Here is a 172,606-nt window from a genome sequence, read left to right on the forward strand (position 1 = left end):
TTGTGATGGTACAAAAATGGTACGGGAAAATGGAACGTGTGCTGTAACCCTTTGTTTTAAAGGAGTTCGTAGTTAGTGTGTCCAATCCATCATAGATGCAACGCTGAACCGGCGGGACGGCTCAGGGCGCAGGTTTACTGGGGTTGAGGCGGATTCTAGGGGCATGTTCTACGACGCGTTTGTAGCCATTCAGGGGTGTTTTGCTCTGCGCGGTTTGCTACAGCTTCCCGACGCGAATCAAAAACAAAGGTGCGCTAGTCCATGCGTATGGATCGCCCCTACGCGGAGGCGCAGGAGCGATTTTTTCTCACGCCTTAGCTGGGCAAGCGCATGTGCAGCAACGGGAACGGTCGGCCTTCGCCATCCAAAGGGGAGCGGCCGGTTTGAACAAAGCCGTAATGCAGATAAAACCCCACCGCCTGGGGATTTTGCTCGTTTACGTCAACGCTCATCGTATCCCTCGAACCGCGGGCGTAATCCAGTAGCGCTCGGCCAATACCTTGCCCACTTAGGTCGGGATCAATGAAGAGCATTTCTACGTGCGTTTGATTGAGCCCAATAAAACCCAGTGGGCAGTCTTCAGTATCTACTGCAACCCATAACTCAACAGCCGGTAGGTAGACGTTGCGCAGTTGCGGGAGCAACGCGTCTATGTCGGACGCTTGCAGGAAGTGGTGAGTAGCGCGCACGGAGCGCAGCCAAATGTCGAGCAGTAGCGGGTAGTCGGCAGTATTAGCCTGACGAATGATCATCAAATCATCCTTGTACACTTGATATCGGAGATGGAGGCACGCCAGTGGATAGCGACCGTATAAGTGTCGGCATCTGTATGACCGCTTCGCGAGTTAACGCCTGGGCAGTGCACGGCAGAGGTAGCCGAAAAGGAGGGGCGGAAAAATTACTGAGTCTCTTTCGATGTGTCAAGAAAACTGGACGCTTGCGAGGCGTCAAGGAGCAACGCTGGGACATCAGTGCTCAGGATGCGATAGCATTGAGCCATTAACGAAGATTTTGCTCACCTGCAAGGGAATGTCTGATGTCGAAAAAAATGGGTTCTCTCGGATTGGCCTTGGCCGTGACCCTCGGAGCCAGCTCGTCGGCAATGGCCGAAGAAAAGCTGTTCAAGGATTTTGCCTTTGACTCGCCACGGTCAGCCTATACCGAAGCCAAGGGCTATTACGACTGCTCGGAAGATCTTCTCGCTCCCGCCATGTGCAAGGATGATGTGGACTTTATCGGCCACAAATTTACCCTGGCCCTGGTGTTTGCAGGCGGCAAACTGAACACGGTTTCGCTGATCAGTGACTTCGATCAGGAGATCTACACCAACGCCATGACAGCACTGAACAAGACGTTCATGTTGAGTTCGATGTCGGACGCCAACACGCAATTGGACTTGATCGAGCTGGCGAGCAGTGCGCGCAATCGCGACGACTACTTGACCCGGTATACCCGCTATGAAGAAGTGGGCGTCGCGGCGGGGGATTTCACTTACACCTTTCTTGAGGGGGCCGATACCTCGAAGAAATACTCCAGTGTCCCCACCTTGCTAAATGGCTCTGCAGATAACATCCGCTGCGCCGAGCTGATGCTGACCGGTGAGGGGGCTGACTCGGCGCTGTACATCCGCTTCTCCTTTCCTAACCTGGAGATGGAAAAAGCCGAAGCTGCGGCGCAGAAGCCGGTCGAATCCTTCTGACCGTCACCGCCAGAGCAAACCCCGCCCCGAGCGGGGTTTTTCATGTCTGTCGGGCAAGCAGAAATAATAAACCTTCCAGGTATTCCAAGTTGTTATAGTTGTGTTCGTTATTTTTATTTAAACGTTAACCGCCTGCTTTATAGGCTGTTTGGAATAACAAGGAAGCCGTTGCCTTGCCGATGTCTGAAAGTATGTTATGCTCGGAAAATAACCCCCGCCGCACCCTCTCTCCCTACCTTTTTTTCTCACCTAAATTGATGATCTGCATCAGTTTTTTGCTCGCCTGCGCGCTCTATATTGAATTTAAAGGAATGAATAACTCTCCCCGCCACGCTGCGAAGTTTCGGTGTGAAAGTTTATAAAACAATAAGGAATCGCCCGTTAGGTTGAGTGCGCCACCGCGCAGTGCTCAATCATCATCCGGTGTTACCCATGAAGTCGACCGTTGTCTCTGTTGCCCGCAAACTCAAACTCTATCAATTGGTGGTCTTCGACCAGGTGCTGCGCAGCGGCTCTCTGGTGGGCGCTGCCCAGGCGCTGAACCTGACCCAGCCAGCCGTGACCAAGATCATCCACGAAATGGAAGCCTTCCTCGGTGCCGCCTTGCTGGTGCGCGGCAACCGCGGGGTGCGTGCCACTGAGCTGGGCGGGGTAGTGGTGCGCCGCGCCCATGCCATGCTCACAGAACTGCGCAGCCTCACCGACGAGGTCAACGCCTACCACAGCGGTACCACCGGCCAGGTCATGGTCGGCTCGCTGACCTCGTCATCGGCCTTGCTGTTGCCGCATACCTTGCGCCTGCTCAAGGAGAGCGCGCCGGGAGTGCTGGTGACGGTGCGGGTCGGGCATATGGACCAGTTGTTCTCAAGCCTTCTGGCCGGCGAGCTGGATATTGTCGTCGGGCGCATCCCCGACGACTGGCGCTGGCATGAGTATGAGCCGCGGCTGAAGGTCGATGTGCTGTGCGAAGAGGGGCTGTGCATCGTCGCCGGTGCCGAGCACCCATTGCACGACAGCGGCCGGCCGCTGAGCCTGGCCGAGTTGCATCCGTTCCCGTGGATTCTGCCGCCGCGCAGCGGCTTGTTGCGGCGTACCGTCGACCGCCTGTTCGAAGAACTGGACCTGGGGCCGCCGGCCAACGTCATCGAGTCGATCGCGGCCCTGACCAACTACGAATTGATGCAGGACCAACAAACCATCGGCTTCTTCCCCCTGCAAACCACCCAGCAGTTGGCCCAGGGCGGCAAGCTCAAGGCGTTCGACCTCGGCAAGCCGTTGAGCTTTGGCAGCATCGGCTGTTTCTACTCGGCCAATCGCAGCCTCGACCCGGCCAGCCGGCTGTTCCGTGAATGCCTGACCCTGGCTAATCAGCCCAGCGAGCAAAATTAACCAGGTATTCCATATCGCTATAGCTGCAGCCGCTCTATTCATGAGGTATGGCCAATTGCCACACCTACAATGCGGGTAATTACACCCGATTGATCTCGCAATAACGGATACCCAGCGCATGAGAAGCAATCTGCCGGTCACCCAGCAGGAAGTTATCTTCCAGAACGAACAGCGGCTGATTTCTGCCACCGACCTGCACGGCAACCTGACCTACTGCAACGACGAGCTGGTGGCCATCAGTGGCTTCAGCCGTGAAGAACTGATAGGCAGCCCGCACAATATCGTCCGCCACCCGGACATGCCGGAGGCGGTGTTTGCCCACATGTGGTCGTACCTCAAGGCCGGCAAAAGCTGGATGGGCATCGTCAAGAACCGCTGCCGCAATGGCGATCACTATTGGGTCAGTGCCTATGTCACGCCGATCCTCGAAGGGGCTGCAGTGGTGGGCTACGAGTCGGTGCGGGTCAAGCCGCAACGCGCCGATATCGAGCGTGCCGCCGCGCTTTACCAGCGTATGCTCACGGGCAAGAAGAGCTGGAGTTTCAAGCATCTGGCCAAGGCTGTAAAAGAGCAGGCGCTGGCACCGGTGGCATTTGGCGTGCCCTGCCTTGCGGCCGTGTGGTACCTCGATAGCTGGGCGGCACTGGCCGTGCTGGCCTGCGGTTTTGTCGGCATGCAGGTGGCGGCGCACTGGAACCTGCAGCGCAAGTTCGCCCTGGCCCGGCGCGCCACCGCCGACAGCTTCGACAGCGAGCTGATTGCCCGCACCTACACCGACGAGCACGGCGCCGTGGCGCAGTTGATGATGTCGCTGATCAGCGAACAGGCCAAGGTGCGCACCGCCCTCAGCCGCTCCGGCGACTACGCGCAGAAGACCGAAACCATGGCCGGCGAAAGCGGCAAGCTGGCCCAGGCCTCCGAGTCGTCGTTGCAGCGCCAGCGCGACGAGACCGACATGGCCGCTACCGCCATGACCCAGATGGCGGCGTCGATCTCCGAGGTTTCGACCCATATCCACGACACCGCCCGCGAAGCCGACGACGTCAACCAGCTGACCCGGGTCGGTTCCGAAGAAGCCGGCAAGACTCGCCTGGTGATCGAAAAACTGCAGGACACCGTGAACCAGATCAGCCAGTCGGTGGAGAATTTTGCCGACGAGACCCAGTCGATCCAGATCGCCTCGAACATGATCCGCCAGATCGCCGACCAGACCAACCTGCTGGCACTCAACGCCGCCATCGAAGCGGCCCGGGCCGGCGAGCAGGGCCGTGGTTTTGCCGTGGTCGCTGATGAGGTACGGGCGCTGGCGTTCAAGACCCAGGAGTCAACCGAAACCATTCAGACCATCATCCAGTCGCTGCACAGCGCCGCCAACCAGGCGGTGGATATCGCCCGCCAGGGCAGTGACGAGGCCCATGCCGGTGTCGACCAGGTGATCGCCACACAGAACGCCCTGGAAGGCATTGGCGTGGCGGTTGAGCATATCCACCAGATGACCGAGCAGATGGCCGCCGCCTCCGAGCAGCAAGCCCATGTTGCCGAGGACATCAGCCGGCAGATCACCACCATCGCCCAAGTGTCCGAGCAGAACGTCGACATTGCCGCCAGTTCCGCCAGTATTGGCCGCGAGCTTGAGCACACGGCGCATGAGATGTATGCGCTGGTGGACCGGTTCAACCGCTAGGCCGCGATCATGACCCGAGAGGATTTCGACAAGCTTGCGGCCAACGCCGAGCGCGAGCTGACCAGCATTCCCTATGCGATTTTCGAGGCCGCCGCCGATGCCATCGTCATCACCGATGAGTGGGGGCGGGTGCAGGCGATCAATGCCGCGGCGCAGAAGCTGTTCGGCTACAGCTTCGGCGAACTGGCCGGTGCGAGTATTACCCGGTTGATGCCCAAGGCCTACGCCGAGCGCCATGACCAGTGCCTGGCGTCCTACCGCGCCGGCGGCGGGCGCAAGCTCAATGGCCTGGTGCGCGAGCTGCTCGGCAAGCGCAAGGACGGCTCGCTGTTCGACTTGCACGTGAGTGTCGGCGAACTGTCGCTCGGTGGCCGGCAATTGCTGATCGGGGTCTGCTACGACATCAGCGAGCAGTTGCAGATGCACCGGCGCATCAACCACCTGGCCAGCCACGACACCCTGACCCATTGCATGAACCGCAGCGCCCTGCACGAGCGCCTGCAACAGGAGATCGCCCTGGCGCTGGCGCGCGGGGAGCAACTGGTGCTGGTGTTCATCGACCTTGATGGCTTGAAGATCATCAACGACAACCATGGTCACAACGTCGGCGACCGGGTACTGGTCGGCGTCGCCGAGCGCTTTCGCCAGTGCCTGGCTGGTGCCGGCTTGCTGGCCAGGGTCGGTGGTGACGAGTTCGTCGTAGTCGTGCGCCAGGCGTTTGCCGAGCAGGGTGGCATGAGCCTGGCCACGCGCCTGTTCGACTGCCTGCAGACCCCGCTGGGCATTGACGGCATGGCCCTGACCGTACGCGCAAGCCTTGGCGTCAGTACCTGCACCAATTGCCCGGAGGGCGTAACACCTGCGCCCGATCAACTGATCATCGATGCCGACTTTGCCATGTACCAGGCGAAGAAGGCCGGCGGCAATCGCATCGCCTGTTTCAACCCGGCCATGCGCGTTACCCAGCATCGCGAACAGCAGCGTCTGGAGCGCTTGCGCCAGGCCATCGACGCACAGCAACTGCAGTTGCATTACCAGCCGCAATTCGAGCTGGCCGACCCGCAGCGGATCACCGGCCTTGAGGCTTTGCTGCGCTGGAACGACGGCGCCAATGGCCCGGTGTCGCCCGAGGTGTTCATCCCCCTGGCCGAGCAAAACGGGCTGATGTCGGCACTCAATGACTGGGTGGTGACCCGGGCTTGCGCCGACAACCGTGCGCTGATCGAGGCCGGCCTGCTGGATGTGCCGGTGGCGGTGAACATGAGCGGCTATTCGTTCATGCAGTGCGACTTTGTCGCCAAGCTCACGGCGGCGCTGGAGCGCAGCGGGCTGGCGGCAAACCGCCTGGAAATCGAAGTGACCGAGACTGTCGCGCTCAAGGATATCGAGCAGGCCCGGCAGAATATCCTGCTGTTGCAGGGCATGGGCGTGCGCGTGTCGATCGACGATTTCGGCACCGGTTATTCATCGCCCAGCACCTTGCGCGCCTTGCCGTTCGAGAAGCTCAAGATCGACCGGGTGTTCATCAACGAAGTGCAGAGCAACCCCATCGATCAGGCCATCGTCAATGGCTACCTGATGCTGGCCGAGAGCCTGGATATCCAGGTGGTGGCCGAAGGCATCGAAACCCGCGGGCAACTGGACTACCTCAAGGCCCAGGGCTGTAGCCTGGGCCAGGGCTTCTGGTTCTGCCGGCCATTGCCGATGGACCGCTTGCTGCAGTTCGTCATGGGCCGTGAGCATGCCGGACGTCGGTTGGTGAGGTAGCGCCAGCAAGGCTTGCCTACACTCATGGGTCGCCCGTGCAATGAATGCATGGGGCCCTTTCATGGAGATCAGTGGCAATGAATCCGACCGGAAAAGGACTTCCCGAAACCTTCCTGCAAGCCGCCGCCCTGCGCGAGCACGACCGATATCCCGACGATATGGACTGGCAGGCGCTGGTCCACGCGTTTTTCCCCGACAGCGTGGTCGGCATGGCCCAGTCGCTGTCGAACATCACCGCAGCCTTTTACGGCCTGATGCTGGAGCAGGCAGGGGAAATGTTCGGCCGCGAGCACATCAATCGCCTGTCCGAGCGCATGTTCTATCGCCTGGGCCGGCGCATGGCGGCCCGGCATATGGCCAGCAAGGTGCTGCTCGAGCGTGATGCCCGTGGGCTGGGCCGATTGGTGGCTGCGGCGATTTTTACCTCCAGCCCGGAATATCGCCTGGAAGTGCTCGAGTTCAGCCCGGCCCAGGTGCGCTTGCGCATCAAAGGCGCCGACCGCTACCACCGCATCGCCCGCGAACTGGGGTTCGAGGATGCGCTGCAGTGGCCGGTTCTGCGCGAGTTCTTTCGCGGCCAGGGCGATGGGCTGGGGATCACCGGGCACTATTTACTGACCATGGACCTGATCAGCCTGGATGACGACAGCCGTTGCCATTACCGGCTGGATATCGTCCGGCGCCAGCAGTAGTTCAGATCGAGCGCTGGCCGACGCGCCTGGACAAGGCCTCGGCCGACTCCTTGCGCTCGGAGTAGCGGTCTACCAGATGCTCGCTGCGCCCGCGCAGCAGCAGGGTGAACTTGACCAGCTCTTCCATGACGTCGACCACGCGGTCGTAGTAGGCCGAAGGTTTCATCCGGTCGTTGCCGTCGAATTCCAGCCAGGCTTTGGGCACCGAGGACTGGTTGGGGATGGTGAACACGCGCATCCAGCGCCCCAGTACCCGCAGTTGGTTGACCACGTTGAACGACTGCGAACCGCCACACACCTGCATCACCGCCAGGGTCTTGCCCTGGGTCGGACGCACCGCGCCCATGGCCAGCGGCACCCAGTCGATCTGCGCCTTGAACACCGCCGACATGGCGCCGTGGCGCTCGGGCGAGCACCACACCTGGCCTTCGGACCATTGCATGAGGTCGCGCAGTTCGACCACCTTGGGATGGTCGTCTGGCGCGTCGTCGGGCAGGGGCAGGCCGCTGGGGTTGAAAATCCGGGTTTCGGCGCCCAAGTGCTCCAGCAGGCGCGCGGCTTCCTCAGTCAGCAGGCGACTGAACGAGCGTTCGCGGGTCGAGCCGTAAAGCAGCAGGATGCGCGGCTTGTGCCCGTCATGAGCGGCGTTGGCAGGGATCAGGTCGAGGTCGAGATTGGGCAGTTGATCGTTCATGGGAGAGTCCTTTTACAGGGTGCCGATGCGGTCGATTTCAGCCTGCAACTGGTCGCGGTTCAGGCGCTCGAAGGGCAGGGCGAGGAAGGTTGTGCAGCGCAGCGCAATACGCGCCAGGGTGGCGTCGAAGGCGGCATCGAGCTGGGTGTCGGTGCCGTGGATTTCGGACGGGTCCGCCAGCCCCCAGTGGGTCTTCAGTGCCGGGCCAAAGTACAGCGGGCAGGCTTCGCCAGCGGCGTTGTCGCAGACGGTGATGACAATGTCCGGCGGGTTGTCGGCGAAGGTGTCGTTGCCTTTGCTGGTCAGGCCGCTGATGTCGATGCCGGCGCGTTGCAAGGTCGACAGGCTGCGAGGATGCACCTGGCCCTTGGGGAAGCTACCGGCACTGACCGCTTCGAAACCGGCCGGTGCCAGGTGGTTGAACAGCGCTTCGCACAGAATGCTGCGGCAGCTGTTGGCGGTGCACATGAACAGGATTCGCATGGGGCGCATTCCTCAGCAGCAGGTTGCACGGGCAGGGCGATCACCCATGCCGTCTAAACGGGCGCTGTCGGCGCTGAGCCACTGGCCGTTGGCCTCCAGGGTCAGCTGCAGCACCTGATTGATCCACGCCGGCAGGTGCGGGTTGAGCCGGTAATACACCCACTGGCCCTGGCGGCGGTCGAGCAACAGGCCGCAGGTGCGCAATTGCGCCAGGTGGCGGGAGATCTTCGGCTGGCTATCGTCGAGCGCGCACATCAGCTCACATACGCACAGCTCACCTTCGCGGGCGATCAGCAGCGTGGCGCGGGCGCGGGTTTCATCGGCAAGGCATTTGAACAGGGTGGCGGGGGTGAGCATCGAATCGGCCTTGATACATATGGAAATTCGAATATACGAATTTCCATATGTATAACGCAAGAGCCAACTGCTAGCCGGCCAGCAGCTCCTTGATCAGGATGTCGCGTACCTGGGCGATCAGTGCGCGTTCATCGGCGCGGGGTGCGACCAGCGAGAACTCCACCTCTGGCAGGTGCGGTAGCCCCGCGCCGCTCCTGAGTGGCTCGATGCCGTCGCCGATGGCCGAGGCATTCACACACGAGACACCCAGCCCGGCTGCCACGGCCATCTGCAAGCCGGCAATACCCGAGGCGGAGTGGGCGAGGTTGAAGGTTACGCCGCTGTGTTCCAGGCGTTTGAGTGCGTAGCGCTGCAACGCGCAATCCGCCGGTAATACCACCAGCGGCACGACACCGCTGGCGGGCAGGCGATAGCCTGCAGCAGCGACCCAGTGCAACGCTTCGCGGTGCAACGGTTGATGCTTGCTGGCGCTTTGCGGCGGGTCGAGCACGCGCATGGCAATGCCCAGGTCGAACTCATCGGCCTCCGCCAGTTGTTCGATTTCGGCGCTTTTGCGGATCGACACATGCAAGCGCAGGTGCGGGTATTGCTCGCCCAGGCGCTTGAGCAGGCCGAGGATGCGCGTGGGCCGAAAGTAGTCGGTGATCGCCAGGCGCAGATCACCGCTCAACGACAGGCCGCGCATGTCCTGGACGGCGAAGTTGTTCAGGCTGAGAATTTTTTCGGCATGGGCTTGCAAGCGCGCGCCCGCAGTCGTCAACCGCGCGCCCTGTTTCGAACGCACAAACAGTGCCGTCCCACACAGCTCTTCGAGTTTGCGGATTTGCTCGCTGACCGCCGATTGCGAGCGGAACAGCGCGGGTGCGGCGGCAGAAAAACTGCCAGTGGCGGCCACCACCAACAAGGCATGGAGTTGATCGAGGTCGAAGCGGTTCATGCTATCTACCCGTTTTTATGATGGATGCCATCATATCTTCCCGCTTTTTCGTTAGATAGCGGCTTGGCAGAGTACAGCTTCAATTCACTCAAGCGGAGTACCTGAAAATGCCTGGTATCAATCTGACAGTGTCTGGCCAAGCCGATGCCGCGCTGACCAAGCGCCTGGTCACCACGGTGATGGAACTGACCGGCAGCCTGCTCGACAAGGAGGCCGAACGGACCCTGATGATGGTGCGTTATCACCCGCACGCCGACTGGTTCATTGCCGGCCAATCGCTGCTCGAACTTGGGCAGAACTCGTTCCGCCTGGAGGTGACCATTACCGATGAAACCAACACCAAGCAGCAGAAGGCCGCGTTCCAGAAGGCGGCTTACGCGGCGCTGGCCGAGTTGATCGGCAATGTCCATGCGCATTCCAACATTCATCTGCTCGACGTCAGGGCAACGGCCTACAGCTATGGCGGCATCACCTTAGAGCAGTACTTTCAGGATGCCCAGCGCTAGAATGCGCGGCTCACCTGAAACGGAATTCATCATGACCGCACCGCTGCACGCCGCTTTTCTCACCTTGCTGGCCTTGCCTGGCGCCACCCAGGCCAATGCGGCAGAACCGGTACCGCTGTACCAGCACCTCAAGGATTGGGTGGTGGGCTGTGACAATACCCGCCAGTGCACGGCGCTGGCGGCTGACGTCCAGGCCGATATGCCGCTGGGCATCCAGGTGCTGCGTGGGGCTGGCATCGATGGCCAGTTGCAGGTGACGATCTACAGCAGAAGCTCGCTGGAGGCGCCGTTGCAGCTTGATGGCCAGCCACTGGCGCTACCCTTGAGCGATGCGCAGGAGGACGGCGTGGTGTTCTGGCACGCCAGCGGCGAGCCGGCCATGGCCCTGCTCAAGGCCTTGCGCAATGGCGCGCGCCTGACCTCGCAGAGCAATGATGGTGAGCTTGGCAGTTCCCTCAACGGCCTGACGGCTGCGTTGTTGCTGATCGATTCGGTGCAGGGGCGGGTTGGGCACCGCAGTGCCTTGGTGCGCGTCGGTGACGGGCCAGATAGCGCCGTGCCGCCTGCGCCAGCGCTGCCCAAGTTGGCGCCATTCGTACGCCCCGCGCCGATGGGCGAAGCGGAGGCGAGGCGCATCAGCGAGGTGGTCATGACCGCTACTGCAAACGACTGGCGCGACCCCGAAGCGGATTGGACCCCGGACAGTGCCCAGGCTTATGCCCTGAGCAAGGACACTGCGCTGGTCAGCTTTCGTTTCGCCTGCGGCGCCTACAACTGCGAGTACGCGTTGTACACCACTTCGCGGACGCACCCCGAGCAGGCAAAGGCGCTGCAGCTGGAGAAGATTGCGGCGCAGGAGCAGTGGGGGGATTTTGGTGGCTCGGTGGGCTATGACCCGGACACCGGGGTGCTCAGCAGCTTCATCCTGGCGCGGGGCATCGGCGATTGTGGTATCGACCAGAGCTGGCGATTCGATGGGGAGCGTATGCAATTGCGCTCGCTGGCGCGGATGGGCAATTGCAGCGGGAGCTGGCCGGACAAGTGGCCGGTGCTGTGGCGTACACAGGATTGACCCTGGGGCTACTGCGTAGCCCATCGCCGGCAAGGCCGGCTCCTACAGGGTTTTGTGTTGCCTGACAGTGATCAGAACGCCAGTTTGTAGCCGATCATCAGCAGCATGCCCGCCAGGCACGGGCGCAGGATGCTGTCGGAAATTCGCCCGGTCAGGTGGCTGCCCATGTAGATGCCCGGCAGCGAGCCGAGCAGCAGGTAGCCGAGCAGCGACCAGTCCATGTTGCCCATGCTCGCATGGCCGAGACCTGCCACCAGGGTCAGGGGCACGGCGTGGGCGATTTCGGTGCCGACCAGGCGGCGGGTGACCAGGTACGGATAGAGCAGAAACAATGCCACCGTGCCCAGGGCGCCGGCGCCGATGGAGGTCAGCGAGACCATGACGCCGAGCACCACGCCGGTGGCCACGGTCAGCAGGTTGAGGCTGGTGCCGCTCAGGTGGTAGCGGTCGCCGGCGTGTTTGCTGGCAAATGCCTGAAGTTTGCTTTTGAACAGGATGGCCAGGGCGGTGAGCACCAGGACTACAGCCAGGCCTTGTTTGATGATGGCGTTGGCGGCCTGGGTATCGGCGTCGAGGCTGGCGAGGAACCACAGGGTCAGGGCGGCAGCCGGGACGCTGCCGAGGGTCAGCCAGCCGGTGATTTTCCAGTCGATATTGTTGTTTTTGCCGTGGACCCAGACGCCGCTGGCTTTGGTGATGGCGGCGTAGAGCAGGTCGGTACCTACGGCGGTGGCGGGGTTGATGCCGAACCAGAGCAGGATCGGGGTCATCAGCGAGCCGCCGCCGACGCCGGTCATGCCGACGATGAATCCAACTACCAGGCCTGCAATGGTGAAACCGAAAGAACCTACATCCATAAGTAACCTAAACGCCCAACGTGCCCGTGATCGGATGGCAGCCAGCATAAAGGTTTTTTTATAGCCAAATAGACTTGTTCGTTATTAGGTTATAACCGGTGGTGGCTGTGAGAGGAGGGGCTTATCCGGTTGTGATGGTGGCGCGGAGTCACCTTTGCGCCCTTACGGCGGGTTACTTTGGCAGTCGCCCCAAAGTAACCAAAGGGCTTGCCCCACCAGGGGCCCTACGCTGCGCTTCGGGTTAACGGGGCGGTAGATCAAGATCAAGAGCACAATTCGCTTCGCTCTTGTTGAGCGCGTAGCGCTGTGGGAGCGGCGGTGCGACGTCTCGACTTGACCCGCGATGCGGTGTTACAGACAACGCTGTTACCGATCCGTCATCACCACCATCACATGCGCATCGCCGCCATCTTCCGTCTCGGAAAGATAAATATGCCCGACATTGCTGTTGAAGTAGGCCGTCTCCTGCGGGCCGATACTCACAGCTTCACCGGTTTCAAACACTATCCGCACCCGCCCGCTGAGCACCAGGGCAAATTCCTGCCCGGGGTGGCGGATGAATTCGTCGAACTGTTGCCGTTCGCGGGCGATGATTCGCGCGTACATCGGGGTCATCAGGCGCTGTGGGAATTCGCCGGCAATCGGGTGGTAGTCGTAGGTGCCGGTGCTGTAGCCGGGCGCGCTGGGCAGGGAGTTGACCACCACGGTGGTCGGCACTGGCACATCGCTTACGCCTGAGGCGCGAAACAGTTGGGCGATATCCACCTGCAATGCCCGCGCCGCTGCCGCGAGTTTTTCGTAGCTCACCGAAACCTGCGCCAGTTCCATTTTCGACAGGGTCGAGACCGGCACCCCAGACAGCGCCGACAGTTGCTTGAGCGTCAACTGTTGGGCCTTGCGCACGCTGCGCAAGCGCGCGCCAACTTCGGCGCGGTCAATCAGCGGCAGCGCACCAGGGCGGGCGTCGGCAGGGGAGCGGTCGGCACTCATCAAGCATCTCGGTCAGGCAAAACGGATGCGCATCTTACCGTGAGCGCTTGCATAATCCGAAATTCTCAGATATTAGAATTCTCACAAATGATAATTTCATCTCGCAGGTGATTGCATGGCTATGACAGAGACCTTCGACATCGTGATCATCGGCGCCGGTATTGCCGGTGCTTCATTGGGCTATCGGCTGGCATCAGGGCGGCAGGTGCTGATGCTTGAACGCGAAGCACAGGCCGGCTACCACTCCACCGGGCGTTCGGCGGCGATGTTCATGGAGGCCTATGGCACCCCGCAGATCCAGGCATTGACCCGCGCCAGCCGGGCCTTTTATGAGTCGCCGCCGCCAGGTTTCTGCGAGCATGCACTGCTGGAGCCGCGGGGTTGCCTGTATGTGGCGACCCTGGAGCAACAGGCGCTGCTCGCCAGCACCTATGCGCAAAGCCTGGCCAACGGCACCGAGGTCAGCTTGCTCGACCGCGACGGGGCGCTAGCGCTGGTGCCGAGCCTGCGTGCCGAGGTGGTGGCCGGGGCGGTGCTCGAGCCCGGCGCCATGGACCTGGATGTACACGCGCTGCACCAGGGCTTTTTGCGTGGTTATCGCCAGGCCGGCGGTCAGTTACGCTGCAATGCCGAGGTGGTCGAGGGCAGTTGCCACGAGGGTTACTGGCAGGTCGTGCTGGCCGATGGCAGCTGCATTCAGGCGCGCCAACTGGTCAATGCCGCAGGCGCCTGGGCCGACCACATTGCACAAGTCTGTGGTGTGCAGCCCGTTGGCCTGCAGCCGTGCCGACGCTCAGCCTTTACCTTCGACGGTCCGCCAGACCAGGCCTTCAGCCGCTGGCCGGCCGTGATCGGCGTCGATGAGAGTTTTTATTTCAAACCCGATGCCGGACAGTTGCTCGGCTCGCCAGCAAACGCCGACCCGGTCGAACCCCAGGACGTGGTGCCCGAAGAGCTCGACGTGGCCATCGGCATCTACAACATCGAGGCCATCACCACCCTGGCGATTCGCCGCCCCAGCCACACCTGGGCCGGGTTGCGTTCGTTTGTTGCCGATGGCGACCTGGTGATCGGCCGCGACCCGCACAACCCGGCTTTTTTCTGGCTGGCGGCGCAAGGCGGTTATGGTATCCAGTCCGCCGCAGGCGCTTCACAACTGGCCTGCGCGCTGTTGCTTGAGCAGCCGTTACCGGCAACCCTGAGCGCCGAAGGGGTCGAGCCGCAACGCTTGTCCCCGGCGCGTTTTCGTTAATTCCCGAAGGAGATTTCCCATGAGTTCGACTATCGAGCGTATTCCCAGCCACCTGCCATATCCGTTTTCCAAGGCGGTCAAGGTCGGCGGTTTTCTGTTTCTTTCCGGGCAGATCCCCATGCGCGCCGACGGTGAAGTGGTGCGTGGCGACATTCAGGTCCAGACCCAGGCGGCGCTTGAGCGTATCGGTGAAACCCTGGCCGAGTGCGGCGTCGGCTTCGACCAGGTGATCAAGGCCACCGTGTGGCTGTCCGACATGGCCCATTTCGCCGGTTTCAACGAGGTGTACAAAAGCTTTTTTGCCAACGGCTACCCGGTGCGTTCCACCGTCAGCGCCGGCCTGGCCCTGGGTGTGGACGTAGAGATCGAAGTGCAGGCCTGGATCGGCAACGACTGAGTCAGCACGGCAACACTGGGTAAAAACAACAACAAAGGCCCTGAAGGGCCATCGATACCAGAGGGCTGAAAATGAAAGAGCAGCTGAAAATTGCAGGCGCCTTTATCGGCGTGATCGTCGGCGCAGGGTTCGCCTCGGGGCGGGAGCTGTTGCTGTTCTTTGTCGACTTCGGCCTCTGGGGCCTGCTTGGGGCGCTGGTCAGTGCGGCGTTGTTCACCTTTCTCGGCATGGCCCTGGCCGGGCTGGGCAATCGCTTGCAGGCCGCCTCGCACAAGGACGTGGTGTACGCCATCTGCGGGCGTTACCTGGGCTTGTTCGTCGATTTGCTGATCACCTTTTTCATGTTCGCCGTCACTGTGGTGATGCTTGCCGGCGGTGGGGCCTTGCTCGAGCAGCAGTTCGGCATTCCGGCGCTGGCCGGCAGTGTGCTGGTGACCGTGCTGGTGGTGGCGGTGGTGTGCCTGGATGTGCAGAAGGTGATCCTGCTGATCGGTGCGGTGACGCCGTTCCTGATCCTGGTCGCCACGGCCATTGCCTTGTACGCGGTGTTCACCCGCGAGCTGAGCTTTGCCGAGCTTGACCAGGTGGCCAGCCGGCAGGAGGCGGGCACCAGCCATTGGCTGCTCGGTGCGTTCCTTTATGTGTCGTACAACATCGTTGCCGGGGCGCCGATCCTGGCGATTCTTGGCGGCTCCGCGCGTCTGGAGAAGACCGCGATCTGGGGCGGGATTCTTGGTGGCGCGGCGTTGGGCGGGCTGATGCTGGTGATGAGCGCCGGGCTGTTGTCGCGCCTGGACAGCGTGGCCGAGCTGCCGATGCCGATGCTGTCGATCGCCAGCGAAATCTCCCCGGCCTTGGGGATAATCATGTGCGTGATCATCTTCGGCATGATCGTCAACACCGCCGTGGGCACGTTGTATTCGTTTTTGGCGCGGCTGTTGCCGGCCGGCACCCGCAGTTTTCGCCTGGGTTCGGTGGCGGCGGGGGTGGCAGCGTTTGTCTGCAGCCTGATCGGCTTTATCAGCCTGGTCGGCCAGGTCTATCCGTTTTTCGGCTACCTGGGTTTCGTGCTGATGCTGGCGGTTTTGATCGGCTGGTTGCGTCTGGGGCGGGCCAAGCGGGTGCTGGCGGTATAGCGCGGGCGGGATAAAACAAAGGGGCCATTAACGGCCCCTTCGTTGTTTGCGCGTTAGATCTTGAAGCTGTCGACCAGTTGCTTGAGGCGTCCGGCCTGCTGGGCCAGGGCATCGCAATGACGCAGGGTGTCATTGAGGTTGGCCACGCCTTGCTGGTTGAGCACGTTGATCTGGGTGATATCCAGGTTCAGGCTTTCCACCACGGCGGTCTGCTCTTCGGTCGCGGCGGCTACCGACTGGTTCATGCCGTCGATCTCGCCGATGCGCTGGGTCACGCTGCTCAGGCGCTCGCCGGCCTGGTTGGCGACCATCACGCTCTCTTCACTGGAGACCTGGCTGGCGTTCATGTTGTGCACCGCCTCGCGCGAACCGACCTGCAGGGTGGTGATCATCTTGTGGATCTCTTCGGCCGATTCCTGGGTGCGGTGGGCCAGGTTGCGGACCTCGTCGGCCACCACGGCAAAACCACGCCCGGCCTCACCGGCACGGGCCGCTTCGATGGCGGCGTTGAGCGCCAGCAGGTTGGTCTGCTGGGAGATGCCCTTGATTACGTCGAGGATCTGGCCGATGTCGTCGGTGCTGGCGTTGAGGGTTTCGATCTGCTCGCAGGATTCGCTGATCTTCTGCGACAGCGAGGTCATCGCCGAGATGGTTTCCTGCACCACTTGACGACCGTCGTTGGCCTGCTCGCTGGCGCCGCTGGCGTGTTGCGAAGCGTCGGCGGCGTTGCGGGCGATTTCCTGGGTGGCGGCGCCCAGCTCGTTGATCGCCGCAGCCACGCTGTTGGTGCGCATGCTTTGCTCTTCGGAGCCGATGATCGACGCGTTGGAAGCGCTCATCACGCGCTCGGACAGGTCGTGGACCTGACGGGTGGCCGAAGACACTTCGGCAATCGAGGCATGGATACGCTCGACGAACTGGTTGAAGGCTCCGGCCAGTTCACCGAACTCGTCCTTGTTCTCGACGACCAGGCGGCGGGTCAGGTCGCCTTCGCCCTGGGCGATGTCCTGCATGGCGCGGCCCATGGTGGTCAGCGGACGCATCAGCACCGGGATCAGCAGGCTCAGCAGGCCCGCGATGGCCGCCACGGCAATGAGCATGGCGATAATGGCCGAGGTGCGGAACTGGCTCAGGCCGGCGTAGGCTTTGTCGCGATCGATCGACAGGCCGATGTACCAGTCAGCCGTTGGCAGGCCGCTGACCGGGGCGAAGGAGATGATCCGGTCCTGTTTGTTCAGGGTGACCTCGTGGGTGCCCGGGGCGATATGCAGGTTGCTGCCCGGGTAGATGTCCTTGAGGTTCTTCATCACCTGGTCTTTGTCCGGGCTGACGATCACCTGACCATTACGGTCGACCAAGAATGCGTGACCGATACCGCCGAAGTCTACGGCGTTGATGATGTCTACCAGGGTGGCCAGGCTCAGGTCGCCGCCGACCACGCCGAGCAGTTCGCCGTTGGCCTTGCTTTTGACCGGCATGCCGATGGTTACCACCAGGCCACCGACGGCGGCCATGTATGGCGGGGTCAGCATGGTCTGGTTGGCAGCGACGGCCGCGGTGTACCACGGGCGCTGGCGCGGGTCGTAGCCGTCAGGCATCTTCGCGTCCGGGCGCTGGGTGAACACGCCGTTGGCCTGGCCAACGTAGGTGAACTGGAAGTTTTTGGTGTACGAAGGCTGGTCGACCAGGCCCGGAAGGTCGGCGTTGGCACCTTGCTGGGCGACGTCCTGGGCGAGGTTTTCCAGGACCAGAATGCGCCCGCTCATCCAGTTCTGCACACTACTGGCAGCCAGTGCGCCGGCCTGTTTGACCGACGAGTCGATGTTCTGTTTGATGGTGTTGCGTTGCAGGTAATCGTTGTAAAGGGTGAACAGTGCAAATGCCAGAACCACGACGCCGCAGGCGCACAGCAGGATCTTGTGGCGAAATTTCAGGTTCATGTTCCGAGACCTTGTGCCAGTAAAGAGGAGTGCCGAGCGGCGCTTTTGGCGTGTGCTCGTACCTATCCAGACGGGTATCGGCCGCGAAACTGAAAAATTGATAGGAAGTTTTGCCGCAGGGGCTGACAGGATATTCCTACAGCCTGCTCTGGCGTGCGTGTTTCAGCCAGGCAGCTTTACTGCACCCCGAGCAAACGAACCAGCGCCTGGGCGGCCTTCTGCAACGGCTGGTGCTGGCGCCAGAAGGCATGCACCGGCAACTGCAGCTCGTTACGGGTATTGCTGAAATTCAGGCGCACCAGGCGCCCTGCGTCCAGCAACGGCGCCACCCGCGACAACGGAAAGTCGCCCCAGCCCAGGCCGGCTTCGACCATCTCGATGGCCATGGCCAGGCTGTCGGTGCGCCAGTGCGCCTTGCCGATCAGGGCGCGGGTATCGCTCAGCGGCAGGTCGCGGCTGGCCACCAGGATCTGCCTTACGTTGGCCAGGTCTTCGAGGTAGACGATCTGCCGCGGGCGCTGCTGCAAGGCCGGGTGCTGCGGGCCGATGCAGGCCACCAGCGACTCCATGCCGATGTTCTGAAAGCGCTGGCGGGCGTCTACCGACAGCCCGGCGAAGGCCAGGCACAGGCTGACGCGACCGTCGTGCAGCAGTTGCAGGGCATCTTCCTGCGGCGCGCTCAGCACCTCGACCTCCAGCAGCGGGTGGCGCTCGCTGAGGGTTCTGATCGCGGCCAGCAGGCGGGTGTGGTCGATGTCCGGCACCACGCTGATGCTCAGGGTGCTTTCCAGCCCCTGGGACAGCTCCAGGGCATGCACCTGCAATTGCCCCAGCTGGTTGGCGATCATCCTTGCATGCGGCTCCAGAGCCTGGGCCATGGCGGTGGGGCGGGTTTCCCGGTGCGTGCGTTCGAACAGGGTGAAGCCCAGTTCCGCTTCCAGGTTACCAATCGCCATGCTCACTGCCGACGGCACCCGCCCCAAGGCCCGGGCAGCAGCAGAAAACGAGCCGCGGTCGAGCACGGCGAGAAACAGTTCGATGTTGTCGCTGGAAAAGTTCATGGCAATCTCCTGTCAGTCAATCTGATAGCTGCTGACTTTGGCTGTCAAGAACATTGATGCATGCTTGACCACCTCAGCTGCCCAGCAGGGCGGCGTTTTAGCGCAAAACCGAGGTTAGCAACGTGCAAGGTGTCAAACGCAAACTGGTCTACGTGACCGCCTATGAACTGATCGGCCTGTGCATGTCGACCCTGGGCCTGGCCTACCTGGCCGACAGCGTGCCGAGCAATACCGGGCCGCTGGCAGTGATGATCACCACCATCGCCATGGCCTGGAACTTCATTTACAACACTCTGTTCGAGTACTGGGAAAGCCGCCAGGCCAAGCGCGGGCGCAGTGTTGCCCGGCGGTTGGCGCATGCCATCGGTTTTCAGCTGACCCTGGTGGTGTACCTGATTCCGCTGATTGCCTGGTGGCTGGACATGAGCCTGCTGGAAGCCTTTGTGGTGGACCTGGCATTTATCGTCCTGATCCCTTGCTACACCTTCCTATACAACTGGCTGTTCGACCGCATCTTCGGCTTGCCGACTTCGGCCCAGGCCCAGCCCGATAACCGTGTCGCCGCATAAGCCGGGCTGCTACTGGGCGGGCAGGGTGATTACCTGGGCGGCGGGCTGCGGCTCGCGCTCGGGGCCTTCGGCAGCCAGCAGGCTGTCTTCGATTTCCCCCGACAGGTAGTAGACCCCGGCCATGGCGCCGGTCTTGCGGTTCTCCATCAGTTCGCGCCATTCCTCGTTAAGCGCGACGTTAAGAATCACCCGCAGTTGCTCGATCATCGCCGGCTGTTCACGGTTGTGGGTCATCACGCCGATGCCGGTGGCTGCCAGGGAAATCACCGTGCCCGCCGCACGCCCGACGGCTGCCGCTACGGCGCTGGCGATGCCCCGTGGCGCCAGGGTGGCACCGAGTTTTTCACTGGCTTGCCGGGCGACCGATGACAGGCCGATGTCCGAGCGCTGGGTGCCGGCACGCACGGCGCTGTGCAGGCGTTTGATCAGTGCGGCGTAGGCGGGCTGCTGTTCCAGCGGCTTGCTGAACAGCAACTGATGCAGCGAGGCATTGTTGTTGGCCGGTGGCCCGAGGCCGATCGCCTGGATTCGCGTCAGGTGCAGGTTGAATTGCTCCGGCGGCGCCCGGTAGCGCTGGGCGATTTGCTGCAGTTGCTGGCCGAGCAGCTGGATGTATAGCTCCATGGCCCGGTCGCGAATCGCCTCGGGGTCGATCTCCTTGGCCACCGGGTCCAGCACCCGTTCGTGGTACTGCTCCTGCAGGTACTGAGCCAGGCGCTTTTCCGGAGGTTCGCTGCCGTCGCCACTGTTCATCTTGTACCAGGCCACTTTCATGGTCAGCCATTGCTGGGTCCAGTAGCCGGTGAACCAGGGGATGAAGTCGCTTTCGGTGTACTGCTGCACTCGGTCCTTCCACACCCGCATGGAGCGCCGGGCATAGTCGTTGACGGAGCTGGTGGCCGCCAGCGAAGCGTCGATGATGTCGCGGTCGATCTGTTGCCAGGTCGCCGCGTTGACCGGGATGGGCGGTGGCTCGCTAACCTTTTGCCGTGAGCCGCAGCCGCCCAGCGCCAGGAATACGGCGAGCAGCAGGGCGATGAGTGGGGAACGCGGAATCAAGGCGCAGCCCCCTGTGGTCAGGCAAGGTCGAGCGGAGTGGTTACTTGAGTATAGGTGCCGTCACTCGGGCTGCTGTTCGGCTTCGGCTTCGGCTTCGGCCTCGTCCAGGGCCAGGAGGATGTCGGCCCAGATCTCCTTGCAGAAAAACCACACCCAGGTCGCGTTCAACAGGCGGTCGATATGGCGCCGCCACCAGCTGTCGCGGCGTGCCTGGAGGGTTTCTTCGATCTCCTCCTGCAGCCAGGTTTCGTCGAACCCGGTCCAGACCGGCGGTACCGGCGTCATGATGTTGCCGTAGCAGGCGGGGGCAACTTCGCTGTAGAAGATCTCCTTCAGCAGCTCGCGGTCAAAGCCCACCAGGTGGCGGGCGATCCACAGGTATTCGATGTGGGTGTCGACAAAGGCATCAGACATCGCCACGCGCACCTGCTGGCGCTGCTGCGGTGTCATAGGCTGCGTAGGTGTCATCAGCGTGCGCTCCAAGGCGATTGACGCCATGGTAAAGCGGGCAGGCTATAACTGTCGCCTGGTAGGCGAGCGCTTCGCACTCGATCGCTGGCAAGGCCAGCTCCCACAGGTTCGGTGCATGCCACTATTGTGGGAGCCGGCGTTGCCGGCGATGAGGCCCTTCGGTCAATCCTCCAGGTCGAGCTTGGCCTCGATATGGTCCAGATGCTCATGCATCAATGCCAACGCCGCCTCGCCGTCACCCTGCTCCAGCGCATCGATGATCGCCGCGTGCTCCTGCCAGGCGCAGTGGCTGCACGGCCGTGCTTCGTACTGGGCAATAATCAGCGAAGTTTGCGGCACCAGGCCATTGAGAAAACGCGCCAGCGGTACGTTGTCGGCCATTTCCGCCAGCTTGAGGTGGAACTCGCCGCCCAGGCGGATCGCCGTACAGCGCTGGCCCTGTTCATGGTGCTGGCGCTCGCGGGCCACCAGTTCGCGCAACTGGCGAATCTTGGCCGGCCGTGAGCGCTTGGCCGCCAGGCTGATCAGGGTGGTTTCGGCCAGGCGCCGGGCGCTGAGGATCTGCCGTGCATGCTGCGGGTCAGGCGCGGCCAGGCGTGCGGTGTGGCTCGGTCGCTGGACGATCACCTGCTGATCCGACAGGCGTCCGAGCACCCGTCGGATCACCGTACGGCTGACCCCGAAGGCATCGCCCAGGGCCTGCTCGGTCAGGGCGCTGCCAGGGGCCAGGCGCTGTTCGAGGATGGCATCGAACAGCCGCGGGTAGATCTGCTCGGCCGACAACCGCCGCTCACCGTGGGCAAGCAACGGGGGCAGGGCGGTGTCATGGGCGTGGGCGCTGGCGTTCATGGTCGCACTCCTGGGGTCAGTTGCCCGGATGATCGTCCGGGATGTTCAGTTCGATGCCCATGCGCCGGCCTTCCTGAAGGATATGGTGGCGCATCTGCGCGCTGGCCTGGGCGCTATTCTTGTTGCGGATGGCGCGCACCACCGCTTCGTTCTCCTCAAGCCGCGCCGCCAGGTGTTCGGGCGAATTGCGCAGCACTGCGGCGCTTTGCTTGAGGGCGTTGCTGGTCTGCTGCACCACGCTCTGGAAGATCGGGTTGGCGGTCAGGGTGAACAGCTCTTCGTGGAAGGCGATGTAGGCGTTGACCCCGGCTTCGCTGTCTTCGGCTTCGAGGGCTTCGCGCATGTCCATGAGGGTCAGGCGCAGCTGGCCGATTTCCTTGCTGCTGATCGACTGCGCCACCAGGCCGACAATGAACGGCTCGAGGGTGTAGCGCAGTTGCAGCACGTCCTCCAGGCTGGCCTCGGCGACACCACTTTGGGGCGAGGTGCTGTGCGCCGCATCGGCGTCCAGCACCAGCACGCCCTTGCCCGGCATCGAGCGCACCAGGCCGAGGGTTTCCAGCACGGTCACCGCTTCGCGCAGGCTTGGCCGGCTGATGCCCAGTTGTTCGGCCAGTTCACGCTGGCCCGGCAGCATGTCGCCGGAGCGCCACTGGCCGCGGGCCAGGGCCTGGCGGAGTTTTTCCACCACTGAGTTGACGACGGTTGATGAAGTAATCATTGGTCACTCCATGAGAACACTTGCATGGTTTGCTCCTGTGGCCGGCAGATGTACTGCCGGCCCTGTTGCTCAGAACTCTTGTTGATGGGCGTTGGGGGTTTTGCGCTGGGCAAAGCCGAAACCCTGTTTGCCCGACAGCACATTGTTGGCCCGTTCCATGTCGATATCGCCCTCCCAGCGGCCGATGGCAACGGTGGCCACGCAGTTGCCGATCAGGTTGGTCAGCGCCCGGCCGATACCCATGAACCAGTCCACCGCCAGCACCAGCACCAGGCCGACCACCGGGATCGCCGGAATCGCGGTGAGGGTCGCGGCAAGGATCACCAGCGCCGAACCCGGAATACCGTGGGCGCCCTTGGAGGTAATCAGCGACACCAGCAGGATGGTCAGCAGGTCGGTCATGGCTAGCGGCGTGCCGGTGGCGTTGGCAATGAAGACGATGGCCAGGGTCAGGTAGATCGAGAAACCGTCGAGGTTGAACGAATAACCGGTAGGAATCACCAGGCCCACCGTCGAGCTGCCGATGCCCAGGTGCTCGAGCTTGCGCATGATCTGCGGCAGCACGGCGTCGGAGGATGCGGTGCCGAGGACGATGGTCAGCTCTTCGCGCAGGTACTTGATGAACGGCAGGATCTTCAGCCCCGACAGGCGCATCACGGTGCCCAGGATCAGCAGCACGAAACCGGTGCAGGTCAGGTAGAACAAGGCCACCAGACCGCCCAGGTGCTGCAGCGATTCCAGGCCGTATTTGCTGGTGGTGAAGGCGATGGCACCGAACACGCCGATCGGCGCCAGGCGCACGATCATGCCCATGATGCGGAAGATGATGTGGCTCAGTTCGTTGATCAGCCGCGAGATGCCCGAGGCCGCTTCACCGACCAGGTTCAGGGCGCTGCCGAACAGCACTGAAAACAACAGGACCTGGAGGATGTTGTTGTCGGCAAAGGCGCCGACCACCGAGGTCGGGATCAGGTCCATGAGAAACGCTGCAGTGCCGTGGATGTGCTGGCCGCGTTCGGCCAGGTTGCTGGCTTCGCTGCTGGCCAGCTGGTCGAGGTGGATGTTGGCGCCGCTGCCAATGCCCGAGGTAAAGGCGAACACCAGGCCGATCACCAGGGCGATGGTGGTCAGGATTTCAAAGTAGATCACCGATTTCAGGCCGATGCGCCCGACCTTTTTCAGGTCACCGGCACCGGAGATGCCGCTGACCACCACGCAGAACACGATCAGCCCGATCAACATCTTGATCAGCTTGATGAAGCCGTCACCGAGGGGTTTGAGTTGCAGGGAAACTTCAGGAAAGCTCAGGCCGCAGGCTATGCCTAGCACAAGGCCCAACACCACTTGGAGGAAGATCGAACGCGAGCACCATTTGAGCATGGGAGGGATCTCTGGTCGGTGTCCCTGCTTCGATGCCGCGGCGGGCGAAAGAGCGGAGGACTTAATTATTGTGGTCTTACCGGTATGTCCAGTGCGTGGGCAGTGTAGGCGCGCTTTTTTCGGGTTTGCAAGGGGTTTTCGGCTGAATGGGTAAGAATTGGCTTTACCGGTCTGACCAGTTGCGGTGCAATGCCCGGGCAAAAAAAGCGGCAGGACGAGCCTGCCGCTTTTTTCGTTTTGCCGGGGCTAAGGCTTGGACATGGCCAGGTCCACCGCCGCAATCAGCTTGCCCAGGTCCTGGCGTGGGGCCTTGTGAATGACACCAAAGAGGTAGGCACGTTGCTCGTCTTCGTCGTCCTGCTCGGCGAAGAAGGCTTTGAGTTTGATGCCCAGTACCTCGGCAAAGGTCAGCAGGGCTTCCACGCTGGGAGTGTAGGTGCCGGTTTCGAAGCGACTGATGGTCTTGGGGTCAAAACCGGTTTTCTCGCCAAGTTCAGCCTGAGTGAGCCCGGCTACCTTGCGGTAACGTCTGATGGCCGAACCCAAACTTGAAATTGTCATCGCTTAATTCCCATTTAGAATCAAGAACTTAACGATATCTATCCGCAAGAGACAACGCCACAATTCATCACCTTTGTTTGCATAATGTGATGTAATTCGTAGAATTGACCGTTTGGACAGGTCAAAAGTCATCGAGTTTCAACCGGGGTCAGCCAGCTGAGACTATTCAGCAAAGCACCCCGGCAGAAGGCTGATCTCGGTGTCGGACGAATGGTTTGTGCGCTGCACAGGACAACCTGGCAGACCACTGCAAATGGAGCTTTATCGTGCGTCTCAACATGCCGGTTACCTCGGTCGAACAGACTTTCGGCGAGGATCAGCGGCTTATTTCCGCCACCGACACCGCCAGCAATATCACCTACTGCAACGCCGAATTCGCCGCCATGAGCGGGTTCAGCCAGGCCGAGCTGATCGGTAGCCCGCACAATCTGGTTCGCCATCCGGACATGCCGCCGGCGGTGTTTGCCTTGATGTGGCAATACCTCAAGACCGGCCAGAGCTGGATGGGGATTGTCAAGAACCGCTGCAAGAACGGCAATTTCTACTGGGTCAGCGCTTATGTTACGCCGATCCTTGAAGACGGCCGCCTGGTTGGCTACGAGTCGGTGCGGGTCAAGCCGACCCGCGAGCAGGTTCGCCGTGCCGAAGCGCTGTATGCACGCCTGCGTGAAGGTAAGCCGGCGGTGTCGACCGGGCGCCGGCTGGCCCAGTTGAGCCAGGTGATGAGCCTGCCCCTGGCTGCCGGCGCACTGGCCGTGGCGGCCAACCAGATGCTGCCAGGCTGGCCGGGGCAGGGCATTACCCTGGGCCTGTTCGCGCTGCTCGGCCTCTGGGCCCACGGCCGCCTGGGCCGTCAGCTCGGGCAGATCGTCGCGTGTTCGACGCATACCTTTGCCGACCAGATCAGCGCCCTGGCTTACAGCGATCAACTGGGCCCGGCGGCGCAGTTGCAGATGATCCTGATCAGCGAAGAAGCGCGGCTGAAAACCGCGCTCACCCGTCTGAGCGACCTGGCCACGCAGATGGCCGAAGCGGCCAGTGACTCCAGTCGCCTGTCGCGCAGCACCGAAACCGCGCTGCTCGACCAGCGCGCCGAAACCGACATGACCGCCACCGCCATGACCGAAATGGCCGCCTCCATCGGCGAGGTGGCCGAGCATGTGCAGCAGACCGCCGTGCAGGCGCAGACCGCCAACCAACTGGCCGAGCAGGGCAGCCAGGTCGCCGGCACCAGCCGCGAGGCCATCCAGTTGCTGGCCACTACCGTCAGCCAGATCAACCAGGCGGTTACCCACCTGGCCGGGCAGACCCAGGACATCATGCTCGCCGCCGAAGTGATCCGCGCGATTGCCGAACAGACCAACCTGCTGGCGCTCAACGCGGCCATCGAAGCGGCTCGCGCCGGCGAGCAGGGCCGTGGTTTTGCCGTGGTCGCCGATGAGGTTCGGGCACTTGCAGCCAAGACCCGGCAATCGACCGTGCAGATCCAGGGCATCATCGAGAACCTGCGCAGCGGCGCCGACGAGGCGGTGAGCATCGCCAGCCTCGGCATCAACGAGGCCGAGCAGGGCGTGGCCAAGGTGCTGGAGGCGCAGCGCGCCTTGCAGGGCATTCGCGCGGCTGTCGAGCGCATCAGCGACATGAGCCAGCAGATGGCCGCCGCCTCGCAAGAGCAATCCTCGGTGGCCGAAGACGTATCCGAGCAGATCAACAAGGTTGCCAGCACGGTGCAGGCCACCGCGCACAACGCCAATGCCGCGGCCAGCCGCGGCGCCGAACTGGAAAGCATTTCTTCGGGCCTGCGGGCCCTGGTCGAGCGTTTCAATCGCTAGCCACCAGGGTGCAGAGGAATTCATGGACGATAACTACCGCGCGGCAGTCGATGCCGCCGCGATCTTTTCCGAAACCGACCTCAGTGGCCGGATCACCTACGTCAACGAGCAGTTCTGCAGCATCTCCGGCTACAGCCGCGAGGAACTGCTGGGGGCTAATCACCGGATCCTCAACTCCGGTCTGCACGGGCCGGAATTCTTCATCGGCATGTGGCGCGCGCTGGTCGCCGGACGAGTGTGGAAGGGCGAGATCTGCAACCGCGCCAAGGACGGTTCGCTGTACTGGGTCGACAGCACCATGGTGCCGCTGATCGACCCGGCTACGGGCAAGGTGCGCAAGTACGTTTCAATTCGCTTCGACGTCACCGAAAAGCGCCAGCTGCTGCATACCCTGCAATGGCGTGTCGGCCACGACGTGCTCACCGGCCTGCCCAATCGGGCCTACCTGTCCGACCTGCTCAACCAGGCCCTGGAGTTCTCGCGCAACGAGGACATTCCCCTGGCGGTGTGCATGCTCGACCTGGACGGCTTCAAGGCGGTCAACGATGGCTACGGTCATGCCAGCGGCGATCTGCTGCTGGTCGAGGTGGCCACGCGTCTGAAGGGCATCTTGCGTGGCGGCGATGCCGTGGCGCGCTTGTCGGGCGACGAGTTCGTGCTGATTCTGCGCCATGTGCAGGACCCGACCCACTTGCAGGCGGCGCTCGACCGGGTACTGACCGCGATCGCCGCGCCGTACCGGATCCGCGACCGGGAGATTCGCGTCAGCGCCAGCATCGGCGTGACCCTGTTCCCCCAGGACAACGAAGACACCGACACCTTGGTGCGCCATGCCGACCAGGCCCTGTACGTGGCCAAGCAGAGCGGGCGCAACCGCTTTCACCTGTTCGACGTGTCGCTGGACCAGGAGGTCAAGGCCACCCACCAGACCGTGGCGCGCCTGCGCCAGGCCCTGCACCAGGGTGAGCTGTGCCTGCATTACCAACCCAAGGTCAACATGCACAGCGGCGTGGTGATCGGCTTCGAGGCGCTGCTGCGCTGGCAGCACCCGGGCAAGGGCCTGGTGCTGCCCGGCGATTTTCTGCCGCAGATCGAACAGACCGACCTGATCGTCGAGATTGGCGAGTGGGTGATCGACCAGGCCATGAGCCAGATGCAGCGCTGGCAAGCGCAGGATCATCAGTGGCCGGTCAGCGTCAACATCGCTGCCCGTCATGTGCAGCGTGACGACTTTGTCGAGCGCCTGCAGTTGCTGCTCGGGCGTCATCCGGACGTCGCGCCGGCGATGCTCGACCTGGAAATCGTCGAGTCGGTGGCGATCGAAAACATCCAGCGCGTCAGCCAGTGCCTGGAGGCCTGCCAGCGTTTGGGCGTGCAGTTCTCCCTGGATGATTTCGGCACCGGCTATTCGTCGCTGAGCTACCTCAAGCGCCTGCCGACGCGGACCATCAAGATCGACAAATCCTTCGTGCGCGACATCCTCCATGACCAGGACGATCTGGCCCTGACCCGCGCCGTCATCGGCCTGGCCCGCGCCTTTGGCCGCCAGGTGATCGCCGAGGGCCTGGAGACGGTCGAGCATGGCCAGTTGCTGATGGGCCTTGGCTGCGACATTGCCCAGGGCTACTGCATCGCCCGGCCGATGCCGGCCGAGCAGGTGATCGGCTGGGTTGCCGATTACCAGCAACCCCTACAGTGGAAGACCCTGTAGGGGCAGCCCTAATGTGGGCCTTGCCCCGCGATCGAGCGCGCAGCGCTCGCAATCCAGGCGACGCCGGGCTCACTAGTACCTCCCCAACTGTACCAAGCCGGCGCCGACCATCAGCCAGATGCCGCCTACAAGCGTCAGCCAGCAAGACACCTTCATTCGACGCTGCAGGTAGGCTGGAAGCTCGCGAGTTTCCTCCATTTCCAGCACCCTCCTGGCAACACCGATGGTCGGCCAAGCTAGCGCGCCACTGACAGATGCAACCACCAGGGTGCGTGACATAACGCCCCTGCGTCCCCATAGCTGAATTTGTTGCTCGAGCCCGCGATTGTTCTGTAGCGCTGCACACATCACCTCGAAATGTCGTGAGCAGGCGATATGCACGTCGATGGCAACGCCGGATAGCGCGATAACGAAAGGCGCCAAGCCGAATCCGATCTGGGCGTTCAGGGGCCAGGTAAATCTGGCGCCCCGCTGGGCGGAATAGGAACCTTCCCACAAATTTCTATGCACTGCCCCTGTGGGAGCGGGCCTTGCCCCGCGATCGAGCGCGCAGCGCTCGCAATCCAGGCGACGCTGAGCTCGCGTTATTTACGCATTCTTTATGCCCACCCCAGCCTCTCGATCTCGCCCCTTTACAGCCTCTCTACCGACAATGACCGTCAGCGGCACGTGCCGTAAGGACGGAGAGTTTTCATGAGCATTCTGGACGGGGTGTCACTGCTGCTGGCAGTGGCCTTGATGATCTACCTGCTGGTCGCGCTGCTGCGCGCCGATCGGGGTTAGGAGCGACCATGCACAGTTACGATTACGCGTTGCTGCTGGCGTTCTTTGCGCTGGTACTGCTCCCGGCACCCTTGCTCGGGCGTTTTTATTTCAAGGTGATGGAGGGCCAGCGCACCTGGCTGTCGCCGCTGCTGGGGCCGGTCGAGCGTGGCTGCTACCGGCTCGCCGGGGTCGATGCCAGCAAAGAGCAGAGCTGGCAGCAGTACACCCTGGCCTTGCTGGCCTTCAACCTTGCAGGCTTTGTGCTGGTGTTCGCCGTGCTGCTGTTGCAGGGCTACCTGCCGCTCAACCCGCAGCACCTGGCGGGGCAGGAGTGGTCGCTGGCGTTCAACACCGCCGTGAGCTTCGTCACCAACACCAACTGGCAGTCCTATAGTGGCGAAGCCTCGGTCAGTTACCTGAGCCAGATGCTCGGCCTGACCGTGCAGAACTTCGTCAGCGCCGCCACCGGCCTCGCCGTGCTGGTTGCCCTGTGCCGCGGCATCGCCCGCCGTTCGGCGCAGACCCTGGGCAACTTCTGGGTCGACATGACCCGCGCCACCCTCTACGGCCTGCTGCCGCTGTGCCTGGTGCTGGCCTTGCTGCTGGTGTGGCAGGGCGTACCGCAGACCTTCACCGATTATGTCCATGCCCTGACCCTGCAAGGCGCCGACCAGACCATCCCGCTGGGCCCGGCCGCCAGCCAGATTGCGATCAAGCAACTGGGCACCAACGGCGGTGGCTTCTTCGGCGTCAACTCGGCGCACCCGTTCGAGAACCCGACGGCCTGGAGCAACCTGTTCGAGGTGGCTTCGATCATCCTCATTCCGGTGGCCCTGGTGTTCACCTTCGGCCATTACGTCAAGGACATGCGCCAGAGCCGGGCGATCATCGCCGGCATGCTTGCGCTGTTCCTGATCGGCGGCGGCACCGCGCTGTGGAGCGAGTACCAGGCCAACCCGAACCTGAGCAGCCCGCTGGTTGAACAGAGCGCGCCGCTCGAAGGCAAGGAAAGCCGTTTCGGCACCACCGCCAGCGTGCTCTGGACGGTGACCACCACCGCCGCCTCCAACGGCTCGGTGAACAACATGCACGACAGCCTCAACCCGCTCAGCGGCATGGTCGCGCTGGTCAACATGATGGTCGGTGAGGTGATCTTCGGCGGCGTCGGTGCCGGGCTCTACGGCATGCTGCTCAACGTCTTGATCGCGGTGTTCCTCGCCGGCTTGATGATCGGCCGCACCCCGGAATACCTGGGCAAGAAACTGCAGGCGCGGGAAGTGCAGTTGCTGGTGGCGACCTTGCTGGTGATGCCGGTCGGCGTGCTCGTGCTCGGCGCCCTGGCGGCCAGTTTGCCCGGCCCTGCGGCAGCGATCAGCAACCCCGGTGCCCATGGCTTCAGCCAGTTGCTGTACGCCTACACCTCGGCCAGCGCCAACAACGGTTCGGCTTTCGCCGGTCTGGGTGCCAACACCACTTTCCACAACCTGATGATCGGCCTGGGCATGCTGATTGGCCGCTTCGGCTACATCCTGCCGGTGCTGGCCCTGGCTGGCAGCCTGGCGCTGAAAAAGTCCGCACCGATCGGGCAGAACAGCTTCCCGACCCACGGCCCGCTGTTCGTCACCTTGCTGGTGGTGACCATCCTGCTGGTCGGTGGCCTGACCTTCCTGCCGGCCCTGGCCCTGGGGCCGGTGACCGAATACCTGAGCCTGGGCTTGTGAGGAACAACTGATGAACATGCCGATTCCTGAAGTAAAGGCGCAGGCCCCCGAGGCTGCGCGCACTACCTTTGCCGCCCTGTGGCGCCCGGCGCTGGTGCAGGCCTTCGTCAAGCTCGACCCGCGCCAGCTCAAGCGCTCGCCGGTGATGCTGGTGGTGGAACTGACCGCGATCTTCACCACCTTGCTGTGCCTGTTGCCCGACAGCCGCGTGCCCACGGGCGTGGCGGTGCAGATCGCCCTGTGGCTGTGGTTCACCGTGCTGTTTGCCAACTTCGCCGAAGCCCTCGCCGAGGGCCGCGGCAAGGCCCGCGCCGACAGCCTCAAGGCTGGCAGCCAGGGCCTCAGCGCCCGCCGCCGGACGGCCTCGGGCAGCTTCGAGATTGTCCCGGCCACCAGCCTGCGCAAAGGTGATGTAGTCAAGGTTTCGGCCGGGGAGATGATCCCTGGCGATGGCGAGGTGCTCGAAGGTATCGCCGCAGTCAACGAGGCGGCGATTACCGGTGAATCTGCGCCGGTGATCCGCGAGTCCGGTGGTGATCGCTCGGCGGTGACCGGCAATACCCGGCTGGTCTCCGACTGGTTGCTGATCAGTATCACCAGCAACCCTGGCGAGTCGACCCTGGACCGCATGATCGCCCTGGTCGAAGGCGCCAAGCGGCAGAAGACCCCCAACGAAATCGCCCTGGATATTCTGCTGATCGGCCTGACCCTGATCTTCCTGGTGGTCGTGGTGACCCTGCAGCCGTTCGCCCATTTCGCCGGTGGCAGCATCCCCCTGGTGTTCCTTGTGGCGCTGCTGGTCACGCTGATCCCGACCACCATCGGCGGCCTGCTGTCGGCCATCGGCATCGCCGGCATGGACCGCCTGGTGCGCCTTAACGTCATCGCCCGGTCCGGCCGTGCAGTAGAGGCAGCGGGCGACGTGCATGTGCTGATGCTCGACAAGACCGGCACCATCACCTTCGGCAACCGCCGCTGCAGCGCCCTGCATGCCGCGCCCGGCGTCACCGCCCGCGAGCTTGGCGAGGGCGCCTTGCTGGCGTCGCTGGCCGACGATACCGCCGAAGGCAAATCGATTGTCGAATACCTGCGCCAGTTGCATGACTTCAACGAACCCAACGCCGAGCAGTTCACGCCTGTAGCTTTCAGCGCCGAAACCCGACTGTCCGGCATCGACTACCAGCAACGTCGCTACCGCAAGGGCGCGGTGGATTCGGTGCTGGCCTTCGTCGCCATGCAGCGCCTGGAAATGCCTGCGCCGCTGGCCCGCGAAGTGGACAAGATCGCCCAGAGCGGCGGCACGCCCTTGCTGGTGTGCGCCGACAAGCGCCTGCTGGGGGTGATCCACCTCAAGGACGTGGTCAAGCCGGGCATCCGCGAGCGCTTTGCCGAACTGCGCAAGCTGGGTATCCGCACGGTGATGGTCACCGGCGACAACCCGCTGACCGCCGCCGCGATAGCCGCCGAAGCCGGGGTCGATGACGTGCTCGCCGAAGCCACTCCGGAGAAAAAACTGGCGCGCATTCGCCAGGAGCAGAACGACGGCCGCCTGGTAGCGATGTGCGGCGACGGCGCCAACGACGCCCCGGCGCTGGCCCAGGCCGATGTCGGCATGGCCATGAACGACGGCACCCAGGCCGCGCGCGAGGCGGCCAACATGGTCGACCTCGACAGCGACCCGACCAAGCTGCTGGATGTGGTCCAGGTCGGCAAGGAGCTGCTGGTGACCCGTGGCGCGCTGACCACCTTCTCGATTGCCAACGACGTGGCCAAGTACTTCGCCATTCTTCCGGCACTGTTCGCGGCGATCTACCCGCAACTGGGCGTGCTCAACCTGATGCAACTGAGCAGCCCGCAGAGCGCGATCCTCTCGGCGATCGTCTTCAACGCCCTGATCATCGTCGTGCTGATCCCGCTGGCCCTGCGCGGGGTGCGGGTACAGGCGGCCAGCGCCGCCCACCTGCTGCGCCGCAACCTGCTGATCTATGGCCTGGGCGGGCTGATCGTGCCGTTCGCCGGGATCAAGCTGATCGACCTGTTGCTCACCGCCCTGAAGCTGGTCTGAACCAAGGAGATGACCATGACTACCCCTATTCGTCCGGCCCTGAGCCTGATCCTGTTGATGACATTCATCACCGGCGCGGTGTACCCGCTGGTGGTCACCGGGGTGGCGCAGCTGGCCTTTCCCGAGCAGGCCAATGGCAGCCTGCTGCGTGACGGCCAGGGCCAGGTGCGTGGCTCGCAATTGATCGCGCAACGTTTCGAGGGCGAGGGCTGGTTCCAGTCGCGGCCGTCGGCCGGTGACTACGCCACGGTATCGAGCAGTGCCAGCAACCTGGCGCCGAGCAACCCGGCACTGGCCGAGCGGGTCAAAAGCAGCGCCGCGCAGCTGTATATCGAAGCGCAGGGGCCGGTGCCGCTGGCGTTGCTGACCACTTCCGGCAGCGGCCTCGACCCGCACCTGTCGCCGGCGGCGGTGGCGTACCAGCTGCCGCGGGTGGCGGCGGCGCGCAAGGTTGCCCCCGAGGCCTTGCAAGTACTGGTCGAGCAGTCCACCCTGCACCCCTTGATCGGCCCGCCGGTGGTTAATGTACTGGCCCTGAACAGCGCGCTTGAGCAGCTGTCGCCGGCGTCGAAATAAGGACAGGCAGTGAGCATGAGCAATTCCGAACGCGCTGATGCGTTGTTGGCCGGGCTGCCGCGCGAAGGGCGCGGTCGGCTCAAGGTATTTCTGGGGGCGGCACCGGGGGTAGGCAAGACCTACGCCATGCTCCAGGCCGCCCACGCCCAACTGCGCCAGGGCGTAGCGCTGCTGGCGGCGGTGGTCGAGACCCATGGCCGCGCCGAGACCGAAGCATTGCTCGGCGGCTTGCCCCAGCAGCCGCTGCTGCGCAGCGAATACCGCGGCATGCTGCTGGAAGAAATGGACCTCGACGGCCTGCTCAAGGCCCGCCCGCAACTGGTGCTGGTCGACGAGCTGGCTCACAGCAATGCCCCCGGCAGCCGTCACGCCAAGCGCTGGCAGGATGTCCAGGAACTGCTGGCCGCCGGCATCGACGTCTACACCACGGTCAACGTCCAGCACCTGGAAAGCCTCAACGACCAGGTGCGCGGCATCACCGGTGTGCAGGTGCGCGAAACCTTGCCCGACTGGGTGCTGCAGGAAGCCTTCGAGCTGGTGCTGATCGACCTGCCGCCGCGCGAACTGCTCGAGCGCCTGCGCGAGGGCAAGGTCTACGTGCCGGAGCAGGCACGGGCAGCGATCGATGCATTCTTCACCCAGACCAACCTCACCGCCTTGCGCGAGCTGGCCATGCAAACGGCTGCGGCCCAGGTCGATGCCGACCTGGCCCACGGTTACCGCCAGCTTGGCCAGGATGCGCCGGCCTTGCGTGGGCGCCTGCTGGTTGGCGTCGATGGCGATGCTCAGGCCGAACGCCTGGTGCGTCACGCCAGCCGCGTGGCGCAGCGGCGTCATTTGCCGTGGACCCTGGTGCACGTCGACAACGGCCGGCTGCGTGACGAAACCGCGCGCCAGCGCTTGCAGGCAGCCCAGCAACTGGCCGAACGGCTGGGCGGCGAAGTGGTGTTGCTGCGCGCTGGCGAGGTGGCCAAGACCCTGATCCAGCATGCCCTGGAGCGCCGCGCCAGCCTGGTGCTGGTCGGCCAGTCGCGCGATCGCCTGCGCCGGCGGCTGTTCGGCGCCGGTGTGGCGACGCGCTTGCTGCGTGATGCCCATGGCCTGGAAATCAACGTGCTCGACCGCGACACCCAGCCCGAGCCGCCCAGTGCCGCGGCGAAAAAGGTCTGGGTCTGGCGGCACTACCTGTTGGCCTTCGCCGCCACGGTGCTGGCCACCGGCCTGGCCTGGGCGGTGGCCAGCGTATTGGCCTTGCCCAACATCTCGCTGGTGTTCCTCGCGGCGGTATTGCTGGTGGCGGTGCGCAGCAGCCTGGGCCCGGCATTGGCCTGTGCGGTGATGTCGTTCCTGGCCTATGACTTTCTGTTCATCCCGCCGAATTTCTCCTTCAGCATCCAGCGTGAAGAAGACGTACTGACCTCGCTGTTCTTCCTCTTGATGGCAGCGCTTACCGGTAACCTGGCGGCGCGCCAGCGCCGGCAGTTGCAAGCCCTGCGCGAGACCCAGGAGCAGACCAGCCAGTTGCTCGACCTGTCGCGCAAGCTCACCGCCGCCACCGACCGCCAGGCGGTATTCACCGCCGCCGGCCAGCACCTGGATGGCTGGCAGGACCTGCAGGTGTGCCTGCTCGAGCGCGACGCCGAAGGCCGCCTGCAGGTGGCCAGCGGCGGCAACCTGCAGTTCAGCGATAACGAACGCGCCGCCGCCGACTGGGCCTGGCAGCACGACCAGGCGGCGGGCCTGGGCAGTGATACCCTGCCCAACGGCCGTTGGTGGTGGTGGCCGCTGTCGGTGGACGATGCGCGCCTGGCGCTGCTGGGCGTGCGTCCGCACAAGGGCGAGCAACTCAGCGCTCAGCATCGGCGCCTGCTCAAGGCCCTGAGCCAGCCGCTGGCCCAGGCCCTGGCGCGGGCGCGGCTGGCTGAGCAGTTGGAATCGGCGCGCTTGCACGGCGAAACCGAGCAACTGCGCAGCGCCTTGCTGGCCTCGGTGTCCCACGACTTGCGCACGCCGCTGACCGCCATGCGCGGCAGCATCGACAGCCTGTTGGCCCTCGGCGAGGCGATCCCCAAGGCCGACCGCCAGGAACTGCTCGAAGGCACCCGCAATGAAGCCGAGCGCCTGGATCGCTATATCCAGAACCTGCTCGACATGACCCGCCTGGGCCATGGCGGCCTGAAGCTTGCGCGCGACTGGGTAGCGCCCACCGACATCGTCGGCAGCGCCCTGAACCGCCTGCGGGTAGTGCTGGCGCCGTTGCAACTGCGCACCGAGGTGCCGGCCGACCTGCCATTGTTGTTCGTGCACGCGGCCTTGATCGAGCAGGCGCTGATCAATGTGCTGGAGAACGCCGCGCGCTTCTCTCCGGCGGCTGGCCGGCTCGACCTGCAGGTCAGCGTCGACGGCGAGTTGCTGTGCCTTGCCGTCAGCGATGAAGGGCCGGGCATTCCCGAAGCCGACCGCGAGCGGATTTTCGACATGTTCTACACCGCTGCGCGTGGTGATCGGGGCGGGCAGGGCACGGGGCTGGGCCTGGCGATCTGCCAGGGCATGATCGGCGCCCACGGCGGGCACATCCGCGTTGCCGACGGTATCGATGGCAAGGGCACCTGCATCACTCTATGCTTGCCGCTGCCGACCCAACCCGAGCCTGAAAGCGAAGCCCCATGAGCCAGAGTGCGACCCTGCTGGTCATCGATGACGAACCGCAAATCCGTAAATTCCTGCGTATCAGCCTGAGCTCCCAGGGCTACAAGGTGGTAGAGGCCGGTACCGGCGCCGAAGGCCTGACCCAGGCGGCACTGGCGCGCCCTGACCTGGTGGTGCTTGACCTGGGCCTGCCGGACATGGACGGCCAGCAGGTACTGCGTGAATTGCGCGAGTGGAGCGCGGTGCCGGTGCTGGTGCTGTCGGTGCGCGCCAGTGAAATCCAGAAGGTCGAGGCGCTGGACAACGGCGCCAACGACTACGTGACCAAGCCCTTTGGCATTCAGGAATTTCTCGCCCGGGTGCGGGCTTTGCTGCGTCAGGCGCCGCAGGCATCAGCCACTGCTTCGGCGCTGAGCTTCGGGCCGTTGACCGTCGACCTGGCGTTTCGCAAGGTCACCCTGGACGGCGTCGAGGTGGCGCTGACGCGCAAGGAATATGCGCTGCTGGCGCAACTCGCCAGCCACCCGGGGCGAGTGATTACCCAGCAGCAATTGCTCAAGGATATCTGGGGGCCGACCCACGTCGATGACAGCCATTACCTGCGCATTGTCGTCGCCCATGTGCGCCAGAAGCTTGGCGATGACCCGACGGCGCCGCGGTTCATCGTGACTGAGCCCGGGGTGGGGTACAGGCTGATCGGACCGGAGTAGGGCCAAGCCCGCTCCCACAGCAAGTGTAGGAGCGGGCTTGCCCCGCGATGCTGTTAGTCATCAACGCCGCTCCGCTTCATAGTTATCCAGGGTATCGCGGGCAATCTCCCGCCCCAGGGCGATCAGTTCCGGCGCCTTGTAGAACTCGAAGAACCGGCACACGCGCTTGGGCACGTTGATCAGTACATCCGGCGGATACCCGGCGATCTTGTACTGCGCAAGCGAGGTCTGCATCACCTCGAAACTCTGGTTGATCAAATCCAGCAATGACGCCGGCCCGACGTTGTCGATGATGAACGAGCCGGTCGCCGATTTCGGCGCGCCTTCAGCTTCTGGCGCCGCTGCCGGTTGCTGGGCTTCGGGGTCGGCGGCATCGCTGAGCCAGGGGTTGGGAATCTGCGCTGCCTCCGGTTGCAGCTCCTGCTCGATGCGCATCAGTTGCTCGGCCGGTTTGCGCCGGAACGGCAAGTGCGAACCCAGGGAGTTGATCAGGTTGTCAAAACGCAGCTTGAATGCTGCCGGGCGTTCGATCACTGGCAGTTGATACTGCTTCTGGTTGGTCGAGTTGAGGTTCACGGCGATGATCAGGTCGCAGTGGCTGGACACCACCGGGATGATCGGCAAGGGGTTGAGGATGCCGCCATCGACCAACATGCGGTTGCCTTGCACGACCGGCGTGAACAGACTGGGAATCGCCGCCGAGGCGCGCATGGCCTGGTGCAGGCAGCCTTCCTGGAACCAGATTTCCTGCTGGTTGGTGAGGTCGGTGGCCACTGCCGTGTAGGGGATGCGCAGGTCTTCGATGTTGATCTCGCCGACGATCTTGCGAATCTGCCCAAAGACTTTCTCGCCACGGATCGCCCCCAGTCGAAAGCTCACGTCCACCAGGCGCAGGACGTCGAGGTAGTCCAGGCTCTCGATCCAGTTACGGTATTCATCGAGTTTGCCGGCAGCATAGATGCCACCAATCACCGCGCCCATGGAGCAGCCGGCGATGCAGGCGATGTCATAGCCACGGCGTTCGATCTCCTCGATCACGCCAATGTGTGCATAGCCCCGGGCCCCGCCCGAACCCAGAACCAGTGCGACGCGTTTTTTCATGATGCTTCCCCGGTGTTCTGCTTCCATGGTCTAACAATGCGCCCAATTGTGTCTGTGCTTCAATCGTCACTGGCACTGGACTACGCTGAACAGGGCACTTTTCTCGCTGTTTACCGTCGAAGTCGCCACCCTGAACATTTTCTCTTGAGGTATTGCCGATGAAAGCCTGGATTTGCCTGCCCCTGATTGCTCTGGTCCTGACCGGTTGCGCTGGCAAGACAGCCTACCGTGACAGCTGCGCCAATCAGCTGGACTCGGCCTGGAAAGAGCTCGACCTGGCCAAGGCCGAAGGTTTCGCCGGTACCGTCAGCTACTCCAAGGCACTTTCGCTGCTGACCGGGGCCAAAACCCAGCAGCAGTTCGAAGCCTTCGAGGGCTGCAGCAAGAAGGCCGAGAAGGCCCGCTTCTACATTCGTGAATCCCGCGCCGGGCGCTGATTACAGGAGTAAACCATGTCGTCGGCCATGCTCGACCACGTCATTGCCCAGGTATTGAGCCTTCAGGTACGCCTGCTGGCCTGCCAGGCGCGCCTGGCCGCCGATACCGACGGCGAGGCGCTGCACGATCTGCGCATCGGTGTACGGCGCTTGCGCAGCCTGTTGCGCCCGTTGCGTGAACTGCCCGGGGTCGAGCAGCTGGAAGCGGCTGCCCAGGCACTGGGGAGCCTGACCACGCCCATGCGTGACCGGGAAGTGTTGGCCGCACAGTTGCTTGAGCGTCGGCAAGTGGCCGCCGCGCAATCGCGCCTGGCCCACCGCCAGCAAACCTTCGCCAGGGTCGCGGCCAGTGCTGAACTGGCGCGCCTGCTGGCGATCATCGACGCCTTCCCGGTGTTCCTGCGCGCGGCGCAGCGCCAGGGTTTGATCCGCCGTCTGCAGCAACGCATCGACAAACGCCTGGAAAAACAGTGGAAGCAACTGCGCCAGGCCCTCGATGATCCCGCCCACGACCGCCATCGCCTGCGCCTGCTGATCAAGCGGGTGCGCTACGCGGCCGAAGCCTACCCGCAACTGCAGCACTCCAACCCGCGCCTGCAGAAGGCCCTCAAGCGCGCCCAGGGTGACCTGGGCAGCTGGCACGACCTGCTGCAGTGGTTGCTGCAAGCCGAGCAGCAACGCGATCTGTCCCCGTGCGTCAGGCATTGGCAAACGCAACTGGCCAAGGCCGAACAACGCGCCGACACCACCCTCGAACGCCTGCAGGCGCAGCTAGCGCAGCGATAACCCGCTGAAATGGCCGAAATGCGTGCTGTAGACCGCTTGCTGGCTGGTTAAGATCAGTTTTTTCCAGATCGCTGAGGTCGGCATGAACTTCTCCCAATTGCTCACGGCGGTCCGCCAGCATCCGCAGTCAGTAATCATTGACTCCAGCTGGGCCCAGGGCCGGGCCTGCTTCGGCGGGCTGATGGCGGCCTTGCTGTATGAGGCCATGCTGGCCAAGACTTCGCCGGGTCGACCGGTACGCTCCCTGGCTATCACCTTTGTCGGCCCGGCCGAGCCGGAAACGCCAATCAGTTTCGAAGTGGAGCTGTTGCGCGAAGGCAAGGCGGTCAGCTCGCTGCTGGGGCGCGCCGTGCAGAACGGCCAGGTGGTTACCCTGATGCAGGGCAGCTTTGGCAGCGGTCGCGATTCGGTGATCGATGTACCGGCCTTGCCGGCGGTAGAGATGAAGCCGCTGGAACAGTCGAGCATGGAGCTGCCATACATCAAGGGTGTGACTCCCGAGTTCATGCGCCATGTGTCACTGCGCTGGGCCATCGGCGGCATTCCGTTCAGCAACAACACGTCCCGCGACATGGGCGGCTGGGTACGTTTTCGCGACACCGAGCGTGAAGAGCCGGTCAGCGAGGCGCACTTACTGGCGCTGGTCGATGCCTGGCCGCCGACCTTGCTGTCGCACCTGAACAAGCCGGCGACCGGCAGCACCCTGACCTGGACCATCGAGTTCATCCAGCCGGTGGCGAGCCTGACCACCCTGGACTGGTGCCGCTATCACGTCGAAACCGAACATGCCCGCGATGGTTACGGCCATGCGGCGGCTGCGCTGTGGAGCGACAAGGGCGAGTTGCTGGCGCTCAGTCGCCAGACCGTGACGGTGTTCGGCTGACGCCATTCAATGCCGGTGGCGGTCGCGCCAGGCGCGCCACCAGGCACCGCTGAGGACAAAGCGCGGGAAGGTGATGAACTGCTCCACCAGCAGCCGGCCAACGGCATCCTTGCGGTTGGCGAACGGCTCGGGTTGCTCGGTTTCCAGGCGATGGCCCTGGCGTTGCAGGCCGAGCCCGGCGATCAGGGCGATGATGCCCACCGCCAGTTGCCCCAGGTCCAGCGAGAACAGCCCCGAAAGCACCAGCAGCACGCCGAGGATGAACAGTGGCACGGCAATCAGGTGCAGCACCAGGTTGGTCGGGTTGCGGTGGTTGTGGTGGTAGCCACGCCATTGCCAGGCGGGCAGGTTGGGCAGGCGTTTGCTCATGGAAATGTTCCTCAGGGTCTTGCCTGAAGAATAGTGCGGCCCCGGTGAAGGGGCCAATCGATGGCGGCTATGGCGCCTATAGCTTGAGCTGGCCGATGGCTTTGTTCAGCTCGCCGGCCAGAGTCGCCAGCTCGCTGCTGGTAGTGGCCGAGTCGACGGTCTGTTGCACGGTCTCTTCGGTCACGTCGCGGATGCTTACCACTGCCCGGTTCATTTCTTCGGCCACCTGGCTCTGTTGCTCGGCGGCCACGGCAATCTGCGTGTTGCTTTCGCGCATCTGCGCCACTGCACTGGTGATTTCCGCCAGGGCGGCGCCGGCTTCCTGGGCCTGCTGTACGCAGTCGTCGGCCTTGAACGAGCTTTCCTGCATGAAGTCCACAGCGTCGCGGGTACCGGCCTGCAGCGCCGAGACCATGGTGGTGATTTCGTCGGTGGAGGCCTGCACACGCTTGGCCAGGTTGCGTACCTCGTCGGCGACCACGGCAAAGCCTCGGCCCAGGTCACCGGCGCGGGCGGCCTCGATGGCGGCGTTGAGGGCCAGCAGGTTGGTCTGCTCGGCAATGCTGTGGATCACCCCGACCACGCCGTTGATCTTCTGGCTGTCGTCGGCCAGTTGGCGAATCATCTCGGCGGTCTGCTGCACGCCGCTGGACAGCCCGGCGATCGAGGTCTGCACTCGGCTGACCACCTCCTGGCCGCTGCCGGCCAGGGTGTCGGCGCTCTGCGACAGGTCGCGGGTGGCGCCGGCGTGCTGGGCAATGTGATAGACCGTGGCAGTCATTTCATTGATGGCGGTGGCGGCCTGGTCGGTCTCGCTCTGCTGGCCGAGCATGCCGTGGCGCACCTCGTTCATGCTGGCCGCCAGGCGCGCGGCACCGGAATCCAGTTGCGCAGCGGTGCGCGCCACGGTGTTGACCACCCGGTGGTAGGTGGTCTGCATGGCATTGAAGGCGCTGGCCATCTGCCCGACTTCATCGCCGCAGGCCAGCGGCACGCGGGCCGACAGGTCGCCGGTTTTCTCTACGTGCAGCATCACATCCTTGAGGGTGTTGAGCTGGCTGAGCAGGAAGCGGATCAACAACTGCGAGGCGCAGAGCATTGCCAGCATCAAGATCAGTACGCACACCGCGTAGTTGGTGAAACGATCGGTGAACACCTGGATCAAGCTAGGGGAGGGGGCGAGCACGGCAATCTGCTGGTCGCCGCGGCTGATCACCTGGGCGCCGGTCAATGGGTTTTCACCGAGCAACGGCAAGCCTTCGAGCTCGACCCAGCCCTGGGCCGTGGCCAGTGCCTCGAGGCTTTGCCCATCGTATTGCGGCGCCTGGCCGGGGCTGTAGGTCAGCCACAGCGCATCGCTCGGCAGGGCTTGCCCGGCAGGCCAGGCCGCCAGCAACTGCGCTTGGGCCTCGGCTTTGCTTTGGGCGGTCTGGGCCCGCGCCTGTTGCTCCAGGTGCACGGCATACAGCACCAGGAACAACGTGGTGACGAAGGCGACCGCGTTCACGGCCCAGAACTTGTACTTCAGGGAGATATTGCTAAGCCAGGCACCCATGGTAGGTCTTCTCTGATTGAGCGGAAACATTGTTGGCAAGGTGCCATCATTGTGCCGACTCGATCATCAAGACGTTTTGATATGCGTCAAATAATCGCGGGCAGGTTAAAGAAGGCGCGGGCGGTGGCGGTGCTGTGGGCGGCCAGTTGCTCGGCGCTTTCGCCACGGTGCAGGGCCACTTCACGCAGCACCTCGGTGAGGAACGCCGGTTCGTTGCGCCCGCTTTTCGGTTTGGGCCGCAGGCTGCGCGGCAGCAGGTAGGGGGCGTCGCTTTCGAGCATCAGGCGACCCTGGGGGATGCTGCTGACCAGCGGGTGCAGGTGGGTGCCACGGCGCTCGTCGCAGATCCAGCCGGTGATGCCGATGTGCAGGTCCAGGTCCAGGTAGCCGAACAACGCCGCGCGCTCGCCGGTAAAGCAGTGCACCACCGCTGCCGGCAGGCGGTCGCGAAAGTCCTTGAGGATAGACAACAGGCGTTCGCTGGCATCGCGCTCGTGGAGGAACACCGGCATCTGCAGCTCCACCGCCAGGGCCAGTTGTTCTTCCAGGGCTTTTTCCTGCTGTGGGCGTGGCGAGAAATCGCGGTTGAAATCCAGCCCGCATTCACCTACGGCCTGCACCCGCGGCTGCTCAAGCAAGGCCCGCAACTGGCGGCTGCTGGCGCTGCTCCAGCTGCTGGCGTCATGGGGGTGGACGCCGGCGGTGCTGAACAGGTGCTGGGCGCTTTCATCGAGCCGCTGGCACAGCTCCAGGGCCTGTTCGCTGCCCTCAAGGCTGGTGCCGGTGACCATCATCTGTACCACCCCGGCGGCCAGGGCGCGCTCGAGAACTGCCTGGTGTTTATCGGCAAAACTTGGGTTGGTCAGATTGACGCCGATGTCGATGAGTTGCATGGTGCTACCTCAGGCCGGAAGCCGGCCAGCATAACAAAGCTCGACCGAAATCGATAAAGCCAAGAACTTCAACGAGTTGTCGTGGTCTTTTGCGGTCAATTGTCATGGAACGACTGCAAACTATGGCGCCAACCCCACACGCGCGGACCTCGCAACGGATGACCCGAGCGCTGTTTTTGTTGATCGTGCTGAGCTTCTCGCTGCTGCCTGCCGGGCCGGCCAGCGCGCGCCTGGCCGGGCCGCAACAGGCGGTGCCCAAGACCCAGGCGCGCGACCTTGCGCAAATCCGCAGCAGCCGGGTGTTGAAGGTGCTGGTCAACCAGAGCCGCAACAGCTCCGGCGAAGTCAAGGGCGAGCCGGTGGGTGTCGAGTACCACCGCTTGCGCGCTTTCGAGCATTACCTCAATGCCCGCGCCCGCGACGGCGAGGAAATCCGCCTGAAAATCATCCCTCGCGCCAAAGAGCAACTGCTGGCCGCCTTGCAGCGCGGTGAAGCCGACCTGGTGGCGCCTGGCGAGCTGGTCGACCCGACTTCTACCCGTGGCCTCAGCGCCAGTGACCCGGTGGTCGACAAGGTGCCGCTGGTGCTGGTCGGGCGCAAGGGCGAGCGCAGCTTCCAGCGTATCGAGCAGTTGTCCGGGCGCACCCTGGCGCTGACCAGCTCCAGCGCTGCCGGCGACACCCTGCACGAGATCAACCAGAAACTGGCCCTGCGTAAACTCGCGCCGATCAAGGTCGAGTGGGTTGACCCGACGCTGGCCGTGGAAGACGTGCTGGAGATGGTCCAGGCCGGGATCTTTCATCTGACCGTGGTCGAACAGCCGATTGCCGAGCGTTGGGCCAAGGTCATGCCCAAGCTGCGGGTCGAGCGCAAGCTGCATGTGGCCAGCCCCGAGGCCATGCGCTGGTACGTGCGCCGGGATGCAGTGATGCTGCACGCCAGCGTCGATCGTTTTTTGCAGGGCTACAAGGCACCGGCCAACCAGGACGCAGCGTTCGAGCGGATCTACCGGCGCCTGTACCGGGTGCACAATCCGCTGGCGCGTAGCGACCGCAAGCGCCTGGAGGCCCTGCGCCCGGTGCTGCAGCGCCATGCCAGCGCACAGAACATCGACTGGCTGAACCTGGCGGCGGTGGCCTTCAAGGAGTCGTCCCTTGACCCGACCGCGCGCGGCGCAGGTGGCGCCCATGGGCTGATGCAGATCACCCCCAGCGCCGCCCAGCGGGTGGGGGTGAGCAATATTTCCAATGTCGATGGCAATGTTCAGGCCAGCGCCCGTTACATGGCGCTGATCCGGCGCAAGTTCTTTTCCAGCAACCAGCTTAACGAGCGTGAGCGCATGGCCTTCACCCTGGCGGCCTACAACCTGGGGCCGGAGCGGGTGCAGGCGATGCGCGCCGAGGCACGGCGGCGTGGGCTCAATGGCAATCAGTGGTTCTTCCAGACCGAGCGCATTGCCATGGAGCAGGTGGGCATGGGGCCGGTGAGCTATGTGAACAGCGTCAACAAGTATTACCTGGCGTTTGATCGGGAGAGGGCTTCGCTGGAGCCCAAAGGGGGGAAGGGTAATGGACGTTAGTGAGGGTGTTGTTGCTCATTAGGGTTCAGGGAGATCCGGATGGGGCGGTGATGCTGAGTCACCTTTGCGCCCTTACGGCGCCTTACTTTTTTCAGTCGAAAAAAAAGTAAGCAAAAATTCTCGCCCCACCAGTGGGCCCTGCGCTGCGCTTCGGGTCCCCTCGCTCCGGTGTCGCTACGGGGCATTGCGAACTACGAGTTGCAAGCAACTCTACGTTTCGCAACTTCGGCTAACGCCGAAGGTGCTGCGCACTCACCCCTTCGCAACCCCTGCACTCGGCCCTTCTGGTTAACGGGGCCGGGGAGATCAAGATCAAAAGCAGATCAAGATCAAGATCAAGAGCACAATTCGCTTCGCTCTTGCTTTATGGGTGCGACGACTGCGCAGGGCACATATTGACATTCCACCCGCAGCGCCTCTAGGATGCTGACTTGCGCCGATTTAAACAGCTACTTGCGGGGCGCAGGGTTACCTCTTCGGGGGTTTCACCAAATACCGCTAAAACGCTGGTTCGGTGACGCCTCCCACCGCAGCCCAGCGGGTTTTGCGAGGCGGAGATCTAACCCCATGAGTTGTCCACGTTCCAGCGTTTGCCTGACCCCGTTGCCCGCCAGCCAAGGCACGCGCACGCCGCGTATTCTTCTGGGCGGCAGCCATCAGCCAACCCTCCTGCGCTACCTCGACGGCTGGCCGCGTCGCAACAGCCGCAACACCGCCTTCCTTATCCAGTTCGCCGACAGCCGTGACTCCCTTGGCCAGTTCGCCAACGACCGTTTCGACCTCGCGGTGATTCAGTCGCCCAGCGCCGACGACGCTGCCGAAGTCATCGGCCACCTGACCCGCGTCGCCCGCCAGGGTTTGATTACCCGGGCTTGAAGCGCCCGGGCCTGCAGGTCAATGCGCTTTGGCTTTCCTGATCCGTAGCAAAATCACCAGCATGATCAACATCACTGCCGGCGCCATGCCCAGCAGCGCCTCGCGTGCAGTAATCTGCGCGCCGAGGGTGTGCAGGCCGGCATAGAACAGCTTGAACAGGCTCAGCAGGTAGTAACTGATGGCGATGATTGACAGGCCTTCGACAGCCCGCTGGATCTTGATCTGGGTGTCGGCGCGAGCGTTGAGGCTGCGCAGGATCTCGGCGTTCTGTTCTTCCATCTCTACCTGTACCCGCGCCTGCAGCAGGTCGCCAAGGTTGGCCACGCTTTCGGCCAGATGCTCCAGGCGTTGCTCGGTGGCCGCGCAGTAACGCACGGTGGGCTTGAAGCGTCGTTCGATGAACACTCCCAGGCGCTGGCAATCGCCGACATGGCTCTCGCGCAGTTCGCCCAGGCGCTCGAACACCAGTTGCGCATAGGCCTGGGTGGCGCTGAAGCGGTGGCGGTGCTTGACCGTGCTGCCGACCACCTGGCGCGACAACTGGGCGATATCGGCCAGCAGCGCCTTGGCATTGCCGCCGTCGCTGCTGACGTTGCGCTCCGACAGGCTCACCAGCTTGCGGTCATAGGCGTCCAGTTGCGGGCCCAGGGCCTTGGCTGCGGTCAGCGACAATGACGCCATCATCCGGTAGGTCTCGATCTCCAGCAGCCGGCGGATCATACGCCCTTGGCGGTAAGCATTGAGCCTGCGATTGATGAACAGGAAGCGGTTGGTGCCATCGGCAGTCAGGCGAAAATCGCTCCACACCACGGCATCGCCGCCGCCCACGCACGAGCCGCTGGGGTCCTTGAAACCGTAGCGGCTGAGGTCGAGGTTGTGTTCATCGCGCACCAGCACCTGCACCGAGTTGATCATCTGCTCGCGGTAGGGCTCGACACCTGCGGCCAGGGCCGGCGGCAGGGTGGTCCAGTGCAGCTCGCCGCTGGCGGCGGGTACCACCAGCGTCAGGGTGAAGAACTCGGAATGGCGCTCCCATTTGAACGCATGGCCGTCCAGCGTGGTGATGCCCTGTGCGGCATCAGGCTCGAAGGCGTCGGGGCAGCAACGCTGCAGCAGGGCATTGCAGTCGGCATCGCTGCCGAGAAACGCCAGGTGGAAAACATGCGCGGGCTCATCGAAATACAGCGACGGGCGAGCGTGCAACTCGTTGTGCAAGGCGGTGCGTTGGGCGTGCATGCGGGTCAGACCGTATTGTTGTGGTTGTCTGCGGTTTCATTCTTGGGACTGGAGCCGGCAGGCACAAGTCACGTGCAGTTGCGCCGCGCTTCGACAGGGTTGATGATCAGGCCCTGCAAGCCACTCAGTCAGCCTGGAAGCGAGAATTTTTGTTGAGTACGCAAATCATCACGAAGGAAGGTCACGAAGCGCTCAAGCAGGAGCTGGACCATCTGTGGCGGGTAAAGCGTCCCGATATCACCCAGAAAGTCACCTGGGCGGCGTCTTTGGGTGACCGCAGTGAAAACGCCGATTACCAGTACAACAAGAAGCTGTTGCGCGAGATCGACCGCCGCGTGCGCTACCTGCGCAAGCGCCTGGAAGACATGCGTGTGGTCGAGTATTCGCCGGAGCAGGAAGGCCGGGTGTTTTTCGGCGCCTGGGTCGAGATCGAGAACGAGGAGGGCGAGACCAAACGCTTTCGCATCGTCGGCTACGACGAGATCTACGGGCGCATGGACTACATCTCGATCGACTCGCCCATGGCCCGCGCCTTGCTGAAAAAAGAGGTCGGCGATGAAGTCATCGTCCAGACCCCTTCCGGCGAGATGTGCTGGTGGGTCAACGCCATCGACTACGTCAAACCCTGATCAGCCCTCGCGCAGCACCGCCAGCGGGCTGGCATTGAGCGCCCGGCGCGTGCCGTAGACCCCGGCGCCGCCAACCAGCAGCGCGCCGATGACCGGCAGCAACAGCAGCCACGGGTGCGGGCTCCAGTGCAGGTCGAAGGCGTAGCGGTACAACACCAGGGTGATCAGTTCGCAGCCTATCGCCGCCAGCAGGCCGCTGGCCGCTCCGAGTAAACCGAACTCGATACGCCGGGCTTTGACCAGCAATCCGCGCCCGGCGCCCAGGGCGCGCAGCAGGGCGCCCTGGCGAATGCGTTCGTCAAGGGTCGCCTGCAAGCCGGCGAACAGCACCGCCAGGCCTGCCGCCAGCACGAACAACAGCACGTACTCCACCGCCAGGGTGACCTGGGCGAGGATGCTGCGCAGTTGCGCCAGCAATGCATCGACCTGGAGGATCGTCACCGCCGGGAACGCCCGCGACAGCGCCACCACCTGCTGGTCGTGCCCAGGTGCCAGGTAGAAACTGGTCAGGTAGGTGGTCGGCAGGTCCTGCAGGGTTTGCGGCTGGAAGATCATGTAGAAGTTGGGCTGGAAGCTGTCCCAGTTGACTGTGCGCAGGCTGCTCACCTGCACCTGGCGTTGCAGGCCGCCGATGGTGAAGGTCAGCGTGTCACCGAGCTTGAGCTTGAGGCTCAGGGCCAGTTCGGCTTCCACCGATACGCCGGGCAGGGCATCGGCCTGCGGTTGGGCCTGCCACCACTGGCCTTCGCTCAGGGTGTTGCCCTGGGGCAGGTCGGCAGCCCAGGTCAGGCTCAGGTCGCGCTGCACGGCGCGGTCGCCGGTGGATTCCTTGCTGACGATCTGCTGCACCGGCTCGCCGTTGATTGCGGTCAGGCGCCCGGGGATCACCGGGTACAGCGGCGCGGCTTCGGCGGAAAACTCACTCAGGCGCTGGGCGAAGCTGTTCTTGTCGTCCGGCAGGATGTTCAGGGCAAAGTAGTTCGGCGCATCCTTGGGCAACTGGTTCTGCCAATTGTCGAGCAGTTCGGCGCGCAGCAGGGCAATCAGCGCCATGGCCAGCAGGATCAGGCCGAAAGCCAGGGATTGCCCGGCCGCCGCCAGCGGATGGCGCAGCAACTGGCCAAGGCCCAGGCGCCAGGCCAGCGGGCTGCCGGCCAGCAGACGGCGCAGGCTGCGCAGCCCGAGCAACAACAGGCCGCCCAGCAGCAAGGCGGCGACCAGGCCACCGCCGAGCAGGGCGAAGGTCAGCAGCAGGTCAAGGCTCAGCCGCCACATGATCAGCCCCAGGGCGAACAGTGCGGCGCCATACACCAGCCAGCTGCTGGCCGGTACCGGCAGCAGGTCGCGGCGCAGTACCCGTAGCGGTGGCACCCGGCCCAGGGCGGCCAGCGGCGGCAGGGCGAAACCGGCCAGGGCCACCAGGCCGGTGGCAATCCCGGCCAGGGCCGGGCCGATGCCGCCAGGTGGGATCTGCGCCGGCATCAACCCCTGCAGCAACTGGAACAGGCCCAGCTGTGCCAGCCAGCCGAGCGCCGCGCCACACAGCGCGGCGATACTGCCGAGAATTGCCAGTTGCAGGCAGAACAAACTCAGCGCCTGGCGTCGCGACAAGCCCAGGCAACGCAGCAGGGCGCTGGCATCGAAACGCCGGGTGGCAAAGCGGCTGGCCGACAGGGCCACGGCGACACCAGCGAGCAGCACCGCCACCAGGCTTGCCATGTTCAGGTAGCGCTCGGCCTTGCCCAGGGCGCCACCGATCTGCTGGTTGCCATCGCGCGAGTCTTGCAGGCGCTGGTTGGCGGCGAGGCTTTTACTCACCGCATCACGGTAGCTGGCCAGGGCCTCGGGCTCGCCGCGCCAGAGTTCGCGATAGCTGACCCGGCTACCGGGCTGCACCACCCCGGTGGCCTCAAGGTCGGCAAGGTTGATCAGTACCCGTGGGGTCAGGCTATAGAAGTTGCCGGCGCGGTCGGGCTCGTAGGTCAGCACCCGGCTCATGCGCAGGGTTTTCATGCCGACATCGATGCTGTCGCCGATTTTCAGCTCCAGCGCTGCCAGCAGCCGTGGCTCGACCCAGGCCTCGCCCGGTGCCGGGCCGCCACCAGCGGTTTCGGCACCATAGGGCTCGGCGGCGCTGCGCAGATCGCCGCGCAGCGGATAGCTGTCGCTGGCTGCCTTGATGCTCGACAGCTGAATGCCGTTGTCGGTGGCGATCACGCTGGAGAACTCGACCACCTGGGCATGTTGCAGGCCCAGGGCGGTGCCGCGGCTGACCTGCTCGGGGGCGGCCGGCGAGCTGCCTTGCAGTACCAGGTCGGCGCCAAGGAATTCGGTGGCGCGCAGCAGCATGGCGCCATTGAGGCGGGCGCCGAAGTAGCCGATCGCGGTGCTGGCCGCCACGGCTACCAGCAAGGCAAAGAACAGCACGCGCAACTCGCCGGCGCGGGCGTCGCGCAGCAACTGGCGCAGGGCCAGGGGGAACAACGGCAGGCGTTTCATCAGGGCTCCAGCGGCGCGACCAGGTGGCCGGCGTCCAGGCGGATCAGGCGACGGCAGCGCTGGGCCAGGCGTTCGTCATGGGTGACCAGTACCAGGGTGGTGCCGCGTTCCTTGTTCAGTTCGAACAACAGGTCGCTGATGCGCTCGCCGGTGTGGCTGTCGAGGTTGCCGGTCGGCTCGTCGGCAAACAGCACCGCAGGCTCGGCGGCAAAGGCACGGGCGATGGCCACCCGTTGCTGCTCGCCACCGGACAGCTGGCGCGGCGAGTGGCTCAGGCGCTGGCCCAGGCCCACCCGTTCGAGCAGGCTGCGGGCGTGCTCGCGGGCATCGCGGCGACCGTCCAGCTCCAGCGGCAGCATGACGTTTTCCAGGGCGTTGAGGCTGTCGAGCAACTGGAACGACTGGAACACGAAGCCGACATGCTCGGCCCGCACCCGCGCGCGCTGGTCTTCATCCAGCGGGCCGAGGTCATGGCCGGCCAGGGTCACGGAGCCTGCGCTAGGCAGGTCGAGGCCGGCCAGCAGGCCGAGCAGGGTCGATTTGCCCGAGCCCGAGGCGCCGACGATGGCCAGGCTGTCGCCCTGTTTCAATTCCAGCGAGAGTTCGTGCAGGATGGTCAGGTCGCCTTCCGCGCTGGGGACCACTTTGCTAAGGTTGCGCGCACTGAGAATGCTGGGGCCCATGGAGAATCCGATGCGAGTGTGGTTATTGAGTGCTGGCCTGGCCTTGATGTGCATGGCCCAGGGCGCAGCGGCGGGGACCGTGCTGATTGTCGGCGATAGTATCAGTGCCGCTTTCGGCCTGGATACCCGTCAAGGCTGGGTTGCCTTGCTGGAGCAACGCCTGAAAAGCGAGGGTTTTGACGCCAAAGTGATCAATGCCTCGATCAGTGGCGATACCAGTGCCGGCGGCCAGGCGCGGCTGCCGGCGCTGCTTGCAGAGCACAAGCCGGAGTTGGTGGTGCTCGAGTTGGGCGGCAACGACGGCCTGCGCGGGCAACTGCCAACGCAATTGCAACAAAATCTTGCCTCGATGATCGACCGCTCGCGGGCTGCCGGCGCCAAGGTACTGCTGCTGGGCATGCGCCTGCCGCCCAACTACGGCAAGCGTTATACCGAGGCTTTTGCCCAGGTGTATGAAAACCTGGCGACGGAAAAAAAGGTGCCGCTGGTGCCGTTTTTCCTCGAAGGGGTGGGCGGTGTGCCGGAGCTGATGCAGGCCGATGGCATTCATCCGGGGCAGGGCGCCCAGGCCAGGTTGCTGGAAAATGCCTGGCCGCAACTAAAACCGCTGCTTTGACGCTTTTATAGTGACCGGCTTTCGGCTAATGTTGCGCCCCCGATTTGGAGCCCCCGATGCCGCGTCCCGCCTGGTCCCTGTATGCCTATCAATTGATCGAGCCTGACGAACAGCTTGACCTGTTCGCCTGCCAGGAGATCCGCGTCCACCTGGTAGCCCGCCAGCTCGAGCTCGGTGGCTCGGCCGACCGCACCCTCTGCGGCACCCTGTTGCCGGCGCAACCGCGCTGGTCGCAGGCCGAGCGCAGCATTTACCGTGACCGTCGCCTGTGCTCGCTGTGCCGGGCGATCCTCGATGCCCAGCGCCGTGGCACGCGGCCGGTGTGGCCCGAGCTGTAACGCGCTGATATAACCTTTCATCCCCTGCACGGCCAACTGCGCCCGGGACATCTCCCGATTGCGCGGGGGGCGGTGTACAATCGACTGCTTGACTCAATTGAATTAGCGAAGGATTTCCCGGATGTTGCCGCGCTTTCCCGCCGTCACCCGTTGCCTGTCCCTGGCCGCCCTGCTGGCGGCAGGTCCCGCTGCTGCGCTGGAGTTCCCCCTGCCGCCTCCCGGTGAAGACGTCATCGGCCAGGTCCAGGTGATCAAGGCCAAGTACGAAGACACCTTTGCCGACATCGGCACCGCCAACGACCTTGGCTACCTGGAAATGATCGCTGCCAACCCGGGCGTCGACCCATGGCTGCCGGGCGCCGGCACCGAGATCATCCTGCCGACCCGCTTCATCCTGCCGCCAGGCCCGCGCGAAGGCATCGTCATCAACCTCGCCGAGTACCGCATGTACTACTACCCGAAAGGGCAGAACGTGGTGCATACCTACCCGCTGGGCATTGGCCGTGAAGGCTGGGGCTCGCCGATCGCCAACACCAGGGTCACCGCCAAGACCCCGAACCCGACCTGGACCCCGCCAGCCTCGATCCGCAAGGAACACGCCGAAGACGGCGACATCCTGCCAACCGTGGTGCCGGCCGGCCCGGACAACCCGCTGGGGCCGTTCAAGTTCACCCTCGGGGTGCCGGGCTACCTGATCCACGGTTCGAACAAAAAGTTCGGCATCGGCATGCGCACCAGCCACGGCTGCTTCCGCATGTTCAACAACAACGTGCTGGAGCTGGCCAAGATGGCTCCGGTCGGTGTGCCGGTACGCATCATCAACGAGCCGTACAAGTTCGGCATCAGTGCTGGCAAGGTCTACCTCGAGGCGCACACGCCGCTGGACGACAAGGGCGACCCGTCGGTGGTCGACAAGCACACCGCGGTCATCAACGCGCTGCTCAAGCGTGAAGACCTGGCCAATAACCTGCGCATGAACTGGGACATGGTCCGTGACGTGGTCGCCGCCGAAGACGGCATGCCGGTCGAGATCGCCGTGCCCAATGGCAATGGCAATCCGGCGCCAATGGTTTCCAGCGTGCCTTACGACATGCAGTAAGCCATTCCTGCTGTAGCCGAGGCCTGCCAACGTGCAGGCCTCGTCGTTTCTGGCGTTGTACTTTCCTTGCGGCAATAAAAAAGCCGACCCACAAGTGGGTCGGCTTCCAATAACAATCCCGAAGGACTATTACTTGCGGCTGGCTTTGTCCAGCATACGCAGAGCGCGCTCGTTAGCTTCGTCAGCGGTCTGTTGTGCTTTTTGAGCAGCAGCCAGAGCGTCGTCAGCTTTGCGATAGGCTTCATCGGCACGAGCTTGTGCACGAGCAGCTGCGTCTTCGGTAGCGGTCAGACGAGCTTCGGTTTCTTTGGATACGCTGCTGCAACCGGTAGCCAGGACTGCGGCCAGAGCCAGAGCAGAAAATTTCAGAACGTTGTTCATCGTGTTCCCCTTCAAGGACTTTCTATTAAATAGCCATCTCTCAAGAAAGAGAAACTGGCCGGCGTACATAGTACCCATTACTTGTAGTAAGTAAACTGACAGAGCGCAAGAACTGCAAAAAAATGCGCCTGTCCCGGGTCCGCCACAGCCTTATGTAGAAAAACTGTGAAGGCGCCGCGTGCGCGGGTGCTAACAAGTGTAGCAAGTGTGTATTTTGTTGAACTAAAAGTGACTTAAAGTGTCATCCTTCGTCATAGCACTACAACATCCGGCAACTGTTCAGGCCGATGCTCGCCGCCGTGTCCGCTTGCACAAGTGGATGAAATTTGCGACCAGCCACCTTGAGCATTCGGGCAGGGGGCGCCTACTATTTGTAGGTGCTCATTTGCCAGAGAACAGCCATGCTCTTCTCGCTGTCCAATGGGGCACGGGGTGGCGTAGAGGTTCCTTCGCCGGACAAACATCGGTAAGGTAGGGGTCAGAGCACAAGACCCGCGAGGAGTAGTGATGAGCGAGGCGTTGTCCATCCACCATGACCAGGCTGGTCATCAGTTCGAGACCAATGTGGACGGTCATCGTGCTTACCTGACCTACATGGACCTGGGTAAGCAGACCCTGGATATCTACCGCACGTTCGTGCCGAACGCGTTGCGCGGTCGGGGTATCGCTGCGGCACTCACCGAACAGGCACTCAAGTACGCCGAAGACATGGGCTATACCGTGATCCCGTCGTGCTCCTACGTCGAGCGCTACATGGAACGTCAGCAAAAGCACGCCACCAACAAGGCCTGAAGATCACGAAGGGTAGCCATCAGCGCTGCTGTTCAACGCACCAGACAAAAACGCCGGGCAATTGCCCGGCGTTTTTGTATCTGCCTGTCAGCCGCGCTGGCGTTTGGGCAGGACGTCCTTGAGCTTGGCGTGCATGCTGCGCAGGGTTTTCTCGGTGGACGCCCAGTCGATGCAGGCGTCGGTGATCGAGACACCGTACTGCAGGTCGTTGAGGTCTTTCGGGATTGCCTGGCAGCCCCAGTTCAGGTGGCTCTCGACCATCAGGCCGATGATCGACTGGTTGCCTTCGAGGATCTGGTTGGCAACGTTCTCCATTACCAGTGGCTGCAGGGCCGGGTCCTTGTTGGAGTTGGCGTGGCTGCAGTCGACCATGATGTTCGGCTTGATCCTGGCCTTGGCCAGGGCCTGTTCGCACAGGGCGACGCTGACCGAGTCATAGTTGGGCTTGCCGTTGCCGCCACGCAGTACCACGTGGCCGTAGGCGTTGCCCTTGGTGGTGACGATGGAGACGCCGCCTTCCTGGTTGATACCGAGGAAACGGTGCGGGCTGGACACCGACTGCAGGGCGTTGATGGCGACGGTCAGGCCGCCGTCGGTGCCATTCTTGAAGCCGACCGCCGAGGACAGGCCCGAGGCCATTTCGCGGTGGGTCTGGGATTCGGTGGTACGTGCGCCAATGGCCGACCAGCTGATCAGGTCCTGCAGGTACTGCGGGGAGATCGGGTCGAGGGCTTCGGTAGCGGTCGGCAGGCCCATTTCTGCCAGGTCCAGCAACAGCTGGCGACCGATGTGCAGGCCGTCCTGGATCTTGAACGAGTCGTCCAGGTACGGGTCGTTGATCAGGCCTTTCCAGCCGACCGTGGTGCGCGGCTTTTCGAAATACACGCGCATGACCAGGTACAGGGTGTCGGACACCTCTGCTGCCAGCACCTTGAGGCGCTCGGCATATTCGTGGGCAGCCTTGATGTCGTGGATCGAGCAGGGGCCGATCACCACGAACAGGCGGTGGTCCTTGCCGTCGAGGATATTGCGCACCACTTCGCGACCGGCAGTCACGGTCTGCAGGGCAGTAGCGCTGAGAGGGATTTCCTTCTTGAGCTGATCGGGGGTGATCAAGGTCTCGTTGGAGGCAACGTTTAGGTCATCGATCGGTAAATCAGCCATCGTGTTACTCGTCAGGTCACGGGTGCCGGCCGCCAGCGATCCCCGTGCGGCGGAGCAGCGAAAATTGTACGCAGCGGGGAGCCGAACCTTAGCGCGTTACACCGTGGCTCGACAATGGGCAAGGTCGGCTTTCCTGCAAGGAAAAGCCCACAGCCACGGGGTTTTTACCCCGGAAGGAGGATTTGCCGGGTATGGCTTGCCTCAAGGCTGGCCTCGGAGAACTCACCGGCGTGCAGGCTGACCCATTGCTGGGCGAGGGCTTCGACATCCGTATCGGGGTTTGCGGCTTGCTCCTGGGCCTGGCAGAAGTGCTGGATCTGGCACACCTGTTCACCCATGCGTGCGCCAAACAGCGCCTGTTCGTCAATGAAGGCAATACCCACCCGATAGCCGTCCTGGTGTTTCTGGCACCAGGCCACGTAACCGGGGTAGCGCGCCTCGGCGCCAAGGGAGGGGATGAGCATTTCCACCGCCATGCCGCGTCGGTAGGCTCGCGGGTGGTTGCAGGCGATTCCGCCCAGGCTGATAGTGTGCAGCCGTTGGCGGAACAGTTTGGGCGACTGACGCAGGGTCAGTTCCACCGGAACATCGTCCGGGTGCAGCAGGAAGCCACGCATGCTCGACTCCGTGTCGATTTTTTGACCTTGTTCGCCTCAGTATAGTGAAGGTTGGTAAAGCGGTTGATTTACGTGTAAAAAATTTGGACAAAAAATGAACGGTTGAGGAGAGCAGGATGAACACGAGCAGCCCGCGTATCGGCGTGATCGGAACCGGCGCCATTGGCGGCTTTTATGGCCTGATGCTGGCGCGCGCCGGGTTCGAGGTGCACTTCCTCTTGCGCAGCGAGTTCGACGCCGTTCAGCACAATGGTTTGCGCCTCGACAGCGCCGTGCATGGCGCGGTGCAGATGAAGGTTGCGGCTTATGCCGATGCCGCCGACATGCCGCCCTGCGACTGGTTGCTGGTCGGCGCCAAGACCACCAGCAATGCCGAACTCGCGCCCTTGATCGTCAAGGTGGCGGCGCCGGATGCCAAGGTAGTGCTGTTGCAGAACGGCCTGGGCGTCGAAGAGCAGCTACGGCCGTTGCTGCCGGCCAACCTGCACCTGCTTGGCGGTTTGTGCTTTATCTGTGTCAACCGCGAAGCGCCGGGGGTGATTCGCCATCAGTCGCTGGGGGCGGTGAACCTGGGTTACCACAGCGGCCCGGCGGCGGATGAAGACAGCCGCCAGCAGATTGTCGAAGCCGGGGCAGCGTTGTTCCATGGCGCCGGCATAGACTCCCAGGCCATGAGTAACCTGGCCCAGGCGCGCTGGCAGAAGCTGGTGTGGAATGTGCCCTACAATGGTTTGTCAGTGCTGCTCAAGGCCAGCACCACGCCACTGATGGCCGATGCCGACAGCCGCGCATTGATCCAGGCGCTGATGGCCGAGGTGGTGCAGGGCGCACGTGCCTGTGGCCATGAGTTGCCGCAAGGCTATGCCGAACACCTGTTTGCGGTGACGCAGAAGATGCCCGACTACTGGCCGAGCATGTACCACGATTTTGTCCAGCAGCGGCCACTGGAGCTGGCGGCGATTTATGCCGAGCCGTTGGCTCAGGCACGGGCGGCGGGTTGTGAGTTGCCGAAGATGCAGGTGTTGTATCAGGCCTTGGCTTTTATTGACCGGCAAAACAGCATCGCCCCTGTAGTAGCGGGCTTGCCCCGCGATGAGACCCCCTAGAACAGCGCAAAAGGAACAGCACATGAGCAAGAACCTCGGCGACAAACTGGTCGTGGCCATCTCCTCACGGGCGCTGTTCGACCTCAGCGAGAGCCACCGCCTGTACCTGGCTGAAGGCGTTGAAGCCTACCGCCAGTACCAGATCGAACACGAAGACGAAGTGCTCGAACCCGGTGACGCCTTCCCGCTGGTGCAAAAGCTCCTGGGCCTGAACGCCCATCTTGGCCAGGCGCGGGTCGAGGTGGTGCTGGTGTCGCGCAACAGCGCCGACACCGGCCTGCGGGTGTTCAACTCGATCGAGCATCACGGCCTGGGCATTTATCGCGCCGCCTTCGTCGGTGGTCGTAGTCCTTATCCGTATCTGGCGGCGTTTGGTTGTCACCTGTTCCTGTCCACCGATGCCGATGACGTACGCAGCGCCCTGGAAGCGGGCTTTGCCGCAGCCACCATTCTCTCCGGTGGCGCCCAGCGTGCGGCCAGTGATGAGTTGCGCATCGCTTTTGACGGCGACGCGGTGCTGTTCTCCGATGAGTCCGAGCGGGTTTATCAGCTCGGCGGCCTCGAAGCTTTTCAGGCCAGCGAGCGTCAATCGGCGCGCGAGCCGTTGCGAGGCGGGCCGTTCAAGCCGTTTCTGGCCGCGCTGAACCTTTTGCAAAAGGAGTTCCCCGAAGGCGCCTGTCCGATCCGCACGGCGCTGGTCACCGCCCGTTCGGCGCCGGCCCACGAGCGGGTGATCCGCACCTTGCGTGAGTGGGATATTCGCCTGGACGAGTCGCTGTTTCTTGGCGGCCTGGACAAATCGGCGTTCCTCGAAGCCTTCGCCGCCGATGTGTTTTTCGATGATCAGGCCGGCCATTGCGAACGGGCCCGCAACGTCGTCGCCACTGGCCATGTGCCTCATGGGATCAGCAACGAACCGGCCCTGGACTGACCGGCAAACCTCGGCGCCGGACGGCCCTGCGGCTGATCTTGGCGCTGCTAAGCTGAAGCTTGCTCTGCCGTCGTGGCAGTCGAGGAGGTCGAATGATCCGTTCCATGCTGTATGCCACTGACCTCGGTGTGTACGCGCCTTTTGTCATGCAACACGCGCTGGCGCTGGCGCGGACCTTCAACGCAGAGCTCTACGTCATTCATGCGGTCGAACCCATGGGTCAGTTCGCCGAATCACTGCTACAAAGCTACCTGGACGAGCAGACCCTCGATGAGCTGCACAGCGAAGGCGTCACCACGGTGATGGCCAACATCGAACAGCGGGTCCTGGAAAACTTTCGTGACGAATTAGGCGAGGAGGCCGACCTGGCCCTGATCAAGGCCGTGCGCGTGCGCCAGGGCGACCCGGCGCAGGTGATTCTCGAGCAGGCCCAGCGCCTGAGTGTCGACCTGCTGATCTTCGGCAGCCACAGCCAGGGCGCTGGCGTCGACATTCCGATCGGCCGCACGGCGGTGCGCTTGCTGCAGCTGTCGCCCGTGCCGGTGTACATGGTGCCGCTTGCGCAACACTTGGGGCGTAGGAAGTCTTAACTACGCGACGTAGGTAGGTTCCTGGAAGACTGCTAAAATAGTTCTAGATTTATTCTTCAAACCACTAATATAGTTATAAATCGTCGCTGCTGCCGGTGACGCCCCAGCTGATTTGAGGGATACCTATGAAGCTTCAACAATTGCGCTACATCTGGGAAGTGGCGCACCACGACCTCAACGTCTCCGCGACAGCGCAGAGCCTGTACACCTCCCAGCCGGGCATCAGTAAGCAGATCCGCCTGCTCGAGGACGAGCTTGGCGTCGAAGTGTTCGCCCGCAGCGGCAAGCACCTGACCCGCGTGACCCCGGCCGGTGAGCGCATCATCACCACCGCCGGCGAGATCCTGCGCAAGGTCGAAAGCATCAAGCAGATCGCCCAGGAATTCTCCAACGAGAAGAAGGGCACCCTGTCGATCGCCACCACCCACACCCAGGCGCGTTATGCCCTGCCACCGGTGATCAGCAGCTTCATCAAGCAGTACCCGGAAGTGGCCCTGCACATGCACCAGGGCTCGCCCATGCAGATTGCCGAGATGGCCGCTGATGGCACCGTCGATTTCGCCATTGCCACCGAAGCCCTGGAACTGTTCGGCGACCTGGTGATGATGCCGTGCTATCGCTGGAACCGCTGCGTGGTAGTGCCCCAGGGCCACCCGCTGACCAAACTGCCAAAGCTGACTCTGGAAGCCCTGGCCGAATACCCGATCGTCACTTACGTGTTCGGCTTCACCGGCCGCTCCAAGCTCGACGAAGCCTTCAGCCACCGCGGCCTGACCCCGAAGGTGGTGTTCACTGCTGCCGACGCCGACGTGATCAAGACCTACGTGCGCCTGGGCCTGGGCGTGGGTATCGTGGCCAAGATGGCGGTCGACACCAAGCTCGATAATGACCTGGTGGTGCTTGATGCCAGCGAGCTGTTCGAGTCCAGCGTGACCAAGATCGGTTTCCGCCGTGGCACCTTCCTGCGTGGCTTCATGTGCGACTTCATCGAGAAGTTCGCCCCGCACCTGACTCGCGAAGTGATGGCCAAGGCGATCGCCTGCCATAACAAGCAGGAGCTTGAAGAGTTGTTCGAAGGTGTCGAGCTGCCGGTGCATTGATCCGCGTGGCCGCTTGATGCACAGAAAACGCCCCTGACGGGGCGTTTTTTTATGGGCGATTAAACACTGACTTTCTTTGGGAAATTTCCCAATCTTGCTGGGAGTGATCCGACTTTTTGCGTTGGATATTTGCCAAATAATCCTCCTCGCCAACCGCCTTGCGCGGTGCGGCAATCGCCGCCGGCACGTCACCTGTGACGATTTCACAGGTCTATTCGAGGAGATTTTCTTATGAAGCGCACTTTTCTGGCCCTGCCTCTCGCCTTGCTGGCTGTTGGTAATGTCTTTGCCGCCGAGGCCCTGGAGAAACAAGTCATCGTAACCGCCACTATCCCGACCGAGAACTTCTACGTCGAGCCGGTCGGCAACTGGATGAACGATCCGCAGACCATGTCGTGGAACACCATTCGCGAATCGCTTGAACCGATCAGCAAGCAACTGCAGGTCAAGAGCACCACCGGGGCGATTTCTGCCCGTCTGCTCAGCCCTGCGGTGATCAACAGCGGTGCCAACAGCATCGGCCTGGACGTGTCGGTCAACGGTAACGGCCTGACCACCACCTCGGCTCCGGTGGTACCGGCAGCTGCAGCAGCGGCCGGCACCCGGGTCGCTTTCGACATTGCCGCCCAGTCGGCTGGTGCTGGCGGCTACGTGCCAGGCAACTACCAGGGCATCGTCAGCATGCTGTTCGAGACTGTCACGCCGTAATTCGTCCGCCAAGCGCTTTTCCATCCCCATCTATTCACCCTGTTACTCGCTCGCTTGAGCGGGTGCGGGGTGAGTATTGCCTGTGAAAAAATGGACATGGCCAACTACTTGTCTCTTGCTGCATCCATCCGACTGGCCCTGGGGTGTCTTGTGCTCTCGGGTTCAGCCTGTGCCTGGGCCAATGCCCAGGGGCAGCCCGGACCCTTGGGGGTGCTGAGTCAGGCGCAAGGCTTGCCGCAAGAATTCAGCGAGCACTTCTTCGATGTGCCCCTGGCGGTTCGCGTCGACCTCGATGGGCGTTACCTGGGCGATGCCCTGGTGGTGCTGTCGCGCGATGAGCGCGTGCACCTGCTCGACTTTACCGACACCTTCGAGAGCAACGCCGCCGACACCGAGCGCTCACGCTGGCGCGAACAGTTGCAGGAGCCCAGGCCGCTGGGCAACTGCCTGTCCAGTTGTCCGCTGGGACTGCTGGCCTTGCACTACAGCCTGGTCAATTCGCAGCTGTCGATCCTGACCTCGGCAGCGGAACGCAGCGATCAACCGTCGCTTTATCATCAATTGCCCGAACGTGGCAGCCACGGCTTGCTGCTGCGCAACCAGTTGAACCTGGTCGGTGGCGACCTGGAAACCACCGGCCGTTATGCCGTGCAAGGGCAGGGCAGCTTCGGCAACTGGACCACCGTTGGCGAGGCGCGGTTCGACCGCAACAGCGACTATGCCGAGCAAACCCGGCACCGCGTGGACCAGCTCTACGCCGAACGTTTGCACGACCAGCACTTCTTTCGCCTGGGTTATTTCACCCCGGGCGCCCAAGGCCTAACCCGCCAGCCGCGCTTGCTTGGCAACCTGCCCGACACCACCCGTGGACTGATGCTTGGCAGCAGCGACAGCCTGGCAGTCAACAACGGTCAGGCCAGTACCACCCCGGTCTATGTCACGCCAAACCGCGCCGGCGTCGCCGAAATCTACCGTGACGGCGTGCTGATCAACAGCCAGGCAGTGCAGGCCGGCCTGCAGGCGCTGGACACCCGGGTGCTGCCCGGCGGCATCTATGAGGTAGAGATCCGCCTGATTGAAGACAACCAGGAAACTTCGCGCAGCGAAGCCTTCATCTACAAACCGAGCAACTGGAGCAACGCCCAGTCCCCCTGGCGCTACAACGTGTATGTCGGGCAACAGAGCAGCCTGTGGAGCAATTGGGACAAGGAGTATGACAACAGCCTGACTGCCGGTGTGTTCAGCAATTACCTGGTGCACCCGCGGGCGGTGCTCGGGCTGTCGGCCCAACGCATCGACGAACTCATGCAGTTCGGCGGTTCGCTGGACTGGGATGTACTCGATCCGCTCAAACTGTATGGCAGTGTTTTCCACACCGAAGACCACGGCAACGGCTACGACCTGCAAGGCATCTATAACTATGCCTCGGGCTCGCTGGTGTTCAGTCAGAGCCGCTCCTGGCTGGACAGCCGGCGCTTCGACGATCAACAGCCCGCCGCCTATCGCCAGTTCGACGTTCGCGAGGTGCGCCAGAGTGCGTTGTCGCTCAACCACCGGGTCGACCGGCAAAGCACCGCGACATTGCGCGTGTCGCACAGCAGCGGCACAGGCGCTGATGGCATGGGCTTCGATGTCGGCTGGGGGTACTTCGGCAAGCTGCTGAACTCCGATACCAACTGGCGTCTATCGTTGTTTGACCGGCCAGGTAGCAGCAGCTCCGGCGACGCCCGCAACCGCGGCGTGACCTTGAGCATGAGCATGAGCCTCGGCGGGCCGGGACGCAGGATTTCAGCGGCCCTCGGCAGCCGCACCTCGCGCGACGGCGGACGTGACCAGAACGCCTCGCTGACTTATCAGCAGGACGTCGACTACGGTGCCTTGCAGAGCCTGGCCGGTACCGTTTCGCTGGACCGCTACGGTACCGGGTTTGGCGGCAACGCCTTGTTCGAGAGCCCGTTGCTGCATGGCGATGCCTATGCCCAGCGCTCCTCCTACAACGGCGAGCTGACCGCCGGCTTGAACCTCGACAGCGTGCTGGCGATTGGTGCCGGCAAAGTGGCGATGTCCGGGCAATACCAGCCCCAGGAGGCAGGGCTGATCGTCGATGTCGATTCCGACCTGCAAGGGCTGCGCATGCGCGCCGATGACCATCACGGCCACAGCGCCGTGCTGCGCCCGGGGCGCAATGTGATTCCGGTCAGTGCCTACAAGGCCGGCCAGGTGCACTTCGATTTCGAAGGCACGGACGCCCATGCCGCGGTCATCCAGCCCGCTACGGTGGAGTACCACCTCAACCGCGGCGGGGTCGACTATCACCAGATTCGCGTGATGCAGACCCTCACGGTGATTGGTCGACTGGTCGATGCCAAAGGCCAGCCGCTCAGGGGGGCGATGGTGATCAACCACGCCAGCCGCAGTGTCAGTGAAGCGGACGGTTTCTTCGCCATCGAAATGAGCGAGTCGACACCCACCCTGGAAATTCGCCGGGGCGCCGAAGCCTTGTGCCTGGTCAGTTTCGATCAAGGCAAGTACACCCGTGAGAACGACGTCCTGCTGGTCGGCGACCTGACCTGCGCCGGTGCCAACGTGGCCCGGGCCGAGTTGAAACACATGAAGGAGGATGCGTGATGCGATGGCTGGAAAAACCTCGGTGTGCGCCGTTCAGGACACTTTTCGCCGCAGTAGTGACTTTGTATTTGGGGGTATTCACAGATGCTGTTCAGGCAAGCGTGGTGGACTTCACTGCCGAGTACATACCCAGTCATGCAGGTAGCACGCAAAGAGATTTTATAGTTACCTCGCCGCGGCCGGCTTTCTGTTCGGGGCTGGTGTCTTGCGCCGGGAGTCAGTATCGATACACGGTAAATGTGCCGTTAAGCTTCTCTACTGCATTCATCCACCGGTCGCCAAGTGTGCGCGACAGCTATTACATCGATCTACCGCCGGCCAGAACTATCAATCTGGTCAATGAGCACGGAGACACCTTCTCGACCCCGTTTCGACCGACGCATATCGGTCTGAGAATCACGCCGGGTCTTACGGTTTTGATCGGGGGGCCTTCCAGCGGCGCGTGCGAAAATGTGGCTCAAATTGAAGATCGAGTCGCTAGCCAGTACCTGGGGCGGCTGATGGCGCACGTGCCTGGAGGCTGCTATATGAATGCCCGAAGCGGCACTCCCGGCACCGTGGTAAATGTCGACAGCACAGTTCAGGGGCTGGGTTTTGAGCTGCAACTGCCGTCACCCCTTACGCTAAAGAACGGTGTCTACCGGGCGCAGTTGCAATTGAGCGTCGGTGGCAATGGGGCGGATTTCGATCTGGGTAATCGTTTTACCAGTGTAAGCACCAACGTGCTGACCCTCAATTTTGCATTCACCGTAAAACATCCTTTGAAAATCGAGTTTCCAGCTGGCTCCGACCGCGCGGTGCTTGAACCACCAGGCGGCTGGACGGGCTGGATCAATCGTGGCGCACCGCCCCAACGCCTGTACCGGGTCCTGCCGTTCCAAATCTCGACCAACAATGCGATCCGCGTGCACACCCGCTGCGAATACGACATGGGCGGACGCTGTGGCATTCGCGGGCGCGGCGGGCATCAGGTTCCGTTGAAAGTCGCCCTGACCCTGCCGGCCAGCATGACGCACCTCGGAGCGCCGGTAAGCAACCTGGCGTTGCCGGTCGGCGCGCCGGCCGCGCTGACCATCGACACCGTAGAGAACACGATCGACCGCCAGGCGCGGCTGCTGTTCGAAGTGAACCAGGCCGATACCGCGTCGATGCTGGTCTACCCGGGCGATACCTTTCAAGGGAATGTGACGCTGGTGGTGGATGCTGCGCTTTAGGCCGCCGCTGGCGTATCCAATGGAAATTTCACTGCCGGTTAAGGAAGTTTCCTACGGGTCGTGTGGGTTGCTCACCTAGGTTGAGTGCCCGAGAATGATATTAATTAGCCAGTTTGCTGGGAGCTAAAGTTATGAAGGGAATGCTGGCAGTAGTACCCCTGCTGGTGCTGATGAGCACAACCACCTTTGCAGGGCCCGAACTCAACATCGGTACGTTCTACGATTACCTGGATGGCGACAAGAGCACGCTGCTCAAGCGGGTGCGCAATGCTGGCGATACCACCGCCTTCGTCAAGGTCAGTGTTGTCGAGCTGATTTATGACCAGCAGGGAGAGGCGCACGAGGTCGAGATGGATGGCCGCGAGGCGTTGCAGCGTGGCCTGGTGGTGAGCCCGGCGCGGCTGATCATCCCCGCCAGCGGTATGCAGGCAGTGCGCCTGCTGTATCGCGGTGAGCGTGACCACGAACGCTACTTCAGGCTGCGTTTCATCCCGGTGTTGCCGGAGGCCAATGACGGTTTTGCCGTGACCGAAGATGAAGCCGAGCGCTATGAAAATGCCCTCAAGGTCGGGGTCAACATCCTTGCCGGCTACGGTTCGATCCTGTTTGTGCGGCCTCAGGCAAGCCACTACCAGGCCGCGGTCGAGCATGAGGCCGGGCGCTTCCTGATCCCCAACCGGGGCAACACCACCATCGTCCTCGATCATTTCAATGACTGCGCCGCCGACAACAAGGACTGCGCTCCGGCGACCAAGCACCATGTGTTGCCGGGCAAGGTCCGTGCATTCGAGAAACAGGCCGGGCGCCACTATCGCTTTGAGCTGGTCGAGGGCGAGCAACGTCGCGAAATTGCCTTCAAGGGGTGAATCGGACCGAATCACCGTCGTGGTATGAGGGAAGGTATGAGCAGTGTCCTGATCGTGGATGATCACCCGTTTATTCGCTCCAGCGTCAATCTGCTGCTGGTCAGCGAGCGCTTCAACGTCGTCGGCCAGACCGACAACGGTATCGACGCTGTGCGTCTGGCTCGCGAACTGAGCCCTGACCTGATGATCCTCGACATCAGTATTCCGGGCCTGGATGGCCTGGAGGTGATTGCCCGGGTCAAGGCGATGAAGCTTGCGCTGAAGATTCTGATACTGACCTCCCAGCAGGCTGAGTATTTTTCTTTGCGCTGCATGAAGGCCGGCGCGGTCGGCTATGTGTCGAAAACCGATGACCTGTGCGAGCTGAGCAAGGCCGTGCACGCAGTCATGTCCGGCTATACCTACTTCCCGGAAGTGGCCCTGAGCTCGGTAAGCAGGGTCGATGTGCGGGCCTCGGAAGCCGAGTGCATCGCCAGCCTGACCAACCGTGAACTGCTGGTGCTGCAGCAACTGGCCCGCGGCCTGAGCAACAAGGCCATCGGCGATGCGATGCTGTTGAGCAACAAGACCATCAGCACATACAAAACCCGTCTGATCGAGAAATTGAGGGTCAAATCATTGGTGGACCTGGCGGATGTCGCCAAGCGCAACCTGCTCATTTAGGTTGCCCAATTGTGTGCATGCTCGCTTGCTGCAGGCGCTGGTGTTGCTGGCACTGCTGGGCCTGGCCGGGGTGGCCGGGGCTGAGGAGGAAGCGCCAGGCATCTGGCCGGATGCAATCCGCGGCCTGCACGCCTTTGAAGCGCACGCGCACGCAGTGGTGGTGCAAAACCCCACGCTGGCGATTGTCGACAGTTTCTGGCACGAAAACGGTCGGCTGATTGCCCAGGCTTGTGCAGTGGTCGGCAGCTTGCTGGCGCTGGCGCTGGTGTGGATTCACTTCCTGCGTCAGTCGATCCGCAAATGTGAACGGGCCGAACGCGCCCTGACCGAGATGTACGCCGAACTGCAAGCGGCCAAGGAACAGGCAGAGGCGGCCAACCAGGCCAAGACGACGTTTCTGGCGACCATGAGCCATGAGATCCGTACCCCGATGAACGCCCTGCTGGGCATGCTCGAGCTGGCTCAGGAAAAGGCCGATCAGGGCGTGCTCGACCGGCTGGCCATCGAAGTGGCCTCAAGCTCGGCGCGCGGCCTGCTCGAACTGCTCGGCGATGTGCTGGATGTCACCCGCATCGAGTCCGGCCATCTGCTTCTTGAGCCGCGCCGCACGCAGTTGCGCCAGCAGGTCGAAGGGGTGGTGCGCATGTTCGATCAGCAGGCCTTGAGCAAGGGCTTGCGCCTGCACCTGGACGTCACCGGAACGCTGGACAGCGACGTGCTGCTCGACGCCCTGCGCTTCAAGCAGATTCTTTCCAACCTGATCAGCAATGCCATCAAGTTCACCCGCGAAGGCTCGGTGCGTGTTTGCCTGCACACCCAGCGTCGGCTGCGCCGCGTGGCGGTGAGCCTGGTGGTGGAAGATACCGGCGTCGGCATTCCCATGGCTGATTTGTCGCGCCTGGGCACACCCTATTGCCAGGCGCGGGATTGGGCTTGAGCATCTGCCGGATGCTGTGCGAACTGATGGGCGGGCGCATGCAGCTGGACAGCAGTATCGGTGTCGGCACCCGTGTCGAGGTGCAGTTGAACCTGACCTGCCTGCCACCGGCGGCGTCCAGCGACGCCCCGGGCCGGCGTCGGGAAAGCGCCGGCCTGAGCAAGCCGTTGAAGGTGCTGGTGGTGGACGACTATCCGGCCAATCGCATCCTGCTTATGCATCAGCTCGGTTACCTGGGGCATCGCGTGCGGGTCTGTGAGCACGGCGGCGAGGGCTTGCGCTGCTGGCTGCGCGAGTCGTTCGATGTGGTCATCGCCGACTGCAACATGCCGATTTTCGATGGCTATCGGCTGGCCAGGGCGATCCGCGAGCATGAACGGCGCAGCGGACGCGAGGCGTGCCTGGTGCTGGCGGTGACCGCCAACGCCCAGGCGTCCGAGCGCGCTCGCTGCCGGGCAGCGGGGATGAATGACTGCTTGTTCAAGCCCTTGAGCATCGATGATCTGCAGCAAGCGTTGGGTGGTGTAGCTGGCCGGGTAGTGGCGCCGGTGGCGAGCGAAGCGGTACCGGTGCTGCCGGGCATGGACATCTCCAGCCTGCTGGTGCTGGCTGCCGGTGACCAGGACAAGGTCCGGTCCTTGCTCGGCGATCTGGTCAGCAGCAATCGCCAGGACCTGCGCGGGCTGGACCGGTTGCACGATGGCAAGGACCTGGTGGCGCTGGCCGACCTGGTGCACCGGCTCAAGGGCGGCGCGCGAATGATCCGCGCCCATGAGGTGCTGGCGGTTTGTATGCAACTGGAACAGGCCTGTAGCGCAAAGGCCCCGGCCCACCGGATCAGCCAGCTGGTACAGATGCTGCGCCAGGCGATTGTCGACCTGGAGCAGCACCTGGAGCGCTATTGCCAGCGCGAGGAGGTCAGCCCTTGGTGATCAGGTTGCCGGCGTGCAGTCCGCATTCCTTCTGGGTCGATTCCTCCCACCACCAGCGGCCTTCGCGCTCGTGCTGGTTTGGCAGCACCGGGCGGGTGCAGGGCTCGCAGCCGATGCTGATGAAACCGCGCTCGTGCAAGCTGTTGTATGGCAGTTCGAGCATGCGGATGTAACCCCAGACTTCCTCGCTGCTCATCTGCGCCAGCGGGTTGAACTTGTACAGGGTGTGCTCGGGAGTCGAAAACGCGCTGTCGATTTCCAGCGCCGCCACCTGGCTGCGGGTACCCGGGCTCTGGTCGCGGCGCTGGCCGGTGGCCCAGGCGCTGACGGTGCTCAGCTTGCGCCGCAGTGGTTCGATCTTGCGGATGCCGCAGCACTCGCCATGGCCGTCCTTGTAGAAGCTGAACAGGCCCTTTTCCTTGACGAAGGGCTCGAGCTTGCTGTGATCGGGGGAGAGGATCTCGATCGGCAGCTTGTACTGCTCGCGCACCTGGTCGATGAAACGGTAGGTTTCCGGGTGCAGGCGGCCGGTGTCGAGGCTGAACACCTTGACGTTCTTGTTGAGCTTCCAGGCCATGTCCACCAGCACCACGTCCTCGGCACCGCTGAAGGAAATCCACAGGTCATCGCCGAAGTGCTCGAAGGCCAGCTTGAGGATGTCTTGCGGCGACTTGTTGGCGTAGGTCGCGGCCAGGGCGGCGACGTCGAAGGGTTGGCTCATCAGGCGGCTTCCGGTCATTGAATGGCGCTTGGCGCTCGTAATGCCCTGATCTTAACAAAAATTGCCCGGGTAGACGCCGCGCATGTAGAGTGCGGCTTCCCATTTTTGGCGTTGTTCGAGGAGTGTGCTGTGGAAATTGCCTGTCTCGACCTGGAAGGTGTATTGGTCCCGGAAATCTGGATCGCCTTCGCGGAAAAAACCGGAATCGAATCGCTGCGGGCCACCACCCGCGACATTCCCGATTACGACGTGCTGATGATACAGCGCCTGCGCATCCTCGATGAGCACGGCCTGAAGCTTTCCGATATCCAGGCGGTGATCGCCACGCTCAAGCCGCTGGACGGCGCCATCGAGTTCGTCGACTGGCTGCGCGAGCGTTTCCAGGTGGTGATTCTTTCCGACACCTTCTATGAATTCTCCCAGCCGTTGATGCGCCAGCTGGGCTTCCCGACGCTGCTCTGCCATCGCCTGATCACCGATGAAAACGACCGGGTCACCGGCTACCAGCTGCGCCAGAAAGACCCCAAGCGCCAGTCGGTGCTGGCCTTCAAGAGTCTGTATTACCGAGTGATTGCCGCAGGCGATTCGTACAACGACACCACAATGCTTGGCGAGGCGGATGCGGGGATTCTGTTCCATGCGCCGGACAACGTCATTCGCGAGTTTCCGCAGTTCCCGGCGGTGCATGATTTTGCGGCGCTGAAGAAAGAGTTCATCAAGGCGTCGAGCCGGTCGTTGAGCCTCTGACGGTTTTGGGGCTGCGCTGCAGCCCATCGCCGGCAAGGCCGGCTCCCACAAGGGTCCAGTGTATGCATTACCTGTGGGAGCCGGCCTTGCCGGCGATGCTTTTCAGAGGCCTTGCAAGGTCTCGAGCAACACCTTGACCTTGGTGATCGACTCTTCGTATTCGGCTTGCCAGTCCGAATCCGCCACCACTGCGCCACCCCCCCAGCAGCACACCTGACCGTCCTTGACCAGCAGGCTGCGGATGGCGATAGAGCTGTCCATCTCGCCGCGCACGTCCACATAAAGCAACGACCCGCAGTACAGCGCCCGGCGGCTGGGTTCCAGCTCGTCGATGATCTGCATGGCGCGGATCTTCGGTGCGCCGGTGATCGAGCCGCCGGGGAAGCTGTCAGCGATCAGGTCCAGGGCATCCTTGCCGGCCGCCAGGCGCCCGGTGACGCTGCTGACCAGGTGATGGACGTTGGGGTAGCTCTCCAGGCTGAACAGTTCCGGGACCTTCACCGAACCGATCTCACAGGTGCGCCCGAGGTCGTTGCGCAGCAGGTCGACGATCATCAGGTTCTCTGCGCGATCCTTGCTGCTGCCCAGCAGTTCGGCGGCGTTGCGCGCATCTTCGTCGGCGTCGCTGCTGCGCGGGCGGGTGCCCTTGATCGGTCGGGTTTCGACCTGGCCTTTGCTGACCTGGATGAAGCGCTCCGGCGAGAAGCTCAGCAGCGCGCTGCCGTCGGCCAGCAACTGGAACCCCGAATACGGCGTCGGGCACGCCTGGCGCAGGGCCTGGTAGGCGTGCCAGGGGTCGCCCTGGCAGGGGGCGCGAAAGCGTTGGGTGAGGTTGATCTGGTAGCAGTCACCGGCATGGATGTATTGCTGCACCCGATCGAAGGCCTGCTGGTAGCCTTGGGCACTGATATCGCCGCGCATCGGTGCTTGCAGGGTAAAGCTGGCGGTATCGATAGTGGCTGGTGCTTCGAACAGTTCGATCAGGCGCTGGCGTTCGGCTGCATTCAGGCTTGGGTGAAACAGCAGCTGGCTACTTTGCAGGCGGTGATCGCTGATCAGTGCCCAGGCGTACAGGCCAAGACTGGCATCGGCCAGGCCCAGGTCATCGACGGCAATGCTCGGCAGATGCTCCAGGCGCCGGCCAAAGTCGTAGCTCAGGTAACCGATCAGGCCACCGGCGAACGGCAACTCGATGCCATCCGGTACCTGCGCCTGGCCCAGCTGCGCCAGGCTTTCACGCAGACGCTGCAGGTAGGCGCTGCCGCTTTCAGCCGCAGTGGGCGCGAGGGTTTGCAGGGGCCAGGCGCTGAGCAGGTCAAAGCGGCCGCGTTCGGCGTCTGGCCGGGCGCTGTCGAGCAACACGGCGCCGGGCGCCTTGCGGATGCGCGCGAAGTAGGCGGCGGGGTCGGCCTGGTAGGGCAGGGGGTGGAGCGTACAGGTCGGCATGCAAGTAACAGCTATGAATGCGGGGAGGCGATTGTAGTCCTCTGTAGGAAATGCTCCTAGCGCTGACTACGACATAGAGGCTCCAGCGCGCGCCAGCCGGGCAGGCTGGCGCGAACAGGATGTGGACTCAGCTCGGCACGTGGCCGAACAGCTCCTGGGCGAAGCGCACGCGTTCTTCGGCGCTTTCCTGGCGGCCGTCTTTGGCCAGTTGCTCCAGGTGGGCCTCGACCGCGTGGGTGCGCAGGGTCAGGCCGCAGTCGTTGGCGATCTGGATGTTCAGGCCGGGGCGGGCGTTGAGCTCGAGGATCAACGGGCCCTTGTCCTGGTCCAGGACCATGTCGACACCGATGTAGCCCAGGCCGCACAGCTCGTAGCAGCCGGCGGCAAGCTTCATGAAGCCGTCCCAGTTCGGCAGTTGCACACCGTCCACCGCGTTGGTGGTGTCCGGGTGCTTGCTGATGATGTTGTTCAGCCAGGTGCCGCGCAGGGTCACGCCGGTGGCCAGGTCAACGCCGACGCCGATGGCGCCCTGGTGCAGGTTGGCCTTGCCGCCGGACTGACGGGTTGGCAGACGCAGCATGGCCATCACCGGGTAGCCCATCAGCACGATGATGCGGATGTCCGGCACGCCTTCGTAGCTGATGCTCTTGAAGATCTGGTCGGGGGTGACGCGGTACTCGATCAGCGCGCGGTCGCGGTGACCGCCCAGGGAATACAGGCCGGTGAGGATGCTGGAGATCTGGTGCTCGATTTCCTCGTGGCTGATGATCTTGCCCGAGACCGTGCGGTAACGGTCCTCGAAGCGATCGGCAACCACTAGGATGCCGTCGCCGCCGGCACCCTGGGCAGGCTTGACGACGAAGTCGCTGCGCCCGCCGATGATCTCGCCGAGCTTGTCGATCTCTTTCTCGGTGGAGATGATCCCGTACATTTCCGGCACATGGATGCCGGCCTGGATCGCACGCTCCTTGGTGATGATCTTGTCGTCGACGATCGGGTACAAATGGCGCTTGTTGTACTTGAGGACGTAGTCCGCATTGCGCCGGTTGATACCCATGATGCCCCGGGCCTCCAGGGCTTTCCAGGTTTTCCAGAGACCGAACATCAGGCGTCAGCCTTCACGAAAGCCTTGAAGCGCACCAGCTCCGTCAGGCGGTAGCCGCGGTAGCGACCCATCGCCAGCATGAAGCCCACCAGAATCAGCAGTACCGCCGGGAAGGTGAAGACGAAGTACACCAGTTCCGGCACGCTCATCAGCAGGTGCGCGAGCGAGGCGGCGAACAGGGTGCCGATCGCCACTTTCATGGCATGGCCACCGCCGCGTTCTTCCCAGGTGATCGACAGGCGTTCGATGGTCATGGTCAGGATCACCATCGGGAACAGCGCTACCGACAGGCCGCGTTCCAGGCCCAGCTTGTGGCTGAACAGGCTGATGGCGGCAATCAATACCACGACGAAGGTCAGCACCACCGACAGGCGCGGCAGCATCTGCAGCTTAAGGTGTTCAAGGTAGGAGCGTAGCGACAGCCCGAGCGCGGTAATCACCGTGAACAGGATGATGCCGAAGCCCAGCTGGGTTTCGCGGAAGGCCAGGGCGATCAGTACCGGGGTGAAGGTGCCCAGGGTCTGCAGGCCGATCAGGTTGCGCAGCACCAGGATCACCAGCACGCCGATCGGGATCATCACCATGATCATGAAGGTCTGCTGGGTCTGCAGCGGCAGGCCGTACAGCGAGTACTCGAGGAAGTCGGCGTCGGTGTTCTCGTCGGTCAGCTTGGCCAGGCGAATGGCGTTCATTTCGCTGTTGTTGAGGCTGAAGCTGACGTTGGCTTTCTTGCCGCCATCGACGGTGATCAGGTTGTCGTCACCGGTCCACCACAGCAGGCGGTCGGCCGGCAGGCCTTGCTCGCCGGTGTCCGGGTTGAAGTACAGCCAGTCAGTGCCGTTGAAGCTGCGCAGCCACAGTTCCGGGGTTTGCGGCTGGTCGGCGACCAGGCGGATGGTGTGCACCTTCTCCACCGGCACGTGGGCAATCGACAGCAGCAGGTCGATGACCTTGGCCTTGTTCAGCGACGAGGTATCGCCGGCCAGCAGCAGCTTGACGTTGTCGTCGTTGAGGTTGTTGACCCGCTTGATGGTCTCGCCGACGAAGGTTTCGACGTCGGCCGAGTGCTGGCGAATAGGCGCCATCAGGGCTTCGGCGGCGATCTTCTCGGGGCCTTCTACCGCCAGGCTGTCGCGGAAGGTCGGGCCTTTGATCTTGGCTTTTTCGGTGCTGTAGCGCTTGGTCAGCACCAGGCGGTAGTAGAGGGTCTGGTTGCCGCTGGCGCGACGGGCCGACCAGGTCACCTTGCGGTTGCCGTCGACGCGGTTGACGCTGACGCCGTAGTTGTTGGAGATGAAGCTCTCGTTGAGGCTCACATAGTCGCGGCTCAGCGGCGGCACGAACATCTGGACCTTGACCGGGTCCTTGGGGCTGGCGACGAACTCGACCTTGGCGTCGATGTTCCACAGGTCATCGGTTTCGTCCTCGGTCACCGGAATGCCGAGAAAGAAGATCTGATAGGCCGTGACCAGGATGCCCAGTAGCACCAGGACGGTAATCAGGACTTTCAGATGGAGGGTAAGAGAGCGCATCAGGATTACTCTGCGGTGTGAGCGTCAGTGGCGCAGGCGGGTTTGCCGGCAGCGTATTTAAGGCTTGGATCGACCAGCGCGTCGAAGTGCTTGAGGGCCTCGGAGCCGATCAGCAGCGGATACTGGAACGCGCTGCGGTCGGTCAGGTTCACTTCGATGCTGCGCAGGGCCGTACCCATGCAGATGTTCATGGCAATCACCGGGCGGGCGGTATAGGCCTTGCCTTCGTCCGGGTCGTAATCACCGGCGCGTCGCTTGATCTTGCTGACGCGGGCCAGTGGTCGTTCTATCGGATGTGAGTGGGCAGCGTCAATTGCCAGGTAGAAGCGCACCCATGACTCACCGTTGCGCTTGAAGCGCTTGATGTCGCGGGCACTGAGCGAGGCGGTCTTGGCCCCGGTGTCGAGTTTGGCCGCCACTTCCAGGTCGATATCGGCCAGGCGGGCGTATTCATTAAGGCCGTACACGGTCTTTTCCGCAGCCTGGCCCAGGGCCGGCAACAGACAGAGGCTGAACAACAGTGGGAGGGGCGTAAGTCTCATAAATCCTGGCGCGGTGCTGTGCGATGTTCGGGTCAAGGCCACTGGCAGTACTGCGCAAGCTTCCTCGTTTACCTGGCACCTGCATAAACAGATGACAGACACACTATTCGTGCCCCGTCGGGAGGCGCGGCATTCTATCACGCTGGTGTGCTGGCGCCAGCGGCTGCACTCAGACAACAGCGAGGACCTCGAAGTTCGTTCTTAGACGATTGTCGACAATATTCATTTTGTCTTTGACTCTGTGCGCCGATTTGGCTAGTTTTGCCCTCATTGATTTATGAGGTGTCGACAATATGCTGGACACAGCCCAAGCCCCCGGCACAGTGGCAGACGACAGCGAAACCCTCTCGGAAAACGTCTTCCGGCGTATCCAGGCGGCCATCGTCAAAGGCGAGATCGCCCCCGGCAGCAAAATCTCCGAGCCCGAGCTGGCACGCACCTACGGCATCAGCCGCGGGCCGCTGCGCGAGGCCATCCACCGCCTGGAAGGCCAGCGCCTGCTGGTGCGCGTACCGCATGTCGGGGCGCGGGTGGTGTCGCTCAGCCACGCCGAACTGATCGAACTGTACGAAATCCGCGAGTCCCTCGAAGGCATGGCCTGCCGCCTGGCCGCCGAGCGTATGAGCGTAGCCGAGATCGACGAGCTGCGCCGGGTGCTCGACACCCACGAACGCGACGCCACTTTCCAGGCCGGTCTCGGTTATTACCAGCAGGAAGGCGATTTCGACTTCCACTACCGGATCATCCAGGGCAGCGGCAACCGCACCCTGGTGCAGATGCTCTGCGGCGAGCTGTATCAACTGGTGCGCATGTACCGCATCCAGTTTTCCGCCACGCCCAACCGGCCACGCCAGGCGTTCGCCGAACACCACCGGATTCTCGATGCCATCGCCGACCGTGACGGTGAACTGGCCGAGCTCTTGATGCGCCGCCACATCGGCGCCTCCAAACGCAACATCGAGCGTCACTATCTGGACGCTACCAGCCCACGAGGTGAGTCATGAGTCAGAAAAGCAGTCCCGGCCAGCGCTTTCGCGATGCAGTTGCCGCCGAACACCCGTTGCAGGTGGTCGGTGCGATCAACGCCAACCACGCGCTGCTGGCCCAGCGTGCCGGTTTCAAGGCCATTTACCTGTCCGGTGGCGGCGTAGCTGCAGGCTCCCTGGGCCTGCCTGACCTGGGTATCAGCGGCCTGGACGACGTGCTGACCGACGTACGGCGCATCACTGACGTCTGCGACCTGCCGCTGCTGGTGGACGTCGATACCGGTTTCGGCTCCTCGGCGTTCAACGTTGCGCGCACGGTCAAGTCGATGATCAAGTTTGGCGCCGCTGCCATTCATATCGAAGACCAGGTCGGCGCCAAGCGCTGCGGCCACCGCCCGAACAAAGAGATCGTCACCCAGCAGGAGATGGTCGACCGTATCAAGGCCGCGGTTGACGCCCGTACCGACGACAGCTTCGTGATCATGGCGCGTACCGACGCCCTGGCCGTCGAAGGCCTGGAAGCGGCCCTGGACCGCGCTGCCGCCTGCATCGAGGCCGGTGCCGACATGGTCTTCCCGGAAGCCATTACCGAACTTTCGATGTACAAGACCTTCGCCGACCGGGTCAAAGCCCCGATCCTGGCCAACATCACCGAATTCGGCGCCACGCCGCTGTACACCACCGAAGAACTGGCCTCGGTCGATGTCTCGCTGGTGCTCTACCCGCTGTCGGCCTTCCGCGCCATGAACAAGGCTGCCGAAAACGTCTACACCGCGCTGCGTCGCGACGGCACGCAGAAAAACGTCATCGACACCATGCAGACTCGCATGGAGCTGTACGACGCCATCAACTATCACGTGTTCGAGCAGAAGCTCGACGCCCTGTTCGCCCAGAAAAAGGGCTGAATGCTCGAACCTGTAGGAGCGGGCTTGCCCCGCGATTAGCCAAGATTCCATAACAATTTCAAAAGTGGAGAAAGACATGGCCGAAGCAAAAGTACTCAGCGGTGCCGGCCTGCGTGGTCAAGTGGCCGGGCAAACCGCACTGTCGACCGTGGGCCAGGCCGGTGCCGGCCTGACCTATCGTGGTTACGACGTGCGCGACCTGGCCGAGCACGCGCTGTTTGAAGAAGTCGCTTACCTGCTGCTGTACGGCGAGCTGCCGAGTAAGGCAGAGCTGGACGAGTACCAGCAAAAGCTGAAAACCCTGCGCGACCTGCCGCAAGCCCTCAAGGAAGTGCTAGAACGCATTCCGGCCAACGCCCATCCGATGGACGTCATGCGTACCGGTTGCTCGGTGCTCGGCACCCTGGAACAGGAACTGACCTTCGAGCAGCAGCGCGACAAGACCGATCGCCTGCTGGCGCTGTTCCCGGCGGTGATGTGCTACTGGTATCGCTTCAGCCACCATGGCGTACGCATCGACTGCAGTAGCGACGAAGACACCATTGGCGGGCACTTCCTGCACCTGCTGCACGGCAAGAAGCCGAGCGAGCTGCACGTCAAGGTGATGAACGTCTCGCTGATCCTCTACGCTGAGCACGAATTCAACGCCTCGACCTTCACCGCCCGGGTTTGTGCCTCAACCCTGTCCGACCTGTACTCCTGTGTCACTGCCGCCATCGGCTCGCTGCGCGGCCCGCTGCATGGCGGTGCCAACGAAGCGGCGATGGAGCTGATCGAGCGCTTCCAGAGCCCGCAGGAAGCGGTCACCGAGCTGCTGCAGATGCTGGCGCGCAAGGACAAGATCATGGGCTTCGGCCATGCCATCTACAAAGAGTCCGACCCGCGTAACGAAGTGATCAAGGCCTGGTCGAAGAAGCTTGCCGATGAGGTGGGTGACACTGTGCTGTACCCGGTGTCCGAAGCCATCGACAAGACCATGTGGGAGCAGAAGAAACTGTTCCCCAACGCCGACTTCTACCATGCCTCGGCGTACCACTTCATGGGCATCCCGACCAAGCTGTTCACCCCGATCTTCGTCTGCTCGCGCCTGACCGGCTGGGCGGCGCATGTGTTCGAACAGCGAGCCAACAACCGCATCATCCGCCCGAGCGCCGAGTACACCGGCGTCGAACAGCGCAAGTTCGTGCCAATCGAACAACGCTGAGACTGGCTCACTGGGCCAGCACTGGAGCTTGTGCTGTTGTGGGAGCAAGCCGGCGTTGCCGGCGATGGAATCGACGCGGTGTCAGGTGCACCGCGCTGGCTGCATCGCTGGCAAGGCCAGCTCCCACAGGGTTCCGGGCTGGCCGCTGTGCCACCGACCTTACCGTGATTGAGTCCCTGTGCCATGAATAGTGAATTTCGCAAGAACCTGCCGGGCACTGGCCTGGATTATTTCGACGCCCGCGCGGCGGTCGATGCGATCAAGCCCGGCGCCTATGACCGTCTTCCCTATACCTCGCGCGTGCTGGCAGAAAACCTCGTGCGCCGCTGCGACCCGGCCAGCCTCAATGCCTCGCTGGGCCAGCTGATCGAGCGCAAGCGCGACCTCGACTTCCCCTGGTTCCCGGCCCGGGTGGTGTGCCACGACATTCTCGGCCAGACCGCGCTGGTGGATCTCGCCGGCCTGCGCGACGCCATCGCCGAAGGTGGCGGTGACCCGGCCCAGGTTAACCCGGTGGTGCCGGTGCAACTGATCGTCGACCACTCCCTGGCGGTTGAATGCGGTGGTTTCGACCCGCAGGCGTTCGAGAAGAACCGCGCTATCGAAGACCGCCGCAACGAAGACCGTTTCCACTTCATCAACTGGACCAAGAAGGCGTTCAAGAACGTCGACGTGATCCAGCCGGGCAACGGCATCATGCACCAGATCAACCTGGAGAAAATGTCGCCGGTAATTCATGCCGAACGCGGCGTGGCCTACCCGGACACCTGTGTCGGCACCGACAGCCACACCCCGCACGTCGATGCCCTGGGCGTGATCGCCATCGGCGTTGGCGGCCTTGAAGCCGAGAACGTCATGCTCGGCCGCGCCTCGTGGATGCGCCTGCCGGAGATCGTCGGCGTCGAGCTTTCGGGCAAGCCGCAGCCGGGCATCACCGCCACTGACGTGGTGCTGGCCCTGACCGAATTCCTGCGCAAGGAAAAGGTGGTTGGCGCCTACCTGGAATTCTACGGCGAAGGTGCTCGCGCCCTGACCCTGGGCGACCGCGCGACCATCTCCAACATGGCCCCGGAATACGGCGCCACCGCGGCAATGTTCTCCATCGACCAGCAGACCATCGACTACCTCAAGCTCACCGGCCGGGAAGACGAGCAGGTCAAGCTGGTGGAAACCTACGCCAAGGTCGCAGGCCTCTGGTCCGACAGCCTGGCCAACGCCGAATACGAGCGGGTGCTGCGTTTTGACCTGTCCAGCGTGGTGCGCAACATGGCCGGGCCGTCCAACCCGCACGCCCGGGTCGCCACCAGTGACCTGGCGAGCAAGGGCATCGCCGGCCAGTGGGACGAAGTAGCGGGGCAAATGCCCGATGGCGCGGTGATCATCGCTGCCATCACCAGTTGCACCAACACCAGCAACCCGCGCAACGTGATTGCCGCCGGTTTGCTCGCGCGCAACGCCAACAAGCTGGGGCTGGCGCGCAAGCCGTGGGTCAAGTCGTCGCTGGCACCGGGCTCGAAAACCGTGGCCCTGTACCTGAAAGAGGCGGGCCTGGATGACGAGCTGGAGCAGCTCGGTTTTGGCATCGTCGCTTTTGCCTGCACCACCTGCAACGGTATGTCCGGTGCGCTTGATCCGGTCATCCAGCAAGAGATCATCGACCGCGACCTGTACGCCACCGCCGTGCTTTCGGGCAACCGCAACTTCGACGGCCGTATCCACCCGTACGCCAAGCAGGCGTTCCTGGCGTCGCCGCCGCTGGTGGTGGCCTATGCGATTGCCGGCACCATCCGCTTCGACATCGAGAAGGACGTGCTCGGCGTGGTCGATGGCAAGGAAATCCGCCTCAAAGACATCTGGCCAAGCGACGAAGAGATCGACGCAGTGGTCAAGGCCGCGGTCAAGCCCGAGCAGTTCCGCCAGGTGTACATCCCGATGTTCGCCGTGCAGGAAGATACCGGGCCGAAGGTTACCCCGCTGTACGACTGGCGCCCGATGAGTACCTACATCCGCCGCCCGCCGTACTGGGAAGGCGCCCTGGCCGGCGAGCGCACGCTCAAGGGCATGCGCCCGCTGGCGGTGCTGCCGGACAACATCACCACCGACCACCTGTCGCCGTCCAACGCCATCATGCTCGACAGCGCCGCCGGTGAGTACCTGGCGAAAATGGGCCTGCCGGAGGAAGACTTCAACTCCTACGCCACCCACCGGGGCGACCACCTGACTGCCCAGCGCGCAACCTTCGCCAACCCGAAACTGTTCAACGAAATGGTCCAGGAAAACGGCAAGGTCAAGCAGGGTTCGCTGGCGCGCATCGAGCCGGAAGGCAAGGTCACCCGTATGTGGGAAGCGATCGAAACCTACATGGAGCGCAAGCAGCCGCTGATCATCGTTGCCGGTGCCGACTACGGCCAGGGCTCGTCCCGTGACTGGGCGGCCAAGGGCGTGCGCCTGGCCGGTGTCGAGGCCATCGTCGCTGAAGGTTTCGAGCGTATCCACCGTACCAACCTGGTGGGCATGGGCGTGTTGCCGCTGGAGTTCAAGCCGGGTGTCAACCGCAAGACCCTGGGCATCGACGGCACTGAAACCTTCGACGTGCTGGGCGAGCGCACCCCGCGGGCGACCCTGACCCTGGTCATCACCCGGGCCAACGGTGAGCGTGTCGAAGTGCCGGTGACCTGCCGCCTGGATACCGCCGAAGAAGTGTCGATCTACGAAGCGGGCGGGGTGCTGCAGCGCTTTGCCCAGGACTTCCTCGAATCGGCGGTCGCGGTTTGAGGTAGGGCCTCATCGCGGGTCAAGCCCGCTCCCACTGAACTGTGGGAGCGGGCTTGACCCGCGATAGCTCCCCCAAAGCACTCACAGGACAACTCAGCCATGGCTCACGTACCCCAGATCAAAATCCCCGCCACCTACATTCGTGGCGGCACCAGCAAGGGCGTGTTTTTCCGCCTCGACGACCTGCCGCAAAGCGCGCAGATCCCGGGCCCGGCCCGCGACGCACTGCTGCTGCGGGTGATCGGCAGCCCCGACCCCTACGGCAAGCAGATCGACGGCATGGGCGGCGCGACGTCGAGCACCAGCAAAACCGTGATCCTCTCGCGCAGCATCAAGCCCGAGCATGATGTCGACTACCTGTTCGGCCAGGTCTCGATCGACACCGCGTTCGTCGACTGGAGCGGCAACTGCGGCAACCTTTCGGCAGCCGTTGGTTCGTTCGCCATCAGCGCCGGCCTGGTCGACAGCAGCCGCATCCCGCATAACGGCGTGGCGGTGGTGCGCATCTGGCAGGCCAATATCGGCAAGACCATTATTGCCCACGTACCGATCACCAATGGTGAAGTGCAGGAAACCGGTGACTTCGAACTGGACGGTGTGACTTTCCCGGCCGCCGAAGTGCAGCTCGAATTCATGGACCCGGCCGCCGACGAAGACGGCGAGGGTGGCTCGATGTTCCCCACCGGCAACCTGGTCGACGACCTGGTGGTGCCCGGTGTCGGCACCCTGAAAGCCACGCTGATCAATGCCGGCATCCCGACCATCTTCATCCAGGCCGAGGCCCTCGGCTACACCGGTACCGAACTGCAGGAGGCGATCAATAGCGACCCGCAGGCCCTGGCCCGTTTCGAAACCATCCGTGCCTATGGCGCGGTGCGCATGGGCCTGATCGAGCATATCGACGAAGCCGCCAAGCGCCAGCACACGCCGAAAGTCGCCTTTGTTGCGCCAGCGACGGCCTATCAATCATCCAGCGGTAAAGCCGTGGCCGCCGGCGACGTTGATCTATTGGTACGGGCGCTGTCCATGGGCAAGTTGCACCACGCCATGATGGGCACCGCCGCGGTTGCCATCGGTACGGCTGCGGCAGTGCCCGGCACCCTGGTCAACCTCGCCGCCGGTGGTGGCGAGCGCACGGCCGTACGTTTCGGTCACCCCTCGGGCACCCTGCGCGTCGGCGCCGAAGCCCGCCAGGTGAACGGTGAGTGGACTGTCACCAAAGCAATCATGAGCCGTAGCGCTCGCGTACTGATGGAGGGCTGGGTACGGGTACCCGGTGATGCCTTCTAACCAGTAGCGGCGCTTGGCTCCCTGTTACCTACGTCAACAGTGAGATGTGAAATGAGTGCCAACGTTGATCTGAACAACCGTCCCGACTACGACCGGGTGCTGCAGGACATCGCCGATTACGTTCTCAGCTACAAGGTCGAGTCGCAGGAGGCGCTGGACACGGCGCGCAACTGCCTGATGGACACCCTGGGCTGCGGCCTGCTGGCCCTGCGCTTCCCGGAATGCACCAAGCACCTGGGGCCGTTGGTGGAGGGCACGGTGGTGCCGTTCGGCGCGCGGGTACCAGGTACCAGCTACCGCCTGGACCCGGTCAAGGCGGCCTGGGACATCGGTTGCATCGTCCGTTGGCTCGACTACAACGACACCTGGCTGGCCGCCGAATGGGGTCACCCCTCGGACAACCTCGGCGGCATTCTCGCCGTGGCCGATCACCTCTCGCAAAAGCGCGTGGCCAATGGCGAACCACCGTTGAGCATGCGCGTGGTGCTTGAGGCGATGGTCATGGCCCACGAGATCCAGGGCGTGATTGCCCTGGAAAACTCCTTCAACCGCGTTGGCCTCGATCATGTGCTGCTGGTCAAGGTCGCCTCGACGGCGGTGTGCGCCAAGCTCATGGGCGCCAATCGCGCACAGCTGCTGGCAGCGCTTTCCCATGCCTTTGTCGATGGTCAGGCGTTGCGCACTTACCGCCATGCGCCGAACGCCGGTTCGCGCAAGTCCTGGGCGGCGGGCGATGCCTCCAGCCGGGGCGTGCGCCTGGCCGATATCGCCCTGCGTGGCGAGATGGGTATCCCCGGGGTGCTGACGGCGCCACAGTGGGGCTTTTATGACGTGCTGTTCAGCCACACCAACAAGGACCTGGCGCTCAAGCCTGAAGACAAGCGTGCCTTCAGCCTGAGTCAGAAGTACGCCAGCTACGTGATGGAAAACGTGCTGTTCAAGATCAGCTTCCCGGCCGAATTCCATGCCCAGACCGCCTGCGAAGCGGCAGTGACCTTGCACCCGCAGGTGCGCAACCGCCTGCATGAAATCGAGCGTATCGTCATTACCACCCATGAGTCGGCGATCCGCATCATCTCCAAGGTCGGCACCCTGGCCAATGCTGCCGACCGCGATCACTGCATCCAGTACATGACCGCCGTGCCGCTGATTTTCGGTAATCTGGTGGCTGAGCAGTACGAAGATGATTTCCATGCCGCGCACCCGATCATCGACCGCCTGCGCGAGAAGATGGAGATCGTCGAAGAGCCGCGATTCACCCGCGAATACCTGGAGGCCGACAAACGCTCGATCGCCAATGCCGTGCAGGTGTTCTTCAACGATGGCTCGAGCACCGAGCAAGTGGTGGTGGAGTACCCGATTGGCCATCGCCGCCGTCGGGCCGAGGGGATTCCATTGCTGGAAGAGAAGTTCAAGGCCAACCTGGCGACGCGTTTTACCGGGCAGCGCAGCGCCGAGATCTTTGTCTTGTGCAAAGACCAGGCGGCGCTTGAGGCGACGGCGGTGCAGCGGTTTGTGGATTTGTTCGTGATCTGAAGGGCCTCATCGCCGGCAACGCCGGCTCCCACAGTGGTCCTGTGTAGACATTCCCTGTGGGAGCTGGCCTTGCCAGCGATGGCCTGCAAAGCAGGCCCAATAAAAAGCCCCGCCAATTGGCGGGGCTTTTTTTCACGCTAAGTCAGCTTAGGCTTGAACAACCGGAATCTTGGCGTTCGCAGCGGCTTCACGGAACTCGGCGATCTGGTCGAAGCTCAGGTAGCGGTAAACGTCGGCAGCCATGCTGTCGATGTTCTTCGCGTACTCCATGTACTCTTCGACGGTTGGCAGCTTGCCCAGGATCGAGGCAACAGCGGCCAGCTCGGCAGAGGCCAGGTAGACGTTGGCACCATCACCCAGACGGTTCGGGAAGTTACGGGTCGAAGTCGACACTACGGTCGAGTTCGCCGCAACACGTGCCTGGTTACCCATGCACAGCGAGCAGCCCGGCATTTCCATGCGCGCGCCAGCCTTGCCGTAGATGCCGTAGTAGCCTTCTTCGGTCAGCTGGTGAGCGTCCATCTTGGTTGGCGGCGACAGCCACAGACGGGTCGGGATCGAGCCTTTGACCTTGTCCAGCAGCTTGCCGGCAGCGCGGAAGTGACCGATGTTGGTCATGCACGAACCGATGAACACTTCGTCGATCTTCTCGCCCTGTACCGAGGACAGCAGACGAGCGTCGTCCGGGTCGTTCGGGGCGCAGAGCACAGGCTCTTTGACGTCGGCCAGGTCGATCTCGATGATCTCGGCGTATTCGGCGTCCTTGTCGGCAGCCAGCAGTTGCGGGTTGGCCAGCCAGGCTTCCATCGCTTGCGCGCGGCGTTCCATGGTGCGGGCATCGCCGTAGCCTTCGCTGATCATCCAGCGCAGCAGGGTGATGTTCGACTTCAGGTACTCGGCAACGGCTTTTTCTGGCAGCTTGATGGTGCAACCGGCAGCCGAACGTTCAGCCGAGGCGTCGGACAGTTCGAACGCTTGCTCGACGGTCAGCTCGTCCAGGCCTTCGATTTCCAGGATGCGGCCGGAGAAGGCGTTGATCTTGCCTTTCTTCTCGACGGTCAGCAGGCCTTTCTGGATGCCGTAGTAAGGGATGGCATGGACCAGGTCACGCAGGGTGATGCCCGGTTGCAGCTTGCCCTTGAAGCGCACCAGTACCGACTCCGGCATGTCCAGCGGCATGACGCCGGTGGCAGCGGCGAAGGCGACCAGGCCGGAACCGGCCGGGAACGAGATACCGATCGGGAAACGGGTGTGCGAGTCACCACCGGTACCGACGGTGTCCGGCAGCAGCATGCGGTTCAGCCAGCTGTGGATGATGCCGTCGCCTGGACGCAGGGACACGCCGCCACGGGTGCGGATGAAATCCGGCAGGGTGTGGTGGGTGGTGACGTCGATCGGCTTCGGATAGGCCGCGGTGTGGCAGAACGACTGCATGACCAGGTCGGCGGAGAAGCCCAGGCACGCCAGGTCTTTCAGCTCGTCACGGGTCATCGGGCCAGTGGTGTCCTGGGAGCCGACGGTGGTCATTTTCGGTTCGCAGTAGGTGCCTGGACGCACGCCTTTGCCTTCCGGCAGGCCGCAGGCTTTACCGACCATCTTCTGTGCCAGGGTGTAGCCCTTGCCGGTGTCGACAGGTGCTTCAGGCAGCTTGAACAGGTCGGTTGGGCCCAGGCCCAGCTCGGCGCGGGCTTTCTCGGTCAGGCCACGGCCGACGATCAGCGGGATACGGCCGCCAGCGCGGACTTCGTCGAGCAGCACCGGGGTCTTCAGTTCGAAGGTGGTGATGACGTCTTCGGTGCCGTGCTTGCAGACTTTGCCAGCGTGCGGGTAGACGTCGATGACGTCGCCCATGTTCAGGTTCGACACGTCGAACTCGATCGGCAGGGCGCCGGCGTCTTCCATGGTGTTGTAGAAGATCGGGGCGATTTTCGAGCCGAAGCAGAAGCCGCCAGCGCGCTTGTTCGGTACGTACGGGATGTCGTCGCCGAAGAACCACAGCACCGAGTTGGTGGCGGATTTGCGCGAAGAACCGGTACCGACCACGTCACCGACGTAGGCAACCGGGAAGCCTTTGGCTTTGACTTCTTCGATCTGCTTGAGCGGGCCGATGGCGCCTTGTTGCTCAGGCACGATGCCGTCACGGGCCATTTTCAGCATGGCCAGGGCGTGCAGCGGGATGTCAGGGCGCGACCAGGCGTCCGGGGCAGGGGACAGGTCGTCGGTGTTGGTTTCGCCAGGGACCTTGAACACGGTCAGGCTGTACTTGTCAGCGATGGCTGGCTTGCTGGTGAACCACTCACCGGCGGCCCAGGATTCCAGCACGGCCTTGGCGTGGGCATTGCCCGCCTTGGCTTTCTCGGCGACGTCGTGGAAGGCATCGAACATCAGCAGGGTGTGCTTGAGCTGTTCGGCGGCGACAGGGGCCAGTTCGGCGTTGTCCAGCAGCTCGACCATGGTGGCGATGTTGTAGCCGCCCTGCATGGTGCCCAGCAGCTCAACGGCGCGCTTCTTGTCGATCAGCGGCGAGGTGGCTTCGCCCTTGGCGATGGCGGAAAGGAAACCGGCCTTGACGTAGGCGGCTTCGTCCACTCCTGGTGGAACGCGATTGGTGATCAGGTCGACGAGGACTGCTTCTTCGCCAGCAGGGGGATTCTTCAGCAGCTCGACCAGGCCTGCGGTTTGTTCGGCGTTAAGCGGCTGGGGCACGATACCCTGGGCGGCACGCTCTTCGATGTGTTTGCGGTAGGCTTCAAGCACAGTTATTACCCTCATCAGTGGTCCCAAATGGGTGTCCGGGACGCTCATCCAGAAATTCCGGCAGCCATGCGCAATACGGCTTCTTGGGCCGCGTAGCCAGGGTTGCAGGAAATCCTTACAGAAGCTGCTTTCAAAGTTTTACGCCTGTAGAACGGAGGCTGATGAGGGCTGGCACGGGACATGCGTGAAGCGAATATCCCGGGCCAACGCCGTTCTACCGGATGAACTGTGCTCGTGACGCTTTGAAAACAGCTTCTAACGGACATTGCTGCCTTAAAAAGGCCGGATGATTCTACGGTAAAAAGTGGATAAAGGTAAGGCGCGCTGGATGACTTTAGCGGGTGACCCTCGTTAGACAAAGGGCTAACATGGCAACCTGTTCCACCGCCAAGCTGTCGGTTTTTTCATGTCCAATCAGTCAATTAAAACGCCTTGCGTCGGCCTCTGCTCCACGGTTTACGGGGACTTGGTGTGCCGTGGCTGCAAGCGTTTTCACCATGAAGTGATCAACTGGAACGGCTACAACGAAGATGAAAAGCGTGCGGTGTGGCTGCGCCTGGAGCAATTGCTGGTGCAGGTCATGGTGGCCAAACTTGAAGTCTTTGATGCCACGCGCCTGCGCCAGCAACTGGAGCAGCGCAAGATCCGCTTCGTAGCGCACCAGTCCGAGTATTGCTGGGCTTATCAACTGATTGCACGCGGGGCGCGGGTGATCCGCGAGCTGGAGGCCTACGGCATGGTGCTGCTGCCGGAGTTTCGCGACTGGGAGCTGCCCGAGCTGCGCGATGCCATTGATCGGGAATTCTTCTTGCTGTCCGAAGCCCATTACCAGCGCTATATCGCGCCGGGGTTTCTCAAGGACGCCTTGGGGTAGGTGGTCAAGCCTGCTCCTGTAGGAGCGGGCTTGACCCGCGATGAGGCCCTCAGCCCCTGGCCAGTTCCGTCAGATGCACCTTGACTTCCTCGGTCTTGAGCACCAGCACATCACACTCCAGCGCATCGAGCACCACCTCTGCGGTGTTGCCGATCAGCGCCCCGGAAATCCCGGTGCGGGCTACGGTGCCAATCACCGTCACCGCCGCTTCGTACTTTTTCGCCGTATACGGAATCAGCACATCGGCCGGGCCTTCGGCAACATGCAGGCGCTCATTGCTGATATCGAACTCGGCCTGGAACGCCGCGCACTCCTCGCGGTATTTGCGCTCGATGGTGTCCTTGAGCTGATACACCGGGTCGGACGCCGACAGCATCGGCGACGGATGGGCGCTGATCACGTGCAACTCGCCCTTGGCCAGGCTTGCGATCGCGTAGCCATGATCGATGATGCTGGTGTGCAGCAGGCGATGGGCCTCGTCGTGGTTGCCGACGTCGACTGCGGCGAGAATCACCCCGCCGGTCCAGGGCCGCTCGCTCTTGACCATCAGCACCGCGCACGGGCACTGGCGCAGCAGCTTCCAGTCGCTGGGGGTGAGCAGGGCGCGCTTGAGCGGGTTGTCCGGGCGGTGCTCCTTGATCACCAGCTGGCAGCCTTCGGCCTGCTGCACACTGATGATCGAGTCATGCAGGGTGTCGTGCCAGGCCTGCTCATGGGTCACGTTGTCGTAGCCATCATCATGCAGCTGGCTGGCCAGCAGGCTGAGCAGGGCGCTATGGTCCTGCTTCTTGTCGCACATCAGCAGGTGCAGGCGTGCGCCGGTGACCCCGGCGATCAGTTTGGCCCGGGTCAGCGCCCGGCTGTGGGCGTGGTCCGGGTCCAGTACCACCAGGATGCTGCGTACTTCTTGCATGAGCGTGAACTCCCTTCATAAATGGCGGCCAATGCCTGACTATAGTCGGCGCCAACTGCAACGGGCGTTGATATGTATCAAGCATAGTTCACTGGTGATCGGCGCTGCTGCCGGTATAATCGCCGGTCTTGCCGTTTGCCCTGCCTGTTTGTGAGCCTATGTCCCTTATCCCCGAAATCGAAGCCTTCCTTGGATGCCGTACCCCTGACGCCTGGGTCCAGGCGGCGCTCGCCGACCAGGAAACCCTGCTGATCGATCACAAGAACTGCGAGTTCAAGGCCGCCAGCACCGCGTTGAGCCTGATGGCCAAGTACAACACGCACCTGGATCTGATCAACATGATGTCGCGTCTGGCCCGCGAAGAGCTGGTGCACCACGAGCAGGTGCTGCGCTTGATGAAGCGGCGCAAGATCGCCCTGCGGCCGTTGTCGGCCGGGCGCTATGCCTCGGGCCTGCGCCGGGTGGTGCGCACCCATGAGCCGGTGAAGCTGGTCGACACCCTGGTGGTCGGTGCCTTTATTGAAGCGCGCAGCTGCGAGCGCTTTGCCGCGCTGGTGCCGCACCTGGACGAGGAGCTGGGCAAGTTCTATCACGGCCTGCTCAACAGTGAAGCGCGGCATTACCAGGGTTACCTCAAGCTTGCCCATCAGTACGGCGATGCGGCAGATATCGAGCGGGTGGTGGAGAAGGTCAGGGCGGTCGAGGCCGACCTGATCAGCAGCCCGGATGAAGAGTTCCGCTTTCATAGCGGCGTGCCGGCCTGATTAATCACTTCTTTTGAATGCCTGATCGCGGGGCAAGTCGGGTCGCCGCGATTGCCTTCTATCGACAAAATAATAAGCAAGCTAATTAATGCCTTGACGTTAGCTGCCTAAGCAGTAACATTGTGTAACTTACTGCCTAAGCAGGTATCTGTGTCCATGCAGCACTACACCCCGGAAAACTTCCAGAACTGCACCCTCGGCATGCTTCTGGGCCGCACCGCGCTGGTCAAAGACCGCATCATCGACAGCCACATGCAGCCTTACGGCGTGACTGCCGCGCAGTTCAAGGTGCTGATCATCGTCGCCCAGTACGGCGTCGACACCCCGGCCGAGCTGTGCCGCTACCTGTCGGTGGACAGCGGTTCGATGACGCGCATGCTCGACCGTCTCGAACAGAAAGACCTGATCGTGCGCCGCCGTTGCCCTGACGACCGTCGGCAGATTCGCCTGGGCCTCAGCGAAGAGGGGCAGAAACTGGCCGACCGCTTGCCAGAGATTGGCGCCGCAGCGATGAACGAACTGCTCGGCGTGCTCGAGCCCGGCGAGCTGGCCACCCTCGAAGCGATTCTGAGCAAGGTGCTGCTGGCCTCCGGCGACACCCTGGCGGCCATGCGCTTAGGCGCCAAGTAAGCGCCCATTTCACCTATTCACTCAGCCAAGGTATTAACAATGGCCACTACTTCTTCTGCGCACGACACCACGCAGGATCTCAACAACCAGCGCAAGCGCAAGACCTGGCTGTTGGCCCTGGCGTTGCTGATCGTCGTCGCCGGCGCTGGCGTCTGGGCCTGGCACGAGCTGTACGGGCGCTGGAGCGAAGAGACCGACGATGCCTATGTCAACGGCAACGTGGTGGAAATCACCCCGCTGGTCACCGGCACCGTGGTCAGCATCGGCGCTGACGATGGCGACCTGGTCCACGAAGGCCAGATGCTGCTCGAATTCGACCCCAGCGATGCCGAGGTCGGCCTGCAGGCCGCCGAGGCCAAGCTGGCGCGTGCGGTGCGCCAGGTGCGTGGCCTGTACAGCAACGTCGATGGCAAGAAGGCCCAGGTGGCCGCGCGCCAGGCCGAGCTGAAAAAAGCTCAGGAGAACTTCAACCGGCGCCAGACCCTGGCCGCCGGTGGGGCGATCTCCAAAGAAGAGCTGTCCCACGCCCGTGACGACCTGTCTTCGGCGCAAAGCGCCTTGAATGATGCTAAACAGCAACTCAACACCACCGCGGCGCTGGTCGATGACACCGTGGTGTCGTCGCACCCCGAGGTGATGGCCGCGGCCGCCGAGCTGCGCCAGGCCTACCTGAACAACGCCCGCACCACCCTGGTGGCGCCGGTCACCGGCTACGTCGCCAAGCGCACCGTGCAACTGGGCCAGCGCCTGCAACCGGGCACTGCGACCATGGCGGTGATCCCCCTGGACCAGCTGTGGATCGACGCCAACTTCAAGGAAACCCAGCTGCGCAACATGCGCATCGGCCAGCCGGTAGACATCGTTGCCGACCTGTACGGCAGCGACGTCAAGTACAGCGGCACCATCGACAGCCTCGGCGCCGGCACCGGCAGCGCCTTTGCCCTGCTGCCGGCGCAGAACGCCACCGGCAACTGGATCAAGATCGTCCAGCGCGTGCCGGTGCGCATTCATATCAATGCCGAGCAGTTGGCCAAGCACCCGCTGCGCATCGGCCTGTCGACCCAGGTCGAGGTCGATCTGCATGACCAGAGCGGCCCGGTGCTGGCCCAGCAGCCGCCGCAGAAGGCCTCGTTCGCCACCCAGGTGTACGACCGTCAGCTGGTCGAAGCCGATCGCCTGATCAGCAAGCTGATCCATGACAACAGTGCCGGTTCCAGCAAGACGGCGCAGCGATGAGCGCCAATCAGGCTTCCTTTACCCCGCCAAGCCTGTTGCTGACCACCATCGGCCTGTCGTTGGCGACCTTCATGCAGGTGCTCGACACCACCATCGCCAACGTGGCGTTGCCGACCATTTCCGGCAACCTCGGCGTCAGCTCTGAGCAGGGCACCTGGGTCATCACCTCGTTTGCGGTGAGCAACGCCATTGCCTTGCCGCTGACCGGCTGGCTGAGCCGGCGCTTCGGTGAGGTCAAGCTGTTCATCTGGGCCACGCTGCTGTTCGTGCTGGCGTCGTTCCTCTGCGGCATTGCCCAGTCGATGCCCGAGCTGGTCGGCTTTCGCGTGCTCCAGGGCATCGTTGCCGGGCCGCTGTATCCGATGACCCAGACCCTGCTGATCGCAGTCTATCCGCCGGCCAAGCGCGGCATGGCCCTGGCGTTATTGGCCATGGTTACGGTGGTGGCGCCGATTGCCGGGCCGATTCTCGGCGGCTGGATCACCGACAGCTACAGCTGGCCGTGGATCTTCTTCATCAACGTGCCGATCGGCCTGTTCGCCGCCGCTGTGGTGCGCCAGCAGATGCGCACACGCCCGGTCAGCACCAGCCGCCAGCCGATGGACTACATCGGCCTGCTGAGCCTGATCATCGGCGTCGGTGCCTTGCAGATCGTGCTCGACAAGGGCAATGACCTGGACTGGTTTGAGTCCGGTTTCATCGTCATTGGCAGCCTGATCTCGGTGGTGTTCCTCGCGGTATTCATCATCTGGGAACTGACCGACAAACACCCGGTGGTGAACCTGCGCCTGTTCGTGCACCGCAACTTTCGCATCGGCACCATCGTGCTGGTCGGCGGCTATGCCGGGTTCTTCGGCATCAACCTGATCCTGCCGCAGTGGCTGCAGACGCAGATGGGCTACACCGCCACCTGGGCGGGCCTGGCGGTGGCGCCGATCGGCCTGTTGCCGGTGCTGATGTCGCCGTTTGTCGGCAAGTACGCGCACAAGTTCGACCTGCGTGTGCTGGCGGGGCTGGCGTTCCTGGCGATTGGCGCCAGTTGCTTCATGCGTGCCGGTTTCACCAACGAGGTGGACTTCCAGCACATCGCCCTGGTGCAGCTGTTCATGGGGATCGGCGTGGCGCTGTTCTTCATGCCGACCTTGAGCATCCTGCTCTCCGACCTGCCGCCGCACCAGATCGCCGACGGCTCGGGGCTGGCGACCTTCCTGCGGACCCTGGGCGGCAGTTTTGCCGCGTCACTGACCACCTGGATCTGGATTCGCCGGGCCGACCAGCACCATGCCTACCTGAGCGAGAACATCAGCACCTACGAACCTGCGACCCGCGAGGCGCTGAACCAGCTGGGCGGGGCGAGCGGGCAGTCGTATGCGCAGCTGGAGCGGATGCTCAGCAGTCAGGCGTACATGATGTCGACGGTGGATTATTTCACCCTGATGGGCTGGATTTTCGCAGGCTTGATATTGCTGGTGTGGCTGGCCAAGCCGCCGTTTGCGGCCAAGGCCGGGCCGGCGTCGGCGGGGCACTGAAGTAGAAGCATCGCCGGCAAGGCCGGCTCCCACAGGAACCTTGTGGGAGCTGGCCTTGCCAGCGATTGGGCCTGTCAGGGAAAAGCAAAAGGCTGCAGTTGAAACCCTTGCTCGTCCACCTCCAGCGCCCAGCCTTGCCGGTCCCAATCGCCCAGCACGATACGCCGCGCCGGTTGATCGCCAACCACCAGCTTGTGAATCGCCGGTCGATGGGTGTGGCCATGCACCAGGGTGCGCACACCGTATTGCTGCATGATCCGCGGCACTTCTTCGGCGGTCACGTCGACAATGTCGTTGGCCTTCATCCGCGTCTGTGCCCGGCTTTCGCTTCGCAGCTTGCGTGCAAGCTTCTGCCGGGTGCTCAGCGGCAGATGCCGAAGAATCCACAGGCTCAACGGGTTGCGCAGGTAGCGGCGCATTTTCATGTAGGCCAGGTCGCGGGTGCACAGGCTGTCGCCGTGCATCAGCAACACCGGCTCGCCGCCCATCTCGACCACGCTCGGGTCGGCCAGCAGGGTGCAGCCAGCGGCCTTGCAAAAGGCCTGGCCGAGCAGGAAGTCGCGGTTACCGTGCATCACAAAGACCTGCGTGCCGCTGTCGCTCAAGGCGCGCAGGGCCTGGCAGATCGAGGTCTGGAAGGGCGTCATGGCGTCGTCGCCGATCCATGCCTCGAAAAAATCGCCGAGGATGTACAGCGCCTCGGCGTGCCGCGCGCGACCGTCGAGCAGATCAACAAACGCCCGGGTGATGTCCGGGCGTTCTTCTTGCAGGTGCAGATCAGAGATCAGCAGTATCACTCAATGATCTCGGCTTTCTCGATGATCACGTCGTCCTTCGGCACGTCCTGGTGACCGGACTTGGAACCGGTGGCGACTTTCTCGATGGCGTCGACAACCTCAGTACCTTCGGTCACTTTGCCGAATACCGCGTAACCCCAACCCTGCACGTTCTTGCCGCTGTGGTTGAGGAAGTCGTTGTTCGAGGCATTGATGAAGAACTGCGCCGAGGCCGAGTGCGGCTCCATGGTGCGAGCCATGGCGATGGTGTACTTGTCGTTCTTCAGGCCGTTGTCAGCTTCGTTCTGGATGCTGGCACGCTTGTCACGCTTCTCGTTCATGCCTGGCTCAAAACCGCCGCCCTGGATCATGAAACCCTTGATTACACGGTGGAATACGGTGTTGCTGTAGTGGCCAGCGTTAACGTATTCGATGAAGTTGGCCACGGTGATCGGGGCTTTCTCGGCGTTCAGCTCGATGACGATGTCGCCGTGGTTGGTAGTCAGTTTGACTTTGGACATGCTTGAAACTCGCTCTGTTCGGGGGTTTTGCGGTGGTGTAGCTTCAAGCTTCAAGTGGCAAGCTGCAAGAAAAAGCGCACTGCGTTCGTCTTGAAGCGTGTTGCTTGTAGCTTGAAGCTGCTATTTGACCTGTCGGCAGCTCGACCGCTTCGGCTATGATAAGCGCTTTGATTCAGTCGGCCTACCCAGGCCGTGCACCCCGTATTCAAGGATCCTATGAGCAAGCCCACTGCCGACACCGCTCCCAACGCCGCTGCCAAAGGCGCTCCCGCCATCCCTGCGAACTTCCTGCGTCCGATCGTGCAGGCAGACCTGGACTCGGGCAAGCACAGCAGCATCGTCACCCGTTTCCCGCCAGAGCCCAACGGTTACCTGCACATCGGCCATGCCAAGTCGATCTGCGTGAACTTCGGCCTGGCCCAGGAATTCGGTGGGGCCTGTCACCTGCGTTTCGATGACACCAACCCGGCCAAAGAGGACCAGGAGTACATCGACGCGATCCAGAGCGACATCAAGTGGCTGGGCTTCGAGTGGACCGGCCCGGTGCGCTACGCTTCGCAATATTTCGACCAGTTGCACGACTGGGCGGTCGAGCTGATCAAGGCCGGCAAGGCCTACGTCTGCGACCTGACCCCGGAGCAGGCCAAGGAATACCGTGGCAACCTGACCACCCCGGGCCAGAACAGCCCGTTCCGCGAGCGCTCGGTTGCAGACAACCTCGACCTGTTTGCGCGCATGAAAGCCGGCGAGTTCAAGGACGGCGAGCGTGTGCTGCGGGCCAAGATCGACATGGCCTCGCCGAACATGAACCTGCGCGACCCGATCCTCTACCGCATCCGTCATGCCCATCACCACCAGACCGGTGATGCCTGGTGCATCTACCCCAACTACGACTTCACCCACGGTCAGTCGGACGCCATCGAAGGCATCACTCACTCGATCTGCACCCTCGAGTTCGAAGGCCATCGCCCGCTGTACGAGTGGTTCCTCGACAATCTGCCGGTGCCGGCCAAGCCGCGCCAGTACGAGTTCAGCCGCCTGAACCTGAACTACACCATCACCAGCAAGCGCAAGCTCAAGCAACTGGTCGACGAGCAGCACGTCAACGGCTGGGACGACCCGCGCATGTCGACCCTGTCGGGTTTCCGCCGTCGTGGTTACACCCCGGCGTCGATCCGCAACTTCTGCGAAATGGTCGGCACCAACCGCTCCGACGGCGTGGTCGACATGTCGATGCTCGAATTCAGCATCCGTGACGACCTTGACCGCACCGCGCCACGCGCCATGTGCGTGCTGCGCCCGCTGAAAGTGGTCATTACCAATTACCCTGAAGGCCAGGTCGAGAACCTCGAACTGCCGCGCCACCCCAAAGAAGACATGGGCGTGCGCGCACTGCCATTTGCCCGTGAAATCTTCATCGACCGCGACGACTTCATGGAAGAGCCGCCCAAGGGCTACAAGCGCCTTGAGCCGGCCGGTGAAGTGCGCCTGCGCGGCAGCTACGTGATCCGCGCCGACGAGGCGATCAAGGACGCCGACGGCAACATCGTCGAGCTGCGCTGCTCGTACGATCCCGACACCCTGGGCAAGAACCCCGAAGGCCGCAAGGTCAAGGGCGTGATCCACTGGGTGCCGGCTGACGCCAGCGTCGAATGCGAAGTGCGCCTGTACGACCGCCTGTTCCGCTCGGCCAACCCCGAGAAGACCGAAGATGGCGGCAACTTCCTTGACAACATCAATCCTGATTCGCTGCAGGTGCTGACCGGTTGTCGTGCGGAACCTTCCCTGGGCCAGGCCCAGCCAGAAGACCGCTTCCAGTTCGAGCGCGAAGGCTACTTCTGCGCCGACCTGAAAGACTCCCAGCCGGGTCGCCCGGTGTTCAACCGCACCGTGACCCTGCGCGATTCGTGGGGCAGCTAAGGAACTCTCGTGCTTACCATCTACAACACGCTCAGCAAGACCAAGGAAGTCTTCAAACCGCTTGAAGGCAACAAGGTGCGGATGTACGTCTGCGGCATGACCGTCTACGACTTCTGCCACCTGGGCCACGGGCGCAGCATGGTCGCCTTCGACCTGGTGACCCGCTGGCTGCGTTACAGCGGCTACGACCTGACCTATGTGCGCAACATCACCGACATCGATGACAAGATCATCAACCGGGCCAACGAAAACGGCGAAAGCTTCGACGCCCTGACCGCCCGCATGATCGACGCGATGCACGAAGACGAGCGCCGCCTGAACATCCTGCCGCCGGACCAGGAGCCGCGTGCCACCGACCACATCGCCGGCATGCACGCGATGATCCAGACCCTGATCGACAAGGGCTATGCCTACGCGCCGGGTAACGGCGACGTGTACTACCGGGTCGGCAAGTTCGTCGGCTACGGCAAGCTGTCGCGCAAGAAGATCGAAGACCTGCGCATCGGCGCGCGTATCGAGGTTGACGAAGCCAAGCAGGACCCGCTCGACTTCGTCCTCTGGAAGGGCGTCAAGCCCGGCGAGCCGAGCTGGGAGTCGCCATGGGGCGCGGGCCGTCCGGGCTGGCACATCGAGTGCTCGGTGATGTCCACCTGCTGCCTGGGCGAGAGCTTCGACATCCACGGCGGTGGCAACGACCTGGAGTTCCCGCACCACGAGAACGAAATCGCCCAGAGCGAGGCAGCCACCGGCAAGCAGTACGCCAATTCGTGGATGCACTGCGGCATGATTCGCATCAATGGCGAGAAGATGTCCAAGTCCTTGAACAACTTCTTCACCATTCGCGACGTGCTCGACAAGTATCACCCGGAGGTGGTGCGCTACTTGCTGGTGTCGAGCCACTACCGCAGCTCGATCAACTACTCCGAAGACAGCCTGCGCGAGTCCAAGGGTGCCCTGGAGCGTTTTTACCACGCCCTGCGCGGCTTGCCGCGGGTGGCTGCGGCAGGTGGCGAAGAGTACGTCGAGCGTTTCACCGCGGCGATGAATGACGACTTCGGCACTCCCGAAGCCTGCGCCGTGTTGTTCGACCTGGTGCGCGAGATCAACCGCCTGCGCGAGAACGACCCACAGGCTGCTGCCGGCCTGGCCGGTCGCCTGCGCGAACTGGGGGATCTGCTCGGTGTGCTGCAGCTTGAGGCCGATGACTTCCTGCGCGCTGGCGCCGAAGGCAAGGTCGACGCCAGCGAAGTTGAAGCCTTGATCCAGGCGCGCCTGCAAGCGCGTACCGACAAGAACTGGGCCGAATCCGACCGCATCCGCGACCAGCTGACCGCCATGGGCGTGGTGCTGGAAGACGGCAAGGGCGGCACCACCTGGCGCTTGGCTGACTAAGCAATCGCGGGGCAAGCCCGCTCCCACAGAAGACTGCAATCCTCTGTGGGAGCGGGCTTGCCCCGCGATGAGCCCCTAACTGACGACACCCGTCCTGCAGTGCAACACCAGTTTCGCCCCACCCAGCTCACTCCCGCCGACCTCCAGCTCAAAGCCATGCAGGTCAACGATCGCCGCAACGATCGACAGGCCCAGCCCGAACCCCGGGTGACGCTGGCCTTCCTCACTGCGATAAAAGCGCTTCAACACCGCCCCACGCTCGTCCACGGGAATTCCCGGGCCGCTGTCGTGTACTTCGATATGCAGCCCCTTGGCATCTGTCAGTGCGCGCATCAGCACCTGGCCCTGGGCCGGGGTGAACTTGATCGCGTTGCCCACCAGGTTGGCCAGCGCCTCGAACAGCAGCTCGCGGTCACCATGCAGCACCGGTAGTTGTTCGGGCATGTCCAGGGTCAAACCAATCTCGCCGTCTTCGGCCAGCGGCAGGTAGAAGTCATGCAGCTCCTGCAACAGCCCATGCGGATCGAGCTCGACGAAGCCTGCACGGCGCTGGCGGTCTTCCAGCTCGCTGATGCGCAGCAACCCGCGAAAGCGCGCCATCAGCGTGTCGGTCTCGCCAATCGCCTGTTCCAGCGCCTCGGCTTGCGGCGAGTCATCGCCGGCTTGCTGGCGAATGCGGTAGAGCTGGGCGCGCAGGCGGGTCAGCGGGGTGCGCAGGTCGTGGGCGATGTTGTCGCACACGCCTTTGACTTCATGCATCAGGCGCTCGATGCGGTCGAGCATGGCGTTGACGATGGCCGCCAGCATGTCCAGCTCGTCGCGCCGCGCCGACAGCGGCAGGCGCCGGGTCAGGTCGCCGGAAACAATCTGCTCGGCGCTGGCCTGGATCGCGCGGATACGCTTGAGCGGCCTGCGCCGCAGCAAGTACCAGCCGGCGATGCCGGGAATGATAGTCAGCGACAGGCCCCAGAGCAGGGCGTGGAGGATGATCCGGGTGACCACGAACAGCGAACCGTTGTCGCGCACCAGCAGCAGCCAGCGGCCATCGCGAACCTTGATCGCCACCGCATCGCAGCTGTCGCGGGGCAGGTGCGGGTCGTCGGCGTCCAGGCAGCGGCTCAGTTCATGGATCTTGCCGTCAAGGCCAAGCTCTGGCGGTACTTGGCGGATCTGCCCGCCGAGCGGATTGAACTGCGCGTCGAACAGCCCATAGGCATCGAAACTGCGTTCTTCAAAGGCCTGGCTGGCAATCAGCGCGTCATCGAGCTGCTTGCCGCTCATGTGCGCGAACAGGTGCTGGCGCTGCAGTAGGGAGTGGCGGGTGAGCTTGTTCAGGTAGTCCGATACCTCGAAGTACAGCACCCCCATGAGGATGCTGCTCCAGGCCACGAACAGAAAGCTGTACAGCGCCAGCAGGCGGCTGGTGGACGAGCTCCAGCCCTTAGACGGGTTCGGCAATGGCATAGCCCGAGCCCCGCACGGTGCGAATCAGCGGTGTCTGGCCGGCGGCGTCGATCTTCTTGCGCAAGCGTCCGATATGCACGTCGATCAGGTTGGTGCCCGGGTCGAAGTGATAGCCCCAGACTTCCTCGAAAATCATCATCCGGGTAATGACCTGGCCGGCATGACGCATGAGAAATTCCAGCAGCTTGTACTCGGTGGGCAGCAGGTTGAGGGTCTGCTCGCCGCGCTTGGCCTCGTGGCTGATCAAGTCCAGCTCAAGGTCGGCGACCTGCAGGCGGGTCTGCGCCAGCGGCACGCTGTTACGGCGCAACAGCACCTCGACGCGGGCGGCCATTTCGTCGGAGGCAAACGGCTTGGTCAAGTAGTCATCACCGCCGGCGCGCAGGCCGCGGACCCGTTCGTCGACATCCGAGAGGGCGCTGATCATCAGGATCGGCGTGGCGATCTTCAGGGTGCGCAGGGTGGTGACGATGGTCAGGCCGTCGACTTCCGGAAGCATCCGGTCCAGGGTGATCAGGTCGTAACCGCCGGCAATGGCCTTGGCCAGGCCTTCGCGGCCGTTGTCGGCCCATTCCACTTCCAGGCCATGGCTGGAAAGCTCGGCGACGATCTCCTGGGCGGTGACAGCGTCGTCTTCGATAGTCAGTACGCGGGGCATGCTTTTACCTGGGCGGCGGGTAGAGACTTGATTGTGCCAAAGAATAGGCGGTGCCCGGGTTAAAGAAAAATTCATCTAGGGGAGGGGCCACAATGGGCCGGCGTGCACCGGCCCCTGTGGGAGCCGGCGTTGCCGGCGATGGGCCGCAACGCGGCCCCCTGTTGCAGGTCAGGCGACTTTTACAACCCAGCCCGCCGGGCCTTCGATGTCGCCGCTCTGGATGCCGGTCAGCTCGCTGTAGAGCTTCTGGGTGACCGGGCCAACCTCGGTTTCGCTGTAGAACACATGCAGCTTGTCGCCGTACTGGATGCCGCCGATCGGGGTGATCACCGCGGCGGTACCGCAGGCGCCAGCCTCGACGAAGCGGTCCAGGTTGTTGATCAGCACGTCGCCTTCGATGACCTTCAGGCCCAGGCGCGATTGCGCCAGTTCCATCAGCGACAGGCGGGTGATGCCCGGCAGCACGGACGCGGATTTCGGCGTGATGAACTCGTTGTTGGCGGTGATGCCGAAGAAGTTGGCCGAGCCGACTTCCTCGATCTTGGTGTGGGTCAGCGGGTCAAGGTAGATGCAGTCGGCAAAGCCGGCTTGCTTGGCCTTGTAGCCCGGCTGCAGGCTGGCTGCGTAGTTGCCGCCCACCTTGGCAGCGCCGGTGCCTTGTGGCGCGGCGCGGTCGTAGTCGGAAATCAGGAACTTGTGCGGGGTCATGCCGCCCTTGAAGTACGAGCCGACCGGGATGGCGAAGATCGAGAAGATGAACTCCGGCGCGGTCCGCACGCCGATGTTGTCGCCCACGCCGATGACGAACGGACGCAGGTACAGCGCACCCTTGCCGTACGGCGGAATGAAACGCTCGTTGGCCTTGACCACCTGCTTGCAGGCGTCGATGAACTGTTCGGTGGACACCTGCGGCATCAGCAGGCGGTCGCAACTGCGCTGCATGCGCAGGGCGTTCTGGTCCGGGCGGAACAGGTTGATCGAGCCGTCCTTGCAGCGGTAGGCCTTCATCCCCTCGAAGCATTGCTGGCCATAATGCAGCGCGGTCGAGCCTTCGCTGATGTGCAGCTGGTTGTCTTCGGTCAGGGTGCCCTTGTCCCACTCGCCGTTACGGAAATAGGACAGGTAGCGCTTGTCGGTCTTGATGTAGTCGAAGCCCAGCTTGTCCCAGTTAATGCTTTCGTTACTCATGGCACCCTCGATTCGGTTGCAGATGCCTGCTCAGGCAGGCGGTTCTTATTGCGCACTCGGCCACGATAATACATCCCGTGCAGATCGGGAACGCCCAGTCATAGATTGGACCTTGGTCGCAGTGAAAATCTTCAGCCACCGAGCTGGCGCAGCAGTGCCAGACGCATGCCGAAGCCGATCAGCAGGGTGCCGAACACCCGGTTCTGCAGTTTCTGCTTCCAGGGGCTGGCGGCAAGCCAGCGCCCCAGGCGATCGCCGCTCAGGGCATAGAGAGCATCAAAGCCCAGGCCGACCACCACCAGCACCGTGCCGAGCACGGCAAACTGCTGGCCGACCGCAGCGCCGTGCGGGTCGATGAACTGCGGCAACAGCACCGAGCAGAACAGCAGCGCCTTGGGGTTGAGCAGGTTGGTCAGCAGGCCCTGGCGCAATGCCGCCTGCCAGCGCCCGCGCTGCTGCACCCCGGTGTGACGCGGCGGCAGCGGTGCGACCGGAGCGCAGAGCAATTGCCAGCCGAGCCAGGCCAGGTAAATACCGCCGGCAATGCTCAGCAGGTCAAACGCCCAGGGGTGACTGCGCAGCAGGGCGGCCAAGCCCAGCGCCGCCAGGGTTACGTGCGCCGCGCGGGCGAAGGCCAGGCCCAGAGCGGTCACCAGGGCCTGGCGCCGGCCCTGGCTGGCGCCGGTATTGAGCAGCAGGAACATGTCCGGGCCGGGTACCAGGTAGACCACCAGCAAGGCGGCGCAAAACAGGCTGTATTGAGACATGACGGGCTCCTGCGCAAGTAACGGGACGAGAAAATTCTAAGCGCGAAAGGCCTGGCAGGTGCTTGCGATTATTGCGTCTTTGCCGGGGTGTATTGCTATAAACTGCCACGATCTACCGTACAGAATTAAGATCATGCTAAAAATCACCCTCGACGCTTTTGATCGCAAGATTCTCGATGCCCTGCAGCGCAATGCCCGCCTGAGCAATGTCGAGCTGGCCGAAGCCATTGGCCTGTCGCCCTCGCCGTGCCTGCGCCGGGTGCGGCTGCTGGAAGAGGCGGGGCTGATCAAGGGCTACGCCGCGCAACTGGACCGCGATGAAGTCGGCCTGGGCCTGACGGTGTTCGTCGGGGTCAAGGTCGAGCGCCACCACGAGCCGGCCGCCCAGGCCTTTCAGCAAGCGGTGCTGGCGCTGCCGCAGGTAATTGCCGCGCACCTGGTGTCCGGCGAGTCGGACTTCCTCCTGCAAGTGGTGGTGCCGGACCTGCGCAGCTACGAGCGCTTTCTCATCGACACCTTGCTCAAATTGCCCGGCGTCAGTGATATCCGCAGCAACTTCGCCATCCAGACCGTCAAGCCGCACGGCCCGTTGCCGCTGGATCACCTGAGCGTGGCCGAGGAAAACAAGCGTTGACCGCTGTCTGGCCCGGGCGCATTATCGAGCTATGAAGATTTGCCTGCTGACCTCGTCGCGTACCACTACCACCGCTATACGCGGGGCGGGTACGGCTGCTTAACCTTAGGCAGCAGGTAATCCAAGGCCCCGCCAGCAATGGACGGGGCCTTGTCTTTTCTCCGTCCGGGCTGGCCAATCACGGAGAGATGAAGATGCAAGCAAAACGCGCACTGCTGGTCCTGGATATGCAGGTGGGTTTGTTCCATGGCCCCGAACAGCCCTGGCAGGGTGAGCAGGTGCTCAACCGGATCAACAGCCTGATTGGCGCTGCGCATAACGCCCAGGCACCGGTTTTTGCGGTTCGCCACACCGGGCCCGAAGGTTCGCCGATTGCCGCCGGCAGCCCCGCGTGGCAGTTGTTGCCGGCCCTGGCGATCGACCCCGCACGTGACACTGTCTTCGATAAAACCCGCCCCAGTGCTTTCTTTGCCACCACGCTGGCCGATCAACTGCGCGAAGCCGGTATCGATGAACTGATCATCGTCGGCCTCAAGACCCAGTACTGCGTCGACACCAACTGCCGGGTTGCCCGCGAGCTTGGCTTCAACGTCGTACTGGTCAGCGATGCCCACACCTGCATGGACACCCCTGGCTTGCCCGCCGAGGCGATCATCGCCCACCACAACCTGACCCTGGGCGGCGCCTTTGCCCGCCTGCAATCAAGCGCGGATGTGCAGTTCTGAGCCTTCGCCCAGTTGCAGGTAGCCGTCCAGCGCCAGTTGCTGCATGAACACCCGGTCGTGGGACGCTACCAGCAAGGTCCCGCGATACTGGCGCAGCATTGCTTCCAGGGCGGCGAGGGAGGGCAGGTCGAGGTGGTTGCTCGGCTCGTCGAGTAACAGCAGGCCCACCGGGGTGTCGCGGTACAGCACCCCGGCCAGGGTTGCCTTGAGCCGCTCGCCGCCGCTGAGCACGCCGCTGGGCAAGTTGATGCGCTCAGCACCCAGGCCCAGCTGCGCCAGGCGCGTGCGCAGGAGGCTCTCATTGGCATTGGCATTGGCACTGGCGCTGCGCAGGTACTCGAGCACCGATTGCCCGGCGGGCAGCAGGCTGCAGTGCTGGTCGAGCAAGGCGACTTCGCTGCGTACTTCAAACGTCCCTGCGGCCGGCGCCCGTTGCCCGGCCAGTACCTTGAGCAAGGTGGATTTACCGCTGCCATTGGCCCCGATCAGGCCCAGGCGTTCACCGCTGTACAGGCTTAGATTGACAAGCCCTTGATGGGCGAAGGGCAATTGCAGGTCTTGAAGTACGACTACCTGACTGCCGCTCGGTTGTCGCGGCGCGGGCGCATGGATCACGATCGGGCAGGCAGTTTCAACCTGCTGCGCCGCATCGCGCACCTGCGTATTCAGGGCCAGGCGCGCCGCCTGATGATCACGCTGCTGCTTGCCGGCAGTGGTTTCGCTGCGTTGCTGCTGGCGGTCGAGAAGGATCTTCGCCTGGTTGGCCGAACGCGCGGCCTTGCTGGCGCGAGACTGCTGGCGCTGCAGGCGCTCGCGCTGTTGCTGCAGCTCGCGGGCCTGGCGTTGGCGTTCGAGCTTGAGGCGGTCCAGGGTGCGTTCGGCCTGCTCGGCCTGCGCGCTTTTGCACTGGGCGTAGAAGCTGTAATTACCGCCGTAGCTGCTCAGGCCCAGGGGCGACAGCTCGACAATGCGTTCCATGCGCTCAAGCAGCTCGCGATCATGACTGATCACCAGCACGCCCTTGTTCCAGCCCTCGAGCAGGGTCATCAGCGCCTCACGGCTGGTGGCGTCCAGATGGTTGCTGGGTTCGTCGAGAATGAGGTAATCGGCATCACTGACAAAAGCCCCGAGCAGCGCCACGCGCATGGCCTGACCGCCGCTCAGGGTCTTTGCGCGGTGCGCCCAGCTCAGCTGTGCCAGGCCGTGCTGATCAAGCTGCGCCTGCAGGCGTTCGCGAATGTCCCAGCGCTCGCCGACGCAATCGAAGTCCGCAGTTTGGGTGCTGCCGGCCTCGATGCGCAGCAGGGCATCGATCACCTCGCGCACCTGGGCCAGGTCCGCCACCGTGGCACCGGCATCGGCCAGATGCTGACCCACATAGTGCACCCGGCCACGACGCAGGCAGCGGCCTTCGCTGGGCGGCAAGCGCCCGGCCAAAACGTGCGCCAGCAACGACTTGCCCACGCCATTGCGCCCGACCAGGCCAGTACGGCGCTGGTCGAAGGTCTCGACAAGATCGGAAAACAACAACCTGCCATCCGGCAAGGCGAGGGTGACGCTGTCCAGCGTCAGGATCGACGTATTCGTCATGCATAACTCCATGAAATGCCCGCGACGTCCCCGTAAAGGGGCTGAAGACTGGCCGTCGCAAAGACGGCGGCATTAATGGCGCATTGGACGAATACCTCGGGGAGATGGGTGAGGGGACAGCTTAGGGCGCAGAGCGTTGCGGGTAAAGAGCCATTCAGTCCAGGTGGTCAAACCTGCGACGCCTGAAGAATAAACTGGAGCCGGAACCTGATATGAGCAATGACACAAGCCAGATGTCCAGTCCGTACCAGTACGTGTCAGGGAATGCGAACATGCCATAGATACCGGCTCCCCAAAGCGAAATCCCCAGCCACTTTCTGATCGGGTAGGGTTTCAGGCAGTGGTCCACCACGGACATCAGGATCATTGCGAAGCACATTTGTGTAATTGCAGACATGGCGTATGCCCTGCTCAGGCCCAGCGTTCGGGATTGAATCGGTGGCGCCTGAAGAACAACTCCAGCCCACCGACAACGGCAAAGAGTGAAACGAGGTGCAAGTCAAAGCCAAGCCAATGGCTTTCGGTCAGCGTTAACCTGCCCAGCAAGCCGCCACCCAGGAACGTAAGACCGAGCCATTTTCGTGGCCTGTAGGGCTTGATCAGACGGTCTATCAGGATGAAAAACGCCAGGACAAGGAAGAATTGATTGGACTCTGACATGGTATTTTTCAGCCTCGACTTTCAATGATCATTGAGGAGGCTGAACGTTGGGGGCCAATGCCGCCACTCACCGAAGCTTGGAGGCTGACGATGACATCTCCAGCATGGTAGGTGGGTAAGCGGCCGCTTATGAAGTCGCCTGATTCAGAGTTGGTGGCTTTTCCAAACAATGGATTGCTCAGCCAAGTGGTTAAGCCGCCAAAACCTGAGGCTAAAGTAGTTATCACTGTGTGGCGCTGGTCGTTCAACCTATCCGCTTGCTGACGGCTCAACGCTCGAGAAACAGCGACTTTCATCTCACAAGCACGCTTGCCGGCCTGCATTCTGTCGTAGAGCGCCACGAGCATTGTGTTGACCTGGTAGTGCGCCCCCTTTGCTTCGCTGATATGCAACTCGCGCAGCCGTGCGCGATCATCCGGCATGACCACAATTTGCGAGACATGGAAAACGATGCCGAAGTTGCCGGCGTACTCATAGGTTTTTTCGATCTGCACAACAACCTTCCCTGTGTAATACAGACGCGCCAGGCGCACCTCATCGACGTGCAGGGAAAGATGCCCAAATCAACTTCGGGCGTATGTCGTACTACTCCGACATCAAGGTAGGACCGATCCCAAATTAGCGGATGACGGTCTGTCGAAGAGGCTCGTTCATTCGTCCGGTTGAAATTTGCGGCGTCCCTTAACCAGAGTCATGCCCGCGAACAATACGAATAAAGGGAACAGTTTCAGATTCAACTCATGCCAATAAAGGCCACCCGGCACAAATTGCAACGTAACGGCGGCTGTCATCAGTGCCAGGCCCAGCCATTTGCGGAGTAAATAGGGTTTCAGGCAATGATCCATAAATGCAATCAGGATCAGTGCGTAGCACAGCTGGGTAACGTCAGACATGGGCAGCACTCAAGCGTCCTCCTCGAATCGGTTGCGCCTGAAGAGCAACTCCAAGCTAGCAATCATGCCGACGCCAAACAATACGACGCCACAACGTATTCTTAGCCGATAAGGCCAGACGAGGAAATACAGGAGGTAAAACACAACCAGAAGGATGGTGTATTGAAGATACTCACTCATTCGTCAGGTTGAAACTTGCGGCGTCCGATGATTAGCGTCGTGCCTGCGCAGAATACGAGCAAAGGCACTAGGAACAGATCCCTAGTCTCCCAATAGGTGCCACCTGGTTTAAACAGTAAAGTGATGCCGGCAGCGCACAGGGAAAGTCCTAGCCATTTACGAATTAAATAGGGTTTCAGGCAGTGATCCAGAAATGCGATTAGGGTCAGCGTGTAACATAGTTGCGTAACTTCAGACATGATGTGTGCTCCGCTCAGGCTTCTTCTTCGTGGCGATTGCGCCTGAAGAACATCTCAAGTCCTCCGACAATTGCAAAAAGCGACACCAGATACAGGTCGAAACCGCCCCAGTAACTTTTTTCGCTCAGCGTGACTCTACCCAGCAGGCCGCCCAGCAAGAATGTCAAGCTTAGCCATTTTCGTAATTTTGAGGGCTTGAGCAGGCGCTCAATCAGTGCAAAGAATACGAAGGCGATAAAAAATTGACCGAATTCCGTCATGTGTTATCAGCCTTGATTCTTGATGGTCACTGAGGAAGTTGTTCGTTGGGTCCGATGAGGTCAATTAAGTCAACCCTGTTCGAGATACTTGCGTCGCGTCATGAAGAGCGCGCCGCCGGCTCCTGATATGCAGATGGCGATTAATTCGATATCCAATGAACCTGCCCGGGTAGGGAGCAGGTAGCTGGCAATCGTGCCGCCGAAAAACAGTACGATGCCACAGCGCTTTCGTAGACGATAAGGTTTGACTAAGAAGTACAGCAGGTAAAATAGAGTCAAGAGGATTGTGTACTGAAGATACTCATTCATGGGGCCAGACCTGCGGTCGGTATGATTATCGAGTCAGTTGAAAATTGTGGGCCGATGCCCCCGTCGACACGAGCCTCAATGCTTATGATCAGGTCCCCTGTGTGATAGGTACGTAATGAGCCGCTTACAAAAAAACGGGTCAAGATTGCCACCGGAATGGTGAAAGCGGGTCCGGCAAGCATTGCAATCCTGCTGGCGCTGGAACTAGAAGCGTTGGAAATTTGGTGACGTTGTTCGTTAAGGATATCGCCCTGCACGCGAGTCAGTGGTCTTGAAATTCTAATGGTCATGGTGCAGGCGCGACTACGTGCTTGCATCCTGTCATAAATCGCGACTGTTCTTTGAATAACTTCATAGTTTCCGTTTTTCGCTTCGGGAAAGTGAAGTTCTCGCAGCTGTCCGCGATCACCCTCCGTAACAACGAACTTGGAAACATGGAAAACTATTCCGTGAGGACCGGCGTACTCATAAATTTTTTCGATCTGCACAACAACCTTCCCTGTGTAATACAGACGCGCAAGGCGCAACTCATCGACGTGCAGGGAAAGATGCCCAAATCAATTTCGGGCGTATGTCGTATTGCTCCGGCATGAAGGTAGGACCGATCCCAAATTAGCGATCAGCCCTTACAAAACCTCAGCCAACCTGCTCAAACCGACGGCGTTTGAGGAACAGACCTACACCCAGGGCGACGGCGAAGATCGACAGCAGCCCCAGGTCCGCCCCCGGCAGGCGGGTCTGGCTTGCTGCTACGCAGCCGACCGCGCCCGCCGCCACCAGCGCCACCCCCAGCCACTTGCGCAGCGGGTAGGGCTTGAGAAAGCGATCGAGCAAAAAGAACAGCACCAGGGCCAGGACCAACTGGGTAATCTCGGACATGTGCGGCTCCACTCAGGTCTTGATGATCAGGGTCGAGATGGTGCTTTGCGGGCCGATGCCGCCGTTGACCCGCGCTTCAATGCTGACCAGCACGTCGCCGGCATGGTAGGTGGGCAGGATTTCGTTGGCGTACATGCGCACGCCGGCACCCACCGGGACGCCGACATAGGGCGAGGCGACGGAACTGGCGGCACCGGCGAAGGCCGAGGCGGCGAGGTTGGCGATCTTGGTGCGCTGGGCGTTGAGCACGTCACCCTGCTGGCGGGTCAACGGCTTGGAGATGCCGATCATCATGGTGCACGGCAGGTTCTTGGCGAGCATCTTGTCGTAGACCTCGACCACCTTGCTGTTCACTTCATAGTGAGCGCTTTTCGCTTCGCCAAAATGCAGCTCGCGCAGGCGCCCGCGTTCGCTGTCGGTGAGGGTGATCTGCGAGACGTTGAAGACGATCCCGTGTTGGCCCATGTATTGGAAAGTCCCTTCGAACTTCATTGCACGCATCCTTTCGAGGCAAAGGCGGCGATTTTGTACAAGGATCGCCGGCGGTGCAAATCATTCCGTCGTGGGTTGTGATCAACTCGTGGCTTCGAATGCCGAGTGATAGCTGACCTGCGCCTGCGGCCACTGGCCGCTGTAGCTCAGGACCTGGAAATACTCGGGTGGCACGCCGGGTAATTGCAACTGCGGATGCGCCATGAAACCAAAGCGTGCGTAGTAGCCTGGATCGCCCAGCACCACGCAACCGTTGGCGCCCAATCCTCGCAGGGCCTGCAGCGCCGCGTGCATCAACTGGCTGCCGATACCCTGGCCGTGGCGCTCAGGCGTCACCGAGAGCGGGCCCAGGCCATACCAGTCGGTGCTGGCGTCAGACAGGCTGACCGGTGACAAGGCCACATGGCCGATGATGTGCCCGGCCTCTTCAGCCACCAGCGACACCGACAATTGCCCGGCGCGGCGCAGGGCGTTGACGATGAAATGTTCGGTGTGGCTTGAGTGGGGTACCTGCTCGAAGGCGGCAGCGGTCAGTTGTTCGATGGCCAGGGCGTCGGCCGGGGTTTCGGGGCGCAGGATCATCGCGTTCTCGGGGGGTGGGTGAGTACTGGCAGCCAGGCGACGGGGGCTTCGTCGATCAGTGCGCGGCATGCGCTTGCTTGATGCGGTGCAGCAGACGCCAGCGACGCAGGGCGATGCCGAGCTGAGTGGGTTGTAGCGGGTATCGTGCATGGGCGAAGTTTGCCAGCCAAAGCGTAGGGGCTGCAAATCGGGGGGGTAGCCTGCCTGACTGAGTCGCCTGGTTTGCGACCGCTTCGCGGTCGATCGCTGGCAAGCCAGCTCCCACAGGGAAGGGTGCATGCCGATCCAATGTGTGCCGGCCTTGCCGGCGATGGGCCGCGTCAGCGGCCCCGGGGTTTACTTCACCGTCTGCAGGCGCAGATCGCTGTAGTAGAACGCGTTCTTGTCGGTACTGGCATTGAAGAAATAGCCGTAGTCTTCCAGGTAGAACAGGTGATTCACGCGTTTGTGCTCGTCACCCCGCACGCTGCAGTCGAGTGCCTTGGCATTACCGCTCAAGCTGGCGTTGAGGGTGCTGGCTGGCAGATGCTGTTGCACCGTGCATTCGGTGATCTTCAGGTCTTTGTCGTACTGGCCAATCACGCTGTTGTTGGTTACACCTTGCTGTGAATAGCTGAGCTTGCTGCCCACCGCCATGGCCTTCCAGTCACCCTTGAAGCTCAGGCTGGTCAGCGCGCTGCTTTCGCTCATGCCGGTAAAGTCGCTCTTGCTCACCAGCGGAATCAATCCACGCCAGGTGACCTTTTGCGCCTCATAGCCTTTGCCACGCAGGATCACCACCTGCTGCTGGCTGTTGGCATCGACAGAAAGGAAATGCTCTTCGCGCATGGGCGACGTCTTGCCTTTCATGGTCGATGTGCCGACGGTTTCCAGGTAGGTAAGCGGCTGCACCGGCTTGGGCAGTTGCAGGCGTTGCAGGGCGACCATCACCGACGGGCTGACCGGCGGCATCACCCCAGTGACGATAGGCGCCTTGAAACGCGGGCTGAACGACGCCAGTTGCGCGAGTTTGTCCGGCGTTGCGCAGGCCAGGTCGAACAGCGCCTGGTAATCGGCGTTGCTGCCGGCCACAGGTGCGGGCTTGGGCAGTGACGGGACTATGCCGTCGGTAACCCGGTTGTTGGCATCGACATCGTAGCCGGCCAACAGGGTGTAGGTGCCGGCGCTACAGTTGAAGCGGTGATGCTCGCGCTTTTGCGCGTAGGGCGCGTTGTACGGCAGGTCGAGGAGAACGCTCGGCTGGTCGAAGGCGGCCCAGAGGCTGACGTCGGCGCCGACCCTGGCGATGCTGTTTCGATCGACCAGCACCCATGGCTCGCCCTCTTCACCTTTAAGCTTGCGCCAGTCGGGCTTTGCTTGAGCCTTGCAGGCCTGGGCGAAGCTTGAGTTGTTCAGCAGGACGGCATGGTAGCGCGCCGGCATCGGCTGCGGTGGGGCGTAGCCGCTGGTGCTCTTGAAGTACGCTCGCTGGTCGGCATCCAGGTACATGATCGCCACGTTCGGCTCCACGCACGCAGCTTCGAGCTGGAAGCTGCGATCACTCAAACCGTTGTTGGCCGGTACCTTGATCTGGAAACTCAGCACATCGGCTTCACGAAATAGGCTATCGGTCGACAGCGGCTGGGCGAGCATGTTGCCGATGTACTGGTCGAGGCTGTCTTTGGAGGGGGTCGCGCAGCCAGTGAGGGTCGCAGCTGCCAGCGTGGTGATGATCAGACGTTGCACAACAAACTCCGGTGAGTCCATTCAGGATGGCGGCATTGTAGCGAATCGTGCCGCGGGTGCCTTGGGCAATTCGCGTTTGTGGCGGGTCTTGTCGTAGGCGTTGATGATGGTTTTGGCCACGGCGTCATCGACGTTTTCGCCCTGCAAAAAGGCATCGATCTGTGCGTAGCTGACGCCGTAGACCTGCTCGTCGGCCAGGCCCGGGCGCAGCTCTTCGAGGTCGGCGGTCGGCACCTTGTGTACCAGGTGCTCAGGCGCACCCAGGGCGGCGGCAATGGCCCGCACCTGGCCTTTGCACAGTCCGCTAAGCGGCGCCAGGTCGCAGGCGCCGTCGCCGAACTTGGTAAAGAAGCCCATTACCGCTTCGGCGGCATGGTCGGTGCCGATCACCAGGCCATTGCGGGCATTGGCCAGGGTGTACTGGGCCAGCATGCGCAGGCGCGCCTTGACGTTGCCGAGGACGAAATCCCGTTGCCCGTCACCAAACTCGGCCAGTTGCGGCAACTGCCCGGCCAGGCCCTGGAGGCCATCGGCAATGTTCACCGTCACGCACTCATCGGCACCGACAAAGGCCAGTGCCGCCTGGGCATCGGGCTCGTCATGCTGGGTGTTGTGCGGCAGGCGCATGGCGATGAAGCGGTAGCCCTCGTCGGCCTGTTCACTGCGCAATTGCTCGACCGCCAACTGCGCCAGGCGCCCGGCGGTAGATGAGTCGACGCCGCCGCTGATGCCCAGCACCAGCACCTTCAGGCGCGCGTCGAGCAGGGTCTGCTTGATGAACTCGATGCGCTGGCGGATCTCATCCGCTACTGCAGCGCCCTCTGCGAAGGGCGCCACCACGCCCAGGGCCTTGGCAATCTCGATCTGACGACTGTTCATGTGCTGCTCCTTCACTGGCCTTCGACTTTGAACACGTGCTTGAGGTAGCTGACGAAGTTTTCGTCGCGGCATTGGGTCTTGCCCGGGCTGTCGGAGATCTTCGCCACCGGCGCGCCGTTGCAGGCGGTCATCTTGATCACGATGTTCATCGGCTCAACGCCGGGAATGTCGCAGGTCAGGTTGGTGCCGATGCCGAAGCTGACGTTGATCCGTGGGCTGAGCTCGCGGTACAGGTGCAGGGTCTTGGCGAAATTCAGGCCATCGGAAAACACCAGGGTTTTGCTCTTCGGATCGATGCCGAGTTTTTCGTAGTGGGCGATGGCCTTGTTGGCCCAGAGCAGCGGGTCGCCGGAGTCGTGGCGCAGGCCGTCGAACAGCTTGGCGAAGTACAGGTCGCAGTCCTTGAGGAAGGCGTCCATGCCGATGCAGTCGGTCAGGGCGATACCCAGCAGGCCGCGGTATTCCTTGACCCAGCATTCCAGCGCGGCAACCTGGCTGTCGATCAGCCGCGGGCCCAGTTGCTGGTGGGCCATGAACCATTCGTGGGCCATGGTGCCGATTGGCTTGATGTCCAGTTCGCGGGCCAGGTGCACATTGCTGGTGCCGACGAAGCGCCCCGGGAAGTCCTGCTTGAGGGTGTGTACCACGTGCTCCTGAACCCGGTAGGAGAAGCGCCGGCGGGTGCCGAAATCAGCCAGTTGCAGGCCGGCCAGTTCCGCAGGCGACGCTTGGGCCTTGAGCCAGTCGAGTTTTTCGTACAGGCGCTCACCCACTTGTTCCATCACCACTTCACGGTAGCGGTAGCGGTTACGCACTTCGGAGACGATCGCCAGCAGCGGGATCTCGTAGAGGATCACGTGCAGCCAGGGCCCGCGCAGGCGGATCGCCAGTTGCCCGGCATCATCGACGCCAACGTGCACGTAGCGCAGGTTGAAGCGGAACAGGCTGAGGAAGCGGATGAAGTCCGGCTTGATGAAAGGGATACGCCCCAGGTAAGCCAGCTGGTCCTGAGTGATCGAGACCTCGGCCAGCTGCTCGATCTGGTAGCGGATCTCGGCCAGGTACGGGGTCAGGTCTTCGCTGTTGCGGCAGCGGAACTCCCATTCCACCTCGGCGTTGGGGTAGTTGTGCAGCACCGCCTGCATCATGGTGATCTTGTAGAAGTCGGTGTCCAGCAGGTTCTGGATGATGCTTGGGCCGAAGACGCTCTCGCTCATGTTCATGCTCCCTTGAATGCGTTCAGTTGCTGGTCGAGGCTGGCGAGGTCGGCGCAGGCGATGATGCCCTGGCCGGTCATCTCGGCCATGGCCGCTGCGGCGCCCTGGGCGGAAATCGCCCGGCATGCCGGTTGGTAGAGAAACACCTGCAAGCCTGCGGCCTGCAGTTGCAGGGCGGTGTTCTTGACGCAGAAATCCAGGGCCAGGCCGCCGACGATCACGGCTTTGACCTCTTGCACCTTGAGGTACTCGATAACCCCGGTGGAGCGGCGGCTGGCCAGGTCGTGGTAGCAGGCGCCGTAGGGGTGCAGGTCGGGTTCGATGCCTTTCCAGACGAAGAAGTCGTAGTCGATCGGCGCGGGCAGGCCGGCCAGCAGCTCGAAGCCCGGCGTGCCCGGTACGCAGTGGCTGACCCAGGTCAGGTCGGCGTTGGCCATGTCCAGTGGCTGCAGCATTTCGGCGTGGCTGCCCACTACCCAGGCGGCTTTCGGCGTGTGCGCATCCTTGCTGCCGATGCGCAGGCTGGCGCGCTTGGCCATGGCGTTGAGTGCCGGGGCGATCTCGGCGCCGCCGGGTACTGGCAACTCGGAGGGGGCGTTGTCGGTGAAGCCGTTTTGGGCGTCGACATCGAAGCTGGCAATTTTCATGTGATGGCTCCTGCGCTGGGTGTGGACACATAATTCACTAGGTGTAATATGTATGTCAACCGCTTTTTCTTTTTCAGAAGCAACCATGGTGGATATAGTATGCATAGTGAAATATATGAGTCGGGCCCGGTGCGGTTTCGTCTGGCCGTGTACGGCGGTGCTTTCGACCCACCGCACCCCGGCCACCTGAGCGTGATCACCCGGGCGCTGCAGTGGGCCGAGCAGGTGGTCGTGGTGCCCAGTTACCGGCATGCCCATGGCAAGCGCATGGTCGACTTCGATCTGCGCTGCCGGTGGGTACAGCGGCTGGTCGCGGGCCTGGTAAACCTGCGGGTCAGTTGCTCGGCCATAGAGCGCGAGCTGGGCGGCGAGGGCGGGGCGGTGTACAGCTATGACCTGCTGTGCGCGTTGAGCGAGCGCAGCGGTATAGCCCGCGCCGATATCGCCCTGGTCATCGGCGAGGACAACCAGGCCAATGTGGCTGGTTTCTACCGCGGCCAGGAGCTGCTGGACGACTTCGGCCTGCTGGTGGCCGAAGAGCAACTGGGCGTGCACAGCTCGGCGATTCGCGCCGGCCTGCGCAGTGGTCAGGCGCTGCCGGCGGCCTGGTGCCTGGCCGACATCGTTGACGAGTTTGAGGTGTATAGGAGTCCACAGTGAGTGCTGCAGAAGTACTGGCCAGCGTCGACATCGTCGCGCTGCGCCTGAACCCCGAGAGCAAGCAGCTGCAAGTGCTGCTGTACCGGCGCGAGCGCGTGCCCCACGAAGGTGAATGGGCGCTGCCGGGGGTGATCGTCAACGGCCGCACCCCGGACAACACCCTGGCGGCCGCGGCTGACCGGGCGATGAGCGAAAAAGCGCGGATCTTGCCGCGTCATCTGGAGCAAGTGGGCACCGAAGGCAACGCCTTTCGCGACCCGCGCGGCTGGTCGATGAGCACTTATTACCTGGCCTTGCTCGGCCCGCAGGTCGAGGCCGGCAGCGAACAGCTGTGCTTTGTCGACGTCGCCAGCGTCATCGGCCGCAAGCGGGTGCTGCCGTTCGACCATAACCTGCTGGTGCAACTGGCCTGCGAGCGCCTGGCCTCCAAGGCGGTCTATACCAACCTGCCGCTGTACCTGGCGCCGGAGCGCTTCACTGTGCTCGATGCCCTGAACGCGGTGCAGGCCTGTTTGGGTCACCCGGTCAATAACACCTCCCTGCGCAAACGCCTGGAGCGCATGAAGGACGAGGGCTGGATTCGTGATACCGGCGAAAAGAACTTCCCGAAAATGGGCCGGCCCCAGCAACTGTTCGAACACACGCCAAAAGCCGAGACGCCGTTCGTGTTTGACCGTAGTCTGTTGCCCGAGCGCTCGGGCGTCTGAGCCAATACACAAAAAAGGACATCGCATGCCAAACCTGGAATGGCTTGAACAGCACATGCAGCACTGCGACACCTTCGCTGAACGGCTGTACCGGCAGTTCAGCTACGAATACGCCGGTATCTCGCTCCAGGAATGGCAGCGCGAGTTTGCCGAGGGCCAGCGCAACGGCGACTGGCAATGCCTTGTCGCCCTTGATCAAGGCCGCTTGCTCGGTGGCGCCGCGCTGGCCCGCGATGACCTGCCCGGGCGCCCGGAGCTTGGGCCTTGGCTGGCGTGTGTGCTGGTCGAGCCGCAAGCGCGCGGGCAGGGGCTGGCGGAAAAGCTGATTGAAGGGATCTGTCAGCAAGCCCGGGAGCGCGGCGTGGCCACCCTGTACCTGCACACCCATGACCAGAGCGCATACTACGCCAAACGCGGCTGGAGCGTGCGCGAGCGGTTCGAAGCGTGGGGCAAGGCGCAGTGGCTGATGTCGCGGGAGCTGTTTGGTCAGTAGGCCCTTGGGGTTGCTGTGCAACCCATCGCTGGCAAGGCCAGCTCCCACAGGATGGTGCATGCAGTCCAGGTCTGGTGCATGCAGATCCATTGTGGGAGCCGGCCTTGCCGGCGATGAGGCCGGTGCAGCCAGCACATCGGGTGGCGCCTGAATTACGAGCGCTTCGCGCTCGATCGCGGGCAAGTCTGCTCCCACAGGTCCGGCGCATGCAGATCCATTGTGGAAGCCGGCCTTGCCGGCGATGAGGCCGGTGCAGCCAGCACATCGGGTGGTGGCTGGATTACGAGCGCTGCGCACTCGATCGCTGGCAAGGCCAGCTCCTACAGGTCCGGTGTATGCAGTCCAAATTGTGGGAGCCGGCCTTGCCGGCGATGAGGCCGGTACAGCCAGCACATTGGGTGGTGTCTGGATTACGAGCGCTTCGCGCTCGATCGCTGGCAAGGCCAGCTCCTACAGGTCCGGTGTATGCAGTCCATATTGTGGGAGCCGGCCTTGCCGGCGATGAGGCCGGTACAGCCAGCACATCGGGTGGTGGCTGGATTGCGAGCGCTGCGCACTCGATCGCTGGCAAGGCCAGCTCCTACAGGTCCGGTGTATGCAGTCCATATTGTGGGAGCCGGCCTTGCCGGCGATGAGGCCAGTGCAGTCAGCATAAGAGGTGTTGACTGGATTACGACCGCTGCGCGCTCGATCGCCGGCTCAGTCAACACATCAATTGCGACCGCTACGCGATCGATCGCTGGCAAGGCCAGCTCCCACAAGATTTACACCGCTCTCTGAATCAAGCCCCCTGACGGCGCATGGTCAGAATCGCCGCGCCAAAGCAGATAAACGTCGAGCCCACCACCCGGCTCACCCAGCGTGAGAACGCCGGTCGGGTCAGCACGCCCTTGGCCCGCGAGGCGAGGGCGGCGTACAGGCTCAGCGAGGTCAGCGACAAGGCCATGAAGATCGCCGTGAGGATCAGGAACTGCGGCAGCAGCGCGGCGCTCTGGTCGATGAACTGCGGGAACAGCGCGGTGAAGAACATCGTCGCCTTGGGGTTGGTGGCAGCGGTGAGGAACGCCGATTTGTACAGCTTCAAGCGCGATGGCTTGACCTGTCCCTGGCCTGCGGCAACGTCGCTCGCCAGCATCGGGCTCTTTTTCATCAGCTGTTTGGCACCAAGGTAGAACAGGTAGCCGGCGCCGAGGATCTTCACCGCGTTGAACAGCCATTCGGAACTGGCCAGCAGGGCACCGAGACCGAGCATGGCCGCCGCCGACAGGCAGAACAGCCCGCTGGCATTGCCCAGCGAAGACCACACTGCCAAACGCGGCCCATAGGCCAGGCTATTGTTGATCGCCATCAGGGTGGCGGGGCCAGGGCTGGCGATGGCAATGGCGGCAACCAGGGTGAAGGCAAGCAGTGCGTGAAGATCCATATTCAGGCTCTAGAGGGTGGAGTAGGCACAGAATGTAACAGGATCAGCCACCGCTCTGCTCGGCAAACCACTGCATCACCAGCGCACATGCCGGATGCCCGGCCCCTGCAGACTGCAGGCACAGCGAATAGACCCCGCCGGTTTTCAGCGGCTGCCCGAACGGCACGACCAGCACGCCGCGGTCAATCGATTCGGCCGCCAGGGTCAGGTCGGTCATCGCCACTCCCAAGCCACGCGCGGCCGCGTCCAGGGCCAACTCATCCAGGTTGAACGGCAGGTGCCGGTAGTCCTCCAGCGCCTTGCCACCTCGCGCCGCCAGCCACTGGCTCCAGGTCTGCTTGTCGGTGGAGCCATGCAGCAGGGCGAAGTGCACCAGGTCGGCTTCCGAGTCCAGGCCCAATCCAGGCGTGCACACCGGCACCAGGGTTTCCTCGAACAGCGTCGAGCAGGCCGTATCACTGGAGGGCGCGGGCAGGTAGAGGATGTACGCATCACTGTCGCTGCCCGGCTCCACCAGCTCTGTAGCCACGGTCTCGATCGACAGCGAGATGTCCGGGTGCAGGCGGTAGAACTCGTTGAGCCGCGGCAGCAACCAGCGCACCGCCAGCGACACGTGCATGCGGATGCGGAATGGGCGCTGTTGCGGCGACAGGCGTTGTTCGAGGGTTTGCAACTGCTCGAGAATGCTCCGCGCACTGGTCAGTACCTGCTCGCCCTCGGCGGTGAGCTGCAGGCTGCGGCTGCTGCGCACGAACATGGCCACGCCAAAGTGGCTCTCCAGCAGCTGGATCTTGCGGCTCACCGCGCTCTGGGTCAGGCACAGGGTGTGCGCGGCCTGGGTGAAGCTGCCGGCATCGGCGACTTCGACCAGCGCCTGCAGGGCTTGTAGCGAAGGCAGGTGGCGAGCTTTATCCATGCGTTTTACGAATGCCCCGATGAATTTATAACGTTGGTTGAATCGACAAAGACCTTTTAGATTCTGGTCATGGCAACCGCCACCAGCATAAAACGTCCATGCGCTGTGTGCATACAGGTCGAGAGGTGATGCATGAAAAACCAATGTGGCTGGATTGCCCTGGCGGGCAGTTCAGCGGTACGGGCACGCCTGAGCGGCGCACAAAAAGCCGACTGGCTGGTGATCGGCGCCGGCATCACCGGGCTCAGTGCCGCCCATGCCCTGGCCGACATGCATCCGCAGGCGCGGATTGTCGTGGTCGATCGCCAGAGCGCTGCGCAAGGCGCATCGGCACGCAATTCCGGCTTTGTCGTCGCCCATGAGCACCCGGCTGATGGCGAGCTGCTGGGGCATGCGGGCTTTGCCGACTACGAAATCGATACGGTGATCGGCCAGGCCGCCAGCCACGAAGTGCGCCAGCGTATCGCACGCCATCACATCGACTGCGAGTTTCGTGATGAGGGCTACTTTTTTGCGGTCAACGACCCGGACAAGCTCAGCCAGGTCGAAGCCAAGCTTGCGACCCTGCGTGCCGTGGGCGCCGAGGCGCAGTTTCTGCAAGGCGCGGCGCTCAAGCACAGGCTTGGCAGCAATCATTACCAGGCAGCGATATGGTGCGGCAACGGCAATGCCTTGCTGCAACCGGCCAAGTACGTGAAAGGCTTGCTCGATGCGTTGCCAGCCAGGGTCACGCTGTATGAACACACCGATATCAACAGCCTGGAGCGCCTCGGCCAGGGCCGGGTTCGCGCCAACACTGCCGATGGCAGTATCGAAGCCAGGCAGGTGCTGGTGTGCCTGAACGCTTTTATCCCGCGTGCCGGTATCGACGACAGTGGCACCTTTGCCATGGAGCTCAGCGCCAGCCTCACCCGGCCAATGACTGACGCCGAGTTCAGCGCCATTGGCAATGTCGAGCCCTGGGGCGTGCTCTCGACGCGGCCGCTGGGTGCCACGGTACGCCTGACCCCGGACCGCCGGGTGATGATCCGCAACACCGCCGAATACCGTGCGCGCGACCTTGGCCCGAGTGAATTGGCGCAGCGCCAGCAACACCACTTGCGCGGGTTGCAGCGGCGCTTTCCGTGGTTTAGCGCACAAGACATCCAGTTCACCTGGACCGGCCACCTCAGCGCCTCGCGCTCCGGCCAGCCGTATTTCGCCCGGGTCGAGGAGGGCGTGTTCGCCGTGGCCGGCTGCAATGGCTCGGGTGTCGCCCGCGGCACCCTGTGGGGGCGCTTGCTGGCAGAACTTGCCAGCGGCCAAAGCTCGCCGCTGCTGACCTCGGTCATGGCCCGCGCACAACCCGGCTGGCTGCCGCCCAAGCCGCTGCTCGACATCGGTGCGATGCTGCGTATGCGCGTGGAAGCGCTGCGAGCCAGGACCGAAATCTGACCCCACCTAGCCCAACAAAAACAAAGCTCCCCTGAAGGTGATTGATCATGTCATGCAAAACCCTGTCCCTGGTTGCCTTGCTCGCCACCTGTGCCACTGCCGCTCAGGCGGTGGAGGAAGTGAACATCTCCAACTGGAACGGCTATATCGCCGACGACACCTTGCCCAGTTTCACCAAGGCGACCGGCATCAAGGCCACCTACGACATCCATGACAGCAACGAGGTGCTCGAGTCCAAGCTGATGACCGGCAACACCGGTTATGACGTGGTCAGCCCCTCCAACCACTTCATGTCGCGGCTGATCAAGGCCGGGGCGATCCAGCCCCTGGACCGCAGCCAGTTGCCCAACTGGCAGAACCTCGACCCGGTGCTGATGAAAAAGCTCGAGGTCAACGACCCGGGCAACCAGTACGGTTTCCCTTATATGTGGGGCACCGCCGGCATTGGCTACAACGTCGAGAAGATCAAGGCGATCTTCGGCAGCACCGACGTCACCCGTTCATGGAAGCTGTTCTTTGACGAAGAGAACATCAAAAAGCTCAGCCAGTGCGGCGTAGCGATCATCGACAACCCGACGCAGATCCTGCCGATCACCCTCAACTACCTGGGCCTGCCGCACCATAGCCACCAGCCTGCGCACTACAAGCAGGCCGAGCAGGCGCTGCTGAAGATCCGCCCTTATGTGCAGTACTTTCATGCCTCCAAGTACATCAGTGACCTGGCCAACGGCAACATCTGCGCGGTGATCGGCTTCAACGGTGACGTGGTCCAGGCCGCGGCCAGCGCCAGGGAAGCCAACAATGGCATCGAGATCGCCTATTCGATCCCGGAGGAGGGCTCGACCCTGTGGATGGACATGCTGGTCATCCCCAAGAGCGCGCCCCATGAGAAAAACGCCTACGCCTACCTCAACTACCTGCTCGACCCGCAGGTGATCGCCAACGTCAGCAACAGCATCCACTACGCCAACCCCAACAGCGCGGCGGACGCGTTCCTGGCGCCGGCGGTCAAAGACGATGCGGCGATCTACCCACCCAAGCGCGTGATGGAAAAGCTCTTCACCGTCGAAGAACTGCCGCCGGCCATCGCCCGCCTGAGTACGCGGCTGTGGACCAGGCTCAAGTCCAACACCTGAGCCCTTGAGGCGCTGTCAAACCCTGGCAGGCGCCTGCAGCGAGGCCATGTCGATGACGAAGCGGTAGCGCACATCGGAGCGCTCCATACGCTCGAAGGCCTCGTTGATCTGCTTCATGCGGACAAACCTTAGGCGACCAATGGTGGCGTTATGTCACCGACGCTGTTTGACAGGGTATTGACCACGGCTATGATCCACAAACAGCCCATGAGCAGGGAGCACAGGGCATGAGCACCGTTTCAGTAGTGCCGATAATCGATATATCGGAAAGCATGAGCCAGTATGGGCACGTCGAGCAGGCGCTGATCGATACCCAGGCGTTCCTGCGCCTGCACAAGGCCGGCGACAAGCTCGCCGTGGTCGCCTGTGACCACAAGGCGCGCACGGTATTCACCGGCAATGGCGGCCTGGCCACGGTCGACCCGCTGCTCAATATCACCGCCAGCGCCGCCACCGCCGTCGCCGGGCTGGCCTTTGACGGGCTGTCCAGTGCCATCGGCCTGGGCCTGCAGCACAGTCGCAGCTTTCTCGATGCCTCGCGGTTGTCACGCGCCTGCGTGCTGCTCAGCGACGGCCAGCACAATGACGGGCCTTCACCGCTGGAGGTGCTGCCGATCTATCCGGTGATGGCCTGTGCCCTCGGCCCGCAAGCTGACCAGCAGCTGCTCCAGCAGATTGCCCAGCGCACCGGTGGCCGTTATTACTATGCGCCGCGAGCCGTGGACCTGATGAAGGTCTACAACCAAGTCCGCGCCAGCAGCGCCAATGCGGCGCTATTGAGCAACCAGCTTACCGACATCGCCCAGCACGGCTACCAATTGTTTCCCGTGCTTATCGGCCAGCGTCCGGGGGCGGCGCAGTTGTCGCTGGTGTGGTCGCGCCGTGAGGTGAGCTATACCCGTGGCAGCCCGCGGGGCAATCAGTTGGCGGTGACCCTGGTCGATCCTGACGGCGCCGTGAGCATGCTGGCGCCAAGCATCATCGGCGCCGGTTTTGTCATCTTCAATATTCCCGACCCGGCACCGGGGCAGTGGTACCTGCAGGTCGAGTTCGCCGGCAGCGGGCAATCGATCAGTTGCACGGCCGGGGCGTTGCAGCACAGGGCAACGGTGCGCAGCGGCCTGGCCGACATCCGCCTGAGCGTCGAAATGGCCGCGCGGCACAGGGCTGGCCAGCCGCTGCCGCTGACGGTGCACCTTGAGGCCGGTGGCGAGCTGCTCAGCAATGTCCGCGCCCATGCCATCGTCCAGGGGCCGACCATCAGCCTGGCTGACGCCCTGGTCAAGTACGACGACCAGCTCTACACCGTGCAGGCGTTGCCGTTCGACCGCGCCCGGGGCATCGCCGAGCCCCTGGCGCGGCTGGCCGCGCTGCGCCATAGACTGTTGCCGGAACTGGACATCCTTGCGCACCAGCAGCGCGTGGTGCATCTGGGGGCGGGCGCCGATCAGCTCGGTACCTGGCTCGATACCCCGGTGCCGGGCTCTTACAGCGTGCAAGTGGTGGTCAGCGGCGAAAGCCAGTCCTCGGGGCCGTTTCAGCGCTGTGAGCTGGTGAGTGTGCTGGTGACGGATTAATTTGTTGCGCCTGTCGTTCGTTCTCTAGAAAGCCACCGTACGCCACTGGCGTGACGGGCCCAATCAATCGAGGAGACAGGCAATGACATCGGTATTCGACCGCGAAGACATCGTGTTCCAGGTAGTGGTCAACCACGAAGAGCAGTATTCGATCTGGCCCGACTACAAGGCAATCCCGGCGGGCTGGCGTACCGTGGGCAAAAGCGGCCTGAAGAAGGAATGCCTGGCTTACATCGACGAAGTCTGGACCGACATGCGCCCCTTGAGCCTGCGCCAGAAGATGGCCGAAACCGCTGCAGCGCAATAAGGGGCGGCTGTGTCTGCATTGACCCTGCTGTGCCTGCCGTATTCCGGTGCCAGTGCCATGGTCTACAGCCGCTGGCGGCGCAAGTTGCCGGCCTGGCTGAGCGTGCGCCCGGTGGAGCTGCCCGGGCGCGGGGCGCGCATGGGCGAGCCGCTGCTGACCGACATGCAGGTACTGGCTCGCCAGTTGGCCAGCGAGCAGCGTCTGGCGGCCAGCCAGCCCTACGCCTTGCTTGGCCACAGCCTGGGGGCCTTGCTGGCCTTCGAGCTGGCCCACGAGCTGCAGGCGCTCGGTTGCCCGCCACCGGTGGCGCTGTTTGCCTGTGGCACGGCGGCGCCAACCCGGCGCGAAGACTATGACGGCGGCAAGTGGCGCGAGCCCAAAAGCGATGAGGTATTGATTGACGAGCTGCGCACCTTGCAGGGTACGCCGGAGGAAGTGCTGGCCAATCAGGAGCTGATGAGCCTGACCCTGCCCGTGCTGCGCGCCGATTTCCTCTTGTGCGGACGCTACGTATATCGCCAGCGCCCGCCGCTGCGTTGCCCTGTGCATGTGCTCGGCGGGGAAGACGACAAGGCCAGCGAGGAGCAACTGCTGGCCTGGCGCCAGGAAAGCCTTGGCGACTTCTCGCTGGAGATCTTCCCCGGCGGCCACTTTTTCATTCACGAGCTTGAAGCGAGCGTGCTCGGCGTGCTCAGCGCTGCCCTGGAGCCCCATCGACTGTCGGCTTGAGCATTGACGCAGCGCGGTCTGATGGGCGAGCCTTGGGGTTTACCTCCAGCACAGGTGCGCATGATGTTGATCAAGCCGAACCAGGCCAGCTTGCTGGTCATCGATGTTCAGGAAAAACTCATTGGCGCGGTCAGTGATCCGGCCGGCACCCTGGCGCGCACGCGCTGGCTGTTGGCGGCGACCGCCACCCTGGGCCTGCCAACGGTGTTTTCCGAGCAGTATCCCAAGGGCCTGGGGCCGACCGTGGCGCAGCTCAAGGAGGCCGCGCCTGGCGCCGAGGTGGTCGAGAAGCTGCACTTTTCCTGCGTCGCTGCCGAGTGCCTGCCGCCAGCGCTGCTGGCCCGCGAGCAGGTGATTGTCTGCGGCATGGAAACCCATATCTGCGTACTGCAAAGCGTGCTCGGCCTGCTTGAGCTTGGCAAGCAGGTGTTCGTGGTCGAGGATGCCTGCGATTGTCGTGGCGCCCACAACCGCGACGCCGGCATTGCCCGCATGCGCGCCGCCGGGGCGCAGATCGTTACCCGCGAGATGGTGGTGTTCGAACTGATGGGCAGCTCTGCCCATGAGCAGTTTCGCCACATCAGCAAGACCTACATGGTGGGCGAGCAGCCGTGAGCGCTACACCTTCGAAGCTGTATGTGGTGATGCTCGGCGGCAAGCATCCGCGCGCCAGGATCGAAGTACACGATGTGGCCTTTGTTGTCGGGCCGTCGCTGGCGGCTTGCTACCCGCAGTTGCGTGAACAGTGGTTCGGCAGCGCCAAGGGCCTGCATATCGACTCCTGGCTTGAGGTCGACGGGCTAGAGGGCTTCAAGCTGGGCTGGTCGGACCTGCAACCGGCGCCCGGCGAGCCGCGCCTGTACTTCATCAACCTCGGCGGTTACGAGTCGGGCTGCTTTGGCGAGGCGCATCACTACCTGCTGGTAGTCGCTGCCAACAAGGAGCAGGCCAGGGCCAGGGGCAAGCAGCAGATGGCCCGGCACTGGAGCAAAGCGCACACCGACGCCCTGCTGGATGTCGACGATTGCGTGGCCATCGACCAGGTCGGCGGGCGCTATGTCAAGCTGCAGCCGGGCGCGCATGCGCCGCTGGCCCAGTACAGCGATTACCTCATCCTGTCCTGAGTCACGGGCCGGTGGTGTTGCGCGCTGCACTGCTTTACAGTGCGCGCCACTTCATTACTTACAGGATGTTCAGATGAAACCGCGTGCATTGCTGACTATCGGCTCGACCCTGGCCCTGGCCTGCCTGCCGTTGTTCGCCCAAGCCCAGGCCACCGTTGCCCAGGTCTTCAATGGTGAAATGCTCGGCACCAACCTCAAGTACTTCGAATCGGTCGCCGGCATCGCCCGTACCAGCTTCGGTGACACACACACCTACAAGGTACAGGGCTGCGAAATCACTGCAGACGCCGCAGGCGGCAGCATCAACGACCTGCGCCTGGAGCTGTCGCCAACCTGCAAGGCCGACCTCAGCTCGTTCATCGGCAGCTTCGCGCCAGCGGCCAACAAACCGCTGACCATTGCAGCCCTGCATGAATCCACCGGCGGCCCGCTGGAGTTCTACGCCGACTGCCTGGAGATGTGCGGCAACGCTGCCGACCCGTCGGTGTATGCCCTGTGGGAAGGGCCGCATGCGGTGGGCTTCACCCAGGTCCTGGCTGAAGTCATGCTCACCGACGACGCAGCCATCGCCGCCTCGAGCAAATGGGCAGACGAGATGAAGAAGCACAAGGGCGAAGATTTCGTCATGGAAAGCAAATACAACTGCGAGCGCAGCTTCGATCCGGTTGCCTTGCAAAGCTTCAAATCGGTAGCCATCACCGCTGTGACCATCGGTACGCAACTGAGCAAACCAGGCTGCTGATTGCAGTCCTGCCCGCGCGCCGCTACTGTGCAGCTATTGCCCGATGCGGCGGGAGGGCTCATGCAGGTATCCGGTTGGCTGGTTGTGATCAGCGTGCTACTTGCGCTTCAGGGGTGCGTCACCCAGCGCTCAGCCCCTGAGCAGGACCCGGCCAAGGTGCGCGCGCAGATCGTGCGCCTGCTGCCGGCCAGTGCCAACGACCGCGAAGGCTGGGCGCGGGATATCCAGGGCGCCTTCGCCGCGCAGCAGCTCAGCGCCAGCAAGAGCAACCTGTGCGCGGTGCTGGCGGTCACCGAGCAGGAGTCGACCTTCCAGGCCGACCCGAAAGTACCCGGCCTTGGCCGTATCGCCCGGCAAGAGATCGACCGCCGCGCCGCCAGCCTGCACATCCCCAAATTGCTGATCGACGCCACCCTGCAGACCCGCTCGCCGACCGGCAAGACCTACGGCCAGCGCCTCGATGCGGTGCGCAGTGAAAAAGAACTCAGTGACCTGTTCGATGAATTGATCGGTGCCTTGCCCATGGGCAAGACCCTGCTCGGTGGTTTGAACCCGGTGCGTACCGGCGGGCCGATGCAGGTCAGCATCGACTTTGCTGAGCAGCATGCCCAGGGTTATCCCTATACCTATGGCGGGACCATTCGCCAGGAAGTCTTCAGCCGGCGTGGTGGCATGTACTTCGGCATCGCCCACCTGCTCGGTTACCCCACCCACTATGACCGCCAGCTCTATCGCTTCGGTGACTTCAATGCCGGTTGGTACGCCAGCCGCAACGCGGCATTCCAGAGTGCCTTGAGCCGCGCCACCGGAGTGGAGCTGGCACTGGATGGCGACCTGATCGCGCCGGGGGCGATCATGCCCGGCAGCACCGAGCAGGCGGCCAGGCGTCTGGGGGTGAAGCTGGACTTGCGCAATGTCAGCATCCGCAACCAGCTGGAGAAGGGCGACAGCCTGGAGTTCGAAGACACTCGCCTGTACAAGGGCGTGTATGCCCTGGCCGACGGTGCGGCGGGCAAGGCGGTGCCGCGGGCGCAGTTACCGGGGATCGAACTGAAAAGCCCGAAGATCACCCGCAAACTGACCACGGCCTGGTTTGCCAAGCGCGTGGATGAGCGCTATCAGCGCTGTATGAAGCGATGAATCGGTGGTGAAGCTATCGCTGGCAAGCCAGCTCCCACAGGTTTTGCATTGACCCTGAAAACGGCACAATACCTGTGGGAGTTGGCGTTGCCGACGATGGGCTGCAAAGCAGCCCCAAACAGCCAATCAGCTACTCCCTGCCACCAACGCCCCCACCACCTGCTCGACACTGGCCTTCAACCCCGCCAGTGAATCCTGCGCATCGGTCTCCACCACCAGCAGCTTGGCCCCCGACGCGGCAATCACCTCGGCCACTTCCTTGCTCGGCTGCTTGTGATGCAGCACCAGCGCCACGTCCTGGCCCTTGAGCTCATCGCCCAGGCGCTTGAGCGCCGCTGCATCCCACTGGTCGTCGGCCACCTGCGGGTGATCGATCAGGTCCAGGTTCAGGCCGCTGACCAGGTAATCCAGGCGATCCGACAGGTTGACCACGCTGAGGTTGTCCGCTTCGGCCAGGCGCGCTTCGCTGCCGGCACTGAGCTCCAGTAACTGGCGCTTGAGCGCCGCCAGGTTGCTCTGGATTTTCGGCTGGTCGGCCGGGCTCAAGCGCCCCAGGTCGTTGGCCAGCACGTCGGCCATGCGCCCGAGGTTGCTCGGGTTCAGCCACGGGTAGCCGGCAAAGGCATTGTTGCCCTGCACGGCGATGCCCGGCAGGGCACCATCGACCGGCCGCGCGGCGTCGATCTCGACGATGCGGATATTGCTGCGCCGGGCCACCGGGTACAGCGGGTCGTCGCTCCAGATCGAGCGCAGGCCGATCACCGCGTCAGCGCTGCCAGCGGCCTTTTGCAGGCTGGCGCCACCGCGGCCGCTGAAGTACGAAGGTTGGCGCGAGGCCGGGATATTCGCCGGCGCTGCCCGTTGCAGTTTTACCGAGGTGCCATCAAGCAAGGCGCTGGCCAGGGTGTTGGTCACCGGCAGCGAGGCCAGGACGGTCACCCCGGCCGCTTGTTGTTTGGCCGCCGCCGGGGCGCTCTGGGCCAGGCTCAGGGGTGGCAGGCCGGCCAGGGCCAAGCCCAGGCACAGGTGCTGGAGTTTGAAGGTCATGCCGGGTTTCCTTGCAGGCGTGGAACAAGGCCGCGGGCGAGGGCGGCGAGGGCGAAGCAGCAGCCGGCGACGAGGATGATCGCTGCACCCGAAGGCACCGGCAGGTCGAAGACGATCGGCAGCAGGATGCCCAGCAAAGTGCTTAGCGTTGCGATCAGCACCGAGGCCCAGAAAAAGCCCTTGAGCGACTGGCTGATCAAGCGTGCCGCCGCTGCCGGAATCACCAGCAGGGCTCCGACCAGAATTGCGCCGATCACCTTCACTGCCGCCACGGTGACCAGGGTCACCAGCACCACGAACAGGTAGTCCAGGCTCTTCACCGCGACGCCGCGCACCGCTGCCAGTTGCGGGTTGAAGCTGGCCAGCATGATGCGGTTGTACAGCGGCAAGGCCAGGGCCAGCACCAGGCTGGCGACGATGCCGAGTACCAGCAGGTCCTGGCCGCTGACGGTCAGCACCGAGCCGAACAGTACGTTCTCGAGGATGTGCACGTTGATCTTGCCGGCCAGCATCAGCAGCAGGCTGGCGCCCAGGGCCAGCGACACCGAGAGGAACACGCCGATCAGGGTGTCGGGCGACAGCCCGGTGCGGTTGCGCAGAAAGTTCAGCAGAATGCCGAACAGCAGGCAGTAGCCGAACAGGCTGCCATAAGGGCCGGTGTAGGGTTCGCCAAGCAAGATGCCGATGGCAACGCCGGTCAGCGCCGCATGGCCGACCGCTTCGGAGAAGAAGGCAAAGCGCTTGACCACCACCAGGGTGCCAAGGCCGCCGAGCACCGGGCCGATCATCAGGCCGGCGAGCAGGGCATTGACCACAAAGCCATAGGCCAGGGCCTCGGGCAGGTAGCCAGCGGTGGCCCAGCCCTGGATCAGCAGGCGAAATTCTTCGTAGTTCATCAGGCGATGCTCTCGCTGCGCGGGTGGATGGAGAACAGGCTGAGCAGGCGGTCCGGGGTCAGCGCCTGTTTCGGTGGCGCATCGAACAGCACCCGGCGGCTGAGGCCCGTGACCCGGTCGGCCAGGCGTGCCACGGCTTCCAGGTCGTGCTCGATCCACAGCACTGTGGTGCCGGCGGCGCGCCACTCGTGCAGCAAGCGCTCGAACACCTGGATACCGGCCTCGTCCAGCGCCGACATCGGCTCATCGAGCACCAGCAATTGCGGCGCCGGGATCAGCCCCTGGGCCAGCAGCACGCGCTGGCGCTCGCCCCCGGAGAGGGCACCCATGCGCCGCTTGCGTTTGTCGAGCATGCCAACCCGCTCCAGCGCCGCGTCGATGGCCGGCGCCACTTTGCGTGACAGGCCAAGAAAGGCCGGGCGGCGCTGGCACATGGCGGCCATGAAATCATCCACGGTCATCGGCAGGCCACGGTCGAACTCCAGGGCCTGGGGTACGTAGCCGATGATCTGCTCGTCGCCCGGCCAGGTCAGGGTCAACTGGCCCTGGTGCGGCATCTGCCCGAGCAGGGTCTTGATCAGCGAGCTCTTGCCGCCGCCATTGGGCCCGACCAGCGCATGCACGCTGCCGGCAGCAACGTTGAAGCTGACCTTGTCGAGGATGCGCGTGCGGCCCAGGGTCAGGTCGACCTCGGCGAAGGCAATGTCCGGTCCGCAGGTGCGGTTGAGCAGCGGCTGGGCCACGGTCATGCCTGGGACTCCTTGATCGCCCGCACCACGGTGTCGAGGTTGCGTTTCATCTCGACTTCGTACTTCTCCTTGCTGTAATCGCCGTAGGAGATGTGCGTCAGCGGGTAGATCTTCACCCCCGATTCACGCTGGATGGTTTCGACGTAGGCCGAGGGGAAGTCCATCTCCGAGAAGATCACCTTCACATCCAGGGCCTTGAGCTGGTCGATGGTCTTTTTCAGCTGGCTCGGGCTGGGCTCGATGCCATGGGCCGGCTCCACCACCGCGGTGACTTCCAGGCCGAACTCGCGCACCAGGTAGTCGTAGGCGGCGTGGATGGTCGCCACGCGAAACTCGGCGCCCGGTGCTTCGGTGACCTGGGCCAGGGCTTCGGCACGCAGCTTGCGCAGGCGCTTGGCGTAGGCGCGGGCGTTCTGGCTGTAGTACTTGGCGTTGTCCGGGTCGAGCTTGCCCAGTTCGCGAGCAATGTTGTTGACCTGGGCGATGCTGGCGCTGATCGACAGGAAAGTATGCGGGTTGACCACCTTGCCGGCGCCGCGCGCGGCTACACCGGTGGCGGCCAGCAGCGGTACGTTGCTGTTCGATTCGATGGTGGCGATGGCGGGTTTTTCGCTGGCGGCGATCATCCGGTCGGCAAAGTCGTCATGGCCGACGCCGTTGAGCACGATCACGTCCAGGGTGCCGATGCGCTTGATGTCCTCGGCCCGTGGCTCGTAGGCATGGGGGTTGAAGCCGGCCGGAATCAGCGGCACCACCTCGGCCTTGTCACCGACGATATTGCTCACGTAGCTGTAGTACGGGTGCAGGGTAATGCCGATGCGCAGCGGCTTGCCGTTATCGGCCATAGCCAGGGCGGGCAGGGCGCAGGCGAGGAACACACTTAGAAGGCGACGGGCGAGGGTGGCGCGAAACATGGGGCGTCCTTGTGTCAGTGACGATGCTGGCGGGTGACGCCGGCGTCGTAATGGGCGGCGATCTGCTGCCAGCCGGCGGCGATCAGCGCGGCCTGGCTGAAGTCGGCAGGCACGGCGGCGGAGGGGCTGCGCTGCAGCCAGACGTCAGCGGCGCCGTCGTGGGCTTCGGGCACCAGCAGCAGGAAGCTGCCGGCCACCGCGCTGGCCTGGCTCAGGCCCAGGTAGGCGCGTGGTTGCAGCAATTGCCACTGGTGCTGGCCCCGGCTGGCGGCGCTGGCGTCAGCGACGAAGGGCGGGAAGCCTTCGTCGGCCAGGACCTCGACGGCCAGCAGTTGTGGTTCTTCGTCGCGGCGTGCCTGAATTTCGTCGAAGGCCACCCGCAGGTCGGCGTATACGCCTTGTTCGGCGGCAGTCAGGTCGCGGCGCGCATCCAGTTGATGGGCCTCGATGCTGACCTCGTCATGGCGTTCGCCGCGCAGGGCGACGATGCCGGCGGCCACCGCCAGGATCAGCAGGCTGACCAGCAGCACGTACAGGGTTTCATGCCCGGCGCCGGCCGGGCGCACCACTTGCACGCGGCTCATTGCTCGATATCTGCGTAGTCGATTTCCACCACGTGGCCGGGGCCGGCGTCGAACAGCACATAGAACTCGCCTTCAGGGCGCTTGAAGGTCAGCTTGGAGTTTTCACCCAGCTTGCCCGGCACGAGGATCTCTTCGTTGTAACCGATCACGTCGAGGGTTACCCCGGGCGCGCCGCTGCCGTCGGAAAAGCCGCCGGTGCATTCGATCTGCTCGCCATCGATCGGCTTGCATTCGCACATCGGGTTGTGGGCCAGGGCCTGGCCGGCAACGCCGAGCAGCAGCAACGGCAGGATCAGCTTGCGGGACTTCATCATTTGCCTCCTTGTTTGTTCAGCCAGGCGACGGTGGCCGGCGACGCCTTGCTCAGCGGTACGGCGGCCTGGTGCATGCTGCCGTCCCAGCCTTCGAGGGTGATCCAGACGTCGGCGTCGGCGCGGGTCTTGGCCGGGACCGGCAGGCCGGTGCTCATGCGGTACGGGGTGCCGAAGAAAATCGTCCCGGCGGCGCGCAGGCTGCGTGGTTTGCCGATGCGCAGGTAAGCGGCCTTGACCTCGGGAATGCAGGCCTGGCAGAGGGCCAGGTTGAAGGCCTTGAAGTGGCCGGCAGGGCCATCGGCGCGCGGTGCTTCATCGCGCAACTCGGCCAGTTGCACGCTCCACGGGCCGACCTTGATCTCACCCAGTTCACGTTCGCCCAGGCCGCTGTCGCCGCGAAACAGCGCGGCATCGGCAAAGTACTTGGGCATGAAGCCGAGCGGAATCAGCAACAACAGGACGTTCAGGTGAAAGCGCCATTTGTGCCAGAAGCGGCTCAGCGGGCTTTGCGGCGCAACTGCTGCCTTGCTCATAGGCTGGCCTCCGTGGCGGTGTCGGTAGCGGTGGCGGTTTGCTTGCGAGGCTTTTGCTCGCGCTTGAGGGCGGCGGCGGTGGCCTGGGCAGTACGTTTGGTCCAGATCAGCAGGCCGCTCAAGACCATCATCGATAGCACCAGGCCGAAGAATGCCCAGATCAGCTTGATCGCCAGGCCGCCGAAGTCACCGGTGTGCAGCGGACGCATGGATTCGGTGACGAATTCCAGGGCCGAGCGGTCGTTGATCAGGAACTGCGCCTCGACCTTGCTGTTGTACGGGTTGACGTTGACGGTCTGGAACATCAGCGGGTACCAGCCGCGACCGCCCAGGTAGACGTGGGCATAGGCATTGCCGGGCAGGGACACGAAGCTCACCTCAAGGCCCGGGATCTGTTCCTTGGCGATGCGCGTGGCGTCATCCAGGCTGATGCGCGGGGCCGCTGCACCCGATTCGCTGCGTGGCACGTCTTCCCGGGCAATCACCGGCACCACCGGTTCGGTGGAAATGGTCACGTGGTTGTCGGCCAGGATTGCCTGGATCAGGAACCAGGTGCCGGTGATGGAAATCACCGCAATGAACCAGATCGACCAGATGCCGCTCAGGCGGTGGAAGTCGCCCCAGAAGATCCGCGCGCCATGGTTCAAGCGCAGGGTCGGCTTAAAGAAACCTTTCCAGAACCGTTTATAGACCACCAGCCCGGTAACCAGGGACGCCAGCATCGGCAGGCCCAGCAGCGACACCAGGTACCAGCCCCAGCTGTAGCCATTGGTGAACGGCACCAGCCACCAGCCGTGCAGGGCACGGGTGAAGGCCTCGAAGCTGAACGACGGGCTCTTGCCCTGGATCGCCCCGGTGTAGGGGTTGACGTACAGGGTCGGTGCGCTGCCGTCAGGAAACACCACGGAGGCGGTGAGGGCGAAGTGCGAGCCATCCGGCTGGCTGATGAAGTTCACGGCCATGTCCGGCTCGGCCTTGTGCAAGGCATCGAGCACCTGCTGGAAGCTCAGCCGCTCGGCGTCGCCATCGGGCTTGCTGGCGCGCACATCGGGGTTGGCCAGCCAGACGATTTCCTGGCTCACCACCGCCAGGGTGCCGGTGACGCAGACGATCAGGACGAAAAACCAGATCGGCAGGGCGAGCCAGCTATGGACCAGGAACCACAGCCTGGATTTGGACTTTTTCGCTTTCTGGGACATTGCAGGTGTCTTTTCAGAGAAATTGAGGTCGAGCCGATGCTCAGCCTTGGGACTGCAATAGATAAGACGAACGAGAATCGTAAAACCCGCAGGGTTAGTTGAAAGCAAATGTTTCAGAGATTCCCGGCCGGTCTGGCGGCTTGCGCTTAATTTTCCTTCGCGGTCATCCGTTTTTCTTGAATTACCGGGCCTGCAGGCTCGTTGTTCCTCTGGATGGATGAAAGTCGATGAATGCCGAAGATGCTCGCAAGCTTGCCCGCCGATTCATAGAGTTGCCGCTGGAAAAGCGCCGGATCTTCCTCGAAAGCCTTCGTCGCGAAGGTGTCGACTTTGCCCAGTTTCCGATTCCGGCGCAGATTGGCGCGGCTGAACAGGGCTGTCTGTCGTATGCCCAGCAGCGCATGTGGTTGCTCTGGCAGATGGAACCGGGCAGTGGTGCCTACAACCTACCCAGTGCCGTGCGCCTCAACGGTGCCCTCAACCCGCAGGCGCTGGAAACCGCCTTCGCCGGCCTGCTGGAGCGTCACCAAACCCTGCGTACCGCGTTCATGCAGGGGGCCGATGATCTGCCACGGCGGGTGCCGGTGAGCCAGGCCCTGGACATTGCCCGCCACGATATCAGCGACCAGCCAGCGGAGCTGCGCGAAGCCTGGGTGCGGGCCGAAGCCGAGCGCCAGGCCTTGTTGCCGTTTGACCTGGCCCAGGGGCCCTTTCTGCGGGTGAGCCTGGTGCGCCTGGGCGAGCAGGCGCATGTGTTGCTGCTGGTCATGCACCATATCGTTGCCGATGGCTGGTCGATGAACGTGCTGATCGACGAGTTCATTCGCCGTTACGATGCCGCCGACCGTGGCCAGTTGCTGGAGCTGCCGGCCTTGCCGATTCAGTACGCCGACTATGCCTTGTGGCAGCGGCGCTGGCTGGAGGCGGGTGAGCAGGCCCGGCAGCTGGACTATTGGCGCGCCCAGCTCGGTGATGAACACCCGGTGCTGGCGTTGCCGCTGGATTACCCGCGCCCGCCGCGCCCTGGCCAGGCGGGCGCGCGGCATGAATTCAACGTGCCGCAAGGTTTGGCCGAGCAGCTGCGTGGCGCTGCCCGCCAGCACAACATCACCTTGTTCATGCTGTTGCTCAGCGGCTTCGGGCTATTGCTGCAGCGCTACAGTGGGCAGGACGACATTCGCATCGGCGTGCCCGTCGCCAACCGCAATCGCAGTGAGGTCGAAGGCCTGATCGGCTTCTTCGTCAACACCCAGGTGCTGCGCCTGCAGTTCGATCCCGGTGCTGCCGTCAGCACCTTGTTGCAACAGGCCAGGACCACGGCGCTGGGGGCGCAGGCGCACCAGGAGCTGCCGTTCGAGCAATTGGTCGAGGGCCTGCGGGTGGAGCGCGACAGCGCCCACAATCCGCTGTTCCAGGTGATGTACAACCATCAGCCGCAGGTCGCCGACCTGAGTGCCTTGCACACTGCCGGCGGTTTGCAGTTGCAGGCGCTGGAGTGGACCAGCCGGACCACGCGTTTCGACCTGACCCTCGACACCTTCGAGCGTGGCGGGCAACTGCATGCGGCCTTCACTTACCGCACTGAGCTGTTCGCCCCGGCAACCATTGCGCGCATGGCCGAACACTGGCTGAACCTGCTGACGGCCATGGTTCAGGCACCCCAGTCGGCGCTCGGCGAGTTGGCGATGCTCTCGGCGCAGGATCACCAGGGGATTGTTGAACAGTCAAGCCCGAGCCCGGCGCTCACCGAGCCACGGCTGGCCATCCACGCGCTGATCGAGCGCCAGGCCGCTGCCTGGCCGCAGCGCACCGCTGTGGCCTTCGCCGGGCGCAGCCTGAGCTATCAACAGCTCAACGCCCAGGCCAACCAGCTGGCCCGCCACCTGCAGGCGCAAGGGGTGGGCCCGGAGGTGCTGGTAGGCATCGCCGTGGAGCGCTCATTGGAGATGATCGTCGGCGTGTTGGCCATCCTCAAGGCCGGGGGGGCCTATGTGCCATTTGATCCGCAATACCCTCGCGAGCGCCTGGCATACCTGCTGCAAGACAGTCAGGTCAACCTGTTGCTGACCCAGCAGGCTCTGCTTGAACGCTTGCCGGCGCTGGATGCGCTGCAGGTACTGCTGCTCGATGACCGCCATGCGCTGACGGGCGCCTATCGCGACGATGACCTGCAACTGGCGATGGATCCCGAGCACCTGGCGTATGCGATCTATACCTCCGGCTCTACCGGCCAGGCCAAAGGCGTGACCCTGACCCATCGCTCGCTGGTCAACTATGTGCAGGGCATCCTGCAGACCCTGCCGCTGGCCGGGGCCAACAGCATGGCGGTGGTGTCGACCATTGCCGCCGACCTGGGCCACACCACCTTGTTTGGTGCCCTGTGTTCCGGGTGCACCCTGCATGTGCTGGACCTCGACCTGACCCTGGATGCAGAACGTTTTGCCACCTATATGGCGCGCGAGCAGATCGATGTGCTGAAAATCGTCCCCTCGCACATCGAAGCGTTGCTCAGCGATAGCCACCGTGGTGCCGGGTTGCCACGCCAATGCCTGGTGCTCGGCGGGGAAGCGGCCTCGCCGACGTTGCTTGCACGTATTGCCGACTGGGCCCCGGCGTGCCAGGTGATCAACCACTATGGCCCGACCGAGTCGACGGTGGGCGCACTGACGACGCCGATCGAACCGGGCGCACTGACGACGCCGATCGAACCGGGCGCGCGCAGCACGCCGGCGTTGGGCCGGCCATTGCCGAACCTGTGTGCACGGGTGCTGGACGGCAACCTGCAGGTGCAGCCGGCAGGCATCAACGGCGAGCTGTTGCTCGGCGGCGCCGGCCTTGCCCGCGGCTATCACCGGCGCCCGGGGCTGACCGCCGAACGTTTTGTTCCCGATCCCCATGGCCAACCCGGGCAGCGCCTGTATCGCACGGGCGACCTGACCAGCTTGCACGAAGACGGGCAGATCCGGTTCCACGGGCGAATCGATCATCAGGTAAAAATTCGCGGCTACCGTATCGAACTGGACGAAATCACCGCCTGCCTGCGGCAACAGCCGGCGGTCAGGGACGCCGTTACCCGGGTTGCCACGGTTGGCGGCCAGGCGCAGATCGTCGCTTACCTGGTGCTGGACGAGTCCGGGGCCAACAGCGGCGAGCAGGCGTTTACCACGCAACTGCGCCAGCGCCTGGGCGAGGTGCTGCCGGACTACATGGTGCCGGCGCAGTACGTCGTACTGGCGGCGCTGCCGTTGACCCTGAACGGCAAGCTCGACCTGCGTGCCCTGGCTGGCATTGAGTTGCAGGCTGTGCAGGTGCCCTATCAGGCGCCACAGAGTGCGCAGCAGGAACAGCTGGCACAAATCTGGGCACAGGTGCTGGAGGTCGAGCGGGTAGGGCTGCAGGATAATTTCTTCAACCTTGGCGGTCATTCGCTGTTGGCCACGCAGATCATTTCCCGGGTGCGCCGCTTACTGCAGGTCGATGTGCCGCTGCGCAGCCTGTTCGAGAGCGCAACGCTGGCCGAATTTGCCCGCCGGGTGCAACTGGCCGGCACGAGCAGCGCTCGCCCGGCGTTGCAGCGGGTGTCGCCGCAGCAGCCGTTGCCGGCGTCGTTCGCCCAGCAGCGCCAGTGGCTGTTGTGGACCCTGGAGCCGCAAAGCCAGGCGTACCACACGCCGATCGTGGTGCAGTTGCAGGGGCAACTGGACCGGGCTGCCCTGGAGCAGACCTTCGCCGCCCTGGTGGCGCGTCATGCAGCCTTCCGTACCCGTTTCAGTCAACAGGCCGGGGCCTTGTACCAGATCGTCGACGCCGAGGATCCGCTCACGGTGTGCTGGGAGCGCCTGGAACAGGCGGACAGCGCGCAGATCGAGGCCAGCATCAGCACCGAAATAGCCACCTTGTTCGACCTCGAACAGGGTCCGCTGTTGCGGGTCAAGGTGCTGGAAGTGGCGGCCGGGCATTTCATCCTGGTAGTGACCCTGCACCACATCATCTGCGACGGTTGGTCGATGGGCATACTGGGGCGTGAGTTCGCTGCCCTGTATGGTGCATTCCAGCGCCAGCAGCCACTGACCCTGGCGCCGCTGGCGGTGCAGTACGCTGACTACGCACACTGGCAGCGCCAGTGGCTTGAGGGCGGCGAGATGGCGCGCCAGCTGGATTACTGGCGTGAGCAACTGGGCAGCGAGCATCCGGTACTGGAGCTGGCCACCGACCACCCGCGCCAGGCCGGCCAGCACTACCGCGAAGGGCGGGTCGACCTGCGCCTGCCCGTGGCGCTCGAGCAGCGCCTGCGCCAGTTGGCGCGGCGCAACAACCTGACCCTGTTCCAGCTGTTCATCGCCTCGTTTGCCCTGCTGCTGCAACGCTACAGCGGCCAGGACGATATCCGCATCGGCATGCCGATCAGCAACCGCAACGCCGAGGAACTCGAAGGCCTGGTGGGTTTTTTCGTCAACACCCTGGTGATGCGCCTGCCGCTGTCGGCGCAGGCCTCGGTCAATGACCTGCTGGCTCAGGCGCGCGATACCGCGCTGGCCGCCCAGGCTCATCAGGACCTGCCGTTCGACAAACTGGTCGAGGCGCTCAACCCCCAGCGCAGCCTGCAGCACAACCCGTTGTTCCAGGTGATGTACAACCACCTGAACACCGTCGGTGCGGCGGCAGCCGGCAGCAGCCTGCCGCAGTTGAGTGCCCGGGAAATACTGTTGCCGGGTGCCATGGCGCAGTTCGAGCTGACCCTGGAGACCCTGGAAACCGATCATGGCATCCAGGCCGCGTTCCTCTACGCCGCCGAGCTGTTCAATGCATCGACCATCAACACCATGGCCGAGCATTGGCTGAACCTGCTCTGGGCCATGGTCGAGCAGCCCGAGCAAGCGATTGGCCAGTTGCGTCTGCAGGATGAGCAGCAGTGGCAGGCGATGCTGGCCGGCGCCCAGGGCCAGGCACCGGCAGTGCGTGCCGAATCGCTACTCGAGCTGTTTGCCGCGCGAGTGCAGCAGCAGCCCGAGGCGTTGGCACTGATCGAGGACGAGCAGCGCCTGAGCTACGCCGAACTCGATCGCCGCAGTAATTGCCTGGCGCGCCGCCTGCGCGCTGCCGGGGTTGGCCCGCAGGTGCGCGTGGGGCTGGTCGCCGAGCGCGGCATGGCGCTGGTGAGCGCACTGCTGGCGATCTTCAAGGCGGGCGCTGCCTATGTGCCGCTGGACCCGCAGTATCCCCCCGAGCGCCTGAACTACATGCTCGAGGACAGCGGTGTGCACCTGCTGCTTGGCCACCGGCATCTGCTCGAAAGCTTGAGGCTGGCCAGTACCTGCCAGCGCCTGGTGCTGGAAGACCAGCAGGGCAGTGACTCGGACGCGCCTCTGGAGCAGGTGAGCGTTTCGCCACAGAGCCTGGCCTACGTCATTTATACCTCCGGTTCCACCGGCCAGCCCAAGGGGGTGGCGGTGGAGCATGGCGCCCTGGCCATGCATTGCCAGGCGGCGGCAGCGCGTTACGCACTGAGCGCCGAAGACCGCCTGCTGCAGTTCGCCTCGGTGAGCTTCGATGCCGCCGCCGAGCAGATCTTCATGGCGCTGATCCAGGGCGCGGCGCTGCTGGTCGGCGATGTTACCCACTGGAGCTATGAAGAACTCTGCGATCAGGTTCGAGCGCATGGCCTGAGCGTCCTCGACCTGCCACCCAGCTACCTCACCCGCATCATCGGCGCAGCGGCCCCGGGCAGCCCGGCGCTGAACGTGCGCGCCTGCATTCTTGGCGGGGAAGCCTGGAGCCAGCAACAACTGGCGGCGCTTGAGCCTTTGCGGGGCGTACAGCTGTACAACGCCTACGGCCCCACCGAAGCTGTGATCAGCCCATTGATCTGGGCCTGCGAGCCCTCGGGCGAAGCGTCCGCGTATGCGCCTATCGGCAGCCCGGTAGGGGCGCGCTCGGCCTACCTGCTCGATGCCCAGCTCAACCCGGTGCCCCGGGGAGTCGTTGGCGAGTTGTATCTGGGCGGCGAGGGCCTGGCCCGTGGCTACCTGCGACGCCCCGGCCTGACGGCGCAGCAGTTCGTGCCCGACCCGTTCGGCGCCTTTGGTGAACGCCTGTACCGCAGTGGTGACCTGGGTCGGCAGCGCGCCGACGGGGTTATCGAATACTTTGGCCGTATCGACCAGCAAGTGAAGATTCGCGGCCTGCGCATCGAACTGGGCGAGATCGAGTCGCAGTTGCGCGAACATCACCAGGTTAGTGCTGTGGCGGTACTCGCCCAGCCTGGCGCCCAAGGACCGCAACTGGTGGCCTATGTCGTCGCGCCGGGGGCGGACGATTTGTTGCTGAGCGCGCTCAAGGCGCACTTGCGTGGCCGCCTGCCGGAGCACATGCAGCCTGTGCACTGGCTGTTGCTCGAAGACCTGCCGCTGAACGCCAACGGCAAGCTCGACCGCCAGGCCCTGCCGCTGCCGCAGGTGGCGACCACGGCGGTGTTCCAGGCGCCGGGCAATGACCTGGAAACGCAACTGGCGGCTATCTGGGCGGATGTGCTCAAGCGCGAACAGGTGGGGGTGCAGGACAACTTCTTCGAACTGGGCGGCGACTCTATCATCTCCATCCAGGTGGTCAGCCGCGCTCGCCAGGCCGGTATCCACTTCAGCGCCAAGGCGCTGTTCCAGTACCAGACGGTACAGGGTGTGGCCGCTGTAGCCACGCGTGGCGAGGCGCCAACAGCGGTGGCCCGCGGCGAGGTCAGTGGCGAGCAGATCCTGCTGCCGATCCAGCAGGCGTTTTTTGCCGAGGCCATCACCGCACGCGCGCACTGGAACCAGTCGGTGCTGCTGGAACCCCGCCAGCCTCTGGACCCACAACACCTGGAGCAGGCCCTGCAAGCGCTGGTCAAGCACCACGATGCACTGCGCTTGCGTTTTGTCGAAACAGCCCAGGGCTGGAGCGCACATTATGCCCAGGCGGTCTCGGCAGACTTGCTGTGGCAAGCCCAGGTACAGGACAGCGCCGGGTTGACTCGTGTCTGCGATGAAGCCCAGCGCAGCCTTGACCTGGCCCACGGCCCATTGCTGCGCGGTGTTTTGATGACCTTGGCCGATGGCAGCCAGCGTCTGTTCCTGGCCATTCATCATCTGGTGGTGGACGGGGTGTCGTGGCGCATCCTGTTTGAAGACCTGCAAAACGTTTACCCGCAACTGCAGGCGGGCCAGGCCCTTGAGCTGCCGGCGCGCACCAGTGCCTACCAGGGCTGGGCCGAACACCTGCAAAGCCTGGCTGACAGCCCGCAACTGCGCGCGGAGTTGGCGTTCTGGCAGGCCCAGGGCGAAGGTGCAGGCCGCCCGTTGCCCGGCAGCCGGTCACTGGCGCCTGCGCTCAATCGCCATGCGCAAACGCTGTACAGCCGCCTGGATGCGGCCACCACCCGCCAGTTGCTGCAACAGGCGCCACAGGCCTACCGCACCCAGGTCAACGACCTGCTGTTGACGGCGCTGGCGCAGGTGATCTGCCGCTGGACCGGTGAACCCAGCCTGCACATCCAGCTTGAAGGCCATGGCCGTGAAGAGCTTTTCGAAGGCCTGGACCTGAGCCGCACGGTGGGTTGGTTCACCAGCCTGTTCCCGTTGCGCCTGACACCGCAGGCCGAGGCGGGCGCGTCGCTCAAGGCCATCAAGGAGCAACTGCGTGCAGTGCCGAACAAGGGCATTGGTTACGGCCTGCTGCGCTACCTCGGCGATCCGGCTAGCCGCCAGCAACTGGCGGCATTGCCCGCTGCACCGATCATCTTCAACTACCTGGGGCAGTTCGATGGCAGCTTCGCCGACGCCCAGGCCCTGCTGCGTCCGGCCGGCGACAGTGGCAGCCGCGACCAGGACCTGGAGGCACCGCTGGGCGCCGCGCTGACCCTCAATGGCCAGGTCTATGAGGGCCAGCTGAGCCTGGGCTGGACCTTCAGCAGCGAAATGTTCGAGCCGGCGCTGATCGCCCGCCTGGCTGAGGATTACAGCAGCACCCTGCAAGCGTTGATCGAGCACTGCTGCACCCGCCAACAGGGCAGCCTGACCCCCTCGGATGTGGCGTTGGCAGGCCTGGACCAGGCACAGCTGGACAGCCTGCCGGTGGCGCTGGGCGAAATCGACGACCTGTATCCACTGTCGCCGATGCAGCAGGGCATGTTGTTCCATGCCCTGTATGCCCAGGGCAGCGGTGACTACGTCAACCAGATGCAGGTCGAGGTGCGCGGGCTCGAGGTAGCGCGCTTCCGTCAGGCCTGGCAACAGACCCTGCAGGCCCATGACATCCTGCGCAGCGGTTTTATCTGGCAAGGCGAGTTGCCCCAGCCGCTGCAGTTTGTGCGCAAGCAGGTCGAACTGCCCTTCAGCGAATTCGACTGGCGCAGCCGCACTGACCTCGACCAGGCCGTACAGGCCCTGGCGCGCAGTGACCGGGAGCAGGGCTTCGACCTGCAGCAGGCGCCGTTGCTGCGCCTGAGCCTGGTGCGCTGCGATGAAGACCGCTACCAGTTCATCTACACCAACCACCATATCCTCATGGATGGCTGGAGCTATGCGCAGTTGCTCGGCGAGGTGCTCGAACGCTACCACGGCCAGACTCCATGGGTAGCCGCCGGGCGTTACCGGGACTACATCGCCTGGTTGCTGGCGCAGGATGCCGCGGCCAGCGAAGCGTTCTGGCGTGAACGTCTGGCCGGGCTGGAGGCGCCGACGTACCTGGCGCCAGCCTTGGCCGCCTTCGGTGAAGCGGGTGAGGCGGGCGGGCGTGCCACTCATGCGCAGCAGCTCGAGCCAGCACACACCGAGGCCCTGGTCAGCTTTGCCCGGGCCAGCAAAGTCACCGTCAACACGCTGGTGCAGGCGGCCTGGCTGTTGTTGCTGCAACGCTACACCGGCCAGGCCAGCGTGGCCTTCGGCGCCACGGTTGCCGGGCGCCCGGCCCAGGTGCCCGGCGCCGATCGGCAGATCGGCCTGTTCATCAATACCTTGCCGGTGATCGCCCAGCCGCAACCGTTCTTTACCGTTGGCCAGTGGCTGCAGCAGGTGCAGGCGCTGAGCCTGACCATGGCTGAACATGAAGCCACGCCGTTGTTTGAAATCCAGCGCTGGGCGGGTTCGGGCGGTGAGGCGCTGTTCGACAGCCTGCTGGTGTTCGAGAACTATCCGGTTGCCGAAGCCTTGCAGCGCCAGGCCGACAGCGGCCTGCAGTTTGGCCCGCTGCGTAGCCACGAGCAGACGCACTATCCGCTGGCCCTGGCGGTGGAGCTGGGGGAATCCCTGCACCTGGGCTTCGACTACGCCACCGGGCAATTCAGCCCGCAGGCGGTACAGCGGCTGGGGGCGCATTTGCTCAACGTGCTGGAGCAGTTTGCGGCCGGTACGGGTGTGCGCCTGGGCGAGATCGCCTTGCCGCTGGCCAGTGAGCTGGCCCAGGCCCGGCAGCGCAACCTGCAACAAGGGCAGGGCGACTACCCACTGGTGCATCAGCGCATCGCCCATTGGGCCCGGCAACAGCCGCAGCAGCCGGCAGTACTGCAAGGCGAGCGGGTCCTGAGCTTTGCCGAACTGGAGCGCCGCGCCAATCAGCTGGCCCACGCCCTGATCGCCCGCGGCGTAGGCCCGGAAGTGCGGGTAGCCGTGGGGCTGGGCCGCGATGAATCGATGCTGGTGGCGCTGCTGGCGGTGCTCAAGGCCGGCGGTGCCTATGTGCCGCTGGATATCAGCTACCCGGCCGAGCGCCTGGCCTATCTGCTCGACGACAGCGCCGCGGCGTTGCTGCTCAGTGATTCGCGCCTGGCCTGGGAGGTGTCACTGCCCGCTCAGCTCGAGGTGCTGTACCTGGATCGCCTGGCCCTTGACGACTGGCCACAGCAGGCGCCGGCGGTCAATATCGAGCCCGACAACCTGGCCTACATCATCTACACCTCCGGCTCCACCGGCCAGCCCAAGGGTGTCGCCGTGGCCCATGGACCGCTGGCCATGCACTGCGCACGGATCGGTGAGCGCTATGGCATGAGCCCCTGCGATTGTGAGCTGCTGTTCATGTCGTTTGCCTTCGACGGTGCCCACGAGCGCTGGCTCACCACCCTGACCCATGGCGGGCGCTTGCTGCTGCGCGATGACAACCTGTGGACCCCGGAGCAGACTTTCGCCGCGCTGCACCGCTACGGGGTGACGGTGGCCGCGTTCCCGCCGGTGTACCTGCAGCAACTGGCCGAGCAAGCCGAGCGCAGCGGCAACCCGCCAGCGGTACGAATCTACTGCTTTGGTGGCGATGCCGTGGCCCAGGCCAGCTTCGAGCTGGCACGGCGGGCGCTCAAGCCCGAATTCATCATCAATGGCTACGGCCCGACTGAAACGGTAGTTACCCCGCTGATCTGGAAAGCGGCGGCGAGCGACACCTGCGGTGCGGCCTATGCGCCGATTGGCGACCGGGTTGGCGAGCGTAGCGTGCAGGTGCTCGACGCCGCGCTGAACCTGTTGCCCGATGGCCTGGCGGGTGAACTGTACCTGGGCGGCTATGGGGTGGCGCGCGGCTACCTGAACCGCCCGGGGCTGACTGCCGAGCGCTTCGTCCCCGACCCGACCGGCAGTGTCGGTGGCCGCCTGTACCGCTCCGGCGACCTGGTGCGCCAGCGCGCCAGTGGCATCGTCGATTGCCTGGGGCGTATCGACCACCAGGTCAAGGTGCGTGGTTTCCGGATCGAACTGGGCGAGATCGAGGCCTGCCTGCAAGCCCAGCCAGGCGTTGCCGAGGCGGTAGTGGTGGCCCATGACGGCGCCCATGGCAAGACCCTGGTCGGTTACCTGGTCGCGGACCGCGACGCACCGGTAAATGAGCCGGCAACCTGGCTCAGGGCACTGAAGGCGCAGCTGCAAAGCCAGCTGCCGGCCTACATGGTGCCGAGCCAGTTGTTGCCGCTTGATCGTCTGCCCGTGACCCCCAACGGCAAGCTTGACCGCAAGGCCTTGCCTGCGCCCCAGGCGCTGCAAGGCAATGAGCATTACCAGGCGCCGGCCAGTGATTTGCAGCGCCGACTGGCAGTGATCTGGCAGCAGGTACTCAAAGTCGAACGGGTCGGTCTGCTGGATAACTTCTTCGAACTCGGCGGGCACTCGCTGCTGGCCACCCAGGCCACCGCCCAGGCGCAACTGGAGCTGGGGGTGGACCTGGCCCTGGAACTGATTTTCAAGGCCCACAGCCTGGCTGAATACGCCGAGGCAGTGGCTGCGTGCATGACATCGAATCGAGAGGAAGACCTGAGCGACATGTTTGACTTTCTCAACGAACTGGAGGCGAACTGACATGGCTGGAATGGACAATACGCAGCTGGTGCAGCGCTTCATCAAGCTGCCCGCGGAGCAGCGTCGGCTGTTCCTGGAAAAGCTCGCTGGCAAGGGTATGAGCCTGGCGCAACTGCCGATCCCGGTCAGCCGGCTCGAGCACGGCGAGCTACCGCTGTCCTACGCCCAGCAGCGCCAGTGGTTTCTCTGGCAACTGGACCCACACAGCAGTGCCTACCATATTCCGGCCGCCTTGCACCTGCACGGCGCGCTCGACAGCCAGGCCTTGCAACGCAGCCTCAACGCCCTGGTCGCTCGCCACCAAAGCCTGCGCACCACCTTCGAACAACAGGCCGAGCAGGCTGTCCAGCGTGTGCAGGGGCATGCGGCACTGGAGCTGGAACGGCACAGTGCCCAGGCGCCGGCGCCGCTTCAGGCTCGCCAGGCGCTGATCGATGCCTTTGTCGACAGCACCCTGCAGCAACCCTTTGACCTGCAGCGCGGGCCGCTGCTGCGCGCGCGCCTGCTGCGCCTGGATGACCAGGAGCACGTGCTGGTTCTCGCCCTGCACCACATCGTCGCCGATGGCTGGTCGATGCAGGTGCTGGTGCAGGAACTGGTGGCGCTGTACCTGGGCTTCAGCCAGGGCCAGGAGCCGTCGCTGCCGGCGCTGCCGATCCAGTACGCCGACTATGCGCTCTGGCAGCGCTGCTGGATGGAGGCGGGCGAGCGTGAGCGGCAACTGGCTTACTGGACCGCCCACCTGGGCGATGAGCAGGCTTTGCTGGAGCTGCCCCACGACCGGCCGCGCCCGGCGCAAAGCAGTTACCGTGGCGGCCGCTGCCAGATCGACCTGGCGCCGGAGTTGCTCAGCGGCTTGCGCCGGACCTGCCAGCGCGAAGGGGTGACCCTGTTCATGCTGCTGCTCGCCTCCTTCCAGTTGCTGCTGCACCGCTACAGCGGCCAGCAGCAGATTCGCGTCGGGGTGCCGGTGGCCAACCGCAACCGTGCCGAGACCAAGGGCCTGATCGGCTTTTTCGTCAACACCCAGGTGCTCAAGGCCGACGTCGACGGGCGCGATACCCTGAGTGAGTTGATCCAGCAGGTCAAACAGACCGCGCTTGCCGCCCAGGCCTATCAGGACCTGCCCTTTGAGCAACTGGTCGAAGCCCTGCAGCCGGAGCGCAGCCTGAGCTTCAATCCATTGTTCCAGGTGATGTTCAACCACCAGGTCGATGCCGGTCAGGGTGCCAGCGCAGCCGGGCTGGCCGGCAGCTTGCGCATTGAGGCGCTGAACTGGGACAGCCATGCCTCGCCATTCGACCTCAATCTCGACACCTTCGAGGAAGGCGAGCGTCTGTGGGCATCGCTGACTTACGCCCTGGACCTGTTCGAAGCGTCGACCATCGAACGCATGGCCGCTCATTGGCAGGTGCTGTTGCAGGCGTTCGCCGCTGATACCCGGCAACGCCTGGAGGCCATTGCCCTGGACCGCGAACCGGCCCCCGCGCAAGGCTTGCCGGCGCAAGCGGCGGGCGAGTTGCTGCTGCCGATGCTGCGTGCCCGGCTGCTGCGCCAGCCCGAGGCCATCGCCCTGATCGTTGCCGGGCAGTCGTACAGCCATGCTGAACTGGAGGCGCGCAGCAACCGCCTGGCCTGGCAACTGCGTGAGGCCGGCGTCGGCACCCACAGCCTGGTCGGCCTGATGCTGGAGCGCAGCCTGGAGATGGTGGTGGCGCAGCTGGCAGTACTCAAGGCCGGTGCAGCCTATGTGCCGCTGGCCCCGGAGTACCCGCGCGAGCGGCTGCAGTACATGATCGACGACAGTGGCATGCAGCTGTTGCTCAGCCATGCCTCGCTCAGCAGCCGCCTGGGCGAGCTGTCGGCACCCCGTAGCCTGTTGCTCGATGAGCAGGCGCTGGGCCTGCCGGCCAGCGACCCGGGCGCCCCCGCGCTGGCGCTGCACCCCGACGACCTGGCCTATGTCATCTACACCTCCGGCTCCACCGGTCAGCCCAAAGGTGTTGCCATTCGTCATGGCGGCCTGGCCAATCACATGCAGTGGATGATGCACGCCTATCCGCTTCAGGCCGATGACCGGGTGCTGCAGAAGACCTCCTTCAGCTTTGATGCCTCGGTCTGGGAGTTCTGGCTGCCGTTGCTGTGCGGTGCGCCGCTGGTACTGGCGCCGGCCGCGTTGAACGAGGACCTGACCCGGTTGTGGTCGCTGGTCACCGAGCAGCGCATCAGCGTACTGCAATTGGCACCGTCGCTGCTGCAGGGCCTGCTGGGCGCGGTGCAGCCCGGGCAACTGGCATCGCTGCGGCTGATGTTCGTCGGTGGCGAAGCGCTCAAGGCCAGCCTGGTCAAGCAACTGGCGCAGCACTGGCAAGGCCGGCTGATAAACCTCTACGGCCCCACCGAATCAACCATCGACGCCAGCAGTCATGAGTTGAGCGGGCAGGAGCGCGAGGACATCATCCGCATCGGCGCGCCGATCAGCAATGTCAGTGCCCAGGTGCTGGACGCAAGCCTTGGGCGCTGCCCGCAGGGCGGCCTGGGTGAGCTGTACCTGGGCGGCGCTTCGCTGGCCAACGGTTACCACCGCCGGCCGGGGCTGACCGCCGAGCGTTTCGTCCCCGACCCGTATGGCGCTCCCGGCGCCCGCCTGTACCGCAGTAGTGATCTGGTGCGGCGCCAGGCGCAGGGTGAGCTGCATTATGTCGGGCGCATCGACCACCAGCTCAAGTTGCGTGGCCTGCGTATCGAACTGGGTGAAATCGAAGCCGGCCTGTTGGCCCAGCCCGGCGTGCGTGAAGCGGTGGTGCTGGCCCAGGAGGGGCCGCGCGGGCCGCAACTGGTCGGCTATGTAGTGGCCCAGGCCCAGGCCCAGGCCCCGGTGCAGGTGCAGGTGCAGGCCCTGCGCGAAGCGCTGGCTGCTCGCCTGCCTGCGCACATGGTGCCGAGCCACCTGTTGCTGTTGGCGCAATTGCCGCTGACGGTCAACGGCAAACTGGATCGCAAGGCGCTGCCGCTGCCCGATAGCGACGTTGCCAGCACAACCTTCAGCGCGCCTCAGGGCGAGCTGGAGAACGGCATCGCGCAGATCTGGGCACAGGTGCTCAAGCGCGAACAGGTCGGGCGCCAGGATAACTTCTTCGAGCTGGGCGGCGATTCGATCGTCTCGATCCAGGTGGTCAGCCGTGCGCGTCAGGCCGGTATCCACTTCAGCCCCAAAGACCTGTTTCAACACCAGACCGTGCAAAGCCTGGCCACGGTGGCCAGTTTCACTGAGCAGGCGCTGGCGGTCGAGCAGGGCCCGGTTACTGGCGAACAGGCGCTGTTGCCGATTCAACGGCAGTTCTTCGACAGTGCCATCGTCGAGCGTCATCACTGGAACCAATCGGTGCTGCTGACGCCGCGCCAGGCACTTGATCCAGCGCGGCTTGAACAGGCGCTACAGCTGCTGGTGGCGCATCACGACGCCCTGCGTCAACGCTTTGTGCACGACGCGCAGGGCTGGCGTGCCGATCATTGTGCGGCGGTTGACCAGAGCCTGCTGTTGCTGCGTCGCGCCGCCTCGCCAGAGCAATTGCTCGATCACTGCGAACAGGCCCAGCGCAGCCTCGACCTGGCTGCGGGGCCGTTGCTGCGGGCGCTGCTGGTAGACCTGGAGGAGGGTGGCCAGCGCTTGCTGCTGGTGGTCCATCACCTGGTAGTCGATGGCGTTTCCTGGCGGATCCTGTTCGAAGACCTGCAAGCCGTTTATGCCCAGCTGTGCGCTGGCCAGACCGCACAATTACCGCCGCGCACCAGCGCCGTACAGGCCTGGGCCGAGCGCTTGCAACAGTATGCCGGCAGTGGCGACATTGCCGCAGCCGCCGCTTACTGGACGGGCCTGGGCGCTAGCGCCAGCGCAGACCTGCCATGCGACAACCGCAGTGCCAGCTTGAGCAAGGATCAAGCCTGCAGCGTACGCAGCCACCTCGATGCGCAGCACACTCGCGCCCTGCTGCAGCAGGCACCGGCTGCCTACCGCACGCAGATCAACGACCTGCTGCTGACCGCCCTGGCGCAGGTGATCTGCCAGTGGAGCGGTGAGGATTCGGCCTGGGTCCAGCTTGAGGGCCATGGTCGCGAAGCGCTGTTCGAGGACATCGACCTGACCCGTACGGTCGGTTGGTTCACCACTGCGTTCCCGGCCTGTCTGACCCCCGGCAATAACCTCGGGGCATCGATCAAGGCGATCAAGGAGCAACTGCGGGCGATCCCCAACAAGGGCCTGGATTTTGGCGTGCTGTGCGCCTACGGCAGTGCCGAACAGCGCCAGGCGCTCAAGCGCCTGCCAACCCCGCGCATCACCTTCAACTACCTGGGCCAGTTTGACGCCAGCTTCGATGATCCGAACGCTTTGTTCGCCCCGGCCCGTGAAGCATCCGGGGCCGAGCAGGGCGACCAGGCACCGCTGGGTAACTGGTTGAGCATCAACGGCCAGGTCTATGGCGGTGAGTTGACCCTGGACTGGACCTTCAGCCAGGCCATGTTCGCCCCGGCCACGGTGCAGCGCCTGGCGGATGCCCTGAGCCAGCAATTGCAGGCCTTGGTCGAGCATTGCCTGGCGCCGGGCAACGGTGCCGTGACGCCGTCGGATTTCCCCCTGGCGGCACTTGACCAGGCACAGCTTGAGCGCTTGCCGCTGGCGCCCGGGCAGATTGCCGACATCTACCCGCTGTCGCCGATGCAGCAAGGCATGCTGTTCCATGCCCTGAACGCACACACCAGTGGTGACAACATCAACCAGTTGCGAGTGCAGGTCCAGGGCCTGGACGTCGAGCGCTTTCGCCATGCCTGGCAGGCCACGCTGGATGCCCACGACAGCCTGCGCAGCCAGTTCCACTGGCAAGGCGACTTTGCCGCGCCCGTGCAGGTGGTAGTACGCGACGTGCCGCTGGCGTTTGCCAGCGTCGATCTGCGTGGTGCCACGCACGGCGCAACAATGCTGGATGACCTCGCGGCCCAGGAACGCAACGCCGGCTTTGCCCTCGACAGTGCACCTCTATTGCGCCTGAGCCTGGTCCGTAGCGGTGAGCAGGCGTATGAAATGATCTTCACCAGCCACCATGTCCTGATGGACGGCTGGAGCAATGCGCAATTGCTGGCCGAGGTGCTGCAGCGCTACGCCGGTGAAACGGTGGACGCGCCGATCGGCCGCTACCGTGACTATATCGCCTGGCTGCAGGGGCGCGACGGCGACGCCTGCCAGGCGTTCTGGCGTCAGCAGCTGCAACAATTCGACGGCCCGACCTTGCTCAGCCAGGCCATTGCCCGCGTGCCCGGCTCCTGTGCGGCGGCCAGCGGCCAGCACCAGCAAACCCTGAGCGCCGAGCAGACCCTGCGCGTGCAGGCTTTTGCCCGGGCGCAGAAGGTCACCCTCAATACCCTGGTCCAGGGGGCCTGGTCATTGCTGCTGCAGCATTACAGCGGCCAGGACAATGTCACCTTCGGGGCCACCGTGTCCGGGCGTCCGGCCGAGCTCAAGGGCATCGAGCGGCAGATCGGCCTGTTCATCAACAGCCTGCCGGTGATCACTGGCGCGCGGCCGCAGCAGTCATTGCAGCACTGGCTGCAGGCGCTGCAGGCGCACAACCTCAACCTGCGCGAGCAGGAGCACACGCCGCTTTACGAGATCCAGCGCTGGGCCGGGCACAGTGGCCAGCCGCTGTTCGACACCTTGCTGGTGTTCGAAAACTACCCGGTGGCCCAGGCCCTGGAGCAGGGCGCACCGGCCGGCTTGCGCTTTGGCGAGGTGCTCGGCCATGAGCAAAATGGCTTCCCGCTGACCCTGCTGGTGGATGCCGGCGAGCAACTGAGTGTGACCTTCAAGTACACCAGCGCCGATTTCGATGCTGTGGCGGTGCAACGCCTGGGCGCGCAACTGCAGCATCTGTTGCTGCAACTGGGCGGCTGCCAGGGCCGGGAGGCGGTTGCCAGCCTGAGCCTGTTCAGCGCCGAAGGCCGTGCCCAGCGCCTTGCCCAAGGGGCTGGGGCACTGGCCGACTATCCGCTGCAGCGCAGCATCCAGCAGTTGATCGAGGACCAGGTGCAGCGCACGCCCCAGGCGCCGGCACTGGTCTATGCCGGGCAGAGCCTGAGCTATGCCCAGCTCAATGCCCGGGCCAACCGCCTGGCCTGGCAGTTGATCGGCCAGGGGGTAGGGCCGGACGTGCTGGTGGGAATCGCGGCCGAGCGTTCGCTGGAAATGGTCATTGGCTTGCTGGCGATCCTCAAGGCCGGCGGTGCTTATGTGCCGCTGGACCCGGATTACCCGCGCGACCGTCTGGCGCATATGTTCGACGACAGTGGCATCGAGCTGCTGCTGACCCAGTCGTGGCTGCTCGACGGCCTGCCGCTGAGGCCGGGGCTGCGCACGCTGCTGCTGGACCAGGCGCAGGCCGAGGCCTTTCGCGAGGACGACCCGCAGGTGGCAGTGGATGGCGAACACCTGGCCTACGTGATCTACACCTCCGGTTCCACCGGCAAACCCAAGGGCGCGGGCAACCGTCACAGTGCCCTGGTCAACCGCCTGTGCTGGATGCAACAGGCCTATGGCCTGGATGCCAGCGATACGGTGCTGCAGAAAACCCCGTTCAGTTTCGACGTGTCGGTCTGGGAGTTCTTCTGGCCGTTGATGAGCGGCGCACGGCTGGTGGTTGCCGCGCCTGGCGATCACCGGGATCCGGGCCGCCTGATCGACCTGATCGAGCGTGAGGCTGTGAGCACCTTGCACTTCGTTCCGTCGATGTTGCAGGTGTTCCTCCAGGCGCCGCAGGTGGGCCGCTGCACAAGCCTGTCGCGGATCATCTGCAGTGGCGAGGCGCTGCCGATCGAAGCCCAGCAGCAGGTGTTCGCCAAGCTGCCGGCGGCCGGGCTGTTCAACCTCTACGGCCCGACTGAAGCTGCGATCGACGTGACCCACTGGCAGTGTGTGGATGAGGGGCGCAGCAGCGTGCCGATCGGCCACGCCATTGCCAACCTGCGCACGTACATCCTCGATGCCAACCTCGAGCCGGTTGCCGAGGGTGTTCTGGGCGAGCTGTACCTGGCCGGTGCCGGCCTGGCACGGGGTTACCATCGTCGCCCGGGGCTCACCGCCGAACGCTTCCCGCTCGATCCGTTCGTGCCAGGCCAGCGCATGTACCGCACCGGCGACCTGGCGCGCTACGGCGCGGCTGGCGAGATCGAGTACGCCGGGCGCATCGACCACCAGGTCAAGATCCGCGGGTTGCGTATCGAGCTGGGGGAAATCGAGGCACGGCTGCTGGAGCACCCGGCAATCCGCGAAGCCGTGGTGATCGCCCGCGAAGCGGTTGGCGGCACGCAACTGGTGGCTTACCTGGTCGCCGATGGCCAGGCCAGTGCCGAGGCTATTGGCGCATTGCGCGAGTTCCTGCGTCAGACCCTGCCTGAGCATATGTTGCCGAGCCATCTGCTGGCGCTGAGTGAAATGCCGCTGAGCCCCAACGGCAAGCTCGACCGCCGCCAGTTGCCGGCGCCGCCAAGCCTGGGCGGCCAGGCCCTGCATCGGCCACCGCACTCGGCGCTGCAACAGCAGGTAGCGGCGGCCTGGCAGGCGGTGCTGGGCACTGAGCAGGTTGGCCTGGGCGACAACTTCTTCCAGCTCGGCGGCCATTCGTTGATGGCCACCCAGGTGGTGATGCGCCTGCGTGACCAGTTGGCCCTGGAGGTGCCGCTCAAGCTGCTGTTCGAAGCCGAACACCTGGAGGCCTTCTGTGCCCGGGTCCAGGCCCTGCAGGACGAGCTTTCACCGCTACAGGACGAGTTGACTAAATCCCTGGAGGCTCTCAAACGTCTATCTGCCGAAGATCTTGAGAAATTGCTTTCCTGACAAGGGGTCGTGGCGTGCAAAAGTTAATAGAGTCTGTGGGGGCGCTTTCCTCGAAGGAGCGCAAAGCGCTGGCTGTCCTGCTGAAACAGAAAGGGATCAACCTGTTCGGGGTCGCTCCTGTGTTCCAGCGTGCCGAGGACGAGCCGCTCCTGCTTTCCTATGCCCAGCAACGTCAGTGGTTCCTCTGGCAGCTGGAGCCGCTGAGCCCGGCGTACAACATCCCGTTGGCGATCCGTTTGCAGGGCCGCCTGGATGTCGCCGCGCTGCGGCGCAGTCTGGATGCGCTGGTTGCCCGTCACGAAAGCCTGCGCACGTTGTTTGTTGAAACACCGGATGGGGTCCGGCAGCAGGTCCAGGCGCCGTTCAGCCTGGAGCTTGCACTGCAGGCGGTGCCTGAGGGAGTGGCTGGCGAAGCCGCGATTCAGGCGTTTCTGGCCGGGCAGGGCGGCCAGGGTTTCGACCTGGCCGGTGGGCCGTTGCTGCGCGCAGCCTTGCTGCAGGTTGACGCCGAGCAGCATGTGCTCAGCCTGGTCCAGCATCACATCATTTCCGACGCCTGGTCGTTGCAGCTGATGGTGCAGGAGCTGGTCCAGGCCTATGCCGCTTTCAGCCAGGGGCGTGAACCGGATCTGCCGGCCTTGCCGGTGCAATACGCCGATTACGCCCTGTGGCAACGCCAGTGGATGGAGAACGGTGAGCGCGAGCGGCAGTTGGCGTACTGGAGCGAACAGTTGCAGGGGCCGCTTGAGGTCCTGCAGCTGCCGCTCGACCGCCCGCGCCAGGCCGAACGCAGCTATGCCGGCGCCAGCCTGAATGCCGCGCTGGACGCCCGCCTGGGCGAGCAGCTCAAGGCCCTGGCCGCGCGGCATGGGGTGACCCTGTTCGTGCTGATGCTGGCAGCGTTTCAGGCCCTGCTGCAGCGCTTGAGCGGCCAGCAGGAAATCCGCGTCGGGGTGCCGATTGCCAACCGTGGCCGGCCCGAGATCGAGCGCCTGATCGGTTTTTTCGTCAATACCCAGGTGATGAAGGCCCAGGTGCACGGGGAGCTGCGTTTCAGCCAGTTGCTGGCCCAGGTGCGCGAGGCGGCCTTGCAGGCCCAGACCTATCAGGACTTGCCGTTCGAGCAATTGCTTGAGGTGCTCAAGGCCGAACGCAGCCTGAGCCACTCGGCGCTGTTCCAGGTGATGTTCAACCATCAGCGCGAGGACGCCGGTGGCGGTGCGGCTGCGCTGGACGGCTTGCAGGTAACGGCGCTGGCGCAACCGCTGAGCACCAGCAAGTTCGACCTGACACTCAATACCCTCGAGCATCCGGGCGGCATCGAGGCAACCTTTGTCTACGCCAGCGACCTGTTCGATGCCAGCAGCATCGAGGCCATTGCCGGGCAGTGGCGACGGTTGTTGCAGGCGATTGTCGATGACGTGCAGGTGCGGATCGAAGACTTGCCGCTGCTGTCGGTCACCGAGCAGCAGCACCTGCTCGAGCAGGGGCAGGGGCCGCAGTGCAGCTTTGCCGCCAGTAGCGTGCTGGAGCTGTTCGAGCAGCAACTGGCGGCAACACCGCAACGCCTGGCTACGGTGTGTGCGACGCAGCAATTGAGCTACAGCGAGCTCGACCGGCAAGCCACGCGCCTGGCCGGGCAATTGCGGGCGTTGGGCGTGGCGAGCGAATCCAGGGTGGCCATTGCCCTGGAGCGCAGTTCAGCCCTGGTCGTGGCGATTCTGGCAGCGTTCAAGGCCGGTGCCAGCTACTTGCCGCTGGACCCGCAGGCCGGCAGCGAACGCCTGCGCAGCCTGCTTGAAGGCAGCGGCGCCCAGGTACTGCTTTGCGCTTCGGCGCTGCAGGCGCAAATGCCGCGTGTAGCAGGCCAGGCGCTGATCTGTGTCGATGGTCCCGATGCGCAAACGCTGCCCGGCGCCGCGCTGCAACCTACGCTGCCGCTGGCCGAGAGCGGCGCCTATGTCATCTACACCTCCGGCTCAAGCGGCCAGCCCAAAGGGGTGATGGTCAGCCATGGCGCCCTGGCCAACTATGTCCAGGGCCTGTTGCAACGCCTGCCGCTGGAGCAGGCGCAGAGCATGGCGATGATCTCCACCGTTGCTGCCGACCTTGGCCATACGGTGCTGTTTGGCGCGCTGTGCTCGGGGCGTACCCTGCACCTGCTCGATCCGCACACGGCAATGGACGCCCAGGCCATGGCCGCAGTCATGCAGCGCCAGCAGGTCGATGTGCTGAAGATCGTACCCTCCCACCTGGCGGCATTGATGGCCTCGGCCGAAGCTTGCGAGGTACTGCCGCGCCGTCTGCTGGTGCTGGGTGGCGAAGCCTGCCCGCCAGCGTTGCTTGAGCGCGTACGGCAACTGGCGCCGCAGTGCCGGGTGTTCAACCATTACGGGCCGACCGAGACCACCGTCGGCGTGCTCGCCGGGCCGCTCGAGGACGGTCAGGCCAGCCTCGGCCAACCCCTGGCCAACAGCCGTGTGCACGTGCTCGATGCCAGCCTGCAGGCCGTGGCAAACGGCGGTACGGGCGAGTTGTACATCGGTGGGCCGGGCCTGGCGCGTGGCTATCTCGGGCAGCCGGGGCTGACTGCCGAGCGCTTTGTACCCGATCCCTTCGCCAGCCAGGGCGAGCGCTTGTACCGCAGTGGCGATGCTGTGCGCTTGAGCGCCGGGCAGTTGCACTATCAAGGTCGAATCGACGATCAACTGAAGATTCGCGGTTTTCGCGTCGAGCCGGGCGAGGTCTCCGCTTGCCTGCGCAGCCTGGACGGCGTGGAGCAGGCGGTGGTTGTCGGCCACGCCAGCGAGCGCGGCCAGCAACTGCTCGGTTACGTGGTCAGTCGTGCCGGCACCTCGGCGCAAGTGGCTGCAGCCTTGCTTGAGGCGTTGCGCGAGCGTTTACCGGAATACCTGGTGCCGGCGCAGTTGATCCTGCTGCAGCGTCTGCCCCTGACCGCCAACGGCAAACTCGACCGCAAGGCCTTGCCCGCACCAGGTGCGCAGGCGGCCAGTGAGACCTACAGTGCGCCGCAAGGTGAGCTGGAGCAGCGCCTGGCGGCGATCTGGCAGGATGTGCTCAAGGTCCCGCGAGTGGGCCGCCAGGACAACTTCTTCGAGCTTGGCGGCGACTCGATCATCTCCATCCAGGTGGTCAGCCGGGCCCGTGAAGCGGGAATCCGCTTTACCCCCAAAGACCTGTTCCAGCACCAGAGTGTGCAGCGCCTGGCCAGGGTTGCCAGCCTCGGTGCGGGTGATGCGAACGTGGCCAGCGGGCCGGTCGAGGGCCCCCTGACGCTGTTGCCGATCCAGCAGATGTTCTTCGAGAACGAGGTGGTCGACCGTCATCACTGGAACCAGTCGGTGCTGCTCGCCCCGCGTACAGCCTTGTCTGCCCAGGCGCTGGAGGCGGCTTTGCAGGCTTTGCTGCTGCACCACGATGCCTTGCGCCTGAGCTTCAGCCAGACGGCGGATGGCTGGCTCGCCGAGCACCGTCCAGGCGCCGGCGCCCAAGACCTGTTATGGCAGCGCAGCACCTGTCTTGAACAACTGCCGGCGATCTGCGAACAGGCCCAGCGCAGCCTGGACCTAGGCGCCGGACCGTTGCTGCGGGCGGTGCTGTTCAGCCTCGAGGATGGCCAGCAGCGCTTGTTGCTGGTGGTGCATCACCTGGTGGTCGATGGCGTTTCCTGGCGCATCCTGCTGCAAGACCTGCAGAGTGCCTACGGGCAACTGGCCGCCGGCCAGCCCTTGAGCCTGCCGGCCAAGACCTGTTCGGCGCAACACTGGGGCGAGCGCCTGCTGGCGCGGGCGGGCAGTGCGCCGTTGCAGGCTGAACTGGCCTACTGGCAAGCGCAGGCGGCGGTCGATGCGCTGCCGGTGCGAGATGCCGCGTGCCGGTTGTTGCAGCGTGATGCCCGCACCGTCTACACCCGCCTCGACAACGCCGCCACCCAGCGCTTGTTGCAACAGGCACCCGCTGCTTACCGCACGCGCATCAACGAATTGCTGCTGACCGCCCTGGCCCGGGTAATCTGCCGCTGGAGCGGGCAACCGAGCACCCAGGTGGTGCTCGAAGGTCATGGCCGCGAAGAGCTGTTTGCCGATCTCGACCTGACCCGCAGTGTCGGCTGGTTCACCAGCAAGTACCCGCTGGCGTTGACCCCGGCGCCTGGTTTGGCCGAGGCGATCAAGGCGATCAAGGAGCAGGTCCGGGCAGTGCCCGATAACGGCATCGGTTATGGCCTGTTGCGCTACCTGGGTGACAGTACGGCGCGGCAGGCCCTGGGCCAGCGACCGTTGCCGCGTATCACCTTCAATTATCTGGGGCAGTTCGACAACAGTTTCGACAGCCAGGCCGATGACGCCCTGTTTGCCGTGGCGCGCGAAGCCTCGGGCAGCGAGCGCGCCGAGCTGGCTGAACTGGGCAACTGGCTGACCCTCAACGGCCAGGTGTACGACGGACGTCTGAGCATCGGCTGGATTTTCAGCCCGCAGATGTTCGACAGCAGTGTTGTCGAGGGCCTGGCCGCTGACTACGCCAGCGAACTGCAAGCGCTGATCGAGCACTGTTGCCAGGAGGCCAGTGGCGGCCTGACACCAGCGGATTTCCCCCTGGCCGGGCTCACCCAGGCGCAGCTCGACGGCCTGCCCGTGGCTGCGCGCGAGGTAGCCGACATCTACCCGTTGTCGCCGATGCAACAGGGCATGTTGTTCCACTCCCTGGAGGCCGACGAGGCCGGCTTGTACATCAACCAGACCAGCGTCGCCGTGCAGGGGCTGGAGCTAGAACGCTTTGTCGCAGCCTGGGACCTGGCAGTCGCCAACCATGAAGTGCTGCGTACCGGTTTCTGGAATGCCAGCAGCCTGGAGCAACCGCTGCAGGTGGTGAGCAAGCAGGCGCCGTCGGTGGTGCGTGTGCTCGACTGGCGTGGCCAGGCCCTGGAAAGCGATGCCATCGAAGTACTGGAGCACGCCGAATGCCGCGAGGGCTTCGACCTGCTGCGTGCGCCGCTGATGCGGGTCACCCTGGTGCGCCTGGACGACCAGCGCTGCCACCTGATCTGGACCCGTCACCACATTCTCATGGACGGCTGGAGCAGCTCGCGCCTGCTCGCCGAGGTGTTCCAGGCCTACCATGGGCGGCCGGTGCAGGTACAAGGGCGCTATGGCGACTACATCGCCTGGCTGCAACAACAGAATGACCAGCAGGCGCTGGAGCAGTTCTGGCGCCAGCAATTGCGCGACCTGGGCGAAGTCACCGAACTGGCGGCCAGCACCTGGCCGCGCCCGGCGGCCCAGTTGCAAGGCCACGATGCGCTCTACCTGGACTGGGATGCTGTGCGTACCCGCCAGTTGCGCAGCGCCGCCCAGCAATTGCGGGTCACCGCCAACACCCTGGTGCAGGCGGCCTGGCTGCTGCTGTTGCAGCGCTATACCGGCCAGCAGAGCGTCTGTTTCGGTGCGACAGTGGCCGGGCGCCCGGCCAGTTTGCCCCTGGCCGGCGAGATGCTCGGGCTGTTCATCAACACCTTGCCGATCCTGCAAAGCCCGCGGCCAGACCAGCGCGTCGGCGACTGGCTGGAACAACTGCAAGCCTACAACCTGGAGGTACGCGACCACGAGCATGCATCGCTTGCCGATATCCAGCGCTGGGCCGGGCACAGCGGTCGCAGCCTGTTCGACAGCATCATCGTGTTCGAGAACTACCCGGTCGACGAGCGTTTGCAGGAGGTGGGCCAAGGGCCGTTGCAGTTTGGCGCCACCCGTGGCCGCGATGTCACCAACTACCCGATGGACCTTGCGGTCAATCTGGGCGAAACCTTGAGCATCGAGTTTCTTTACCTGCGCAACCGCTTCAGCGCTGACAGCGTGGCGCAGATCCGCGCCTGTTTCGAGACGCTGTTGCAGGCGTTGCTGGAGCAGCCGCAGGCAACCCTGGGCAGCCTGGCCATGCTCGATGCCGGTGGCCTGCAAGCGCTGGCCGCCGCCAACGCGGTGCTGCCACCACAGCCGCAGGCAGCGAGCCTGCTGGAGCAGGTTCAGGCCCATGCCCGTGACCGGGGTGATGCGCTGGCGGTGGTCTGCGCCGGTCAGCAACTGAGTTACGCCCAGCTCGAAGCGCAGGCCAATGCCCTGGCCCATTGCTTGCGTGCGCAGGGGGTCGGGCCGGAGGTGCGCGTTGGGGTCGCGTTGAATCGTTCGGTGCAGATGATTGTGGCCCTGTACGCCGTGCACAAGACCGGCGCGGCCTATGTACCGCTGGATATCGACTACCCGCAGGAGCGCCTGCAATGGATTGTCGAAGACTCGGCCATGAAGGTGCTGCTGACCCATAGTCAGGTGCTGGCGCGTCTGCCGCAGACCACCCAGGCGCAGGTGCTGACCCTCGATACCCTGGCGCTGGAGCAGTACCCGCAGACAGCGCCACAGGTAAGTATCGATGCCGGGCATCTGGCGTACCTGATCTACACCTCCGGCTCCACCGGCAAGCCCAAGGGCGTCGCCGTTGCGCGCGGACCGCTGGCCATGCATTGCCAGGCGATCAGCGCGCTGTACCAGATGACTCCGGCTACCCGCGAACTGCTGTTCATGTCGTTCGCGTTTGACGGCGCCCAGGAACGCTGGTGGTCGACGTTGCTGGCCGGCGGTTGCCTGGTGCTGCGCGACGACAGCCTGTGGACCGCCGAAGAGACCTGGGCGGTATTGCATGAGCAACGCATCAGCATTGCCTGCTTCCCGCCGGCCTATCTCAAGCAGATCGCCGAGTTTGGCCAGGGCCAGGACAACCCGCCGCCGGTGGACATCTACTGCTTCGGCGGTGATGCCGTGGCCGAGGCCAACTTCGATCTGGTCCAGCGCACCCTGCACCCGCGGATGATCACCAACGGCTATGGTCCGACCGAAACCGTGGTCACCCCGATGCTCTGGCGGGCCGCCGCCGGCGCCCGCTGCGAGGCCGCTTATGCACCGATCGGCGAGCGGGTCGGCAACCGTAGCCTGTATGTGCTCGATGCCCAGCTCAACCCCTTGCCCGATGGCGTTGCCGGCGAGTTGTACATCGGCGGCGAAGGCCTCGCACGCGGCTATCACCAGCGCCCGGGGCTGACGGCGGAGCGTTTCGTTGCCAGCCCGTTCGAGGCCGGCGCACGCCTGTACCGCTCCGGCGACCTGGTACGTCGGCGTGCCGACGGGGTGATCGACTACCTGGGGCGCCTGGATCATCAGGTGAAGATTCGTGGTTTTCGCATCGAACTGGGTGAAATCGAAGCCCGCCTGCGGGCCCAGGACGGGGTACGCGAGGCCGTGGTGGTGGCCCGCGACAGCGAAGCGGGCAAACGCCTGATCGGTTATGTGGTTGCTACGGCGCAGGGGCTCAAGGTGGAGCAACTGCGCAGAGCCCTGCACGCCGAATTGCCAGATTACATGGTGCCGGCGCAGCTCATTGAGCTGCACGCCATGCCGCTCAACCCCAGCGGCAAGCTCGATCGCCTGGCCTTGCCCGATCCGGACTTCAAGGGCAAGGCCTATGTGGCTCCACGCAACGCCCTGGAACGCATGCTCGCCGCCATCTGGGAGGACGTGCTGGAGCTTGAACAGGTCGGTGCGACAGACAATTTCTTCGAGCTGGGCGGCGATTCGCTGCGCACGCTCAAGGTCTTGAGCAAGGTACGTCAGCAGGCACCCGCCGGATTTGAACTGAAGCTGCGGGACATGCTGGCCAAGCCAACCATCGCCCAGTTGTCTGGCTACGATGAGCAGCCAGGCGAGCTTGATCCGCTGCTGGCGCTCAATGGCGCCGATCAGCCGGGGCCGGCGTTGTTCTGCCTGCACGCAGGCTTCGGCACGGTGTTCGACTACGAGCCATTGGCGCGCCGCCTGCAAGGGCGCTGCAGCGTGTATGGCCTGCAGTGCCGAATGCTTCTGGACCGTGACTGGGAGGATGATTCACTGGAGTCGATGGCCATCGATTACGCCCAGTACATTCGCCAGAAGCAGGCACAGGGTCCGTACCGGCTGTTGGGTTGGTCGCTGGGCGGTAGCCTGGCGGTGCTGGTGGCCGCGGAGCTGGAAAAACAAGGCCAGACCGTGAGTTTCCTCGGCCTGGTCGACAGTTTTATCCCGCTGCCCCAACAGCAGGTGCAAGACGAGGACTGGCGCGACGACCTGCCCGCATTCCTGGCCCAGGCCGCCAACCTGCGGGTTGAACCGGGGCAACTGCCTGAACAGGAGCCAGACCTGGACGGGCTCAGTGCCTTGCTGGCTGCCCTGCAGCAGGCAGCGCCGGCCCAGGCCAGCCGCTTCGAGGCCGACGAGCTGGCCCGTGCCTTTCAGGTGGGCTTGCGCCTCAAGGCCTTGTCGCGACGGCTGCAGCCATTGCCCCGTAGCGACTGCGCGGCGCAGTTGTGGTGGCGGGCGCAGCTGCCAGCCGGGCTGGTCGAGGCGTATGAGAGCGGCCTGCATGTGCAGGCCGCAGGGCAGCGCATTAACGCCGGTCACTACGACATCCTCGCCAACGACGACCTGCTGGCACAGCTGCAGCAGCCTGTGCTGCAGGTCGCGTCGCTGGTCGATTGAACCCGGGGTGGGGCCGTTCGGCCCCACCTTTTTTCCTTCTGTTTCTGTCTGGATGCCTCCATGTCCTTGCACCCTGATCTTTCTGCTTTCCTGGAACTCGCCGAGTTCGGTCGACTCACGGGTAAAAGCCAGCCCTTGCACGAATTGCCATTGGCCAAGGCGCGCGCCGATTTCGAGGCGACCTCGCAGATTCTCGACCCCAACCCGCCGGGCGAGCTGCAGGTCAGCAGCCTGCAACTGCCGACTCGCGACGGCGCCGCGATTGACGCGCGGCTCTACCGCAGCAATGCCAGCGTCGGTAAAACCTTGCCGGTGATTGTGTATTTTCATGGCGGCGGCTATGTGGTCGGCAGCCTCGATTCCCATGATTCGGTGTGCCGCCGGCTGGCGCTCAGCGGTGAGTTCGCGGTGCTGGCCCCGGCCTACCGGCTGGCGCCGGAGTACCGGTTTCCGATTGCCGTGGAAGATGCCGCAGACAGCCTGACGGCATTGGCCGGGCAGGCCGGTGCCCTGCATCTGGACAGCCGCAGGGTAGTGCTGGCCGGTGACAGTGCCGGGGCGACCCTGGCCACGGTGCTGGCGGCAATGGCCGCGTCGGGGGCGCTGCCGCAGGCCCTGCGGCCGGTGGCGCAACTGCTGTTCTACCCGGTGACCGATATCAGCCAGGTACGAGCCTCCCATCAGCGTTACGCCGAAGGCTACCTGCTGGAATCGGCGACGCTGGAGTGGTTCTACCAGCATTACGCACGCACGCCTGCCGACCGTCTCGACTGGCGCGCCTCGCCACTGCTGGGTAATGCCGTTGCCCAGGCGCCAGCCTATGTGGCGCTGGCCGGTTACGACCCGCTGCACGACGAAGGCCTGGCCTATGCCCAATGGTTGCAGGCGGCAGGTACCGAAGTGGCCTTGAGCATCGAGGCCGGTTTGTCCCACGACTTTTTACGCATGGGTGGCATCGTTGCCCAGGTGGAGCAGGTCTACGCCCGGGCACTGGCCTGGCTTGGGCAGGTGCTCGAGCGCTGAGGCCTTGACGCAAAACGCCGCCCCGGCAAAGGCCAGGCTCCTGGGAGCGACCTTTGCCGGGGCGGCGTTTGGGTGCCGGGCGATCAGAACTCGTACTTGGTGCTCAGCAAGAAGCTGCGCGGTTCGCCGTAGGAGCCGCTGTAGAAGTTGTCATCCAGCGAACTGATGTACTTCTTGTCGAACAGGTTGTTGACCGTGGCAGTGGTCGACCACTTGGGCGTCAACTGATAACGGGCCATCAGGTTGAAGGTCGCATAGTCGCCTTGCTTGGCTTTGGCCGGTGCGCTCAGTTGCCAGGAGTCGACAGTGAAGTGGATGCCGCTCTGCCAGTTCACCCCGCCACCGACGGTCAGGCGATCCAGCTCGCCGGGCAAGCGGTAGGTGGTCCAGAGTTTGAACAGGTCGGTCGGGACAATGGTCTTGACCCGCTCGCCGTCATGGTCCTTGACCACCGCATGGGTGTAGCTGGCGGCAATGTTCCAGTCCGGCATGATCTCGCCGTTGACTTCCAGGTCGATGCCCTTGGTCTTGGTTTTTTCCGCCTTGTAGGCAGTGATCAGCTCGTTGCCGGGCAGGGTGCCGTCGGGGATCGCATCGTTGTCCAGCTTGACCTCGAACAGGGCAATCGCGGTGTTCAGGCGGCCGCCGAAGTATTCGCTTTTCAGGCCGATCTCGTAGTTGTCGCCTTCACGCGGGTCGAGCAGCTTGCCGTCGCGCGAGCGATAGGGCTGCGGCTTGAAGATGCTGGTGTAGCTGGCGTACACCGAGTGGATGTCGTTGAGGTCGTAGACCACGCCGGCATACGGGGTGACTTCGCCGCTGACCTTGACCGAGTCATCGGTATTGTTGCGCACCATGTTCGGCACGTAGTAATGCATCATGGCGTCGTACTTGTAGTTGCTGACCCGCGCACCGAGGATCACCGAGAGATCGTCGGTGGGCTTGAGCCGGGTAGCCAGGTAAGCGCCGTTCTGCCGTTGTTTGATGTTGTCGTCTTCGCGGTTCATGGTGTAGGTCGGGTTGGGCGCATAGTTGTCCCAGGTCCAGATGTTCACCGGTTTGCCACTGACGAAGTTGTCGCTGCCTCCACTGGCGGTCAGGTTGCCGAAACCGTTGCGGCGGTTTTCGTAATCCTGGTAGTTGAAGCCGACCACCAGTTCGTGGGTGCGCCCACCCAGCTCGAAGGGGCCCGAGAGCATGATGTCGAGGCCACGTTGTTCCTGGGTGTTGTCGCCCTTGGTGGCGGTGTATTTGAGATTGTCGCCGGTTTCGGCGTTGACGAAGCCGGTGGAGGTGCCGACGATGATCGAGTTGTAGTCGCGGGTGCCATACAGTGAACTGGCGGCGACCTTGAGGGTCCAGTCGTGGGCCAGTTTCTGCTCGATCGAGGCGAAGGCGTTGACCGATTCCTGGCGGTTGGTGCTGTTGCGGCTGGCACCGTTGGCCGAGCGCTGCATGTGCACGCGGTTGCCCTTGTTGTCGACGATCGGCAGGCCGGTGGTGGAGAATCCGCGCGGGTCGCTGTTGAGGTAGTCGACGCCGACGGTGAGCAGGGTGCTGTCGGTCAGGTCGGCCTCGACGATCCCGTAGAGGATGGTTTTTTCTTGCTGCAGATGGTCGGTGAAGCTGTTGCCTTGCTGGTAGGCAGCCACCGCACGACCGCGCAGCTTGCCGTTTTCGGTGAGCGGGCCGGAGACATCCACTTCACTGCGATACAGGTCCCAGGAGCCCAGGCCGCCACTGACATAACCCTTGAAGGTGTCGGTAGGGCGCTTGCGCACCAGGTTGATGGTCCCGGACGGATCGCCGGCGCCGGACATCAGGCCAGTGGCGCCGCGCACCACTTCGATGCGGTCGTAGATAGCCATGTCCGACAGCGCCTGGGGCAGGGCCTGGCTGAAGGCGAACGAGGTGGTGGGCATGCCGTCGTACTGGTAGTTGTCGATGGCCAGGCCACGCGAATACACATACAGGCGGTCGCTGCCCGGGCTTTGCACGTTGATGCCGGCGGTTTGCTCCAGCACCTGGCCGATGCTGCGCAGGTTCTGGTCGTCGATGCGCTGGCGGGTCATGACGCTGACCGACTGCGGCGTTTCGCGCAGGCTCAGGTTGAGCTTGGTGGCGGTGTTGGTCGAGCCCGTGGTGTACGAGCCTGTGCCTTCGGTGGTGCTCCCCAGCCCCGTGGCACCAATGGTTGTCGCCCCCAGTTCGACCGAGCTCGACGAACCGCGACCGGTAACGGTCAGGGTATCGCCCTGCAGGCTGTAGTTGAGGTTGGTGCCGCCAAGCAGGATGCGAATCGCCGCCTCGGGCTGCAGGCGCCCTTGCACCGCGGCACCGCGCAGATTCATCACATCGTCAGGGCTGAACAGCAACTGCACGTTGGCCTGCTGACCGAAGCTCTGCAAGGCGCTGGACAGCGGCTGCGCAGGAATATCGAAGGCCACTTCCCGTGCCTGTACCTGGGCAGTCAGCGGCAGGCTCAGGGCCAGGCCGAGGGTGGCGGAAACAACGCGGGGCTTGAGCAGTCGGCGCATCATCAGCGCTTTGGCGAGTGGTGAAATGGCATGTGCTGGCATGGTGTGCTCTTGGAAAGTTGGCTACTTGACTGATAATGATTTCTATTACTGGGGATGAGACGTTCGTAGGCCCGCAAACCGGAAAAATATTTTCGGTTGCGGGCTGTTTACGCAGAAGGGATCAGGCCGATTGCAGTTCGCTGACGACGCTGCCGGCGTGCATGCGCACCAGTTGGTCGGCGACGTCGAAGTAGCGGTCGTCATGGGAGATGACAATGATGGTCTTGCCCAGACGTTTGAGGTCCGGCAGCAACTCTGTGTAGAAGATCCGCCGGAAGGTCGGGTCCTGGTCGGCCGCCCACTCGTCGAACACCAGTACCGGGCGTTCTTCGAGCCAGGCATTGAGCAGGGCCAGGCGCTTGCGTTGCCCGGTCGAGAGGTCGGTGGTGCTGAACACGCCGTCGCGCACGCTGACCTTGTGGTCGATTTCCAGGCGTCGCAGGTAGCGGTCGGCATCGGCGGGAATCTGCGTATCGCCCTGGACCACATCGTCGAACAGGTAATAGTCGGCAAAGATGGTAGTGAACAACTGCCGATAGTCGTCGCGGGTTTCGGCCACCACCGGCGTGCCGTTGAGCACGATGCTGCCACCTTGCGGCGCATACAGGCCCAGCAGCAACTTGATCAGGGTGGTCTTGCCGCAACCGTTTTCACCGACGATGAAAATGATCTCGCCCTGTTCGATGCGCAGGTTCACCGGCCCCAGGCGAAACGGCTCGAAGCCTTCCACGCGAGGGAAGGTGTAGGTCACTTCGCTCAGTTCCAGGCTGTGTACCGCAGGCGCCGCGGCACCATCGTCGCTGAGCAGCAGGTGCGCCTCCGGAGACGAGAACTGCTGCGACAGTTCGGCGATGCGCCGGAACGCAATCTGCGCGCGGCTGACGATCGGCAAGGTACTGACCAGATGATCGAGCGGGCCCTTCATGTACAGCAGCACCAGGACGAAACCGCTCATGGCCGCCTTGTTGTCGCTCGGCCATAACGATTGCATGGCCAGGGCCAGGCCGATGACCACGAAGAACAGCATCGAGCCGAAGCTCTTGGCGATCACGAAGGTGTTGATCGAGCGGATCTGCGTGTTGCAAATCCGTTCGGCCGTACCCTGGATGCCCTGGACGAACATGCGCTGGCGCCGCGGACGATGGATGCGCAGTTCCTTGGCGCCTTCGGCGATCGCATGGTAGTGCTTCTGCAGTTCGTCTTCGGCTTCTCGTGCCGCTTCAAAACCTTTCAGGCCGCGGGCGCGGGCAATGAACTGCACGGCGGTGCCCAGGGCAATGGCAAGCACAATCAGCAGGAACATCGGCCACGACAACATCGCCAGATAGCCCAGGCAGCCGAGCACTACAGTCAGGGATATCGCCAGCGGGGCGAAGGCAAAGGCGAAATCGCTGATGGTGTCGACGTCATGGGTGAGCACCGGAATCAGGCGGTGGCTGCGGTAGCGCTCAATCTGGTCGATGGGTGCTGCCAGCACTTTCTCGCCCAGCTCTTTGCGCAGCGTGGCGATGATGTGCTGGCCGACGTGGTTGGTGCCGATGTCGGAGAAGATCGTGCTCAGCAGCGCCAGCAGGCACAACCCGGCGAAACCCAGGACAACGCCCTGGGTCAGGCCGCTGTCGCTGTGCAGGGCACTGTTGATGGTCGCCAGCAGCGTGGTGACGCTGATGCCGCCGACCATGCCCAGGGCGATGGATATCGCCACCAGCGGCCAGAACGGTTTGAGCAGGCCGAACAGATCTCGAACGGCGCTGCGGGATGGACGGGTCATTGACGTCTCTCGCTTCAGGCGTTGATGAGGTCGGCAGCCAGCGGGTTCTCGCGCAGGGCCCGCGGGGTTTCCAGCGCCTGGTACAGCGCCTGGCTGATCTCGTCGGCGCGGGCCGGCAGCACTGACAGCAGGGTGTCGCTCAGGCCGTGGGAAGCTTCACAGAAGCCTTGCAGGTAAATGCTTGCCTTGAGGCGTGGATCGCTCAGGGCGCGGTAATGACGATCGACCTGGAAGTCCTGCAGGTACTCCTGCAGCGGCGCCAGCAATTCGCGGTGCGAGCGGCGCTCGTAGCCGGTGGCCAGGATCACTGCGTCGTAGCGGTGGGTCTGGTCTTTGCCGGTAGCGTGGTCACGCAGGGTCAGTTCGATGCCCTGGTCGTTGGCCGAGACCGCTTCGACTTCGCGGCGGCACAGTACCGAGTGACGGAACTGGTGGGCGACTTTCTGCCGGTAGAGGATGCCGTAGATGCGTTCGATCAGGTCGACGTCGACCACCGAGTAGTTGGTGTTGTGGTATTGCTCGATGAGTTTCTCGCGGTCTTGCGGCTGCTGGTCGAATACCAGGTCCGTGTAGGCCGGGGCGAAGATCTCGTTGACGAACGGGCTGTCATCGGCAGGCTTGAGTGCCGAGGAGCGTAGGATCATGTCGACCTTCACCGAAGGGAAGCTGTCGTTGAGGTCGATGAAGGCTTCGGCTGCGCTTTGCCCCGAGCCGATGATAGCGATGCGCATGGCCTTGCCCTGGGCGCAAGGCAACTGCTCAAGCGCTGCCAGGTATTGAGAGTGGTGGAACACCCGCTTGTCTTGCTTGAAGGGGGCGAAGCGCTTGGGGATACGTGGCGAGCCACCGCTGCCGACCACTACCGAGCGGGTCAGGCGGCTGTGCTCGCGGCCCTGGCTGTCACGCGAGACCAGCTTGAGCAGGTCGATGGAGTCGCCGTTGAAATGCGGTTCGACCCGTACCACCTCTTCACCGTAGACGGCCTGGTCGGCAAAGTGCTCGGCAACCCAGCGCAGGTAGTCATTGAACTCCAGGCGGCAGGGATAAAAAGTGCCCAGGTTGATGAAGTCGACCAGACGGCCCTGCTTGTGCAGGTAATTGACGAAGCTGTAGGGGCTGGTGGGATTGCGCAGCGAGACCAGGTCCTTGAGGAAGGAAATCTGCAGTTCGCTCTGGGTGGCCAGGGTGTTGCCGTGCCAGCGGTAGTCCTGCTGCTTGTCGATGAACAGTGCCTTGAGCGCCTGGCCGCTGCTTTGCGCGCGCTCCTGCAGGGCAATGGCCAGGGCCAGGTTGGAAGGGCCGAAGCCCACGCTGATCAGATCGTGGAGGGTATCGTGCGAAGTCGTCTGGCTCATGTCGTCGATTCCTTGAAGAAGAAGGTCGGGGCGGGTGCGATGGCAAGGGAGGCCCCGATGCGCTCGAAGGCAGCGGGGGATCTACCGTTTGAAACGAGTGGATAGGCGGGGAATTTAGCGCGTGGCCCGGTTGCTCGCCGGCCACGCGCCAGGCGTCAGAGCTCGCGGGCTACGCGCAGGCCGAGCCAGTCGCCACGGATATCGGCCGGGCGATCATTGCGATTGCCGGAGCGGGAAAAGATCGGCGCCTCGCCCCAGTCGTTGCCGCGGATGTGGCGCGTGGTGCAGCCAGGTTCCACCCAGGCGCTGCCATCGCTGGGCGCACCGACATAGTTCTCGTGCCAGCAGTCGGCGACCCATTCGTAGACATTGCCATGCATGTCGTAGACGCCGAAGGCGTTGGCGGGGTAGCTGCCGACCGGCGAGCTGAAGCTGTAGCCGTCGCGCGGGCCGTAGGTGTTGGCGTTGCGGGTGATCTGATAGTCGGCGCCCGGGTCCATGGCAAACGGGAACGGCCCGCTGCTGCCGGCGCGAGCGGCATATTCACGTTCGGCTTCGCTGACCATGCGGTAGTGCTTGCCGGTTTTTTTCGACAGCCAGGCGGCGTAGGCCTGGACATCGTGATAACTCATGCACACCGCCGGTTGCCGGGGCTTTTGTTCATAACGCGGTTTGCTTGCCTTGCATTCGCGCCCGGGGCGGGTGTCGCCGTCGGCAATCACCACCCCGGACTCGCGCAGGTAGGCGTCCCACTCGCCGGCCGTCACCTGAAAGCGGCTGATGGCGAAGGGTCTGGCGAAGGTCACGGTGTGCAGCGGGCCCTCATCGGGCTGGCGGCCGACTTCATCGTCGGGGGTGCCCATCTGATAACTGCCGGCGGGCAGCACGACCATTTCCGGGCAGGCTGCCTTGCAATCACGAAACACCGTACCCGGTGTCTGCGCGTTGGCGGCCTGGGCGCTGGACAGGCCAAGGGCGCTGAGCAGGGCGGCGAGGGAGAGGCGATACATCAAGGGTGCGGACATGAGCGAGCCTTTTCAGAGTTTCTTGATCAGGAGGGCCATGGCCCGGTCGATTTCCTGCTCGTTGTTGAGCAGCCCCGGGGCCATGCGCAGCACCGGGCCTGCGTCGCGGTCGACAGCGTCGACGACGATGCGGTTGCTGGTGAGGTAGTTGGCCAGGGCGTCACAGTCCTGGCCCTTGACCCGGATGAAGGTGAAGCCGGCCGAGTGTTCGCGGCTGAGCGGGGTCACCAGCTCGATGGCCTTATGTTCGAGCAGGCGCTGCTTGAGGTAATCGTTGAGCTGGTGGATACGCGCCTGGACCTCGGCCTTGCCCAGTTGCAGGTGCAGCTCAAAGGCCTTGCCCAGCGCCCAACGGTGCTCGAAGGCGTGGTAGCCACCCGGGGTCATGATGGTGGCAAAGTCCTTGTCTTCGGAGAACGTGGCAAAGGTCGGCACCAGGTTGTTCATCTGCTCGGAGGCGGCGCAGATGATCCCGGTGCCGCGAGGGCCGAACATCCACTTGTGGGTGCCGGAAATGAAGTAGTCACAATTGAAGTCGGCGAAGTTGGCGTTCTCTACGCCGAAGCCGTGCACGCCATCCACCACATAGAGGATGCGTCGGTCTTCGTCACGGTCGCGATTGTGCTGGCGAACCAGCTCGCCGATCTGGCCGATGGGCAGTTTCACTCCGCTGCCCGAATGCACCCAGGTCATGCCCAGCACTCGGGTGTTGGCGTTGATGGCTTTGTCGAGGGTGCTCAGCACCTGGTCGGTGGAAATTTCTCGTGGCTGCTGGAACAACCGCAGCTTGCGCACCTGGATGCCCTCGTGGCGCTGGCGGAACTCCAGGGTTTTGCGGGTGGCGTAATGCTCGTGCTCGGTGGTGAGAATCTCCTGGCCGGGGGCGACCTTGAGGCGCCCATAGATCATGCCCAGGCCTTCGGTGGTGCTGCCGGTCAGGGCGATCTGCCGCGCACGGACTGCCAGGTAGCGGGCTGCCCAGTCGCGTACTTCGCCTTCGCGCTGCCATTCGATCTGGGTTTCCCAGTCGACCCAGTGGGCCGGGTTGCGATCGATCTCGGCGCGGTAGTAGTCGATGGCCGCTTGCACCGGACGCGGGTGGGCGGTGACCAGGAAGTTGGCGAAGTGCGCATAGCTCGGGTCGAGGGGAAACAGCTGGCGCAGGTTTTGCCATTTATCAGCGCCGCTCAGTGCCGCCGGCGCCGCCAGGGCCTGAGGCAGCAGCGGCAGGCTGGCGGCGAGCAGGCCGGCCTGCTTGAGAAAGGTACGACGGTCAGTCATGGTTGAAGCTGCCCTGGGTCAAGGAGTGGAGGTGCTGGCAACGGGCCGGGCGGCTTTTTGCACCTGGTCCCAGACCCGCAGGAAATTGCCGCTCCAGAGCTTGGCGATGTCGGCTTCGGAGTAACCACGGCTGAGCAGCTCGGCCGTCACGTTGCGGATCTCGCTGACATCCTTCCAGCCCTCCAGGCCGCCGCCGTCGTTGAAGTCGGAACTGATGCCGACGTGGTCGATGCCCATCTTCTTCACTGCGTAGTCGATGGCGTCGCCGTAGTCCTTGAGAGTGGCCTTGGGTTCCTGCTCGACAATGTCGTACAGGCTGCCGGCGTATTCGCCAAAGCGCGCCTGCGGCCAGATGGCGATGACCGCATCGCCGGGCATCAGGGCATTGGCCAGGCCTTGCAGCGGTTGCAGGTCGAAGCGCGCGCGAAGGGCTTCGAGCTTGTCCAGGCTAGGCTTGCTCAGGGGCTTGAGGTAGGTGCCGAACGCCACCACCTGCAGCACGCCACTGCTGTCCTTGATCAGTTTCATTTCCTTGTCGCTGAGGTTGCGCGGGATGTCCACCAGCGCCCGGGGCGCCGAATGCGAGGCAACCAGGGGCGTGCGGCTCAGGCGGGCGACGTCTTCCAGGGCCAGGGTCGACATCTGCGAGACATCGATGATCACCCCCAGGTCGTTCAGGCGCTTGACCGCCTGCTCGCCCAGTTCGGACAGGCCGCCAAGGGCATCGGGGGTGTCGTTGAAGAACGGCAGCGGCCGCGACGAATCGGCCCAGTCGTTGTTGGCCACATAGCTGAAGCCGAACATGCGCATGCCGCGCTTGGTCCACAGGTCCAGTTGCGACAGGTCGCGGCCCAGCGGGTAAGCGTTGAGCATGCTGATGAAGATGGCGAACTTGCCTTCGCCATTGAGGCGGCGGAAGTCGTCCGGGGTGTAGGCGATGCCAACCTGGTTGGGGAAATCGCGAACCATGTTGCTGATGATCCGGTAGCGCACTTCCTGTTGGTTGCGCGCTTCGTCGACAAAGCCCGGGGTCGGCCGGTGCGGTGCGTTGGGGCCGTTCCACAGCTCCGGCCAGCCAAAAATGGTCAGCGCCGCGCCCGACAGCCGGCCCTTGCCGGCCTTGGCCAGGTCGAACTGGCCGGGGCCGTCCTTGTCGATTTCGTAACCTTCGTTACCGAACTTGAGCGGTACGGTGATATGGCTGTCGAACGTCAGCATGTGCTCATGCAGGGCATTGGCCTGTTCGACGATCGGGCGTGGGTAACCGGCTGCTTGCTTGTAGTAAAGGTAGCCGGCTGCGGCCGCGCCCACCGCCACCGCCAGGGCAAGCGGCAGGCCGATGTACAGGGCTTTGCGGGATCGGGTCTTGGTCTTGGTCATTGCCATCTCGACACTGGGCTGATCGGATCGGCTTGCCCGGTGCACTGGCGTGCCGGGGGCAAAGCGCGGGTATCAGGAGGGACGAATGGCGGCAGGGCAAATTTATCTAGAGGCCCGCCTGGTTCAAGTTTCAGCCTGTGCGGCCGATAGCCGGGTTAACCCCAATACCATCAGGACGATAGAAACATGGCAGGTTTTAGCGCCGTATCAATCAACGGGACCCCATTGAACAGCGGCATCAACACCGGCATCACCGTCACCGGCCAGGAAAAGCCGGCCGGGCTGGATGCGTCGGGCGTAGTTGCCGTCGATCTGTCCAAGGTGCGTGATAGCGGCAAGGCCGAAGAGGCCAAGGAGAAGGAAGAAGCCAGTGCCGGCGACGAACCGGCACACATCAAGCAATTGCGCGAAATGATCAAGAAAATGCAAAAGCAATTGGCCGAGCAGCAGAAACGCTTGCAGGAAGTCCTGGCCAGCGACATGGAGCCGATCCTCAAGGCTTCCGCTGTCGCTGCCGCGCAATCGGCGGTGGGCGCGACCACGGCGTCGATCGCCAGCGCCACGGCAACGCTGCTCAAGGCGCTGACCGAAGCCGGTGGCAGCAGCTCCGGCTCGTTGGTCAGCACCAACGCCTGAAACGAAAAAGGGCCTGTGCATGCACAGGCCCTTTTGTTTTCAGTCAGCCAGCTGACGGTTTTGCGTGCGCTCGGATTTGTAGCGCATGGCCACTGCCGGGGCCGGCTTGGTGCTGCCGGTCTCAAGCCACTGGCGCATGCGGCTGGCGTCGGCAAAGTGGGTGTACTTGCCGAACGCATCGAGGATCACCATCGCTACCGGGCGGTTGTCCATCTTGGTCAACAGCACCAGGCAGTGGCCAGCATCGTTGGTGAAGCCGGTCTTGGTCAGCTTGATATCCCAGTTGCTCTTGTTGACCAGGTGGTCGGTGTTGCGAAAGCCCAGGGTGTAGTTGGGTTTTTTGAACGCCACGGTCTGCTCGCGGGTGGTGCTCAAGCTGCTCAGCAGCGGGTAGTTGCGCGCCGCCATCAGCAGCTTGCTGAGGTCGCGGGCGGTGGACACGTTGCTGGTCGAAAGCCCCGTCGGCTCAACATAACGGGTGTGGCTCATGCCTAATGCCCTGGCCTTGGCGTTCATCGCCTTGATGAACGCGTTGTAGCCGCCCGGGTAGTTGTGCGCCAGGGTCGAGGCGGCGCGGTTTTCCGACGACATCAGGGTGATCAGCAGCATGTCCTTGCGGTTGAGCTGGCTACCCAGCTTGACCCGTGAGTACACCCCTTTCATTTCCTTGTTCTGGGCGATGGTGACCGTGAGCATTTCGTCCATGTTCTGCTTGGCGTCGAGCACCACCATGCCGGTCATCAGCTTGGTCACCGAGGCAATCGGCACCACCCGGTCGGGGTTGTTGGCGTAGAGCACCTTGTTGGTTTGCAGATCGATCAGCAGGGCACTGCCGGAGGCCAGGTGCAATTTCGCCGGATCGCGTTGTTGCTGGGCCGGGGGTTGAGCAGCAGCGGTCGACGTGACAGTCGCAGTACCTGTGAGCAACAGCAGCAGGCTTAGAATCGAAAGGGAAGTTTTCACGTTGAGGCTCACTAAAAGTTGTTATGTCGTTGGCTGTGCAAGGGTTTTCCCCCAAAAAACCGCTGCATTTTGGAGTATGGCTCAGATCCTGTCGATTGCCCTGTATCCGTTGGGCAGAACATGAAAAAGATTTAATCGTGTACCGATTTTGTACCAATTAGCTGGCTTTCTAGCTTGCTTAATTCCGCCCAGTCATTGGCTGAATTTAGCCACTTGGCATAGGTGGACAATAGCACTTGCACCGTGTGCCCAAGCTGCCCCGCGATGAACGCCGGGTTCATCCCCGCCATCAGGCACATGGTGGCGTAAGTGTGCCGGCAGTTGTACTGGCTGCGCTCAGGAATACCCAGCGCTTCGACAGCCCTGTTGAAGTGCTCGGCAGGAACGTTCGGCGCCTTCATGAATGGGGACTTTCCCGACGGCTGGAAGACGTAGGGAGAGGTAGTCGACACGCGGCGCTTCTGCGATGACCGAGCGTCGGCGACTTTCCTCGCGATTGCCAGGGCGCTCATTGCTCGACTATTCAGCATGACGGTCCTGGTGTACTTCGTCTTTGTTCGCTCTACTACAGTGCGCTCAACGACAATCCGGCATACATGTGCCGTCTTCTTTTCAAGGTCAACCTCATCCCATCGCAACGCCATGATCTCGCCTGTGCGCATTCCGCTATAGAAGGCGAACTCGTAAAACGCCGCAAACACTTGCGCGCGTGGTGCGAAGTTCTGGTACATCCAGTCGATCAGGTTGTTCGCCTCCTCAACCGAGAACGGCTCGATGGCTTTCCTGTTTTTCTGGGGAAGCTGTATCGAGACAGCCGGGTTCCTTTCCACCACTTCATCAAACACCGCCGCCCGGAACAGCGCCTTGATCCTGGCGATGGCTGTTCGCTTTACTGTCGTGCTCTTCCACTCGATCGTAGAAACCACTTGGCGCAATAGCATTGGCGTCACGGTACGCATCGGGCGAGTCGCGAGGTGTGGCATCCAGTAATTGTTCATCACGCCGCGGTAGTTTGACCTGGTGTTGTTCACTACTTCGAGACTGTCCAGCCAGCTTTGGGCGTATTCGCCGAACAGCACGTCAGTAGCCAGGGCATTGGTGGAGTTCGGGAACAGGTCTGCATAGCGCTGCTGGTCCAGAACTCCATGCTTGGCGAGGCTAATTACTTGAGCGCGTAAATCAGCGGCCGCTTTGACCCCCTTGGCGGTTTGGGGAAGCGCGAGTGTTTCGCACCGACGCTCACCGTTCCAAGTGAAGCGGATGCGAATTGATTTTCCGATGTACTCGACTCCAGTGGGAAGCCCCATTCTCCGTCCAGCCACGCCTCGTACCTCCTTATGCTGTAGAAAATCCTGCCGTCGTACTTTTTCCATACGCCTTCGGGTATCACGCCGCGGCTGCGCTTTCCCTCAAGGGCTCGCTTGGTGGTGCCGATGAGTTCTGCCATTCGCTCCTCGGGTACTTTGTCCGACGCATATTCAATCGGCTTCCTTTCTTCGTCTTGCATGATTGTCTCCACGCCGCGCATGGCGGCAGAGGTGGGAGGGGGTTAGTCGATCTGGTAGTAGACGTAGCAGTTGACGCCCTGGGCCTTGAGCGACTGGTGCATGGCCTGAACGCCGGCGTAGTTCCGGTTGCCGATGCCAGGCCACGGTGTGTCGAGGTGTATACCCTGCTGGTGGTAGCGACTCTTCTTCTGCACGTAACCAGGCAGGCTTGGTAGTTGGCTGGCGCGCAGCCCTGGAACAGGGATCACGACGCGGTCACAGTTGGCGCTCCCGCCATCGTTGTCGCAGGCCTGCGCCGCGGCCTTGCCAGCCTCGATGGCGATGCGGACCTTTTCAGGCAGGCTGGCCAGTTCTTCTTTCGTCATGGCAATAGCTCTCCATGCCCACCTACCGGCAGGCTTGAGTTGTTGTAGGGGGAGGGGTTACGGGTAGCCGCGGGCGATGCGATCGGCGATGTCTTCCAGCTTCTCGGCCATGTGCCACATATCGTTGTTGTCGCGGCGACTGACGACCGGTGACCGGGTGACGTTGCGGCCCATCAGGATGGTGATCGCTAGGCGGATCAGAGCAGCCTCCAGCTTGCGCCGGAGAAAGCCGCTGCGAGGGATCATGGCCTCGGCCCCTTCCAGATCATCCAGGCCATGTAGAGCGGGGCGGCGATGGGTAGGAGGATCATGGCTCGATCCTCTTGAACTCGACGACCCAGACCCAGGGGTTGGCATCCCAGTCGCCGCCGGTAGAGTTCCACAGCTCGGCGAAGGCATCGAAAGCCGTGGTCACCGGGATGAATTCGTACATCGATCGGGCCAGGCCTTCTTTGCAGATCTGGCCAATGGTGATGTGCTGCAGCGGCTCTACGCGCACATTGGTGATCTCCAGCAGGATGCGGCAGGCCCAGCGCGGCATATGGATGGAAGGCACGGCCTTTTCGCCCTTAGCCTTGTTCACCCTCCGAGGATTGCCGCTCACGCTATAGCTGGCGCCGGGCGCCCTTGTCTGCTGAATCCACCAGTCGCCGGTCTCGGGTGTGCGCGGCACATCATGGCGGAACATGCCAGGCTGGGAAGGGTCGTCCGGGGCGAGCAGCTGGCTGTAGATACCACTTTCTCGAACCCACAGGCGGTCGCCTGGCTGGCCGTAGGGACAGAGCACTGGATGTTCCGTGCCTTGGGCATCCATGCAGCTCTCGTCGAAGGTGTGCATGGGCCGCCAAGACCCGTCTTCCTGCTGGTGGAGCTCGAACGAGACATCAAAGCCACGCATGCTCGGCTTGATCGGTCGCCGAGTGACCGTCTTCCGGCCCTCCAGCACGGCGCGGACCATCGGCCCGTTAAACAAGATCGGGCGTTCCTTTGCTTGAGACATAGCTTCGCCTTGGCCGCCATATCGCGGCTGTTCAATAGAGGGGAGAGGGGTTAAATCGAAAAGAGTACAGATGTACTCATTGGGTTAAACTTGAGCCTTGGCCACGAGCACGCCCTTGTGGGTGCTGGTACCGTCGATGGCCATCGAGGTCACGAAGTAGTGGTTCTTCTGCCGGTTGTAGATGATCTCTTCGCGCGGCGTACCTGGGTTGATGATCAGCCGGGCCTGCGCGCATATGAAGCCGCCGGCTACCGTGAAGCTGAGCCAGTCGCCTTCCTGGACCTGGCCTGGCGCTGTGATCGGCTGCCATGGGCCGCGCTCAATCGGTGCGCTCGGCTCTGCGCTGGCGGATAAGGCGGCCTCAATGTGCTTCCTGAACCTGCTGCCGCCTGGGGCGTCCTTGATATCACGCAGCAGGTCAAGAGCCTCGGCCAGCCGGGGGCGCAGGGCTGCAACCTTGTTGGCTGACCGGTCGTATT

General features: G+C 63.5%; 144 protein-coding genes and 7 pseudogenes. 75 read left to right on the forward strand and 76 right to left on the reverse strand.

Going from position 1 to position 172,606, the window contains the following annotated elements; genetic code table 11:
• Nucleotides 1-314: 314 nt before the first annotated feature.
• The gene (locus ABIE20_RS16090; RefSeq protein WP_429505883.1) at nucleotides 315-752 is read right to left on the reverse strand and encodes an acetyltransferase; all 438 of its coding nucleotides are present in this window, start codon (nucleotides 750-752) and stop codon (nucleotides 315-317) included.
• A 284-nt stretch (nucleotides 753-1,036) separates the two neighbouring features.
• Here ABIE20_RS16090 and ABIE20_RS16095 point away from each other — a divergent pair, with 284 nt between their 5' ends.
• From ABIE20_RS16095 to ABIE20_RS16120, 6 genes and pseudogenes are all read left to right on the forward strand, one after another.
• Nucleotides 1,037-1,699 carry a hypothetical protein gene (locus ABIE20_RS16095; protein ID WP_429505884.1) on the forward strand — a complete coding sequence of 221 codons (663 nt, stop codon included), beginning with the start codon at nucleotides 1,037-1,039 and terminating at the stop codon, nucleotides 1,697-1,699.
• A 432-nt stretch (nucleotides 1,700-2,131) separates the two neighbouring features.
• Nucleotides 2,132-3,088: a LysR family transcriptional regulator gene (locus ABIE20_RS16100; protein WP_429505885.1), complete on the forward strand. Its 957-nt coding sequence runs from the start codon at nucleotides 2,132-2,134 to the stop codon at nucleotides 3,086-3,088.
• 118 nt (nucleotides 3,089-3,206) lie between these two features.
• Nucleotides 3,207-3,464: pseudogene (locus ABIE20_RS16105) on the forward strand (PAS domain S-box protein); the annotation flags it as partial.
• Nucleotides 3,465-3,824: 360 nt separating this feature from the next.
• Nucleotides 3,825-4,772, forward strand: a pseudogene (locus ABIE20_RS16110) (methyl-accepting chemotaxis protein); the annotation flags it as partial.
• A gap of 9 nt (nucleotides 4,773-4,781) precedes the next feature.
• Nucleotides 4,782-6,539, forward strand: a complete 1,758-nt coding sequence (locus ABIE20_RS16115; RefSeq protein ID WP_429505887.1) for a putative bifunctional diguanylate cyclase/phosphodiesterase — start codon at nucleotides 4,782-4,784, stop codon at nucleotides 6,537-6,539.
• 77 nt (nucleotides 6,540-6,616) lie between these two features.
• Entirely contained in the window at nucleotides 6,617-7,231 is a 615-nt protein-coding gene (locus ABIE20_RS16120) for a hypothetical protein (RefSeq protein ID WP_429505889.1), read from the forward strand.
• A 1-nt stretch (nucleotide 7,232) separates the two neighbouring features.
• Here the strand turns inward: ABIE20_RS16120 and arsH are convergent, their stop codons facing one another.
• From arsH to ABIE20_RS16140, 4 genes are all read right to left on the reverse strand, one after another.
• Nucleotides 7,233-7,925 (reverse strand): arsenical resistance protein ArsH, encoded by a 693-nt coding sequence (arsH, locus tag ABIE20_RS16125; RefSeq protein ID WP_429505891.1) that lies wholly within the window; start codon nucleotides 7,923-7,925, stop codon nucleotides 7,233-7,235.
• Between the two features lie 12 nt (nucleotides 7,926-7,937).
• Complete coding sequence (locus tag ABIE20_RS16130) at nucleotides 7,938-8,408, reverse strand: arsenate reductase ArsC (protein ID WP_429505892.1); 471 nt, start codon at nucleotides 8,406-8,408, stop codon at nucleotides 7,938-7,940.
• A gap of 12 nt (nucleotides 8,409-8,420) precedes the next feature.
• Nucleotides 8,421-8,765 (reverse strand): metalloregulator ArsR/SmtB family transcription factor, encoded by a 345-nt coding sequence (locus tag ABIE20_RS16135; RefSeq protein ID WP_429505893.1) that lies wholly within the window; start codon nucleotides 8,763-8,765, stop codon nucleotides 8,421-8,423.
• A 70-nt stretch (nucleotides 8,766-8,835) separates the two neighbouring features.
• A complete protein-coding gene (locus tag ABIE20_RS16140; protein ID WP_429505895.1) occupies nucleotides 8,836-9,702 on the reverse strand; it encodes a LysR family transcriptional regulator in 867 nt (288 codons plus the stop codon).
• A 107-nt stretch (nucleotides 9,703-9,809) separates the two neighbouring features.
• Here ABIE20_RS16140 and ABIE20_RS16145 point away from each other — a divergent pair, with 107 nt between their 5' ends.
• Together ABIE20_RS16145 and ABIE20_RS16150 are read left to right on the forward strand one after the other, a co-directional pair.
• Entirely contained in the window at nucleotides 9,810-10,208 is a 399-nt protein-coding gene (locus ABIE20_RS16145) for a tautomerase family protein (RefSeq protein ID WP_429505896.1), read from the forward strand.
• Between the two features lie 31 nt (nucleotides 10,209-10,239).
• Complete coding sequence (locus tag ABIE20_RS16150) at nucleotides 10,240-11,280, forward strand: DUF1176 domain-containing protein (RefSeq protein ID WP_429505897.1); 1,041 nt, start codon at nucleotides 10,240-10,242, stop codon at nucleotides 11,278-11,280.
• A gap of 71 nt (nucleotides 11,281-11,351) precedes the next feature.
• Here the strand turns inward: ABIE20_RS16150 and ABIE20_RS16155 are convergent, their stop codons facing one another.
• Nucleotides 11,352-12,137, reverse strand: coding sequence for a sulfite exporter TauE/SafE family protein (locus ABIE20_RS16155; protein ID WP_429505899.1), 786 nt, complete (start codon nucleotides 12,135-12,137; stop codon nucleotides 11,352-11,354).
• A gap of 366 nt (nucleotides 12,138-12,503) precedes the next feature.
• A complete protein-coding gene (locus ABIE20_RS16160) occupies nucleotides 12,504-13,127 on the reverse strand; it encodes a helix-turn-helix domain-containing protein (protein ID WP_429505900.1) in 624 nt (207 codons plus the stop codon).
• A 121-nt stretch (nucleotides 13,128-13,248) separates the two neighbouring features.
• On the opposite strand from ABIE20_RS16160, the gene ABIE20_RS16165 reads away from it, so the two are divergent.
• The 3 genes from ABIE20_RS16165 to ABIE20_RS16175 all read left to right on the forward strand — a co-directional run bounded on the left by ABIE20_RS16165 (nucleotide 13,249) and on the right by ABIE20_RS16175 (nucleotide 15,912).
• Complete coding sequence (locus ABIE20_RS16165; RefSeq protein WP_429506046.1) at nucleotides 13,249-14,379, forward strand: NAD(P)/FAD-dependent oxidoreductase; 1,131 nt, start codon at nucleotides 13,249-13,251, stop codon at nucleotides 14,377-14,379.
• A gap of 19 nt (nucleotides 14,380-14,398) precedes the next feature.
• Complete coding sequence (locus ABIE20_RS16170) at nucleotides 14,399-14,776, forward strand: RidA family protein (protein WP_429505901.1); 378 nt, start codon at nucleotides 14,399-14,401, stop codon at nucleotides 14,774-14,776.
• Nucleotides 14,777-14,847: 71 nt separating this feature from the next.
• Nucleotides 14,848-15,912, forward strand: a complete 1,065-nt coding sequence (locus ABIE20_RS16175) for a YkvI family membrane protein (protein WP_429505902.1) — start codon at nucleotides 14,848-14,850, stop codon at nucleotides 15,910-15,912.
• 53 nt (nucleotides 15,913-15,965) lie between these two features.
• On the opposite strand, the gene ABIE20_RS16180 is transcribed toward ABIE20_RS16175, so the two are convergent.
• From ABIE20_RS16180 to ABIE20_RS16190, 3 genes and pseudogenes are all read right to left on the reverse strand, one after another.
• On the reverse strand, nucleotides 15,966-16,751 hold the full coding sequence (locus ABIE20_RS16180) for a methyl-accepting chemotaxis protein (protein ID WP_371128674.1): 786 nt from the start codon (nucleotides 16,749-16,751) through the stop codon (nucleotides 15,966-15,968).
• A 117-nt stretch (nucleotides 16,752-16,868) separates the two neighbouring features.
• Nucleotides 16,869-17,852: pseudogene (locus ABIE20_RS16185) on the reverse strand (cache domain-containing protein); the annotation flags it as partial.
• Nucleotides 17,853-18,028: 176 nt separating this feature from the next.
• Nucleotides 18,029-18,913 carry a LysR family transcriptional regulator gene (locus ABIE20_RS16190; RefSeq protein ID WP_429505903.1) on the reverse strand — a complete coding sequence of 295 codons (885 nt, stop codon included), beginning with the start codon at nucleotides 18,911-18,913 and terminating at the stop codon, nucleotides 18,029-18,031.
• 122 nt (nucleotides 18,914-19,035) lie between these two features.
• Between ABIE20_RS16190 and ABIE20_RS16195 the strand changes: the two genes are divergently transcribed.
• Entirely contained in the window at nucleotides 19,036-19,482 is a 447-nt protein-coding gene (locus tag ABIE20_RS16195) for a PACE efflux transporter (RefSeq protein ID WP_429505904.1), read from the forward strand.
• A 9-nt stretch (nucleotides 19,483-19,491) separates the two neighbouring features.
• Here the strand turns inward: ABIE20_RS16195 and ABIE20_RS16200 are convergent, their stop codons facing one another.
• The 6 genes from ABIE20_RS16200 to ABIE20_RS16225 all read right to left on the reverse strand — a co-directional run bounded on the left by ABIE20_RS16200 (nucleotide 19,492) and on the right by ABIE20_RS16225 (nucleotide 24,523).
• Nucleotides 19,492-20,538, reverse strand: a complete 1,047-nt coding sequence (locus ABIE20_RS16200) for a hypothetical protein (RefSeq protein WP_429506048.1) — start codon at nucleotides 20,536-20,538, stop codon at nucleotides 19,492-19,494.
• A gap of 63 nt (nucleotides 20,539-20,601) precedes the next feature.
• Complete coding sequence (locus ABIE20_RS16205) at nucleotides 20,602-21,009, reverse strand: DUF7079 family protein (RefSeq protein WP_429505906.1); 408 nt, start codon at nucleotides 21,007-21,009, stop codon at nucleotides 20,602-20,604.
• A gap of 165 nt (nucleotides 21,010-21,174) precedes the next feature.
• Nucleotides 21,175-21,861 carry a GntR family transcriptional regulator gene (locus tag ABIE20_RS16210; RefSeq protein WP_429505907.1) on the reverse strand — a complete coding sequence of 229 codons (687 nt, stop codon included), beginning with the start codon at nucleotides 21,859-21,861 and terminating at the stop codon, nucleotides 21,175-21,177.
• Between the two features lie 16 nt (nucleotides 21,862-21,877).
• On the reverse strand, nucleotides 21,878-22,582 hold the full coding sequence (locus ABIE20_RS16215; protein WP_429505908.1) for a FadR/GntR family transcriptional regulator: 705 nt from the start codon (nucleotides 22,580-22,582) through the stop codon (nucleotides 21,878-21,880).
• Nucleotides 22,583-22,651: 69 nt separating this feature from the next.
• Nucleotides 22,652-23,962 carry a C4-dicarboxylate transporter DctA gene (locus tag ABIE20_RS16220; RefSeq protein ID WP_038994418.1) on the reverse strand — a complete coding sequence of 437 codons (1,311 nt, stop codon included), beginning with the start codon at nucleotides 23,960-23,962 and terminating at the stop codon, nucleotides 22,652-22,654.
• 246 nt (nucleotides 23,963-24,208) lie between these two features.
• Nucleotides 24,209-24,523 (reverse strand): helix-turn-helix domain-containing protein, encoded by a 315-nt coding sequence (locus ABIE20_RS16225; protein WP_429505910.1) that lies wholly within the window; start codon nucleotides 24,521-24,523, stop codon nucleotides 24,209-24,211.
• A gap of 383 nt (nucleotides 24,524-24,906) precedes the next feature.
• Here ABIE20_RS16225 and ABIE20_RS16230 point away from each other — a divergent pair.
• The 9 genes and pseudogenes from ABIE20_RS16230 to ABIE20_RS16270 all read left to right on the forward strand — a co-directional run.
• Nucleotides 24,907-25,071 (forward strand): annotated as a pseudogene (locus ABIE20_RS16230) (PAS domain-containing protein); the annotation flags it as partial.
• Between the two features lie 222 nt (nucleotides 25,072-25,293).
• On the forward strand, nucleotides 25,294-26,355 hold the full coding sequence (locus ABIE20_RS16235; protein WP_429506050.1) for a methyl-accepting chemotaxis protein: 1,062 nt from the start codon (nucleotides 25,294-25,296) through the stop codon (nucleotides 26,353-26,355).
• 22 nt (nucleotides 26,356-26,377) lie between these two features.
• The gene (locus tag ABIE20_RS16240; RefSeq protein ID WP_429505912.1) at nucleotides 26,378-28,066 is read left to right on the forward strand and encodes a putative bifunctional diguanylate cyclase/phosphodiesterase; all 1,689 of its coding nucleotides are present in this window, start codon (nucleotides 26,378-26,380) and stop codon (nucleotides 28,064-28,066) included.
• A gap of 693 nt (nucleotides 28,067-28,759) precedes the next feature.
• Complete coding sequence (gene kdpF, locus ABIE20_RS16245; RefSeq protein ID WP_036996387.1) at nucleotides 28,760-28,849, forward strand: K(+)-transporting ATPase subunit F; 90 nt, start codon at nucleotides 28,760-28,762, stop codon at nucleotides 28,847-28,849.
• A gap of 8 nt (nucleotides 28,850-28,857) precedes the next feature.
• Complete coding sequence (gene kdpA / locus ABIE20_RS16250) at nucleotides 28,858-30,552, forward strand: potassium-transporting ATPase subunit KdpA (protein ID WP_429505914.1); 1,695 nt, start codon at nucleotides 28,858-28,860, stop codon at nucleotides 30,550-30,552.
• A gap of 10 nt (nucleotides 30,553-30,562) precedes the next feature.
• Nucleotides 30,563-32,617, forward strand: coding sequence for a potassium-transporting ATPase subunit KdpB (kdpB, locus tag ABIE20_RS16255; protein ID WP_429505915.1), 2,055 nt, complete (start codon nucleotides 30,563-30,565; stop codon nucleotides 32,615-32,617).
• 15 nt (nucleotides 32,618-32,632) lie between these two features.
• Entirely contained in the window at nucleotides 32,633-33,193 is a 561-nt protein-coding gene (kdpC, locus tag ABIE20_RS16260; RefSeq protein ID WP_429505916.1) for a potassium-transporting ATPase subunit KdpC, read from the forward strand.
• Nucleotides 33,194-33,208: 15 nt separating this feature from the next.
• Nucleotides 33,209-35,863 (forward strand): DUF4118 domain-containing protein, encoded by a 2,655-nt coding sequence (locus ABIE20_RS16265; RefSeq protein WP_429505917.1) that lies wholly within the window; start codon nucleotides 33,209-33,211, stop codon nucleotides 35,861-35,863.
• Complete coding sequence (locus tag ABIE20_RS16270) at nucleotides 35,860-36,552, forward strand: response regulator (protein ID WP_429505918.1); 693 nt, start codon at nucleotides 35,860-35,862, stop codon at nucleotides 36,550-36,552. Before ABIE20_RS16265 ends, ABIE20_RS16270 begins: the two co-directional genes overlap by 4 nt.
• A gap of 60 nt (nucleotides 36,553-36,612) precedes the next feature.
• Here the strand turns inward: ABIE20_RS16270 and ABIE20_RS16275 are convergent, their stop codons facing one another.
• Nucleotides 36,613-37,653 carry a patatin-like phospholipase family protein gene (locus tag ABIE20_RS16275; protein WP_429505919.1) on the reverse strand — a complete coding sequence of 347 codons (1,041 nt, stop codon included), beginning with the start codon at nucleotides 37,651-37,653 and terminating at the stop codon, nucleotides 36,613-36,615.
• A 158-nt stretch (nucleotides 37,654-37,811) separates the two neighbouring features.
• Between ABIE20_RS16275 and ABIE20_RS16280 the strand changes: the two genes are divergently transcribed.
• The 3 genes from ABIE20_RS16280 to ABIE20_RS16290 all read left to right on the forward strand — a co-directional run bounded on the left by ABIE20_RS16280 (nucleotide 37,812) and on the right by ABIE20_RS16290 (nucleotide 39,759).
• Nucleotides 37,812-38,090, forward strand: coding sequence for a hypothetical protein (locus tag ABIE20_RS16280; protein ID WP_028941416.1), 279 nt, complete (start codon nucleotides 37,812-37,814; stop codon nucleotides 38,088-38,090).
• A gap of 15 nt (nucleotides 38,091-38,105) precedes the next feature.
• Nucleotides 38,106-38,876 carry a CHAD domain-containing protein gene (locus ABIE20_RS16285; RefSeq protein ID WP_429505921.1) on the forward strand — a complete coding sequence of 257 codons (771 nt, stop codon included), beginning with the start codon at nucleotides 38,106-38,108 and terminating at the stop codon, nucleotides 38,874-38,876.
• Nucleotides 38,877-38,958: 82 nt separating this feature from the next.
• Nucleotides 38,959-39,759, forward strand: a complete 801-nt coding sequence (locus tag ABIE20_RS16290; protein WP_429505922.1) for an acyl-CoA thioesterase — start codon at nucleotides 38,959-38,961, stop codon at nucleotides 39,757-39,759.
• A gap of 6 nt (nucleotides 39,760-39,765) precedes the next feature.
• On the opposite strand, the gene ABIE20_RS16295 is transcribed toward ABIE20_RS16290, so the two are convergent.
• The 3 genes from ABIE20_RS16295 to ABIE20_RS16305 form a co-directional block, all read right to left on the reverse strand.
• Nucleotides 39,766-40,128 (reverse strand): Mpo1-like protein, encoded by a 363-nt coding sequence (locus ABIE20_RS16295; protein WP_429505924.1) that lies wholly within the window; start codon nucleotides 40,126-40,128, stop codon nucleotides 39,766-39,768.
• A gap of 76 nt (nucleotides 40,129-40,204) precedes the next feature.
• Complete coding sequence (locus ABIE20_RS16300; protein ID WP_429505926.1) at nucleotides 40,205-41,683, reverse strand: methyl-accepting chemotaxis protein; 1,479 nt, start codon at nucleotides 41,681-41,683, stop codon at nucleotides 40,205-40,207.
• A gap of 86 nt (nucleotides 41,684-41,769) precedes the next feature.
• Nucleotides 41,770-42,576: a TatD family hydrolase gene (locus ABIE20_RS16305; protein WP_429505927.1), complete on the reverse strand. Its 807-nt coding sequence runs from the start codon at nucleotides 42,574-42,576 to the stop codon at nucleotides 41,770-41,772.
• A gap of 158 nt (nucleotides 42,577-42,734) precedes the next feature.
• Here ABIE20_RS16305 and ABIE20_RS16310 point away from each other — a divergent pair, with 158 nt between their 5' ends.
• Both ABIE20_RS16310 and ABIE20_RS16315 read left to right on the forward strand, forming a co-directional pair.
• Entirely contained in the window at nucleotides 42,735-44,156 is a 1,422-nt protein-coding gene (locus ABIE20_RS16310; RefSeq protein ID WP_429506052.1) for a transglycosylase SLT domain-containing protein, read from the forward strand.
• A 567-nt stretch (nucleotides 44,157-44,723) separates the two neighbouring features.
• Nucleotides 44,724-45,032: a hypothetical protein gene (locus tag ABIE20_RS16315; RefSeq protein ID WP_045194777.1), complete on the forward strand. Its 309-nt coding sequence runs from the start codon at nucleotides 44,724-44,726 to the stop codon at nucleotides 45,030-45,032.
• 18 nt (nucleotides 45,033-45,050) lie between these two features.
• On the opposite strand, the gene ABIE20_RS16320 is transcribed toward ABIE20_RS16315, so the two are convergent.
• Nucleotides 45,051-46,268: a DUF3422 domain-containing protein gene (locus ABIE20_RS16320; protein ID WP_429505928.1), complete on the reverse strand. Its 1,218-nt coding sequence runs from the start codon at nucleotides 46,266-46,268 to the stop codon at nucleotides 45,051-45,053.
• 152 nt (nucleotides 46,269-46,420) lie between these two features.
• Between ABIE20_RS16320 and greB the strand changes: the two genes are divergently transcribed.
• Complete coding sequence (greB, locus tag ABIE20_RS16325; RefSeq protein WP_010222552.1) at nucleotides 46,421-46,897, forward strand: transcription elongation factor GreB; 477 nt, start codon at nucleotides 46,421-46,423, stop codon at nucleotides 46,895-46,897.
• On the opposite strand, the gene ABIE20_RS16330 is transcribed toward greB, so the two are convergent.
• Both ABIE20_RS16330 and ABIE20_RS16335 read right to left on the reverse strand, forming a co-directional pair.
• Nucleotides 46,898-49,396 carry an ABC transporter permease gene (locus ABIE20_RS16330; protein WP_429505931.1) on the reverse strand — a complete coding sequence of 833 codons (2,499 nt, stop codon included), beginning with the start codon at nucleotides 49,394-49,396 and terminating at the stop codon, nucleotides 46,898-46,900. It abuts the gene before it with no gap.
• Nucleotides 49,396-50,079: an ABC transporter ATP-binding protein gene (locus ABIE20_RS16335; protein ID WP_045194762.1), complete on the reverse strand. Its 684-nt coding sequence runs from the start codon at nucleotides 50,077-50,079 to the stop codon at nucleotides 49,396-49,398. The genes ABIE20_RS16330 and ABIE20_RS16335 overlap by 1 nt, the downstream gene beginning before the upstream one ends.
• Nucleotides 50,080-50,089: 10 nt before the next feature.
• On the opposite strand from ABIE20_RS16335, the gene ABIE20_RS16340 reads away from it, so the two are divergent.
• From ABIE20_RS16340 to ABIE20_RS16350, 3 genes are all read left to right on the forward strand, one after another.
• Nucleotides 50,090-50,695, forward strand: a complete 606-nt coding sequence (locus tag ABIE20_RS16340) for an arylesterase (protein WP_429505933.1) — start codon at nucleotides 50,090-50,092, stop codon at nucleotides 50,693-50,695.
• A 56-nt stretch (nucleotides 50,696-50,751) separates the two neighbouring features.
• Entirely contained in the window at nucleotides 50,752-51,033 is a 282-nt protein-coding gene (locus tag ABIE20_RS16345) for a hypothetical protein (protein ID WP_010222548.1), read from the forward strand.
• A 121-nt stretch (nucleotides 51,034-51,154) separates the two neighbouring features.
• Nucleotides 51,155-52,132 (forward strand): L,D-transpeptidase family protein, encoded by a 978-nt coding sequence (locus ABIE20_RS16350; protein WP_429505935.1) that lies wholly within the window; start codon nucleotides 51,155-51,157, stop codon nucleotides 52,130-52,132.
• A 129-nt stretch (nucleotides 52,133-52,261) separates the two neighbouring features.
• On the opposite strand, the gene oprI is transcribed toward ABIE20_RS16350, so the two are convergent.
• Entirely contained in the window at nucleotides 52,262-52,513 is a 252-nt protein-coding gene (oprI, locus tag ABIE20_RS16355; protein ID WP_003259780.1) for an outer membrane lipoprotei OprI, read from the reverse strand.
• Nucleotides 52,514-53,020: 507 nt separating this feature from the next.
• Here oprI and ABIE20_RS16360 point away from each other — a divergent pair.
• Nucleotides 53,021-53,305 (forward strand): GNAT family N-acetyltransferase, encoded by a 285-nt coding sequence (locus tag ABIE20_RS16360; protein ID WP_010222546.1) that lies wholly within the window; start codon nucleotides 53,021-53,023, stop codon nucleotides 53,303-53,305.
• Nucleotides 53,306-53,392: 87 nt separating this feature from the next.
• Here the strand turns inward: ABIE20_RS16360 and ABIE20_RS16365 are convergent, their stop codons facing one another.
• Nucleotides 53,393-54,469 carry a 3-deoxy-7-phosphoheptulonate synthase gene (locus tag ABIE20_RS16365; RefSeq protein ID WP_045194753.1) on the reverse strand — a complete coding sequence of 359 codons (1,077 nt, stop codon included), beginning with the start codon at nucleotides 54,467-54,469 and terminating at the stop codon, nucleotides 53,393-53,395.
• Nucleotides 54,470-54,633: 164 nt separating this feature from the next.
• The gene (locus ABIE20_RS16370) at nucleotides 54,634-55,086 is read right to left on the reverse strand and encodes a PilZ domain-containing protein (RefSeq protein ID WP_429505937.1); all 453 of its coding nucleotides are present in this window, start codon (nucleotides 55,084-55,086) and stop codon (nucleotides 54,634-54,636) included.
• A 116-nt stretch (nucleotides 55,087-55,202) separates the two neighbouring features.
• Here ABIE20_RS16370 and ABIE20_RS16375 point away from each other — a divergent pair, with 116 nt between their 5' ends.
• The 11 genes and pseudogenes from ABIE20_RS16375 to ABIE20_RS16425 all read left to right on the forward strand — a co-directional run bounded on the left by ABIE20_RS16375 (nucleotide 55,203) and on the right by ABIE20_RS16425 (nucleotide 66,761).
• Entirely contained in the window at nucleotides 55,203-56,192 is a 990-nt protein-coding gene (locus ABIE20_RS16375) for a putative 2-dehydropantoate 2-reductase (protein ID WP_429505939.1), read from the forward strand.
• A 22-nt stretch (nucleotides 56,193-56,214) separates the two neighbouring features.
• On the forward strand, nucleotides 56,215-57,123 hold the full coding sequence (locus tag ABIE20_RS16380) for a 5'-nucleotidase (RefSeq protein WP_429505941.1): 909 nt from the start codon (nucleotides 56,215-56,217) through the stop codon (nucleotides 57,121-57,123).
• 92 nt (nucleotides 57,124-57,215) lie between these two features.
• Complete coding sequence (locus tag ABIE20_RS16385; protein WP_045194744.1) at nucleotides 57,216-57,713, forward strand: universal stress protein; 498 nt, start codon at nucleotides 57,216-57,218, stop codon at nucleotides 57,711-57,713.
• A 125-nt stretch (nucleotides 57,714-57,838) separates the two neighbouring features.
• Complete coding sequence (cysB, locus tag ABIE20_RS16390) at nucleotides 57,839-58,813, forward strand: HTH-type transcriptional regulator CysB (protein ID WP_010222540.1); 975 nt, start codon at nucleotides 57,839-57,841, stop codon at nucleotides 58,811-58,813.
• A gap of 231 nt (nucleotides 58,814-59,044) precedes the next feature.
• Nucleotides 59,045-59,521, forward strand: coding sequence for a CS1 type fimbrial major subunit (locus ABIE20_RS16395; protein ID WP_429505943.1), 477 nt, complete (start codon nucleotides 59,045-59,047; stop codon nucleotides 59,519-59,521).
• Between the two features lie 96 nt (nucleotides 59,522-59,617).
• Complete coding sequence (locus tag ABIE20_RS16400; protein ID WP_429506053.1) at nucleotides 59,618-62,149, forward strand: CS1-pili formation C-terminal domain-containing protein; 2,532 nt, start codon at nucleotides 59,618-59,620, stop codon at nucleotides 62,147-62,149.
• A 284-nt stretch (nucleotides 62,150-62,433) separates the two neighbouring features.
• Nucleotides 62,434-63,363, forward strand: a complete 930-nt coding sequence (locus ABIE20_RS16405; protein ID WP_429505945.1) for a hypothetical protein — start codon at nucleotides 62,434-62,436, stop codon at nucleotides 63,361-63,363.
• A 131-nt stretch (nucleotides 63,364-63,494) separates the two neighbouring features.
• Nucleotides 63,495-64,229 (forward strand): molecular chaperone, encoded by a 735-nt coding sequence (locus ABIE20_RS16410; protein ID WP_429505947.1) that lies wholly within the window; start codon nucleotides 63,495-63,497, stop codon nucleotides 64,227-64,229.
• Between the two features lie 36 nt (nucleotides 64,230-64,265).
• Nucleotides 64,266-64,892 (forward strand): response regulator, encoded by a 627-nt coding sequence (locus ABIE20_RS16415; RefSeq protein ID WP_429505948.1) that lies wholly within the window; start codon nucleotides 64,266-64,268, stop codon nucleotides 64,890-64,892.
• A gap of 331 nt (nucleotides 64,893-65,223) precedes the next feature.
• A pseudogene (locus tag ABIE20_RS16420) lies at nucleotides 65,224-65,463 on the forward strand (sensor histidine kinase); the annotation flags it as partial.
• A pseudogene (locus ABIE20_RS16425) lies at nucleotides 65,446-66,761 on the forward strand (ATP-binding protein). The pseudogenes ABIE20_RS16420 and ABIE20_RS16425, both read left to right, overlap by 18 nt.
• Here ABIE20_RS16425 and ABIE20_RS16430 read toward each other — a convergent pair.
• Nucleotides 66,748-67,482: a phosphoadenylyl-sulfate reductase gene (locus ABIE20_RS16430; RefSeq protein ID WP_429505949.1), complete on the reverse strand. Its 735-nt coding sequence runs from the start codon at nucleotides 67,480-67,482 to the stop codon at nucleotides 66,748-66,750. The pseudogene ABIE20_RS16425 and the gene ABIE20_RS16430 sit on opposite strands and share 14 nt — an antisense overlap.
• A 129-nt stretch (nucleotides 67,483-67,611) precedes the next feature.
• Here ABIE20_RS16430 and thrH point away from each other — a divergent pair, with 129 nt between their 5' ends.
• Nucleotides 67,612-68,229 carry a bifunctional phosphoserine phosphatase/homoserine phosphotransferase ThrH gene (gene thrH / locus ABIE20_RS16435; protein WP_429505951.1) on the forward strand — a complete coding sequence of 206 codons (618 nt, stop codon included), beginning with the start codon at nucleotides 67,612-67,614 and terminating at the stop codon, nucleotides 68,227-68,229.
• A gap of 102 nt (nucleotides 68,230-68,331) precedes the next feature.
• Here thrH and pabB read toward each other — a convergent pair whose 3' ends face one another.
• The 4 genes from pabB to ABIE20_RS16455 all read right to left on the reverse strand — a co-directional run bounded on the left by pabB (nucleotide 68,332) and on the right by ABIE20_RS16455 (nucleotide 72,854).
• Nucleotides 68,332-69,675 carry an aminodeoxychorismate synthase component I gene (gene pabB, locus ABIE20_RS16440; RefSeq protein WP_429505953.1) on the reverse strand — a complete coding sequence of 448 codons (1,344 nt, stop codon included), beginning with the start codon at nucleotides 69,673-69,675 and terminating at the stop codon, nucleotides 68,332-68,334.
• A 127-nt stretch (nucleotides 69,676-69,802) separates the two neighbouring features.
• Nucleotides 69,803-70,780, reverse strand: a complete 978-nt coding sequence (locus tag ABIE20_RS16445) for an alpha-L-glutamate ligase-like protein (RefSeq protein WP_038994472.1) — start codon at nucleotides 70,778-70,780, stop codon at nucleotides 69,803-69,805.
• The gene (locus tag ABIE20_RS16450; protein WP_429505954.1) at nucleotides 70,780-72,312 is read right to left on the reverse strand and encodes an inactive transglutaminase family protein; all 1,533 of its coding nucleotides are present in this window, start codon (nucleotides 72,310-72,312) and stop codon (nucleotides 70,780-70,782) included. The genes ABIE20_RS16445 and ABIE20_RS16450 overlap by 1 nt, the downstream gene beginning before the upstream one ends.
• A gap of 5 nt (nucleotides 72,313-72,317) precedes the next feature.
• A complete protein-coding gene (locus ABIE20_RS16455) occupies nucleotides 72,318-72,854 on the reverse strand; it encodes an ATP-dependent zinc protease family protein (protein WP_026001282.1) in 537 nt (178 codons plus the stop codon).
• Nucleotides 72,855-73,147: 293 nt separating this feature from the next.
• Here ABIE20_RS16455 and ABIE20_RS16460 point away from each other — a divergent pair, with 293 nt between their 5' ends.
• The 6 genes from ABIE20_RS16460 to prpD all read left to right on the forward strand — a co-directional run bounded on the left by ABIE20_RS16460 (nucleotide 73,148) and on the right by prpD (nucleotide 81,550).
• Nucleotides 73,148-73,858, forward strand: a complete 711-nt coding sequence (locus ABIE20_RS16460; protein ID WP_045194728.1) for a GntR family transcriptional regulator — start codon at nucleotides 73,148-73,150, stop codon at nucleotides 73,856-73,858.
• Entirely contained in the window at nucleotides 73,855-74,745 is an 891-nt protein-coding gene (gene prpB, locus ABIE20_RS16465) for a methylisocitrate lyase (protein WP_045194726.1), read from the forward strand. Before ABIE20_RS16460 ends, prpB begins: the two co-directional genes overlap by 4 nt.
• Before the next feature lie 76 nt (nucleotides 74,746-74,821).
• Nucleotides 74,822-75,949 (forward strand): bifunctional 2-methylcitrate synthase/citrate synthase, encoded by a 1,128-nt coding sequence (prpC, locus tag ABIE20_RS16470; RefSeq protein ID WP_429505956.1) that lies wholly within the window; start codon nucleotides 74,822-74,824, stop codon nucleotides 75,947-75,949.
• A 183-nt stretch (nucleotides 75,950-76,132) separates the two neighbouring features.
• Nucleotides 76,133-78,724, forward strand: coding sequence for a Fe/S-dependent 2-methylisocitrate dehydratase AcnD (gene acnD, locus ABIE20_RS16475; RefSeq protein WP_429505958.1), 2,592 nt, complete (start codon nucleotides 76,133-76,135; stop codon nucleotides 78,722-78,724).
• Between the two features lie 99 nt (nucleotides 78,725-78,823).
• Complete coding sequence (gene prpF, locus ABIE20_RS16480; protein WP_429505959.1) at nucleotides 78,824-80,014, forward strand: 2-methylaconitate cis-trans isomerase PrpF; 1,191 nt, start codon at nucleotides 78,824-78,826, stop codon at nucleotides 80,012-80,014.
• A 51-nt stretch (nucleotides 80,015-80,065) separates the two neighbouring features.
• Entirely contained in the window at nucleotides 80,066-81,550 is a 1,485-nt protein-coding gene (prpD, locus tag ABIE20_RS16485; RefSeq protein WP_429505960.1) for a 2-methylcitrate dehydratase, read from the forward strand.
• A gap of 147 nt (nucleotides 81,551-81,697) precedes the next feature.
• On the opposite strand, the gene acnB is transcribed toward prpD, so the two are convergent.
• A complete protein-coding gene (acnB, locus tag ABIE20_RS16490) occupies nucleotides 81,698-84,307 on the reverse strand; it encodes a bifunctional aconitate hydratase 2/2-methylisocitrate dehydratase (RefSeq protein ID WP_045194717.1) in 2,610 nt (869 codons plus the stop codon).
• 406 nt (nucleotides 84,308-84,713) lie between these two features.
• On the opposite strand from acnB, the gene ABIE20_RS16495 reads away from it, so the two are divergent.
• Nucleotides 84,714-85,181 (forward strand): DUF1289 domain-containing protein, encoded by a 468-nt coding sequence (locus tag ABIE20_RS16495; protein ID WP_429505961.1) that lies wholly within the window; start codon nucleotides 84,714-84,716, stop codon nucleotides 85,179-85,181.
• 49 nt (nucleotides 85,182-85,230) lie between these two features.
• Here the strand turns inward: ABIE20_RS16495 and ABIE20_RS16500 are convergent, their stop codons facing one another.
• Nucleotides 85,231-86,094: a universal stress protein gene (locus tag ABIE20_RS16500; RefSeq protein ID WP_429505962.1), complete on the reverse strand. Its 864-nt coding sequence runs from the start codon at nucleotides 86,092-86,094 to the stop codon at nucleotides 85,231-85,233.
• A gap of 158 nt (nucleotides 86,095-86,252) precedes the next feature.
• Here ABIE20_RS16500 and ABIE20_RS16505 point away from each other — a divergent pair, with 158 nt between their 5' ends.
• The 4 genes from ABIE20_RS16505 (at nucleotide 86,253) to ABIE20_RS16520 (ending at nucleotide 90,253) form a co-directional block, all read left to right on the forward strand.
• Nucleotides 86,253-86,858, forward strand: coding sequence for a tRNA-(ms[2]io[6]A)-hydroxylase (locus tag ABIE20_RS16505; protein ID WP_429505963.1), 606 nt, complete (start codon nucleotides 86,253-86,255; stop codon nucleotides 86,856-86,858).
• Between the two features lie 156 nt (nucleotides 86,859-87,014).
• Entirely contained in the window at nucleotides 87,015-87,488 is a 474-nt protein-coding gene (locus ABIE20_RS16510; RefSeq protein WP_429505965.1) for a MarR family winged helix-turn-helix transcriptional regulator, read from the forward strand.
• A gap of 39 nt (nucleotides 87,489-87,527) precedes the next feature.
• Nucleotides 87,528-88,724 (forward strand): HlyD family efflux transporter periplasmic adaptor subunit, encoded by a 1,197-nt coding sequence (locus tag ABIE20_RS16515; RefSeq protein WP_429505966.1) that lies wholly within the window; start codon nucleotides 87,528-87,530, stop codon nucleotides 88,722-88,724.
• Nucleotides 88,721-90,253, forward strand: a complete 1,533-nt coding sequence (locus tag ABIE20_RS16520; protein WP_429505968.1) for a DHA2 family efflux MFS transporter permease subunit — start codon at nucleotides 88,721-88,723, stop codon at nucleotides 90,251-90,253. Before ABIE20_RS16515 ends, ABIE20_RS16520 begins: the two co-directional genes overlap by 4 nt.
• Nucleotides 90,254-90,327: 74 nt before the next feature.
• Here ABIE20_RS16520 and lpxH read toward each other — a convergent pair whose 3' ends face one another.
• Together lpxH and ABIE20_RS16530 are read right to left on the reverse strand one after the other, a co-directional pair.
• A complete protein-coding gene (gene lpxH, locus ABIE20_RS16525) occupies nucleotides 90,328-91,050 on the reverse strand; it encodes a UDP-2,3-diacylglucosamine diphosphatase (RefSeq protein WP_045194702.1) in 723 nt (240 codons plus the stop codon).
• Nucleotides 91,047-91,550 carry a peptidylprolyl isomerase gene (locus tag ABIE20_RS16530; protein WP_045194699.1) on the reverse strand — a complete coding sequence of 168 codons (504 nt, stop codon included), beginning with the start codon at nucleotides 91,548-91,550 and terminating at the stop codon, nucleotides 91,047-91,049. Before ABIE20_RS16530 ends, lpxH begins: the two co-directional genes overlap by 4 nt.
• A gap of 216 nt (nucleotides 91,551-91,766) precedes the next feature.
• Between ABIE20_RS16530 and ABIE20_RS16535 the strand changes: the two genes are divergently transcribed.
• Both ABIE20_RS16535 and cysS read left to right on the forward strand, forming a co-directional pair.
• A complete protein-coding gene (locus tag ABIE20_RS16535; RefSeq protein ID WP_429505970.1) occupies nucleotides 91,767-93,470 on the forward strand; it encodes a glutamine--tRNA ligase/YqeY domain fusion protein in 1,704 nt (567 codons plus the stop codon).
• Between the two features lie 9 nt (nucleotides 93,471-93,479).
• Nucleotides 93,480-94,862, forward strand: coding sequence for a cysteine--tRNA ligase (gene cysS, locus ABIE20_RS16540; protein ID WP_429505972.1), 1,383 nt, complete (start codon nucleotides 93,480-93,482; stop codon nucleotides 94,860-94,862).
• Between the two features lie 75 nt (nucleotides 94,863-94,937).
• On the opposite strand, the gene ABIE20_RS16545 is transcribed toward cysS, so the two are convergent.
• The 4 genes from ABIE20_RS16545 to ABIE20_RS16560 all read right to left on the reverse strand — a co-directional run bounded on the left by ABIE20_RS16545 (nucleotide 94,938) and on the right by ABIE20_RS16560 (nucleotide 98,939).
• On the reverse strand, nucleotides 94,938-96,326 hold the full coding sequence (locus tag ABIE20_RS16545) for a sensor histidine kinase (protein WP_429505973.1): 1,389 nt from the start codon (nucleotides 96,324-96,326) through the stop codon (nucleotides 94,938-94,940).
• On the reverse strand, nucleotides 96,304-96,984 hold the full coding sequence (locus ABIE20_RS16550; RefSeq protein WP_115086207.1) for a response regulator transcription factor: 681 nt from the start codon (nucleotides 96,982-96,984) through the stop codon (nucleotides 96,304-96,306). The genes ABIE20_RS16545 and ABIE20_RS16550 overlap by 23 nt, the downstream gene beginning before the upstream one ends.
• Nucleotides 96,985-97,152: 168 nt before the next feature.
• Nucleotides 97,153-98,172, reverse strand: coding sequence for a branched-chain amino acid aminotransferase (locus ABIE20_RS16555; protein WP_429505975.1), 1,020 nt, complete (start codon nucleotides 98,170-98,172; stop codon nucleotides 97,153-97,155).
• Nucleotides 98,173-98,303: 131 nt separating this feature from the next.
• Complete coding sequence (locus ABIE20_RS16560) at nucleotides 98,304-98,939, reverse strand: LysE family translocator (protein ID WP_429505976.1); 636 nt, start codon at nucleotides 98,937-98,939, stop codon at nucleotides 98,304-98,306.
• Nucleotides 98,940-99,081: 142 nt separating this feature from the next.
• On the opposite strand from ABIE20_RS16560, the gene ABIE20_RS16565 reads away from it, so the two are divergent.
• Nucleotides 99,082-99,573, forward strand: coding sequence for an Lrp/AsnC family transcriptional regulator (locus ABIE20_RS16565; protein ID WP_429506055.1), 492 nt, complete (start codon nucleotides 99,082-99,084; stop codon nucleotides 99,571-99,573).
• A 194-nt stretch (nucleotides 99,574-99,767) separates the two neighbouring features.
• Entirely contained in the window at nucleotides 99,768-100,298 is a 531-nt protein-coding gene (locus tag ABIE20_RS16570; protein ID WP_429505977.1) for a cysteine hydrolase family protein, read from the forward strand.
• On the opposite strand, the gene ABIE20_RS16575 is transcribed toward ABIE20_RS16570, so the two are convergent.
• From ABIE20_RS16575 to ABIE20_RS16640, 14 genes are all read right to left on the reverse strand, one after another.
• A complete protein-coding gene (locus tag ABIE20_RS16575; RefSeq protein ID WP_429505979.1) occupies nucleotides 100,275-101,888 on the reverse strand; it encodes an ABC-F family ATP-binding cassette domain-containing protein in 1,614 nt (537 codons plus the stop codon). The two genes, ABIE20_RS16570 and ABIE20_RS16575, sit on opposite strands and share 24 nt — an antisense overlap.
• A 411-nt stretch (nucleotides 101,889-102,299) precedes the next feature.
• Nucleotides 102,300-102,548 (reverse strand): hypothetical protein, encoded by a 249-nt coding sequence (locus ABIE20_RS16580; RefSeq protein WP_093381016.1) that lies wholly within the window; start codon nucleotides 102,546-102,548, stop codon nucleotides 102,300-102,302.
• A gap of 8 nt (nucleotides 102,549-102,556) precedes the next feature.
• On the reverse strand, nucleotides 102,557-103,042 hold the full coding sequence (locus ABIE20_RS16585) for a hypothetical protein (RefSeq protein ID WP_429505982.1): 486 nt from the start codon (nucleotides 103,040-103,042) through the stop codon (nucleotides 102,557-102,559).
• Between the two features lie 156 nt (nucleotides 103,043-103,198).
• Nucleotides 103,199-103,441, reverse strand: coding sequence for a hypothetical protein (locus tag ABIE20_RS16590; RefSeq protein WP_195884633.1), 243 nt, complete (start codon nucleotides 103,439-103,441; stop codon nucleotides 103,199-103,201).
• Nucleotides 103,442-103,874: 433 nt separating this feature from the next.
• Nucleotides 103,875-104,120: a hypothetical protein gene (locus ABIE20_RS16595; protein ID WP_429505983.1), complete on the reverse strand. Its 246-nt coding sequence runs from the start codon at nucleotides 104,118-104,120 to the stop codon at nucleotides 103,875-103,877.
• Between the two features lie 69 nt (nucleotides 104,121-104,189).
• Nucleotides 104,190-104,429 (reverse strand): hypothetical protein, encoded by a 240-nt coding sequence (locus tag ABIE20_RS16600; protein ID WP_429505984.1) that lies wholly within the window; start codon nucleotides 104,427-104,429, stop codon nucleotides 104,190-104,192.
• Nucleotides 104,426-104,917: a hypothetical protein gene (locus ABIE20_RS16605; protein WP_429505986.1), complete on the reverse strand. Its 492-nt coding sequence runs from the start codon at nucleotides 104,915-104,917 to the stop codon at nucleotides 104,426-104,428. The genes ABIE20_RS16600 and ABIE20_RS16605 overlap by 4 nt, the downstream gene beginning before the upstream one ends.
• 148 nt (nucleotides 104,918-105,065) lie before the next feature.
• Nucleotides 105,066-105,308 (reverse strand): hypothetical protein, encoded by a 243-nt coding sequence (locus ABIE20_RS16610; protein ID WP_429505987.1) that lies wholly within the window; start codon nucleotides 105,306-105,308, stop codon nucleotides 105,066-105,068.
• Between the two features lie 12 nt (nucleotides 105,309-105,320).
• On the reverse strand, nucleotides 105,321-105,800 hold the full coding sequence (locus ABIE20_RS16615; protein ID WP_123565507.1) for a hypothetical protein: 480 nt from the start codon (nucleotides 105,798-105,800) through the stop codon (nucleotides 105,321-105,323).
• Between the two features lie 81 nt (nucleotides 105,801-105,881).
• Nucleotides 105,882-106,382, reverse strand: a complete 501-nt coding sequence (locus ABIE20_RS16620; protein WP_429505988.1) for a GNAT family N-acetyltransferase — start codon at nucleotides 106,380-106,382, stop codon at nucleotides 105,882-105,884.
• 336 nt (nucleotides 106,383-106,718) lie between these two features.
• Nucleotides 106,719-108,107, reverse strand: a complete 1,389-nt coding sequence (locus ABIE20_RS16625) for a hypothetical protein (protein WP_429505989.1) — start codon at nucleotides 108,105-108,107, stop codon at nucleotides 106,719-106,721.
• A gap of 21 nt (nucleotides 108,108-108,128) precedes the next feature.
• Complete coding sequence (gene nadE, locus ABIE20_RS16630; RefSeq protein ID WP_429505990.1) at nucleotides 108,129-108,986, reverse strand: ammonia-dependent NAD(+) synthetase; 858 nt, start codon at nucleotides 108,984-108,986, stop codon at nucleotides 108,129-108,131.
• An 11-nt stretch (nucleotides 108,987-108,997) separates the two neighbouring features.
• The gene (gene pncB / locus ABIE20_RS16635) at nucleotides 108,998-110,203 is read right to left on the reverse strand and encodes a nicotinate phosphoribosyltransferase (protein WP_429505992.1); all 1,206 of its coding nucleotides are present in this window, start codon (nucleotides 110,201-110,203) and stop codon (nucleotides 108,998-109,000) included.
• Between the two features lie 2 nt (nucleotides 110,204-110,205).
• On the reverse strand, nucleotides 110,206-110,850 hold the full coding sequence (locus ABIE20_RS16640) for an isochorismatase family protein (RefSeq protein ID WP_115086219.1): 645 nt from the start codon (nucleotides 110,848-110,850) through the stop codon (nucleotides 110,206-110,208).
• A gap of 99 nt (nucleotides 110,851-110,949) precedes the next feature.
• Between ABIE20_RS16640 and ABIE20_RS16645 the strand changes: the two genes are divergently transcribed.
• Genes ABIE20_RS16645 through ABIE20_RS16655 form a run of 3 tightly spaced genes read left to right on the forward strand, consistent with a single transcriptional unit; the run spans nucleotide 110,950 to nucleotide 112,710 of the window.
• On the forward strand, nucleotides 110,950-111,510 hold the full coding sequence (locus tag ABIE20_RS16645; protein WP_429505993.1) for an adenylyltransferase/cytidyltransferase family protein: 561 nt from the start codon (nucleotides 110,950-110,952) through the stop codon (nucleotides 111,508-111,510).
• Nucleotides 111,507-112,217, forward strand: a complete 711-nt coding sequence (locus tag ABIE20_RS16650; RefSeq protein WP_429505995.1) for an NrtR DNA-binding winged helix domain-containing protein — start codon at nucleotides 111,507-111,509, stop codon at nucleotides 112,215-112,217. Before ABIE20_RS16645 ends, ABIE20_RS16650 begins: the two co-directional genes overlap by 4 nt.
• A gap of 25 nt (nucleotides 112,218-112,242) precedes the next feature.
• Nucleotides 112,243-112,710 carry a GNAT family N-acetyltransferase gene (locus ABIE20_RS16655; RefSeq protein ID WP_429505996.1) on the forward strand — a complete coding sequence of 156 codons (468 nt, stop codon included), beginning with the start codon at nucleotides 112,243-112,245 and terminating at the stop codon, nucleotides 112,708-112,710.
• 781 nt (nucleotides 112,711-113,491) lie between these two features.
• On the opposite strand, the gene ABIE20_RS16660 is transcribed toward ABIE20_RS16655, so the two are convergent.
• Entirely contained in the window at nucleotides 113,492-114,133 is a 642-nt protein-coding gene (locus tag ABIE20_RS16660) for a LysE family translocator (protein ID WP_429505997.1), read from the reverse strand.
• Nucleotides 114,134-114,176: 43 nt separating this feature from the next.
• Complete coding sequence (locus ABIE20_RS16665) at nucleotides 114,177-115,049, reverse strand: LysR substrate-binding domain-containing protein (protein WP_429505999.1); 873 nt, start codon at nucleotides 115,047-115,049, stop codon at nucleotides 114,177-114,179.
• A 132-nt stretch (nucleotides 115,050-115,181) separates the two neighbouring features.
• On the opposite strand from ABIE20_RS16665, the gene ABIE20_RS16670 reads away from it, so the two are divergent.
• Both ABIE20_RS16670 and ABIE20_RS16675 read left to right on the forward strand, forming a co-directional pair.
• On the forward strand, nucleotides 115,182-116,483 hold the full coding sequence (locus ABIE20_RS16670; RefSeq protein ID WP_429506001.1) for an NAD(P)/FAD-dependent oxidoreductase: 1,302 nt from the start codon (nucleotides 115,182-115,184) through the stop codon (nucleotides 116,481-116,483).
• A gap of 47 nt (nucleotides 116,484-116,530) precedes the next feature.
• Nucleotides 116,531-117,619 carry a polyamine ABC transporter substrate-binding protein gene (locus ABIE20_RS16675; protein ID WP_429506002.1) on the forward strand — a complete coding sequence of 363 codons (1,089 nt, stop codon included), beginning with the start codon at nucleotides 116,531-116,533 and terminating at the stop codon, nucleotides 117,617-117,619.
• A 15-nt stretch (nucleotides 117,620-117,634) separates the two neighbouring features.
• On the opposite strand, the pseudogene ABIE20_RS16680 reads toward ABIE20_RS16675, so the two are convergent.
• Nucleotides 117,635-117,733 (reverse strand): annotated as a pseudogene (locus ABIE20_RS16680) (hypothetical protein); the annotation flags it as partial.
• A gap of 113 nt (nucleotides 117,734-117,846) precedes the next feature.
• Here ABIE20_RS16680 and ABIE20_RS16685 point away from each other — a divergent pair.
• The 7 genes from ABIE20_RS16685 to ABIE20_RS16715 all read left to right on the forward strand — a co-directional run bounded on the left by ABIE20_RS16685 (nucleotide 117,847) and on the right by ABIE20_RS16715 (nucleotide 123,238).
• The gene (locus ABIE20_RS16685; protein ID WP_429506003.1) at nucleotides 117,847-119,196 is read left to right on the forward strand and encodes a vWA domain-containing protein; all 1,350 of its coding nucleotides are present in this window, start codon (nucleotides 117,847-117,849) and stop codon (nucleotides 119,194-119,196) included.
• 82 nt (nucleotides 119,197-119,278) lie between these two features.
• Nucleotides 119,279-119,503: an MbtH family protein gene (locus tag ABIE20_RS16690; protein WP_038994517.1), complete on the forward strand. Its 225-nt coding sequence runs from the start codon at nucleotides 119,279-119,281 to the stop codon at nucleotides 119,501-119,503.
• 9 nt (nucleotides 119,504-119,512) lie between these two features.
• Nucleotides 119,513-120,232 carry a thioesterase II family protein gene (locus ABIE20_RS16695; protein WP_429506005.1) on the forward strand — a complete coding sequence of 240 codons (720 nt, stop codon included), beginning with the start codon at nucleotides 119,513-119,515 and terminating at the stop codon, nucleotides 120,230-120,232.
• Nucleotides 120,233-120,295: 63 nt separating this feature from the next.
• Nucleotides 120,296-120,847 carry a hydrolase gene (locus ABIE20_RS16700; RefSeq protein WP_429506006.1) on the forward strand — a complete coding sequence of 184 codons (552 nt, stop codon included), beginning with the start codon at nucleotides 120,296-120,298 and terminating at the stop codon, nucleotides 120,845-120,847.
• Between the two features lie 29 nt (nucleotides 120,848-120,876).
• Complete coding sequence (locus ABIE20_RS16705; RefSeq protein WP_429506056.1) at nucleotides 120,877-121,356, forward strand: DUF1543 domain-containing protein; 480 nt, start codon at nucleotides 120,877-120,879, stop codon at nucleotides 121,354-121,356.
• A 73-nt stretch (nucleotides 121,357-121,429) separates the two neighbouring features.
• On the forward strand, nucleotides 121,430-122,098 hold the full coding sequence (locus ABIE20_RS16710) for a hypothetical protein (protein WP_429506008.1): 669 nt from the start codon (nucleotides 121,430-121,432) through the stop codon (nucleotides 122,096-122,098).
• Between the two features lie 60 nt (nucleotides 122,099-122,158).
• Nucleotides 122,159-123,238 (forward strand): DUF1615 domain-containing protein, encoded by a 1,080-nt coding sequence (locus ABIE20_RS16715; protein WP_429506009.1) that lies wholly within the window; start codon nucleotides 122,159-122,161, stop codon nucleotides 123,236-123,238.
• Nucleotides 123,239-123,364: 126 nt separating this feature from the next.
• Here the strand turns inward: ABIE20_RS16715 and ABIE20_RS16720 are convergent, their stop codons facing one another.
• The 8 genes from ABIE20_RS16720 to ABIE20_RS16755 are packed head-to-tail and all read right to left on the reverse strand — an operon-like array spanning nucleotide 123,365 to nucleotide 129,474.
• On the reverse strand, nucleotides 123,365-124,285 hold the full coding sequence (locus ABIE20_RS16720) for a metal ABC transporter solute-binding protein, Zn/Mn family (protein WP_429506010.1): 921 nt from the start codon (nucleotides 124,283-124,285) through the stop codon (nucleotides 123,365-123,367).
• Nucleotides 124,282-125,181: a metal ABC transporter permease gene (locus tag ABIE20_RS16725; RefSeq protein WP_429506011.1), complete on the reverse strand. Its 900-nt coding sequence runs from the start codon at nucleotides 125,179-125,181 to the stop codon at nucleotides 124,282-124,284. The genes ABIE20_RS16720 and ABIE20_RS16725 overlap by 4 nt, the downstream gene beginning before the upstream one ends.
• Nucleotides 125,181-125,930: a metal ABC transporter ATP-binding protein gene (locus ABIE20_RS16730; RefSeq protein WP_429506013.1), complete on the reverse strand. Its 750-nt coding sequence runs from the start codon at nucleotides 125,928-125,930 to the stop codon at nucleotides 125,181-125,183. The genes ABIE20_RS16725 and ABIE20_RS16730 overlap by 1 nt, the downstream gene beginning before the upstream one ends.
• The gene (locus ABIE20_RS16735; protein WP_429506015.1) at nucleotides 125,927-126,844 is read right to left on the reverse strand and encodes a metal ABC transporter substrate-binding protein; all 918 of its coding nucleotides are present in this window, start codon (nucleotides 126,842-126,844) and stop codon (nucleotides 125,927-125,929) included. The genes ABIE20_RS16730 and ABIE20_RS16735 overlap by 4 nt, the downstream gene beginning before the upstream one ends.
• Nucleotides 126,845-126,858: 14 nt before the next feature.
• Entirely contained in the window at nucleotides 126,859-127,428 is a 570-nt protein-coding gene (locus ABIE20_RS16740; protein ID WP_429506016.1) for a DUF6162 family protein, read from the reverse strand.
• Nucleotides 127,425-127,739, reverse strand: coding sequence for a hypothetical protein (locus ABIE20_RS16745; RefSeq protein ID WP_429506018.1), 315 nt, complete (start codon nucleotides 127,737-127,739; stop codon nucleotides 127,425-127,427). The genes ABIE20_RS16740 and ABIE20_RS16745 overlap by 4 nt, the downstream gene beginning before the upstream one ends.
• Nucleotides 127,739-128,275, reverse strand: coding sequence for a thiamine pyrophosphate-binding protein (locus tag ABIE20_RS16750; RefSeq protein ID WP_429506019.1), 537 nt, complete (start codon nucleotides 128,273-128,275; stop codon nucleotides 127,739-127,741). Before ABIE20_RS16750 ends, ABIE20_RS16745 begins: the two co-directional genes overlap by 1 nt.
• Nucleotides 128,272-129,474: a PepSY-associated TM helix domain-containing protein gene (locus tag ABIE20_RS16755; RefSeq protein WP_429506021.1), complete on the reverse strand. Its 1,203-nt coding sequence runs from the start codon at nucleotides 129,472-129,474 to the stop codon at nucleotides 128,272-128,274. The genes ABIE20_RS16750 and ABIE20_RS16755 overlap by 4 nt, the downstream gene beginning before the upstream one ends.
• 227 nt (nucleotides 129,475-129,701) lie before the next feature.
• Between ABIE20_RS16755 and ABIE20_RS16760 the strand changes: the two genes are divergently transcribed.
• The 4 genes from ABIE20_RS16760 to ABIE20_RS16775 are packed head-to-tail and all read left to right on the forward strand — an operon-like array spanning nucleotide 129,702 to nucleotide 158,264.
• The gene (locus tag ABIE20_RS16760; protein ID WP_429506022.1) at nucleotides 129,702-140,780 is read left to right on the forward strand and encodes an amino acid adenylation domain-containing protein; all 11,079 of its coding nucleotides are present in this window, start codon (nucleotides 129,702-129,704) and stop codon (nucleotides 140,778-140,780) included.
• Nucleotide 140,781: 1 nt separating this feature from the next.
• A complete protein-coding gene (locus tag ABIE20_RS16765) occupies nucleotides 140,782-148,665 on the forward strand; it encodes an amino acid adenylation domain-containing protein (protein ID WP_429506024.1) in 7,884 nt (2,627 codons plus the stop codon).
• Between the two features lie 14 nt (nucleotides 148,666-148,679).
• The gene (locus ABIE20_RS16770) at nucleotides 148,680-157,241 is read left to right on the forward strand and encodes an amino acid adenylation domain-containing protein (RefSeq protein ID WP_429506026.1); all 8,562 of its coding nucleotides are present in this window, start codon (nucleotides 148,680-148,682) and stop codon (nucleotides 157,239-157,241) included.
• Between the two features lie 60 nt (nucleotides 157,242-157,301).
• Nucleotides 157,302-158,264, forward strand: coding sequence for an alpha/beta hydrolase (locus ABIE20_RS16775; RefSeq protein ID WP_429506028.1), 963 nt, complete (start codon nucleotides 157,302-157,304; stop codon nucleotides 158,262-158,264).
• 83 nt (nucleotides 158,265-158,347) lie between these two features.
• Here the strand turns inward: ABIE20_RS16775 and ABIE20_RS16780 are convergent, their stop codons facing one another.
• The 6 genes from ABIE20_RS16780 to pvdM all read right to left on the reverse strand — a co-directional run bounded on the left by ABIE20_RS16780 (nucleotide 158,348) and on the right by pvdM (nucleotide 167,655).
• A complete protein-coding gene (locus ABIE20_RS16780; RefSeq protein ID WP_429506030.1) occupies nucleotides 158,348-160,843 on the reverse strand; it encodes a TonB-dependent siderophore receptor in 2,496 nt (831 codons plus the stop codon).
• 121 nt (nucleotides 160,844-160,964) lie between these two features.
• Entirely contained in the window at nucleotides 160,965-162,614 is a 1,650-nt protein-coding gene (locus tag ABIE20_RS16785) for a cyclic peptide export ABC transporter (protein ID WP_429506031.1), read from the reverse strand.
• 14 nt (nucleotides 162,615-162,628) lie between these two features.
• Nucleotides 162,629-163,969 (reverse strand): lysine N(6)-hydroxylase/L-ornithine N(5)-oxygenase family protein, encoded by a 1,341-nt coding sequence (locus tag ABIE20_RS16790; RefSeq protein ID WP_429506032.1) that lies wholly within the window; start codon nucleotides 163,967-163,969, stop codon nucleotides 162,629-162,631.
• Between the two features lie 155 nt (nucleotides 163,970-164,124).
• Complete coding sequence (locus ABIE20_RS16795; protein ID WP_429506057.1) at nucleotides 164,125-164,979, reverse strand: formylglycine-generating enzyme family protein; 855 nt, start codon at nucleotides 164,977-164,979, stop codon at nucleotides 164,125-164,127.
• Nucleotides 164,980-165,006: 27 nt separating this feature from the next.
• On the reverse strand, nucleotides 165,007-166,275 hold the full coding sequence (locus tag ABIE20_RS16800; protein WP_429506034.1) for an aminotransferase class V-fold PLP-dependent enzyme: 1,269 nt from the start codon (nucleotides 166,273-166,275) through the stop codon (nucleotides 165,007-165,009).
• An 18-nt stretch (nucleotides 166,276-166,293) separates the two neighbouring features.
• On the reverse strand, nucleotides 166,294-167,655 hold the full coding sequence (gene pvdM / locus ABIE20_RS16805; protein ID WP_429506035.1) for a pyoverdine-tailoring dipeptidase-like protein PvdM: 1,362 nt from the start codon (nucleotides 167,653-167,655) through the stop codon (nucleotides 166,294-166,296).
• 186 nt (nucleotides 167,656-167,841) lie between these two features.
• Between pvdM and ABIE20_RS16810 the strand changes: the two genes are divergently transcribed.
• The gene (locus ABIE20_RS16810; RefSeq protein ID WP_429506037.1) at nucleotides 167,842-168,291 is read left to right on the forward strand and encodes a hypothetical protein; all 450 of its coding nucleotides are present in this window, start codon (nucleotides 167,842-167,844) and stop codon (nucleotides 168,289-168,291) included.
• A 39-nt stretch (nucleotides 168,292-168,330) separates the two neighbouring features.
• Here ABIE20_RS16810 and pbpG read toward each other — a convergent pair whose 3' ends face one another.
• The 6 genes from pbpG to ABIE20_RS16840 form a co-directional block, all read right to left on the reverse strand.
• Nucleotides 168,331-169,254: a D-alanyl-D-alanine endopeptidase gene (pbpG, locus tag ABIE20_RS16815; RefSeq protein WP_082075415.1), complete on the reverse strand. Its 924-nt coding sequence runs from the start codon at nucleotides 169,252-169,254 to the stop codon at nucleotides 168,331-168,333.
• A 131-nt stretch (nucleotides 169,255-169,385) separates the two neighbouring features.
• Nucleotides 169,386-170,627 (reverse strand): tyrosine-type recombinase/integrase, encoded by a 1,242-nt coding sequence (locus ABIE20_RS16820; protein ID WP_429506038.1) that lies wholly within the window; start codon nucleotides 170,625-170,627, stop codon nucleotides 169,386-169,388.
• A 176-nt stretch (nucleotides 170,628-170,803) separates the two neighbouring features.
• Nucleotides 170,804-171,127, reverse strand: a complete 324-nt coding sequence (locus ABIE20_RS16825) for a hypothetical protein (protein ID WP_429506040.1) — start codon at nucleotides 171,125-171,127, stop codon at nucleotides 170,804-170,806.
• A 57-nt stretch (nucleotides 171,128-171,184) separates the two neighbouring features.
• Nucleotides 171,185-171,373, reverse strand: a complete 189-nt coding sequence (locus ABIE20_RS16830) for a hypothetical protein (RefSeq protein ID WP_429506042.1) — start codon at nucleotides 171,371-171,373, stop codon at nucleotides 171,185-171,187.
• A 61-nt stretch (nucleotides 171,374-171,434) separates the two neighbouring features.
• A complete protein-coding gene (locus ABIE20_RS16835) occupies nucleotides 171,435-172,127 on the reverse strand; it encodes a hypothetical protein (RefSeq protein ID WP_429506043.1) in 693 nt (230 codons plus the stop codon).
• 84 nt (nucleotides 172,128-172,211) lie between these two features.
• The coding region (locus tag ABIE20_RS16840) for a hypothetical protein (protein WP_429506045.1) at nucleotides 172,212-172,606 on the reverse strand (395 nt) is incomplete at its 5' end.

It is taken from the genome of Pseudomonas sp. 2835 (assembly GCF_050435905.1).
GTDB lineage: Bacteria > Pseudomonadota > Gammaproteobacteria > Pseudomonadales > Pseudomonadaceae > Aquipseudomonas.

Coding starts and splice junctions, on each gene's coding strand:
- ABIE20_RS16090 (WP_429505883.1), bottom strand. CDS start 752: ATGATCATTCGTCAGGCTAATACTGCCGACTACCCGCTACTGCTCGAC.
- ABIE20_RS16095 (WP_429505884.1), top strand. CDS start 1,037: ATGTCGAAAAAAATGGGTTCTCTCGGATTGGCCTTGGCCGTGACCCTC.
- ABIE20_RS16100 (WP_429505885.1), top strand. CDS start 2,132: ATGAAGTCGACCGTTGTCTCTGTTGCCCGCAAACTCAAACTCTATCAA.
- ABIE20_RS16115 (WP_429505887.1), top strand. CDS start 4,782: ATGACCCGAGAGGATTTCGACAAGCTTGCGGCCAACGCCGAGCGCGAG.
- ABIE20_RS16120 (WP_429505889.1), top strand. CDS start 6,617: ATGAATCCGACCGGAAAAGGACTTCCCGAAACCTTCCTGCAAGCCGCC.
- arsH (WP_429505891.1), bottom strand. CDS start 7,925: ATGAACGATCAACTGCCCAATCTCGACCTCGACCTGATCCCTGCCAAC.
- ABIE20_RS16130 (WP_429505892.1), bottom strand. CDS start 8,408: ATGCGAATCCTGTTCATGTGCACCGCCAACAGCTGCCGCAGCATTCTG.
- ABIE20_RS16135 (WP_429505893.1), bottom strand. CDS start 8,765: ATGCTCACCCCCGCCACCCTGTTCAAATGCCTTGCCGATGAAACCCGC.
- ABIE20_RS16140 (WP_429505895.1), bottom strand. CDS start 9,702: ATGAACCGCTTCGACCTCGATCAACTCCATGCCTTGTTGGTGGTGGCC.
- ABIE20_RS16145 (WP_429505896.1), top strand. CDS start 9,810: ATGCCTGGTATCAATCTGACAGTGTCTGGCCAAGCCGATGCCGCGCTG.
- ABIE20_RS16150 (WP_429505897.1), top strand. CDS start 10,240: ATGACCGCACCGCTGCACGCCGCTTTTCTCACCTTGCTGGCCTTGCCT.
- ABIE20_RS16155 (WP_429505899.1), bottom strand. CDS start 12,137: ATGGATGTAGGTTCTTTCGGTTTCACCATTGCAGGCCTGGTAGTTGGA.
- ABIE20_RS16160 (WP_429505900.1), bottom strand. CDS start 13,127: ATGAGTGCCGACCGCTCCCCTGCCGACGCCCGCCCTGGTGCGCTGCCG.
- ABIE20_RS16165 (WP_429506046.1), top strand. CDS start 13,249: ATGACAGAGACCTTCGACATCGTGATCATCGGCGCCGGTATTGCCGGT.
- ABIE20_RS16170 (WP_429505901.1), top strand. CDS start 14,399: ATGAGTTCGACTATCGAGCGTATTCCCAGCCACCTGCCATATCCGTTT.
- ABIE20_RS16175 (WP_429505902.1), top strand. CDS start 14,848: ATGAAAGAGCAGCTGAAAATTGCAGGCGCCTTTATCGGCGTGATCGTC.
- ABIE20_RS16180 (WP_371128674.1), bottom strand. CDS start 16,751: ATGAGCGCTTCCAACGCGTCGATCATCGGCTCCGAAGAGCAAAGCATG.
- ABIE20_RS16190 (WP_429505903.1), bottom strand. CDS start 18,913: ATGAACTTTTCCAGCGACAACATCGAACTGTTTCTCGCCGTGCTCGAC.
- ABIE20_RS16205 (WP_429505906.1), bottom strand. CDS start 21,009: ATGACACCTACGCAGCCTATGACACCGCAGCAGCGCCAGCAGGTGCGC.
- ABIE20_RS16210 (WP_429505907.1), bottom strand. CDS start 21,861: ATGAACGCCAGCGCCCACGCCCATGACACCGCCCTGCCCCCGTTGCTT.
- ABIE20_RS16215 (WP_429505908.1), bottom strand. CDS start 22,582: ATGATTACTTCATCAACCGTCGTCAACTCAGTGGTGGAAAAACTCCGC.
- ABIE20_RS16220 (WP_038994418.1), bottom strand. CDS start 23,962: ATGCTCAAATGGTGCTCGCGTTCGATCTTCCTCCAAGTGGTGTTGGGC.
- ABIE20_RS16225 (WP_429505910.1), bottom strand. CDS start 24,523: ATGACAATTTCAAGTTTGGGTTCGGCCATCAGACGTTACCGCAAGGTA.
- ABIE20_RS16235 (WP_429506050.1), top strand. CDS start 25,294: ATGCTGCCAGGCTGGCCGGGGCAGGGCATTACCCTGGGCCTGTTCGCG.
- ABIE20_RS16240 (WP_429505912.1), top strand. CDS start 26,378: ATGGACGATAACTACCGCGCGGCAGTCGATGCCGCCGCGATCTTTTCC.
- kdpF (WP_036996387.1), top strand. CDS start 28,760: ATGAGCATTCTGGACGGGGTGTCACTGCTGCTGGCAGTGGCCTTGATG.
- kdpA (WP_429505914.1), top strand. CDS start 28,858: ATGCACAGTTACGATTACGCGTTGCTGCTGGCGTTCTTTGCGCTGGTA.
- kdpB (WP_429505915.1), top strand. CDS start 30,563: ATGAACATGCCGATTCCTGAAGTAAAGGCGCAGGCCCCCGAGGCTGCG.
- kdpC (WP_429505916.1), top strand. CDS start 32,633: ATGACTACCCCTATTCGTCCGGCCCTGAGCCTGATCCTGTTGATGACA.
- ABIE20_RS16265 (WP_429505917.1), top strand. CDS start 33,209: ATGAGCAATTCCGAACGCGCTGATGCGTTGTTGGCCGGGCTGCCGCGC.
- ABIE20_RS16270 (WP_429505918.1), top strand. CDS start 35,860: ATGAGCCAGAGTGCGACCCTGCTGGTCATCGATGACGAACCGCAAATC.
- ABIE20_RS16275 (WP_429505919.1), bottom strand. CDS start 37,653: ATGAAAAAACGCGTCGCACTGGTTCTGGGTTCGGGCGGGGCCCGGGGC.
- ABIE20_RS16280 (WP_028941416.1), top strand. CDS start 37,812: ATGAAAGCCTGGATTTGCCTGCCCCTGATTGCTCTGGTCCTGACCGGT.
- ABIE20_RS16285 (WP_429505921.1), top strand. CDS start 38,106: ATGTCGTCGGCCATGCTCGACCACGTCATTGCCCAGGTATTGAGCCTT.
- ABIE20_RS16290 (WP_429505922.1), top strand. CDS start 38,959: ATGAACTTCTCCCAATTGCTCACGGCGGTCCGCCAGCATCCGCAGTCA.
- ABIE20_RS16295 (WP_429505924.1), bottom strand. CDS start 40,128: ATGAGCAAACGCCTGCCCAACCTGCCCGCCTGGCAATGGCGTGGCTAC.
- ABIE20_RS16300 (WP_429505926.1), bottom strand. CDS start 41,683: ATGGGTGCCTGGCTTAGCAATATCTCCCTGAAGTACAAGTTCTGGGCC.
- ABIE20_RS16305 (WP_429505927.1), bottom strand. CDS start 42,576: ATGCAACTCATCGACATCGGCGTCAATCTGACCAACCCAAGTTTTGCC.
- ABIE20_RS16310 (WP_429506052.1), top strand. CDS start 42,735: ATGACCCGAGCGCTGTTTTTGTTGATCGTGCTGAGCTTCTCGCTGCTG.
- ABIE20_RS16315 (WP_045194777.1), top strand. CDS start 44,724: ATGAGTTGTCCACGTTCCAGCGTTTGCCTGACCCCGTTGCCCGCCAGC.
- ABIE20_RS16320 (WP_429505928.1), bottom strand. CDS start 46,268: ATGCACGCCCAACGCACCGCCTTGCACAACGAGTTGCACGCTCGCCCG.
- ABIE20_RS16330 (WP_429505931.1), bottom strand. CDS start 49,396: ATGAAACGCCTGCCGTTGTTCCCCCTGGCCCTGCGCCAGTTGCTGCGC.
- ABIE20_RS16335 (WP_045194762.1), bottom strand. CDS start 50,079: ATGGGCCCCAGCATTCTCAGTGCGCGCAACCTTAGCAAAGTGGTCCCC.
- ABIE20_RS16340 (WP_429505933.1), top strand. CDS start 50,090: ATGCGAGTGTGGTTATTGAGTGCTGGCCTGGCCTTGATGTGCATGGCC.
- ABIE20_RS16345 (WP_010222548.1), top strand. CDS start 50,752: ATGCCGCGTCCCGCCTGGTCCCTGTATGCCTATCAATTGATCGAGCCT.
- ABIE20_RS16350 (WP_429505935.1), top strand. CDS start 51,155: ATGTTGCCGCGCTTTCCCGCCGTCACCCGTTGCCTGTCCCTGGCCGCC.
- oprI (WP_003259780.1), bottom strand. CDS start 52,513: ATGAACAACGTTCTGAAATTTTCTGCTCTGGCTCTGGCCGCAGTCCTG.
- ABIE20_RS16360 (WP_010222546.1), top strand. CDS start 53,021: ATGAGCGAGGCGTTGTCCATCCACCATGACCAGGCTGGTCATCAGTTC.
- ABIE20_RS16365 (WP_045194753.1), bottom strand. CDS start 54,469: ATGGCTGATTTACCGATCGATGACCTAAACGTTGCCTCCAACGAGACC.
- ABIE20_RS16370 (WP_429505937.1), bottom strand. CDS start 55,086: ATGCGTGGCTTCCTGCTGCACCCGGACGATGTTCCGGTGGAACTGACC.
- ABIE20_RS16375 (WP_429505939.1), top strand. CDS start 55,203: ATGAACACGAGCAGCCCGCGTATCGGCGTGATCGGAACCGGCGCCATT.
- ABIE20_RS16380 (WP_429505941.1), top strand. CDS start 56,215: ATGAGCAAGAACCTCGGCGACAAACTGGTCGTGGCCATCTCCTCACGG.
- ABIE20_RS16385 (WP_045194744.1), top strand. CDS start 57,216: ATGATCCGTTCCATGCTGTATGCCACTGACCTCGGTGTGTACGCGCCT.
- cysB (WP_010222540.1), top strand. CDS start 57,839: ATGAAGCTTCAACAATTGCGCTACATCTGGGAAGTGGCGCACCACGAC.
- ABIE20_RS16395 (WP_429505943.1), top strand. CDS start 59,045: ATGAAGCGCACTTTTCTGGCCCTGCCTCTCGCCTTGCTGGCTGTTGGT.
- ABIE20_RS16400 (WP_429506053.1), top strand. CDS start 59,618: ATGGCCAACTACTTGTCTCTTGCTGCATCCATCCGACTGGCCCTGGGG.
- ABIE20_RS16410 (WP_429505947.1), top strand. CDS start 63,495: ATGAAGGGAATGCTGGCAGTAGTACCCCTGCTGGTGCTGATGAGCACA.
- ABIE20_RS16415 (WP_429505948.1), top strand. CDS start 64,266: ATGAGCAGTGTCCTGATCGTGGATGATCACCCGTTTATTCGCTCCAGC.
- ABIE20_RS16430 (WP_429505949.1), bottom strand. CDS start 67,482: ATGAGCCAACCCTTCGACGTCGCCGCCCTGGCCGCGACCTACGCCAAC.
- pabB (WP_429505953.1), bottom strand. CDS start 69,675: ATGCCGACCTGTACGCTCCACCCCCTGCCCTACCAGGCCGACCCCGCC.
- ABIE20_RS16445 (WP_038994472.1), bottom strand. CDS start 70,780: ATGTTCGGTCTCTGGAAAACCTGGAAAGCCCTGGAGGCCCGGGGCATC.
- ABIE20_RS16450 (WP_429505954.1), bottom strand. CDS start 72,312: ATGCGCTCTCTTACCCTCCATCTGAAAGTCCTGATTACCGTCCTGGTG.
- ABIE20_RS16455 (WP_026001282.1), bottom strand. CDS start 72,854: ATGAGACTTACGCCCCTCCCACTGTTGTTCAGCCTCTGTCTGTTGCCG.
- ABIE20_RS16460 (WP_045194728.1), top strand. CDS start 73,148: ATGCTGGACACAGCCCAAGCCCCCGGCACAGTGGCAGACGACAGCGAA.
- prpB (WP_045194726.1), top strand. CDS start 73,855: ATGAGTCAGAAAAGCAGTCCCGGCCAGCGCTTTCGCGATGCAGTTGCC.
- prpC (WP_429505956.1), top strand. CDS start 74,822: ATGGCCGAAGCAAAAGTACTCAGCGGTGCCGGCCTGCGTGGTCAAGTG.
- acnD (WP_429505958.1), top strand. CDS start 76,133: ATGAATAGTGAATTTCGCAAGAACCTGCCGGGCACTGGCCTGGATTAT.
- prpF (WP_429505959.1), top strand. CDS start 78,824: ATGGCTCACGTACCCCAGATCAAAATCCCCGCCACCTACATTCGTGGC.
- prpD (WP_429505960.1), top strand. CDS start 80,066: ATGAGTGCCAACGTTGATCTGAACAACCGTCCCGACTACGACCGGGTG.
- ABIE20_RS16495 (WP_429505961.1), top strand. CDS start 84,714: ATGTCCAATCAGTCAATTAAAACGCCTTGCGTCGGCCTCTGCTCCACG.
- ABIE20_RS16500 (WP_429505962.1), bottom strand. CDS start 86,094: ATGCAAGAAGTACGCAGCATCCTGGTGGTACTGGACCCGGACCACGCC.
- ABIE20_RS16505 (WP_429505963.1), top strand. CDS start 86,253: ATGTCCCTTATCCCCGAAATCGAAGCCTTCCTTGGATGCCGTACCCCT.
- ABIE20_RS16510 (WP_429505965.1), top strand. CDS start 87,015: ATGCAGCACTACACCCCGGAAAACTTCCAGAACTGCACCCTCGGCATG.
- ABIE20_RS16515 (WP_429505966.1), top strand. CDS start 87,528: ATGGCCACTACTTCTTCTGCGCACGACACCACGCAGGATCTCAACAAC.
- ABIE20_RS16520 (WP_429505968.1), top strand. CDS start 88,721: ATGAGCGCCAATCAGGCTTCCTTTACCCCGCCAAGCCTGTTGCTGACC.
- ABIE20_RS16530 (WP_045194699.1), bottom strand. CDS start 91,550: ATGTCCAAAGTCAAACTGACTACCAACCACGGCGACATCGTCATCGAG.
- ABIE20_RS16535 (WP_429505970.1), top strand. CDS start 91,767: ATGAGCAAGCCCACTGCCGACACCGCTCCCAACGCCGCTGCCAAAGGC.
- ABIE20_RS16545 (WP_429505973.1), bottom strand. CDS start 96,326: ATGCCATTGCCGAACCCGTCTAAGGGCTGGAGCTCGTCCACCAGCCGC.
- ABIE20_RS16550 (WP_115086207.1), bottom strand. CDS start 96,984: ATGCCCCGCGTACTGACTATCGAAGACGACGCTGTCACCGCCCAGGAG.
- ABIE20_RS16555 (WP_429505975.1), bottom strand. CDS start 98,172: ATGAGTAACGAAAGCATTAACTGGGACAAGCTGGGCTTCGACTACATC.
- ABIE20_RS16560 (WP_429505976.1), bottom strand. CDS start 98,939: ATGTCTCAATACAGCCTGTTTTGCGCCGCCTTGCTGGTGGTCTACCTG.
- ABIE20_RS16570 (WP_429505977.1), top strand. CDS start 99,768: ATGCAAGCAAAACGCGCACTGCTGGTCCTGGATATGCAGGTGGGTTTG.
- ABIE20_RS16575 (WP_429505979.1), bottom strand. CDS start 101,888: ATGACGAATACGTCGATCCTGACGCTGGACAGCGTCACCCTCGCCTTG.
- ABIE20_RS16580 (WP_093381016.1), bottom strand. CDS start 102,548: ATGTCAGAGTCCAATCAATTCTTCCTTGTCCTGGCGTTTTTCATCCTG.
- ABIE20_RS16590 (WP_195884633.1), bottom strand. CDS start 103,441: ATGTCTGACGTTACCCAGCTGTGCTACGCACTGATCCTGATTGCATTT.
- ABIE20_RS16595 (WP_429505983.1), bottom strand. CDS start 104,120: ATGACGGAATTCGGTCAATTTTTTATCGCCTTCGTATTCTTTGCACTG.
- ABIE20_RS16600 (WP_429505984.1), bottom strand. CDS start 104,429: ATGAATGAGTATCTTCAGTACACAATCCTCTTGACTCTATTTTACCTG.
- ABIE20_RS16610 (WP_429505987.1), bottom strand. CDS start 105,308: ATGTCCGAGATTACCCAGTTGGTCCTGGCCCTGGTGCTGTTCTTTTTG.
- ABIE20_RS16615 (WP_123565507.1), bottom strand. CDS start 105,800: ATGAAGTTCGAAGGGACTTTCCAATACATGGGCCAACACGGGATCGTC.
- ABIE20_RS16620 (WP_429505988.1), bottom strand. CDS start 106,382: ATGATCCTGCGCCCCGAAACCCCGGCCGACGCCCTGGCCATCGAACAA.
- nadE (WP_429505990.1), bottom strand. CDS start 108,986: ATGAACAGTCGTCAGATCGAGATTGCCAAGGCCCTGGGCGTGGTGGCG.
- pncB (WP_429505992.1), bottom strand. CDS start 110,203: ATGAGCGAGAGCGTCTTCGGCCCAAGCATCATCCAGAACCTGCTGGAC.
- ABIE20_RS16640 (WP_115086219.1), bottom strand. CDS start 110,850: ATGAAAATTGCCAGCTTCGATGTCGACGCCCAAAACGGCTTCACCGAC.
- ABIE20_RS16645 (WP_429505993.1), top strand. CDS start 110,950: ATGCATAGTGAAATATATGAGTCGGGCCCGGTGCGGTTTCGTCTGGCC.
- ABIE20_RS16655 (WP_429505996.1), top strand. CDS start 112,243: ATGCCAAACCTGGAATGGCTTGAACAGCACATGCAGCACTGCGACACC.
- ABIE20_RS16660 (WP_429505997.1), bottom strand. CDS start 114,133: ATGGATCTTCACGCACTGCTTGCCTTCACCCTGGTTGCCGCCATTGCC.
- ABIE20_RS16665 (WP_429505999.1), bottom strand. CDS start 115,049: ATGGATAAAGCTCGCCACCTGCCTTCGCTACAAGCCCTGCAGGCGCTG.
- ABIE20_RS16670 (WP_429506001.1), top strand. CDS start 115,182: ATGAAAAACCAATGTGGCTGGATTGCCCTGGCGGGCAGTTCAGCGGTA.
- ABIE20_RS16675 (WP_429506002.1), top strand. CDS start 116,531: ATGTCATGCAAAACCCTGTCCCTGGTTGCCTTGCTCGCCACCTGTGCC.
- ABIE20_RS16685 (WP_429506003.1), top strand. CDS start 117,847: ATGAGCACCGTTTCAGTAGTGCCGATAATCGATATATCGGAAAGCATG.
- ABIE20_RS16690 (WP_038994517.1), top strand. CDS start 119,279: ATGACATCGGTATTCGACCGCGAAGACATCGTGTTCCAGGTAGTGGTC.
- ABIE20_RS16700 (WP_429506006.1), top strand. CDS start 120,296: ATGTTGATCAAGCCGAACCAGGCCAGCTTGCTGGTCATCGATGTTCAG.
- ABIE20_RS16705 (WP_429506056.1), top strand. CDS start 120,877: ATGCTCGGCGGCAAGCATCCGCGCGCCAGGATCGAAGTACACGATGTG.
- ABIE20_RS16710 (WP_429506008.1), top strand. CDS start 121,430: ATGAAACCGCGTGCATTGCTGACTATCGGCTCGACCCTGGCCCTGGCC.
- ABIE20_RS16715 (WP_429506009.1), top strand. CDS start 122,159: ATGCAGGTATCCGGTTGGCTGGTTGTGATCAGCGTGCTACTTGCGCTT.
- ABIE20_RS16720 (WP_429506010.1), bottom strand. CDS start 124,285: ATGACCTTCAAACTCCAGCACCTGTGCCTGGGCTTGGCCCTGGCCGGC.
- ABIE20_RS16725 (WP_429506011.1), bottom strand. CDS start 125,181: ATGAACTACGAAGAATTTCGCCTGCTGATCCAGGGCTGGGCCACCGCT.
- ABIE20_RS16730 (WP_429506013.1), bottom strand. CDS start 125,930: ATGACCGTGGCCCAGCCGCTGCTCAACCGCACCTGCGGACCGGACATT.
- ABIE20_RS16735 (WP_429506015.1), bottom strand. CDS start 126,844: ATGTTTCGCGCCACCCTCGCCCGTCGCCTTCTAAGTGTGTTCCTCGCC.
- ABIE20_RS16740 (WP_429506016.1), bottom strand. CDS start 127,428: ATGAGCCGCGTGCAAGTGGTGCGCCCGGCCGGCGCCGGGCATGAAACC.
- ABIE20_RS16745 (WP_429506018.1), bottom strand. CDS start 127,739: ATGAAGTCCCGCAAGCTGATCCTGCCGTTGCTGCTGCTCGGCGTTGCC.
- ABIE20_RS16750 (WP_429506019.1), bottom strand. CDS start 128,275: ATGAGCAAGGCAGCAGTTGCGCCGCAAAGCCCGCTGAGCCGCTTCTGG.
- ABIE20_RS16755 (WP_429506021.1), bottom strand. CDS start 129,474: ATGTCCCAGAAAGCGAAAAAGTCCAAATCCAGGCTGTGGTTCCTGGTC.
- ABIE20_RS16760 (WP_429506022.1), top strand. CDS start 129,702: ATGAATGCCGAAGATGCTCGCAAGCTTGCCCGCCGATTCATAGAGTTG.
- ABIE20_RS16765 (WP_429506024.1), top strand. CDS start 140,782: ATGGCTGGAATGGACAATACGCAGCTGGTGCAGCGCTTCATCAAGCTG.
- ABIE20_RS16775 (WP_429506028.1), top strand. CDS start 157,302: ATGTCCTTGCACCCTGATCTTTCTGCTTTCCTGGAACTCGCCGAGTTC.
- ABIE20_RS16780 (WP_429506030.1), bottom strand. CDS start 160,843: ATGCCAGCACATGCCATTTCACCACTCGCCAAAGCGCTGATGATGCGC.
- ABIE20_RS16785 (WP_429506031.1), bottom strand. CDS start 162,614: ATGACCCGTCCATCCCGCAGCGCCGTTCGAGATCTGTTCGGCCTGCTC.
- ABIE20_RS16790 (WP_429506032.1), bottom strand. CDS start 163,969: ATGAGCCAGACGACTTCGCACGATACCCTCCACGATCTGATCAGCGTG.
- ABIE20_RS16795 (WP_429506057.1), bottom strand. CDS start 164,979: ATGTATCGCCTCTCCCTCGCCGCCCTGCTCAGCGCCCTTGGCCTGTCC.
- ABIE20_RS16800 (WP_429506034.1), bottom strand. CDS start 166,275: ATGACTGACCGTCGTACCTTTCTCAAGCAGGCCGGCCTGCTCGCCGCC.
- pvdM (WP_429506035.1), bottom strand. CDS start 167,655: ATGACCAAGACCAAGACCCGATCCCGCAAAGCCCTGTACATCGGCCTG.
- ABIE20_RS16810 (WP_429506037.1), top strand. CDS start 167,842: ATGGCAGGTTTTAGCGCCGTATCAATCAACGGGACCCCATTGAACAGC.
- ABIE20_RS16820 (WP_429506038.1), bottom strand. CDS start 170,627: ATGGAAAAAGTACGACGGCAGGATTTTCTACAGCATAAGGAGGTACGA.
- ABIE20_RS16825 (WP_429506040.1), bottom strand. CDS start 171,127: ATGACGAAAGAAGAACTGGCCAGCCTGCCTGAAAAGGTCCGCATCGCC.
- ABIE20_RS16830 (WP_429506042.1), bottom strand. CDS start 171,373: ATGATCCCTCGCAGCGGCTTTCTCCGGCGCAAGCTGGAGGCTGCTCTG.
- ABIE20_RS16835 (WP_429506043.1), bottom strand. CDS start 172,127: ATGTCTCAAGCAAAGGAACGCCCGATCTTGTTTAACGGGCCGATGGTC.